We start from the raw sequence: 224,901 nt of genomic DNA on the forward strand, positions 1-224,901 counted from the left end.
GAGGGCGCGGTCCCGTTCGCGGACGAGACCATGGAACTGCCGATCTTCCGCGAGCTGGAGTCGGCGTGGTTCACCACGACGCCCGGCGCGGAACCGGTCCGTCCCACGGTCTCCGGTGCCGGCGAGGAATCGGTCGTCTCCCAGCGGATCCCGACCGGCGAGCCCACCCGCACCGCGGGTGTTCCGCAGCAGGCGCCGTCGCCGGAGTCGCGCAACCTCGACCCGGCTACTGTTGGCGCACCGGCTGCGGCCGGCTACGGCAACGGTGGCGCCCCCGCGGCCAACCCGTGGCGGACCGCTGCCGACGACGGCTGGCAGGCCGCTCGCAAGGCAGCCGAGACGCCGGTCGACAGCACCACCACGGCGGGCCTGCCGAAGCGCACGCCGATGGCTCAACTCGTCCCCGGCGGTGTCGACCGGGGCGGTAACTCCGTCCAGCGCCGTACTCCCGAGGGGGTTCGCGGGCTACTCTCCGCGTACCACCGCGGTGTGCAGCGCGGTCGCACCAAGGAACAATCGACCAACCTGGAGGACACTCCGGGAGGGCAGCAGCCCTCGCAGGCTGGCAAGGAGCATGAGGCATGACATCTACGCAGGATCTGGGTTGGCTCCTCGCCAACTTCGCTGACCGCGTTCCCGGGGTCGCGCACGCGATCGCGGTCTCCGCCGATGGGCTGCTCCTGGCGTCCTCGCGGGACCTTCCCCGGGACCGCGCCGACCAGTTGGCGGCCATCGCGTCCGGCCTGGTGAGCCTGACGCAGGGCGCCGCACGATGCTTTGAGGGTGGCGCCGTCCTCCAGACGGTCGTCGAGATGGACAACGGTTTCCTGTTCCTGATGTCCATTTCCGACGGCTCGTCGTTCGCGGTTCTCGCGGCGCGCAGCTGTGATGTCGGTCAGGTCGGCTACGAGATGGCCCTCCTGGTCGACCGGGTCGGCGAGGCTCTCACACCCGCGCCGCGCTCGGCGGCCGGGGTGCTGGGCTGAACCGATAGTGGGCCGGCAGCATTCATGGGTTTGCCTGGGCTTTTCCGCCACGGGTACGCTCAGCCGGCTACTGGTAAAAGCTTTGATAACCAATACACTTCGAGGGGCCGAGGGAGGGGTTGACGGTGACGATGCCTGAACGCGATGAGCCGACTGGCGCGCTGGTCAGGCCGTACGCCATGACCCGCGGTCGGACCCGGCCGAAGCTTGAGATAGCGCTGGAAGCGCTGGTCGAGACAACCGTGCGCGGCCGTTCTGGGATTAGTCGCGGCGGGCAGGGTGGAAGCGAGCATCAGTACATCGCGGCGATGTGCGACGGCGGCAGAGTTCAGTCGCTCGCCGAGATCGCCGCACGCATGCAACTGCCGCTCGGTGTGGCACGTGTGATCGTCGCGGACATGGCCACTGACGGTCTGGTCGCGGTTTACGAGCCCACCTCGCTCGAAGACGAGACCGACGCGGTAGGCACGGAACTGCTGGAAAGGGTGCTGAGTGGACTTCGCAGGCTCTGACATGTCGCACCGTCCCGCTGCGGGACGCGTGACATCGGCGAAGATTGTCATCGCCGGTGGCTTCGGCGTCGGCAAGACGACGCTGGTGGGGTCGGTCTCTGAGATCACCCCGCTCACCACTGAGGCGATCATGACCTCGGCCGGTGTGGGTGTCGATGACAACCGGCAGGTGCCGGGCAAGATGACCACCACCGTGGCCATGGACTTCGGCCGGATCAGCATCGACCGAGACCTGATCCTCTACCTCTTCGGAACGCCTGGCCAGACGCGGTTCTGGTTCATGTGGGACGAGCTGGTCCGGGGTGCCATCGGCGCGGTCGTCATGGTGGACACGCGTCGGCTCGCCGACTGCTTCGCCGCCATCGACTTCTTCGAGCACCGCCGCTTGCCGTACCTCGTGGCGATCAACTGCTTCGACGGCATGCAGTACCACAACGCGCAGGACGTGCGAGACGCTCTGGCGGTCTCGAGCGACGTGCCCGTCGTGAGCTGCGACGCCCGTAACCGCGAGTCGACGAAGAACGTGCTCATCTCGCTTGTCGAGTACGTCCTGACGATGCGTCGCACCCGCGCCACGGCGCCCGCCTGAGCAACAGCTTCACCGACTTGGTCAGCACAGCACCCGTCTGACAAAGCGGTCGGAAGCCCCGCTTCGCCGGAGGAACACTCCACCGGTCGAAGCGGGGCTTTCGCGCGCTTTCCGGCCGTTTGCCATCGTATATGAGCGATCACCTGATGTCATCGCTCGATGCAGGCGGGCCTTGATGCTCGAACCGGCGGGCCTCGATTTACGCGGGCCCCCGGTTCCTGGCATGGCTCGCTTCCTTCAGGTTCCGAGGGCGTTCCGTCAGGTCTCGGTTCCCGGGACCTGAATTCCGTCAGGTCTCTCTTCTGGTGGCTTCGATGCGGCAGGCCTTCGATTTCAGCGGGCCTCGGTCTGGGCAGGACTCGATGCCAGTAGGGGAAGCAGCCCGTCCATGTCGTCGATGCGGTGATCCGGCAGATAGACATCCGGGTCCGATCGCAGTGCGGCCGCCGCCGGCCAGGCCGCATTGGTGACCAGCACCGGCCGCATGCCGGCCCGCAGTGCACCGGCGTGTTCGCCGCTGCCGCCGTCACCGACGAACCAGCACTCCGCGGGCGGCACCCCCAGGCGGGCGGCGGCGGTCGCGTACAGCCGCGGGTCGGGCTTGCGGAGGCCCTCCCGCCAGGAGAAGACCGGCGCGTCGATCCGCGGTGCGTAGACCGTTCCCGGCCACGCCTCGTACAACTCGCTGGAACAGTCGCTGAGAAGGCCCAGACGGTAGTCGAGGGCCCGGAGGTGGTCGAGTACCGCGAGGACACCTGGACGCGGTCTGCGGACCCGCTCAGCGCCCGCGTGGTGGGTCGCCACGGCCCGGTCGAGGCGGTCGTCACCGGGTTCGGCTCCGCAGAGCCGGGCCATCGCGAGGAGCGTCTCCCGCGTTCCGCCGTACGCGCCGACGATCCGTTGCGGGAAACTGCCGGACATCGCCGTCCAGAACCGCTCCGGCGGAACCCCGAGAGCCTCCGCCGTGGCTGTGAACGTCTCCCTTCGCAGGAGTTCGGCCGCGGGGTCGGTGAGCGTACCGAAGAAGTCGAAGATGATCGCTCGCATGCCCCGATCCTGCCCCGTGCCGGAATGCGAGAGGCCGCGACCTTCGGGTCGCGGCCTCTCGGCGATCTCGGTGCGGGTGTCAGCGACCGCTGTAACCGGCGTTGTTGTTCCGGTACTCGTCGGCGGGCTGGCCGTCACGGCTGAAGTCCCAGCCGCCGGCGGCCTCCCGGCCGGGCCGGCCGCCCATCGCGAAGCCACCGATCTCCTGGCCCCGCCGCCAGCCACGGAAGTAGCCGGTGGTGTGCGCGGCGATCGACGCGGCGTCGCGGACGATCCGGAGCGGGCGCTCCTCACGCAGCGGCGAACCGGGGACCAGGTTGGCCTGGGGCACCCGCTTCGGCAGGCCGGCCGACGTCTCCGCGGCGACGGCCGGGGTGGCCGCCTTCTGTGCGGCACGCCAGCCACTGTCGTTCGGGTTGGCCCAGTTGACGTCCCGGTCGCCCGAATCGTCGTGGCCGGTGAACCAGGCCGACCGGGCCGCTGCGAAGATCAGCAGGTCGCCGTCGCTGCTGTCGGCGGGAACCGGCGGCGCGGAACTGCGGTCCAGCGCGGTGATCCGCGGCGCGCGCTCCTCGTCGGCGCCTCGCCGCGGCGAGGCGCCCCCGAGCTGGTCGAGCCCGGGCAGGCGGACCCGCCCGGTGCCGTTCCTCGCCTGGTCGACGAGGCGCCGCGCGGGCTCTTTCGGCATCTGCAGCGGAGCCGGCTCGTCCGGCATGTCCTGCCACGGCGGGCGGACCCGGCCCCCGGACGGCGAGCTGACCGGCGCCGCGGACGGCGACGGGCGCGACGATGTCGGCCGGGAGGGCAGCTCGGAGCGGGACGGCAATTCCGAGCGGGACGGCAGTTCCGAGCGGGACGACAGGTCCGGGCGCGATGACGTCGGCCGGGACGGCAGTTCCGAGCGGGACGACAGGTCCGGGCGCGATGACGTCGGCCGGGACGGCAGGTCTGAGCGGGACGACAGGTCCGGGCGCGACGACGTCGGCCGGGACGGCAGGTCTGAGCGGGACGGCGGCGTCGCGCGTGACGGCAGTTCGGAGCGGGTCGCCTCGTCCTTGTCCGAGTTCAGCAGCGGCCAGTTGGCGCGTGACCCGGGCTCGGCCGGCTCCGCGCCCGGCCGCTGGGACGGCATCGGCAGGCTGAAGTCGGTGGGTCCGGCGGCCGAGCCGTTGGCGGCGGCGGGCTGCCGGGTGGACGGGCGCGGCGGGATGACCGTGCGCTGGCGCTCGGCACGTGCCCGGGTGATCTCGGCACTGCTGAGGGTCGGGCGGAACGGTTCGCCCGCGTCGGCCGGGCTCGCGCCGCCGACCGGCGGCACCGAGGACGGGGTGGCCGGGTTGCGCGTGCCCGGAACCGGGCGGGAACCCGGAGTGATCGGAGTCATGCCCGGTGGGGGCGGCGGAACCGACACCGGCCGGTTCAGCGGGTTGCTGGGGCGGCCGGGCAGGCCGTTGGCCGCGGCCGGCGCGATCGGCGGCGGCGTGATCGGGTCGGGGGCGACCGGCGGAGGGGTCATCGGCTGCGGGATGGCCGGGCCGGCACCGGTGGAGGCGGGCTCGGGGCGGCCACGGCGGCCGAATCGGGAGCCGTTGTCGTTGCTGGGCACGGGCTGCAGCGGGGCCTGCTCGGTGCCACGACGGGCACTGCGGCGGCTGACACCGGGGTTGCCCACCGGCGGGGTGGCCCGGGCGGCGAGGGTGCCGACCAGGGCGGTGCAGGCCGCGTCACAGGAGCGGACCGCCGAGATCGCCTGCCGGACCGCCTCGGCGGCGGCCGGGGCGAGGGACTTGTTGACGCCACCGCGGCGGGGCGACTCGCTGATCGCCACGTGCAGGGCGGTGACCGCGTCGGCCATCTCGTCCTCGCCGCCGACGCCGGCGCGGGCCAGCTCGACCGCGATGTCGCGGATGGCGTCCTCCGGGTCACCGGCCCGGCCGGTCAGACGGCCGGGCTCGGGAACCGCGTCGAGAACGGCGAGAGCCACCGGATGTGCCGGGTCCGGGTACGCCCGGAGGGCGGCCGGGTACAGCTCGCGGAGAACCTCGCGCAGGGCGACGGCAGAGGCGTTCCGCCCGTTCAGCATGGCCACGTGCGCCGCAAGGACCGGCTTGTAGCTGACCAGCTCGCGCGGCGCCGGAAGGGTCACCGCGGCGATCGCGCCGGCCTGCAGGGCCCGGGCCAGTCCGACCGCCCGGCGGGCGGCGAGCGGCGCGGAGATCTCCTCGGGGGAGTCGTCGTCGGAGAAGCGTTCGGCGAAGTCGTCGGCGTCGTCGTCATCGACTACCACCAATGGCCGACCGGCCGCGGTGAGCAGGGAGGTGACGACGTGGTCGTCGCTGTCGGCGGCGACCGCCGCGTCGCTGAAGCCCGTCGTCCGTTCCACCAGCAGCGTCCCCAGGTGGGCATAGCCCGCCGGGTCGTCGCTGATCTCATGGACGCCGAGCAGCCGGCCTGCATCGTCCACCACGGCGATGGTCAGCGGTGCGGCCGAAGCCGAACGCACCGAATCATCAGCCGACGCCAGACCGCAGTACACGCGCACGAGCGCCACGGCGTCGTCCTCCTCCCCGGGGGTGCTTCTCTGTGGCCAAGGATTGATACTCCCTGGTAATCGGTCAGTCACGCCAGTCCACAGCGGCAGAGATCTTCCCGATCACCGAACGCCAGCCGAGACTTGCCTGCTGCGCACCGATCTTCTTCAACCGGCGGCGCCCGAAGAATCCACCCATACCGCCCTTCTCCGCGGTACGCAGGGACTCGTCCAGGTCGTCCAGCGGAGAACCGGGCGCCAATGCCAGGATCACCGGTTTGATGCGGAGTGCGTAACCCAGGTCGCGGGCCACTTCGCCGGCGTTGATGAGCAGCGGCAGATCCCACGTGTCGTGACCGCCGCGCAGGTTCTCCACCACGAGGTCGAGCTCGTAGCGGTTCTCCGGCAGCGGGTCGACGTCGCTCGACTGTACCCGGTCGGCCAGGTCACCCCAGGTGTCCAATTGTGCGAGATCGTGCGGAGCACCCGAACGAAGGAAGGAGACCAGCGATTCGGTGCTCTTGAACGCGAGCAGTCGGCCCTTGTGGCTGAGGAACATGGGTACTTCCTCATCAGCCTCCTGGTTCGAGGACTCGTCCTCGAAGTCGGCCGGATCCGGCTCATCGGCCGACTCGGACTTGCTGTCCGTCTCGTCGCCCTCGGCGATGAGTGACTGGTACTCCTCGTCGACGATGACCTCTTCCCCCTCCGCCTCGGCGCGCCGCTTGCGGGCCTCGAAGGGGTCGTCCTCGTCGATCTCGATCTCGGTGGGCGTGAGCTCGGACGCCTTCCGGTACGCGCGGAGGGTCAGACCGACCCCGCCCGGCAGAGCGATCTCCACCGGTTCGATGCGGACTTGCTCCCAAAGCTCCCGCCCGGAAGTCCCCTCGGGCGAGGGCTTCTCGGCCACCGGCGCGGACGCCTCGGGCTCGTCGGACTGGCTGGTCACGGTGACCTCCGGGTGATCTGGGGGTGGTACGGACGGGTGACTCTGGGCACACACCCTAGTCGGCAACACTGTGTGACAACCGCCCCGGTGGGCTCAGTAGCCCTTCGGATGCCACACCGTCTTCGTCTCCAGCAACGCCGTCATCGGCCGCACGCCGGGATCGGCGGTGAAGTCGGTCGCTGCCCGGGGGCGGATCACCCGCTTCAGGCTGCCGGCGGCCGCCCGTTCCAGCTCGGCGGCCAGCTCCTCGTGCTCCACCCCGGTCAGGTCGAGGGCGTTCACGTCGTCGTGGGCGGCGAGCCACGGGGCAGTCTCGGCATACCGCCCGGTGAGCAGATTCACCACACCACCGGGTACGTCCGAGGTGGCGAGCACCTCAGCCAGCGAGATCGCGATCTGCGGCCCGGCGGCGAGGACGACCACGGTGTTGCCGGTCACGATCGCCGGCGCGATCACACTGACCAGCCCGAGAAGGGAGCCCGGCGCGACCACCGCGACGACCCCGGTCGGTTCCGGCGCGGAGATGTTGAAGAAGGGTCCAGCCACCGGGTTGGCGCCCCCGGCCACCTGGGCGATCTTGTCGGCCCACCCCGCGTACCACACCCAGCGGTCGACGGCCGCGTTCAGCTCGGCGTCGGAGACCCCCAGCGCGGTGAACTCGGCGCGGCGCGCCTCGAGCATCTCGGCGATCCGATAGAGGACCTGACCCCGGTTGTACGCCGTGGCGCCGGCCCACTTCGCACTTGCGGCGCGGGCCGCGAGCACCGCGTCACGGGCGTCCTTGCGTGAGGCGAGGGCCACGTTGTCGCCGTCCACCACGAAGGTCCGTCCTGACTCGCTGCGCGGGAACTTACCGCCGATGTAGAGCTTGTACGTCTTGCGCACCGCGAGCCGGCCGGGCTCGGGAGCGGGAGACTTCACTGACTTAGGCAAGGTACGCCTCCAGGCCGTGCCGGCCACCCTCCCGGCCGTAGCCGGACTCCTTGTAGCCGCCGAACGGCGACGCCGGGTCGAACTTGTTGAACGTGTTGGCCCACACCACACCGGCCCGCAGTTTGTCGGCGACGGCGAGGATGCGGGAGCCCTTCTCGGTCCAGACGCCGGCGGACAGGCCGTACGGCGTGTTGTTCGCCTTGGCGACCGCCTCCTCCGGGGTGCGGAAGGTGAGCACCGAGAGCACCGGCCCGAAGATCTCCTCGCGGGCGATCCGGTGAGCCTGGGTCACCCCGGTGAAGATGGTCGGCGCGAACCAGAACCCCCGGTCCGGCAGCGGGCAGTCCGGCGACCAGCGCTCGGCGCCCTCCGCGGCCCCTATTTCCGACAATTCTTTAATACGTGCCAGCTGCGCCGCCGAGTTGATCGCGCCGACGTCGGTGTTCTTGTCGAGCGGGTCGCCCACGCGCAGCGTGGCCATCCGCCGTTTCAGGGAGACGAGCAGTTCCTCGGCGATCGACTCCTGCACCAGCAGCCGCGAACCCGCGCAGCAGACGTGCCCCTGGTTGAAGAAGATCCCGTTCACGATGCCCTCGACGGCCTGGTCGATGGGGGCGTCGTCGAAGACGATGTTCGCCGCCTTGCCGCCGAGCTCCAGGGTGAGGCGCTTGCCGGTGCCGGCCACCGAGCGGGCGATCTCCCGGCCCACCTCGGTCGAGCCGGTGAAGGCCACCTTGTTCACGTCCGGATGCTGGACCAGGTACGCGCCGGTGTCGCCGGCCCCGGTGACGATGTTGACCACGCCCGGCGGCAGTTCCGCCTGCCGGCAGACGTCGGCGAAGAACAGCGCCGACAGCGGGGTGGTCTCGGCCGGCTTGAGCACCACGGTGTTGCCGGTGGCGAGTGCGGGCGCGATCTTCCAGGCCAGCATCAGCAGCGGGAAGTTCCACGGGACGACCTGCCCGGCCACACCCAGCGGTTTCGGGTCGGGGCCGAATCCCGCGTACGCCAGCTTGTCGGCCCAGCCCGCGTAGTAGAAGAAGTGTGCCGCGACCAGGGGCAGGTCGACGTCCCGCGACTCCCTGATCGGTTTGCCGTTGTCGAGCGACTCCAGGACGGCGAGCTCACGGGACCGCTCCTGGATGATCCGGGCGATCCGGAACAGGTACTTGGCGCGTTCCGTCCCGGGCAGCGCCGACCAGCTACCGAAGGCGCGGCGGGCGGCGGCCACCGCGCGGTCGACGTCCTCCGGCCCGGCGACCGACACCTCGGCCAGCACCTCCTCGGTGGCCGGGTTGACCGTCTTGAGGACGTTGCCGTCCTTGCCGCTGTCGAAGTCGCCGTCGATGAACAGACCGTAGGAGCCGGCGATGTCGACTACGGAACGGGATTCCGGTGCTGGGGCGTACTCGAACATGGGCCTTCCAATCGGGGTTGCCCTGCAGTGCGGCGGAGCCGCCTCAGGCAGCTCAGTCCAGGGTGAAGTAGTCCGGGCCGGCGTAGTGGCCGGTGGTGAGCTTGGTGCGCTGCATGAGCAGGTCGTTGAGCAGAGAGGAGGCGCCGAACCGGAACCGGTCCGGGTTGAGCCAGTCGTCGCCTACGGTCTCGTTGATCAGCACGAGGTACTTGATGGCGTCCTTGGTCGTCTTGATGCCGCCGGCCGGTTTGACGCCGATGATCCGGCCGTGCCGGTCCCGGAAGTCACGGACCGCCTCGAGCATCACCAGCGTGATCGGCAGAGTCGCGTTGACCGCCACCTTGCCGGTCGAGGTCTTGATGAAATCCGCGCCGGCCAGCATGGCGAGCCAGGACGCCCGGCGGATGTTGTCGTAGGTGCCCAGCTCACCGGTCTCCAGGATGACCTTGAGGTGGGCGCCGCCGCACGCCTCCTTGACGGCCACGATCTCGTCGAAGACGCGGATGTAGTCACCGGCCAGGAACGCGCCGCGGCTGATCACCATGTCGATCTCGTCGGCGCCCGCGGCCACCGCGTCCCGGGTGTCGGCCAGCTTGACCTCGAGCGGCGCCTGCCCGGACGGGAAAGCGGTCGCCACGCTGGCCAGATGCACTCCCGAGCCGGCCAGCGCCTCGGCGGCGACCCGGACCATCGCCGGGTAGACGCAGATCGCCGCAACCGGCGGGCACGAGGCGTCGGCCGGGTCGGGGCGTCTCGCCTTGGCGCACAGCGCCCGCACCTTGCCGGGAGTGTCGGCACCCTCGAGCGTGGTCAGGTCGACCATGCGGATCGCCAGGTCGATGGCCTTGGCCTTGGAGGTGGTCTTGATCGACCGGGTGGCGAGCGCCGCCGCCCGCGCCTCGACGCCCACCTTGTCGACCCCGGGCAGGCCGTGCAGGAACGAGCGGAGATCGGACAGTCCGGCGGACGCTGTCACAGTCATGAAAGGGATTCTACGCAACCCTGTGACAGTTGATCTTGGTTGAACGATAGGTTGTTGCCCGTGGACGTCCTTGTAGTAGATCACCCCCTGGCCCAGACCCGGCTCACCGCGATGCGCCGCACCGAGACCGACTCCGGTGTCTTCCGTGCGTCGCTGCACGAGCTCACCACCATGGTGGTCTACGAGGCGGCCCGCCTCTTCGCCGTCGAGAAGTACCCCATCGAGACCCCGGTCGCGCCCACCGAGGGCACCCGGCTCGCCAACCCGCCGCTGATCGTCCCGGTCCTCCGGGCCGGCCTCGGCATGGCCGACGCCGCCCTCGCGCTGCTCCCCGAGTCGTCGATGGGCTTCGTCGGCCTGGCCCGCGACGAGGAGACCCACGAACCCCGCGCCTACATGGAGTCGCTGCCCACCGATCTGACCGGCCAGCCGGTACTGGTGCTCGACCCGATGCTGGCCACCGGCGGCTCACTGCTGCACTGCTGCCGCCTGCTCGCCGACCGCGGCTGCACCGACATCATCATCTGCTGCGTGCTGGCCGCCCCCGAGGGCGTCAAGCGCCTCGCCGACTCCGGCCTGCCGCTGCGCCTGGTCACCGCGTCGATCGACCACGGACTCAACGAGAAGGCCTACATCGTGCCGGGCCTCGGCGACGCCGGCGACCGCCAGTTCGGCGGCATGCGCCGCTTCTGAGCGACCCCGCCGTCACCGCTCACCCAAGACGGTCCGGTCACCGCTGGGTGGAGGCGGCCTGGTCGGCTCTAGGTCAAGATCAAGCCCCTCATTCCGTACGGCCACGACTCTCTCAACCGCACCGGAGCGGTGCCCTGGCTCCGCCGGCGACGAGACTGCTCGCTCGCGCCCGCCAGGGCCCGTCACGGGCTGAGGCGTCGGCTCACCGCGGCTGAGGCGTCGGCTCACCGCGACGTGGCTGCCCACTCCGGCCCCGCAAGGAGGCCCGGCGTGCTGCCCCGGTGCCCGGCTGGGGCACCACCGCTGTCTCACCGATGCTGAGACGACGGTGTGAACCAGCCGGTAGATCGCCTGCTCGGGGGCGCGCTGGGGCTGGGGGTGGCAGGGACATCGCGCGGTGAGGTGCCGTCCGTGGTGTGGGGATGCCGTCAGCTGGCGGTGCGGTGCGGCCTGGAGGGGGTGCTGAGGCCGCGGATTCAGCCCGATACGGGCGGTGGTGGGCGGGAGTGGGCAGCCACGTCGCTGAGGACGCTCGGGAACGTGATGGTGCGTTGGGGAAGGCGTGGCCCGTACCGCTAAAGGGTGGTGAAGTTCCAGCTCTGGGCCTTGCCGGAGGCAAAAGGCATGATGCCGTGGAAGACCGCTGGTTCGTCGGCGAAGACGAGTGGCAGGAAGTGGCGGTCGGACTCCCACATCGGGTGTTTGCCGGCCAGGATCTCCTCGATCGGCGTCCAGTGGAGGCTGCCCTCGTCGTTGGTCGCGTACGGCTCGCCGGTCCACGCGGTGACCCGGAAGAGGAAGCCGAACCAGTTCTCGCCGTTGCGGCCGAATCCGGGCCACGAGATGGTGCCGGCCAGTTCGATGCCGGTGCAGTCGATCCCGGCTTCCTCGTGGATCTCCCGGCGCAACCCGGCCACGACGTCCTCACCGGGCTCCAGCTTGCCGCCCAGGCCGTTGTAGTAGCCGTAGTGGATGTCGTCCGGCCGGGCGTCCCGCCGGATCATCAGCACCTGCTGACGATCGGGGGAGAGGACGTAACCCAGCGTGGCGAGGATCGCGTGCACGGCAAAACCCTAACCGGCGGCGGCAGAGCGGACGGCAGCACCCGGACCGGCGGCGGGGACGGGCCCCGCCACCGGTCCGGGTGTCAGCGGTCGAGTAGCGCGAACAGTGATTCCCACCGGTCGACGATGCTGTCGGGGGTGAAACGCTGTACCGATTCGCGGCCGGCGGAGCCGAGGCGGCCACGCAGCTCGCGGTCGTTGATCAGCCGTTCCAGTCCGGCGGCGAACCCGGGCACGTTACCGGCGGTGACCACCAGGCCACCGCTGACCTCGTCGTGGATCAGCTCGCGGATGCCGGGGGCGCAGTCGAACGCGACCGTCGGCAGGCCGTACGCCATCGCCTCCATCACGGCGATCGGGAAGCCCTCCTCGCGGGAGGGCAGCGCGTAGATCGAGGCGGAGCTCAGCGCGCCGTCGATGTCGCTGGTCTTGCCCTGGAACAGGTCCTGGTCGTCGAGGCCGAGAGCGCGGGCCTGGGTCCGCAGCGCCTGCTCGTCCGGCCCGGCGCCGAAGATCTTCAGCTGCCAGTCGGGGTGCTGCGGGCCGACGACCGCCCACGCCTCGAGCAGCATGTCGATGCCCTTGTCGTGGGAGAGCCGGCGGAGCGTGACCACGGTCTTCTCGTCGAGCGTGGGCAGCGTCTTCGGCACGGTCATCAGCGGGTTCGGCATGGCACCGACGTTCGACATGCCGGCGCGGGCCCACGCGTCGGCGTCGGCGTCGGTGAGCGACAGGTGGATGTCCATGTCGGCGTAGAACTTGAGCACCCGGTTGTAGCGGCTGCTGTTCTTGCACGCCTCGAACGACTCGTGCGACATGCCGATGACCTGCATGCCCTTCGTGTCGGCGGCAGCCACCCACTCACCGGCCCAGACCTGGGAGGCGATCACCACGGCGCCCGGCCCGGAGGCGGTGCGCAGGATCTCGTTGAGCCGGGCCACGCCGCCCTCGAAGATCTGCTGCCGCTTGCGGGCCTGCAGCGCCCGGCCCGGGTTGAGCGCGGCCGTGCCGGTCACCTTGCGCCGCCGCGGCAGCTGCTCGGGGTGCAGGGTGAAGGTCGGGTACGGCAGGTCGGAGCCGAAGTCCCGGTAGTCGGTGGCCGGCTCCACGCCGATCAGCCGCACCCGGTGCCCGCGCGCGGTGAACAGCCGCGAGATGTCGTGCACCCACTGGGTGAGGCCACCCAGCTCGTTGATGCTGTTGCAGATGATGAAGACGTCCCGGTGCTCAGCCACGACGGTCACCCGTCCGGAAGAAGCGGTCGACGACGGCCTTGGCGGCCTGCCCGGTGTCGTACTCACCGAACTCGGCGACGAATTCGCGGCGCTTGCCGGCGAAAGCGGTGGCGTTGCCGTCGAGGTCGGCGATGGCGGCGATCAGTTCCTCCGATGTACGGGTGAGCGGACCGGGCGCGGTCGAGCCGAGATCGAAGTACGACCCCCGGCTGCTGCCCACGTAGTTGTCGTAGTCGGGCACGTGGAAGATCATCGGCCGGTCGAGCAGCGAGTAGTCGAACATCAGTGACGAGTAGTCGGTGATCAGCGCGTCGGAGATCTGCATCAGCGGGGTGACGTCGTGCACGTTGGCCACGTTACGGACCGAGTGGCCGTACGCCGGCGGCAGCGCGAACGACACCAGGTAGTGCGGCCGGACCAGCAGGATCGTGTCCTCGCCGAACCGCTGCACGAACTCGTCGAGGTCGAACGGCAGCTCGAGGCCGGACCGCCGCTTGATCTCCTCCGGCCGGAACGTCGGTGCGTAGAGCACCACCCGCCGGCCGTCGGTTATCCCGAGCTTCTTGCGCAGCTTGGCGAGCTCGGAGTCGTTGCCGCCGTTGACCAGCGCGTCGTTACGCGGGTAGCCGGAGCGCAGCAGCTCGGCGCCGACCCGCATGCCCTTCGTCAGGGTGCGCACGTCGTGCTCGGAGCGGACCAGGAAGTAGTCGAACCGGTCGATCGCCGACTGCCACTTGCGCTGCTGGGTCTCGGTCTGCGCCTTGATGGTGGCCTCGTCGAAGCCCATCCGCTTGAACGCCGAGCCGTGCCACGTCTGGATGTAGGTGGTCTCCGGGCGCTTGCGCAGGTCGTGCGGGAAGCCCTGGTTGTCGATCCAGAACTCGGCCTGGCCGAGCGCCTGCAGGTAACCCCACGAGTTGCGGCGGACCAGTTTCGCGTCCGTCGGGAAACCGGTCGGGTGTTCGGCGTACGCCCAGATCGGGGTGAACTTGATGCCCTGCCGGCGCATCTCCTCGTAAATGGCGCGCGGGCTGTCCGAGAACTGCTTGCCCATGTGGCTCTCGAAGACCACGGTGCCCTTCTTGACGGGCATCTTGAGGAACACGTTCTCGTACCAGGCGAGTTTGGTGGCCCGGTTGTTGCGGCGCTGCCGCAGCGACCGCTGCAGGTCGGCGGCGCGCTGCCAGGCGCGGCTGCCGAAGCTGGTGTTGCGCACCCCGGCGATCGCTGCCGAGCCCACCTTGGCGGCGCTGCCGTCGGCCTCCTGGCGCAGGGCCACGTTGCCGCTGTCGGTCTGGTAGCCCTGCAGCAGGTCGGAGGTGAGGCGGCTGAGTTTCGGCCGGGTCGGCAGCCGGAGCGTCTCGGTCACGTCCTCGTCGGCGAAAAGCGCCAGGTCCGCGCCCTCACCGCCGACCGAGATGTGCAGGCGCAACGAGTACGTCGGGTCGATCAGGCCGATCGGGCGGAGCAGCTTCTCCGGCGTGAACGTGACGCTCCAGCCGACCCGCTGCTCGTCGACGGCCAGCTGCGCCTTGGTCTTGAAGACCCGCCGCTTGCTGCGCCGTTCCTCGAAGACGAGCTGTGCCTTCGGGGCCGCCTCGACGGTGATCCGGCCGACCGGGTTGGTGAACGAGCCGGTCAGGGTGACCAGGTCGCCGTCGCGGTGCACGCTGTCGATGCGGGCGCCGATGCGCAGCTTGCTGAGCGGGCCGTCCTGGAAGCCCATCTCGGTGACGTCGAGGACCTCACGGCCCAGCGGGTCGTCGAGGTGCCGGTCTCCCCAGTAGACCCGGCCGTCCCGGACGACCAGGTCGACTGTCAGGTGCGGCTGGATCGGCCGGGGTGCCATGTAGTCGTGCACCGCGGCGACACCGTGGTAGTCGCCCTCCCGGACCAGGTAGGCGGCCATCGCCGGCAGCGGCTTCGCCTGGCGGAACGCCTCCTCCTGGAGGGTCTGCAGGTACGGGCGGGCGGCGTCGACCAGGGCGCGCTGGTTCTCCTCCGGCAGGATGCTCAGCCGGGAGAGGTGGACGCGCAGGTCGTTCTCGATGAACCGGATGTCCTTCTGCAGCCGCAGGTCACCGGCGTCGTGCGCCTCCAGCAGATCGTCAATCTTGCGGGTGACGATGATCCGGTCGGTGATGTTGCGGATGTCGGCGGCCCGGCGCGTGATCGATTGGTTCGCCGCCTTGCGCTCGATGTTCCACGTGTAGATCCGCTGGGGGATCACCGCGATCTTCTTGGCCGCGAGGTAGGCGTGCGCCGAGAAGAGGTTGTCCTCGTAGAGCCGGTCCTCCAGGAAGACCAGGTTCTCCCGGGTCAGGAAGTCGTGCCGGTAGAGCTTGTTCGTCGACAGCACGTCGTAGAGCAGCTCGGGCTGGTCGCGCAGGCTCTCGTAGACCACCTTGCTCTGAACCAGCCAGGGCATCCACGAGGTCTCCTTGCCGGTGGCCACGTCGCGCCGCACACAGCGGCCGATGACCATGTCGGCCTCGCTCTGCTCGGCCATCGCGACCATGTTGCGGCAGGCGTGCGGGTCCAGCACGTCGTCGCTGTCCAGGAACATGATGAACCGGCCGCGCGCGACCGCCACGCCGGCGTTGCGGGGAGCACCGCAGTGACCTGAGTTGGCCGGGAGGCGGATGAACTTGACGACGTCCGGGTGTTCCGCGGCCAGCCGTTCGACCACGGCCGGGGTGCCGTCGGTGCTGTGGTCGTCCACCACGATGATCTCGTGACTGCGCAACGACTGATCAAGAACCGACTGAACAGCGGTGGCGACCCGCCCGGCGTCGTTGTAAACAATGACCACGACTGTGACGTCAGGAGGCCTGGGCTGGGACGAGGTCACGGTTGACGTGGTCCTTTCTGCAAAGCTGTCGGCCACTCGCATCACCGGCACAGCCGATGCTGGCAGGGGGGTGTGCCTGAGGGCGGTCAGCATCATAGGTTACAGCCCGGTGCCTCACGTCCGGCCGACGATCAAGGCGTCGGTGAATGTCCGGCCGATCGGCCTCCGCGATGTGGTACGACCGGCGTAGGTCACCGGGGTTGCCCGGGACGGTCATCGGAGTCGGCTAGCCTGTCACGGATTTTCGTGACCAGGGAGGACGTTCGTGAAGGTTCTGATCGCGGGTGGCGCGGGGTTCATCGGCAGCACGATCGCGTCCTGTCTCCTCGATGCCGGCCACGAGCCGGTCATCCTCGACAATCTCGTCACCGGCCGCCGCGAGTTCTGCGAGGGCCGGTCGTTCTATGAGGGTGATATCGCCGACAGTGCGGTCCTCGACCGGATCTTCGAGGACCACCCGGACATCAGCGCGGTCGTGCACTGCGCCGCGCTGATCGTCGTGCCCGAGTCGGTGGAGCGCCCGATCCACTACTACCGGGAGAACGTCGCCAAGACCCTGGAATTCGTGGACCGCCTGATCGCCAAGGGTGTCACCCGGCTGCTGTTCAGCTCGTCGGCCTCGATCTACCAGCCCGGCGAGGACTTCACCGTCGATGAGGGTTCGAACCTCACCGCCCTCAGCCCGTACGCGCGGACCAAGCTGATCGTCGAGCAGATGCTCTCCGACATCACCGCGGCCACCCCGCTGCGGGTGCTGTCGCTGCGCTACTTCAACCCGATCGGTTCCGACCCGAAGATGCGGACCGGCCTGCAGCTGCGGTCGCCCAGCCACGCGCTGGGCAAGCTGATCGAGGTCTACCGGGAGGGCCGGCCGTTCCCGGTGACCGGCATCGACTACCCGACCCGGGACGGCTCCGGGATCCGCGACTACGTGCACGTCTGGGACCTGGCCGGCGCCCACCTGCGGGCGCTCGAGGAGTTCGACGCGCTGCCGTTCGAGCAGGGCTCGCTGGCGATCAACCTGGGCACCGGCACGGGCACCACGGTGCTGGAGTTCGTCGAGGCGTTCAACGAGGTCGCCGACCGCCCGGTGGAGATCGAGCGGGCCCCGCGCCGCCCCGGCGACTCGGCCGGCGCCTACACCCGCAGCAGCCGGGCAGCCGACCTGCTGGGCTGGCGGGCCGAGCACTCGGTGGCGGACGGCATCCGCGATTCGCTCGCCTGGTTCGCCCACCGGGAAAGGATCCTGCCGGATCTCGCCCGTTAGTTTCTCAACCGGCGGCAACGGCTGAGTGCGCCCGGATCGTAGGACCGTCCCGGATCTGACCGACCTGGGGATCGGACCGGATGACCCGGGCCACTATCGTTGCCATACATGACCCCCATCCCGCTCGCCGAGGAACTTCTGCTCCTCGCGTATGACGACCAGACCGGAAAGGCCACGGGCTCCCGCATCGGGCTCGACCTGGGCATGGCCGCCGCGGTGCTGATCGACCTCGCACTGGCCAACCGGGTCGCCTACGCGGCCGACGGCCACCTGACGGTCGTCGACGCCACCCCGCTCGGGGACCCGGTCGCCGACGCGGTGCTGAAGAAGGTGGCGACCGAGGAGCCGCACACGCCCGCCCAGTGGCTGCAGCGCCTCCGGCACCGGCTGCGCATCCGGGTTCTGGAGGACCTGTGCGCGCGGGGCGTCGTGCAGGACGTGGACGAGACCCAGCTCGGCGTCATCCACGTGCACCGCTACCCGACCACGGACCCGGCGTACGAGGCCGAGATCCGCGCCCGGCTGGCCGCCGCCCTGATCGGCAACACCCTGCCCGACGAGCGGACGGCCGCCCTGGCCACGCTGCTCGTCGCGGCCCGGATGGAGCCGGCCCTGAAGCTCCCGGCCGACGAGATCGACCGGGCGCACGAGCGGCTCGCCGAGATCGCCAGCAACGCCGGCTTCGTCGGTGACGTCACCCTGGAGGACTCCATCGTGCGGCCCAGCGTCGCGCTGGTGGTGGCCACCCTGGGCAAGGCGATCCAGGCCGCGCTCGGGACTCCCAAGCCGATCTGATCTGTCCTCCCGGGGCTTCACGCCGAAGCCCCGGGACGGTCCACTACACGCCGAGCGTTGCCGCGATCTCGGCGCGCAGCGCCCGCAACTCGGTTGCGGCACGTGCCCTGGCGGTCGCCGGGTCGCCCTCGACGACCACTTCGAGGTACGCCTTGAGCTTCGGCTCGGTGCCCGAGGGCCGGATGACGACCCGGGTCGTGGCGGTCCGGAAGGTCAGCACGTCGTTCTCCGGCAACAGGTCTGCCACCTCGGTCACCGGTGCGCCGAGCAGCGTGGCCGGCGGGTTGCGGCGGGCCCTGGACATCGCCCGCCCGATCTCGGCCAGATCGTCGACGCGGACCGACAGCTGATCGGTGGCGTGCAGGCCGAACTCGGCGGCCAGTTCGTCCAGACGGTCTGCGAGGGTGCGGCCCTCCGCCTTCAGCCCGGCGGCCAGCTCGGCGACCGTCAGCGCGGCGGTCACCCCGTCCTTGTCGCGGACCATCGCCGGGGCCACGCAGTAGCCGAGCGCCTCCTCGTAACCGAACGCCAGGTCCTCGGCGGCGCGCACGATCCACTTGAAGCCGGTCAGCGTCTCCGCGTAGGGCACCCCGCGGGCCGCCGCCAGGCGACCCAGCAGCGACGACGAGACGATCGTGGTGGCGTACAGGCCGGGGACACCACGGCGGATCAGGTGATCGGCGAGCAGGACACCCAGCTCGTCACCGCGCAGCGGGCGCCAGCCGTCGCCGGCCGGGATCGCGACGGCACAGCGGTCGGCGTCCGGGTCGTTGGCGATCGCCAGATCCGCGCCGGTTCCCGCGGCGAGCGCCAGCAGCAGGTCCATCGCGCCGGGCTCCTCCGGGTTGGGGAACGCCACGGTCGGAAACGCCGGGTCGGGTTCGGCCTGCTCCGCGACCACCTCGAGCGGCGGGAAGCCGGCGGCGGCGAACGCGGCGGCCACGGTGGAACCACCAACACCGTGCAGGGGGGTGTACGCGATGGCCAGGTCACGCGGGCCGTTCTCGGAGAGGACGGCGGCGGCGCTCCGGACGTACCCCTGGAGGATCTCGTCGCCGAGGACCGTGCCCGGCCCGCCGAGCCGCACCGCATCGACCCTGCGCACCGCCCGGATGGCCGCCTCGATACCGGCGTCGGCCGGTGGCACGATCTGTGCCCCGGTGCCCGCCGGACCGCCCAGGCCGGCGCCCAGATAGACCTTGTAGCCGTTGTCCTGCGGAGGGTTGTGACTCGCGGTGACCATGACTCCGGCGACCGCTCCGAGCGCCCGCACCGCGTAGGCCAGCACCGGCGTCGGCAGCGGCCCCGGCAGGAGCAGCGCCTCCCGGCCGGTCCCGGTGGCGACTTCGGCGGTCCGTTCGGCGAACTCCCGGGAGCCGTGACGGGCGTCGTATCCGATCACCAGCGGCCCCTCGCCGCCCTGAGCGTCGAGCCAGCCGGTCAGACCGGCCGCGGCGCGGGTCACCACCGCGAGGTTCATGCCGTTCGGCCCGGCGCGCAGCCGGCCTCGCAGGCCCGCGGTGCCGAAGGTGAGGGGCCCGGAGAACCGATCGCTCAGCTCGGCCGCGGTCTCCGGTAAGCCGTCGAGGACCGCGCGCAACTCGGCCCGGCTCGCCGGATCGGGATCGTCGGCGAGCCAGGCCTCGGCCCGGGCGATCAGATCAACATCAACTTGTGGTGCCATCAGGGATTGATAGCACAGCTCCGTCACAGGCTGAGCTGGAACGTCTCCGCCATGTGGTCGTAGTACTTCCGGTAGTCGGCGAACTTCGCGTCCGTCGTGGTGAGGTAGAACGAGTACATCTTGTTGTTGACCAGGGTCATCCGCCAGATGCCGTGACGCATCTGGTCGCCCTCGCCGCAGGTGTACTCGAACTCGGCACCCGGGTTGCCGGAGATCGTCACGTCCTTGGTGCCGACCGGCTGGAACGGATCGGGGCAGGTCTTGCCCTTCTTCAGTCCGGCCGGCGCGGTCTGGGTGACGAACTTGTTCGGCGTGACCTTGCCCGACTCGACCAGGATGCGCACCTTGGTGGTCTTGTCCTGAGGGTCGATGTACTCCACGTAGACGCCGCCGGCGGCGCGGGTCCAGCCGGCCGGCACCTTCACGCTGATCGCGTCGTTGCCCTCGTAGTCCTGCGTCGGGAAGTCGGCGGCGGCGGCCGTGCTCTGCTGCGGGGCCGCGGTCACCGGCGGCGTCCCGGTCTCGTCCGTGCCGCTCATGGCGAAGACCAGGACCAGCACCAGCACCACCGCGGCGGCCGCGCCACCGGAGATCAGCTGCTTGTTGCGCGGCCACGACTTGAACGTGGTGACGGCTCGGCCGGTGGTCTCCTTGGCGGTGCCGACGACCTTGTCGATCGTGGCGCGCCGCTTGGCGGCCGGGCTCATCACCACGGTGCCCGGACGGGCGCCACCGGCCTGCTGGGCCCACGCGTCCCGCGGGGGGATGACGCTCGTCGTGTCGCCGCCGGCCCGGCCACCGTCGGGCAGCTTGTGGGCCGGCATCGCCCCGGTGGGCATGATCGCGCCCGGGCTCTGCTGCGGGACGGGCGGTTCGGGGGCCCGACGGCGGCCGCCGCCCGTGTTCTGCTGCTCCAGTTTCGCCAGGTGGTCGGTGAGCGACTCACCGGGCGCCAGCATCGCGCGGCCGCCGATCTGACCGGTCGGCTGCGGCGGGATCGGCTGGGTGGCGGCGGGAGCCGGGCTGGTCGGGCGCGGCGACGGCACCACCGAGTAGGGGTCGGTCATCATGTGCGGCGGGTTCTTGCTCGCCAGCGGGCCGGCCAGCTGCTGCCGCAGGATGGTGCGGGCGGTCTGCACGTCCATCCGCTGCGCCGGGTTCTTCTCCAGCAGACCCATCAGCACCGGGGCCAGCGAACCGGCCCGGACCACCGGGGCGGGCGGGTCCTCGACGACCGAGTGCATCGTCTCGATCGGGTCGCCCTTGTCGAACGGCGGGCGGCCCTCGATCGCGGTGTACAACGTGACGCCCAGCGAGAACAGGTCGCTCGGCGGGCCGAAGTCGTGGCCCATGGCCCGCTCCGGCGAGATGAAGTGCGGCGAGCCCAGCACCATGCCGGGCGTGGTCAGCTGCACGTCGGTGGGCATCCGGGCGACGCCGAAGTCGGTCAGGACGCAGCGCCCGTCACCGCAGATCAGCACGTTTGCCGGTTTCACGTCGCGGTGCAGGACACCGTGCGCGTGGGCCACCTCGAGGGCGCCCAGCAGCGCGATACCGATCTTCGCCACCACCCGCGGGGAGACCGGGCCGTCCTCGATCACCATGTCGGCGAGGCTGCGCGCGTCCAGCAGCTCCATCACGATCCACGGCCGGCCGTTCTCGTGCACGACGTCGTAGACCTGCACCACGGCCGGGTGCTGCAGGGCGGCCGCGGCCCGGGCCTCGCGCATGGTCCGCTCATACATCGCGTCCCGGTCGCTCGGTGCCAGACCCGGCGGAAGGATGACCTCCTTGATCGCCACGTCGCGGCGCAGCAGCGTGTCCGCCGCGCGCCACACCGTTCCCATGCCGCCGTGACCCACCGCGGCGCGCAGGGTGTACCGCCCGCCGATGAGCGTGCCCGGGGCGGCGCGTCCGCTGGGGGGAGCCGCGTTACCACCGCTCCAGGTCGGAGATTGAGTCACTGAGGATGCCGCCCGGGGGGTATAGGGGCTGTCGACCAACCCCGCTATCTTGCCTGCCGCCACCCCCCGAATGAAAGTCGCTACGTCACTGTTAACGACACTTCGACGCTCTGTGATGGCCGAGTGGCCGAGGGTGGGTCGGCCGGGAACGCAGGGTGGCAAATTCCTCACGGTCGGACGCCTTAACGAGTCTTAGGATCAGCCCTGTGAACGCAGAGTCGGGGTTCCCCATCAAGCCGGTGTACGGCCCTGCTGACGTGCCCCCGGGCGTCGGAGCCGAAGAGCCGGGTGAATATCCGTACACCCGTGGCGTCTATCCGACGATGTACACCAAACGGCCGTGGACCATGCGGCAGTACGCCGGTTTCGGCACCGCCGCCGAGTCGAACGCCCGCTACCACCAGTTGCTCGCGGCCGGGACGATGGGCCTGTCGGTGGCCTTCGATCTGCCCACCCAGATGGGCTACGACTCGGACGACGCGATCGCGCACGGCGAGGTCGGCAAGGTCGGCGTGGCGATCGACTCGATCGACGACATGCGGCAGCTGTTCGACGGCATCCCGCTGGACCAGGTGTCCACGTCGATGACGATCAACGCACCCGGGTCGGTGCTGCTGCTGCTGTACCAGCTGGTGGCCGAGGAGCAGGGCGTTCCCGGATCGAAACTTTCGGGCACGATCCAGAACGACATCCTGAAGGAGTACATCGCCCGCGGGACCTACATCTTCCCGCCGAAGCCGTCGCTGCGGCTGGTGGCCGACACCTTCGCCTACTGCAGGACCGAGATCCCGAAGTGGAACACCATCTCGATCTCCGGGTACCACATGGCCGAGGCCGGCGCCTCGCCCGCGCAGGAGATAGCGTTCACCCTGGCCAACGGCATCGAGTACGTTCGCGCCGCGATCGCCGCCGGCCTGGCCGTCGACGACTTCGCGCCCCGGCTGTCGTTCTTCTTCGTGGCCCGCACCACCCTGCTCGAGGAAATCGCCAAGTTCCGGGCCGCGCGGCGGATGTGGGCGCGGATCATGCGCGACGAGTTCGGCGCGAAGGACCCGAAGTCGCTGATGCTGCGGTTCCACACCCAGACCGCCGGCGTGCAGCTCACCGCGCAGCAGCCCGAGGTCAACCTGATCCGGGTGGCGATCCAGGCGCTCGGCGCGATCGCCGGTGGCACCCAGTCGCTGCACACCAACTCGTACGACGAGGCGCTCGCGCTGCCCACCGAGAAGTCGGCCCGGCTCGCGCTGCGGACCCAGCAGGTGCTCGCCTACGAGAGCGGCCTGACCGGCACCGTGGACCCGTTCGCCGGGTCGTACGCGGTGGAGGCGCTGACCGACGCCGTCGAGCGGGAGGCGACCGCGCTGATCGATCGGGTCTTCGAGTACGGCTCCGCCGTCGACGCGATCGAACAGGGCTTCCAGAAGGGCGAGATCGAGGCGTCCGCGTACCGGATCGCCACCGAGATCGACGCCGGGGAGCGCGTGGTCGTGGGCGTGAACCGGTTCACCGCCGAGTCCGAGGAGAGGTACGAGCCGCTGCGCGTCGACCCGGCGATCGAGGCCGCGCAGGTGGCCCGCCTGGTGAAGCTCCGGGCCGACCGGGACGGCGCCGCTGTTCAGGACGCATTGAAAGATCTCGCGAAGGCCGCCGCCGGAAGTGTGAACGTCCTACCGTTGATGAAAGAGGCCTTGCGCCTCCGTGCCACGGTGGGGGAGGTGTGTCACACCCTCCGCGGGGTATGGGGCGTGCACCGCCCCGTGGAACGGTTCTGAGCTGCTCGACGTACTCGTAGTGTGTCGCGTCACCTCCGCGATCCACTACCCGTTGAGGGGTTGGCGGGCCGGGACGACCTCCCGTGTGCCCGCCCGACCTCGGCCGGGGCGTGAGCACCTCTTTACGCGACCGTTACACAGCGTCACGACAAACGGGACTAGGCTGTCGCGCGTTGCGTAAACCGACGAAATTCGAGAGTGATACGGAAGCCGACGTGACTGCAGCTCTGGAGGCGCCCGAGGGCGTCGATACGGCGTGGCCCGGGCAACTGCCCGGCACCGATCCCCTTCCCGGCCGGCTCGACCGCTGGCTCGCTGCCAGGGGCGCAGAGCTCGTAGCCATTCGCCGGCACATTCACGCGCACCCCGAGCCGTCACACTCCGAGTTCGAGACCGCGGCCCTGATCGCCCGGGAACTGTCCGTCGCCGGTCTCCACCCTCGGATGATGCCGCGCGGTAACGGTGTGATCTGCGACGTCGGTGAGGGTGAGCGCACCATCGCGTTCCGTGCCGACATCGACTCGCTGCCGTTGCAGGATCTCAAGGACGTGCCGTACCGCAGCACCGTCGACGGTCAGGCGCACGCTTGCGGCCACGACGTGCACACCACCATCGTGCTCGGTCTCGGCATGGCCCTGGCCCAGCTCAACGAGCAGGGGCTATTGCCCGGCCGGGTCCGGCTGATCTTCCAGCCGGCCGAGGAGGCGATGCCGTCCGGCGCACCCGAGGTGATCGCCGCCGGCGGGCTCAAGGACGTCGACGCGATCTATGCGCTGCACTGCTACCCGCAGCTGCCGGTCGGCCTGGTCGGCGTGCGGTCCGGACCGTTCACGGCGGCCGCCGACGCCGTCGAGGTCAAGCTCACCGGACCGGGCGGGCACACCGCGCGGCCGCACCTGACCGCCGACCTGGTGCACGCGCTCGGTCGTGTCATCGTCGACGTGCCGGCCCTGCTCAGCCGGCGGATGGACCCGCGTGCCGGGCTCTCCCTGGTGTGGGGGTCGGTGCACGCCGGGCAGGCGTTCAACGCCATCCCCGGGGCCGGCGAGGTCCGGGGCACCGTCCGCGTGCTCAGCCGGGAGGCCTGGCGAGACGCTCCCGATCTGATCACCCGGCTGATCCGCGAGGTGGTCGCGCCGACCGGCGCGGAGGTCGACGTCAACTACATCCGCGGCGTCCCGCCGGTGATCAACGACCGGATGGCGTCCGCGATCATCGCCGGCGCCGCCGGGGCCGCCCTCGGTGCCGACCGGGTGGTCGAGGCCGAGCTCAGCATGGGTGGCGAGGACTTCTCCTACTACCTGGAGCACGTGCCCGGCGCGATGATCCGGCTCGGCACCGGCCGGCCGGGCGCCGACGTCCGCCACGACCTGCACCAGGGCGACTTCGACGTGGACGAGCGCTGCATCGGCCACGGTGTGCGGGTGATGACCCACACCGCCCTGGCGGCCCTGTCCACAGGCGCGTTCTGACCGTCTTCCCCCGGCTGGCCCTCACCGCTGTCTCAGCACGCTGAGACAGCGGTAGGTGCCAGCCGGGTTTTATGGCTGTGCGTTGTCGCTGTCTCAGGGGCTGTGAGACAGCGGTGGGGGCCAGCCGGTTGCGACCGCATACGCCCGGCGGCCGCGTTGCGGCCTTGTGCCGGGCGAACCTCGCGTCCCATGCCACGAGACGGGCCGGTTGCGGTTGGTGACGTCTTGTTCCGTACGAGATCAGTTGGTGGAAGTGGGAGCCTCGGCAGCCGCCGGGACCACCACCGGGGTGTTGCGGCGGCGGTGACGGCGCAGGAAGTGGATGATCGCCCACGCCGGGACGCCGAGCGCGATGATCCAGGGCAGCAGCGCCCCCAGCACGGTGAGCAGCACACCGAGCGACGCGACCAGCGCGTTCCAGCCGTTGGAGAGCCCGGCCAGGAAGCCCGCCGGGTCGTCGTCGTCCACCGGGGTGGCGGACGGGTCGAGCAGCACCACCGTGATCGTGGACAGTGCCGTGAGGTCGGACAGCCGCCGCTTCTTGCCCTCGAGCGAGGCCAGATCGGACTCCCGCGAGGCCACCTCGCGCTCCAGCATCACCAGGTCCTCCAGCGACTTCGCCTGGGCGAGCAGCCGCTTGCCGCTCTCCAGCCGGGCCTTCTGCACCTCGATCCGGGCGTCCAGATCGACGACCTGCTCGGTGACGTCCTCGGTGTTGATGCCGCGGTTCTCCTCGTCGCCGAGGCCGGCCAGCTGGTCCACCACCGAGGTGAACTTGTCGGCCGGAATACGCAGCTTGATCGTGGCGGTGTCCGAACCGGATCCGCTGTGTCGTTCGTCACCACCGACGAAGCCGCCGGAGCCGGTCGCGATGCCGGTGACCTTGGCGGCGGACGCGTTGACGTCCTCCACCCGGATCGTGATCGACCCGGTGTAGATGATCGACCGCTGATCGATCTGCAGGTTCGGCGCCTCCGCCGCGGTGTCCTTGGCCTCTGCCGGTGCGGCCTCCGCCCCCGCGCCGGCCTTCTGGTCAAAGGCTTCGCCGCCGGCGGCCGCCCCCTGTGGGGCCCGGGCCGGTGCCTCCGCGCTGTTGGCCTGGTCGGACGAGTCAGCGCCGCAGCCGGCGAGCAGGAGGCCCGCCAGCAGCGCCGCGATCATTCCAGGTTTTCTCATGGCAGCTCCGATCTCACGTCTTCACTGACCGGTGGGACGTGCGGCATGCACGTCCCGGTTCCGGCAGACTGCGAGATGAGTGGTCACAGATCAGTAGCGGAGGGGTCCCGTGCGCGTCACGAAGTTCACCCATTCATGCCTGCGCGTCGAAGGGGCCGGAGTACTCGTCGTAGATCCTGGTGAATTCTCCGAAGCGTCCGCATTGGACGGCGCGGATGCGGTGCTCATCACCCACGAGCACTTCGACCACCTGGACGTCGCGGCCGTGACGGCGGCCGTCGCCCGGCGGCCGGACCTGCGGATCTTCGCGCACGAGGCGGTGCTGGCGCTGCTCGGCGACGTGGCCGGGGCGACCACCGCGGTCAAGGCCGGGCAGGAGTTCGAGGCGGCCGGTCACCGGGTACGGGCCTTCGGCGGGCAACACGCGATCATCCATCCGTACGTGCCGGTCTTCGCGAACCTGGGATTCCTGATCGATGACGGCGCGACCAACCTGTACCACCCGGGTGACTCGTTCGTGGCGCCGGACGTCGAGGTGGAGACGCTGTTCGTACCGCTGAACGCGCCGTGGGCGACGATCGCCGAGTCGCTCGAGTTCGTCCGCGGCGTCCGGCCGGGGCGGGCCTTCGCGCTGCACGACGGTCTGGTCAACGAGCGCGGGGCGGACGTTTACGGCAAGCACCTGGAAAGCTTCTCCGAGACCAGGTTCCAGCAGGTCGCGCCGGGCAGCGTGCTGGACTGACGTGCTCGCCATCGACGTCGTGGTACGGCGGCTGTACGAGGCAGCGCCGGACGGATTCGTCGCGACCCGGGCCGCCGCGATCGACGATGCCCGCCGGGCCGGCGACCGGGAGGCGGCCAAACGGCTCGCCGCGCTGAAGAAACCCACCGTAGCGGCCTGGGTGGTGAACCTGGTGGCGCTGCGCCGCCCCGAGCTGCTCGACGAGCTGATGGAGCTCTCGACGGCTCTGCGGGCCGCCCAGCGCGAACTCCAGGGCGACCAGCTGCGGCAACTGTCGACGCAGCGGCGGCAGTTCGTCTCGTCGCTCGTCGCTGCCGCCCGCCGGCTGGCCGTCGAGTCCGGGACGCAAGCCGGGAAACTGCCGCTCGGCGACGTCGAGGCGACGTTCACGGCGGCGCTTGCCGATCCGGAGATCGCCGCGCAGGTGCGATCCGGGCGGCTGATCCGGGCGGTCAGCTACGCCGGGTTCGGTGAGGTGCCGAAACCTCGGTTGCGCCTGGTCACCGACGACTACCGCACCGATGAGCCGGCCGGCCCGGCGGACCCGGACGATTCGCCCGGCCGTCCGGATCCGGCCGCGGCCCGAGAGTCCGACCGTCCGGACCCGGCCGCGGCCCGGGAGCAGGCCGCGGCCGAACAGCGGCGCCGTGAGCTCGAACGGCGACGGCGGGAGCTGGACCGCGAACTCAGCGCCGCCAGGGCCGACGAGCGCCGCGCCGACGGCCGGCTGGAACGGGCCGAGGAGGCCGAGCGGGACGCCGGCCACCTGGTCGAGGACCTCGACGCCGAACTGGCCGAGCTGGAACGGCGGCGCACCGAGGCGGTGGCCGACGTGGCGCGGCGCAAGGCGGCCCGCCGTGCCGCCGAGCGGGAGGCCGCAGCGGCCCGCCGCCGGGTGGGCGACGTGCAGGCGGCTCTCGACGACCTGACCTGACCCGCTGACCTGACCCGGTCGCGCAGGGAGCGTTCTCTTCGGACTGTCCGGAGATTTTCTTTAGACGGTTCGGGGGAGCAGAATCGGGCGGTGACCCCCGAACAGGCCGCCGCCAACGCTCGCACGGGACTCGCCTCTATTCTCCGGGCCTTCTCGGAGTCGCCGCGCACGCTGCAGGGCGCCCGCCTGCTGGGTCTCTCCGGCTGGGCTTACCACGTCTCGGCCCGGGCCGGGGCGCTCGGCGAGGTGCGGTCCGAGACGGTGGCGGCGGTGCTGGCCTTCATCGCGCCGGAGGCGGTCACCGACGGCTGGGAGGCGGCGGTGAAGGCGTCCGCCCCGAGTGAGGTCGCCAAATGGCACCTGGGCGAGCTGTGCAAGTGGGGTGCCGACCAGCTCGGCGGGTTCCCCCGGCTGGGCCGGCTGCTCGACCTGGCCGGCCGGGTGGTCGACCGGGTGGACACCGCGGGCCTGCCACTGTTCGCGGCCTGGCGGGCCATGCCGGCGCCGGACGTCACTCCCGGCGCCCGGGCCGCGGTGCTGCTGCACCTGCTGCACGAGCACCGGCTCGGCGTGCACGTCCTGGCGGTCCGGGCCGGCGGGCTCACCCCGCTGGAGGCGATCATCGCGGGCCCGGAGGGCGAGACCGGTGCCGTCGCGCTCGGCTGGCAGGCGCCCTACCCGCCGGCCGGTCCGCTGGTCCGGCGGTTGATCTGGGCCGACGCGGTGGCCGACTCCCTGGCCGGACAGGCGTACGCGGCCCTCGACCAAGCCGAACGCGTCGAGTTCACCGGCCTGCTGGAGTCGCTGGGACACCGCCTGACTCGCTGAAATCGGTTGGCAGCATGCCCCGGGCATGTTGCGATGCCCGCATGACGGAACTTCCCCTCGGCTGGACGACGCGCCGGCCCACCCTTGACGACGTGCCCGCGATCCTCGAGCTGGTGCACGCCAGTGACATCGCCGCGGTGGGGGAGCCCGACTTCACCAGCGACGAGGTTCGTGAGGAGCTCACGAACCCCAACACCGACATGTCGCGTGACTGCTGGCTCGCCATCGACGACTCCGGCAAGATCGTCGGCTGGGCCTATCCGGGCAACTCGACCGGCGGCACGCGGGACTTCGTCAACGTGTACTTCTGGCCCGGCAGCGGCCTGCCCGCCCTGAAACCGCTGCTCGAGCTGATCATGGCCCGCATGGTGGAGCGGGCCGCCGAACTCGGCCACCAGACCTACGAGGTCCGTTCCGGGGCGATCCCCGGCGAGACCGAGCTGATCGAGGCGCTGACCGGCGCCGGCTTCGTCTTCCTCAAGCAGTTCGCCCGCATGAACATGTCCCTCGACGGCGTCTCCCCGGTCGCGCCCGAGCCGCCGGCCGGGATCACGGTCCGTCCGGTCCGTCAGGACGACGAGGCCGAACTGCGGGGCTTCCATGCGGTGATCGAGGAGGCCTTCGCCGACTCCGATCACGAGGTCATCCCGTTCGACGGCTGGCGCGAGCAGGTCGCCAAGGCACCCACCCCGTTCGACGAGTGGTTCGTCGCCGAGGCGGACGGGCAGATCGTCGGCGCACTCGAGTCCACCGACGGCGGCGAGGAGACCGACGAGGGATGGGTGAAGCGTCTGGGCGTGCTCCGGGCGTACCGCAAGAGGGGTGTCGGTGAGGCGTTGCTGCGCCGTGCCTTCGCCACCTACGCCGCCAAGGGCCGTCCGAAGGCGGGGCTCGGCGTCGACCTGGCCAACCCGACCGACGCCGCCAGCCTCTACTTGAAGGTCGGGATGGAGGCTCTCTACCGGGCCAACATCTACCGCACCACGGTGGAAGCGGCCGGCGCCTGAGCTGTCGCCCTCCGGCGCCGGCCGCCGGGTCACACCGACGCGGGCTGCGTCTGCGTCTCGGGGGCGGGACGCGGGGCCGGTGGCAGCGCACTGCCACCGGTCTCTCCGCTGCGGTTCAGCCACCGCTTCGGGGTGTGCTTGCGCCACCACCTCTCGGCTGGTTCCTCCACGAAGTGGAAGAGCGCCCAGCAGAGCGCGTTGATCACCACTGCCATGCCGATCAGGGTGAAGATCACCGCGTTGTTGTCCGGCATCCGGCCGAACTCGTAGGTCGCCAGCCGGCTGATCGAGTGATGGACCAGGTAGAAGCTGTACGACCACAGGCCCAGCATGATCAGCAGCTTGTTGTTCAGCACGCCGCGATGCCCGTTGATCTCCCGCTGCACGAACGACAGCATGATCAGCGCCGAGAGGATCCCGACGACCGGCCGCATCGCGAACTCCATCTGGTGCTCGACGAAGTCGGAGAAGTCCCACCGCTCCTGGAAGTACAGGTACGTCCAGAGGCCCAGGCCGGCGATCGGGACGATCGGGCGTAGCGGCAGGCGCCAGCCGCGCTTCAGGGCCATCGCCACGGTCATGCCGAGCAGGAACTCCGGCAGGTACACGAGCGGGTGACGCATCACCCAGCGGGCCATCGCCGGTTCGAGGTTCGCGTCGGCGATCCAGTTCACCGCGTACATCCCGAAGAGGGCGATGCCGGTGGTCACGGCCAGCCAGCGGGTCCGCATCCGGACCGCGATCCGGGCGGCCAGCGGGAACAGTGCGTAGAAGAGCAGCTCGACGCTCAGCGTCCAGGTCACCGGGTTGCCCGGCAGGGTCGGTTCGACGCCCGGGAACCAGGCCTGCACCAGGAACACCGACGCGATCACGCTGGGCCAGTCGATCTCCTGCTTCGCCGCGATGTAGAACGCGTAGATCGCCAGCGGCAGCACCACCAGGTGCACCGGCCAGATCCGGCCGATCCGGCGCCAGTAGAACACCATCGGGTGCTCACGGGGCTTGAACACCCACATCATCAGAAACCCGGACAGCACGAAGAAGAACGTGACACCGTGCCCGCCGATCCCCGAGAAGGGGAACAGTGCCGGTGACCGTCCGAACCCGGTCTTGCCGCCGAGGCCGGTGAAGTGGTGCGCGAACACTGCGAAGGCCGCGAAGAACCGCAGGCTCGTCAGGGAGTCCAGTCGCTTCGGCATCACAGCCGCCTCGACCCGGAGGCCGTTCTTGAGCATATGTATGGGATCGACTTCTGCGAGATGGCGGAAGGGTGACGGAAGTGCGAACAGTAGTACAACCGTCGATTGAGCGGTAGGCGAGAACGTCTCGCCTGCTCAGCCGCCTAGATCTCGGGAGAAGCCGTTCCGGTGGGCCGGCTCCGCAGATCGGCGACGTAGTCGTCCGGTGCACCGGCTTTCTCGGCCGCGTTCGCGATCTCCGACAGGTACCAGGCGGTCGGCAGGCCACCCTCGTAGCCGGTGAAGACGTACACCCATGCGGGTACGTCACCGTCGAGCGTCGATACACGGACCGTTACCTTCTGGTACGCCCCCGCAGTCACGCCCTCGACCTCGTCGAGCTGTGCGGCGTCCCATGGGTGGACGTCGTAGAGCGAGACGAAGACCCGGTCACCCGGTGACTCCACGATTGTCGTAACCGCCCCCTCCCAGCCGATTTCTCCCTCACCGGCGAAGGTGAGGCGCCAGCCTTCCACCCACCCCACGCCAACCATCGGCGAGTGGGGGCAGTAGGCCAGCATGCGGGCCGGATCCATGTTCGAGCCATACGCGGCGTAGTGACGCACGGCGACGACGATAGTCGTAGTGAGCGGTGGTGAGAATATGAGGAGTGCGTGTCGGCACGTCTAATGGTTTTTGGAGGTCGGTTTGTCGTGAGTCGGATCGTGATCATCGGTGGGGGACCGGGCGGGTACGAAGCAGCTCTGGTCGCTGCCCAGCTCGGGGCGGACGTCACACTCGTCGAGGCGGAGGGTCCGGGCGGCGCGTGCGTGCTCACCGACTGCGTACCGTCCAAGACCTTCATCGCGAGTTCCGAGGTGATGACCGGATACCGCCACGAGGAGCGGTTCGGCATCCGGACCTCAGGCCTGGCCGGGGTCAGCGTCGACGCGAAAGCGGTAAACGAACGGGTCAAGAAACTCGCCCTCGCCCAGTCCGGTGACATCCAGACCAAACTGATCAAGGCCGGGGTGAACGTGGTCCACGGCCGGGCCAGGCTCGGTGAGGACCGCCTCGGCCACACCCACCAGGTGCTGATCACCCCGCACGGCGGGGACACCTACCCGATCGAGGCCAGCACCGTCCTGCTGGCCACCGGGGCCACCCCGCGGGTGCTGCCCACGGCCCGGCCGGACGGCGAGCGGATCCTCGACTGGCGGCAGGTGTGGGACCTGGAGGAGCTGCCCAGCCACCTGGTGGTGATCGGCTCCGGTGTGACCGGCGCCGAATTCGCCAGCGCCTACCTGGCGATGGGCGTGAAGGTGACGCTCATCTCCAGCCGGGAACGGGTCATGCCGCACGAGGACGCCGACGCCGCCATGGCGATCGAGCGGGTCTTCCGCGAGCGGGGCATGACGATCCACAGCCAGTCACGCGGTGACTCGGTCGTCAACACCGGCGACGGGGTGCTGGTCACCCTCTCCGACGGGCGGACCGTCGAGGGGTCGCACTGCCTCATGGCGGTCGGGGCCATTCCCAACACGTCCGAGCTGGGCCTGCGGGAGTACGGCGTGGACATCTCCGACGGCGGCTACGTGACCGTGGACCGCGTGTCGCGTACCAACGTGCCGGGAATCTACGCCGCCGGCGACTGCACCGGCGTCCTGCCGCTCGCCAGCGTCGCGGCCATGCAGGGCCGGATCGCGATCTGGCACGCCATGGGCGAGGCCGTCGCCCCGCTTCGGCTGCGGACCGTCTCGGCGAACGTCTTCACCGACCCGGAACTGGCCACCGTCGGCGTGTCGCAGAACGAGGTCGACTCCGGCCGGTTCCCGGCTCGCCAGGTCATGCTGCCGCTCACCGGTAACGCGCGGGCCAAGATGTCCGGGCTGCAGGACGGGTTCGTGAAGCTCTTCTGCCGGCCGGCTACCGGTCAGATCGTCGGTGGTGTGGTGGTGGCACCGAAGGCCAGCGAGCTGATCCTGCCGATCACCATGGCGATCGAGAACAACCTGACCGTCGATCAGCTGGCCCACACCATCACGATCTACCCGTCACTCTCCGGGTCGATCGCGGAGGCGGCGCGTCAGCTGATGCAGCGCGAGATCCAGTAACGGAGTCGCCGCCGCCGAAGAACGCGAGGATCCAGCCGGCTGTGCCGAAGATCACGGCGGCGACGGCGGCAAGGGCGAAGACCTGCCAGGCGGACTGGGTGATCGCGGTACCCCCGAGGTGCCCGACCAGTCCGCCGTAGGCAGCCCAGCCCAGCGCGGCCGCGCCGTCGTACCCGACGAAACTGCGGATCGGGTAACCGGTGCGGCCGGCGTTGTAACCGGACGCCATCCGGCCACCCGGGACGAACCGGCAGAGCAGCATCACCAGCGGCCCCGGCCGTCGCAGCCCACGGGTGAAACGCTCGGCCGCACGCCTGGCGCGCGACTCGTGCTCCTCGCCGTGCGGCGCGAACCGGGCCGCAAACGAACCCAGCCGGTCGCCGGTCGAACGGCCCAGCACGAAGGCGATGCTGTCCCCCGCGAACATGCCGATCGAGCCGACCGCGATCACCAGACCCAGGTCAAGAGCGCCGTACACCGTCAGCGCCCCGGACGTGATCATGATCGCCTGGGTCGGCACCACCGGCACCAGCGCGTCGACGGCGAGGAACGCGAAAAGGGCGAAGTAGGCCCATGCCGGTGTCGCCAGCATGGTCAGCAATTCGGTCATCGGTGGGGCCACCTCGCGCTTCAGGACTCCCGGCATTCTGCGCCAGACAGGCTGAGAACGCGCTGTGTCCAGCATGAGCCCGCGGTGGCGGTTCCGCGGTGACGCGGGACACGCTACGGCCGGGCGCTACGAGGCGCTCCGCTTTTCGCCGGTTGCCGCTGCCGGGCGTACGGTTGGACCGGCCAGTGCCGGGCGACCGGCGCGCGGCCGCGGGCCGTCGGTAGGTCCCGTATCGACGGCCCGCCCCTCGCGGGTTGCGGAACGCCCGGGGCAGGCCCCGGGCGACGTGCCGTCACACGATCAGTTGATCTCGCAGAGGACGGTGCCGGCCGTGACGGTGGCACCCGGCTCGACGGACAGGCCCGCCACCGTGCCGGCCTTGTGCGCCTGAATCGGCTGCTCCATCTTCATCGCCTCGATCACCACGATCGTGTCACCCTCGGCGACCTCGTCACCGTTCTGCACCGCGACCTTGACGATCGTGCCCTGCATGGGGGCGGTCAGACCGCCCGTGGCCACCCTGGTCTGCGCCTTGCCTCCGGCGCGTGCCGGACTCCGCCTCGGGACGGCACTCGGAGCCGTACCGCCGGAAAGGTTTTTCGGAAGCCGGACCTCGATGCGCCGCCCGCCGACCTCGACCACGACGGTCTCGCGTTCTTCCTTCTCGCCGTCAGGCGCCGCAGGCGCCGCGAACGGCGGCACCTCGTTGGCCCACTCCGTCTCGATCCACCGGGTGTGCACCGTGAACGGCTCGCTGGTGAACGCCTCGTCCCGGATCACCGCGCGGTGGAAGGGCAGCACCGTGGCGATGCCCTCGATGACGGTCTCGTCGAGCACCCGCCGCGACCGCTCCAGAGCCTCCGCCCGGGTGGCGCCCGTCACAATGATCTTGGCGAGCATGGAGTCGAAGTTCCCGCCGATCACACCGCCGCTCTCGACACCCGAATCCACCCGCACCCCCGGCCCCGACGGCCAGGTCAACGCGGTCACCGTGCCCGGCGCCGGCAGGAAGTTACGTCCCGCGTCCTCCCCGTTGATCCGGAACTCGATGGCATGGCCGCGCGGCTCCGGATCCCCGGTGAGCTCCAGTTTCCTGCCCTCCGCGATCCGGAACTGCTCGCGCACCAGATCGATGCCGGTGGTCTCCTCGCTGACCGGGTGCTCCACCTGCAGACGGGTGTTCACCTCCAGGAACGAGATGGTCCCGTCCTGGCCCACCAGATACTCCACCGTGCCGGCACCGTGATAGCCGGCCTCCCGGCAGATCGCCTTCGCGCTCTCGTGGATCTTCTTACGCTGCTCGTCGCTCAGGAACGGCGCCGGAGCCTCCTCCACCAGCTTCTGGTGGCGGCGCTGCAGCGAACAGTCCCGCGTGCCGACGACCACCACGTTGCCGTGCGTGTCCGCCAGAACCTGCGCCTCCACATGCCGGGGCCGATCCAGATAGCGCTCCACGAAACACTCGCCACGCCCGAACGCGGCCACCGCCTCCCGCGTCGCACTCTCGAACAGCGCCGGAATCTCCTCGAGCGTCCGCGCCACCTTCAGCCCCCGGCCGCCACCACCGAACGCCGCCTTGATCGCCACGGGCAGGCCGTGCTCCTCAGCGAACGCCACGATCTCCGCCGCATCCGCCGCCGGATCAGCGGTCCCCGGCACCAGCGGCGCACCCGCACGCTGCGCGATGTGCCGCGCCGTCACCTTGTCACCGAGGTCCCGGATCGCCTGCGGCGAAGGACCGATCCAGGTCAGACCCGCATCGAGTACGGCCTGCGCGAACTCGGCGTTCTCCGACAGGAAGCCGTAGCCGGGATGAACCCCGTCGGCACCGCTCCGCTCAGCGACGCCGAGCAGCTTGTCGATGCGGAGATAGGTCTCGGCGGCGGTCTCACCGTCAAGCGCGTAAGCCTCGTCGGCCAGGCGCGCATGCGGCGCGTCCCGGTCACTGTCGGCATAGACGGCGACGCTCGTGAGGCCGGCGTCCTTGCAGGCCCGGATGACCCGGAGGGCGATCTCGCCACGGTTGGCGATCAATATCTTCCGCACGGCTATGAGCCTAACGGTTCCTCAGGTGGTTCCGAACCGGTGAATCCGCACTGTTCCGGATCGTTCTCCGCAATCGGCCCGGTGGACGGCAAGTTAATCCCGGTTCGCGGGTGTCGGCCGGCCGGCGGCCACTCCGCGTCGTCACTCCCGCCGGCGCCGTAGCGTGCCGATCTCCGGCCGCGGGCCGGTGTGGCCGGGTGCCTGCGTCGCGGGGTGCTGCGGGCCGGTCTGGCCGGGTCCCTGCGCGGCTGAGCGTTGCGGGTCAGTGCCGCCAGAGGGAGGTGATCGGAATGTTCATGTCGGCGAGCAGGCGCCGCAACAGCGGGAGCGACAGGCCGATGACGTTCCCCGGATCCCCTTCGATGCGCTCCACGAACGCGCCACCCCGCCCGTCCAGCGTGAACGCCCCCGCCACCTGCAACGGCTCACCCGACGCGACATAGGCCTCGATCTCGGCGTCCGTCACATCGGCGAAATGCACCGTAGTGGTGCCCACCGCCTCCGCCTGCAGCCCGCTGACCAGCCCTGTCAGGTGATGCCCGGTGTGCAGCACACCCGACTTGCCCCGCATCGCAGTCCAGCGCTTCACCGCCTCGTCAGCGTCCGCCGGCTTGCCGAACACCTCACCCTCGAACGCCAGCACCGAATCACATCCCAGCACCAGCGCCCCCGGATCGGCCGGCAGATCAGCCGCCACGGTCCGCGCCTTCATCCGAGCCAGAGCAAGGCTGGTCGTATACGCGTCCTCGGCCTCGACGACACTCTCGTCCACACCGCTGACAATGACCTCGGCGTCGATACCAGCCCCCGTGAGCAGCGCCCGCCGCGCAGGGCTGGCGGAGGCGAGGATCAGGCGATACGAGATGTCGGTCTGCACGACAAACGAGCCTACAAGCCCCACGGATGTAAAACCGTGAGCAAGCGGCGTGTTTCAACCGCGATCTCCGTCGAACCGCCTGTTCGCGCCCATAACCGACCGCTGGCCTGCCCTTAACGCGGCTGCCGGTGGTCGGCCGCTCAGCAGGTTCTGTCGCGGGTCGCGTTCAGTGCCCGTTTCTGCTTCATGATCGGGTGAACTCATTTACCGCGGCCTCTAGACTGCGCCGGTGGAGGATAGCGAGACGCGTTATACCCGTGCTCGGTTGTGGCTGGTGGTCGTGCTGGCCGGTGCCGTGGTCGTCATCGACCAGTTGACCAAGCTCTGGGCGGTGTCGGCGCTCGCCGGGCGGGCCCCTGTCACCGTTGTCGGTGAACTGATCCAGCTGCGCCTCACGTACAACGCCGGTGCCGCGTTCTCCTTCGCCGAACGGTTCACCTGGGTTCTCACCATCATCACCGCCGCCGCGGTGGTCAGCATCGGCATCATCGCTGTCCGAGCCAGGTCGCGTGCCTGGATGGTGGCGTTGGGCCTGATCCTCGGCGGAGCTGCCACACATCTGCTCGACCGCCTTTTCCGTCAGCCCGGGCCGGCGCGCGGCCATGTCGTCGACTTCATCGACTACTTCGGCTTCTTCGTCGGCAACGTCGCGGACATCTCTCTCGTGGTCGGTGTCGCTCTGGCCATGTTGCTCCAACTGCGCGGAGTGAGCCTGTCCGGCGCCGCCGAGCCCGCCGGGGTAAGACCAGCCGCCGGGTGAGTGAGATTCGCCCGTGATTGACCGTGGTGCCGTCGTCTTGTGGTTAGGAACGGCGTGACGGTGACGCCCACCTGGGCAATGTCGGTGGGCATGCCTTCGACCCGCGTCGAATCAGCTGCCACGCCTTGCAACCGTCGCTGAGCAGCCCGGTCCTTGACGGGAAATCACAGTCTCGGCAGTTCCCGCCGCAATTCACGGCGAACCGACCCGTCCAGTTCTGTTGCAGCCGGAAGCGGAAGCCCACGGACGTGAGCGTGATGTTGCCCGACGTGGGTGTGGTGCTGGCTAGGCGGACGGCGCCGGCGGCTCGGCTCGCCGCCGTCGGCGTACCAGCAAAGCGAGAACCGTTCCTAGGGCGATGACCGCAGCCCCGACTCCGGCAACCACAGGCACCACCGAACCGGCGGATTCCGGCTTGGGCGAAGCACCCGCCGAAGTCCCTGTCCCCGCCGGGACCGAAGGCCCCGCCGCCGACGAAGCGCCACCAGTGGGAGAAGAGGAGCCCGAACCGGTGCCGGCAGACGGGCTGAGCGGAGGAACATCGGCCGTCAGGGCTTTGACGATGTCAAGTACGCCATATCCGCACTGGTCGTCCCGCCCGGGCGGCCCGTTGTCCCTGGCTGTGGCCGTAAGTCGATGAATTACCTCAGGAGCTGAAAGGTTGGGGAACTTGGCCCGCACAAGCGCAGCCGCCCCCGAAACTATCGCCGTAGCCTGTGAAGTTCCGTCACCTTTTTCGTATTTGTTTCGTTGAAAAGTCATTACTATATTTACGCCCGGCGCGCAAATGTCAACCTCAGGCCCGGTGATCGAGAACTCGGCGTGTCTGCCATCTCGATCCGTAGCGCCTACCGCTAGGACCTCTGGAATCGCCGCTGGATAGGCTATCTGTAGGGCGTCAGATTCGTTGCCGACTGCAGCCACAACTACAGCATCCATGCGATTCGCTGTCGATATTGCCTCATTCAAAGCTCTTCCGCGTGGGGCGGCAACGGATACGTTGATTACCTTTGCTCCGTTTGTGGCCGCCCACTCGATCCCAGAAGTGACCCCGGTGCCGTCGTCTCCGGTGCCAACAGACTTTATTGGCATGAGGCGAGCAGCCGGTGCTATTCCAAGTACACCGCTATTCCCGCTGTGTCCATGCCCTGCGATTAATCCAGCCATCTTCGTGCCATGGCCAAGTCTGTCGTCGACCTGACCGGATCCGTCGCCGCCGGGAACCGTGTCTTTTCCCGGGTTCAAGTTTTTGGCAAGATCAATATGAGGAGTGACGCCGCTATCGACTAGAGCAACCGTTACGCCACCGCCCTTAGTCATCCGGTGGGCGTTTCCAACTTTGAGATAACCGGAGAACCATTGCATGTCTCTGACTTGGTCTGCATGTGCTGGAGCACAAGGCGCAAGGAGAATCATGGTGGCGGCACTACTGAAGAGCGTAATACTTATTTTGGCCCTCACCTATCGGCCGCCGAGGGTAGGGCCAGGGTCAATCCTTTGTTCTGGATGCGGAAGCAAGACCGGGTCTGTCCCGCTTTCCGTTTCCCACGGGTTATCGGGATCCCAGCGGGGTGATTGTGTGTCCTCATCGCCTCGCTGGCCGGGCCGGCGTCCAGGAGGAGTTACCGCACCCTGCCCGATCATCCCGCCAAGTGAATTAACACGCTGCGTGCCTCGAGCTCCGGCGTTCAACTGTCCTGCTCGGCCTGACGGCGAGCCGCCCATAGGCGGAGTTGCTCCGATTACTCCTCCGTGTAGAGGAGAGCTTCCCCGTGCACCGGGTGTGGAGGGAGGGGCGCTGAAGGGAGTGCCGCCGACGGGGCTGCCGTTCGGCGAAAAGTTGCGCGGGAGCGTACCCGTGGGCGAACTTTGCGTCGGAGTGAAGTTAGGTGCGTCGCCTAAGCCAGGGGTGGGCGAGACAGTGGTAGGTGTGGTCGGAGTGGTAGGCGGAGGATTCAGGGGCGGTTTTGTCCCGCCGAGGATGGGGCCCTCTGCGGGCTTCCGGGAAGGTGGCCGCTGATCGGTATTTCCACCGTTAGGTGTGGTGGTAATCCTTCGTGAATCCGGATTGGGAAGGCTGGGTTTCGATGATCTAGCGGAGCTCACACTCCGCCCAGAGGCAGCGGGCATAACTGGAGGGAGACCTCCACTGCCACCTAACCCGAGAGGGTCGCTAGAGTCATCCATTCTGTTGATGGGGACATACGGCTTGGGCGCGGTGAGGGACATCTGGGCCGTGGCGAGTTCGGCGCTGAGGCCCGTCATCAAGTCCGCAGCCTGCAGACGCAGTTGCTCCTGGCGTCCATCCGCGACCGGGGACGGCGGAGGAGGCGGTGCCATCGCCTTCCCGTAGGCGCGCGGCCGTTCCCGCATCTCCTCCGCGTACTTCGTAAGCGCGTCGGTGTTGGCCGCGTGTTCCTTCGCGATGGTCTCCAGCCGCCGTTTGGCGTCGTCGACCGCTGCGAGGGCTGTGGAGTATGCGCTGTAGTTCGAGATCGCGGCCTCGTACGTCTCGGTGAGGCTCTCGATCAGTTGGTCAAGGCGCTCGACGTATGCCCGGGATGCCTTGCTGCGCTCCGGCGGCCAAGCGGTGATCAGCTTTTCCTTGTACGTCTCGACCTGGGTCCGGTGCATCAGAACCAGCTCGTACGACTGTCGCCATCCCTTGAGCGCCTTCTGATGCTGTCCGCTGTCGTGGTCGCGCAGCATCGTCCACAGCATGGAGACGTCCATGAAGTAGAAGCGGTCCTTGCTGTCGCCGGCTCCGCCGCCGTCGTAGGCAGGCATCAGGCGCCACCGTTCCCTTCGAACGCGGCTTGGACGTCGGAGAGCTTGGCCTTGGCGAAGGCGTCGGCGCCGCGATACTTGGCGCTGATCTGTTCCGCTGAGGTGGCGAACTCGTTGGTGCCCGCGACGTAACCGTGCACGTTGCGGAAGGTGGCGTCCTGGACCTGACGGTGGGAGTACAGGAAGAGGCTCAGCTCGTAGAAGTCGCCGCCGGTGGGGAGTTCGGCGAGCATGTTCTCGGCGACCTGGTTGGCATGCGGGACGTAGTTCTGTTCGAGGTCTGCCTTGAGACCGGCCGCGAACTCCTCCATCGCCGCGATGTCCGCTTCGATGCCTTCGATGTCGCTGAGGTCGTAGTTGTAGACCGTGCTTCTCGGCACAGGTTCGTTGTCTACAGGCATCGGCGAGCCTCCCATCGACGACCGGCGAATGAACCTCTGAGAGGTTAGCGAATTCGCGCGCCCGCTACCGCCCCCTGTGGATGACGTTCAGTGGGGGAGGCCGGAGGTCTGCCAGTTGCGGGGGCCGGCGCCGGGCCGGGAGGATCGGATCCAATCTGAGGCAGGTTGCGGCGGCGTGGGGTAATTGACCGAAGTGGATCGAGATGCCAGGATGGCGACGAGCGCCGCGACCTCATGATCGTCTAGTCTTCCCCGTACGACGCTGACCAGCGGTTCCTCATTCATCAACCGAGCGTACGACGGGTGGCCGGAGATCCGGTGACACGTGTCCCACACTCGGCTGATCAATTCGCGGCCGCTCGACAGAACCAGGTATTTTCTGCGTGATGTCTTCTTCTCCCCCACTCGTTGTCGCTGATCGGTACCGGCTCGTTGCGCCGCTCGGTCAGGGCGGGATGGGACGTGTCTGGCGCGCGACCGATGTCGTCCTGCACCGAGAAGTGGCGATCAAGGAGCTCGTGCCGCCTCCGGGGCTGACCCCGGCCGAGCGGCAGGAGATGCGCGAGCGCTCTCTCCGCGAGGCGCGCGCCATCGCCCGGCTCAACAACATCAACGTGGTGCGCGTCTTCGACGTGCTCAGCACGGACGCCGACCCGTGGATCGTGATGGAGTATGTTCCGTCGCGGTCTCTCCAGGATGCCCTGGCCGCGGACGGGCCGTTCAACGCGCTGCGGTCGGCGGAGATCGGACTCGGCGTGCTGAACGCGCTGCGGGCCGCGCACCGCAACGGCGTCGTGCACCGTGACGTCAAGCCGGGCAACGTCCTGCTCGGCGCGGACGGCCGCGTGGTGCTCACCGACTTCGGCCTGGCCACGGTGCCGGGCGACCCGAACGTGACGCGGACCGGTCTGGTGCTTGGTTCGCCGGCCTACATCGCTCCGGAGCGTGCCCGTGACGGCACCGCTGGTCCGGCTGCTGACCTGTGGTCTCTCGGTGCGACGCTGTACGCGGCGGTCGAGGGCCAGTCGCCGTTCGCGCGCCCGTCGGCGATCGCCACGCTGGCCGCGCTGGCGACGGAGAACGTGCCGGTCGCGCGGAACGCGGGCCCGCTCAAGCCGGTGCTCAACGGTCTGTTGCGCAAGGATCCGGCGCACCGGATCAACGCGGAGGAGGCGGAGCGGCTGCTGTCGCGGGCCGCCGGTCGCCGCGGCAAGATCACCTTCCCGATGAGCCCGTCGATGCGGCGGCCGGGTGTGGGACGGGAGCGTCCGTCGCTGCCCACCGGCCCGGGCGGTCCGCCGGTGCTGCCGGGTTCGGGTTGGGGGACCGCGACGGGTTCGGCTCCGGTCGTACCCAATCCTCGCCCTCCGGTGGCCCCGCCTCCCGCAGCCGATGGGCGTCCGCCGCATTTCGCGTCGGGCAAGGCGCCGGTCGGTGACCATCCGCCGGAAACGCCGCGCCGCGGTGCCAGGCCTCTCGATCCGACGCGCCTCGACACGCCGCCGGTCCGAGACGATCAAAAACCTTCCTCCGGTACGGGCAGAGCATCCGCTATCGGTGCCTCGCAGTCACACCGTCCCGGCCAGGCTCAGGTCCCGCCACGCTCACCGGCGTCGGGAACGACTCCGCCGATCGGAGCCGCGACGAGGCCGCCGATGGGGGCCGGTGTGAACCCGCCGACCGGTCCGGGTGTGAACCCGTCAGCCGGTCCGGGGGCGAACCCGTTGACCGGCCCGGGAGCGAGGCCGTCGACCGGTCCGGGGACGAACCCGCCGACGGGTCCGGGAGCGAACCCGCCGGCTGTTTCGGGAGGGAGCCCGTCGGCCGGTCCGGTAGCGAAGCCGCCGACCGGGAATGCGCCGGCCGAGGCGGACGCGAAGTTCGCGTCGGGTGCCGGTGCGAAGCCGCCGACGGTGGCCAGCAGTTCGGCGCCCACCAACGCCTTGCGTACCGGTTTCACCGCCGCCGACGTGGCCGCCCACCGCCGCAAGCAGGCGGCACCCGAGCACGAGCGTTCGCTGGCGCAGGCGACTTCCAGCTACCCGGTGGTGACACCCCGTGACGCGGCGTCCGCCGAGCCCAGTAAGCCCGGGGCGGAGACACCGTCCGACCTGGAGGAGCAGGCAGAACCGGCCGGCCGGGAGAAGGCATCCGAGCCGGAACAGGCGGCCGGTGGGGCCGTACCGGGCGCGGAGTCCAGCGGGTCCGGCGCGCCGGGTGCCGACGCGTCCGAGGCCACCGCACCCGAGGCCACCGCCTCTGAAGACACCGTTGCTGAAGAGACCGGGTCTGAGGACACCGTGGCTGAAGACACCGTGGCCGAAGAGACCGCGTCTGAGGACACCGTGGCCGAGGAGACCGAGTCCGCCGACGAACCTGAGCCCGAGGCTGATGCCGCGGCTGATCCGGCTGCGGAGCCGGAGGCCGCCGAGGCGTCGCCCGCGGAGGACAGGACCTCGGTGGTGGTCGTTCCGGGCCCGGCCGAGGAGAAGACCTCGCTGCTGCCGCCCGCACGCCCGCAGCAGTCTGCCGAGGAGAAGACGTCGCTGCTCAAGCCGCCCGCCGAGGATAAGACGTCACTGCTCAAGCCGTCCTCGGAAGAGAAGACATCGCTGCTCAAGCCGTCCTCCGAGGAGAAGACGTCACTGCTCAAGCCGCCGGCCGACGACGACCGGACCTCGGTGGTCAGCATGCCGCCGCGCCGCCGGATCATCACGGCCACGCCCGCTACGCAGGTCGTCGGCGACCTCGAGGCGGACCCGGGGTTCCCCCGGCCGAATCGTCCCGCGTGGACGCCGATGCAGATGCGCCCGGTGGCGCGCCGCAGCGGCGGGATCACGCTTCTCGGCACCACGCTGACCCGTCGGCAGGCGGCTGTCGCGCTCGGCATCGTACTGACGTTCCTGCTGCTCGTCGGCATCATCGTGGTGCAGGCATTCGGTGACGACAACACGGCTTCCCCCGAGGTGAAGAAGGCCGTGACCGGCGCTTCGGCTCCGGTGCGGAACAACGGCAAACCGGACGGCGCTGGGACGAAGGCCTCCGTGCAGGGGCAGACGAGCGCGCCCGCCACCCCCAGTTCGGCGCCCGCGTCGAGCTCTCCGCCTGCCGGTGAGGTTCCGGCGGGCTGGCGTCTGCATCGGGGCTCCGGCTACAGCTTCCCGGTTCCGGATCAGGCCAGGAGCACCGACGGGGGCGACGTCACGCTGGGGTGGGGCAAGGGACGCCAGGTCCGCGTCGACATCGTGGAGGGCAAGAACGACCCGGTCAAGTACCTCAACAGCGACGGGACCATCGGGTACAACCGGGTGGGTCCGCGCCGGATCGACTTCCACGGCTCGTCGGCCGAGGTGGAGTACTACCGCAACACCAATGGCAACACCCAGCAGCGTGTGGTGCGGCGGGTCGTCAGCACGGAAGGCACGACGTTCGTGCTGACCTGGTACACCGAGGCTGACGACTGGGACGCCGCCAAGAGCGATCTGCAGAAGATCTATCAGGGCTTCGCGGTGAAGTAGTCGAAGGGTCCGGCAGTTCGTGGTGATGCCGTCATGCGTGAGATCCAGATGACTGGGTAGTTATCCATCGTCACGGATGGAGGTGCAACATGAACTGCCGACGACACGGCAGTAAGCCCACGATCGGCCTGTGGATGCTGGTGGCGGCGGCTGACGTCGCGATCATCATGGCGTCGACCGGTCTTCTGACGGCACTGCTTGTTCTGACCGCCCTCGCGGTGATCATCACCGGCGGGGTGTACGCGGCACGCTCCCTCGGCAGCCGCGAGCCTCAGCCCGCGAAGGCAGTGGTGAGGCGACGCGCATAGCCGGATCGGCTACAGTCCCCGGCGTGTTGTCGATCGACGGTGTGACAGATCTCTGGGACCAACTGCTCGGTGCCCAGCCGGACCCACCCGGGATGCTGGTGCTGCTCACCGTGGTGGCCGGGTTCCTCGCGGTGGCGATCCGCCCGGTGTGGCGGGTGGCCCGCAACGCCGTCACGATCGCCCATGAGGGCGGGCACGCCCTGTTCGCCCTGCTGACCGGGCGCAAGTTGCGGGGCATCCGGCTCGAGTTCGACACGTCCGGCCTGACGCTGTCGGCGGGCCGCCCGACCGGGATCGGCATGATCCTGACCCTGCTCGGCGGCTACATCGCCCCCTCGCTGGTCGGTGTGCTCGGCGCGTGGCTACTCGGCGGCAACCGGATCACGCTGCTGCTCTGGCTGGCGGTGGTGCTCCTGCTGCTCATGCTGATCAACATCAGGAACCTGTTCGGTGTGGTGTCGCTGCTGGTCACGGGCGCGATCGTGTTCGCCGTGTCCTGGTACGCGGCACCGGAGACCCAGGCGGCCTTCGCGTACGCCGGGGTGTGGTTCCTTCTCTTCGGGGGTGTTCGCCCCGTCTTCGAGCTGCAGAGTCTGCGCAGCCGCGGCCGGATGCGTGATTCGGACGCCGACCAGTTGTCCCGGCTGACGCATCTGCCCGCCCTGCTGTGGGTGGGCGTCTTCCTCGTGGTGAACGTGGTCGCCCTGCTGGCCGGCGCCTTCCTGCTCGCCGGCCAGTGGCTCCCCACACTCACCACCACGTAACTCGTTTGGCCGCGGAGCGAAGCGGGGCCAGTGTTACAGCGGGATGTTGCCGTGCTTCTTGGGCGGCAGGGTCTCCCGCTTGGTGCGGAGCATCCGCAGGGCACGGATCACCTGGGTACGGGTCTGCGACGGCTGGATGACCGCGTCGACGTAACCCCGCTCGGCCGCGATGTACGGGTTGGCGAGCGTGTCCTCGTACTCCTGAATGAGTTCGGTGCGCCGTAGCGCCGGGTCCTCGGCGGAGGCCAGCTCGCCCCGGTAGAGGATGTTGACCGCACCCTGGGCGCCCATCACGGCGATCTGCGCGGTCGGCCACGCGAAGTTGACGTCCGCCCCGATGTGCTTGGAACCCATCACGTCGTACGCCCCGCCGTACGCCTTACGGGTGATGACGGTGACCTTCGGAACGGTGGCCTCCGCGTACGCGTAGATGAGTTTCGCCCCGCGCCGGATGATGCCGTCCCATTCCTGTCCGGTGCCGGGCAGGAATCCGGGGACGTCGACGAAGGTCAGCACGGGGATGTTGAACGCGTCACACGTACGGACGAATCGGGCCGCCTTTTCCGACGCCGCGATGTCGAGCGTCCCGGCGAGGCTCATCGGCTGGTTGGCGACGACGCCGACCGGCCGGCCCTCGACCCGCCCGAACCCGACCACGATGTTCTGCGCGTAGAGCGGCTGAACCTCGAGGAACTCGTCGACGACGGTTTCGACGACCTTCTTGATGTCGTACGGCTGGTTCGGCGAGTCCGGGATGAGGGTGTCGAGCTCGAGATCAGCGTCCGAGGAGGCCGGCGGCGCATCGAAGACGACCGGCTCGTCCAGGTTGTTGCTGGGCAGGTAGGAGAGCAGCGCGCGGACGTACTCGATCGCGTCCTCCTCGTCGCTGGCCAGGTAGTGCGCGTTGCCGCTGCGGGTGTTGTGGGTGCGGGCCCCGCCGAGTTCCTCCATGCCGACCTCTTCACCGGTGACCGTCTTGATGACATCCGGACCGGTGATGAACATGTGTGAGGTCTGGTCGACCATGACGGTGAAGTCGGTGATCGCGGGGGAGTAGACGGCGCCGCCCGCGCACGGGCCCATGATCAGCGAGATCTGCGGGATGACGCCGCTGGCCCGGACGTTGCGGAAGAAGATGTCGGCGTAGAGGCCGAGCGCGACCACGCCCTCCTGGATGCGGGCGCCGCCGGAGTCGTTGATCCCGATGATCGGGCAGCCGATCTTCATGGCCAGGTCGAGCACCTTGACGATCTTCTCGCCGAAGACCTCGCCGAGGGAGCCGCCGAAGACCGTGAAGTCCTGGGAGAAGACGCACACCTGCCGGCCGTCGATGGTGCCGTGGCCGGTGACGACACCGTCGCCGTACGGCCGGTTCTTCTCCAGGCCGAAGGCCGTGGACCGGTGCCGGGCCAGTTCGTCGAGCTCGACGAAGGAGTCCTTGTCGAGCAGCAGCTCGATGCGTTCGCGGGCGGTCTTCTTGCCGCGGGCGTGCTGCTTCTCGATGGCTCGCGCGGAGCCGGCGTGCACGGCCTCCTCGCTGCGCCGGGCGAGTTCGGCGAGCTTACCGGCGGTGGTGTGGATGTCGGGCTCTATGGTCACGAAGGTCTCCACGCTCTGAGCGCTCGTTAAGGCAACGATCAGCATCGTAGCCGGGGAGCCGTCGCACACGGAGGGCGTCGAGACGCGTGCGTTTCATACCCAATGCCCCATTCGTTACTCCCGGCGTGACGAACTGGATGACCGCGGCCGGGCTCGCCTTCATCGCAGGCGGCCTCGCCACACTGATCAGCTTCCGCGCCGTGATCTTCGGCGCCGGAGCTCGTCGGGCGAACCGGGCCGGCTCATCCCCTCGCCGCCGGCGGTCGGAAGCCGTCGCGAGGTCCGCACCCGGACCTCGCGCCACGATGGACGCCGCAGCGGCCGAGGGTGACGAGCCCAGGGCCAGGCGGCGAAGTCTGGCCGCCGCCTTCAACGGCCGGCCCGCCGAGAGCGAGGCGAGTGCGAGCGGGCTGGCGTCGATCGGGCTCGCCGACGAGGACGAGGACGAGATGCGACGGTACGGCTACGACGACTACGACCCGGGCGAGGAAGACGAGCGCGACCCGGAGCCCGGCCCGGTGTACGACGGGGAGGAGCGCCTCGGTTACGAGGACGGTTACCTCGAGGACGGCTCGTGGCCGCCGCGGCGGCGCAGGCGCGACCCCGAACCGGACGGCCCGGCCTGGGCCCGCCGCGACATCGAGAGCCCCGGTGGGTACGCCGGCCGGTTCACCGGCCCGGACTCCGAACGGCCGCTGCCCGACTGGGACTGGCCGCGGTACACCGACGTCGACGACTCGCCGGCCGGCGACTACTGGACGCCGGTGCCCGACCGTTACGCCCCGCCCGAGCTGGACCCGCTGCCGCCGGTGCCCGACTACCAGCCCGCGACCGGCTTTGACCTGCCCGCGGTGCCGGTCGAACCGCTCGGGCCGGTCCCGGAGTGGCCGCCGCGCGAACGCCGGGTCCGGCTGCCCCGCTCGTGGACCGACCGGGACGCGCAGGAGGGCCTGGAGAACCGTCCGAGTCCCCGGCCACGGCCGGCGCAGCCGTACGCGGGGAAGCACAGCGCCGGCCCGCACTAAGCTTCCCGGATGGGCTATACCGAACTCGACCGGCCGCCGTTGTCCGCGCGGGCACTGACTCGCGCCCTGGTCGTACCCGGCGGACTGTGGTCGAAGTTCGACGTGCGGGAGGAGACCGGCTCGACCAACGCCGACGCGGCGGCCGCCGCCGCGGCCGGCGTGCCGGAAGGGCTCGTAGTGGTTGCCGAGAGCCAGATCGCCGGCCGCGGGCGGCGGGACCGGCAGTGGACGTCGCCGCCGCGGGCCGGTCTCACCGTCAGCGTTCTCCTGCGGCCCGGCGTGCCGGCGTCCGCGTTCGGCTGGCTGCCGCTGCTCGCGGGGGTGGCGCTGGTCGAGGCGGTGGCGCGGATCGGCGAGGTGGAGGCCACCCTGAAATGGCCCAACGACCTGCTGATCGGCGATCGCAAGTGCGCCGGCATCCTGGCCGAGGTCGCCGGGGACGCCGTGGTGATCGGGGTCGGGGTGAACGTCAGCACCCGCGCCGAGGAACTACCCGGGACGACCGGTCTGCCGGCCACGTCCCTGCTGGTGGCGGGTGCCGCCAACACCGATCGCAGCCCGCTGCTGCGAGCCCTGCTGCGCAGCATGGCGCGGTGGTACGAAGGATGGCGCGAGGCCGGTGGCGACGCCGAGATGTGCGGGCTGCTCGCCGCCTACCAGCGGCACTGCGCGACGATAGGCCGCCGGGTGCGGGTGCTGCTGCCTGGCGGCGCCGAGCAGACCGGCGAGGCGGTCACCGTGGATTCCGACGGTCAGCTGGTGATCCGTACGGATGAGGGTGCCGATTTTCGTGTCTCGGCGGGGGATGTCCTGCACGTACGCTGACGGCGTGGCGTTCCCGGAGGATGTGCTCGCGGACGAGGAGGAGATCGTCCTCCACCTGCGTCCGCACTGGAAGGCGGCGGTGGCCCCGACCGTGGTGCTGCTGCTGGCCGTGGCCGGCCTGATCATGGGCTGGGTGATGCTGCCCCCGACCGAGGGCGGCCGGATCGGACTAGGCCTGGTCGCCGCCATCATGGTGTACTACGGCGGCCGTTACGGGGCGTACCCGCTGCTGCAGTGGCGCTGCACGGAGTACGTACTGACCGGCGAGCGGCTGCTCATGCAGTGGGGTGTCGCCGACCGCCGGCGGCGTGATCTGCCGCTGAACCGGGTGAACGATCACTCGATGACGCAGTCCCTGCTGGACCGTCTACTTGGTAGCGGGACACTGACCGTCGACTCGGTCGGGGACCAGCGCGCCGTGCTGGCCGGGGTGCCCGCCGCGCAGCTGGTGCAGAACACCCTGTACGAGCTGATCGAGCTGGCGCCGCCCGACGAGGACGACGACCCGGAGGAGACCCCTCAGCGTGGGTCGAGTTCCGGTCGCAGTTCGAGGTGAGCCACGCTGCCCGGCTCGTCGATCGCGCTGAGCTCGGCGAAACCGGCAGTCGCGTCCATGTCGGTGATGGCGCCCTCGTGGCCGTCGACCGGCGGCTTCAAGAAGACGAACGTCCGGTACGCCCAGAAGCGGAAGATCGTGCCGATCACGATGCCGATCGTCGTCATGCCGAGCAGCTGCAGCTTGTCGTCGTGCTCGGAGAGACCGATCCCGTACTTGCCGAGCGCTGTCATGCCGGACTGGATGACCATGCCGATCAGGTTGAACCCGAAGAACAGGGTGTACTCCCGGCGCAGCGCGGTCCGCGTGTGGTGCCGGTAGGTCCAGTAACGGTTCGCCACATAAGCCAGAGTGGTCGTGATGACGGTCGCGAGAACGCTGGCCTTGACCGGGCCGATCCCCATCGCCACCCAGCAGATCGCCAGGTAGAGGAGGGTGTTTCCGGCGCCGATGATCCCGAAGGCGATGGCTTCGGGAGCGAGGCGGCGGAGGCGTTCCGTCAGCAGGCTGGCTGAGGGCATTGGGCAACCTTACGCGAAGGGGGGCGATTACGCCGAGTCACTGTGAGACTGACGACGGCGCCGTCACGCTTCCGGTGGCCGGGGCGTCGGTGACCCGGAAGACGAATCGGCGGTAGGACCAGAAGCGGAACATCGTACCGAGCACCGTGCCTACCCCCACGCCGGCGATGTTGTCGGCGAGCGGGCTCCTCAGTGCCGGCCAGATCTGGCCCAGGCCGTAATGGCTGATCGCGAGGCACGCCAGGGCGATGCCCAGTCCGATCAGGTTCAGCACGAAGAAGGTCGTGTACTGCCGGGCCATGTTGGTGTGGTCGCCGTCGCGCCACGTCCAGAACCGGTTGCCCACGAAGGCGACCGAGGTGGCCACGATGGTCGCACCGGCCTTGGCGGTCAGTGACTCGAGCCCGGCCGACAGCAGAACGTTGAAGAGCACCAGGTCGACGGTGAAGGCAGTCCCGCCGACGATTCCGAATTTGCCCAACTCGTGGACGAGTCCCGTGATCCGGGTGCGCAGCGTGGTCGGCTCGGGGGGTTTCGGGGGCACGAATCCGAGGGTACCGGGGGAGGTCACGCTACGCCGTTCTCGTTGCCGGGTCTTAACCGGACGTCTCAACATGGTGACGTTGACGATACGGAGCGTTACGGAACCCGTCGATTTCGCGGATCTCGTCGAGCCGCTCCCGGCAGTCCGAGCACCAGCCGAGGTGGGTTCGCATGCGATGGGCGTCCCGGGCGGCGAGTCGTCCGCGTACCTCTCCACCGAGCCGCTCGCCGGCCCACCGGCACTCCGGATGCTCGGCCACGGCAACGTGCTGCTGCAGATAGAGGCTGCGCAGCCCCTCGCGGGCGCGGTGGGCCAGGACCGCCACCGCGTTCGGGGTCAGGCCCATCCGCGGGGCCAGCTCAGCCGGGGTGCTGCCCTCCACCTCGGTCTGCCACAGCACGTCGCGCCAGCGTTCGGGGAGTTGCCGGAACGCGGCCGCGGCGAAGGTGCGTTCCAGCCGGTCCAGTGCCGGGTCGGTGAACGGTTCGCCGGCGTCGTACCGGGTCAGGTCGTCGGTGAACTCCAGCCGCCGGTCCGAGCGCGCCCGCTGGTAACAGAGGTGCCGCATCGTGGTGTGCAGGTAGGCGCGGAACGCGACCAGCGGCCCACGACCGGCTCGCAACGTCGCGAACACCTTGGCGAACGTCTCGGCCACCAGGTCGTCGACGTCGGCGGGATCGTGGACGAGTCCGTAGGCGAACTTGCGGGCTGCCGTGTGGTGCCGCTCGTAGAGCGTCCCGTACGCGGCGGTGTCGCCGGCCCGGACGGCGGCGAGCAGGCCGGTGTCCGAGTCCGCGTCGTTGCCCGGGATCGTCATTCCGCCTCCTGTGGCCGGAACTGCGAGGAAAGCCCGATTACGCGAGAGTCTAAGCCGGTAAGTCCGTTTTGTGAAAGTTGTCGAGCGCGACGGTGTGGCTCGGCCGGAAGAGGGCGCCTTGCGCACAGTTGCGCTTTGCGGCGAAGAATCGCTCGTCTGCGCGCATAGCAGCCAAAGATTGTGCGGTTGTCCACAGATGTAGCCGATGAACTCAATGCTCAGTCGGGCTTACGCTGACGTGACTCCCCCATGACAGACCGGATTGCCCGGTTGGTCAGTCATAGGTCAGTGCCGACCGAAGGAGCTTCACCTTGACCCAGCCCCCTACCTCGCACCCGCGACTTCTCGCGTGGATCGACGAGGTCGCCGCCCTGACCACACCCGACCGCATCGTCTGGTGTGACGGTTCCGAGGCCGAGTGGACCCGTCTCACCGACGAACTCGTCGAGTCCGGCGCGCTGGTCCGTCTCGACGACAAGAAGAAGCCGAACTCGTTCTGGGCGCGCACCGACCCGTCCGACGTGGCGCGGGTCGAGGAGCGCACCTTCATCTGCTCGGTCGACGAGGCCGACGCCGGTCCCACCAACAACTGGATGGCGCCGGCCGAGATGAAGCAGCTGATGACGGGGCTGTACAAGGGATGCATGACGGGCCGCACGATGTACGTCGTCCCGTTCTGCATGGGCCCGCTCGACGCCTCCGAGCCGATGTTCGGCGTCGAGCTCACCGACAGCCCATACGTCGTGGCCAGCATGCGGATCATGACCCGGATGGGCGCCGAGGTCCTCAAGGTGATGGGTGACGACGCGGACTTCGTGCCGGCACTGCACTCGATCGGCGCGCCGCTGGCGCCCGGTGAGCAGGACGTCGCCTGGCCGTGCAACGAGACCAAGTACATCTCGCACTTCCCGGAGACCCGGGAGATCTGGTCGTTCGGCTCGGGTTACGGGGGCAACTCGCTGCTGGGCAAGAAGTGCTTCGCGCTCCGGATCGCCAGTGTGGCCGCGCGCGACGAGGGCTGGCTCGCCGAACACATGCTGATCATGAAGTTGACCTCGCCGCAGGGTGTGGTCCGCTACATCGCCGGCGCCTTCCCGTCGGCCTGCGGCAAGACCAACCTCGCGATGCTGGACCCGACTCTCGACGGGTGGAAGGTCGAGACCATCGGGGACGACATCGCCTGGATGCGGTTCGGTGAGGACGGCCGGCTGTGGGCCACCAACCCCGAGTTCGGACTGTTCGGCGTCGCACCCGGCACCGACTTCCACACCAACCCGAACGCGATGCGCACCCTCGCCAAGGGCAACTCGGTCTTCACCAACGTGGCACTCACCGACGACGGTGACATCTGGTGGGAAGGCATGGGCGAGCCGCCCGCGCACCTCACCGACTGGAAGGGCAACGACTGGACTCCTTCGTCCGAGTCCCCGTCGAGCCACCCGAACAGCCGCTTCTGCACCCCGATCGAGCAGTGCCCGATCCTGGCCGACGAATACCACGACCCGCGCGGCGTGCCGATCGACGCGATCCTCTTCGGCGGACGCCGTAAGACCACCATCCCGCTGGTCAGCGAGGCCCGCGACTGGGTGCACGGGGTCTACCTGGGCGCCACCCTGTCGTCGGAGACCACCGCCGCGGCGGTCGGACAGGTCGGCGTGGTCCGCCGCGACCCGATGGCGATGCTGCCGTTCATCGGCTACCACGCCGGCGACTACTTCCAGCACTGGATCGACATGGCCAAGGGCGCGTCCGGTGACGCCGCCAAACTGCCGAAGGTGTTCTACGTCAACTGGTTCCGCCGCGGTGACGACGGCCGTTTCCTCTGGCCCGGCTTCGGCGAGAACAGCCGCGTCCTCAAGTGGGTCGTCGAACGCCTCGACGGCAAGGCCGACGCCGTCGAGACGCCGATCGGACACGTGCCCACCCCCGACGCGATCGACGTGACCGGGCTCGACATCGACCCGGCCGACCTGGCGGCGGCGCTGCGGGTCGACCCGGAGGAGTGGAAGGCAGAGATCCCGCAGGTCACCGAGTGGTTCAACAAGTTCGGCGACAAGCTCCCGGCCGTCCTCTGGGCCGAGCTCGACGCGCTGAAGGCGCGGCTCGCCGACGCGTGACGACCGGCCGGCTCCCGCCCGCGGCAACGGCGCCCGGGCGGGAGCCGGCCGGCCCTTATCCACGCCCGCCGGTCATCGGCCGTTCGACGTCAGGCCGCGCGCCGCCGGCTATCGGCCGGTCGGCCTCGGGTCGCGCCCGCCGGTTGTCGGCCGTTCGGCCCCGGGTCGCGCTCCGGCCGGACCGGCCGGTCGGTTGAGGCGTCCGGTAGCACGATCGGGCGCATCACAGCCGCGTACGGTCCCACGGCAGGCCGCCCCGCTTGAGCCTCTGGCGGTGGTGGTTACGCTTTGGGGTGATGAGTCTGCGTTCTCTGGTCTACACCTTTTACGAGCGGCGGCTGGCGGGGAAGCTGGCCGGTAAACCCGTGCCCAAACACATCGGCGTGATGTGCGACGGAAACCGCCGGTGGGCCCGGGAAATGGGCTTCGTCGACCCCAACGACGGCCACCGCGTCGGCGCGACCCGCGTCAAGGAGCTGCTGACCTGGTGCGACCAGGCCGGCATCGAACACGTCACGCTCTATCTGCTGGCCACCGACAACCTGCGCCGCCCGGCGTCGGAGCTGGACCCCCTCGTGAAGATCATCGAGGATCTGGCCACCGAGCTCGCCGAAGAGGGCAACCCCTGGCGGCTGCGCATGGTCGGCGCCCTCGACATCCTGCCCGCGCCGACCGCCGCGACGCTGAAGGCCGCGCAGGAGAAGACCCGCGACCGCTGCGAAGGCGTCGAGGTCAACATGGCCGTCGGCTACGGCGGCCGCCGCGAGATCACCGACGCGGTCCGCTCCCTGCTCTACGAACACGCCGCGACCGGCGGCACCATCGAGGAACTCGCCGAGATCCTCGACGTCGAGCACATCGCCGAACACCTCTACACCCGTGGACAGCCCGACCCCGACCTGGTCATCCGTACCAGCGGTGAACAGCGGCTGTCCGGCTTCCTGCTCTGGCAGTCGGCGCACTCGGAGTTCTACTTCCACGACGCCAACTGGCCCGACTTCCGCCGCATCGACTTCCTCCGGGCGCTGCGCTCCTACACCAACCGCCAGCGCCGCTACGGCGCCTGACCCCGCCGCGACTCCAGGCAGGTCCCGCTCCTCAAGACCCCCATTCGGTACGGGTGACCCCGTCCCGCCGAACCCGGACAGTCCCGGGCCTACCACGCGACGCCGGCGGCTGGTCCCGGACCCCAGCGCCCCTTTCGGGCTGAGGCGGTGGTCCCGCAACCCCGCCGCCACCCCAAGAGCGGGCGGCGCCGCAGTGCGTGGTGATCTGCGCCCGCCGGTGGACCGTAGGTCACCACGCGGGGTGCGGGACCACCGAAAGGGGCGCTGGGACCGCCGCGGAGATCGCGAAGTAGCCCCGGGACGGGGCCGATGCGGTTGGGGCCGACGGGCCTCGTACCGAAAGAGGTCTTAGAAACGCCGTAGGCCCTCGGTGAGGAAGGCAGCCACCGCGTCCGGCGATTCGAGGGTGAGGTCGGCAGCGCTGGAGACCTCCGCGCCGGTCTCCGGGTTGGCGACCGCCACGGCCATGCCGAAAAAGTTCGGGTCGACTGCCTCGCGGGCGCGCAGCGCGTCGAACGCCTTGATGTCGGACATGTCGTCACCGAAATACCAGGCGCAGCCGGCGTTGCGGACGCCCTCGGTGATGACCATGCCCTTGTCCTGGTCGACGGGCGGCTTCAGCTCGACCACCATGCGGCCGCGCTGGATGCGCAGGCCGAGGCGTTCGGCCTGCTCGTGGGCCCAGCGTTCGACGACGGGCGCGTGCTCCGGCGCGGTGCGGTAGTGCAGGGCCACGGAGAGCCGCTTGTATTCGACGAGGGTCTCGGCGGGCAGTTCGGCGCGGGCCTGGTCGGCGAGGCCGGACATGGCCGGCACGAACTCGAGGGCGGCCGGCTCGGTGACGACCTGGCCGTCGTGCCAGACCTCGAGGCCGTACAGGCCGTGCAGGTCGACGTGGCCGAGGCTGTCGAAGCGGGAACGCAGGAAACTGACCGGACGGGCGGAGACGATCGCCACACGTGCGACCGACTCGGCCAGGCGCTCGAGGACGCCCAGGACGGACGGCACCGGCTGGGAGGCGTCCGGGTCGTCGGTGACGGGCGAAAGGACACCGTCGAAGTCGAAGAAGAAGGTGGTCGCGGAGGCCCGTGAGGCCGTGAACGTCCAGGCCTCGTCGGTGGTCAGCGGATGGGTCGGACGCGCGCTCTCTGCCACGGGAGTCAGATTACCCGCGGAAGGTCCCCTTTTAAGCCCACCTATGGAGGGTGCGGCGGTCGTCACCCCGACGAGATGGATATTGCGCTCTACCGCGGGACGTAGTTGACCGCTAGCGTTTGAGTCATGGCGCGGGGTCGTCCCGGGCCAACCGGTCGGCCCGGACCTGCGACGACTGCGCCACGGGGACCGCAATCCGACCCCGTGCAGAGGGCCGGCGACCGGTAGGTGGCGGACCGCGGGCGGACCGGGTTGCACGCCCGCTGGAGCAGGCCTGTGACATCTCGCCGTACCGATGCCGGGGTCGATGCGAACCCGGCCGACAAGGTCTCCAGCAACCGTGCCACGACGGGTCGCCGTAAGACCCGGGACCGGCACGCCGACGCGGAACCCGCCACTGCCGGCAGGGTCTTCGTCCTGGACACTTCGGTCCTGCTGTCCGACCCGGCGGCCTTCCGCCGGTTCACCGACCACGAGGTGGTCGTGCCGCTCGTGGTCATCTCCGAGCTGGAGGGAAAACGTCACCATCCCGAACTCGGCTGGTTCGCCCGGCAGTCGCTGCGCATGCTCGACGAGCTGCGGATCAAGTTCGGCCGCCTGGATCAGCCGGTGCTCTGCAACGACGAGGGCGGCACGCTGCGGGTCGAGCTGAACCACGCCGACCAGAGTGTGCTGCCGCAGGGCTTCCGCAACGACTCGAACGACACCCGCATCCTGTCGGTGGCGCTGGGGCTCGCCGCGGAGGGCCGTGAGGTCACGCTGGTCAGCAAGGACATGCCGCTGCGGGTGAAGGCCGCCTCGGTGGGTCTGACGGCCGACGAGTACCGGCACGGCCAGGCCAGTGACCCGACCTGGACGGGCATGGCGGACCTGCAGCTGTCCGAGGAGCAGGTGGGCGCCCTCTACTCCGGCGCGGAGCTGGAGCTGGAGGAGGCGGAGAACCTGCCCTGCCACACCGGCCTGGTGATCCACTCGCCGCGCGCTTCGGCGCTGGCCCGGGTCAATCCGGACAAGAGCATCAAGCTGGTACGCGGTGACCGGGACGCGTTCGGGCTGCGGGGCCGGTCGGCGGAGCAGCGGGTAGCGCTGGACATCCTGCTGGACGAGCAGATCGGCATCGTGTCGCTCGGTGGCCGGGCCGGCACCGGCAAGTCGGCGCTGGCCCTGTGCGCGGGCCTGGAGGCGACGATGGAACGCAACCGCCACAAGAAGGTGGTGGTGTTCCGTCCGCTGTACGCGGTCGGCGGTCAGGAGCTCGGCTATCTGCCCGGCAGCGAGTCGGAGAAGATGTCGCCGTGGGCGCAGGCGGTCTTCGACACCCTGGGTGCGGTGGTGCACGGCAACGTGGTGGACGAGGTCCTGGCCCGCGGGATGCTCGAGGTGCTGCCGCTGACCCACATCCGCGGCCGGAGCCTGCACGACGCGTTCGTGATCGTCGACGAGGCGCAGTCGCTGGAACGCAACGTGCTGTTGACGGTGCTGTCCCGGATCGGGCAGAACTCGCGGGTCGTGCTGACCCACGACGTCGCCCAGCGGGACAACCTGCGCGTCGGCCGGCACGACGGTGTCACCGCGGTGATCGAGGCGCTGAAGGGCCATCCGATTTTCGCTCACGTAACCCTCACGAGGTCGGAGCGTTCGCCGATCGCTGAGGTAGTGACGGACCTCTTGGAGGAAATCCCGCTGTAGACATTCGAGTGAACACCAGCGTGGCTGATTCGTGCCGGATTCACCCGGTAGGGGATGTGACTAGAGTCACATAGCCGCGCTGGTGTTTCACATCCACTTCACGTTGCGCCATGGTGTTCGGCGTGCAACCCGCGGCGCGGTCCGCCCTCGATGGGCGATGACGCGCCGCTTCCTTGCCCCCGACGAAGGGACTCTTCGTGAAGCGGCTGTGGAGCCGGATGGGTGTCCGTGCGGCCTCTGTCGGTCTGCTCGTGCTGGGACTCACCGGCGGTGTGTACCTCGGGCAGAACCGGGACGTCCAGCGGCAGAGTGTCGATGCTCAGCTCGTCGTGCAGGCGAATGAGGACGAGATGCGGCTGCTGAAGGAGCGTCAGGCCGATCATGCCGCCGCGCGGGCGCACCGCGTGGTGGCCGAGGAGGCCGCCGCCGCCAAGGCTGCCACCGAGGTCAAGGCCGCCGCGTCCAAGGCGCGCACGCTGGAGAAGAAGGTCATCGAGGCCAAGGAGGCCGAGAAGGCCAAGAAGGCCGCGGAGACCTCCGGTCCGGTCGCCTACACCGGTGAGATTCCGGCGTCCTGCAACGAGTACAGCGGCAGCCGCAAGATCGGGTGTGCCCTGATGCTGGACAAGGGCTTCGGCCTCGACCAGTTCCCGTGTCTGGACAGGCTGTGGAAGAAAGAGAGCGGCTGGAACTACAAGGCCCTCAACAGCGGTTCCGGCGCGTACGGGATCCCGCAGGCGCTGCCCGGCGACAAGATGGCGTCGGCCGGCTCGGACTGGAAGACGAACCCGGCCACCCAGATCGAGTGGGGCCTCGGCTACATCAAGGGCCGCTACGGTACGCCGTGCAAGGCCTGGGGCCACTCGCAGAACGTGGGCTGGTACTGACAGAACTCGGCGACGGGGCTGCGCGGCGATCCGCGCAGCCCCGTTTTGCTGTGATCAAATGTCCATATGGTCCGGAAAGTCGCGCTATGTCTCTTGGTTGTCGCGCTGGCCTCGACTGACACACCCGCACGAGCCGACACCGGGTGGACACCGGTACGCGAAGTGGTCGGCGGGAAGATCGCCGACAATGGCAAGTTCCCCTGGGCCGTGCGGCTCTCCATGGGATGCGGCGGCGCCCTGACCGCGCCGCGGGTGGTCCTCACCGCCGGGCACTGCGTGGGACCGACCGGACCCAACGACCGGATCACCGTGACCGCCGGGTCCACGGATCTCGACTCCCGTACCGCGATCTCGGTCAGATCGGTCGAGGTCCACCGCTCGCCCGACTTCGTGACCGAGACCCGCGGCGACGACTGGGCCGTCGTCCGGCTGGAACGCGACCTGCCACTGCCCACCCTGCCCGTGACCCCCGACGACGTCGACACCGGCACGTTCACCGTGATGGGCTGGGGACAGACCCGGGAGGCGTCACCGCAGCAGGAACGCCGCCTGCACTACGCGAACGTGCCGACGATCCCGGACGACGAGTGCGCGGCCGCCTACCGCCGGGCCGGCGTCGAACTGGTCCGCGACGAATCCATCTGCGCCGGGCGGCACGGCGTCGACACCTGCCAGGGGGACTCCGGCGGCCCGATGGTGCGCCGCGACCGGCTCGGCCGCTGGGTGCAGGTCGGCATCGTCAGCTGGGGGCTGGGCTGCGCCCGCGACGGCTACTTCGGTGTCTATACGCAGATCGCCAAGTTCCGTACCGAGATCGAGGAAGCCGTCCGCCGGATGAGCTGACGTCCGACTGGCCGGCCCGGCCCGCGCCTGCGACCATCGATACATGGGATACGGGTGGGCGGCGGGCGCGAGCACCGACGAGTCGGGACGGTTCGGCACCGACAGCTTCTACGCGGCGCTGGGCCGCGCGTTCGTGACCATGTGCGCGGTGGTCCCGGCACTGTTCCTGATCGAGGTGATCGACGTCGCGCTCGGTCCCGGCACGCTCGACGTGGCCGGCGGCATCATCCCGCACTCGGTCGAGGGCGTCGACGGGATCCTGTTCAGCCCGTTCCTGCACGACGGCTGGGAACACCTCTACGGCAACTCTGTCCCACTGATCCTGCTCGGGACGTTCGTCCTGGCCGGCGGCGTGCGCAGGTTCATCTGGTCGACCGTGCTGATCATGCTGGTGGCCGGTGTGGGCGTCTGGTTCATCGGTGACTCCGGCACCGTGGTGGTCGGGGCCAGCGGCGTCATCTTCGGATACCTCGGCCTGCTGCTGGCCCGCGGCCTGGTCGAACGCAGCTGGTGGAACTTCGCGGTCGCCCTGTTCATCGGCCTGCTCTACTGGTACCAGCTGTTCAACGTGCTACCCACCGACCAGCGGATCTCCTGGCAGGGACACCTTCTGGGCCTGGTCGGCGGCGTCATCGCGGCAGTCATCTTCCGCCGGCGTTGATGCCTCATCGCGAACTTGCGAGTTTCGGGTGGGACGTCCCACCCGAAACTCACCACGTCTGCGGCAGGCGCGTCACATGACCGGGTCGCCGAGCGGAACCGTCGGCAGGTGCCCGTCGAAGTCGACGGCCGAGTACAGCGCCAGCTTCTCCAGGCGGTGGTACGAGTCGATGACCCGGATCGTGCCGCTCTTGGACCGCATCACGATCGACTGCGTGTGCGCGCCACCGGAGCGGTAGCGGACACCCTTGAGCAGGTCGCCGCTGGTGACACCGGTCGCCACGAAGAAGCAGTTGTCGCCGGTGACCAGGTCGTCGGTGGTGAGCACCCGATCGAGATCGTGACCCGCGCCGATCGCCTTCTCCCGTTCGGCGTCGTCGAGGGGCCACAGCTTGGCCTGGATCATGCCGCCGAGACACTTGAGGGCGCACGCCGCGGTGATGCCCTCGGGAGTGCCGCCGACACCCATGAGCACGTCGACCTCGGACTCGAAGCGGGCCGCGGAGATGGCGCCGGCGATGTCACCGTCCGAAATGAACTTGATGTTGGCGCCCGCGTGCCGGACCTCCTCGACCAGCTTCGTGTGCCGGGGACGGTCCAGGATGCACACCGTGACGTCGGAGACGCTGGAGCGCTTCGCCTTCGCGATGCGGCGCAGGTTCTCCTTCACCCCGGCGTTGATGTCGACGACGTCCGCGCAGTCCGGTCCGACGGCGATCTTGTCCATGTAGAAGACGGCGCTCGGGTCGAACATGGCGCCGCGCTCGGCGACCGCCAGCACCGCGATGGAGCCGGGCATGCCCTTGCTCATGAGGGTGGTGCCGTCGATCGGGTCGACCGCCACATCCACTTCCGGCCCGGTGCCGTCACCGACCCGTTCGCCGTTGTAGAGCATCGGCGCTTCGTCTTTCTCGCCCTCACCGATGACGACGACGCCGCGCATCTGGATCGAGTTGATGAGCTTGCGCATGGCGTCGACGGCAGCGCCGTCACCGCCGTTCTTGTCGCCTCGGCCGACCCATCGACCGGCGGCCATGGCGGCCGCTTCGGTGACGCGGACGAGGTCGAGGGCTATGTTGCGGTCGAGGTCCTGAGGGACTCGGGCGGGCACGGCGGCCTCCTCGCGACGTTGCGGGGCTGGTGATTACTCGATCCTGGCATCCGAGGACGTGCCAAGTCTTGTTTCAGCGACGTGGTTAACAATGGGGTTCGTGGAATCCGCTGCCTCACCCGCCCCCGAACCGTCCGTCCCGCGCCTGTCCGCACGGGAGGGCCGCCGCCCCCGCGACATGATCATCTCGCTGCTGGTGCTGCTGGTCCCGATCGCCCTGGTGCTGACTTTCTACCGGGTGGTGCTGGAGGGCGACCGGCCGGTCGCGAAGGACCCGACCTCGTCGATCCAGCTGGCGAGCCGTGAGTTCCCGGTCGCGCAGGCGTCCGGACTCGGCGAGGACTGGCACATCACGTCGGCCAACTTCCGGCGTGAGGACGGCGGGGCGACGCTGCGGCTCGGTTACGTCGACCCGGACGACCGGCCGATCCTGCTCGTCCAGAGCGACGTCGACGCGGCCACCCTGGTGCCGGCGGAGGTCGGCGATCAGGGCAAGCGCACCGGCACATACCGGGCCGGGGCGCGTACGTGGATGCAGTACTCCGGGCGGCCGGGCGAGACCGCGCTGATCGTGACCGAGCAGGAACGGACGATGCTGATCATCGGAGACAGCGCCGCGGCCGGGAACATGGAGAAGCTGGCCTCGTCGCTGTCCTGACCTCACTCGCCGGTCCGGGCTGCCTTGGCCGCCTCGATGCGCTCGCGGGCGCCGTCGAGCCACCGCTGGCAGATGTCGGCCAGGCGCTCACCCCGCTCCCACAGCGCCAGCGACTCCTCCAGGGAGCCGCCGCCCTGCTCCAGTCGCTCCACCACGCCGGCCAGCTCGGTGCGGGCCTGCTCGTAGGACAGTTTCTCGTCGGTCATCAGCTCTCCATCACTGCCGCACGCAGCTCGCCCTCGGCGAGCCGGATCCGTAGAAGGTCGTCCGCGGCCACCTCGTCCGCGGCGCGGACCACATGACCGTCGGGTCGTTGCACGATCGCATAGCCGCGTTCCAGCGTCTTGGCCGGTGACAGCGCGCGCAGCCGGGCAACGGTGTGCTCGAGTGCGTCGTCGGCCCGGCGCAGCCGGTGGCCGAGACTGCGGACGGCCCGGTCACGCAGCCCGTTCACCTCGGTGGCCCGCTGATCGATCAGCACCTCCGGCCGGGCCAGCACCGGCCGGGACCGCCACGCGTCGATGCGGTGCCGCTCCCGGTCGATCATCGTCAGGATCGCCCGGTCGAGACGGCCCCGGGCCTGCCCGATCAGCCGCTGCTCGTCGGCCAGGTCGGGAACGATCCGCTTCGCCGCGTCGGTCGGCGTCGAGGCGCGCAGGTCGGCGACGTAGTCGAGCAGCGGCGCGTCGGTCTCGTGGCCGATGGCGCTGACCACCGGGGTACGCGCGGCGAAGACGGCCCGGCACAGCGCCTCGTCGGAGAACGGCAGCAGGTCCTCGACGCTGCCGCCGCCCCGGGCGATCACGATCACGTCGATGGTGTCGTCACCGTCGAGGACCTTGAGTGCGTCGATGATCTGCGCCACCGCGGTCGGCCCCTGCACCGGCACGTTGACCACCCGGAAGTCGACCGACGGCCAGCGGCGCCGCGAATTCATCAGCACGTCCCGCTCGGCGGCGCTGGCCCGCCCGGTGATCAGGCCGATCCGGCCGGGCAGGAACGGCAGCCGCCGCTTGCGTTCGCGGGCGAACAGACCCTCGGCGGCGAGCAGGCGCTTCAGTTTCTCCAGCCGGGCCAGCAACTCGCCGATCCCGACCTGGCGCACCTCGTCGGCGCGCAGGCTCAGGGTGCCGCGGCCGGGATAGAACTCCGGTTTCGCGTGCAGGGTGACGCGGGCTCCCTCGGCCAGGTCGGGTGCGCCCGCGTGGAGCACGTCGTGGCTGGTGGTGACGGTCAGGCTGAGGTCGGCCGACGGGTCACGCAGGGTCAGGAAGACCACGTTCGAGCCGGGCCGGCGGTTGATCTGGGCGACCTGCCCGTCGACCCAGACCCAGCCGAGCCGGTTGATCCAGGCGGTGATCTTCTGGCTGACCACACGAACCGGCCATGGCTCGTCGGCGGAGCTGCGCGGCGCGCTCTCGGGCTCGTTCACCCGGCCAGATTACGTAAGCCCACCGACATTCTCGCCGGTGCGATCCGGGGTGGCGGACATCGCGCCGGGCTCGGCGTGACCCGCGTACCGGCTCAGATCGATGGGTGTGCGTCGTTCCGGCAGTCCGCGTTCGATCAGCGCCAGGACGACCACGGCGAGCAGCCCGGCACAGGCCCAGAAGATCAGATCGCTGGCCAGGTACAGCGGTTCCAGGCGCAGGCCGCCGCCGGTGCCCAGGAACGGGAACGGGTAGCCGTGCCGCCCGGCCTCACCGGCCATGCAGCAGCCGGAGGACTCCGGAACGGCCGTCGACAGCATCCCCAGCAGCACCAGCACGGCCGCGACGACGTGACCGGCACGCCCGGGAACCGGCCGGTACCGCAGCAGCAGCAACCCACCGCCGACCACGAGCATCAGATGGAACACCAGATAGGCGCCGGTCAGGCCGCCGTCGGCCCCGACCGCCAGGTTCAGCAGGCCGATACCGAGCAGGAACCAGCCCGTCATCACGCGGAGCACGGCCGGGATCGATGGCCACAGCTCCGCGCTCATGAGGAGAAGTATCTCGCCCGAATCGTCGGATCCGGACCGGAACGGCCCAGGCGGGCCTCACCCGGATGCGGCGCGCCACCAGACCGATCACCACCGCCAGAACCATCCCGGCGTACGCCCGGAGGCTCCCCTCCACGACGAGCCGCAGCAGGTCGTACCCCCCACCCGCCGGCGACCGCCTGTCGCCGCGCCTGCTCGAGATCGCCGGCCACCGCGCTACGGGCCGACGTTCATGACCGCGCAGTGTGCACGTCCTGTGCCACTCGTCTCGTCGCAGGCGGGTGCGGCCCGGGGCCACGTACCATGGCCGGGTGACTGAAGCTCGTAAGCGTGTGTTGCTCGCCAAGCCGCGTGGTTACTGCGCCGGTGTCGACCGCGCCGTGCAGACCGTCGAGGAGGCGCTGAAGCTCTACGGCGCCCCCGTCTACGTGCGCAAGCAGATCGTGCACAACAAGCACGTGGTCAGCACGCTCGAAGCGCGCGGCGCGATCTTCGTGGAGGAGAACTTCGAGGTCCCCGAGGGCGCGACCGTCGTCTTCTCGGCCCACGGCGTCGCCCCCGAGGTGCACGAGCAGGCCCGCGAGCGCAACCTCAAGGCCATCGACGCCACGTGCCCGCTGGTGACCAAGGTGCACCACGAGGCCCGGCGGTTCGCCTCCGAGGACTACGACATCCTGCTCATCGGTCACGAGGGCCACGAGGAGGTCATCGGCACCGCCGGTGAGGCGCCCGCCCACATCCAGCTCGTCGACGGTCCCGACGACGTCGACAACGTCGTCGTCCGCGACCCGGCCAAGGTCGTCTGGCTGTCCCAGACCACCCTGTCGGTCGACGAGACGATGGAGACCGTGGCCCGCCTCAAGACCCGGCTGCCGCTGCTCCAGTCCCCACCCAGCGACGACATCTGCTACGCGACCTCCAACCGCCAGCACGTGATCAAGGAGATCGCCCCGGAGTGCGACGTCGTCATCGTCGTCGGCTCCACCAACTCGTCGAACTCGGTCCGCCTCGTCGAGGTGGCACTCGGCGCCGGCGCCAGAGCCGGCCACCTGGTCGACTACGCCTCCGAGATCCAGGACGAGTGGCTGGCCGGTGCCACCACGGTCGGTGTCTCGTCCGGTGCCAGCGTCCCCGACGAACTCGTCATGGAGGTGCTCGCCCACCTCGCCGAGCGAGGCTTCGGCGAGGTCACCGAGTACACCACCGCCGAGGAGCGGCTCACCTTCTCCCTGCCGCAGGAGCTGCGCAGGGACATGAAGGCCGCCGCGGCGGCGGCTAGCTGAACTCGGGCGCCTGCGGCTGACGAGGAGCGATCTCCACCTGGACGGGCGGAAGTAGCTCCTCGTCGGACACGCCCATCTCGGCCAGCTTGCGGGCACTCACCAGCACCCGTGACTCCAGCGAACCCACCGCCCGGTTGTACGCGGTGACCGCCCCCGTCAGCGACGTCCCCAGCTTGTCCACATGGTCACCGAGCGTGGACAGCCGGCCGTACAGCTCCCGGGCCAGACCGTGCACGGCCGCGGCGTTACGGGTCAGCGCCTCCTGCCGCCACGAGTAGGCGACCGTCCGCAGCATCGCGATCAGCGTCGCCGGGGTGGCCAGCACGATGTTGCGCCGGAACGCGTGCTCCATCAGCGCCGCGTCCCGCTGCAGCGCCGCGTCCAGGAACGGGTCGGCCGGAACGAACAGCACCACGAAATCGGGCGTCGACTCGAACGCCGACCAGTACCGCTTCCCGGACAGCGCGTCCACGTGCGCCCGCAGATGCCGGGCGTGCTGGTCCAGGTGCCCGTCGCGGGTGTGCTCGTCGCGAGCCTCCATCGCGGACAGATACCCCTCCAGCGGTGCCTTCGCGTCGACCACCACGGTCCGCCCGCCGTGCAGCTTCACCAGCAGGTCCGGGCGTACCCCCTGCTCGTCGGTCGAGGCGGTCACCTGCTCGGCGAAATCGCAGTGCTCCAGCAGCCCGGCCGCCTCCACGATCCGGCGCAGCTGGTGCTCACCCCACCGGCCGCGCACCTGCGGAGCCCGCAACGCGGCCACCAGCTGCCGCGTCTCGGTACGCAGCTCACCGGAGACGGCACCCATCGCCCGTACCTGTTCCCGCAGCTCGGCGTAGGCGTCGATGCGGTCGTGCTCCAGCTGGGCGACGCGGTCCTCGTACCGGCGCAGGGTGTCGTGCAACGGCGCCACCGCCCGCGCCACCGCCTCCTGCGACTGAGCGGTCGCCTCATAGGACAGTGCCCGCAGCGACTGTTCCATCCGCTGCTCACCGTCCCGAGCCGCGGCCACCGTCGCTTCGAGGCGGGCAATGTCGGTGGCTGCGCGGGCCCGCGCGGCGAGCCAGCCGATCGCACCTCCGGCAGCGAGACAGACGAATACCACGGCCAGTGTCGAGAAGGTCACGAGAGCAGGTTGCCAGAAAGCGGGGGTAGCGTGGAAAACATGATGAGCGTGTTGCTGATCTTGGTGATCGTCGCGTTGGCAATTCTCGCAGTCGCCGCACTACAACGCGGTGGCGAAACCCGTCGGCAGACACAGCTCGACGACGCCCGCGCCGAGGCCCAGCGGTGGTACGAGCGACTCGGCGGCCAGGTGATGAACCTCAGCTCCGACGACCCGGCGGCGCGGCAGGCACTCGCCGACGCGAGCGAACGCTACAACGCGGCCGGTGGCCAGCTGCAGAGCGCCAACACGGTCCGGCAGTACGAACTGGCACGCGAGTCGGCCCTGGAAGGCCTCACCTACGTGCGTGCGGCCCGCGTCGCGATGGGGATCGACCCCGGCCCCGACCTTCCGCCGCTCAGCGCCGCCCACGACACCGGCCAGATCACCCGCGACCGTGAGGTGACCGTCGAGGGCCACGCCTACCGGGCCGGGCCGCGGCCCGGCCGCGACACCCCGTACTACTACCCGGGCGGCCGGGTGCAGGGCCGTCCCGTCCCGGCCGGCTGGTATTCCACACCGGTCTGGAAGACGGCACTCGGCGCGGGCGCCGGTGTACTCGGCGGGATGCTCATCTTCGACGCCCTGCTGTCCCCCGAGTTCGGCGATTTCGGCGACACCGGCTTCACCGAGGGCGACGCGGGGGACCCCGGCGACTTCGGCAGCGATTTCGGGGCCGGCGATTTCGGCGGCTTGGACTTCTAGCAGCCTGTTCGGATCAGGCCTGTCCGGCTCAGGTGTGCTTCGGCCCGGCCGTGCTGTGCAGATGCCGGTCGATCTCACGGCGCAATGCCCGCGGGCTCGGCCAGATCTGGGTCAGGTCCGCGGTGAAAGCCGGCCCGCGAGGTGTGTCGGCCAGCGGCGGCCCGCCCGCGTCCCCCTCCTGCACCGGATGAACACTGTCCAGATCCGCCGGCACCACGTCCAGAACCGTTCGCAGACCGTCCCGGCGGATCACCACCGCTGCGATGTCCGCCCAGTCCAGCAGAATCGGATCGGACTCCTGCGCGGCCAGCTCGAGCCCGCCGGACGACACCCGCACCCAGGTCGTGAGAGCCGCCCGCGCCGACAACGAGTACGCCGCCGCCACCGCCCCGCCGACCAGCACGGCCTGCAGGACCGTCACCCACCACGGGTCACCGCTGTCCCCGGCGATCCACCCCACGACGGGGGAGACCACCAGGTAGGCGACCATCAGCGCGGCGAACACCATGACGAAGGTCCGGGCCGGCGACGACCGGAACAACACCGCGTCCCGGGCCGGAGCCCGGACCTCCTCGGGCGCGATCGACATGCCTCCTATGGTGGCCGCCCGCCTCAGAACGCGCAGGCGATCACCAGTTCCGGGGTGCGGTCCCGGAGCAGGTCAAGTTTGCCGATCCGGGCCGCCGCCCGGAAATCACCGTCGATCGACTCCAGCCGGTCCAGCAGCGCCGCCGGGCCGAGCGCCTCCGCGAGCGGCACCTCCGTCTTCATCGAGACCTTCCGGTCCGACTTGGCCCGCCGAACCTGCCGCAGCGCCTCACCGGCCAGATCCAGCAGCGACGGATCACTCTCCGGCGCCACCCGGGTCAGCTCATACCTCGTCGGCCACGTCGACCGGTGCACCGACCCGTACCGCCACCACGACCAGATCTCCTCGGTGACGAACGGCAGGAACGGCGCGAACAGCCGCAACAACACCGACAACCCCGAAGCGAGTGCCGCCCGCGCCGAATCACCGGCCGGCCCCGGCGCGTACGCCCGGTTCTTGACCAGCTCGATGTAGTCGTCGCAGAACGTCCAGAAGAACGTCTCCGCCGCCTGCAGGGCGTCGGTGTGCTGGTAGTCCTCGAACGCCGTCGTCGCCGTGACGACCACCTCGGCCAGCCGGCCCAGCATCGCCCGGTCCAGTGGCTCGGTGACCGGCTGCCGCAGGGCATCCGCCGCACCCAGACCCAGCGCGAACCTCGACGCGTTCAACAGCTTCGTCGCCAGCCGCCGGCCGACCTTCAACTGGGCCGGCTCGAAAGCCAGATCCGCGCCCGGACGGCCGCACGCCGCCCAATAACGGACCGCGTCCGAGCCGTACTGATCGAGCAGCTGGATCGGCGTCTCGACCTCATTGCCGAGCAACTTCGAGATTTTCCGGTGGTCCGGGTCGAGGATCCACCCGGATAGGACCGCCCGCCGCCACGGCAACGAGTCACCCAGCTGGCCGGCCCGCAGCACCGACGAGAACAGCCAGGTCCGGATGATCTCCTGCCCCTGCGGGCGGAGATCCATCGGATAGGTACGCGCGTGCAGATCAGGGTCGATGCTCCAGCCCGTGACGATCTGCGGGCTCAGCGACGACGTCGCCCAGGTGTCCATGACATCGGGGTCCGCCGTGAACCCGCCCGGGACGTCCCGCTGGTCCTCGGAGAAACCGGGCGGACAGTCCGACGACGGATCGACCGGCAGGGCCTGGTCGTCCGGGATCAGCAATTGGTCGTAGACCGGCTCCCCGGCGGCGTCCAGCGGGTACCACACCGGAATCGGGACACCGAAGAACCGCTGCCGGCTGATCAGCCAGTCACCGGTCAGGCCACCGACCCAATGCTCGTACCGATGCCGCATTGCCTCCGGAACCCACCGCAACTCGCGCCCCCGGGCCAGCAGCCGCTGCCGCAACTCCGGATCACGGCCGCCGTTGCGGATGAACCACTGCCGGCTCGTGACGATCTCCAGCGGGCGATCACCGCGTTCGTAGAACTTGACCGGATGCGTGATCGGCCTGGGCTCCCCGATCAGATCACCGGACTCCCGCAGGAGCCGGACCATCTCGGCACGGGCAGCATTGACGGTCAGGCCGGCGAACCGCTGGTAGGCCGCGACCGGGACACCCGCCGGAGCGTCCGGCAGGAACCGGCCGTCCCGTCCCAGGACGACCCGGGCCGGAAGGTCCAGCTCACGCCACCAGGTGACATCGGCCAGGTCACCGAAGGTGCAGACCATCGCGATCCCCGTGCCCTTGTCGGCTGCCGCGAGCCGATGCTCGCGGACCGGGACCTCGACGTCGAAGAACGGAGTGCGGACCGACGTGACACCCGCGAAGCGGGGATCACCGGGGTGATGAACCAGCGCGACACACGCCGGCAGCAGCTCCGGCCGCGTCGTGTCGATCTCGATCGGCCCGTCCGGCCCGTGGAAACGCAGCCGATGGTACGCGCCGGGCCGCTCCCGATCCTCCAGCTCGGCCTGGGCGACCGCGGTCCGGAAACCGATGTCCCACAGCGTCGGCGCCTCTGCCGTGTAGGCCTGGCCGGCCGCCAGGTTGGTCAGGAACGCGCGCTGCGAAACCGCCCGCGCCCTCGCACCGATCGTGGTGTACGTCAGCCCCCAGTCGACGGACAGTCCCAGCCGCCGCCACAACTTCTCGAAACCCTTCTCGTCCTCGACGGTCAGCCGGCCGCACAACTCGACGAAATTGCGCCGCGAGATCGAGACCGGCTCCTTGGGCGCCTCGGCCGGCGGCTCCCACGACGGGTCGTAGGGCAGCGACGGGTCGCACCGGACGCCGAACAGATGCTGAACCCGGCGCTCGGTCGGCAACCCGTTGTCGTCGAACCCCATCGGGTAGAAGACCGCCTTGCCGCGCATCCGCTGGAACCGCGCGACCGTGTCGGTGTGCGTGTACGAGAAGACGTGCCCGACGTGCAACGAGCCCGATACGGTCGGCGGAGGTGTGTCGATCGCATACACGTCGGCCCGCTCCTTGGAACGGTCGAACGCGTACGTGCCCTCCTCCTGCCAGCGCGGCGCCCACTTGCCCTCGAGCCCGTCCAGAGACGGCCGCTCGGGGAGACCGTGACGCCCGGTTCCCGTATCAGTCATGCCGGTCAGCGTAGGACCGGCCCCCTCGGGCCGCCACGCGATTAGCCATCGGCCGACTCGTGCCGCAGCAGCCATTCCTTGACGTGCAGACCCCACCGGTAGCCGCCGAGCGACCCGTCGGTCCGCAGCACCCGATGACATGGGGTGAACAGCGCCACCGGATTGCGGGCACACGCGGCCGCAGCCGCACGGATCGCCGCTGGCCGGCCGGAGAGCCCGGCAAAACCCGTGTAGGTCACCGGGGCTCCCGGCTTGATGTCGCGCATCACCCGCCACGCGTGCGCCATGAACTCACCGGCCGTGTGCTGCTCGACCCGCACCGCGTCGATCGCGGTCAGATCGCCCTCCAGATAGGCGCGGACGGCCGCGCCCACCTCGCCGGGATCACCCGGCTGCACCGGCTCGAGCAGCGCCGGATGCACCAGCTTCATCAGCTCCGTCACATCGGTGGTGAAGCCGGCCGCACGCACCGCGCCGGCCTTGCTGACCACCACCGTGAACGGGCCGGCCGCGCTGTCCAAAGTCGAATGAAGCAACATCGTTTCCTCCTGGTTCGAGGTCTGCGAGCATGGCCTGTTCTCACGGGCGGCGGAGTGCCGGAAGCCCCGGCTGTGGACAACTCCGAAGGCGCTTCCGGCAATGTGGACAACGGTCGCCCCGAGCCGGCCCACGGGTATGTTCGGTCAGGCGGCGCGCCACAGACGGATCAGCGCGTACGACCGCCAGGGGCGCCAGCGTTCGGCGTGGGCGGTGAGGGCCTTCACGGTGCCGGGCAGGCCGACGGCCTCAGCGCCGCGGCGGGCCGCCAGGTCGGTGGGCAGGAACACGTCGGGGTCGCCGATCGCGCGCATGGCGACATAACCGGCGGTCCACGGGCCGATGCCGGGCAGCTCGGTGAGACGGGCGACGGCCTCGGACCGGTCGGCGCCCGGGTCCAGGTCGAGCTTGCCGTCGGCCACGGCCTCGGCCAGGGCGCGGATCGTTGCTCGGCGGGCAGCCGGCATGCCGAACGCGGAGTCGGGCAGGGCGGCGATGGCGCTCGCTGCCGGGAATCCGGTGAGCGTTCCGGTCGCGGTGGTTTGGGGGATGGGGGTGGGTTCCCCCAGAACCGGACGCGACACCGATCCCTCCGCCGCCGTAGCAGCCCGGAGCATCCGCCCCAGCGTCGTCCGAGCCCCGGCCACACTCACCTGCTGCCCCACCACCGCCCGGACCGCCATCTCGAACCCGTCCACAGCCCGGGGCACCCGCACTCCCGGCTCCGCCGCGACGGCCGGGGCCAGCGCCGGATCCGCCTGCAGCAGCCCGTCCACCGCCACCGGATCAGCGTCCAGATCGAACAGCCGCCGGCACCGAGCCACCGCCGGCGCGAGATCCCGGACATCGCTGAGCTGCAGCGTCGCATGCACCCAGCGCTCCCCGGGTGTGAGCACGACGTCCGCGTTCCCGTGCGGCAGGTTCAATCCGCGCCGGTACGCCCCACCGGCCACCTCGTCGACGCCGGGCAACGTCCGCGCCGCGAAGAACTCCAGCAGCGATCCGGCGTGCAGCGGCGGCCGGTACGCGAGCCGCAGTGTGACGACGCCGGCCTCCCCGCGGTCGGTACGGGTCTGTTTCTCGCGCATCTGGCTGGGTGACCGCGCGTACACCTCGAGCATCGTCTCGTTGAACTGCCGCACGCTGCCGAATCCGGCGGCGAACGCGATGTCGGCGAGCCCGAGGCGGGTCGTCTCGACGAGGATCCGTGCGGTCTGGGCGCGTTGTGCGCGGGCCAGGGCGAGTGGCCCGGCACCGAGTTCGGTGGTGAGCATCCGGTTGAGGTGCCGTTCGGTGTATCCGAGCCGGGCGGCGAGCCCGGGTACGCCTTCCCGGTCGACGATCCCGTCGCCGATGAGGCGCATGGCCCGTCCGACGGTGTCGGCGCGGGTGTCCCATTCGGGTGAGCCGGGTGCGGCGTCGGGGCGGCATCGCCGGCAGGCGCGGAATCCGCCGCGCTGGGCGGCGGCCGCGCTGACGTAGAACGTGACGTTCTCCCGTTTCGGTGTGACGGCCGGGCAGGACGGGCGGCAGTAGATGCCGGTGGTCCGGACGGCCGTGTAGAAGCACCCGTCGAACCGCGGGTCGCGGCTGTCGACGGCCCGGTAGCAGTGTTCGAAGTCCAGCTCCATGTGGTCGAGTCTGCTCCCGCGGAGCGCCGGAGGCTGGCGGGATTCGGACATGACCGTGGGTCAGGGCAGCGCCGGCCGGGCAGGGTCGGTAGTCGGCGACGGAGCGGGCTTGCGGGGCCAGGGCGTAGAGCAGGCCGAAGTGGAGCGGTCAGTCGGGGACGCGTGGGAGACGAGCCTGATGTCAACCTGGGTTGACGACGACTCGTTGTGTCAACTACGGTTGACGACATGATGGCGCAAGCGGCAAGGACGGACATCCGGTGGCGCGCCTTCGGCGGCGGCCCCAAGGTCGTGCTTCTGCACGGCGGCATGCAGACCTCGGCCAACTTCACGAAACTCGCCCGGTCGCTCGCGACCACGTTCACCGTCTACGTTCCCGACCGGCGCGGGCGCGGCCTCAGCGGTCCGGCGCGGGACGGCCACGGCCTGCGTGCCGAGATCGACGACCTGGCGGCGGTGCTGGACGAGACCGGGGCGCGCAACGTCTTCGGCCTCAGCTCCGGCGCGGTCATCGCGCTGCGGGCGGCGATGGAGCTGCCGATCGAGCGCCTCGCGCTCTACGAACCGCCGCTCAAACACGGTGATCACGATCCGCTCGCCTGGCTTCCGCGATACGAGAAGGAGCTGTCCCGGGGCCGGCGGGCCGCCGCCTTCGTCACGGTCTCCCAAGGCACAGGCGATCTGCGGTACGTGCCACGCGCGGCCCTGATCCCGCTGATGGGACTCGTGATCCGCGCCGGCGAGGGCAGGCGGATCGGTGACCTGATCCCGACGATGCGCCTGGACGCGGCGGTCGTCGAGGACGCGGCCGGCCCGCTCGGCACCTATGCGACGGTCGGCTCGGACACGCTGCTGCTGGGTGGGGACCGCTCCCCGGCGTACCTGAAAGGGGTCCTGAACGGCCTGGAGCCCGTCCTGCCGAGAGTGCGCCGGGTGACCTTGACCGGGGTGGGGCATCTCGCCGCCGACGACAGTGGCAAGCCGGAGCTGGTCGCGGCCGAGCTGCGGAAGTTCTTCCGCTGAACCGGCCCGGATCGGGCACTGCGTAGACTGGCGTTCCGTGAGCCTCACCATCGGAATCGTCGGCCTGCCCAACGTCGGCAAGAGCACCCTCTTCAACGCCCTCACCAAGAACGACGTGCTCGCCGCGAACTACCCGTTCGCGACGATCGAGCCCAACGTCGGCGTGGTGGGGCTGCCCGACGAGCGGCTGAACAAGCTGGCCGAGATGTTCGGCAGTGAGAAGATCCTGCCGGCACCGGTGAGCTTCGTCGACATCGCCGGCCTGGTCCGCGGTGCGTCCAAGGGCCAGGGCCGGGGCAACGCGTTCCTCGCCAACATCCGCGACGCGTCCGCGATCTGCCAGGTGGTGCGGGCCTTCTCCGACCCGAACGTGCTGCACGTCGACGGCAAGGTGTCCCCGGCCGACGACATCGAGACGATCAACACCGAGCTGATCCTCGCCGACCTGCAGACGGTGGAGAAGGCGCTGCCCCGCATGCAGAAGGAGGCGAAACTCAAGAAGGAGAAGGCCGCCGCGGTGGCCGCCGCCGAGGCCGCGTTCAAACTGCTCAACGACGGTGTCACCCTCTACCAGGGCGCCGCCTCCGCCGGCATCGAACTGGACCTGCTGAGCGAGCTGCACCTGCTCACCACGAAGCCTTTCCTGTACGTGTTCAACGTCGACGAGACCGAGCTGGGTAACGAGGCGTTCCTCGACGAGCTGCGTGCCCTCGTCGCCCCGGCCGAGGCCGTCTTCATGGACGCGAAGATCGAGTCCGAACTGATCGAGCTGGACGAGGCCGACGCCCTGGAGCTGCTCCAGTCGACCGGCCAGTCCGAGCCCGGCCTGAACCGGCTGATCCGCGTCGGCTTCGACACGCTCGGCCTGCAGACGTACCTGACGGCCGGCCCGAAGGAGGCCCGCGCCTGGACGGTCCCGGTCGGCGCGACCGCCCCCGAGGCGGCCGGCGTCATCCACTCCGACTTCCAGCGTGGCTTCATCAAGGCCGAGATCGTCAGCTACGACGACCTGGTCGCCGCCGGTTCCATGTCCGCGGCCAAGGCTGCCGGCAAGGTCCGCATGGAGGGCAAGGACTACATCATGAAGGACGGCGACGTCGTCGAGTTCCGCTTCAACGTGTAGTACAGCAGCATCAGCACTGGTCAGACCGCTTTCAGGGGACCGCTGGTCCGCAGGGAGTCCGCAGCAGGTTCGCCGAACGTCTCCGACATCAGCGAGTCCGCGGCCTTGCGGGTGCGGTCCTCGGCGGTCGGCCAGAGGTGCGCGTACGTGTTGAGGGTGGTCGTCGGCTTCGCGTGGCCGAGAGCTTTCTGCACGGTCACCACGTCGCAGCCCTGGGCGATCAGCCCGCTGGCGTAGAAGTGCCGGAGGTCGTGCAGCGTGAAGCCGTCGATGCCGGCGGCCCGGCACGTCTTGCGCCACCAGTAGCCGACCGTGTTCTGATGCGGCGGGTCCTGGCCCTCACCGAGGAACAGCCACCCGAGCGGGCTCTCCGGCATCTCCTTCACGTGCACCGACAGCAGCTCGAGCAGGCCGTCTGCGAGGAACACCGGGCGTTCTGAGCCGTACTTCGGCGGCGTGATCAGTACGGTCCCACCGTCGCCGCGCTGGACCTGCTGCGTCACCTGGAGTACCCGCCGGAGGAAGTCGACATCCCGGCGCCGGACCGCGGCCGCCTCGCCCAGGCGCAGGCCGGCGAACGCCGCCACCGAGATGAACAACCGCATCCACGGCACCGCCGCGTGGTCGAGCAGCGCGCGCACCTGAGCCGATGTCGGGATCGTCATCGCCGCGTCGGCCCGTCGCTGGCGGGGAAGCGTCACGTCCTCGGTGGGATCCCTGACGATCAGCTTGTCGCGGACCGCCGCCCGCATTACCGTGCGGACGTTCTGCAGCCGGGTCTTGATCGTGCCCGGCGCGAGGCCGCGCGGCTTACCCTCGCCGCGGTCAGCGGTCTGCATCGCCTTGACCCAGCTCTCGACGTGCGACCGGCGGATCGACTTCAGCGGCACCCTGCCGAACGTCACGCAGCCGGCCGCGAGGCGCATCGCACGCTCAGTACCTGGCACCCAGACCTGTCGGGCCGCCCAGTCCTGGAAGAATCGCTCGAAGGTGATCTCCCCGGCCTTCGGGTCGACGTACTGCCCGGTGACGATCGCGGCGGTCTGCTCGTCAAGCCACCGCTCGCCGTCCTTCTTCCGGTCGAAGTGCCGCGAGTGCTCCCGGCCGGCCTCGTCGCGGTACCGGGCCCGCCACTTCCCGTTCGGGCGCTTCGCGATGCTCTTACTCGCCATTGCGGGCCTCGTACTCGCCGATCGACGCCTCCAACTTCCAGCGCTTCTCGGCCAAGTACCGCAGGTCACGTTCCGCCTGCTGGACCTCGTCCTCCAGCTGGTGACGCCTTCGCTGAACCTCGTGCCTTGTGCGCTCCTGGTGTTCGATCGCCTCCGCCAGGCTTCTCTTCGCTTGCTCGTACTCCTCGGCGGTCAGCTGCGGCACCGTGCCGGTGTAGTGCTGCAGGTCTAGACCGAGCAGCTTCGCCAGGGCCGCCACCTCGTTGAGGCGGATCGGCCGCCTGCCCTGCTCCAGCCTGATCATGGCCGTCTTCTCAAGTCGCACACCGCGTTCTGCAAGGTGTGCGCGCAGTTCCTCCTGTGTCCATCCGCGCACTTCTCGGGCTTCGCGAACTGCCGCGCCGAAGTGCTGCTCAGGAGTCGGCGTCTCATCTAGGTGCGTCACAAGCACCAACGTATGTGCTCTCAGGGCTTGCGTCAACGCAGTCATACGTGTTGAGATTCGGGTCGTCCTAGAGCACCTCCATAGGTGCTCCTAGAGAACCAGGAGTGTGGCTGTGGAGAAATACCTCACCACCGAAGAGGTGGCAGAGATTGCCCGCACTGCGCCGAGCACCGTTCGGTACTGGCGCATGGTCGGGAAGGGGCCGCAAGGCGTAAAGCGCGGCCGACGTGTGCTCTACCCGCAGTCCGCAGTGGAGCGCTGGCTGACCGTCGACGAGACCGAGCGAGCGGCCGCCTGAGATGAGCCAGCACAACCAAAACGCCCGCCCCGCGGCGAACGGGACGGGCGGCAAGCAGGCCGACGAGACCGGGTCGAGCGTAACCCGTGACCGAGACCCACGGCGACCATCCGAGCGGGTCACGGCGATCGACTACGCCCGGATGGGTTTCGACCTCGGGTACGCCGAGCGGTCCGCCGTCGGCAGTGCCTTGCTCGTCCTGGAGCGTGCGCAGTGAGGCGGGATGCAGGCACGGTCCTGCGGGCAGGTGAGGCGCTCCTCGGCGAACAGGAGACGTTCACCCGCGAGCAGGTCGCCTACCTGATCAACCTGGCCTTCGAGTCCGGCATCCGCTTCCGGGCGACGTACGCCGAGGGCGAGCTGCTCGTGAGCTGGGCACGGCACCACGTCGCGCCGCCGACCCGGCGGGAGCGCATCGCCGCCGAGCTGGCCGCCGTCGACCGGGCTGCCCGACTGGCCGCCGAGCGGGCGGGCCGCCCGTACCGCATCTACCGGGGTGGGCCGGTCGACTGGGAGACCGGTGCGCCCGTTCGCCGACTGGGGGCGGTCGCGTGACCAGTAAGGCCATGCAGGCGCCCCGGGCTGTTTCTGACACTCGTCCGCATGTGTCAGAACCGGAACCGCCTCTGAGCAGGGAATCTGACACTTCTGACACTTCTGACACAGTTCTGGATGAGCTGCTGTTGGCGGGAGTTCGGGACGGGTCATGGCTCGATCAGCAGGATTTCCCGGCACTGCGGTACGCCGTGCCCGGCCTGCTCCCGGAGGGCCTGACGTTGCTCGTCGGGCCGCCCAAGGCCGGCAAGTCGTGGCTCATCCTCAGCACCCTGCTCGACGTCGCCGCCGGCGGCCGGATCCTCGGCAGCATCCCGGCCGGGAAGCCGCGCCGCGTGCTGTACCTCGCCCTCGAGGACGGCGACCGCCGCATGCAGGACCGGTCCCGCCGACTGCTCGACGACGAGCCGATCCCGGCGACGTTCTCCTACCTGACCAGGGTGGAGCCCGTCCGGCTGTACAGCACCATCCGGGCGTTCCTCCGGCGACACCCGGACACCGCCATGGTCGTCCTCGACACGCTCGGCAAGGTAATGCCGCAGGCCGGGCCGGGCGAGTCCGCATACCAGCGCGACTATCGGGTGGGCGGCGAGCTCAAGCGGATCGCCGACGATCGGCCGGGGCTCGCCCTGGTCGTGCTGCACCACGACCGCAAGGCCGTCAGCGAGGACTTCGTCGACTCGGTCAGCGGCACCAACGGCCTGGCCGGCGCCGCGGACACCATCGTCGTGCTGTCACGGAAACGCCAGTCCACCGACGGCCTGCTCGCAGTGACCGGCCGCGAGGTGCCCGAGGCGGAGTACGCGCTCCGCCTGGTCGACGGCGTGTGCTGGCAGCTCGACGGCGCCAACCTCGCCGCGGCCGCCGCGAGTGCCCGCCAGCGGCAGGAGAGCGCTGGAGTCTCCGAAACCACGATGGGTGTCGTCGAGTTTGTCCACGCCGCCGGCCCGGCCGGCATCACCGCCGGTGCGGTCGCCGAGAAGTTCGGCAAGGACAGCCACCAGTACCTCCGGCGCCAGGTCGAAGCCGGACGCCTGATCAAGCTCGGCCGCGGCCGGTACGCCGCCCCCATCACAACTGTGTCAGAAGTGTCAGAAGTGTCAGAACAGCAGGTCATCGCCGCTTTCAGTTCTGACACCCCCGAGACCAGTGTCAGAAACAGCGCTCGATCAGCAGGAGAAAACCCGTGATCATGGATTCCGAGCAGCGCACCGAGATCCGGCGAGCCACGCGCGAACTGGTGACCCACTCCCTGGGCGAGAACTACGAGGCGCTCCACGAGGGCACCCGCCGGCTCGCCGCCGACCCGGACACCGCGGAGCAGGCCGTCGCCGCCCTGGTGCTCGCCATCGACTTCGCCATCAGCCGGACGGCCGAGGTCGGCCAGCTCGACGCCGGGCAGATCTGGCAGGCATTCGCCCTCAACCTCGCCGCCGTCGACCACATCGGATAACGGCGGTGAGCGAGCCGAGCGACTGGCAGGCCCGCCTCGCCCAGGCCGTCACCGAGCACCAGCAGAAGCGCCAGGCCCGACGGGCAGCACGCCAGGAACTTGACACCCGCCGTCAAGCGGGGTTGACAGCACGACACGCACAGAAGCTCGCCCGGACCAGCCCGCGGGGAACGCGTGGCCGCCAGCGAGGACGAGGAACCGAAGGAGAACCGATGCCCGACCCGTTCGCGAACGCCTACACCGCCAGCGAGACCCCCGCCGACACGCAGGCCAGACTCCGCCGCGAGGCATTCCGACCCGACCCGGCCATGGAACGGCTCGCCCAGCTCAAGACCGACCAGCCCGCCAGGTACGACTTGCTTCCCGCCGCCAAGCGCGTGGCACTCGGCATCTACCTGGCCAGCAAACAGGCCGCCGAAACCGGCAAGCCGGTACCCACCAGCCGCACATTCCCGTCCGACGATGAAGCCTGAGGGGGCGCCCGATGACAACCACCCACGAAGAACTCGCCGCCGTCGAGTCGCGGGCCGCCCAGCTGCGCGCCCAGGTCGAAGCCGACCAGGCCGCCGCTAGCCGGCGCGTCACCGAAGCCCAAGCCCAGTGGGACCGCGACTTCATGGCCAGCTGGGAGAAGCAGAAGGAGCAGGCCCAGGCCGAACAGCAGGACGCCGCCGAACGGTTCCGGCAGGCCGTACTCGCCGATCCGGTATGCCAGGCCTACATCCACTGGCGTGCTGCCCGCTACCGCGTGATGGCCGTACACCGCGACGCCACCAACATCGGCAACACCAGCGGCGCCGACAACACGCCCGCCTACGAGATGACCTTCCGCTTCCCAGACTTCCTCGAAGCGCTCGTACCCATGCTCGAGCAGGAGGCCGGCAAGCTCGGCGAGAGCGACAGCGAGCAGCGCTGGGAAGAGCGAGCCCAGGTCGCCGAAGCGGCCCGCGCCAACACCAACCCCAAGCAACCGTGACCCTGGCCTGACGGCCCCCAAGACTGCGGCGTCAACGTCACCCGGCCCCGTCCTCAGCACGGCACGGGACCCGGGATCGATGGCAGTGAGCGCACTCTCCGTTGCAGCGCACAGACCTGCCAGCGCCGCACCGTCGAGCCCGGCCCTCGCGTGGGGCTGGGGCCGGGCTCGACTTCACTCTGAGTCACCTAGGGGGTGGGGGGTGAACCCTGTAGCCCCACAGCGGAGGACCGCCGGGGAGGGCTCTCGGGGGTGCGACGGGTTCAGACTTTCCGGGGCGGCAATTTTCGTAACGCTCAGTAGGGGGTGATCGGGTGTCTCGAGGGGGCGCACGTAGCCGATCTGGTCCAGGGCCGGACCCGCTTTCCTTACGGTCGGCCAAGCGCGGGCTCACCTTCACCGCTCTGCCCGCGGCCGGGTACGACGGCGAGATCCCCCCGTACCCGCTGCCGCCGGTGTCGGTGTTCGACGTCTGGTTCTCCGCCGGGGAGCGGCACAAGGTCTTGGACCTGGAGGCCACCGACGCCCGCCATGAGCGCGAGCTGCAGCTGTGGGCGCAGGCCTGGCGCACTCCGCAGGCCACGGTGTGGGCTCGTGAGGGCTGGCGCTGGCACACCGTCGCGATGTGGGTCCGTACCTCGGCGCTATGCGAGTCCGGCGACGCCACCGCGGCGGACAAGAACTCGCTGCACCGGTTCGCCGACCAGATCGGGCTGACGCCGGCCGGGCTCCACGGGAACGGCTGGAGGATCGGTTCGGAAGCGGTGCCGCCGGCGCGGTCCTCGCCGGTCCGGTCGACCGCCAGGGACCGGATGAAGATGCTTCGCGGTGGGGGCGAGTCGGCGCCATAGGTGCGCGAAGATCTGTCTGAGGAGTGCGCCAACTCGGGTCTCCCCAACCTCGTCCGTTGGCGCACCTGACGACCGCGTTACCGCTGCACACGGGCCGTGTCGAGGGTCTTCCCTGGCGCACCCCGTTGACGCCTTCCGGTGCGCGGAGATCGCGTCACCGGGTGCGCGGGTGGGGCGGATAGAGAACGGCGGCCGAGGGCGCCCATCGCCCCCGACCGCCGTCACCCCCGCGGGTCAGATCTTGTCGAACTCGCCGTGCTTCGCGCCCTCGAGGAACGCCGCGAACTCGTCGCCGGTGAAGAACAGGGTCCCGCCGGCCGGGTTCTTCGAATCACGGACCGCGAACGCCTGCCCGACGCTCGCGACCTCCACACAGTTGTCGCAGTTCGGACCGCTGAAGCTGGACTTCTTCCAGTCGGCGGCAGCGAGCTCCTCGGTGCTGATTTGCATACCCTTGACCTCGATCACGGTGTGCTCCTCTCCTGCCCGGCAGGTGCCGGGACATCCACGGGGTTGAGGCGGTAGATGGCGTCGGAGCCCTGGCCGTTGTCGAGCGGCGCCAGGCTCAGCTGGCTGACGGGCACGGGTGCGGTATAGCCGGGGCCCGAGCCGGTGTCGATCCACACCTCAACGACGCCGGCAGCTGAGAGGCTGCGCGGGCCGACCACCAGCGGGCTCACGCCGCACGCTCCCGGCCCTGGTTGATGATTCGCCGGACTGCCTCAGAGTGCAGCGCGGCTTGCTCGCGCTCGGCCGCCTGCCATGCCCGTACCGCCTGGACTCGGCGCCACCACAGCAGCCGTCGCACCGTCTCCGCGGTCAGGTACCGCAGGACGTCCGCCATCATGTTCCGCCTCCCCGGTCGGGGCGGGACCGCGCTCACGGGCGCGGCCCCGCCGATCTGGGGCGGCGGCGAGCGCGAAAGTTCGTCTAACGGATCCGCGCGCTCGCCGCCGCTGACCTGATCGTCACGGAGCGGTAGCGGCCTGTGGAGACCATTCCTGTCCACGCCTCGTCCATGGACAACCCGGGGGGACGTGGACGCAGGTCAGCCCTGCAGTCGAGCCCCGATACGGGTGACCTCGCCGGCGAGGTTCGCCGACCCGGTGGCGGTGGCCGTCGCTCGCGCCTCTTCGAGGTAGTGCCGGGCTACGTCCGGGTTGCCGGCGTCGAGGTGCGTTTCGGCGAGCGCGAGTTTGTACGTGGCCACGAACTCGGCGTCGGCCACGTCCTGGCCGGCCGCCTTCAGCCCAGCAGTGAGGGCCTCGATCGCAGCCTCCCGGCGGCCAAGCAGGCGGTTCGCCAGGCCTCGTTGCATCTGCAGGTAGCCGGGTGAGTAGAAGTAGATCCAGGGCGGTTCTTCGTCGGGGTGCTCCCGTGCGGCGGCCATGAGCGCTTCAGCACGGTCGAGCAGCCGGTCTGCGGCGTCGCCGTCGCCGAGCAGCGCATGCCCGCGGGCCTCCTGCTGGGCAGCCATCGCCCGGATCCCGGCGCTGTGTCCCCTCGCCGCCGCGGCCGCGGACAGGCCGACCACCGGGCCGGGCTTGCGTGCCGTCCAGGCGAGGTGGCCACGCATCGACAGGGCGGTGGCGATCAAGTCCACGGCGATCGGAATCGAGGACGTGGCCGCGACTTCTTCGGCGTGCTCGAGCGCCTGAACGTACTTCTCTCGCGCCTCCTGCGGCCGACCTGCCGCGGCCCGGAGCCAGCCAGCGAACTGTGACCACTGGCCGGCCAAGTCGACGACTGCGGGCCGGATGTCGCCGACAGCCTCGTCCGCCAGTCCCTCGACGAGCCGGAGCGGTTCGGCGGTGATGACGAGCAGGCGCTCGGCGCCGAGCGTGTCCTCGAGGCGACGCATGTGGGCGAGGGTGCCGTGGAGCGCGGTCACGGTGGTCGTGTCGACGGTCCGGGGCGCGGCGGCGACGTGGGCGATGCGGTCGGCCGTGCCGTTGAGGCCGGGCGGCCGGAGGGTGGCGACCAGGGCGCCGTCGCCGTCGAGGATCGCGTCGAGCGCCTTGGCCTCGTCCACCGTGGGGAGCGGGAGCCGGTTGTGCTCCCAGTTGGAGATCTTGCTCTTGGAGTGGTGGCTGCGATCGGCCAGCTGGCGCAGCGTCATGCCGCGGCTCTCCCGGAGGGCGCGGAGCTTGTCGCCGAACGTCAGGGGGTTCACGGCGTCACATCCCTGCTTGCGGTCAGGGGTGGCGGCCGGGCCGCAAGACACCGGCCACCAACATCGACGGTACGTCATGTCCAACGCGCGGGTCACCCGTCAGTGGCGTCCGCCGTTGTTACCGTCACCGGTAACAAACCAGGTCGGCGAGCTATCAAGGTCGGCCGGCGATTCGGCACGCCGGTGCAGAATTCCGCACCCGCATGCGGGATCAGTCGGTGTCACGCCGTGGTGTCATGGCCCATGACACCGGCCCTGACCAGCGGTTGACCCTGGCCCCTCCGGCCCCTCGGTGGGGGAGGGGAGGGATTCTCGATCTTGCCACTTCGCACGGTGTGCACCGTGCACACGAGGACGTCGTACGGCACTCCACACCGCCCCTGTACAGGACCGGGCCAGACCCGTTCGCACGGTGTGTACCGTACGCACGCGCCCGGCCGGAACCTCACGACAACGGGGTCTGCTCCACCATGTCGGCCAGGTCGCCGAGTTTGCGGGCCAGCTCGCGCAGCTGCTCTGGCGTCAGCTCGAGGTCCTCGAGCGTCGATCGCATCTCGATGATCCCGAACTGTTCGGTCTCCCCGGTCTCCCGGTCGAGGCGCCGCTCCGCCCAGAAGCCAAGCTCCCTCGGCGTACCGGTGCACGCCTCGACGGCCAGCACCGAGTCGGGGAACGACGAGCAGTTCTTCTGCTGCTGGCGCTCGCCGCCCCGGTAGTGCTCGCAGCACCACGGCGGGCAGTCGGTTTCGGCCGGCACCTCGCCGCGGGTCGTCACCAGGTCGCCGAAGCGGAACGGCCACCCGTCCGAGTTGTCGATGGTGCGCTCCGGGGTGTGAACCGTGATCTGATCGGCGCTCTGGTCGTCCTCCTGGAAGATCAGCATTCCGGTGATCGTCTGCCACCCGTCCGTGGTGAGCAGCTGTGTGCCGACGCGGAGGAACTGGGCACGGATTCGACGCTCGTTCATGCGACACCTCGCAGGATCTGGGCACGACGGGTTCTCGGGCTAGTGGCCGGCTTCGGTTGGGCCGGGAGGGTGGTGACGGGCTGCTCGTCGACGACCGGGGCGGCCGGCGGGACCAGGGCGCCGATGCCGTGCACCAGCTGGACCGCGGGCAGGTGCTCCGGGCGGGTCGTGGCCAGCACATCGGCGAGACCGTCAGCGACCATGCGCAGCGCGCTGCGCCAGTCCTCCGGGTCGATGACGCTCGTGATCGTCCACTTCGCCGCGGCGACCTGCTCGAGGAGCTTGGCCATGCCGGGGCCGGTGAGGTCGGCGCGCGGGGCGACCAGGACGACGCGCTGACCGGCGGTGCCCCGGCGCACCTGTGGGCGGCGGATGCGGGCGGTGCTCACTCGGCACCGCCTGGGACGTAGTCGAACGCGTCGAGGATCGTGCGCGCTAGCTCGGCCGCCTGCTGCCACGTCGTCACCTCGACGTCAACGTGGACGTGCAGGTTCGGCGTGCCGATGCGCTCCCCGACCAGGTCCTCGGTGAGGACGTCGAGCCGGGCCACCCGCACCTGCAGCGTGTGGGCGTCGAGCAGCTTCCGGACCGTGTCGTCGGTGTGGTCGTCGCCCATGTGGAGCGCCATGCCGTCGCGGGCGTCGTCGATGGGGTCGTGGGTGAGCGTGCACCAGGCTGGGCAGCCGCTGACCTTCGCCCGCCACTCCTGGTGCTCCCGCTCCCAGCGGGCCGCGGTCTCGTCGAGGAACCGCTGTGCTGGCGTTGGGAAGAGAACAGCGCCGCGCCGCTCGTCCCGGATCTTCTTCACCGCGTCCAGGGCGTCGAGGTAGCCCTCGGCGTAGCCGTCGCGGTGGGCGGTGTTGTTCGGGCGGGGTCGCAGGATGGATAGCGCGAACCGGATGAGTTCGAGCATGCTTCTCATGGGTCGCCTCCCGGGGCGATCAAGGGCTCGGCCAGCGTTGCAGTCGCTGCGTCCGGGCCCGATCTAGTTATGCCAAGAGGTTGGCATAGCACTTGGCTCATGGTCAAGGGGTGGGCATACCTATTGGCCAAGTGGTTGTGGCATCATCACCGATATGGCTGACTACGACCTGACGAAGCTCTCCAAGCTGGGCGAGCAGTACGAGCGCGAACGCGCTGCAGCGGAGCGAACGCGTGCCCTGCTGACGCCGGAGATCATCGCGGCGGCTGCGGCCAGGGTCCGTCAGGTCGACATCGTCAAGGCGAGCGGGCTCACGCGTGAGCGGGTGCGGCAGATCTGCCGTGCGGCCGGCGTCGAGCCGGAGTAGAGGGGCTCAGTCCGCAGACAGTCCGCAGGACATCCGCAGAAGACCAACATCAGTCAACGCAACTAAACGTAGTAAGCGCAGCTCCGGGGCCTGCTGAAGGAAGATCAGCAGGCCCCGGCTTTGGTCTCAGGAGTTCCGCTTCAACGTCTGACTCCACTGCGGTCGTATTGCGGTAATACCGCGGTATGGTTGGCGCATGGCCAGGACGAAGAAGGTGACGATCACCCTGCCGGTGGAGTTGTTGGAGAGCATGAAGGCTCACACCGACAACATTTCCGGCTACCTCACCGAGTTGGCCGAGCGGGCTGAGCGGCGCAGGCTTCTGCGGGAAGAACTCGACGGCTATCAAGACGAATTCGGCGCGTTCACCGACGAGGAGATGGCCGAGGCCCGGACGCTCCTGCATGGGGCCGGAGAGACGGAACGGGCAGCGTGAGCCTTGGTTCGCTGGTGCTCGATTCACAAGGCTTTTCGGGGTGGATCGACCGGGACCGCAAAGTGATGCGACTGCTGGAGCAGGCCGAGCGTGACGGCGCGGATCTGGCCATGTCGGCCGCGACGATCATCGAGGTTTCGCACCCTGGTGTCGATACCGCGCGGATGAACTGGCTGCTGTCCCGGATCCGGGTCGAGGCTTTGACGAAGGAGTGCGCCCGGCGCAGTGCTGCCCTTCTGAAGGCGGCGAGGCTGCACGGGCACAAGTACGCGATCGATGCGATGGTCGCTGAGGTGGCGCTACGGCTTCCCGGACCGGTGGCCGTCCTGACTTCCGATGTCGACGACATGGTGAAGCTCTGCGGGCAGCGGGTTCGGGTCATCGGGCTGTAGCCGGCACCGCGGTAATTGTCTGAGAACCGGACGGCTGGTCGGCTACATTCCGGCGCATGGCCGAGATCTATGTGAGTACGGACGTCGAGGCGGACGGCCCCATTCCGGGCCGTAACTCGATGCTGAGTTTCGCATCCGCCGCCTTCGACGCCGACGGCACGATGGCCGGCACCTTCACCGCGAACCTCGAGACCCTTCCCGAGGCCGTCGCGGACCCGGGCACGATGGCCTGGTGGGGGCGGAACCCCGAGGCTTGGCAGGCCTGCCGGGCCGATCCTCGGGAGCCCGGCGAGACGATGACCGACTACCGCGCCTGGCTGGAGGCGCTGCCGGGCAAGCCGGTGTTCGTGGGCTATCCGGCGGCGTTCGACTTCATGTTCGTCTACTGGTACCTCATCCGGTTCACCGGTCACAGCCCGTTCTCGCACTCGGCGCTGGACATGAAATCGTTCGCGATGGCGGTGCTCGGCACCGAGTTCCGTGGCACGGTCAAACGCACCATGCCGCGCGCCTGGTTCGGCCGGGCCCGGCACACCCACGTGGCCCTCGACGACGCGATCGAGCAGGGCGAGCTGTGGATCGCCATGCGCCGCGCCGCCCGCTCGCGGTGACGGGCGGCGGTCAGCAGAACCGCGTCCGCACTGCCTGGTCGCGGTGACGTTCGCCGCCGGTCAGCAGAACTGTGTCCGCACCACCCGGTCGTCGGCGTCCAGCCACGCGTGGACGACGCCGTCCAGCGGGCGTAGCGGGTGGTCGCCCCGGACCAGCCGGAGCCGGGCTCGTGGGATGCCGTCCGACTCCAGTTCGGCCGCGGTCCGTCCCTGGCTGACGCGGGCCAGCCAGGCCGCGTCACGGCTCATTTTCCGGCGGAGCAGGGCGATGTGCCGTACGCCGAGGTCGTCGATCCGGAACGGGATCCCCCGATGCTTCTCGGTGAGCCAGCCGCACCGCCACATGCCGTGATCGGTGCTCCACCAGTCGACGCTGTGCTCGGGTTCCGTACCGGGCACGGGATAGGGGTTGGCGTCTTCTCCGGCGCCGGCCAGGGCGGCGTCGCGCCCGTCGCAGAACTCGCACATCTCGTCGGCGTTGTGCATGGCGCTCGTCTGACCGTCGAGGGCGAGACCGAGGTGGTTTTGCCGGGTCTGCAGCCATTTACGGGTGTCGGCGGCCTGCTGAGCGTCCTCCCTCGAGCTGTACAGCGACAGGCCGGTGCCGTCGTTCAGAGGCTGACCCATGGCGGCGTAGATCGCCGGACTCCAGACCGGTTTGACCCGGTAGTTGACCAGGCGATCGGTGTTCATCACGAGCCGGATCAGGCTCCGGCCCCCGCTCCCGCGGCGGGTGCCGACCACATAGCGCTGGTCACCGCCGTCTCCCCATCGAATCGGCAAGACCCAGACCTTCGCCCCGGGTACGAAATGACGCGTGCCCGGCCGCCTCGTGTCCGTCTGCTGGCGGAGGAATGTCTCCCGGCTCACGTTCGCGACGACACCCCAGGTCAGCGGCTCGTCCGATGCAGGTTCCTCGATCACTCCGCGAGGTTCGATCCCGATGCTCCATCGATGAGCTCGGTGTGGCGGGGTGCTTCCGGAAGGTGGTCCAGGTCTTCCGCGAACCAGCCTTCCTCGCGTGGCGGGCGCATCCAGTCGGGCAGCGCTGTCATAGGACTAGGTTAGCGAATCGGGACGGCCAGGACCCGTTCGTAGCACACCGAGAGGTCGGCGCCGATGTACGCGCCGAACAGGGGGATCTCGTGGTAGCCCTCGCGCTCGTAGAAGCGCATCGCATCCCGCTGGGCGGGCCCGGTCTCCAGCTTGATCGTGGTCCAGCCGCGGTCGAGGGCGGCTGACTCCAGGGCGCGCAGGATCGCGGTGGCGACGCCGGAGCCACGGGCGGCCGGTGTCACGTACATCCGCTTGATCTCGGCGGTCGTCGGGTCGAGGCGCCGCAGTGCGCCGCAGCCGACGGCGGTGCCGGCCGGGTCGATGGCGACCAGGAACAGATCGATGTCGGCTGCGGAGGGCGGAGTGCCGGGCTCGTGGTCGTCGGTGCCGTAGCGGGCGTCGAGTTCGGCTCGCTGGGCGGCGCGGAGTGCGGCGCCGGCGGGTTCGTCCCACGGGCGGGGCTCGATGGTCCAGGTCATGACATCCTCCATTCGGAACAGGTGTTACGGTAACAGCTGTTACGGATAGGGGAGGGTGCGACGCGTGTCACGTACGGCTGATCGGTCCGCGCAGGGCGAAACCCTGTCCCGGGCGGTGTGGGACGTGCTCTCCGGGCAAGGGCTGGAACGGCTCACCGTGCGCGCCGTGGCGGCCGCCGCCGGGTGCACGACCGGCCTGGTCATGCACCGCTTCCCGAACCGGCAGGCGCTGTTGCTGCACGCCCGGCAACTACTGCACGAGGTGACCCGGGCGCGGGTCGAGGCTCTGGAGGAGCGGGCGGCGACCCCCCGGTCGGTACTCCGGGCGATCCTGCACCAGGGCATGGCCCTCGACGAGCAGACCCGTCAGGAGGCGATCGTCTGGATGGGTTTCCTGGCCGCGGCCGTCGCCGACGAGCAGCTGATCGAGGAGCACCGCCGCAACAACCGGGCCTGGCGCGAGCGGGTCGAGCGGCTTACCGCGGCGGCCGCTCCGGAGTGGACCTCCGAACGCGTGGCCGCCGTCGCCCTGGCGCTGATCGCCATGGCCGAGGGTGTGGCGGCCTACGCGGCGGCCGACCCGGAAGCCTTCCCGCCCGACGCCCAGGAGCGCATGCTCGACACCGCCCTCGCCGCCTACGGCCTGGCGGACCCGCGGGCCGGGGCGGACTAGCGGAGGGCGGGGAAGACGGTCCCGGCGATGACGGCTCCGACCAGGGCGCCGACGACCACCTGGGCCGGGGTGTGCGCGGTCAGCCGGACGCGCGCCCAGCAGCCGAGCAGCACCAGTGGCACACCGGCCAGCGCGATCGCGCCGTAGATCACGGTCAGTGCGGCCACCGTGCCGGAGGCGACACCCGCGTGGATGGACATCTTCCACCAGTGTGTGACCAGAGCGAATATCGCCAGTCCGACGCCGCCGGTGGTGAGTAGCGCGAGCACCTCGCGGGGGGCTCCGAGAGCGAGGAGCAGGAGCAGGCCGGCCACCAGCGAGGCGGTACCGAAGAGCAGCGGGATACGGCGGGCCGCGCGTTCCGGGATGTGGTGATTGGTGAGGTGGCCCTTGCGGACCCCGTGCAGCACGTAGCCGAGCGGGATGACCGCGGCGAACAGGGCTCCGGGCAGCCCCCACCAGCGGGAGACCCCGGGTGTCTCGCCGGCGTGCCAGCCCACGGTCAGCAGGAGCACGGCCACGAGAACGGCCGGGGCGAGCACTTCCGAGACGACGACCGCGATCCGGTCGGGGATGCCCGGCGTGGTGGTCCGGATGTCATCGGCAGCAGCGTTGATCACCGCTGAATCATCGCAAGCCGAACGCGGTGTCCGGGCGGCACGAAACGCTGCCGATCAGGTGTCGGAGGCCATCGAGGCGAACGCGTCGGCCAGGCGGCGCAGGTCGAGGCCGTCGAGGTGGTCGAAGATGTGCCGGCGGACACTGGCCAGATGGGTGGGCCACGCCTCCTGCAGCCGGGCCAGGCCCTTCTCGGTGAGGACCGCGTTGGCGCCGCGCGCGTCCTCCTCGCAGCGGATGCGGCGCAGGTATCCGCCGCTCTCGAGTTTGGCGGCGAGGCGTGTCATGCCGCTCAGTGACATGTCGCACGCCGTGGCGAGTTCGCTCATTCGCATGAGCTGGCCGGGAGTCTCGGAGAGGTGGCGCAACACGGTGTACTCGCTTGCGGACATGCGCTGTTCGCGGATCAGGTCGGCGTCGAGGGCACGCGGCATGACCAGGAGGAATCGGCCGAGTGCGCGCATCAGGGCCTCCTCGTCCGGGCTGAGTGGGACAGGCGCGGGCATGGCTCCGATCGTACGGCGGAGGCGCATCCCGACCGGCCGTGCGACTTTGCGCCTCGCCGGGGCAACGCGTGACCCGGGTCTCGGGGCGCGGGGGTCAGCATTTCGAGTGACAGTCGGTGCCTTGCTTGCGAGCCGGAGAAAGTCACAATGCTTTGGTGCAAAACCAGACAACTAGTGACTCTTGGCAGCAACTGCTCGAAATGCCACGAAAGTCTTGGTGGGCCCGGCTGCCGTTCGGTGTCCGGATGGCTGCGGGCGCGAGTGCGATGTTCGTGGTCGTCGGCGGTGGCGTGGCCGGCGCGGTATCCACCATGACCAGCCCGGGATCGGAGAACGTCACGAGCACGGCCCCTGCCGCCGAGGACGACCTCGGCGCTCCGATGCTCGAGGAGAGCCCGGAGGTGGTCAGCCGGGCGGCGGCCGCCGCGGAACCTCTGCCCGCGCGCCCCGGCGAGATCCCGGTGACGACCGCCACGACGCCGGTGACGACCGCCACGAGGCCGGTGACGACCGCCACGACGCCGGCGAAGACCTCCACCATCCCGGCCCCGGCGCGGACCGCCGCGACGGCCGATCATCTGAGCCGGGCCCGGGTGGCCGACCAACGCGCCGACCGGACCGGGCCGCGTCCCGCCCGTACGCTCGCCCAGGCCCCCGCCCGACGGAAGGCGGCGGCCGAGCCGGTCGTCACCACCCGGACGGACGTGGAGACCCGGGCTGTCCCGTTCGACACGCAGGTGGTGCGGGACCCCTTGATGCCTCGAGGTACCCGTCAGGTGCGGGTCGCCGGATCGCCCGGCGTGCGGACGCTGCGCTACCTGGTCACCATGACCGACGGCCGGCCGACCGCGCGCCGGCTGCTGAGCAGCGCGGTCACCCGGAAGCCGCAGAACCGGGTGGTGGCGCTCGGTTCCGCCCGCAAGTACGTGCCGGAACCGGTATGTGACGAGGCACTGGGCCTGTGCCTGCCGTTCGGCCGGACCGCGGTCTGCCCGTCCGACGGATCCGCCGACCCGGTGACCGCCCCGCCGCCGGCGGCCGTACCGGTGAGGGAGACCGGCGAGATCCTGATCTCCGAGAAGGACCTGGAGTTGCTCGGTCCGGAGGGTCTGGACGCGGTACGTCTCGAACCCGCCGCAGTGTGTTGACGGTCACCGGCGATTGCGTACGGGCGGTCCGCGGGACACGGTAGCGGCATGGCGCTGACCGACACCGGCCTGGCCGATCTGGCCCAGCGGTTGCTCACCGTGCCCGGCGTGGTCGGGGTGGTCCTCGGTGGCAGCCGGGCCCGGGGGACACACACCGAGGACTCCGACACCGACCTGGGCCTGTACTACCGGGCGCCGCTGGACACCGATCGTCTCGGTGAGCTGGCCGAGGAGGTCGCCGGCCGTGGTGCCGGGGTGACCGCGACCGGTGACTGGGGTCCCTGGGTGGACGGCGGCGGCTGGCTGCGGATCGACGGTCACCCGGTGGACTGGATCTACCGGGACCTGGACCGGGTCCAGCGCTGCTGGGCCGAGGCGGAGCAGGGCCGATACGCGTTCCACGTGCAGGCCGGACATCCGCTCGGGGTGCCCGACTTCCTCTACCCCGGCGAGCTGGCCCTGAGCCGTGTCCTCGCCGATCCGGCCGGGGAGCTGGAGGACCTGCGCGGCCGCGTCCAGGTCTACCCGCGGCCGCTCTCGCAAGCCCTGGTGGCCGGGATGTGGGAGGCCGACTTCCTGATCGGGGTGGCTCGCAAGGCGGTGTCCCGCGGCGACAGCGCCTACGTGGCCGGCTGCCTGTTCCGGGTGGCCGGGGTGTGCGCCCACGCGCTGCACGGCGCGGCCGGGCGGTGGCTCATCAACGAGAAGGGCGCGATCGCCGCGGCCGGCGCGCTGCCCGGCGCTCCGGAGCGGTTCAAGGCGCGGACCGACGCGGTCTTCGCCGCGGTCGACGGCGATCCGGTACGCCTGAGCACCGCGATCGATCTCATCGCCGATCTCGTCCTGGAGACCGCCGACGCGTGCGCGATGATGCTCCGGTGACCGCTGACGAACCGACCATCCTCGCCACCAGTGCCTCCTTCCGGCCGGGCCGCCACGGGCTGCTGGACATGCGTCCGGGCCCGATCCACTACCTGGCCGCCGAGCTGGCCGGTGCCCCGATAGCACCGAAGATCTGCTTCCTGGCCCAGGCCACCGGCGATCCGCAGGACCGGATCGGCGCGTTCTACTCGGCGTTCGCGGGCACCGAGTTCACCGCGTCGCATCTGCAGCTGTTCCCGATGCCGAACATCGCGGACATGCGTGCGCACCTGCTCGCCCAGGACGTCGTCTGGGTCGGTGGCGGCAGCGTCGCGAACCTGTGCGCGGTCTGGCGGGTGCACGGCCTCGACGAGATCCTCCACGAGGCCTGGCAGGCGGGGGTCGTGCTCGGTGGTGTCTCGGCCGGCTCGATCTGCTGGCACGTCGGCGGCAGCACCGACAGCTTCGGCCCGGACCTGCGGGGCTTCACCGATGGGCTGGGGTTCCTGCCGTACAGCAACGGCGTCCACTATGACGGCGAGGAGCAGCGGCGGCCCAAGATGCACGAGCTGGTCGGCCGGGGAATCCTGCCCGACGGCTACGCCACCGACGACGGTGCGGGGCTGGTCTACCGGGGCACGTCACTGTCCGAGGCGGTCACCGATCGCGAGGGGGCTTCGGCGTACGAGTTGAAGCGTGCCGCCGACGGCACAGTGGCCGAGACGCCCTTGCCGACCCGGCTGCTGGCCTAGGCTGGAAGGGAATCCGCAACCCGCAGGCGATCGGCTCCGTTGTGACTTCGGAGTCCATACGTTTTGTTTGAGGAGAACCATGTCCGACCGGACCGGTAAGGGCGGCGAAGGCGGAAGCTGACGCTCGTGGTTTCGCCGCGGCGCCGGTCGGGGTTCCCGTCTTGCGGAACCTAGTGCAGGGCGACCGTGGCGAGACCCACCAGCACCGCGGAGAGCAGCATCGCCACCGCGAAGATGGTGTTGTGGCCGATCAGGAGACGCCGGCGGGGCTGACCGCCCTCGCCGCCGTCCGTGACACCGGCCGGGTCGAGGGTGTGGCCGAAGAACTCGGCCCGGTACCTCCGGCTCAGCGGCCTCTGCAGGTGGGTCAGCACCGGTGATCGCCTCCGGGGGGACGAGGATCGATTCTGGTGGAACTCCCGGTAGCATGCGGCGGGCAGGAAACCCGGAGCAATGGTTACTGGCCAGTAATCGCCTCGGGTGGCCCGGAGTGGCATGGTCGCTGGGCTGATCGGACATGGGACATCAGGCGAACAGTTGTCCCTGCTCGTGCCTAGTCACTCTTTGTGAGGATTTGTCGGTAAGGATCGTTTCGCCATCATTGGGACGATGCCAGAGACTCCGTCGATCTCTCACACCCTGTTCAGGGGCACCCTGAACGTCTCGGTCGTGCTCATCGGCCTGGCGTCGGGCATCGCGCAGCTCGCCGAGGTGCCCACCCGGGTGGCCCAATGGGCGCTCACCGCGATCTTCCTGGCCTGCCTGCTCTACTTCGTGGTCCGCCTGTGGCAGCTCGCCTTCGTCGTCAAGATCCGTGAGTTGAAGGCCGACCTCCAGGACGCCACCGGGCTGCTCGCCCTTCAGCAGGCCGGCCACCAGCACTACCTCGACGCCATCCAGCGGATCAGTGACCGGGAGAAGCCGCTCTTCACCGAGACCCTCGAGGTGCTCGTCACGATCGGCGCCGACGACGACAGCGACCGCATCGTGGAGAAGCGGATCACCACACCCGAGCCGCTGGTCACGCACCGGACCATGCGCCCGATCGTGCCGACCGACACCGACCGGCTGACCCGCCTCGACGAGATCTCGTTCAAGACGCTGCGGCCGGTCGGCGGCACCATCACCACGTTGCCGCTGGAGCAGAGCCGTCTGCTGCGCATCTGGCTCATCTTCGATCCGGCGCTGACCACGCCGACCGAGTGGCAGGTCGAATACCGGCCGTGCGGACTGTGGGGCCCGCTGCGCCGGCGGGGCTGGGACCAGCTCATCTGGGAGGACCGGCTGCCCACCGCCAGCGGGACACCGTCGGCGTTCACCCGGTTCGAGGTGACCTTCAGCTTCCCGGAGAGCGATCAGCCGCCGAGCGTCAAGGAACGGCAGGGGTACGGCCGGATCACGGAACCGGAACGCGACCCGCGTGGCCGCTGGGAGGTGGTGTGGCGGGACGAGAAACCCGCCGGCCGCCGGTACGTATGGGATCTCACGCAGGCGGTCGGCGGGCGCTGACGAGGATCAGGAAGCCTGGCTGAGGATCAGGTTGTGCACGTGGTGGGCCTTGTCCGACCCGCGGAACTCAATCTCGTAGCTGGCCGTGCCGACCGTGATGGCGATGGTGCCGGAGGAGAAGAACTGGCCGGCCCAGCTCTTGTTGCTCACCACGCTGACGCTGTTGACCTTGGAATAGGGGATGCTGGTGATCGCGAACCGCTTCCCCACGTAGGACTTGTCCTGAATGATGATCCGGCGGTTGGTGAGGCCGATGAACCCGGTGCCGGCGCCGATCGCGTCATAGACCGCGATGATCTGCTCGCCCTCCAGCAGACCGCTCTGGATCTGCTCGAGCTGACCCTTGTTGTCGTACACCACGTCAGTCATGCGGCGCAGCGTAGCCACACCGGCTCAGGGCCTCTCGACCACGGTTCGGTAGAAGTCCTCGATCCGGGCCGCGAGGGTGACCTCACCGTCCGTGATGGTCCCGCCGTCCTGCGGCCCCAGGCTGATCTGAGTGTGACCGTTATATCGCCGGATGGTCGGTCGTATGTGAAGAGTGTCCGCGGCCACCTTGATACGTTCCGTCAAAGCGGCGTGCTGACTGTCGTCACATGCCAGGTCGCGGTGCAACTGAACACCGTCCCGGGTCCAGCCGCTCAGCAACGCGAGGGCGTCACTGAGATAATCCGAGCCGGTGTCCCGGCGTCTTCTCGCCCGCACTCCCGCACCCCCCTTAGCGTCGTTGCCGGCTTGTGGCCGAATTGTCGCCGTGTCGTCATGGTCGGTGCCCACAGTTTCGTCCGTCCGGGCCATGGTGTCCACGCCCACATATCCATGTTTGCGTGACGATCGGGGCACCAGCGGGCAACCTGAACGACTGACTTTCGTGAGATCTTGGAACCCATGCGGGCCGAACAATACGTCAAACCGACGCCATCACCCAGGGTGATCGTGGCGGCGGTGATCATCACCGCGGGCCGGGTGCTGGCCTGCGAGCGCAGCTCACCGCCGGAAGCGGCCGGGCGATGGGAGTTCCCCGGCGGCAAGGTCGAGCCGGGTGAGACCGAGGCGCAGGCGCTGGCCCGCGAGTGTGCCGAGGAGCTGGGCGTACGGGTCGAGGTCGGCGCCCGGGTCGGCCCGGACGTGCCACTGGCCCACGGCCGGGCCGTGCTCCGGGTCTACGCCGTCGAGCTGCTCGGCGGAGACGTACCGGAGGCGCTGGAGCACCGCTCCATGCGCTGGCTGACCGTGGACCAGTTGGACAGCGTCCCGTGGCTGCCCGCCGACGTCCCGATCGTGGCGGAGCTACCGCCACTGCTGGCTTAGGAGTACTGCTTGCGCAGCTCCCGCTTGAGAACCTTCATGCTCGGGCCGAGCGGCAGCGACTCGGTGAACCGCACCTGACGCGGGTACTTGTGCTTGCCCAGCCGCTCCTTCGACCACTCGATCAGATCATCGGAGGTCAGATCCTTGTCCTCCGGCACCACCACCGCGCAGATCTCCTCGCCGAGCGTCTCGTCGGCCACGCCGATCACCGCGACCTGCTGGATGCCCGGGTGCCGGGCCAGGACCTCCTCCACCTCCCGCGGGTAGACGTTGAAGCCACCGCGGATGATCAGGTCCTTGGTCCGGTCGACGATGCTGATGAAACCCTGCTCGTCCTTCACGCCCAGGTCGCCGGTCCGGAACCAGCCGTCGACCAGAGCCTCCGCGGTCGCCTCCGGGCGGTTCAGGTAGCCGGCGAAAACGTTGTGGCCACGGATCACGATCTCACCGAGCTCACCGTCGGGCAGGAACTCGATGCGCTCCGGCACCTCGGGGCGGGCGATCTCCACCTCGACGCCCCAGATCGGGTGCCCGACCGTGCCGGGCTTCGCACCGAACGAGGGCTGGTTGGTGGTCGCCGTGGGTGAGGTCTCGCTCAGCCCGTACCCCTCCCAGATGGTCGAACCGAAAGCCGCGGCGAACTTCTCGAGCACCGCCACCGGAAGCGAGGCACCGCCGGAGACGCAGAGCTTGAGCTGGGGCAGGCGCTCGGCCTTGGCCGCCGCCTCGAGAAGTCCGATGTACATGGTCGGCACGCCGTGGAAGATCGTGACGTTCTCCTTGAGCATCAGCTCGATCGCCGCCTCGCCGGTGAACCGCGGCAGCAGCACCAGCGTCCCGCCGAGCCGGAACGTCGCGTTCATCCCGACGGTCTGGCCGAACGTGTGGAACAGCGGCAGGCAGCCCATCACCACGTCGTCGCCGGTCAGCGGGTGCACGTCGAAGACGTTGACGGCCGCGTTCATCACCAGGTTCAGGTGGGTGAGCAGGGCGCCCTTCGGCTTGCCGGTCGTGCCGCTGGTGTAGAGGATCACCGCGACGTCCTCGGCCTCCCGGGTCACGTACGTCCGCACCGGCTCGAGCCCCGCCGAGATCTGGTCCAGGCGCGACGGGTACTGCGGCAGGCCCTCCGGCAGCGGGCCGACGTTGGCCAGCGGGGTCTGGGCCGCGGCGGCTGCCCCGGCGCCGACCTGGAGGAACGCCGAATGCGTGACCAGCAGCTTCGCTCCGCTGTCGGTCAGCACGTAGCCGACCTCCTCGGCGTTGAGCAGCAGGGACACCGGCACGATCCGGGCGCCCACCGTGAGCGCGGCGAAGTAGACGCGGGGAAAGTCCGCCACGTTCGGGATCATCACGGCCACCGTGTCGCCGGGGCCGATGCCCAATTCCCGCAATCCGGCGGCGTACGACCGGGTCTGCGCCCAGAGTTCCCGGTAGGAGATCCGGCCCCCGGCCTCGTCGACGATCGCCACCTTCTCGGGGTACCGGCGGGCGGCCTCGGCCAGAACGGTGGCGAGGGAAAGCGTCGTCATGCTGATCTCCCTTAGTGATGTACGTCGCAGCTGTGCTTAAACTAGCGGCGTAAGTTTTTACACGTCCAGTGTTGATTTCGGTTTTCTCAGGGAGTTCTCATGGCACGGCCCCGGCAGGCGCTGCTCACCCGGGAGCGCATCGTCGAAGCCGCCGCCGCACTGATCGACGCCGAAGGGCTGGACGCCTGCTCCATGCGGCGCCTCGCCACCGAACTGGGTGTCCAGGGACCGTCGCTCTACAACCACTTCGCCACCAAGGCGGAGATCGTCGACGCGGTCGCCGAGGCCGTCGTCGCCCAGGTCGACATCGCGGTCTTCCGGGGCAACGACTGGCGTGAAGGGCTGCGGCTGTGGGCGAAGTCCTACCACGCCGTGCTCGCCGCACACCCGAACATCGTCCCGGTCCTGGCCACCGGACCCGGCCGCCGACCGGCCGGACTCGCCATGGCCGAGGCCGTCTACGGCGCGCTCCTCGAGGCGGGCTGGTCCCGGGCCCGGGCCACCCACATCGGCGCGCTGATGCGATACCTGATCACCGGCTCCGCGCTCGGCTCGTTCGCCCTCGGCTTCGAGGCCGACCCGGAGCTGTACGACCGCTTCCCGCACCTGCACCGCGCCCATGAACTCGCCGCCCATCGCGACGCGGTGGACGAGGGGGCCTTCGAACTCGGGCTGGATCTGCTGATCGACAGCCTCTCCGACCGTTACGACCAGGGGGTACGCCGATGACGTCGGTCTTCCGCGATGAGCACTGGATCGGGGGCGCGTTCGTGCCCGCCGGCTCCGGTGACCGCATCGAAGTCGAGAACCCGTACACCGAAGAGGTGTTCGGGCACGTGCCGGCCGGCACAGCCGAGGACGTGAACCTCGCCGTCTCCGCCGCCCGCGCGGCCTTCGACGGCTGGGCATCCGCGTCGCCGGCCGAACGAGGTGCGGCCCTGAGCCGCCTGCACCGGGCCGTCGCCGCACGGGCGGACGAGATCGCCCGGATCGTCGGCCTGGAACTGGGCACCCCGCTGAAGATCGCCAAGGCGGTCCAGGCGGGCCTTCCGCTCACCGTTCTCGCCGGGTACGCCGAACTGGCCGCGCAGCCGCCGGCCGACGAGATCATCGGCAACTCGCTGGTCGTGCACGAACCGGCGGGTGTGGTCGGCGCGATCACCCCGTGGAACTACCCGCTGCACCAGGTCGTCGCCAAGGTCGGCGCGGCCCTGGCAGCCGGGTGCACCGTCGTACTCAAGCCCAGCGAACTGACCCCGCTCACGGCATACCTGCTGGCCGACGCGTTCGCCGAAGCCGACCTGCCGGCGGGTGTGTTCAACATGGTCACCGGTACCGGACCCGTCGTCGGCGCGGCCATCGCCGGCCACCCCGACGTGGACCTGGTCTCCTTCACCGGTTCGACCGTCACCGGCCGGGCCATCAGCCGGGCCGCCGCCGACCGCATCGCCAAGGTGTCGCTCGAGCTCGGCGGCAAGTCCGCCAACGTCGTCCTCGAGGACGCCGACGTGGTCAAGGCGGTCAAGGTCGGCGTCGGCAACGCCTTCCTCAACTCCGGGCAGACGTGTACGGCGTGGACCCGGATGCTGGTCCACCGCAGCCACTACGACGAGGCCGTCGAACTGGCCGCCAAGACCGCCGCCGGGTACACCGTCGGTGACCCGTTCGACCCGGCCACCCGCCTCGGGCCGCTCGCCTCGGCCGCCCAGAAGGAGCGGGTCCGCGGCTTCATCGAACGCGCCACGGCCCGGCTCGTCGCCGGTGGACTCGACGCACCCGTCCCCGGACAGGGCCACTTCGTCGCGCCGACCGTGTTCGCCGACGTCGACCCGGACAGCGAACTGGCCCAGGAGGAGATCTTCGGCCCGGTGCTGTCGATCATCCCGTTCGGTGACGACGACGAGGCCGTCGCGATCGCCAACAATTCGAAGTACGGCCTCGCCGGCGCGGTGTGGGGCTCCAGCGACCGGGCGCTCGCCGTGGCCCGCCGGCTGCGCACCGGAGCCGTGGACGTCAACGGCGGCTCGTTCAACCCGTTCGCCCCGTTCGGCGGCTACAAGCAGTCCGGTATCGGTCGTGAGCTCGGCGCCTACGGGCTCGCCGAGTTCCAGCAGGTGAAGGCGATCCAGCGATGAACTTCTCAATGTCCGTCGGCGTGGGGGTTCTGCGTTGAATCACTACATGACCGGTCTGGTCGTCCAGGAGGCCGGAACCCCCGCCGAACTCGTCGAGCTGCGGCTGCCCGAGATCGGACCCGGCCAGGTGCGGGTACGCGTGCGGGCGGCCGGTGTCTGCCACTCCGACCTGTCGATGGTGAACGGCACGCTGCGGCCGCCGCACCCGCTGATCCTCGGACACGAGGCGGCCGGTGAAGTCGTCGAGGTCGGCGAACACGTCACCCGCGCGGCAGTCGGCGACCACGTGGTGCTGAACTGGCAGCCGGCCTGCCGCAACTGCTGGTTCTGCGAACACGGCGAGCCCTGGCTGTGCAGCACCTCGCACGGGGTCGCGGCGCTGTCCAACGGCATCACGCTGAACGGCGACCCGGTACACGTGACCCTGGGCGTGGGGGCGTTCGCCGAGCAGGTCGTCGTGCCGGAGAACGCGGTCATCCCCGTACCCGCGGAACTTGATTTCGACCTTGCCGCCCTGCTGGGATGCGCCGTCCTCACCGGAACGGGCGCGGTCCGCAACACGGCCCGCGTGGCGCCCGGTGAAACGGTCGTCGTCATCGGCCTCGGCGGGGTCGGCCTGTCGGTCGTCACCGCGGCCCGTGCCGCAGGCGCCGCCCAGGTGATCGCCGTGGACGTCACCGAGGCGAAGAAAGGCCTGGCCGAGGCGGCCGGCGCTACCGACTTCCTGGTCTCGGCGGACACCCTGTCCAAGGACATCCGGGTCCGCACGAACCGGCTCGGCGCCGACCACGCGATCGAATGCGTCGGCCGGGCGTCGACCATCCGCGCCGCCTGGCGGGCCACCCGCTCCGGCGGCCAGGTCACCGTGGTCGGCATGGGCGCGGCCGACGACATGGTGCAGCTCAGCGCGCTGGACATCTTCTCGTCGGCGCGCACCCTGCGGGCCTCGGTGTACGGCCAGGCCGACACCGACCTGGAGATCCCGGCACTGGCCCGGGACGTCCTCGACGGCAAGCTCGAACTCGGTCACCTGATCACCGACCGGATCACCCTGGCGGAGGTTCCGGCCGCTTTCGAGCGCATGACCCGGGGCGAGGGCGCTCGCTCCGTAGCCCTCCTCTGACGACCACCCGGCCGGCCGTTACCGCTGTCTCAGCTACGCCAGGACAGCGGTAACGCCCCTCTCCTCCGTGCGTGGTGATGTACGCCCGCCCGCCGGCCGTGTTTCACCACGCTGCAGGCCGGCTCTGCGTGCGTGGTGATGTGTCTGCTGGCGGGCCGTGTTCACCACGCGTCAGGCCAGCGCTCCGTGCGTGGTGATCTGCGCCCGCTGGTGCGCCGCGGCTCACCACACAGCGGTCGGGTGGTGCGGTAGGAAGGGCGGATGCGTCCTGAAGCCGGGCAGGTGCTGCACTTCTCCGAAGACTCGACGATCACGCGGTTCATGCCGCACGTCGCGGCCACCGCACAGCAGCCGGAGGCCTACGTCTGGGCCGTCGACCACCGGCGTGCACCGGACTACTGGTTCCCCAGGCAGTGCCCGCGCGCTCTCGCCTGGGTCCGGCCGGGAACCACCGACGAGGATCGCGACCGGATCATCGGGGCTGGCTGCGGCGACCGAGTTCACGTCATCGAATACGCCTGGTGGAAGGCGATGCGCACCACGAGGCTGTACGCGTATCGGCTCCCCGCCGGGCTGTTCCGCCCGATCGGGGAGCCGGAGCCGCACGCCCACGTGGCCACCGTGCCGGTCGAGCCGCTCGGCCCACCCGAACCGGTCGGTGACCTGATCGAGTGCCACGCCGCTGCCGGAATCCAGCTACGGTTGCTCGACAGCCTGTGGCCCTTCTGGGACCACGTCACCACCAGCACGATCGGCTTCAGTGGCATCCGTCTCCGGAACGCCGCGCCCCGGCCGGCCTGATGTCGGTTCGTCGGGCGGCCTGATCCCGGTTCGTCGGGCGGCCTGATCCCGGTTCGTCGGGCGGCTGGCCTGCGGCGTGAGGGCGACTGGCGTGCGGCGTGGCGCAACCGCCGGACGACAGCTGGACCTCGCCGCCGCCTGCGAGCCGGGTGACACCACCTGGGCCTCGCCCCGCCGCCTGCGAGCCGGGCGACACCACCTGGGCCTCGCCCCGCCGCCCGCGAGCCGGGCGACACACCTGGGTCTCGCCCTCGCCTGCGAGCCGGGCGACACCTGAACCTCGGACCCGCCGCCTGCGAGCCCAGCTGGCACCTGAACCTCCGAGGCCGCCGCCTGCGGAAACCGGGCGGCGCGGGGACCTCGCCCCGCTCCTGGCGCTCCTACGAAGCCGGAGCTAGCGCGTCCGCTTTACCGTGTCGCTGCACCGGTCGGGTTGATCAAGGCCGTCACGATGCGGACGAGCGTCGCGCGGGCGCTCTCCACCGGCAGGCCCATGGCGTCCCGCCAGGTCGCCCACGTCGGCCACAGGCTGGCCGCGGTCAGCGCGTTGAGCAGCTCCTCGTCATTGCCGATCTCGGTCGGAAAGGTGGAGGTCAGCTCATCGCGGACCCGCGTGGTGTGCAGTTTGCGGTAACGCTGCAACCCCGACGAGAACGGTTCCTTCAACGCCGAGGCCCGTGCCGCGGGGGCGATCTCCTCCAGCAGGCGGGCCCGCTGATGGCAGAACGCCTCGATCCGCTCGGCCAGCGGCAGGTCCGCGGGAACCGGCTGGTACGACGCGTCGCGCTGCTCCAGGACCCGCTGACCGCTGGCGGCCATCAGTGCCTCCATGTCGGCGAAGTGGCTCCACAGGGCGCGCAGTGACACCCCGGCCAGCTTGGCCACCCGATCGGCGGTGGGGCGCATGTCCCCCTCGCCGATCAGCTGGAGATGCGCGTCGATGATCGCGTTGCGGGTCCGCTCGGACCGCGCGGTGCGACCGTCGACGCGCGTTGGTGGGTTGGTCACGAACTACTCCGGTAACGCTTGAGTTCACGGTGGGCCAGGGAACGTTTGTGCACCTCGTCCGGCCCGTCGGCGAGACGCAGCATACGGGCACTGGCGAACAGCCCGGCAAGCGGGAAGTCCTGACCGAGGCCGGCCGCGCCGTGCGTCTGGATCGCCTTGTCGACGATCCACTCCACCGCGGACGGCACCACGATCTTGATCGCCTGGATCTCGGTGTGTGCGCCCCTGTTGCCGACCGTGTCCATCAGCCAGGCGGCCTTGAGCACGAGCAGGCGAGCCTGTTCGATCCGGACCCGCGAGTCGGCGATCCAGTCCTGGATGACGCCCTGCTCGGCGAGAGGCTTGCCGAACGGGGTGCGGACCAGCGCCCGCGTGCACATGAGTTCGAGGGCACGCTCGGCCATACCGATCAGCCGCATGCAGTGGTGGATGCGGCCGGGTCCGAGACGCGCCTGGGAGATGGCGAAGCCGCCGCCCTCCTCGCCGATCAGGTTGGTGGCCGGCACCCGTACGTTCTCGAAGATCATCTCGGCGTGACCACCGTGGTCGCCGTCGGTGTAGCCGAGCACCGTCATACCGCGTTTGATCGTCAGGCCCGGGGTGTCCCGCGGCACCAGGATCTGGCTCTGCTGCAGGTGGCGCGGGGCGTTCACGTCGGTCTTGCCCATCACGATGAAGATCTTGCAGTTCGGGTTCATCGCGCCGCTGATGTAGAACTTCTGCCCGTTGATGACGTAGTCGTCACCGTCGCGCTCGATCCGGGTGCCGATGTTCGTGGCGTCCGAGGATGCCACCTGTGGTTCGGTCATCGCGAAGGCGGACCGGATCTCCCCGGCCAGCAGCGGCTTGAGCCACCGCTCCTTCTGCTCGTCGGTGCCGAAGTCTGCCAGGACCTCCATGTTGCCGGTGTCCGGAGCGGCGCAGTTGAGCGCAGCCGGGGCGATCGCCGGGCTGCGACCGGTGATCTCGGCGAGCGGGGCGTACTGCAGGTTCGTCAGGCCCGCGCCGTGGTCACCGGGGAGGAACAGGTTCCACAGGCCGGCCTCCTTCGCGGCGGCCTTCAACGGCTCGAGGGCGGCGGGCGGCTCCCAGGATTCCGGCGCGGCGCGGAATGTCGCCTCCGCCGGGTAGACGTACTCGTCCATGAAGGCGAGCAGCCTCTTGCGGTAGTCCTCGGTCTTGGCGTCGAACTCGAAGTCCATCAGTGTCCTTCCAGCGCTCGGTGGCCCTGTTCGACGAGAGCGGGGACCATGGCGCCCACCGTGTCGAAACCGGGGCCGACCGTCTGACCCTTGGTGTATCGGTAGTGCACGCCCTCGAGGATGACGGCGAGCTTGAAAGCGGCGAACCCGACGTACCAGTGCAGGTCGCCGACGTCGCGCTTGCTGCGCTCGGCGTATCGGGCGGCCATCTCGTCCAGTGACGGGTGTCCGGGGATCTCGACCGGGGAGATCGGCCGTCCGTCGCGTTCCAGCAGCGGCCGGCCGGCGTAGATGAGCATCAGAGCGAGGTCGCTGAGTGGGTCGCCCAGTGTGGACATCTCCCAGTCCAGCACGGCGTTCACCGTCAGCTCGTCGCTGATCAGCACGTTGTCGAGGCGGAAATCGCCGTGGACCACGGCGCCGGGGCCGCCGGCCGGGATGTCGGTGGCGAGGCGTGCGTGCAGTTCTTCGATGCCGGACAGTTCACGGCTGCGCGAGGCGTCGAGCTGCTGCTTCCAGCGGCGCACCTGCCGGGCGTTGAAGCCCTCGGCCTTGCCGAAGTCGCCCAGGCCGATCGCCGCCGGATCGAGCGAGTGCAGGTCCGCGAGGGTGTCGACGAGAGTGAACGTCAGGTCACGGAACTGCTCCGGGCGAAGGCCGTCGGCGTCCCGGTAGATCTTCCCGTCGACGTGCTGCATCAGGTAGAAAGGTGCCCCGATGACGTCGGTGTCGGTGCACAGCAGCACCGGTTCCGGCACGGGGAACCCGGCCCTGGAGAGGGCGTCGAGGACCTTGTGCTCGCGCGCCATGTCATGCGCCGTGGGCAGCACGTGCCCGAGCGGCGGGCGGCGCAGCACCCAGCGGTTCGTGCCGTCGGTGACCGCGTACGTCAGGTTGGATCTGCCACCCGCGAACATCGTCGCGGTCAGGGGCGGGCTGTCCAGGTAGGCCTGGAGTTTCTCCAGGTCGAGGCCCTTCACTTCGACTCGAATCCGCGCTGGAGTTTGTTCATGCCCCCCAGCCAACGGTCCGGCTCGCTCGCACGCAAGCGGTAGTACCCCTCGACCTCGGGGTGCGGAAGGATCAGGAAACGGCCACCGTCCAGGGCCCCGGCCACCAGGTCGGCGACCGACTCGGGTGCCAGCGCGCCCTCGGCGAGCAGCGACGCCGCCCCACTGCCGCGGTCGTTGCCGCGGGTCAGCATGTCGGTGCGGACACCCTGCGGGCAGAGGGCCTGCACGATCAAGCCCCGATGGGCGTACGTCGCGCGCAGCCACTCCGCGTACGCCAGAGCCGCGTGCTTCGTCACCGAGTAGGTGGCGCTGCCCAGCAGGGTCAGCAGCCCGGCCGCGCTCACCGTGATCAGCAGCCGTTTCGGCTCGCCGCTGTCCAGCCAGCGTGGCAGCAGCGCCCGGCTGACGTAGACGTGCGACATCACGTTGACCCCGAAGTCGCGCTGCCACTGCTCGTCCGGTGTCGTCTCGTCCCCTGCCGAGAGCACCCCGGCGTTGGAGCAGAACAGGTCGATGCCGCCGAGCTCGGTGAAGGCCGTGTCGACCAGTCGCTGGACGTCCTCCTCGCGGGCCGCGTCGCCGGGCACCGCGACACCGCCGATCTCACCTGCGACCGTGCGGGCCGCCTCCGCGTTCAGGTCGTTGACCACGACCTTGGCGCCGTCGGCGGCGAACCGGCGGGCCAGCGCCGCTCCGATCCCGCCGCCGGCACCCGTCACGACGACCCGCTTCACCGATCCGTTGGTCATTGCACGGCTCCGGTCAGGGTGACGCCGCCGTCGATCACGATGGTCTGGCCGGTGATCCAGGACGCGTCCGGCGAGCAGAGGAAGGCCACGGTGCCGGCCACGTCATCGGTGTTGCCTAGCCGCTTGAGCGGATACGTGGCGGCCACCTCCGCCTCCCGCCCCTCGTAGAGGGCGGTGGCGAACCGCGTCTTCACGACTGCGGGCGCGACCGCGTTGACCCGGATCTTCGGGGCCAGCTCGACCGCGAGCTCTTGGGTGAGGTGGATGAGCGCCGCCTTGGTGGTGCCGTAGAACGCGATCCCCGGTGCCGGGCGGACACCGGAGACCGACGAGATGTTGACGACCGAGCCGCCGGTCTCGGCGAGCCCGCCACGCAGCGCCTCCTGGATCCAGCCGAGCGTGCCGATCAGGTTGACCTCGGTCATCTTGCGGGCGGCGTTGAGGTCGAGGGTCGCGAGCGGCCCGTACGCCGGGTTGATCCCGATGTTGTTGATCAGCGTGGTGACCGGTCCGAACGTTTCGCGCACCGCGTCGACCACGGCGGCCCGGTGTGCCGGGTCGTCACCCTTGCCGGCCACGCCGATCGCCACCTCGGGGCCGCCGAGTTCCTTAACGGCGGCCTCGAGGGCGTCGGCGTCGCGGCCGGTGACGGCGACTCTCGCCCCCTGGGCGACGAAGCGTTGCGCGATGGCGAACCCGATTCCCCGGCTTGCTCCGGTCACGATTGCTACCTGGTCGGCCATCGCCCAACCTCCTGAGTCGTATTTTTGCAGTCTTAGTGCAGATATTACGCGGTGGGCACGCCGTTTCCGGGAGGTGTCACGGGCTGACCCTGGTACGCGGCGACCGGACCGTCCGCGTCGTCGGTGGTGTACGGCGTACCGAAGAACACCGCCTTGCCCCCTTCGACCTTGGTGAGCCGAGCTCCGCCGTATCCCGAGTGGTCGGTCGCCGAGAAGCGCAGCGGAACCAGGCCGGGGCCTTGGAAGCCGTTCTTCGTCACAGCCTCGAGCAGCTTGTCGCGGGTCACGTCCTTGCCGGCGGCCTGAAGCGCCTGGACGAACAGGTATCCGACGGACATGCCGTACACGATGTTGTTGTCGAACTCAGCGTTGCCGTTGTGCTCCGCGTTGATCTTCTTGAACAGCTGGATCCACGGGTTCGCCTCGTCGGTGTTCAGCGGCAGGTAGTTGGTCGCCACCAAGCCTTCCATCAGCGGGGCGCCGGCGCCGAGCGCCTTGCCGACGGTGGTCGGGTCGGCGCCCACGTTGCTGACGACGAACTGAGGCTTGAAGGCAATCTTTGCCGCTGTGCCGATGCTGAGCGCTGTGAAACCGGGCACAGTCGCGAGAACGACCACCTCACAGCCGGCCGCCTTGAGTGCACCCATCTGCGGTCCGACGTTGGGGTTGCTGGTCACGTAGCTTTCCTTGGCCGCGACCGCCCCGACAACCTTCTCGACGCCGGCCAGGCTGTCCCGGCCGAAGTCGTCGTCCTGGCCGAGGAAGCAGGTCTTCTTCCCGGCCAGGTTCTCCTTGATGTAGGTGCCGAGGATCTTGCCCTCGACCGTGTAGTCCGGGTTGAAGCCGAACGTGCCCGGATACTTGTCGGCCTGGTTCCAGCTGCGGCTGCCGCTGGCCACGAACAGGTCGGGCACCCGGTTTGTCTTGAGGAAGTCGAGCACACCGGTGTGCGTCGGAGTGCCGAGGCCGTTGAGGACCGCGAAGACCTTGTCCTGGAGTACCAGCTCACGCACCACGGTCTGGGTGTTCGCCGGGTTGTACCCGTCGTCCTTGACCTTGTAGGTGATCTTGCGGCCGTGCACGCCGCCGTTCGCGTTGACGTAGTCGAAGTAAGCCTTGGTGGCCGGCGCGATCTTCGAGTAACCGCCCGCTGCCGGGCCGGTCAGCGGCATGTGTGTGCCGACGACGATCTCCGTGTCGGTCACCCCCGGCACGTTCGCGCTGCTGCCCGAGCCGCTGCCGCCGCCGCCGTCCGTGCAGCCGGCTGTCGCCAGCAGCACGACGGACAGGGCCGCCGTCGCAATGCGTTTCATCTGTTCCTCCTGATCAGGCGTGAAATTCGGGATGGGATCGATGCGAGGCCGCCCGGGGCGGCGAGCATGACGACGACGAGCACGACACCGAAGACGATCAGCGCGAGGTTGCCCTCCAGCCGTTGTGACCCGGCATGCTCACCGACGGACTGGGACAGCGCGGGTAGCACCACCAGGAGCAGCGCGCCCCACAGCGCCCCGAAGAGGCTTCCCAGCCCGCCGATGACGATCGCCATGAGCAGGAAGAGAGAGAGCGTCAGCGGGAACGCGCCGGGAGACACGCTCTGCGCGAGGTAGGCGAACAGAGCACCGGCGACACCGGCGCATGCGGCGCTCACCACGAACGCCAGCACCTGGGTACGGGCGATGTTGATCCCGGCCAGCTTGGCCGCGGTCTCGTCGTCCCGGACGGCCCGCAGGTCCCGTCCGAAACGACCGCGCACCAGCAGCGCCAGCAGAAGCACCACGACCAGCGCCGCGGCCCAGCACAGCCAGGCCTGCCACTGCTCGATCGGGTACTGCTCCGGCGGCGGGTTCAGCATCACCGACAGGCCTTGATCGCTGTTGAACGTCTCGTCGAACGTGCTGGTCACCGACGGGACCACGATCGCCACGGCGAGCGTCAGCCCAGCCAGGTACGGCCCGCGCAGCCGGGCCGCGGCCAGACCGATCACCGCACCGACGGCGGTCGTCACCAGCACCGCGAGGGCGAAGCTGAGCGGCAGGTTCTCCCACTTGTTCTGGGACAGCGCCAGCGTGTACGCACCGGTCGCCATCAGTGCGCCGTGCCCGAGCGACAACTGCCCGTTCAGTCCGGTCAGGACGGTCAGTCCCGCCGTCACACAGAAGTAGGCGCCGACGGTGGCCAGCTGATAGTTACGGAACGGCGGCAGCACGTAGGTCAGTGCGACCACCAGCACGGCGCCGACCGCGATCACGATCACCGGATGCACACGCCGGCGGCGTTTCGGTACGGCCTGGCCCGCGTCCGGGACGGATGCCGTGCTCGCCTTGGTTTCCACGTCGGTCACGCCACCCTCGCTTTCGAGCTGGAGAAGAGTCCGCCCGGCTTGCCGAGCAGGACGACCACGAGCAGGGCCAGAACGGCCATCGGAGCGACCGTGACGTCGATGTATCCGCTGACGTACGACAGCAGGACCCCGACGACGAGCCCGCCGACAACCGCACCGATCGGGCTGTCGAGTCCACCCACGACGGCGGCAGCGAACGCCGAGATGAACACCACGTCCATGGCCGTCGGATGCAGCCCCAGTTCGGTGGGGACGACGAGCATCCCGGCGAGCGAGCCGACCGCCGCCGCCAGCGCCCAGCCGAGCGTCAACATGCCGCCCACCGAGACGCCGAGCAGCCTCGAGACGTCCGGGGCGAAGGCCGCTGCCCGCATACGCAGGCCGATGGCGGTGCGTGTGAAGAGAAGCGTCAGGATCACGACGACCGTGCCCACCGCCGCGATGACGAAGAGGTCGTACCGCGACAGCAGCGCGACGCCGCCGACCTCGAAGGCGTCCCGGCTGAACGGCGTCTCGACCGGCAGATACTCGTTGCCGTAGATGATGCCGAGCGTTCCCTGCAGGATCAGGACCAGGCCGAGCGCCACGACCACACCGTTGAGCGGCGACGAGTGGTCCACGAACCGCATCACCACCCGCTCGACGGTGACGCCCAGCGCCAGGCCGGCCAGCAGTGCGACGGCGAATCCGAGCCAGTACGACCCGGTCGCGTTCGTGACCGAGTAGGCGACGTAGACCGCGGCCACCGCCATCGCGCCCTGTGCGAAGTTGACGATCCGGGCCGCTCGCCAGATCAGTACCAGGGCCAGCGCGAACGCCGCATAGACGAGACCGCGGCTGAGCCCGTCGAAGGTCAGATAGATGAATTCGCTCATCAGAACCCCAGGTAGGCGTGACGGAGGTCGGCGTCGTCGCGGAGCACCGAGGCCTTGTTGCGCACCACCACCCGGCCCAGCGACAGCACCACACCCTCGTCCGCGATGGAGAGGGCGCTGCGCACGTTCTGCTCGACCAGCAGGACCGCGAGTCCGGTACGTTCTCGCAGGTCGCGCAACAGGGTCATGATGTGCCGGGTCACCTTCGGTGCGAGACCGAGTGACGGCTCGTCGAGCAGCAACAGGCGCGGCCGCCCGATCAGTGCCCGGCCGAGCGCCAGCATCTGCCGTTCACCGCCGGAGAGCTGATGTCCCGCGAAGGTCCGGCGCTGCGCCAGCGGCGGGAACAACTCGTAGACCTCGTCGAGTGCCTTCTTGGCGTCGGCTCGGTCGCGCCGCCACAGGCCACCAAGCCGCAGGTTCTCGTCGACGGTCAGCTCGGTGACGACGCCCCGGCCCTCCGGCACATGGGCGATGCCGCGCCGGACGAGATGCTCCACCTTGGTGCCGGCGAGGTCGGTACCGTCCAGCAGGACCCGGCCGCGACTGCTCCGGACCAGGCCGGACAGGGTGCGCAGGAGGGTAGTCTTGCCGGCGCCGTTCGCCCCGAGCACGGCCACGATCTCTCCCGGTTGGACGGTGAGGTCCACGTCGTGCAGGACCGGTGCCGCGCCGTACCCGGCGGTGAGGCCTTCGACCTGCAGCAACGCGCCGCTCATCGGTCGCCTTCCGTCAGTTCCGGGGTACGCGTGATCATCGGCGCTCCTCCTTCGGGGCCGCTCTGGGTTGGTGTCTCGGGTACGCCGAAGGAAGCCGGGAGATCACGGCTTTTCGGATATGTGAGGTCAGAGGCCGGTCCGGCCTCTGGCGACGTGCGGTGATGCGGGAACGAAGGCGTCAGGCAGCCACGCCGAGATAGGCCTCGGTGACCTTCGGGTTGGCGCTGATCTCGGCCGGTGAGCCGAGGGCGATCGGCTTGCCGAAGTCGAGCACCAGGATCTCGTCGCAGACCGACATCACCAGATCCATGTGATGCTCGACCAGGAGCACGGTGGTGCCGGTCGCCTTGATCAGGTTGCCGAGCCAGGCGATCTCGTCGGCGTCCAGGCCACCGGCCGGTTCGTCGAGCATCAGGATGCGTGGCTTCGCTGCCAGGGCGCGGGCCAGCTCGATGCGTTTGCGGATCGCGTACGGCAGCGCGCCCGGATAGGCGGCGGCGTAGCGCGCGACGCCGCACCGCTCCAGAGCGGCCAGCGCCTCGGACTCCGCGTGCCGGTGCCGGGCGCCGACCGTGACGTTCTCCAGCACTGTCATGCCGGCGAACTGGCCGACCCCCTGGAGTGTCCGGGAGATCCCGAGACGACTCAGGTGGTGCGGGCGGGGCCGCCATGGTTGCCCGTCCAGCGTGAGCGACCCGGAGGTCGGCTGCACGAAACCACAGATGACGTTGAAGAGGGTGGTTTTACCCGCCCCGTTCGGCCCGATGACGCCGACGATCCGTCCCGGCGCCACGCGCAGGGAAACGTTCTCGAGAGCGGTCAGGCCGCCGAAGCGGACGGTGATGTCGTGGAGCGCAAGCTCCTTGAGCGGGGGTTCTGTTGACATGGCCGCCTCACCGGACCGGTGAATGTCCTGTGTGGGAGATGGAGCCTCAACTATTTACACTTGGAGTGTAACTTTCTCGGCGGACTCGTCAACCACTTGCAATGCCCCTGTTACCGGAGGGTTCTGATCAGGCCACGCCACGCGGGCGGAACTGCACACTGATGCGTGGTCCGACCGGCTTTGCGGTCTTCGGCACGGCATGCTCCCAGGTGCGCTGACAGGAGCCGCCCATCACGATCAGATCGCCGTGGCCCAGAGGGAATCGCAGGGTCTCGTGCCCGCCGGCGCGTGGTCGGAGCATCAGGTTGCGCGGAGACCCGAACGAGACGATCGCGACCATCGTGTCCTCGGTCGCCGACCGGCCGATGGTGTCACCGTGCCAGGCCACGCTGTCACGGCCGTCGCGGTAGAGGCACATGCCGGCGGTCACGAACTCCTCGCCCAGCTCGGTGGTGTAGTGCCGGTTGAGCTCGGTCCGGGCCGCGGTCAGTGCGGGATGTGGCAGAGGCTCCCGCGGACCGAACCAGCGCAGCAGCCGGGGGACATCGACGACGTCGTCATACATTCGTCGCCGCTCGGCCCGCCAGTCGATGCCGAGCAGGGTCTCGAAGACCGCATCGGAGCCGCGCAGCCAGCCGGGAAGCACGTCGACCCAGGCCCCCGCGGTGAGCTGATGGCGGGTGAGGTGGCCGGTCAAGGACCCGGCCACCTCACCCGGAACCTCGCCCTGCCCGGAGGTCTGACCGGCCATCAGGTCGAGCAGTGAAGGTTGGTACGTGCTGGTCATGCCGCGATGTTAGTACTGACGTTCGATCCCGGCGGGCTGAGAGACCGAATCTGTGGATAACTTTTTCGCGGTTTCGGCTTCTGTGGACGACGGATCGGCTGCCCCGGGAACCGTGGCAGGCTTCGGGCGTAGCACCGCGGCGGCCAGGATCGCCGCCGCGATTCCGCCCACCACACCGACCAGAGAGGTGACCGCGATGGCCTCGACGAAAGCGGCCCGTGCCGCGTCCGCCAGCCCGGCGTTCCCGGTGGTGGTCGCGACCCCCAGTGCGTCACCCAGCGAGTCACGCGCCGGCCCGGTCACGCCCGTCGGCATCGACGCTCGATAGGCAGTGGTCAGCAGACTCCCGAGCACCGCGACGCTGAGCGCCGTCCCGATCTGCTGCACCGTGTCGTTTACTGCCGACCCGACCCCCGCCCGCTCCGGAGGCAACGCACCGAGCAGCGTGCCCACCGCGGCAGGCGAGGCCACGCCGCTGCCCATGCCGATGATCACCAGCGCCGCGGCGAGCTTCAGGTAACCGTCGGCCGGGTCGAGCGACGCGAGCACCGCGAAACCGCCCGCGACCAGCAGCAGACCGGCGGACAGCGCGACGCGCGCCCCGAACCGTTTGTCCACCACTACGCCGATGCCGTTGAACGCCATCGTCGTCACGATCATCGGAATGAACGCGGCGCCCGCCTTCATCGGCTCATATCCGAGGACGAACTGGAGGTATTGCGTGATCGCCAGCATGACGCCACCGGCCGAGAAGGACAGGAGCAGCAGTGCGAGGCTGGCTCCCCGGAAGTTGCGATCCCGGAAGAGCGACATCGGCAGCATCGGTTCGCGAACACGTCGCTCCCACACGGTGAATCCGATCAGCGCGATCAGCGCGACGGTGAAGCCGCCGATGGTGCGGAACGACTCCCAGCCATGCTCGGGTGCCGAGATCACCCCCCAGACGAGGGCGGTCATGCCGATCATGGAGAGCAGCGCGCCGACCGTGTCGGGACGGCCGGCCGGGCCTCGTGACTCGGGGATGATGACCAGTGCGGCCACGATGCCGAGCACCGCGATCGGGATGTTGAGCAGGAAGACCGATCCCCACCAGAAGTGTTCCAGCAGGAGGCCGCCCAGCGTCGGGCCGCCCAGGGCGCCGAGCATCAGCACCGAGCTCCAGATGGCGATCGCTTTCTTGCGCTCGTCCTCGTCGAAGACCGTAGTCAGGATGGCGAGCGTGCCTGGCATCAGGAAGGCCGCCCCGAGGCCCATCAGTCCACGGACCGTGATCAGTTGGCCGGGTGTCTGGCAGATGGTGGCCAAGGCTGATGCCCCGCCGAAGACGGCAAGGCCGATGACCAGACCCAGGCGCCGGCCATGTCGATCCGAGAGGCTGCCCGCAGTGAGCAGCAGTCCGGCGAAGACCAGGATGTAGGCGTCGATGATCCACTGAATGTCGGCGGTGCTCGCACCCAGGTCGCGGATGAGTGCTGGGATCGCGATGTTCAGCACCATGTTGTCCACCACGACCACGAGCAGGCTGAGGCAGAGCACACCCAGAATCAGCCAGCGGCGTGGATGACGTTCGGCCATCGATTTTCCTCTCTCGTACGGCGTTCGATTGGGCTCGCACACCGTACCAGTGGACTCGAACACTGTGCGAGCCCCTTTAGGATGGCTGCATGGCCGACTTCACCGATTCGGTGTGGACCCGCCCCGCGCGGCCCCGCACCGGTCAGCCGACCCTCAGCCGGGAGCAGATCGTCCGCGCGGCAATCGAACTTCTCGACGCGGAGGGCGCTACGGGGCTGAGCATGCGTCGTCTCGGCGCCCGGCTCGGTTCTGGCGCCACCTCGCTCTACTGGCACGTCGCCACCAAGGACGACCTGCTCGAGCTGGCCGTCGACGAGGTGATGGGGGAGGTCTACGTGCCCGAGGTCGGAGACACGCCCTGGCGGGTCGGGGTCTCCGTGATGGCCAACGGGATGCGGGCCATGCTGCTGCGGCACCCGTGGGTGATCGGCCAGCTCGGCACACGGCCGACCATCGGGCCCAACGTGCTGCGGATGAGCAACCGCAGCGTGGCGCTGCTCTCCGCAGCCGGATTCAGCGGGCCCACGCTGTCACACGTGCATTCGCTGATCACCGCGCACGTGATCGGATCGACCACGACCGAGACCGCTGTCGGGGCCGCCGTCCGCCGGGCCGGGAAGTCCGCCGCTGAGCTTAGGGAGTCGCTCCAGCCGTTCATGGACAAGACCGCTGAGCAGTACCCCGAGTACGCCCGGTGGAGGGAGGAGGACGGCGTCCGGGACATGGAACCCGAGCAGGTCTGGGATCAGAGCTTCGGCTTCGGGCTGGACCGTATTCTCGACGGTCTCGACCTCTGGCTGGCCCAGCAGCATGCGCGTACCGGCGACAGCGACCAGCAGCCGCCCGGCACCCCGCCGATCTCGTGAGTTTCGGGCGGGACGCCCCGCCCGAGACTCACAACTTGCCGCGGCCGGCAAGCTGCCGCAGCCCGGCAAGCTGCCGCAGCCCGGCAAGCTGCCGCAGCCCTCAGGCTGCGGGATCGGTGGCCAGGCGGGCGTGTGCATGCATGTCGTGCCAGCCGTCGGCGTGGAGTGCCTCGCTTCGTTTGGTGCCCTCGGGGAGAAAGCCACAGCGCTGTGCCACCCGGCACGACGCAAGGTTGGCGGTGGAGTGGCTGAGTTCCAGTCGATGCAGCCCCAGCGTCTCGAACGACCAGGTGGTCAGCGCCGTCAAGGACCGCGGGGCCAGGCGCCGGCCACGGGCGTCCGGCAGGATCCAGTAGGAGATGGAGGCCAGGCCCTCGTCGAGGTCTATCCGGCGTAGACCGACCTGGCCGGCCACCGCACCGTCGTCGACCACCGCCCAGGAGGCCGCAGTCTCCGCCTGCCAGCGTCGGGGCCACTGCTCGATCCAGTCCCGGGCCTCGGCGGCGGTGACACTACGGGTGTGCCACCGCTGGATAGCCGGATCGGTGAAGGCCGCCACCACCGCCTCGTGGTCGTCGGTGTGCCAGGGACGTAGCAACACGCCCTTCCCAGCGATCTCCGGCTGGTTGATCGAGGTGAGAGAACCCGCGGGCAGCGCGGGCGTCACGAGCGAGGGCACCTCGCGACTCTAGGCCGTTCCCTGGTCCGGCGAAAACGCGCCGCGGTGCCGGCGGGCCGAGACGAAGAGGGACTGCCGGCGGCCAAGGCGAAGAGGCGAACCGGGAGCGAAGAGGTGGGCCGGAGGCGAGGAGGCGGGTCGGAGGCGAGGAGGCGGGCCGGGATCGAAGAGGCGAGCCGAGCCGAAGGAGCCGCCGCCGGTAGGACGGCGGCAGGGCATTCGCTACAGAGAAAGACGGAACGCTCCACCCGTACAAGAAGGGTGAAGCGTTCCGTTTGCGGCAGAACGGCTAGTGGCCGACGGGCCGGTCCGGGTCGGGGTGCTGGTATGTGACCTGCTCGGGCGGCAGCGGGAAGCTGACGTCCTCGCCGAAGGGGGACATGCCGCCCTGCTGGGGTGCCAGGAGTTCGGCGACGTCCATGCGGCCGTCGGGGCCGGTCGGGGCGGTTTCCGGTGGGCGGACGCTCGAGTTCGGGACGCCGCCGGAGGTGCCGGCGACGCCGACCGTCGAGCTGGGGGCCATGTTCTCGAGCTGATCGCGCCGGAAGATCTTGCGGCCGAGCCAGACCAGGGGGTCGTAGCGCCGGTCGACCACACGTTCCTTCATCGGGATGATCGCGTTGTCAGTGATCTTGATGTGTTCCGGGCAGACCTCGGTGCAGCACTTGGTGATGTTGCAGAGGCCGAGGCCCTGGCTGGCCTGTGCGTACTCTTTCCGGTCCTCGAGTGAGTCGAGCGGATGCATGTCCAGCTCGGCGGCGCGGATGAAGTAGCGCGGGCCGGAGAAGGCCGGCTTGTTCTCGTCGTGGTCGCGGATCACGTGGCAGGTGTTCTGGCAGAGGAAGCACTCGATGCACTTCCGGAACTCCTGGCTGCGTTCCACGTCGACCTGCTGCATCCGGTACTCGCCGGGGGCGACGCCGGGCGGCGGGGCGAACGCGGGTGTCTCCCGTGCCTTCTCGTAGTTGAAGGACACATCGGTGACCAGGTCACGGATCACCGGGAAGGTCCGGATCGGGGTGATCGTGATGGTCTCGTTCGCTTCGAACGTCGACATCCGGGTCATGCAGCCGAGTCGCGGCTTGCCGTTGATCTCCATCGAGCACGAGCCGCACTTGCCGGCCTTGCAGTTCCACCGGCAGGCCAGGTCGGGGGTCTCGGTGGCCTGCAGCCGGTGGATGATGTCGAGGACCACCTCGCCCTCGTTCACCTCGACGTCGAAGTCGCGCAGGTCGCCGCCCGACGCGTCGCCGCGCCAGACACGGAAGTGGCGTTTCACTCTGCCTCCACCTCGGCCAGTTCCTCATCGGTCAGGTATTTCGCCAGCTCGCTGCGCTCGAACAGGTTGAACAGCTCCTCGCGCATGCGCGGCACCGGCTTGCGTTCCAGGTGCACCTCGCCGGTCTCCTCGAGCGAGCAGACCAGGTTGATGCGCCGCCATTCGGGGCTCATCTTCGGGAAGTCCTCGCGGGTGTGACCGCCGCGCGACTCCTCCCGTTCGAGGGCCGCCTTGGCCGTGCACTCCGAGACGACGAGCATGTTGCGCAGGTCGATGGCGAGATGCCAGCCCGGGTTGTACCGCCGCCCGCCGGCCGCGCTGACGTTCGCGACACGTACCCGCAGCTCCTGCAGGCGCTTGAGCGCGTCACTCAGCTCGCCCTCGCGCCGGATGATGCCGACGAGGTCACCCATGACTGCCTGAAGATCCTGCTGCAGCGTGTACGGATTCTCGCCCCCTTCACGGACCAGCGGAGCGAGGGCCACCTCGACGGCACTGGCCACGTCGACCTTCGACGGCTTCGGGCGTACGCCCAGTGCCTCCACGTAGGCGGCCGCGTGCTCACCCGCCCGCTTGCCGAAGACCAGCAGGTCGGAGAGCGAGTTGCCGCCGAGCCGGTTGGACCCGTGCATGCCGCCGGACACCTCGCCGGCCGCGAACAGGCCCTGCACCGTGCCGAACGCCGCGGCGCTGTCCGGGTCGACCTCGACGCCGCCCATCACGTAGTGGCAGGTCGGGCCGACCTCCATCGGCTCCTTGGTGATGTCGACGTCGGCCAGCTCCTTGAACTGGTGATGCATCGACGGCAGCCGCCGGATGATCTGCTCGGCCGGCATCCGGCTCGCGATGTCCAGGAACACCCCACCGGCGGGGCTGCCACGACCCGCTTTGACCTCGCTGTTGATGGCCCGGGCCACCTCGTCGCGGGGCAGCAGCTCGGGTGGGCGCCGGTTGTTGTCGGCGTCGGTGTACCAGCGGTCGGCCTCCTCCTCCGTCTCCGCGTACTGCTTGCGGAAGACATCGGGGACGTAGTCGAACATGAACCGCTTGCCCTCGGAGTTGCGCAGCACCCCGCCGTCACCACGGACCGACTCGGTGACCAGGATGCCCTTCACGCTGGGCGGCCAGACCATGCCGGTCGGGTGGAACTGCAGGAACTCCATGTTGATCAGGGTCGCTCCGGCGCGCAGGGCCAGCGCGTGGCCGTCGCCGGTGTACTCCCAGGAGTTCGAGGTGACCTTGTAGCTGCGGCCGACGCCGCCGGTGGCCAGCACCACGGCCGGCGCCTCGAAGAGGACGAACTCGCCGGACTCCCGGTAGTAACCGAAAGCCCCGGCCACCCGGTCGCCGTCGAGCAGCAGGTCGGTGATCGTCGTCTCCTGGAAGACCCGGATCCGGGAGTCGTAGCTGCCGGTCTCCGCGAAGTCCTCCTGCTGCAGCGACACGATCTTCTGCTGCAGGGTACGGATCAGTTCCAGTCCGGTCCGGTCGCCGACGTGGGCGAGGCGCGGGTACTCGTGGCCACCGAAGTTGCGCTGCGAGATCTTGCCGTCCTTGGTCCGGTCGAAGAGCGCGCCGTACGTCTCCAGCTCCCAGATCCGTTCCGGCGCCTCTTTGGCGTGCAGTTCGGCCATCCGGAAGTTGTTCAGGAACTTGCCGCCCCGCATGGTGTCCCGGAAGTGCACCATCCAGTTGTCTTTGCTGTTCACGTTGCCCATGGCAGCCGCGGCGCCGCCCTCGGCCATCACCGTGTGCGCCTTGCCGAACAGCGACTTCGAGATGATCGCGGTGCGTTTGCCGGCGAGCCGGGCCTCGATCGCCGCGCGCAGGCCGGCGCCACCGGCCCCGATCACGACGACGTCGTACAGGTGTCGTTCGATCGTGGTGCTCATCGCTCCGCCTCTGCTGCGCTCCGGCTGCGCGACGAGGGTTCGGCGCCGCCTGATGATTCGCTCGCGAACTCGCTCATTGCCGCCTCCTCAGTTGATGATGCGCAGGTCGTTGAACCAGTCGGCGGCGAGACCCATGATGTAGAAATCGGTCAGTGCCAGGGTGCCGAGCGTGATCCAGGCCAGCTGCATGTGGCGGGTGTTGAGCTTGGACACGAAGGTCCAGAACCGGTAACGGACCGGGTGCTTGGAGAAGTGCTTCAGCCGGCCACCGGCGATGTGCCTGCAGGAGTGACAGGACAGGGTGTACGCCCACAGCATGATCACGTTGATCCAGAGGATCACGTTGCCGAGGCCGAGCCCGGTGCTCTGCGCCACGACCGCGTCCCAGGTGTTGATCACTGAGATGATCACGGCGGCGTAGAACGCGTACCGGTGGGCGTTCTGGAAGATCAGCGGGAAGCGGGTCTCACCGGAGTAGGTCTTGTGCCCGTCCGGGACCGCGCACGCCGGCGGCGACAGCCAGAACGCCCGGTAGTACGCCTTCCGGTAGTAGTAGCACGTCAACCGGAAGAGCAGCAGGAACGGCAGCGTGAACGCCGCCTCCGGGATGAGGAAGAAGTTCGGCAGCGGAGTGCCGAACATCGCCGCCTCACCGCAGCGATCGGTGATGCAGGGCGAATAGAACGGAGTCAGATAGTGGTACTCCGGTACGAAGAAATTCGAGTGCATGAACACCCGGACGGTGGCGTAGGTGACCCACGCGCCCAGGCCGATAAAGGTCACCAGAGGCGCAAGCCACCACCGGTCGGTACGCAAGGTCCGCGCCGCGATCGCCGCGCGCGCCTTGCCGCCGCCCGGCGTCGTTGCCGTCGTCGTCATTCCATCTCCCTGACAGTGCCGTGTGCAGGGTCGCGATACGACGTGGTCAAGGCACAGTGATGCCCCACTCCGCCGTCGCGTCACGACAGTGATGTGGGGCACACGTTACGCCGAAGGTCTGACTCTTTGCGGACTGGGTCACAAAAACATCATCCCGACGCGCAGAGATCATCGCCAATGGAGTACTTGATCTATCCCGAGGCGTTGCCCGTGACGTTCCACCCGGCCAGGTGCAGGGCCGGAGCGGCGTAGCGGGCCCGGCCCCACGACTCCGGCAGCAACACCGTCTCGGCGCCGATCCCGAGCACCCGGCCGGGGCCGAGCGCCCGCGGATAGGACTGGGTGAACCGGACGTTGCTCACCGCCGAGACGATCTCGCCGTCCTCCACGAGCCAGACCCCGTTGCGGGTCAGGCCGGTGATCACGAGCGTTTTCGGATCGAGCACCCGGGTGTACCAGAGATCGGTGATCAGCAGGCCGCGGCGCATCCCGGCGACCAGCGGGCGAGCGGAACCGGCGATCGATCCGGTGCCTCCGGTCCCCGGCCCGGAGCCCGGCAGGGGAGCGGCCTCCAGGCGTACGTGCGTGGCGCGCGGCCCCCACGAGCGGGACACCGGCGACGCGTGCCCGGTCGACTCGGCGCCGGCCAGCGCGGCGGACGTGCGGTCGTGGGTCACCGCGGTCGTCACCCCGTCCCGGACCAGCACCAGCGTGCGGCGTGGCGTGCCCTCGTCGTCGAACGGCAGGTCGGCGGCCGGCTCCTCGCGGCTGCCGAGCGGCTCGTCCACGATCGTCACCGACGGGTCGAACTGCTCCTTGCCCAGCTCGGCGAAGCTCTGCTGCTGGTGGTGGGCCTTGCCGTCGAACCCGAAGACCGCCAGGTTCTCCAGCACGTCACGGACCGCGTCCGGCTCGAGGACCACCTCGTAGTCGCCGGGCGGGAGCTCCACCGGCCCGCGGGCGGCCCGTGCCTTGGCCGCGGCCCGGGCGCCGAGCACCGCGCCGTCCAGATCGGCCAGCCGGGCGGCAGCCAGCCGGGCCACCCCGTCGGCCCCGTCACAGCGGGCGATGCCGTCCATCGCGGCCTCGGCCGTGCGGCCCTCGACCGCCTGGCCCGCGCTGTTGGCGAAGGCCGCCGACACATAGACCGTGCGGCAGTAACCGGCCGTCTCCAGCCCGCCGGCCGCCCGCACGAAGTCGCCGACCCGCTCGGCCCGCTCGGCCGGATCTGCCCGCGCGGTCGCCTCGTCGAACCCGAACGCCAGGCCGGACCGTTCACCGGAACCCGGATGGCCGGCCGACAACCGCAGGGGCGCCGGGGGTGCCAGGCCGGCCCAGGACCGGTCGACCGGAGACACCCGCACCGCGGCGAGTGTCCGCTCGACCAGCGCCCGCAGGCCGTCGGGGCTGGTCACGGTGGTGGAACCACCGGCTGTGCGGCCCTCGGCGTGCAACCGCAATCGGACCCCGGTCGCGGCCGAGGCCACGTTCTGATGGATCGTCGAGTTCGCGAACCGGGTCAGCGCCTCGGCGTCGTGCCGGACGTTCACCTCGGCCTCCGCCGACCGGCCGGCCAGTTCCCGGACGATCTCGATGACCCGGGCCGCCAGCTCCAGCTCGGCTCCGGCCCGTCCACCCTCGCCGCTCATCCCCGCACCCCCACCCGTACGTTCGTGAACCGGGCCGGCGCCGCCGGGTGCCCGGTGTGCCCGATCTGGCCGGGCTGCCCCTTGCCGCAGTTGGGTGTGCCCCACGCGATCGTCTCGCTGGAGAGCATGTCCATCGACTGCCAGAACCGCGGCCCGATGCCGGTGTAGGTCGGGTTGCGCAGCATCCGCCCCAGCTTGCCGTTCTTGATCTCGTAGCCGATCTCGCAGCCGAACTGGAAGTTGAGCCGCCGGTCGTCGATCGACCAGGACCGGTTGACGTCCATGAACACGCCGTCGTCGGTGGCCGCGATGATCTCGTCGAGGGTGTGCGGGCCCGGCTCCAGGCCGACGTTCGTCATCCGCACCATCGGCAGGCGGGACCAGCCGTCGGACCGGACGCTGCCCGCGTAGTCCAGGCCGGCGACCGCCGCCGAGTCGCGCCCGGCCAGCACCCCCACCCACAGGCCGTCGCGGACCGCGTGCCGTTTCGCCGCCGGCGTGCCCTCGTCGTCGAAGCCGAAGCTGCCCAGCGCGCCCGGGAAGGTGGGGTCGATCGTGATGTTCATCAGCTCGGACCCGTAGCGCAGCGAACCCAGCCGGCTCAGGTCGAGCCAGCTCGTGCCGGCGAACGCGGCCTCCCAGCCGAGGATCCGGTCAAGTTCGATGGCGTGACCGACCGACTCGTGGATCTGCAGGGCCAGCTGCTCGCCGCCGAGCACCAGGTGCGTCTCGCCGGACGGGCAGAGCGGCGCGGTCAGCAGTGCCCGGGCCTCCTCGGCCATCCGTGGGGCGTTGCCGACCAGGTCGATCTCGTCGACCAGCTCCCAGCCGCGGGTGCCGAACTGACCGCGGTGCGACGGCCAGGACCGGCGCTGCACCTCGCCGTCGCCGATGGCGATCGCCGTGACACCGGCGCCGCACTCGCGGATGTGCTGGTCGATGCGGTGGCCCTCGCTCGAGGCGAACCACTTGCGGGTGTCCCAGATCGCGTAGTTGGCCTCGGCCACGTCGGCGCCGGCGGCCTTCGCCGCGGCGGTCGCCCGGACCAGCAGGTCGCCCTTGTCGGAGAGCGGAACGCTCAGCGGATCGATCACGCAGTCGCTGGCCCAGCTCGCGGTCACGGCCGGGGACGGCATCAGGTCGGCCGGCGGGCCCGGGACCGCGGCGCTCGCGGCGGCGATCTGAGCGGCGCGTCTCCCGGCCGCACGGGCGGAGGGTTCGGAAAGATCGGGTACGGCGTAGAAGCCCCAGCTGGAGCCGACCAGGGCCCGCACTCCCAGCCCGGAACTCTCGTCGAAGCCGAGGTCCTCGACGTCGCCGTCACGGGCCGACATGGTCTCGGATCGTCTGATCATCACCCTGGCGTCGGCATAGCGGGCGCCCGCGTCGAGTGCGGCCTGCACCGCCGCCCCCGCCTCATCGAAGTGGGTCATGACCCGACCCTATGCGCCGGGTGCGACAGTTTCAGCGAGGCGGCAGCAGATCCGCCGGATCGATGGTCACGGCCACGGGCTCGGTCAGCTCCAGCAACTCGCCCGGGGCGGCCTTGGCATGCTCCGAGTACCTGTCACCGTCCAGCCGGTAGAGGTGGAAGGACTCGGTCCGGGGATCGATCAGCAGGTACCACGGGATTCCTGCCTCCGCGTAGAAGCGCATTTTCCGGACCGTGTCGGTCGACGCGTTCGACGGCGAGACGACCTCGAAGATCAGCTTCACCACGGTGGCGTCGGACACCGATTCCTGAAAGTTGACCTCCGTGGTGACGGCGAAGTCGGGGATGCGAATGTGGCCGGTCCGGAGACGGACGCCGATTCCTGGAAACGCGTACAACCCGGCTTCGCGTGCCACGGCGTGCAACAGGGCTTGGAGGCCCCCGACGATGTGCTGGTGCCCGATTGTCGGGGGTGGGCTCACTTCCAGGCTCCCGTCGAAAAGCTCGATTCGCTCGGGCGTTTCGCCGATGGCCAGATACTCCGACTCGGTCCAGTGACGGTCTTCGAGGTGGAGGGCAGTCGTCATGGCGTCTCCCGGGTTGTCGGACGACCATAGTCGCATGCGATCATGCTCCATGACAACCTCCCTGGTGACTACCACCCCTGCAGGAAGGTTAGCTCCTCGTGGAAGGTCGCGGCCGGACACGACGGGAAGCCGTCCAGCTCCGCGCCGACCAGCAGCACGTCCGGGGACGACCCGGCCTCACGCAGCGAGTGGTGGGAGTAGACGTCCGGTGAGTCGGCCCGGTCACCCAGATAGCGCTCCGCGACCGGTGCCGGGACCTGCGCCCAGTCGGTGACCGGCCGCCGGGCCACCGCACGGTGGAACTCCTCCGGCCGGCGCAGCACGGCGAGTGCGGCCAGCCATCCGCCCAGCCCGGTGCCGAGCACCGCGACCCGGCCCAGGTCCAGGTCCGGATGCTTGCCGTGCAGGGCCCGCAAGGCGTCGGCCTGATCGCTCAGCACCACGTCGGCGAGCCGCCGGTACACCGCCTTCTCGAAGCTGGGCGCCACCCCGGGCGTACCGCGGGAATCGACGCTGACCACCACGAACCCGGAGTCGGCGAACCGCTGTCGTTCCCGCCACGCCGCCGGGTCCGCAAGGATCTGCTGGTGTCCCGGCCCGTCGCCCAGGGTGAGCAGTACCGGAAGCCGGGTCCCGCCGACATGTCCGGTGGGGTAAAGGACCGCCGACGGCAGCTGCCGGTCGGTGACCCGTCCGAACACCGTGCGAAGTCCGCCGGACGCCTCGGGCCGGTCCGACCGCAGCGTGATCACCCGGTCGCCGTGCCATACCCGGTTGCCGGCGACCATCACGTCCCCGCCGACGGTGACGCGGTCGTCGCCGGTCAGCACCGCGACCCGGGTGACCTCCGGCCCGCCGCCACCGAGCGACGTGCGTACGCGCAGCACCTCGCGGACCGCTGGGTCGCCCATGCTGCCCTCGACGATCAGGTCCGGCGCCCCGGCCGGGCCGCCCTCGCGGGGCAGTGTCCCGGCCACCCGGCGCACGTAGAGGCCGGGCGGCGTCAGCAGGCTGCCGTCGGCGAAGAGGCAGCGGGCGTCGAACCCGTCGTGCGCCAGTTCGCCGCCGACCAGCACCCGGCCGTCCGGCAGGTGCCGTGGCGTGCCCGGGATCGGCTCCACCCAGCGGGCGTCGGCCAGTTCGGCGTGCACCTGCGTCTCACCGGTGCGCGGATCGATCGAGAGGACGAGGCCGTGCTGCTGCATCCGGCGCAGGACGGTGATCAGCGGGCCACCGCCGGCCCAGCGGACCTGGGCCAGGTGCGGATAGGTCTCCCGGTCCCAGTGGACGTCCACCCAGCCGTGATCCAGATCGAGCAGATGCAGGCTCACCGTCCGGGCGCTGCGCACGGCCAGGATCTGCGACCCGTCCGGAGACCACCACCATCCCCGGGTACGCCCGAACTCGCCCGCGTGAGTCCCCGGCATCCCCCACGAGATCGTCCCGCCGTGCTCGCGCCACGCGTTGCCCGGTTCGCCGGCCAGCAGCCGGTCGCCCTCCGCCCCGGTGACGTGCAGTGACGCCGCGCCGTCCGGATCGGTCACGTACGCGATGGCACCGCCGAGCGGGTCGGGCCGGGCATCGAAGGCGGGCCCGGCGGCCGGCACCTCGGTGATCGTGCCGGTGGCCAGGTCGGCCCGAAACAACCGGCCGTCGCGGAGCACGGCGGCGATCCGGGCGTCGCGGTCGGTCGCGTACGAGTCGACCGGCCCGTCCGCGACCCGGCGTTCGACCCCGGCGGGGAGGTCCAGCTGCCAGAGTCCGGACGAGCGGAGGAACACGACTCGGGCACCATCGGCCCCGACGGTCACGGCGTACGGATGCTCCACGCCCCCAGCATCGCCGATCGGGGGCGACTCGCGCCGGGCAAACCGCGGGCTGGTGAGCCGAACCTGTCGGTGGTCGCGCGTACAGTATCCGCCGTGACTGAAGAGTTGCCCGCCCGCCGCCTGCTGCTGGTCCACGCGCACCCCGACGACGAGGTGATCGGCACCGGGGCCACCATGGCGCACTACGTCTCCTCCGGCGCCCACGTGACCTTGGTGACCTGCACCCTCGGTGAGGAGGGTGAGATCCACGTGCCGGCTCTGGAGCAGCTCGGCGCCGCGCACTCCGACCAGCTCGGCGGTTACCGCCTCGTCGAGTGGGAGCGGGCCTGTGCCGCGCTGGGCGTCACCGACCACCGGATGCTCGGCGGGGTCGGCCGCTACCGCGACTCCGGCATGATGGGCCTGCCGACCAACGAGCACCCACGCGCCTTCTGGGGCGCCGACGTGGACGCCGCGGCCGCCCACCTGGTCGAGATCATGCGGGAGATCCGCCCGCAGGTGATGATCACCTACGACGAGAACGGCTTCTACGGCCACCCCGACCACATCCAGGCGCACCGGGTCGCGATGCGGGCCGCCGAGCTGGCCGGCGAGCACGGCCCGGCGAAGATCTACTGGACGGCCATGCCGCTGAGTGTGCTGCTCGACGGCATGGAGGCGTTCCGCGACTCGGAGAGCAACCCGTTCGCCGACGTGGAGAAGGTCGACGATCTGCCGTTCGGCACGCCCGACGAGGAGATCGCGGCCCGCATCGACGGCACCGACCACTACGCGAAGAAGACCGTGGCGATGCGCGCCCACGCCACCCAGATCCCGGACAACTCCTGGCTGTACGGGATCGCCGGCGACTTCGGCGGCGAGTTCATGGGCGTGGAGTACTACACCCTCGTCAAGGGTGAGCGCGGCACCGGCTCGGGCCCGTTCAACTGGGAGGACGACCTGTTCAGCGGCCTGGACGTGGCGGAGAGATGACCGGGCCGGAGGCAGCGCCCGAGACCGTGCCGGTTCCCGGGCCGTGGCCCGCGACCGGCGAGCCGGCCGCCGAGCCGTGGGCCGGCTGGGACACCGTCATCCGGGCGGCCGGAGTCAGCATCTCGATCATCGCCACGCTGGTCACCGCGTTCCTCGAGCTGGAGCTGAGCGCGCTGCGGATCGGCGCGATCGGTGCCCTGCTCGACGGCCGCTCGCCGTACGAGGGGAGTGGTGCCCCGCTGCCGCTGGCCGTCCCGCTGACGGTCGTGGCGAACCTGGGGATCGTCTGGTTCGCGGTGACCACGACCGGCCGGCGCTGGGCGGCCGGCCCACCGTGGGCGCTGTGGACGCTGATCATGCTGATCGCCGCGAGCACCCGCACGGCCGAGGGCGACTACCTGCTCGGTGGGCAGAACTGGGTGGCCCTGGTGACGATCCTGGTCGGCAGCCTGACCTTCGCGGTGTACGGGTATCAGCTGATCCTGAGCCCGCTGAAGAAAACCAGCGAACTCACAGGCAGCGTCTAGGAATCAACGCGCACCATCCGCCAAGATGACCGGAGAAATTCACGGTGCTCTTCGGAGGAGAACAAGATGAGGGAGCAGCGCTGGTTCCGGATCGCGGTGCTGGCCGTCGCCCTGTTCGCGGTCAACGTGGTCGCCCGGCTGGTGATCAGGTTCAGCAGCGACGACGCCGGCAGCGGTACACAGGGGCTGGCCTCGATCGTCATGTTCGCGGTGATCGCGGTGGTCCTCGGTGCGCTCACGTTCGTCCGCTCGCAGCGGGAGAGGCCGAGTGTCTGGCTGCCCGACATCGGGTTGGGCGCGCTCGGGGGAATGGCCCTGACCGTCCTGGTGGGACCGTTCGTCAGTGGTCGCGGCCCGTTCGCGAACGGCGCGGGTGACTTCTTCGCGCAGATCTGGCTCTACGCGGCATGCGCGATCGCGGGCACGGTGATCGGCTACTGGATCGCCGTGATCCTCGGCCGCGACTACCGCTCCAAGGCGCTGAAGGCGTACACCGAGGCCCGTAAGGTCCGCCCCCGCCGGGTCGTCGGCCGCTGAGGCGAGCCGCTATCCCTCGACCGGCGCCTGCCTGGTCAGATAGGTGTGGTGGGTGCTGAACCCGAGCCGGCCGTACAGCGCCACGGCTGCCGTGTTCCGCTCCTCCACCTGCAGGTATGCGCGTGTCGCGCCGCGCTGCGCAGCCCACTGCGCCAGGCCTCGCACGACGTGCTGGCCGAGGCCGCGCCGGCGGGCGGCCGGTGCGGTCTGCACCAGTGAGACGCCGAGCCAGCGGTCCGGCCCGCTGACCGCGCCGCGGGCCACCGCGAGCAGTTCGCCGTCACTGTCACGGACGTGGGCGAACACCCGGTCCGGCACTCCGTTCAGGATGGTCCGGGCCGCTGCCGGCAGGCCGCCCTTGTGATCGGCGACCATCGCGTACCAGTCGTCGCCACCCGAGTCGGCCAGGTCGACCGGTGGCAGGTCGGTGCGGGCCGGGACGGCCAGGATCGGCGCGAGCGCGGCGGTCTGCACCAGGGTCAGCGGGCGGCTGGTCCATCCGCGTTCGTCGAGGGTCGCGTTGACCGGGGCGGCGAGCGGCATCGGTGCGTTGATCAGAGGGTGCTGGCCGCGTTCGCCGTACCACTTGACGACCGCGTCGATGGCCGCGTCGAGCGGCCGGTCCGGGTCACCGACGGCGAGAGCCGAGTTGGCCCGGCCGGTCCAGTTCTCCGCGGCGCGCAGGAGCCAGCCACCCAACCGGCCGCGGACCGGGGCCGGCCAGGCCTCGTCGGCGGCGAGTTCCAGGGCGATCACGGCGGCGGCGCTGGGCCGGCGTGCCGGGGGCACCCGCTTGGCCCGGTGCACCTCACGCAGGGGCACGCGCAGGGTGCCCTTGTCGGTGGCTAGTGTGAGATCGGTCTCCGTGAGGTCCACAAGCTCGCCGAGCGCGTCCGTGAAGAGCGTCCTGCCCCCGGTTACGCCTACAATTCGCCGTACCACCACCCGGTGTCCCACATCCTGCTGTCGGAGCACGCATTACCTCCTTCGGCGGGAATACTAGGCTCTGCAATTTGTCGTCGGCGGTTCCCGCGGCGTGGCTTTGAAGGGAAAGACCCGTGACCTACATCATCGCTGAGCCCTGCGTCGATGTTCTCGACAAGGCATGCATCGAGGAATGCCCGGTCGACTGCATCTATGAGGGCAACCGGATGCTCTACATCCACCCCGATGAGTGCGTCGACTGCGGAGCCTGTGAGCCGGTCTGCCCGGTGGAGGCGATCTTCTACGAGGACGACGTCCCGGAGCAGTGGAAGGACTACACCAACGCGAACTACGAGTTCTTCGAGGATCTCGGTTCGCCCGGTGGCGCCTCCAAGGTCGGCAAGATCGACAAGGACACCCCGTTCGTGCTGTCCCAGCCGCCGCGCGGGGACGCACACTGAGCGCCTTGTCGTCGGCGCTGCCGGACTTCCCCTGGGACCTGCTGGAGCCGGCCAAGGCGCTTGCCGCGGCCCATCCGGACGGCATCGTGGACCTGTCGGTCGGCACCCCGGTCGACCCGGTCCCGGCGTCCGTCCGGCAGGCTCTCGCGGACGCCTCCGACTCGCCCGGCTACCCGCTGACCGCCGGCACCCCGCAGTTGCGTGCCGCGATCGCCGGCTGGCTGGCCCGGGAGTGCCGGGCCGGCGGTGATCTCGGCGTGCTGCCGACGATCGGTTCCAAGGAGCTGGTGGCCTGGCTGCCCACGCTGCTCGGCGTCGGCCCCGGCGATGTCGTCGTCATCCCGTCCGTCTGCTACCCGACGTACGAGGTGGGCGCGCGCCTGGCCGGCGCCGAGGTGGTCCGGTCGGACTCGCTGACCGCGATCGGCCCCGACCGCCGGGTCAAGCTGATCTGGATCAACTCACCGTCCAACCCGACCGGCCGCGTGCTCCCCGCCGAGCACCTGCGCAAGGTCGTCGACTGGGGCCGCGAGCGCGGCGTCACCGTGGTCAGCGACGAGTGCTACGTGTCGCTCGGCTGGGAGACGACTCCGGTCTCCGTGCTCGCCGACGAGGTGACCGGCGGCGACTACACCGGTGTGCTGGCCGTGCACTCGCTCTCCAAGCGCTCCAACCTGGCCGGTTACCGTGCCGGGTTCGTCGCCGGTGACCCGGCCCTGACCGGTGAGCTGCTCGCGGTGCGCAAGCACGCCGGCATGATCGTCCCAGCGCCGGTGCAGGCCGCCATGGTGGCCGCGCTGACCGACGAGGCGCACGTGACCCAGCAGCGTGAACGCTACGCGGCCCGTCGCGAGATCCTGCGATCCGCGCTGGCCAAGGCCGGTTTCGAGATCAGCTGGTCGGAGGCGGGCCTCTACCTGTGGGCGACCCGCGACGAGGACTGCTGGGCGACCGTCGACCGGCTCGCCCGGCTCGGCATCCTCGCCGCACCGGGTGCCTTCTACGGCCCGGCCGCCGCGAAACACGTACGGATCGCCCTGACCGCGACGGACGAGCGGGTGTCGGCGGCGGCCGGCCGCCTCACAGCGATCTGAGTTTGCGGACTGCGAATATCGACGAGGGATGCCACTCTGTGAACATCGATCTGATGCGACCGGTACTCCTCGATGCGATGCGACCTGTGACCATCTCTGAGATGTGACCCGTGAAGGAGTGCCCGCCGTGGACAAGACGATCGTGACAGTCCACGGCGAGGCACGCCGTGAGGTTCCACCGGAGCAGGCCGTCTTCTCGGTGACGGTGTCCGCCAAGGACCGCGACAAGCCGTCCGTGGTCACCCGTCTCACCCAGCGGGCCGCCGAGGTGAGCGAGATCCTGGACCGTTACGGCCCGGCCGTCGAACGCCGGGAGACCGCCGGCCTGCACGTCTACCAGGAGTACCGCCGCCGCGGCGAGCGCAGCGCGATGCACTCGGGATCGCTCACCACCACGGTGACGGTCGCCGACTTCGACCCGCTCGGCGAGCTGCTGGCGCAACTGGCCTCCGGTGACTCCATCGAGGTCTCCGGCCCCTGGTGGCGGCTCCGTCCGGGCAGCCGGGCCGGAGCCGACGTGCGCCGTGAGGCAGTCACCGACGCTCTGGACCGGGCCCGGGAGTATGCCGCCGCGGTCGGTTCCGAGCTGGACCGGATCATCGAGATCTCGGACGCGGAGGCTGCCGAGGGGAACCATCCGATGATGATGCGGGTCGCCGGCGGTGCCGCCGAGGCCGAGGACGGCGGGGCGGCGTTCGACCTGGACCCGCGCCAGCAGACGGTCGAGGCCCGTGTGCTGCTCCGCGTCACCATCACCGAACCGACGGTCCTGAACGCCTGATCCGCCGAGGCACGCCCGGGAGCCGGATCCGCCGGGACAGCCCGGCGGTTCCCTCCCCCCGATCCGCCGAAAACGCCGTCGGGCGGCCGGGGAGTCGGTAAGACTCGGCAGCATGCGCAAGGGCCTCGGGCACCTGCTGCTGCGGGTGGCGAACGTGAATCCCCGGAGTGTGACCACGCACTCGGACCGCGTTCTGTATCGATCGATCGGCATCTTCATCCTGCTGTACTTCGTCTACGCGACGGTGGGCGGAGCCGCGTTCATCGACGCCAGTTCCGGCTACACCCATCCCTGGTACCAGTGGCTGGTCGGGCCGCTCGTGGCGGTCGGCGTGGTCGCCTACGACCGGGCCGTGGTGGGCCGGGTGACGATCAGCTTCGAACGGCTGGAGTCCTCCGATCCGCGGCATCTGCTGCGCCCGCCCACACTCGGCCTGTACCTCGGCCGGCTCAGCCTGGCCCTGCTGTTCGCGATCGTCATCACCGAGCCGCTGATGCTGGCCCGGTACCGCGGCGAGATCGACGCCCACCTGGCCCGGGTCCACAGCGAGCAGCTCAGCGAACTCGACACGGGCGGTGCGGTCGCCGGATACACCGCCCGCCTCGCCGAACTGCGCCGGGAGACGGCCGCCGACGACTCCGCGGTCCGCCGGCTCGTCGACCAGGCCGCCCAGAAGCGTGAGGACGCCCGCCTGACGTACCGGCAGGCCCTCGACGACTCGGTCGGCCGTGGCGTCACCCGCAGCCCCGGCTGTCCTCCTGGCGGCTACTGCTACCAGCTGGTACGTCGCTCACGAGCCCTCGACGACCAGGCCGGGCGGCTCGAGAGGCAGGCCGCCGCCCTGCAGCGCGACCAGCGGGAGGCCCGCGCGGCGCGAGCCGGGGAACAGTCCCGGCTGGCCGAACGGATCAGCGACGAACGCGACGGCAACGCCGAGGTGGTGCGCGGGGACTCCGGCTTCGGTGCTCGTACCGCCGCGATGTGGCATTTGATCCGTGCCGATTTCTGGGGTGTCGGCGTGTTCTATCTGGGCATCGCGCTGCTGCTGGTGGCCCTGGACTGCGCGGCCATCGCCCTGAAACTGGTGTCCCGCGGCAACGCCTACGAGCGGGCCGAGGCCCGGATCGCCCGGCTCCGCGAACACGAGGCCTCCCTCATGCACGAGCGGGAGATCCACGACGCCCGGACGTACGGGGAGGCCACCGCAAAGGTGATCGCGGACGGCATCGAGGCGGCCAGCCACGACGGAGGCCTGGCCCGGGCCGCCACCGACCGGGCCAGGCACGTCCTGCACGACGCCGTCGTCGTCGACCCGGCGCGGATCGAGCGTCCGATCCCGCGCCACCGCATCAACGCCTGACCACGCCGCTGTTCGCTCACGGCTGAGTGGCCTCGGCCCGTACCGGCACGGTGAACGTCGCCCCCTGACACGCGGCCGATCCGCCGCCCCGCATCGTCAGGGCGTCGTTCAGGATGAACGCCCCCACCGTGTTGCGGGGCACTTCCCACGAGACAGCGAACTGCGGCCGGGTGAACTCCACCCGAGGCGCGACACAGCCGGCCTCCCGATGCGCGTCGTCGGCGACCACCGGGCCCGGTCCGGGCACGATCGAGGTGACCTGCACGGTGGACGCGTGCTGGTTGGTGACGGTGACGGTCAGGTTTCCGGTGGAGCCCGGCCGCAGCGGCCGGACCGGATCGGAGATCGCGGTCAGGCTGACCTCCACCCGGGACGCGGCCACCCACTCGTCCTCGGGGGCCGGACTGTTGAACCGCCAGTAGGCCCAGGCCGCACCCGCGTTCGCGAGCAGCGCCGCCACCGCGGCCACACTGAGGATCATCCGGGCCCGCCGGTCGAACCGGCGGCGCGGACCGGGTTGGCGTACCTCCCAGGTCGGCTCCTCATGGTCCACAGCGTCCAGCTCGAGATGCGAGGGCGCTCGGCCGTCGCTCTCGGTGAGACCGGGTAACGTGTCGCGCCGATTCACGAAGCGACCTGGGTGGTGGCCGCCACGCGGGTCTCACTCAGTGCGGGCATGCGGCTCGTTCCTCCTCGGAGGCCGGTGGGAAAGATGCCGGGTTCGGCGCTCATATAACGTTCGCCGACAGAGATGTCCGATGTGATCGGTTTTCCGTCCGCCGTTCCAGCGCATAAATCGGACAGGTCTGCCGATACGGCTTACCCCTGCGGGGTGACGAAATCAGCTGTCCGGCCATGCCGCCCGGATGTCCACGCCTGCCGGTAACCGGTCAACCCAGCCCGGACAACCTCCGGTCGCCGTCGCACATCCATCCGGGTCCCACCACCCTCATCCGGAAGTGCCGGCCCCACTCTCCTCACCTGAAGTCACCGTCTGCGCCGGAGATCCTCCGGCCGGCTCCGACCCGGTCCCACTCGCCGGAGCCGACGACCAGGGACTCGGTACGGGTGTCACCGACGGCGTCGCCGTACTCTTCCGGCTGCCGGTCTCCGCATCCGCCCCCTGCTCCGAGCCCGCCCCGGCATTCCCGGTCCCGTCTTCAGCGGCCGTACCGGATGCCGAAGCGGCCGTGCCGGATGCCGAGGTCTTCTCCGTGACGCCGGACGGCTTCCCGGGAACGCGAACCGGCTCACTGGCCGGGCTCGCCGGTCCGGTCCACCGGGTGCCGGCGAGCGCCTGAACCGTGTAGGTCACCGAACTGCCCGGCGTGGCCTCGGAATCCACACAGGTCAGCTTCGACGCCGGAACCCGGCAGGCCTCCGCCCGGGTGTCCCCGGTATGCCGGACCACCAGATAACCACCGACGGAATGCCCGGACGCGAGCTTCACCGCCGTCCAGTCCACCCGAGGGCCGGCGGCTTTCATCTTCGCGTTCACCTCTGCCCGGGGCTGGGCCACGGTGGGCAGGGCGGCGGCCCTCAGCGAGCCCCGCCCGTTCGTCATCTCCACCGACCAGTCGGCCCATGCGGTGATCCCGCTGCCCACAGCGACAGCTCCGAGCGTTCCGGCCGCGACGATCAGCGCCGCCGTCCGCCGTCTCACCGTGCGGCCCTCTCGGCCCCGGCCGAGAAGGCGAGCCGAAACGTCGCCCGCTGGCACGCGTCCGCGACGGTGTGCGGCATGGTCACCTCGAACTCTCCGGCCGTCTTCCGCCCATACGCCGGTACGGTCAGCGGCAGGCTGCCCAGATAGCCCCCGATCGTCAGGTTGGCCGCCGTCGGCCGGCATCGCCACTTCGAGCTGCCGGTGACCCGGGCGTCGACCTGCCGCACCCGGATCGCGAACGGATAGGGATTCGCGATGGTCACCCGTGTGCGCCGGACGGCACCGGGGTGGAACTTCTCCATCGGGCTCCCGGTCACCTCGAACGAGAACGCGCCGAGCCGCGCCAGATCAACTTCCGATGCTTCGGTACGGGAACCGGCCGCGACCCAGACGCAGGCCACGGCCGTTCCCGCGGCCACCAGCCGCCGGGCAGTCATCAGTTTCGGAAGATTAATTCGCACCGCTTCTCCCACTGGCGGTGAGCGGAACGGTGAACGTTGCCCCCTGACACGCCGAGTCCGAGTCGTTGGTCATCTGGATCGCGTCCAGCAGCAGGAAACTCGCGCTGGATCGTGGCCCCACCGACAACGAGACGGCGCTCAGGCCCCGGGTCGGCGAGACACCGGTGGTGATGCAGCCCGCGGCCCGGTGCGCGGCGTCCACAGTGATCGGCTCGCTTCCCGCGTGCACCGTCGTGAGGGTGACCGGAAACGGGTTCGGGTTCTCGACCGTGACCGCCAGGTCGGTACGCGCACCCGGATAGAGCGGCGCGTCCGGGCGCGGGATGGCGGTCAGTCGCAGGTCGAGCGCCCGGGACGCGGTCGTCGCCGAACTTCCGCCACCGCCCAGCCGCCACACCGCCCAAGCGGCTCCGCCGGTGGCAACCAACGCTCCGGCGACCGCCGTTGCGACCAGCGTTCGACGTCGCGACGATGTCATCAACACGATCATGCTCCTGTCCGCGAGGGCGAAACGAACGGGAAGGGGCGCCGAAGCCGGCGCCCCTTCCGCAGGATCACGGAGCGGCGGGAGCAGCGGTGCCGCTCTGGGCGGCCAGGGCCACGGTGATCGGGAAGGTCGCGCCCTGGCAGGCGTCCGCCGCGTCCTCGATCATGCTGAGGGCGCCGGTGTAGGTGATCGCCTTGGTGCCGTTGTTCCCGCCGGACTTCGGAGGCACAACCAGGGCTGCTCCTGTCGGCAGCGCGGCCGCGGAGTTGACCGCAACGTTGCTTCCGGTACAGGTGCCGGTGACCCCGGCGGCGAGGGCACCGTTGTTCACGGTGAGGTTGATCCCGGTGATTCGGACCGGGAACGGGTTCGGGTTCTCCACGGTGAATGCGACATCGTTCGTGCTGCCGGGGAAGAAGGCCGGCGACACGGCCACGTCGTTGGCGACGCCGTCGCCATCGAGGTCCTTGATCGTGAGGCCCTGGGCGGTGCTCGCGGTGGCCGCGCCGGCGCCGCTGCCGCTCAGGAGCCAGGCTGCGTAGGCCGCGCCGGCTCCACCGACGGCCACGACAGCGGCGGTAGCGATGGCAGCGGAGCGCTTGGTGAACTTACGCATGGGAATGTTCCTCCTGGAACGTGGTCAGCGTGCGTTAACCCCGGAAAGCCGGTGAGCGACTGAAACGGGGATCGCGTCGTTAATCGGATGTCACCGGGGCCACGTGGCCACCCGGCGCTGGGACAAAGATGACCGACTCGTCCTGAGTCGACGATCGTCCGTACCGGCTGGCTGTTGGATGCTGATCGGCGTCGGGCCGCGCCCGTCCCGGCTACCCCGCAGGTGTGAGACCGTTCCCGTCGTCGATCCGCCGTGGCGGCCACGGAGATCGACGATCAGGGCCTGACCAGCGATGCGTCCACCATGCACCGGCGACGGCCGGCGGCAACCCCGAGCCGTGTTCGGATTGCCGGAATCGCCCGGATCGCGGGCTCAGGGACGCTTGAAACGTGAAGTAACGGCACCGTTTCGACGCGAAACGGGAACAGACCTCGGAACTATTTCCGGGTCCGATACCCGAATGGATTAGTCCGCCTGGCAGTGGCCGTCGCCTGAAAGAAGCTTGCGGCTTATGCCTCTGTCGGCCGCTCGGCCCGGACGAGGAACCGGTGGGAACGCACCGTGAACCCGCCACGGGCCCGGATGGTCGCTGACAGGCGGGCGAGCTCACCTTCGTACCGCAGGGGGGTGAAGTCCCTGATCTGCCAGGGCACCGATCGCAGCTTGCGGACCACCGCGGCGATGTCGTGGAAGACCAGGAACGGGTGTTCCTCGCGCACGTCGGTGACCCGCAGCCCGGCCACCTGCAACGCCGTCACCGCCACCTCGGCGTCCCACCGGCGCGGATGCGGGGGCGGGGCACCGAGGGCGGTGTTCAGTTCGGCCATGTCGTCGCTGCCCACCTGCTGGGTGAGCAGGATGCCGCCGGGCTTGAGCAGCCGGGCGATGTCGGCGCCTGGGAGCCGCCCGTGCCGGCTCAGCACCAGGTCGAACTCGTTCTCCTCGGCCGGCAGCTCGGTCTGCACGGCGACGCCGAACGGGGCCAGCCGCTCACGGGCGGCCGGTGTGTTGCGGGCCCACGTCTCCACCGCCACGGTGTGCGGGGGCAGTGGGGCGAGCTCGGCGAGCAGCTCGCCGCCGCCGGTGTCGAGGTCGAGGAGGCTGGCGGAGCGGCGTATCAGGGCGCGGGCCAGGTCGAGGTACGACCAGGACGGCTCGGACGCCACGGCCAGGCCGTCCAGCCAGGCGAATTCCCACCCGGTCATGGAGGCGCCGGTAGCCGCGGCGTCGAGTTCGTCCTGCCGGTTGCTGCGCACGCTTGCGAAACTAGCCGGGCCGGGTCTCCGCCAGCGACTCGATCGCACGGCCTTTCCAGGACCGGTGCCGGACTGTGGCTGAACGGTTACCAAGCTCTCAATGGCGGACCGGCATGAGTAGCGAGAAACGGGAACCGGCGCCCACCGGACGCAAGATCAACGGCCGGACCGGGCCGTCGAGTTCCAGTTCGAGCTGGCCGGCGGCGCCCGCGTCCAGGGCCTGGAGCAGGAACTCCCGGTTCACCGCTACGTGCGATCCGGTGTCGGCGGCCCACTCGTCGGCGCCGGCGAACCGCAGGCCGCCGTCGAGGTCGAGAGCCAGGACGGTGACCGGGTACGGGCGGCCCTCGTGCTCCCGGTCGACCACCGGCGCCGTGGCGAGCAGCTCCCGCAGCTCGGCGACGTCGACGGTGACGCTCGGCGAAGCGGGCGGCAGCAGGCGGCGGTAGTCGGGGAAGTCCATGTCGATCGGCTTGCCCTCGACGGTCCGGTCCCCGGCGCGGGCGGTCACCAGCCCGGCGGACAGGTCGACGGTGATCGAGCCGGTGCGGATGCCGTGCAGTTCCTCGGCGAGCGGGTACGGCAGGAACAGTCGCGTGGCCGAGCCCTCGACGCCGGCCGGGACCGTGGCGACGGCGAGCCGGTAGCGGTCGGTGGCGACCACGGTGATCGCGTCGTCGCCGGTCTCGAACAGCACACCGGCCGGGATCGGGCCGGTGGAGTCCGCGGCGGCGAACAGCACGGCGCCGAGGGCGGCGGACAGGTCGGCGGCGGGCAGGGTGATCCGGGTCATCAGGTTCTCCTCCAGGTCGAGCAGGGTGTGCAGGCGGAGGAGTTCACGCTTGGCGTCGGCGAGACCCGACTCGAGCCGGATCAGGTGGGCGTCGAGCTTCGCCCGTACCGAAGCCGGGTGATGAAGCAGGTCCTGAACCGCTTCGGCGATGCCGGCGACCGGCATCCCCACCCGCCGCAGCCCGGCGATGAGCCGGGCCGCTCTGATCTGCTCGGCGGTGTACCGGCGGTAGCCGGTCGACGGGTCCACCGCAGCCGGGACCAGCACGCCCGCGCTGTCGTAGAACCGCAGCGCGCTGATGCTCAACCCGCTGGCCCGGGCCGCCTCGCCGATGCCTCGCATGTCGCTCCCCACGCCCAGCAACCCTGGTGTCTCGACCTTCTCGAGGGTCAAGCCTGCACGACAAGGGTGATTCCGAGGGCGGCCATGACCAGCGCTATCGACCCGTCGAGCACCCGCCACGCGGACGGCCGGGCCAGCAGCGGGGCCAGCCGGCGCGCGCCGACACCGAGTGCCACGAACCAGCTCAGACTCGCGGCTGCGGCACCGAGACCGAACGCCCAGCGGTTGGCGTGCTGCTGCGCGACCGAGCCGAGCAGCAGCACGGTGTCCAGATAGACGTGCGGGTTGAGGTAGGTCAGGGCCAGGCAGGTGAGCAGTGTGGCCCGCAGGGTGGCGGGCGCCTTGGCCGCCGGGTCGAGGGCCTCGGGGCGCAGGGCGCGGCGGGCGGCCAGGACCGCGTAGCCGAGCAGGAACGCCGCGCCCGCCCATCGGATCACGCTGATCAGTGCGGGCTGGGCGTTGAGGACGGCACCGAGCCCGGCGATGCCCGCGGAGATCAGGGCGAGATCCGAAAGGGCGCAGGTCAGGACCACCGGCAGTACGTGTTCCCGGCGCAGCCCTTGGCGCAGGACGAACGCGTTCTGGGCGCCGATCGCGATGATCAGCACAGCGGAGGCGACGAAGCCGGCGACGGCGGAGGAGAGCATGCCCCGACGCTACGTTCTCACCCGATGCCGCTCCAGCTAATCATTCTGACGATGGATTAGCCTTGCTTAACGTGGACCAGGTGCAGTTGGCAACCTTCCAGGCCGTCGTCGAGCAGGGCAGTTTCGAGGCGGCGGCGCGTGCGCTGCACGTCACACCGTCCGCGGTCAGCCAGCGGATCAAGGCACTCGAGCAGGCCGTCGGCCAAGTGCTGGTCCGCCGGGCCAAACCGTGCACGGCGACCGTCGCGGGCCAGGCACTGATGCGGTTCGCCCAGCAGGTGGCGCTGCTGGAGAGGGAGTTCCTGGGCGCCGACACCACCCGTATCTCCGTGGTCGTCAACGCCGACTCGCTGGACAGCTGGTTCCTGCCGGTCCTCACGGACGTACCCGGCGTCCTCTTCGAACTGCACACCGACGACCAGGAACACACCACCGAGCTGCTGCGGTCGGGGACCGCGATGGCGGCGGTCACCTCCGAGCACGTGCCGGTGCAGGGTTGCCGGGTGGAGAAGCTGGGTGTCATGCGGTACCTCGCCGTGGCCGCGCCCGGCTTCGACGCCACCGACCTGAACACCGCGCCCGTCCTCGTCTACAACCGCAAGGACCGTCTCCAGCACCGCTTCCTGACCGCCCGCCACGATCCGCCGGTGCACTACATCCCGGCCGCCGCGGCCTTCAACCGGGCCATCCGCCTGGGGCTGGGCTGGGGAATGCTCTACGAACAGGAGGCCCGCGCCGATCTCGAAGCGGGCACGCTCGTGGAGATCCGTCCCGGCCGGCACCTGGACGTGCCGCTGTACTGGCAGTGCTGGCGGCTCTCCGCACCGGCCCTGGACGCGCTGACGGCCGCCGTTCGCACGGCGGCCGCCCAAGCGTTGCGTACCGGATAGATCAGTCGTTGGCGTGCAGCGCGCTGTTCAGCTCGATGCCGGTGCCCTTGCGCGACCGGGCCTCCAGGGCGCCGGTGACCGAGTTCCGCCAGAACAGGAGATTGTTCACACCGGAGAGCTCGATGGCCTTCACCACACGGCCGTCCGGCAGTGTGATCTTGGAAGCGGCGGTGATGTAGGTGCCCGCCTCGATCACGCAGTCGTCCCCGAGCGAGATGCCGACACCCGCGTTCGCGCCGAGCAGGCTGCGCTCGCCGATGCGGACCTTCTCCTTGCCGCCACCGGACAGCGTGCCCATGATCGACGAGCCGCCGCCGATGTCCGAGCCGTCACCGACCACCACACCCTGCACGATCCGGCCCTCGACCATCGAGGTGCCGAGCGTGCCGGCGTTGAAGTTGACGAAGCCCTCGTGCATGACGGTGGTGCCGGAGGCCAGGTGGGCGCCGAGGCGGACCCGGTCGGCGTCGGCGATCCGCACGCCGGACGGCACCACGTAATCGATCATGCGGGGGAACTTGTCCACCCCGTAGACGGCCAGCTGACGACCGGCCGCCCGCTCCAGGAAACGCAGCTCGTCGACCCGCTCCGGCGGGCACGGGCCGGCCGAGGTCCACGCCACGTTGGCGAGTTTGCCGAAGATGCCGTCCAGGTTCAGCTCGTTCGGCCGGACCAGCCGGTGCGAGAGCAGGTGCAGGCGCAGGTACGCGTCGGAGGCGTCGGCGATCGGGTCGGCCAGCGACTTGACCACCACGCGCACCTCGACGGTGCTCACTCCGGGAAGCAGCTTGGGGCCGGTCTGCCCGGCCGGGAGCGCCGGCGCGTCGGCGGGCTCCTCGCCCAGGCCCAGGTATCCGGCCGGGAACCAGGTGTCCAGCACCTGTCCCTCGGCGGTCACGGTGGCGAGGCCGATGCCCCAGGCGGGCGAAGTCGAGATCGCGGTTTCCACGAACCGCACCTTACCGGACCGTCAATGAGCCCTCTGGAGCGTCACAGGACCCCGGTATGGTGCGCTCATGGCCAACCCGCTTACCCAGGACGTGCTGCTCGACCCGGTGGTGCTCACCCGTGCCCTGGTCGACATCGAGTCCGTGTCCCGCGACGAGAAGGCGATCGCCGACTGCGTCGAGGAAGTCCTCCTGAAGGCCGGCCATCTGAATGTCCGCCGCCTGGGCAACACGGTGATGGCCCGGACCCGGCTCGGCCACGAACAGCGGGTGATCCTCGCCGGGCACCTCGACACCGTCCCGGTCAACGGCAACCTGCCGTCCACCGTCGTCGACGACCTCATCTACGGCTGCGGCACCGCCGACATGAAGAGCGGTGTGGCGCTCGCCCTGCATCTGGCCGTCACCCTGCCCGACCCGCGCTACGACGTGACCTACCTGTTCTACGAAGCGGAGGAGATCGAGTCCGAGTACAACGGGCTCAACCTGGTCGCCGAGTCGCACCCGAAGTGGCTGCGGGCCGACCTGGCGGTGCTGCTCGAGCCGACCTTCGGCACGGTCGAGGCCGGCTGCCAGGGCACCATGCACGCGGTCGTGCGGACCCGAGGCCGGCGGGCGCACACGGCCCGGTCCTGGCGCGGGGTCAACGCCGTCCACGCCATCGGCCAGGTGCTGCGCCGGCTCGAGGACCACCACCCGCGGACCGTGACCATCGACGGCTGCACCTACCGCGAGGGACTGAGCGCGGTCCGGATCGCCGGGGGTGTCGCCGGCAACGTGGTGCCCGACGAGTGCGAGGTCGAGGTCAACCTGCGGTTCGCTCCGGACCGCTCGGAGAAGGAGGCCGCCGAGTACCTGCGGAAGGTGTTCGACGGCTTCGAGCTCGAGATCACCGACTCGGCCCCGGGCGCACTGCCCGGCCTCGACGCCGCCCCGGCCCGGGAGTTCCTCGCCGCCATCGGTGTCGAGCCGGCCGCCAAGCTCGGCTGGACCGACGTGGCCCGGTTCGCGGCACTGGGCATCCCGGCGCTCAACTACGGCCCCGGCGACCCGTCCCTCGCGCACGCCCCGGACGAGCACGTCGAGATCGGCAAGATCCGCGACGGCGCGGCCACCCTGTACCGATGGCTGTCGTCCCAGTAAGGCCTAGTACTGAACGGTCACCCGGCCGACCGCGCGCTGCGGTGGCGGGATCTCCATCGTCGCCTCCGGATCCACGGCGGGCTCGGCGTCGCGCGCCGCGAAAGCGGCTCGCCGTTCCTCCAGCACCAGACGGATCCGGCGCTGCATCCTGAGGCGGTCGTGTCGATTGGTCACGGTGGTTGCTCCTTCGCCGGGAGCCCGGTGATGCCAGGTCGGTAACTGTACAGACGCGTCAGAGCTACTGTCGGTTGCTTCAATCTGGCAAAAAGGTCTGCGGGTCGCAATCCTCTTACCGAAACGCAGCCGGTTATTCACCGGGTACTGACCGTCCGCACTACCTTTGTGGCATGACGGAGAGCACCAACGGGCGACAGTCGGGGCCGGAGCGTCATCGTGGAGCCGTCACGCTGCGCCGTGACGCGATCCCCCCGAGCACCGCCGATCAGAAGCTGCTCGACTCCCACAACCGGGAGGAGTGGAAGACCAAGGACGCCTGGCGGGCGCTGCGCATCCTCTCCGAGTTCGTCGAAGGCTTCGACACGCTCGCCGACCTCCCGCGAGCGGTGAGCGTCTTCGGCTCGGCCCGCAGCGCCGCCGACAGCTTCGAGTGCGAACTGGCCGAGAACCTGGGCGCGGCCCTCGCCGAGGCCGGCTACGCGGTGATCACCGGTGGTGGCCCCGGCGTGATGGAGGCTGCCAACCGGGGAGCCAGCGAGGCCGGCGGCATGTCCGTGGGGCTGGGTATCGAGCTTCCCTTCGAGCAGGGGCTCAACGAGTGGGTCGACATCGGCATCGACTTCCGCTACTTCTTCGTACGCAAGACCATGTTCGTGAAGTACGCCCAGGCCTTCGTGGTCCTGCCCGGCGGCTTCGGCACCCTCGACGAGCTGTTCGAAGCGATCACCCTGGTCCAGACGAAGAAGGTCACCCGATTCCCGGTCATCCTGATGGGCACCGAATATTGGGGTGGACTTCTCGACTGGATGAAGCAGCGGATGCTCGACGACGGCAAGATCAGCACCATGGATCTCGATCTCATCCAGGTCACCGACGACGTCGCCGAAGCGGTCCGGATCATCAACGACGCCGACACCGGCCAGGGGCAGCGCTGACGTGGCGGCCATCTGCGTGTTCTGCGCCTCCTCGACCTCCCTCGATCAGCGCCGGCTCGACCTCGCCGCCGAGACCGGGCGGATCCTCGCCGAACGCGGCCACACACTGGTCTCCGGCGGCGGCTGCGTCGGCATGATGGGCGCCGTCACCGACGGGGCCCGGTCGGCCGGCGGGCACACCCTCGGCATCATCCCGCAGTACCTGGTCGATCTGGAGGTCGCCGACCTGGCCTCCGGCGAACTGGTCGTCACCGACGACATGGCCTCCCGGAAGATCGTGATGATCGACCGCTCGGACGCGTTCATCACCCTGCCCGGCGGCCTCGGCACCCTCGACGAGCTCTTCGAGGTCTGGACCTTGGCCACCCTCGACGTGCACCGCAAGCCGATCGTGCTGCTCGACCCGGACGGCTTCTACGACGGCCTGGTCGGATGGCTCGGCGGGCTGACCGACCAGAAGTTCATCCGGCCCGCGGCCATGGAGATGCTGCTGGTGGCACGGACGGTGGACGAGGCGGTCGACATCGTCGAGGCGGCCCTCGCCTCCCCGCGAAGCGCTCCGTCGGGCACGGCCAGTCCGGCAGAGCATTAACCCCCTCCTCCGGTACGGGCCACACATCCATTTCTCCGGTACGGGCTACGCGCCCGCAAATAACGTCATACCGGCGTGCTTCCATTGGTGCCGTGAGCACGCCGGTTTCCCCAGCCCCGGTGCGCCGGCCCACCTATCGCCTGGTCCGCCGCCCCCGTCCGGTGACCCCCGAGCTGCCGGTCGACCCGGTCCAGCGCCGGGTCATCGAGCACACCTCCGGTCCGCTCCTCGTCGTCGGCGGCCCCGGCACCGGCAAGACGTCGATGCTGGTCGAGTCGGTCGCCGCCCGGATCGCCGAGGGCACCGACCCGGAACGCATCCTCGTGCTCACGTTCGGCCGCCGCGGCGCCGCGGCTCTGCGCGACCGCATCGAGGCCCGGATAGCCGACGACCCCGGCCGCATCGTGCACGAGCCGCTGGTGCGCACCTTCCACGCCTACGCGTTCGGTCTGCTCCGCCGGGCCGCCGCCGAGCGGGGCGAACCGTCCCCGCGCCTGCTCACCGGCCCCGAACAAGACCTGATCATCCGTGAGCTGCTGGCGGTCGTCGCCGACCCCGACGCCCACGACGAGATCGGCTGGCCCGAGGGCCTGCGCCCGGCCCTGCCCACCCGCGCCTTCGCCCAGCAGCTGCGCGACCTGATGCAGCGCGCCGCCGAGCGCGGCATCGGCCCGGTCGAACTCGCCCGGCTCGGTGAGGACCTGGGCCGCGACGACTGGCCGGCCGCCGCCCGCTTCCTCCGGGAATACGTGGCCGTTCTCGCCCTCCGCGACGTCACCACCCGCGGTTCGGCCGCCTACGACCCGGCCGAGCTGGTCCGTGCCGCGACCGGCCTGCTCGCCGACGAGCCCGGCCTGCTGGAGGCCGAACGCCGCCGGCTGTCCTTCGTCTACGTCGACGAGCTGGCCGAGACCGACCCGGCCCAGGTCGACCTGCTCGCCCAGGTTGCCGGCGGCGGCACCCCGCTCGTCGCGTTCGCCGACCCGGACTCGTCGATCTACGGCTTCCGCGGCGCCGAGCCGGCCGTGGTCCAGGCCTTCCCGTCCCGTTTCCGGGCCGTCTCCGGCGCCCCCGCCGAGACCGTGGTCCTGCACACCAACTACCGGGCCGCTCCACCGCTGCTCACGGCCACGAGCCGGGTCGCCCGGCGGATGCGCGGCCCGATGGGCCACCGCCCGATGTACCCACCGCCGCCCGCCGGCGCCGCCTCCGAGCCTCCGCCCTCCGCCACCGGAACCCCGAGCGGCCGAACCGCTTCCGCCGGGTCGCCCGCTTCCGCCGGGCCCGGCGTCTCCGCTGGATCGACCGCTTCCGCTGGGCCAACCCTTTCTGCTGGGCCGACCGCATTCGCCGGGTCCGGCGGTCCTGGTTTGCGCGCCGAGTCCCCCGGTTCCAGCGGTTCGCTGGACGGCCCGGTGGGGCAGGGTGGTCCGCCGGGTGCTTCTGCCGCGTCCGATGCGCCCGCCGCTTCCGGCGCGCCGGCGGACTTCGGGGTGGTTCCGGAGGCCGTGGTCCGGACGTTCCGGTCTACGGCCGCCGAGACCGCCTACATCGCGCACGCGCTGCGCGAGGCACACCTGCTGCACGGCGTTCCGTGGTCGCGGATGGCGGTGCTGATGCGATCGACCACGCTCCAGCAGCCGTCGGTGCAGCGGGCACTGGCCGCGGCCGGGGTGCCGACCGTCATCCATGCCGAGGACCTGCCGCTGCACCTGCAACCGGCGGTCGCGCCGTTCCTGCTGCTGCTGCGCTGCGCGGTCGACCCGGCGGCGCTCAACGAGGAGGCCGCGGTCGCGTTGCTGCACTCCCCGCTGGGCGGTGCCGACCCGCTGGCCGAGCGGCGGCTGCGGCAGGGGCTGCGGGCGCTGGCGATCAGCGCCGGTGACCGCCGGCCGTCGGGCGAGCTGCTCGTCGACGCGGTCCGCGACCCGGCCGGCCTCGACCTGGTCGAGCGGCGCTGGGCCCGCCCCGCACAGAACGTGGCACGTCTGCTGACCGTGGCCCGGGAGGCGGCCGGCGAGCCGGGGGCCTCCGCCGAGCAGGTGCTCTGGACGGTCTGGCGGGAGAGTGGCCTGCACGACCGCTGGTATGCGATGAGTACCGGCAACGTCCCGATGCCCGACCAGCGTGATTCGGCCCGCGCCCGGGAGTGGCGGTCCGAGGCCGCCGACCGTGACCTGGACGCCATGGTGGTCCTCTTCGACGCGGCGGCGCGCTTCGTCGACCGGCTGCCCGGTGCCGGTGTCTCGGTCTTCCTCGATCACGTCCTGGGCCAGGAGCTGCCGGCCGACTCGATCGCCCCGAGCGCCGACCGCGGCGAGGCCGTCCGGCTGCTCACCGCGCACGCCGCAAAGGGCCTGGAGTGGGAGGTCGTGGTCCTCGCCGGCGTTCAGGAGGGCATCTGGCCGGACCTGCGGCTGCGGGGCAGCCTGCTCGGCTCGGAACGTCTCGTCGACGTGCTGGCCGGTCGTCCCGCGTCCGGCCCGGAGGCGATCCTCGGCGAGACCTCCGCTCTGCTCGACGAGGAACGACGGCTCTTCTACGTGGCGGCCACCCGGGCCCGGCGCCGGCTGGTCGTCACCGCGGTGAACTCGGCGAGCGTCGGCGGCTCGGTGGGTGAGGAGCAGCCCAGCCGCTTCCTCACCGAGCTGGCCACACCGAGCCGTGGCCCCGGCGGAGAACGCCCGCCGGACCCCTGGGACACCGGCCCCCCTGATCCCGGACCCAGCGGCCCATCCGACACCCCGCCGGATCCCGGCCCATCCGACACCCCGCCGGGCCTGGGCCCATCCGACACCCCGCTCGGGCCAGTGCGTCCGAGCGACCCGCAACCCGGGCCAGCCGACGGCACCGAGCCAGGCCTGGACGGTGACGGCGGCACCGAGCCAGGCCCGGACAGTGACGGCGACGGCGCCGTGCCTCGCCGGGGAGCGGCCATGACGCTGGGCGACAGCGGTGCGATCGAGGACGAGGCGGAACTCCCGGTGGGACGTCCACCGCGAGCTCTGACACTGGCGTCGCTGGTGGCCGAGTTGCGTACCGTCGTGGTGGGAAGTGCCGAGACACCCAGCCGGCGCCGCGCCGCGGCGGCCGAACTCGCCCGCCTCGCGGCCGCGGGTGTCCCCGGTGCCCATCCGGACGAGTGGTGGGGGCTGCGCCCGCTCTCCGACGACCGCCCGCTCGTCGACGAGGGCGACCCGGTCAAGGTCACCCCGTCCTCGATGGAGAGCGCGCTGCGCTGCAGTCTGCGCTGGCTGCTGGAACGGCACGGCGGCGCCGCACCGGCCGGCCCGGCGCAGGGCATCGGCAACCTGGTGCACGCCGCCGCCATGCTTGCCGAGGACGCGAACGCGGACCGGGAGAAGCTGGTGGAGTACGTGGCGGCCCGGTTCGACTCGATCGAGCTGGCCGCCCAGTGGCTGGCCGGCCCGGAACGGGAGCGGGCCCAGGCGATGGTCGACAAGCTGTTGCGCTGGCTCGCGGTGAACCCGAGGCGGCTGCTGGCGATCGAGCACGAGTTCACCGTCCAGCTGGAGGACGAACGCAACCCGATCCAGCTGACCGGCCGGGTGGACCGGCTGGAGGTGGACGAGGCGGGCCGGCTCGTGGTGATCGACCTGAAGACCGGCAAGACGACCGCGGTCTCCGCCGAGGTGGCGGAGAACGCACAACTCGGCGGCTATCAGGCGGCGATCGACGCGGGTGCGTTCGCCGACTTCGGCACCGACAGCGGCGGCGCCGCGCTGGTGCAGCTGGGGCCGGGGAAGGACGCGCGGGAGCAGATGCAGGTTCCGCTGGGCGAGGCGACCGACCCGAACTGGGCGGACACCATGGTGCGCCGGACCGCGGCCGCGATGGCCGCATCCACCTTCTCCGCGGTGGCGAACAGCCGGTGCCGGGTCTGCCCGGTCCGGACCAGCTGCCCGATCTCCGGCAAGGGCCGGCAAGTTGTCGAGCCGAACGGACCGGACCAGGAGCGATGACCCAGCCCACGCTGTTCCCCGAGGGGCCGCGACCACGCCGCCGAGCCGTGTCGGGCCCCCGGTTCACGCCGCGTGAACTGGCCCGCATGTTGCGCCTGCCCGAGCCGACCGCCGAGCAGGACGCGATCATCTCGGCGCCGGTGGAGCCGCTGCTCGTGGTGGCGGGTGCCGGGTCGGGCAAGACCGAGACGATGGCGTCGCGGGTGGTGTGGCTGGTCGCGAACGGGTACGCCCATCCGGGCGAGATCCTCGGCCTGACCTTCACCCGCAAGGCCTCGGGGGAGCTGTCGCACCGGGTTCGGACCAGGCTGGGCCAGCTGGGCCGCCGGCTGGGCCGGGACGAGGCGCTCGCCGGCGAACCGACGATCTCGACCTATCACGCGTACGCGGCCCGGGTGGTGACCGAGCACGGACTGCGTGCCGGTTACGAGCCGTCCGCGCGACTGCTGACCGAGGCGGCGCGCTGGCAGATCGTCGACTCGCTGGTCCGTACCTACACCGGCGAGATGACCGGGCTGAACCGGGCGCCCGGCACGGTTACCGACGACGTCCTGGCCCTGTCCGGCGAGCTGGCCGAGCATCTGGTCGGCCCGGACGACCTGGCGGCCTGGACCGGCCGGTTCTTCGCCGACCTGCAGGAGTACCCCGGCCGGGTCTACAAGGACGTTTCGGAGGTGCTGCGGCGCCAGCAGAACCGGCTCACCCTGCTTCCCTTGGTCCGACTCTACGAACAGCGCAAACACGATCTGGAGGCGATGGACTTCGGCGACCAGATGGCCCGGGCGGCGTTGGTAGCGCGGGATCATCCCGAGGTCGGCGCGATCGAGCGCGGCCGGTTCCGGATCGTGCTGCTCGACGAGTACCAGGACACCAGCCACGCCCAGGTGACGATGCTGAACAACCTGTTCGGCGGCGGCCACCCGGTGACCGCGGTGGGCGACCCGTGCCAGTCGATCTACGGCTGGCGCGGCGCGTCGGCCGGCACGCTGGAGCGGTTCCCCGAGGAGTTCCGGGACTCGGCCGGTCATCCGGCCTGGGTACGTACCCTGACTCGGAGCTGGCGCAACCGTCCGGAGATCCTGCGGGTCGCCAATACCGTCTCGGCTCCGCTGCGCGCCCAGGTGCAACGGCTGGAGGCGGCCGACCGCACGGCGGAGGCGGTCGGCGGGCGGACGGTGACGTGCGCGCTGCTGCCGACGTACGCCGACGAGGCCGCCTGGATAGCCGACTCGATGCTGACCGCCTGGCGCCTGGTGGCCGGGCTGCCGCGGGCGCCGGCCGGGGAGATCCCGCTGGAACGCCGTCCGACCAGCGCCGTTCTGGTCCGGGTGCGCAGCCAGATCCCGGCGATCGAGGAGGCGCTGCGGTCGCGTGGCCTGCCGGTCGAAGTGGTCGGCCTGGGCGGTCTGCTGGACACCCCCGAGGTCCGGGACGTGGTGTGCACGCTGCGGGTGCTCGCCGACCCGACGGACGGTGCGTCGCTGTTGCGGCTGCTCACCGGGGCCCGCTGGCGGATCGGCCCGCGCGATCTGGTGGCCCTGCACCGGCGGTCGCGGACGATCGCCGCTGCCCGGGTGGCCGCGTCGGGCCGGAACGCCGCCGACCCGGAGCAGCTGAACACCGACCGCCTGGACGACGCGACCCTGGTCGAGGCGATGGCCGACCTCGGCGCGCCGCGCAACTATTCGGCCGAGGGTTACCGCCGACTTCAGGAGTACGGCCGTGAGCTGGCCGCGCTGCGCCGGCGCCTGGACCAGCCGCTGCCGGATCTGCTCGCCGACATCGAGCGCACCACCGGCCTGGACGTCGAGGTGGCGGTGCGGGGCTGGGCGGCCGGGGACGCCGGCCTGGCACGCGGCCACCTGGACGCGCTGGGGGAGGCCGCGACCCGCTACATCGGCGAGAACGAGTCCGGCACCGTCGCCGGGTTCCTGGCCTTCCTGGCTGCCGCCGAGGAGGAGGAGCGCGGTCTCGAGCCGGGCCAGATCGACGTGGTCGAGGGCGCCGTGCAGATCTTGACCGCGCACGCCGCGAAGGGCCTGGAATGGGACGTGGTCTCGGTGGCCGGCCTATGCCGGGGTGTCTGGCCGGGGCTGGCCCGCGCCTCCGACCACTATCTCGGCGGGATCGGGGTGCTGCCGTTCCCGCTGCGTGGCGACGCGTCGGGGCTGCCGGTCCTGGATCTGTCGGACGCGGACGAGCAGAAGGACGTGGCGGCTGCGGTGACGGCTTTCGGCCGTGCCTGGCGGGAGCACGACGAGCGGGAGGAACGCCGCCTCGCGTACGTGGCGGTGACCCGCCCGCGCCGCCTGCTGCTCTGTTCCGGGTACTGGTGGGGTGACGGCGTGAAACGTCCGCGCGGCCCGTCGGTCTTCCTCGACGAGATTCGCGAGACGTGCGCGGCCGGGGCCGGGGTGGTCGACGTCTGGACGCCGGAGCCGGCGCCCGGCGACACCAATCCGAGCGATCAGGTGGTGCCGACGGCCGAGTGGCCGGCCGACCCGCTGGGCCTTCGCCGTCCGGCGATGGCGGCGGCCGCCGACCTGATCCGGCGCATGATCGAGAAACCGGACGCCTCCGCGGCCGAGGCGTTCGCCGACCTGGCCGCCGCGGATCCCGAGGTGGCGGCCCGGGCGGGCCTGGCGGCCGATCTGGTGGGCCTGGCCGGTCCGGGCGCGGTCCCCGACGGTGCGGCATGGTCGGCCCTCGCAGCTGTACGGACGACCGAGGCGTCCTCTCCCGCACCGGTACACCCCGCCGCCGGCACCCCTGCCACGCCGGACCCAGCCGGGTCGGAGCCGCTCCGCCCACCGTTGCCACGACAGGCCGGTCCGGAGTCCGCCCCCGGCGAGAGCATTCCGGCGCGTACTGGCCCGGCCGGATCGACCGCCACCCCACCGCCGGCCGACGGCAATGTGGAACCGGCGGAGGGCCGCCCGGACGTGCCCGGCCCGGTGGACGTGCCCGGCCCGGCGGACATGCCCGACCCGGCGGACGTGGCGGGCCCTGGGGACGTGCCGGATCGGGCTGGACTGGTGGCCGCTGTGGAGGCGGCTGACCGGCTCGCCGAAGCTGCGGACCCGGACATCGCCCGCTGGCGCCGCGAGGCGAGACTGCTGCTGGCCGAGCGCGCCGAACGGGCCCGCCGGGACGGTCCGATCGAGGTCGCGGTGCCGTCCCACCTGTCCGTCTCACAGCTGGTGGTGCTGCGCCGGGATCCGCAGGCGCTGGCCCGGTCGCTGCGCCGTCCGCTGCCGCACCGCCCGGCACCGCAGGCCCGCCGGGGCACTGCCTTCCACGCGTGGCTGGAGCAGCGGTTCGGTGCGGTCCGGCTGATCGACATCGACGACCTGCCGGGTGCCGCGGACGACAGCGCGGCCGAGGACGAGGAGCTGGCGGCCCTGCAGGAGGCGTTCCTGACCGGGGAGTGGGCGGAACGGACGCCGGTCGAGGTGGAGGTGCCGTTCGCCACGACGGTGGCCGGGGTGGTGGTGCGCGGCCGGATGGACGCGGTCTTCGCCGATCCGGACGGCCGGTTCGACGTGATCGACTGGAAGACCGGCCGCCGTCCGTCCGGTGCGGAGGCCGAGGCCGCGGCGGTTCAGCTCTCGGCGTACCGGATCGCCTGGGCCTCGCTGGCCGGTGTGCCGGTGCGCAAGGTCCGGGCCGGCTTCCACTACGTACGCGAGCAGGTCACGGTCCGCCCCGCCGATCTGATGGACGCCGCCGAACTGGCCGCCCTGATCGAGGAGATCCCCGCCGAACCCACCTGAGCCAGCCGGCTTTTTGTGGGGCCGGCTGGAGGGTGGGGGTCGGGGGTCAGTGGGCGGCGGCCAGGAGGTCGAGCAGAGCGGCGGCGTAGGCGTCGTCAGCGGTCGGCGCCGTGAACACCCGCTCGGCGCCGAGCAGTTCGGTCCGTACCGCAAAGGCGTCCTCGTCCCCATGCAGCGACCGGAACGTGCCGCCGAGCAGCTCGCGAAGCTGATCTTCGCGGGGTAGCCACAGCGCCTCGTCCAGATCGACGTCGTCGAGCGCCCACTCGGTGGTGCCGTTGAAGCCGATGATCCGTCCGTCGGGGCGGTCGTGGACCTGGATCGTCATGTTGCTGAGTACGAAAAGTTCCTCGTCGAGGTCCCGGTCGGGGACCGTGAAACGGTCTCCCAGCTGCGGTTTCCAGGTCAGTCCGGCGGCTTTGAGCTGCCGCGCCACTTCTATGTCGAGCACCTCGCGGCCTCCTTCTCCATGCTAGGCTCCCCATCGTTGTCAGTTTGGTTCCCAAGTACTCAGGAGCGCCTGTGGGGAAGTCTGCCCCAGGCGCTCTTTGTCGTAACCCGGGTTTCTCCGGTAGGGGCGATCAGTACGACAGCACGAGACCCACAGAACGCGGGTCTTATTACCTCGTTCCCGTCCATAATGGTCGGGAATGATCGATCGTCGAGGAGACGAGCATGGTTACCGGTGTTGTGAAGTGGTTCAACGCGGACAAGGGCTTCGGGTTCATCACCCCGGACGACGGCGGCGCCGACGTCTTCGCCCACTTCTCTGCGATCCAGATGTCGGGCTACCGCGCCCTGGAGGAGAACCAGCGGGTTGAGTTCGAGGTGACCCAGGGCCAGAAGGGCCCGCAGGCCGCCAACATCCGCGCCCTCTGAGTCACGTCTGAACTTCGGCCGCATCGCGCGACCGACAGCGTGTAGAGACGGGTGTGTGAGGCCCGGGGTGCGCACGCGCCTCGACTTCGCACATCCGCGGTCAGCGCCGTGCCCCTCCGGGTGCGGCGCTGATGCTTTACCGGGCAGGACGCACCCGCCGGCGCCCCGAAGCGATGCACCGGAGGCCGCCTCGAACCGGCGCGCCGGAGGGTGCCTCGAACCGACGCGCCGGAGGGTCTGAGGATCGGTTTCGGTCAGACGGTGTTGGCCGAGCTGGGCGGCAGCGGCGCGGTGCCGCCGAGATGCGCCGGCAGCCACCAGCGGTCGTCGGGACCGGCGGGCTGGTCCGGGTAGGCCTGCTGGACCGCGTCGAGCAGCACGGTCAGCCGCTCCTTCAGCGTCGCTGTGATCGCCTCGGGTGTCGCGTCCGCGGGCACCGGGATCGCCTCGCCGATCTTGATGATGACCGGGACATGGCGTTTGGTCAGTTCCTTCTTGCGGCCCTTGGTCCAGAGCCGGTGCGGGCCCCAGACGGCCATCGGGATCAGCGGGACCGAGGCCTCCTGGGCCATCCGGGCCGCGCCCGACTTCAGCGCCTTGATGGTGAAGGACTCGCTGATCGTGGCTTCCGGGAAGACGCCGACGATCTCGCCGTTGCGCAGGGAGTCGATGGCGTGCTTGAAGGCCGCGGTACCGGCCTTGCGGTCGACCGGGATGTGCCGCATGCCGCGCATCAGCGGGCCACTGATCTTGTGATCGAAGACCTGCTTCTTCGCCATGAAACGGACCAGCCGCTTGGCCGGCTGGGCGCCGAACCCGCAGTAGATGAAGTCGAGATAGCTCGAGTGGTTACTGGCCAGCACCGCCCCGCCGGTGGTGGGGATGTGCTCGGCGCCCTCGACGGTGATCTTGTTGTCGAGAGCGCGGAACATCGTCTTGGCAAGGGCGACGACCGGGGGATACACCAGTTCCATGGCAGCACGGTAGCCGAACACGCCGGGAACGTCGCGGCGCGGCGGTGTGATTCGAGCCGGCCCGCCGTCGGCGCGGTGGCCACGGCGGACGCTGCGATCGTGGTGTTCACTGGTGTGCATGTCCGAACCCCTTCCGCAGACGTTCCTCCCGGACCGGCCGGGCGGGACGTGGTCGTCGGGGATGGTGACCGCTCACGGCGTACCGCCGCAGAGGTCTGAGCCGCCCGCACCGCCGGAGCCGCCCCGCCCCGATGGTGCGCAGCGGCGCAGGCGGCAGTTGATGATCTTCGGTGGGGTGGCCGGCGCGATACTCGCGGCCGGGATCACCGTGCTGCTCGTGGTGATCATCGGGGGTGACGGCGACCCCTTCGGCGATCGGGCCGAGCCACTCGCCGACCTCCGGCCCCCACTGGCCCGGGCCTGCCCGGCACCGAGCGTCTCACCCGGCGGCAAGGCGAGCCCGGCACCGAGCGCACCGGCCCCGGCCGCCGGTGAGCGGACGGTCGACGAGACCGCCGGGATCTCCTACCGGAAGTACGGCGCGCCGTGGATGCCCTGGACCGACGTGTGGAACGCGGGCACCCTCAAGGTCCCCTACCGGGCCGGGCAGCACTTCGTGACCGAGGTGTACCAGGGCGGGCGGTACCACGCCTCGATCCTGTCCGCGGCGGTCCCGGCGGCCGACAACGACGCGTTCACGCTCGACCTGCAATGTGTCGGCCGGCAGATCGCGGCGGACGTGCGCGCCGAGTACTACCCGCAGCCGAACACCATGGAGCCGCTGCGGGACGAGGTGACGACGCTCGGCGGACGACCGGCCTGGGTGAGCAAGTTCCGGCTCGCTTTCCGGCAGACGGGACTGACCGCCACCTCGGAACTCTCCGCGGTGGCGGTCGTCGACGTCGGCAAGCCGACGGCTGCGGTGCTCTACGTCTCCATTCCCGGCACCCACGACGAGTACGACCACGTCGTGGACGAGGTGCTGGAGTCGATCCGGCCGCTCTAGCTGCCGGTCAGGCCCCAGCGCTTGCGCAGGGCGCCGTCGGCGGCGTTGAAGAACTGGTCGACCAGGATGCCGATGACCAGAACCACGATGATGTACGCGAGCACCGCGACCGCGTCGTTCAGATCACGGGCGGTCTGCATCCGTACGCCGATCGACACCGTGCCCGGCACGATGACCAGCAGCTCACCGGCCATCAGGCTGCGCCAGGAGAACGCCCAGCCCTGCTTGAGCCCGGAGACGAAGGAGGGCAGCGACGCCGGAAGGATGAGGTGCCGGTACTTCGCGATGCCGGTCATGCCCATCACCTGGCCGACCCGCAGCCAGGTCCGCGGCACGTAGTCGATACCGCTGATCAGGCCGTTCGCCACCGACGGCGCGGCGCCGATGACGACCACGAAGAGGATGGCCTCCTCGCCGAGCTGGAAGAGCAGGATGGCGAGCGGGAACCACATGATCGACGGCATGGTCTGCAGGCCGGTGATCAGCGAGCCGATCGCGGCGCGCAGCGGCTTGAACTGGGAGACCGCCGCGCCGATCAGGGTGCCGATCGCCACGGCCAGCGCGAAGCCGGTGATGGCCCGGGTCATCGTCAGCCGTACGCCGTCCCAGAACTTCGGCTCGGTGATCAGCTCGCCCAGCTCGGTGAACACGTCAGCCGGGGGCGGCAGGACGTAGGCCGGCCGCCACTCGGACAGGTAGACCAGCTGCCAGGCGGCGATGACGATGGTGATGGCCAGCACCTTCGGCCAGGTGCTCGCCCAGATCCGCCTGCCGAGCTTGCCCTTCTCCTTGCTGGGGCCGAGCTCGAGGGCGTCGAGCCCGCTGACCTCGTCGGCCTGCTTCCGCTGTGCGACGGTTTCAGTTGGCATGGCGGGCGACCTCCGCGCGGAGCCGGTCGGTGATCTCGGCGGCCTGGCCGGAGACCTCGGGGGAGTCGATGCGCCGCGGACGCGGGTGGCCGATCTTGAAGTCCTCGATCACCCGGCCGGGCCGGCTGCTCAGCAGGATCACCCGGTCGCCGAGACGGACCGCCTCGCGGACGTTGTGGGTCACGAAGAGAACGGTCAGCTCCTGCTCGCGCCAGATCCGTTCCAGTTCGTCGTGCAGGAGGTCGCGGGTCATCGCGTCGAGCGCACCGAACGGCTCGTCCATCAGCAGGACGTCCGCGTTCTGGGCGAGCGCCCGGGCCAGCGCGACGCGCTGCCGCATGCCGCCGGAGAGCTCGTGCGGCCGTTTGTGGGAGAAACCGTCGAGCCGGACGATCTCGAGCAGTTCCTGGGCCCGCCTCCGGCGCTCCGCGCGGCCGACGCCCTGCAGCTTCAGCGGCAGTTCGACGTTGCCGGCCACCGAGAGCCAGGGGAAGAGGGCGGCCTCCTGGAACATCAGCGCGACGTGCCGCCCGCCGATGTCCAGGGTGCCGCTGGTGATCTTGTCGAGGCCGGCCACCAGCGAGAGCAGCGTGCTCTTGCCGCAGCCGGAAGCGCCCAGCAGGCAGACGAACTCGCCCTTGTCCACCTCAAGTGAGACGTGGTCGAGGGCGAGCAGGGCGCTGCTCCCCGAACCGTACTGCTTGGTGACGTCGTCGATCCGGACAACCGTGCTCATACTCGCCCTCCCTCGATCGCCTCGGATCAGGCCGCGGCGTCGCTGACCGCGGGCAGACCCTTGGCCTTCAGAAGCTCGTTCAGCAGCGTCAGGTCGTAGATGCCCTTGAGGTCCACCGGGTCGAGCAGGCCGACGTCCTCCGCGTGCTTGGCGCTCGTGAAGAGCGACGGCGCGATCGGGTCGTAGGTGAACTTCAGGTTCGCGAACGCGGCCTTGAGGATCTCGTCCTTCAGCGGCTTGCTGGTGAGGGTCTCGATCTGGCCGTTCGCGGCCTTCTGGGCCTCGTCGTTGTTGGCCTTGATGTACTCGACGGAGGCGATGTGGCCCTCGAGGAGCTTCTTGACCGTGCCGGGGTACTCCTTGAGGAACTTCTGGCTGACGATCAGGTGGGTGGTCACGAACTCCTGGTTCGGCCACAGCGTCTTCTCGTCGACCAGCACCTTGGCCTTCGACTCGAGGATCAGCTTGCTGTAGTTGGGCTCCGGCACCCAGGCGCCGTCGATGGTGCCCTGCGCGAAGGCCTGGATCGCGGTCGCGTTGTCCTGCGGCAGGACGGAGACGTCGCCGCCGCCGCTGGTGTCGGCGTTGAGGCCGTTCTGCTTCAGCCAGGCGCGCAGCGCGACGTCCTGGGTGTTGCCCAGCTGCGGGGTGGCGATCTTCTTGCCCTTGAGATCGGCGGGGGTGTTGATGCCCTCCCGGACGACCAGGCCGGCACCGCCCGAGGTGCTACCCGCGACGATCTTCAGCGCCTCGCCCTTGGACTTGGACCAGCCGTTGATTGCCGGGTTCGGGCCGATGTAGGTGGCGTCGATCGCACCGGAGAGCAGCGCCTCGATGGCGGCCGGGCCGGCGTTGAAGGTGGTGGCCTCCAGCTTGGTGCTGCCCAGCTTCTCGTCGAAGAACTTCTTGTTCACGCCGACCAGGGCGGGGGCGTGGGTGATGTTCGGGAAGTAGCCCAGCTTGACGGTGGTGGCCTCAGCGGCGTTGCCGGCGGCCGCCTCGGCGGCGGTCTTCTCGGGTTCCTTGGAGCCGCAGGCGGCCAGAGCGGTCGAGGTGACCAGGGCGGCCGTGGCGAGGGCGAGCGCACGTATGGGGCGGGAGCTCATGCTCACTCCTAATTTCGTTTCACTGAGATGCTGGAGAGTTCGGCCAGGGTCTTGTGGTCGACGACACCCTCGATGGCCGCTTCGACGGCGACCCACACGTCTTGCAGCGCCGTCGCCGCACCGTGGTAGGTCGCCGTGGACGTGGGCAGCCCCCGGATCGTGGTGAGGGCACCTCCGACGGCGCGGACCACGTCGCCGACGGTGATCTCCTCGGCCGGGCGGGCCAGGGCGTACCCGCCGTCCACTCCGCGATGGCTGTGCAGCAGCCCGGCGCGACGCAGATCGAGCAGGATGCCCTGCAGAAAACTGAGCGGGATGTCCTGGGCGGCCGCCAGTCCAGCGGCCTTCACCAGGTGTGGGTGCTCGGCGGTGACCGCCAGCATCGCGCGGACGGCGTAGTCGGTTCGAGCCGAGACGTACACGACGCGCTGCCCTCCCGCGGATACTTCGGTTAACCTATCTGTTGGATGGGAATACTGGAGCATGTGGGTTTAGTGCGTCAAGCCCGGTCCGTCTTCTGGGAATCCGGCAAATGGGGCGGCATCGGGGCGATCGGCGCCCGGTGTCCACCGCTGGAGTGACGGCGGCGACACTCGTCCGATTCGCGGCGGAAGATCGTGAACGGATATTGATGTATTTACTCGCCGTCGCCACTCGACTACGGAGGTGTGTCCGCTAGATTCGTACCGTGGCGCCCAAAATCAAGATCCCCGCGACGAAATACCCGGTCGAGCGGTTCACCCTCGGCAATGGTCTGCGCGTGGTCCTCTCCCCGGATCGCAGCGCGCCGGTCGTCGGTGTGGCAGTCGTCTACGACGTCGGCATCCGCAGTGAGCCGGAAGGCCGTACCGGTTTCGCCCACCTCTTCGAGCACCTGATGTTCCAGGGTTCGGAGAACCTGGAGAAACTGGCGCACTTCCGCCACGTACAGGGCGCCGGCGGCAGTTTCAACGGCTCCACCCACCTGGACTACACCGACTACTTCGAGGTTCTCCCATCCGGCGGCCTGGAGCGGGCGCTCTTCCTCGAGGCCGACCGCATGCGCGGCCCCCGGCTGACCGAGGAGAACCTGCGCAACCAGGTCGACGTGGTCAAGGAGGAGATCCGGGTCAACGTGCTGAACCGGCCGTACGGCGGGTTCCCCTGGCTCAAGCTGCCCCCGGTGATGTTCGGGACGTTCGCCAACGCCCACGACGGCTACGGCTCGTTCGAGGATCTGGAGAGCGCCACCGTCGAGGACGCGCGGGGCTTCTTCGACCGCTACTACGCCTGCGGCAACGCGGTGCTGTCGGTGGCCGGCGACTTCGACGTGGCCCAGGCGACCGCGATGATCGAGCGGCACTTCGGTGACGTCCAGGCCCGGCCCGCACCTCAGCTGCCCGACTTCGACGAGCCGGACCTGGCGGGCGAGCGGCGCGAGTCGTACACCGACCGGATCGCCCCGCTCCCGGCGGTGGCCGCCGCATGGCGCGTGCCCGACCCGATCGGCAACTTCGAGGACTATCTGCCGTACGTGGTACTCGCCGAGGTGCTCACCGACGGCGACGCGTCCCGCCTGGTCGAGCGGCTGGTCCAGCGCGACCGCACCGCCACGACGATGGGCGGATACCTCGGCTTCATGGGCGACGAATATCTGGTACGCAACCCGACCGCGCTGCTGCTGCAGGCGCACCTGCCGCCCGGCGGCGACGCGGACAAGGTGCTCCGGACCATCGACGAGGAGCTCGACCGGCTGGCCGCCGACGGCCTCAAGCCCGGTGAACTGGACCGGACCCAGGCCCGGATGGCGACCCGCGCGCTGCACGGCACCGACGACGTGCTCGGCCGGGCCCAGCCGATGGCCGTCCTCGAACTTCAGCGCGGCCGTCCCGGGCTGCTCAACGACCTGCCCAAGCTGATCAGCGAGGTCCGGCCGGAGCAGATCGCCGCCGCCGCGGCCACCCTGCGGCCGGAGCGCCGCGCATCCGTCGAAGTGATCCCGGGAGCCTCCTCGTGACCAAGCCCCTGCCCGACCTGGTGCCGGACGCCGAGCTGAACCTGCCGCGGGAGAGCGAGCGCACCCTCCCCAACGGCCTCACCGTGATCGCGATCCGCCGCGCGGCGGTGCCGCTGGTCGAGGTGCGGCTGCGCATCCCGTTCGCAGCCGCACAGCTGGGTCCGGCCACCCTGCTCTCCCAGGCGCTGTTCACCGGCACCAGCGGTATGAACAGCATCGACATCGCCGCCGAGCTACAGGCCGTCGGCGGCAGCCTGGCCGCCGGACTTGACCCGGACCGCCTGCTGATCAGCGGCAACGCGCTCGCCGACGGGCTCGACCGGACACTGGAACTGCTCGCCTCGGTGCTGACCGACGCCACCTACCCGGTCGAGGAGGTGTCCACCGAACGCGACCGGCTGGTCGACCACATCCAGGTCGCCCTGAGCCAGCCGGCGCACCTGGCCCGGGTCGCGCTCCTCAAACGGATGTACGGCGACCATCCGTACGCCGTGCAGACGCCCGGCCCCGAGGAGATCCGGGACCTGACCCCGGAGCCGCTGCGTGAGCTGCACGCCGGCCGGGTCCGTCCCGCGGGCGCGGTGCTGGTACTGGTCGGCGACATCGACCCGGACCAGGCCATCGACACCGCGGAGAAGGTACTCGGCGGCTGGACCGGCAGCGCTCCGGGCGGCAGTCTGCCCGGTACCCCGGCGCTGGCGCCCGGCCCGCTGCTGCTCGTGGACCGGCCCGGTTCGGTGCAGTCCTCGCTGCGGATGGCGCTGCCCGCGCTGACCCGTACCGACCCCGACTACGCCGCTCTCAACCTGGCCAACCTCGTGTTCGGCGGCTACTTCTCGTCCCGCTGGACGGAGAACATCCGCGAGGACAAGGGCTACACGTACGGGTCGTACTCGTCGATCGAGCACTACGTCGCGGGCTCCGCCCTGGTCGCCGCCGCCGAGGTGGCCACCGAGGTGACCGGCCCGTCCCTGCTCGAGACGGTGTACGAATTGGGCCGCATCGCGAGCCTCCCGCCCGGCGAGGAGGAGTTGGAGCAGGCCCGGCGCTACGCCCTCGGAACGCTCCGGCTCGGCATGTCGACGCAGGCCGGGCTCGCCGGTCTGGCCAGCGTGTACGCCGGTTTCGGGCTGCGGCTCGAGCACCTGCGGGAGTACTCGGCCGCGCTGTCGGCGGCCACCCGCGAGGAGGTCGCCGCGGCGGCCGCGAAGTACCTCGCACCGTCCCGGGCGGTGACCGTGGTCCTCGGCGACGCCGAGCGCATCGAGTCGCAGCTCTCCGCCCTGACCGTCGTGGAGCGCAGCGCAGCGTGATCAGCTCCGAACCGCCGAGCGTTCCTCCGCTCGCCCGTACCACCCTCGACCGCGCGGCCGAACACCGCCGGGACGAGGTATGGCTCGCCGCCGCCTGGGAACGTGGCCAGGTCCTCGTCGTGGACCTGGCCCAGGGCGGCCGGGCACTGGTCACCGATCGTCCCGACGGCGGCATCGCACTGATCCTGGTGCCGCCGTCGGAGGCGCCGGAGGCCGAGCGCTGGTTCCTCGGCGTCGGCCCGGACGGCACGCCGTACTGGGCCGTCGACGCCCCGCTCACCGCCGTCGGGGGCACCCGCACCGGCGATCTTCGTGCCGTCGGGCATCTGCTCGACGCCCTGGACACCGGCCTGCTGACCACGGCCGTCGCCCTCGGCAACTGGCACCGCAGCCACCAGTTCTCGCCGCGGACCGGGAAACCGACCGTCACGGTGGAGGCCGGCTGGGCACGGACCGACCCGGACGGCGTGATGATGTGGCCGCGGACCGACCCCGCGATGATCATCCTGGTGCACGACGGGGTGGCCGGGCCGCACGGGCGCTGTCTGCTCGGCCACAACGCGGGCTGGCCGGCACGACCGGACGGCGGCCGCCGGTTCTCCTGCCTGGCCGGGTTCGTCGAGGCGGGCGAGTCCGCCGAGGCCGCGGTGGCCCGGGAGGTGCTGGAGGAGGTCGGTGTCGATCTTTCCGAGATCCGGTACGAGGGAAGCCAGTCCTGGCCGTACCCCGGCTCTCTGATGCTCGGTTTCCACGGCGTCGCCGATCCGGCGCAGCCGCTGGTCCTGGATCCGGAGGAGATCGACGAGGCGCACTGGTTCACCCGCGAGGAGGTCGCCAAGATGACCGCCGGGGCGGGTGCGCAGTCGGTTCCGATGAGCTCGTCGATCGCGTTCTACCTGATCGAGAAGTGGTTGCTCGAAGATCAAGAAAAAAGTTCTGATTCCTGAGCAACCGATTCGAGGGGTCGTCGCGTCTTCTCTTCAAAGACGAGAGGGGAACCTGATGACTCAGGTGGAGGCGCCGGCGTGGACGCCGATGTCCGCGGACGAGCGGGAGGCGTTCGACCGCGATGGTTACATCGTCGTGCCGTCGGTGCTGAATGAGAGCGAGATCGAGGCCGGCCGGGCCGCGATCCTGGGGTATTACGAGAAGGCGAAGTCCGAGGGCGGGCTGAGCGCGACCGGTGCACTGCACCAGCTGTCGCCGATCGCGCACGTGCCCGAGCTGGCTTTCCTGATCGACCACCCCAAGGCTTTCAAGTACATCTGGTCACTGCTCGGGTGGAACCTGCACATCTACCACTCGCACATCGACGTGCACCCGAAGCTGCACGAGCAGCAGAAGGAGTGGTGGCACTGGCACCAGGACGGCGGCCGCCAGAACCGTGAGATCGAGACCGACCCGCGGCCGATGCTGTCGGTCAAGCTGGCGTACTGGTTCTCCGACGTGAGCGAGACCGGCCGTGGCAACTTCACCGTGCTGCCCGGTAGCCACAAGACCAACTGGCTGCCCGGCCCGCCGAGCCGTGGCGTTCCGTGGCCGCAGCCGGAGGGTGCGATCCAGATCACCGCGAACGCAGGCGACCTGGTCGTCTTCGACCGCCGCATCTGGCACGCCCGGTCGGACAACTACTCCGACATCACCCGGGTCGGTGCGTTCTTCGGCTACACCCCGCGCTGGATCGCCATGCGTGACGAGAACGCCGACCTGCCGAACCGGCCGGAGTGGGCGGGCTTCAACGACGTGCAGAAGCAGCTGCTCGGTGGCTTCGGCAACGGCGACGGCGACCACCAGTGGGGTCACTACCCGGAGACCACGCCGCTGTACGGCGCGCTCAAGGAGCGGGGCCTGCTCGACTCCAGCATCCCGGCGCTGATCCCGTAATTCTCAAGAAAGGAGGGCCGGTCCAGGACCGGCCCTCCTTTTCACATCACGCCGCGATGGCGGCGAGGTGCTGCTTGACCTGGACGATCGACGGGTTCGTCAGGGCGGAGCCGTCCGCGAACTTCAGCGTGGGCACGGTCTGGTTACCGCCGTTCACGCTGCGCACGAACGCGGCCGAGGCCTCGTCCTGCTCGATGTCGACGACCTCGTAGGCGATGCCCTCCCGGTCCAGCTGCGACTTGAGGCGGTGGCAGTACCCACACCAGGACGTCGAATACATGGTCAGCATCGGTCAGGACTCCTTCGATACAGGTCACACGGCGGTGCGGCTGACAAGCACAACACCCTGCCGGGGTGTCATGATTCCCTACCGTGCGGACTGAAGGGGTGCTGGCCGGGCTCGACCCGGAACAGCGGACTGCGGTGACCGCGCCCGCTGGCCCGGTGTGCATCCTGGCCGGGGCCGGCACCGGCAAGACCAGGGCGATCACCCATCGGATCGCGTATCGGACGATCTCGGGCGAGATCAGCCCGCGGCACGTGCTCGCGGTCACCTTCACGGCGCGGGCCGCCGCGGAGATGCGCGCCCGGCTCTCCTCGCTCGGCGCCGCCGGGGTGCAGGCCCGGACGTTCCACGCGGCCGCGTTGCGCCAGGTGCGCTACTTCGCGCCGCGTCTGCTCGAGGGCCGGCAGATGCCCGAGCTGATGGAGAGCAAGGCGCGGATGGTGGGGCTGGCGGCTGCCCGGGCGGGAGTACGCGCCGACCGGACCGCCGCCCGTGACCTGGCCGGCGAGATCGAGTGGGCCAAGTCGTCCCTGGTGGAGCCGGGGGAGTACGTGGTGGCCGCGGCGAAGGCGCTGCGCGAGCCGCCGTACGAGCCGGCCCGGGTGGCCGAGGTCTTCGCCGCCTACGAGTCGCTCAAGCGCCGTCAGGGCGTGATCGACTTCGAGGACATGCTGCGCGCCGCGGTCTGGGGCATCGAGGAGCACTCCGACGTCGCCGAGCAGATCCGGGCGCAGTACCGGCACTTCGTCGTCGACGAGTACCAGGACGTCAACCCCCTCCAGCAGCGGCTGCTCGACGCCTGGCTGGGTGGTCGTGACGACCTGACCGTGGTCGGTGACGCGAGTCAGACGATCTACTCGTTCACCGGCGCCACCTCGGCGTACCTGATCGACTTCCCGCGGCAGCGGCGTGACGCGGTGGTGGTCCGGCTGGTCCGTGACTACCGCTCCACGCCGCAGGTGGTCGGACTGGCCAACGCGGTGATCCGGCAGGCGCGCGGCACCGAGGCGAAACTGCGTCTCGAGCTGGTCGGCCAGCGGCCGCCCGGACCCGAGCCGGAACTCAAGATCTTCCCGGACGAGCAGGGCGAGGCGTCGGCGGTCGCCCGGCGGTGCCGGGAACTGCTGGCGGCCGGCACGCCGGCGAGCGAGATCGCGGTGCTCTTCCGCACCAACGCGCAGTCCGAGACGTACGAGAAGGCACTGGCCGACGCCGGTGTGCCGTACGTGGTCCGCGGCGCCGAGCGGTTCTTCGAACGTCCCGAGGTACGCCAGGCGATGGTCGCGCTGCGGGCCGCGGTCCGCGCCACTCCCGGTGAGACACCGCTGGTCGAGGCGGTGGTGGACGCGCTCGCCGCCACCGGCTGGAATCGCGCGCAACCCCCGCCCGGCGGCGCCGCGCGCGAACAGTGGGAGGCACTTGCGGCCCTGGTCGCCCTGGCCGAGGAGCACGCCGCGTCGCCCGAGATCCTGCCGATCGGCGAGGCCGGAGGGGTTCAGCGGGACATCTCGCTCGCCGCCTTCAACGCCGAACTGGCACGCCGGGCCGAACAGCAGCACGCGCCGACCGTGGCCGGAGTCACCCTGGCCTCACTGCACTCGGCCAAGGGTCTCGAATGGGACGCCGTCTTCCTGGTCGGCCTCGCCGACGGCACACTTCCCACGACGTACGCGAAGACGGCCGAGCAGCTCGAGGAGGAGCGCCGGCTGCTCTACGTCGGTGTGACGCGCGCCCGGCAAGTGCTGTGGCTGTCGTACGGCCAGTCCCGCGCACCGGGCGGCCGGACCCGGCGTCCGTGCCGTTTCCTGCCGCAGCTGACACGTGACGGTTCGGTACGCCCCTCGGAGTCGCGTGGCACGGAGCCGGGTCGGAAACCCGACCGCCGCCGCCCGCAGGTGTCGTCCTGCCGGATCTGCGGTGCCACCCTGCTGGCCGGTGCCGACCGCAAACTCGGCCGCTGTCCGACCTGCCCGTCCGACCTGGACGAAGACCTTCACGAGCGTCTGCAGATCTGGCGCGCGAGGACTGCCGCGGAGCTCAAAGTCCCCGCATACGTGGTGTTCACCGATGCCACGCTGGTGGCCGTCGCGGAACGCCGCCCGGCGGATCCGGCGCAGCTGGTCGCCATCGCCGGGATCGGCCCCCGGAAGCTGGGCCAGTACGGCGAGGCGGTCTTCGCTCTGGTGGCCGGAGCAAGCCCCGATGATCTTGCGACGAAAAACTTTGAAAACTAGTCCGTTAATTCGTTTGCCCTCCCGTGCAAGGGCGGCATAGCCTCAGTGCACACCTAGGCGAGCAGTAGGTTCCCTGGGGTTCGACCACGAGTGCAGTTCAACGGAGGAGGTGGCAATCATGAAGCTCGACATCACAATGACGACTCCGTCGATGCCGCTGACCGCTGCCTGCGCTCTGCCCGTTCTGCTGCCCACCAACGCCGCCCCGTTGGCGTGGTCGGCCGCTGAGCGGACCCAGGTTGAGCTCGTCCGGGCACTGCCGACCCTGGCAATGCTCGTTCCGGCTCCGCGGGTGCACCAGGTCCAAATCCAGTCCGAGCTGGGCAAGGCCGCTCTGGTGCGCGTCGAAGGAATCAACGGGACCACTGGCTTCAAGGGCAGCAACAGCACCATCTCCAGCAAGCGCTACACGGATGGTGGCAGCGGTGTCCCGCCTCGAGGAAGGCCGGTCTGACAAACAGACCTCCGGCTCACCTCGAGGCCGCGGAACCCCTAACCGGGATCCGCGGCCTCAAATCTTTTTCCGGCCAAACCGGCCGGATGCAACACCCGAACTGCGATCCAGAAGATCGAGAGAAGAGAGAGGTGACCGGGCTTTATGAGTCTGGCGCTGGCCCCGATCGACCTGACCGTCGACATCGAGGCAAACCTGCCCTGTCGGAAGTTCGACCCGGACCTGTGGTTCTCCGACTCCCCGGCCCAGCTTGAGCTGGCCAAGTCGCTCTGCGGGGACTGCCCGCTGCGCGCCGAGTGCCTGGCCGGTGCGGTCGACCGTGCGGAGCCCTGGGGTGTCTGGGGTGGCGAGATCTTCGAGCGTGGCGCCGTCGTGGCGCGCAAGCGGCCGCGTGGCCGTCCGCGGAAGGTCGACGTCGCTCGTGACGCCGAGCTGGCTGTCGAGGTGGAAGAGCGCCTCGCTGCCAACGGTCTCGAGTCCCGCAACTCCGTCCGTCTGGCGGCATGACATGTACACCCTCCCCGTGACCGAGATCGAGAACCGAAAGCCGAGTACCGAGATGACTTCGAACGGAGACACCAAGATGAGACTCATCCAAGAGGCACTGTCGAGAGCTCGAATGCCTCGGCCTCAGCGTGACCGTGCACCTGAGGCTTACCGCTCCGCCCGCCGCATCACCATGGAGGCCCGCACCCGGACCTCGCGTGAACTCGGCGCCGGACTCTAACGACAGTCAACGATGAGAAACGGCCCGTCCGCCGATGCGGACGGGCCGTTCGCTTCGTCAGGCCTCAGTTGTACGGAACCGCTGATGCCGGATGCCTTTGAGGCCGATCGAAGTCGCAGTAGACAGTGACCATGGTGCGATTGAGATCGGCATCGGCTGGTACGCCGGGCTGGCCGGTGTTGGTACTGATCGCATCACTCTTCGCCGGCTCGCAAGCAGACGGCTCCGGTCCGTTGTGCAGGGTACCGCCGATGAGCTGCCCCGAGCCGGACCGGAACACCATGGACACTCCGCGAGACACCATTGCCGCACATGCGCGCGATTCGACGGTGTAAGCAACCGAGCCGTTGCCGTCCGGCAGCCGTTTCCCGCTACCCGCGACAAGCGTGGTGGTCACGTCTCCGAGCCCGTCCGTGCCCGTCCCTGCAGCGAGCCACTGATCAGTGCGCATGGTGACCTTCATCGAGACGATCTGATCTCCGGCTCTCTCCTCCAGAGCGAGGGAGTTCCCCACGGCCACGCTTGCTCCCGGCGCCATGACCGGGATCACCTGGGTTCTGATGCGTTGATGATTGGCCCAGATCACGGTGCTTCCGTTGGCGTCCAGCGCGTCGAAGGTCACCTCGGTGCGATATGCCGCCCGTCCGGTTGGATTCCGCAGGATTGCTCCCATGCTTATCCACGGGCTCTCCCCGGTTACTCGGCTGTGTCCCCGCTCGACGATCTCAATACCTGATCCATCAGAGCCCGCATTCATCGCAGACGGTGTGGCGAGCCGGCACGAAGACTCGCCGGTCGAGGAGCCGCCCGAGTTTCGGGAGGCCAGGACGATACCCGAGATCAGGAGTACAAGGACCAAGCCGGCCAGCAACCATGTCCTGCGCCGCGTCGCGATCACAGATTCTCTCCAAGTCCACTGTCGGTGGTGATCGTGGTAGAGGTTTGGTCGGCGAGCCACGGACGCACGGCGGTGAACAAATCCTTGTGTGAGGTCACCACGACAAGGCCCATCGCCAATCCGTAGGCGATCTCGGTTTCCTTCTGATGGATCTCGAAGGCGAGAGCGTTGAGTGCGTTGAGGGTCTGATCGACAATTCCTTGTGCGGTTCCTCCGTCAATGGCTACTTTAGGCGCATCTTCACGCGGTACGGCTCCAGCCGCTTGAGCCGCGGCGCCGGCCACGGTCAGGGTCAGAGAAGTCGCGGCCGCTGTGGTGGCGATCGCGGCTGCGCCCACACTGAACACCGAAGCTGCGACGGTGAGTGCGAAGACCTCCATCTTCGGATCGCCGATGCCCCCGGTCGATTGCAGAGCTGTGAGCGCCAGGTGGGCAATCTCATCGACGTTCCGGCGGGCTTCGGTCCACAGCGCGATCTCGGCCTTGATAGCTCCGGCCAGGACTGCGAGCAGGGTGAACTGGTTGGCCGTGACCGCCGGCCAAGGCTTGAGGAACTTTCCCTTGAACTGCTCCGCCGCGACGCCACGCCAATCCTGCATGGCCGCTTCGACCGCGGACATTCCATTCATCACGGGATCCGCGCCGATAAGTCGTTGGGATGCCGGATCCACATAGCCGTCCCCGCCGGTGGACAGCTTGGCCTGTGCGCTCTCCAGGCGTAGGTAGGTCTCTTGCAGGTCATTCGGGCCGGGTAGTCCGAAGAACGGCGTGAACATCTGCGCTACACCGGTATAGCGGCGGTAGGTAGAAGCGACGATCAGGTCGGCGGCATCCTCTGCACCGAGCGGTGGATGCCAGGTGCCACCGCTCTTGTTGAATCCCTGAGCTCGTAGGGATGCGTGGATGGCGAGTTCCTCAAACTTGACGGAGTGTTCAGCCAATTCGAGGTAGCTCATCGATGTTCCCCAGCGCCCGTGTGGCCGGCAACGGCGGCGGCTTTGAGTCTCTCGAACTCCTTCGCTGCAACGGCGTCGTTGAGTCGGTACTCCTCCGAAGCCATGGTCAGCACGTCGGCTGTGGCGTTGAGGTTTTCCGCGGTCTCCTTCAGCACCTGCAAGGCCACTTCGGCGAGACGTTCCCAGACGAGACGGACAGGTCCGAAGCTTCCGCCGAGGCTTTCATGTCGCCACAGGTGCGTCACATCCCGGACTCGGCGTCCAGGACCAGGTCGATCACATGCTGGTAGTGGGCGGCAAGAGGTTTGAGTTCGTACTCGCCGGCTTTCCACAGGTCCACGCAGTCAGCCGCGAGCTCTGCGCCTTCGCTTCCCATGTCCCCCGCTTCCATCACATTGACCAACATCAGTTGTTCTTGTGGTGGAGTACGCCATCAGTCGCGGAGGCGTTCAGTCAGTCTTCCGACTACTTGTTCGCACGATGGCTCGCTCTTGGCCGCCTGGCCGGTTGCGATCAGGAGACCGGGGCGAAGCCGGGGAGCCATTTCTCCAGGATCTCGCGATAGGCGGCCTCGGCCTCCAATTGGGACAGTACGGCGATCGAGCCGAGCGTCACCCGGTGGATGAGCAAATAGGACGGTGGCAGGTTGAGCTTGCGGCTCAGGGCGTACGCCGGGCCGCGTGGGTTGGCCAGGCGGGCGGCCTCGTTGCGGATCCAGCTGCGGGTGAAGCGGAACCGGTCGACCGCGACCGGCTCGATCATCGGGAGGAGGAAGTCGAGCAGGGCCTGGGCGTCCAGGTCGTCGGTGGCCTTGACGAAGCCTTCCTCGCGCAGACCGTCGACGACCGCGCGGGCGTCGCCGTCGAGGGCCAGCCTCACCAGCCGGCCGATCGGTTCGGGGTGGCCTTCGGGCAGGCGGGCGACCGCGCCGAAGTCGATGACGCCGAGCCGGCCGTCGGGCAGGATCCGGAAGTTGCCGGGGTGCGGGTCGGCGTGCAGCAGCCCGGCCCGGGCGGGTGCGGAGAAGTGCAGGATCGCCATCAGGCGGCCGGCTTCGTCGCGCTCCTCGCGGGTGCCGTCGGCGATCACGGCGGACAGCGGGGTGCCGTCGACCCACTCGGTGACCAGGATCTGGGGTGCCGATGCCACCACGCGGGGCACGAAGATCTCCGGGTCGTCGTGGTAGGCGGCCGCGAACGTGCGCTGGGTCTCCGCCTCCATCTCGTAGTCGAGTTCCTCGACGATGCGGTCGCGGAGCTCGGCGATCAGCGGCTTCACGTCCATGCCGGGCTGGATGATCTTGAACATGCCGGCCAGCCGGGAGAGCTGCTTGAGGTCGGCGACCAGGGCGTCGCCGGCTCCGGGGTACTGCACCTTGACGGCCACCGGCAGCAGTTTCGGCTTCGCGTTGCGGCGTGCCGGCGGCAGTTTCCAGACAGCGCGGTGCACCTGGCCGATGCTCGCCGCGGCGGCCGGGCTGTCGTCGAACTCGGCGAACCTGTCCCGCCAGTCCGGTCCGAGCTGTTCGGCGAGGGCCTTGTGCACGTTCGCCACCGGCATCGGCGGCGCCGCTTCCTGGAGCTTGGTCAGGGCCTGGCGGTACGGCCCGGCCATCTCGTCGGGCAGGGCGGCCTCGAACACGGAGAGGGCCTGACCGAATTTCATCGCCCCGCCCTTGAGCTGCCCCAGCACACTGAAGAGCTGTTCGGCGGTGCGCTGCTGGATGTCGGCTGAGATGACGTCGGAGGCGATGCCGACGGCCCGCTTGCCGAGGCCCAGAGCGGCGCGTCCGGCGAAACCGAGCGGGAGTGCGGCGAGCTTGGCTGTCCGGGATGCGGCGCGGCGCGGTATGTCCGTCACCAGATCATTGTTACCGACAGCCGGGCCTATCCGGTCCGTCGCAAGGTGGTTTGGTAGTTATGCGCTGAAGGTCCGGTGAAGGTTGGCCTCCGGCGACGCCGCTGGCAGCCGCACGCGGGGTGCGGAGCCCATGTCCGCCGGCGGAACCGGCCGGGTGCCGAGATCTCCACAGCCGTGCCCAGCGTCTCCGGCGCGGACCCGTCCAGAAAGGCCAGGACCTCGCCGGTCGCGAACGCGGTGGCGGCGAGCAGCGTGGTGACGGCGCACAGCTCGGCACCGCCGGGGGTTGTCGCGGACGCGCCCGTCCAGCCCTCGTCACGCTCGCGCCGGTGCAGGTTGACGCAGTTCAGGCACGGGGCGCCGGTGGCGGGCACCAGCGGCCCGACCACCGCGACACCGTCGCGGACGGCGACGGCGAGATGTGGCTGGCGCCGCGCGGCGTATCCGGCGGCGAGGAGGCCGGGCGGCTCGTCGTGGGCGAGTTGCACGATCAACGACGCGGGGGTACGCCGGACCGGGTGCACCGCGGTGCCCGGAGCGGTCCGCAGTATCGCCGCCTCGACCGCGACGCGTCGCGGGGCACCGACATCCTCGGGCCGGAGCGGGGACCCGGTGAGTTCGGTGGAGCCGACAACCCCGGACAGCTCGGGATGCACGTGACCGACGCCGGCCTCGGCCAGGGCGACCGCGATGGTGGCGCCGAGCCGGCCATGGCCGCTGACCACGACCCGGGCTGCCCGGCGCTGCCGCAGGACGCGCGCGGGCGAGGGGCCGGTCCGTGTGCGGGTGGGCGGGCCGGCCGCGCCGAGGGCCAGTGCGCCCGCCTCAAGGGTGAGCCGATGCCGGGTGGCGGCGGACAGGGCCGGGGGCAGCAGGGCCGGTGACGGCAGCACCAGACCCACCGAATGGAGCAGGTCCAGCAGGGTGAGTGCCTCGGTGGCGGGCACGCCGAGTTCGGCGGCCCTGCTCAGGACGAGGCGTTCGGAATGCCGGCCGTCGAGCAGATCGAGCACTGCGGCGGCGCGGCGGTCGGGCAGTTCCAGAACCACGGCGTGGGCGGGATCGAGCCCGAGTTGCAGCTCGCCGGGGCCGCGCCAGAAGCGCGGCAGCCCGGGGATGAGTGTCGGCCGCGGGAGGGGTGTCCGGTTCATGAGTGACAGGGTGTCACTGCGAAGCTGCGGAACGATGACGTTATCCACAGGTCCCCATCGCCGTGGGACGGGTTGTCCACAGCTTTGGAGGAGTTATCCACAGGGGCTGCTGATGCTCCAGATGACTTAACGTGTCTGAGTGAACACGGTTACGGCCTGGGCCGCCGGGGAGGCCGACCCAACGGGTCGCCCTCCCCGGATCTTTGTCATGCCTTGGCCTTGCCCAGGATCCGGTTCATCGTCGTCCCGCAGACCGGGCACTTGCCCTTTGCCATGTTCATGCCGGTTTTGGAGACGGCAACCTCACCCTGGAAGTCGCGCTTCTCCTTGCACTTCACGCAGTAGCCGTTGTAGGTGTTGTCGGCCACGGTTCCTCCTCGTCGTATCGTCGGCCGCCCGGCCCCGTGCCTTGTTCGCGGCGGCGGGCGCGAACACTTCCTGCGGCGCTGGACCACTTTCGCGGCCACGTGGATGTGGCCACCCGTCCGGGCCGCTGACTTACCCAGGTCAGGGCGGTTCCATGTCAGCGCAGCGTCGGCGCTGTCGCCGACGACGTGAGTGTGCCGGTACTCCGTCCCTTTTTTGCCAGTTTTGCCGGGACACGCCGACGATTCCCATCGTAAAGGCATAAAACGGACATGAAGACCGGTTGGTCGGCTGGGTCGACGATGGTCTAGTTTGACGAATGTCGCCGATGTTGCCGCTGGGCAAAATTTTTTCGGGTATATGCGGGCGAAGTGCGCATATTCCGCGACCGTCATTGTCCGTACTCTTGCGGTGACAGGGGTGCGGCGGATTAGCGTCTCAACGTGAACCCGAATCTGGGCCACGCGAGCCGGTAATGGCCCGCGTGCGCAAGCCTGTCGTGGAAGTGCGGCGCAGCCAGCGCCGGCGACGGACGGTGTCCGCGTATCGCGACGGCGAGCGAGTCGTGGTGCTCATCCCGGACCGCTTCTCCCGCGCGGAGGAGACGGAGTGGGTCGAGCGCATGCTCGCCCGCTTAGCGGCCCGCGAGGAGCGACTGCGGTGCACCGACGCCGAGCTGCTGGCCCGTGCCCACCGGCTGACGATCCGCTACCTGGCCGATCATGCCGACCGGGTGGTTCCGGCGAGCGTACGCTGGGTGACGAACCAGAACGGGCGCTGGGGTTCCTGCACCCCCGACGACGCGACCATCCGCATCTCGCACCGGATCCAGGAGATGCCCGACTGGGTCATCGACTACGTGCTCCTGCACGAACTGGCCCACCTGATCGTGCCCAGCCACAACGCCCGTTTCTGGGACCTGGTGAACCGCTTCCCCAAGGCCGAACGTGCCCGCGGATACCTGGAGGGTGTCTCGGCGGCCGGCAGTCTGGTGATGGTCGAATAGTAGGCTCAGCCCGTGACTCGGCGGATCGTTGTGGTGATGCTGGTCCCGGTCCTGTGGAGCCCTCCGGGCGTCGACCTGGTGGCCTGGCGTGCCGCGATGGCCGAGGACGTGGTCGACCTGCTCGCCCGTCTGGCCCAGGCCGAGGCGGCGATCGCCGCGACACCCGAGGACCGGCCCCTGGCCGAGGAGATCGCCTGGCCAGGGACGCGGATCTACGAGGTACCCGCGCCGACCGTCCGTCCGGTGTTGAGCGCGGCCATGGCTGACGGTTTCGAGCAGGCAGCCGTGATCGCCGGGGACGCTCCGGACGTACCCGGAATGACTCTGGGAAAGCTTCTGCGGCCCCTCGAAGGCAAATCCGTGGCCGTGTCGCCCGGAGGCCCCGCAGGGGGCCTTTTCGGTGTCGCCACCGGTCTGCCCGCGCCGGAGTGGCTGATCGACCACGACCTGGACACCGCGTCGGCTCAGTCGCTGCGAAAGACGGCGCCGTCACCGGGCGAGGTCACCTCGACACCGCAGTGGCGACGCCTGCGTGGCCCGGCGGACCTGGCCACGCTCGACCCCGCCCTGGAGGGCTGGGAGAACACCCGAGCCCTCCTCGGGGGATAGGTCAGTCCTCTTTCGGTCCCTCACCCAGGTTGTCGAGCTCGCTGATGTCCCAGTCCGTCCGGCTGCGGGCGAAGGCTTCCGGATCGGCGAAGTCCTCGTCGGTCGGCAGCAGGTCGGGGTGGTCCCACAGCGCGTCCCGGCCGGGGATGCCCCGGTGCTCGGTGACGACGGTCCACAACGCGCCGGCCTCACGCAGACGGCGTGGCCGCAGCTCCAGGCCGACCAGGGCGGCAAAGGTCTGCTCGGCCGGGCCACCCGCGGCCCGGCGGCGGCGGAACGCCTCACCGAGCGGCACCACCGACGGCAACCGGTCTCCGGCGGCGGCGTCCACCACCTGGCCCACCCAGCCCTCGATCAGGGCGAGCGCCGTCTCCAGCCGGGCCAGGCCGGCCTTCTGCTGCGGGGTGTCCTCGGGCGTGAAGATGCCCTCGAGCGCCATCGCCTGCATCGACTCCGGGTCGGTCGGGTCGACGCGGCTCATCGCCTCCTCGATCGCCTCCCGGTTGACCGTGATGCCGTTCGCATACGCCTCGACGGCGCTCAGCACGTGGGCGCGAAGCCACGGGACGTGCCCGAAAAGCCGCTGGTGGGCGGCCTCGCGCAACGCCACGTACAGCCGGACCTGGTCCTCCGGGAGCTCGAGGCCGGAGCCGTACGCCTTGATGTTCGAGGGAACCAGCGCCGCCGTACCGGCGGGACCGAGCGGAAGCCCGATGTCGCCGGCCGAGAGCACCTCGGCGGCGAGCTGGCCGAAGGCCTGCCCGAGCTGACCGCCGAAGAGGGCACCGCCGAGCGTGGCGACCATCGACTGCATCGGACCGAGCTGGAGACGGGCCTCCTCGGGCACCAGGTCGCCCATCGCGCCCACCATGCGGCCGGCGATCGGCTCGCACAGCTTCTTCCACACATCGAGGGTGTTGTAGATCCACTCGTTGCGGTTCCAGGCGACGGCTTTCTGGATGCCGCTGGGCAGGGCGGTGACCGGGTCGAGCCAGAGGTCGGCGAGGCGCAGCGCCTCCTCGACCTGGTGGCGCTCAAGCATGTTCACCGCTGGGTCACCGGTCGCCGAGAGCTGGCTGGCGGCGACCTGGCGGGCCAGGTCCCAGTTGACCGGGCCACTGCCGGGCGCGGCGAACATCTGCTGCAGCTGCGCCATGAACTGCTGCATCTGCTGCGGGTCGGAGGGGTCGGGCGGCTGAGCGCCCGGCAGGGAGAAGCCGAACGGGATATCAGGCACGACCCCAACGGTACGCGTGAAAAGCCCGTAGCGGACCGAGGGAGGTATCAGCTCAGAGAGAACTCAGACGAGGTGGGTACGCTCACGCGCATGAGACGTCGCGGTGTCACCGTCATCCTCGGGGCCCTGATAACCGCCCTGCTGGCTGCCGGTGTCATGGTCGCACCGATGCCGTACGTGGTACTCAAGCCCGGCCCCACCGTCGATACCCTCGGTACCGAGAACGGCACCGAGGTAATCCAGGTCACCAAGGGCGAGACCTCGAAGTCGGCCGGCCAGTTGCGCCTGACCACGGTCAACGTGCAGTCACAGGTGGAACTGGTGTGGGCGATCCGGGGCTGGCTGAGCGACTCGGACGCGGTGGTGCCGCGCGAGTTGATCTACCCGCCGGACCGCAGTGAGCAGCAGGTCCAGGAGCAGAACGCGCAGGAGTGGAAGGCGTCGCAGACCAGCGCCGAGACGGTCGCACTGCGGGAGCTCGGCTACCCGGCGCGGGTCTACGTGCGTAAGGTCACGGCCGGCGGAGCCGCCGAGGGCGTGCTCCGGATCGACGACTTCATCACCGCCGTGGACGGGACCCCTGTCACCGACCCCGGCCAGATCACCGAGACCATCCGGGCCAAGCCGGCCGGTACGACGCTGACCGTGGCGTACGAGCGGGCCGGCAAGACCGGGACCGCGCAGATCACCTCGAAGGCCGACCCGAAGGACGGCACCCCGAGGATCGGCATCGAGATCGACACCAAACAGCCGCATCCGTTCGAGATCGAGATCGACCTCGACAAGATCGGTGGCCCGAGCGCGGGCCTGATGTTCGCACTCGGCATCATCGACAAGATGCGTCCCGAGGACCTGACCGGCGGCAAGATCATCGCGGGTACCGGCACGATCGACGACAACGGCGACGTCGGCCCGATCGGCGGTATCCCGCAGAAGCTCGCCGGTGCTCAGAAAGCCGGGGCACAACTCTTCCTGGTACCCAAGGACAACTGCGCGGAGGCGCTGCGCAACGCCCGGCCCGGCCTGCCCATGGCAGAGGTGGCCACGGTGGACGACGCGCTCACCGCACTCAAGACCTTCACCGCCGGCGGCATCCCGAAGCCATGCTCGGCATCGTGATGCACAAGAGCCGGTAGTGACGGGACAGTTCTGCCGCGTATTGAAGCTGGATGCGACATCGTAAGGTGAAACACCGGCCAGACGAAGTGTGGAGCCAACGTTGGTCATGCGTAACAGTCCTCTACCGAGGATGAGCCGGCGCGGTCGCGTCACCGTCGGCGTCCTGGTCGGGGTCTTCATTCTATTCACGCTGCTGGGTTGGGGTATCGACGCGTACACCGACTACCTGTGGTTCGACGAGGTCAAGAAGACCAGCGTCTTCTCCGGAGTGCTCGTCACCCGGCTCGTCCTCTTCCTGGTGGTCGGCGCGGCGATGACGCTGATCGTCGCCGGCAACCTCTACCTGGCATACCGCCTGCGGCCGCTGCTGCGCCCGCATTCCAATGAACAAGTCACGCTCGAGCGCTATCGGATGATCCTGGCGCCCCGGCTGGGCACCTGGATCGCCGTGACCGGTCTCGTCATCGGATTCTTCGCGGGTCTCTCCGCGCAGAGCCGGTGGGGCGACTGGATGCTGTTCCGCAACGGTGGGGACTTCGGGGTCAAGGACCCCGAGTTCAACGTGGATATCTCCTTCTACGTCTTCGAGTACCCGCTGTGGCGTTACGTGCTCGGCCTCGCCTTCACCGCCGTGGTGCTGTCGGTGATCGGCTCACTGGCGGTGCACTACATCTTCGGCGGTGTGCGCCTGCAGGGCGTCGGCGACCGGATGACCACCGCCGCCCGAGCCCATCTCACCAGCCTGGTGGCGATCTTCGTACTGCTCAAGGCCGTGGCGTACGTGCTGGACCGGCGTGCGCTCCTGCTGGAGCAGCACGTGTCCCCAGGCCTCTACGGCGCCGGCTACACCGACGTCAACGCCCTGCTTCCGGCCAAGGAGATCCTCGCCTACATCTCCGTGGTGGTGGCGATCGCGATCATCGTGTTCTCCAACGCGGTGATGCGGAACCTGGTCTGGCCCGGGGTCTCCCTGGCGCTGCTGGCCATCTCGGCAGTCGCGATCGGCGGCATCTATCCGCTGGCCGTGCAGAACTTCCAGGTCAAGCCGAGCCTGCTGGACAAGGAACAGAAGTACATAGAGCGATCCATCGAGGCCACCCGTACGGCATTCGGGCTGGAGAACACCGAGGTCACGCAACTGCCGGCAGGTAGCGGCCGGCCACCGGAGACACTGCCCTCCGACACCAGCGCGCAGAACGTGCGGCTGATCGACCCGCAGATCGTCTCGCAGGCGTTCACCCAGTCCCAGCAGTCCCGAGGCTTCTACGACTTCGGCGACAAACTGGACGTGGACCGTTACACGGTCGACGGCAAGACCCAGGACTACGTGGTCGGTGCCCGCGAGATCGACGACAGCAAGCTGACCGCGCTGCAGCGCAACTGGCTCAACCGGCACACCGTCTACACCCACGGCTACGGCCTGGTGGCGGCGCCGGCCAACGAGTTCTGCGGCACCGGCCTGCCGTACTTCGCCTCCGGCCTGATCGGCAACGAGGGCGGCCAGAACACCGGCGACTGCATCACCCCGACCGCGGCGCTCGAAGCCGAACAGCCTCGGATCTACTACGGCGAGAAGTCCACCGAGTACGCGATCGTCGGGCAGGTCGACTCCGGCAAGAACGTCGAGTTCGACCGGCCGCAGAGCTCCCAGGGCGGCGAGGTCTACTACACCTACTCCGGTGAGGGCGGCGTCGACATCGGGTCGTTCTTCCGCCGGATGGTCTTCGCGATCAAGAACACCGAGAGCAACTTCCTGCTCTCCGACGCGGTCAACGCGAACTCGAAGCTCATGTACATCCGTGAGCCCCGGGAGCGCGTCGCCAAGGTCGCCCCGTTCCTCACGGTCGACGGCGACCCGTACCCGGCCGTCGTCGACGGACGCATCAAGTGGATCATCGACGGTTACACGACCGCGAAGACGTACCCGTACGCCCAGAAGATCAACTTGGCGACCGAGACCAAGGACGAACTCACCGGCACCGGGTCGTTCGCCCTGGCCCGTGACGACGTCAACTACATGCGCAACTCGGTCAAGGCGACCGTCGACGCCTACGACGGCACCGTGACGCTCTACGAGTTCGACGACAAGGACCCGGTCCTCAAGGCGTGGAACAAGTCCTTCGGCGGCGACCTGATCGTCCCGAAGGACCAGATCCCGCAGTCGCTCACCGACCACTTCCGCTACCCGGCCGACATGTTCAAGGTGCAGCGCAACCTGCTCACCAAGTTCCACGTCACCGACGCGCGGACGTTCTTCTCCGGCGAGGACTTCTGGCAGGTGCCGAACGCGCCGGACTCGCCGCAGAGCGGATTCCAGCCGCCGTACTACCTCAACGTCAAACTGCCCGACCAGAACGAGACCCGGTTCCAGCTCACCGCCGGCGTCACCCCGCTCAACCGGGAGAACATGGCGGCACTGGTCTCCGGCTCGTACGTGAGCGGGCAGCCACGGCTCGAGATATTCGAGCTACCCGACGGCAAGGTGGTGCCCGGCCCGGTCCAGGTCCATCAACAGATGGTCAACGCCTCCAACATCTCCCAGCAGCTCACCCTGCTGAACCGGGGTGGTCAGGCATCGGTCCTCTACGGCAACCTCATCTCCCTGCCACTGGGCGGCGACATCCTGTACGTCGAGCCGGTCTACGTGCGAAGCAGCCAGGCCAACGCCGCACCACTGCTGCAGAAGGTCCTCATGTCGTACGGCGACGGCCGTTACGTCGTGCTCGAGGACAACCTGCAGAAGGGCCTCGAAGCCCTGGCAGCCCTCGGCAAGAGCAACGCGCCACCGAACACCGGCACGCCGAGCCCCGGCACCAACCCCGAGCCGGGTGCGTCACCGAGTGCGGGTGCCACCACCACGCCGCCGGCCAACCAGCCGCCCGGCCAGATCACCACCGAGCTGTCCCAGGCCGCGGCCGCCGTCGACAAGGCGATCGCTGACCTGAAGGCCGCACAGCAGTCCGGTGACTTCGTCAAGCAGGGCGAGGCGCTGAAGGCGCTTGACGACGCCATCAACCGTTTCCAGGCCGCTCAGCAGTCCGGGGCGAACACCCCGGCCGCCACGGCATCGGCAAGCGCGGCACCCACGCCAAGCGGGTGACGAGCGTCTCCGGGGGTCGTTTTGCGGCCCCCGGAGGCGATGCGCTAGGGTTTAACTACCGACGCGGGGTGGAGCAGCTCGGTAGCTCGCTGGGCTCATAACCCAGAGGTCGCAGGTTCAAATCCTGTCCCCGCTACGAGTGCAGAGGGTCCTTGTCCGCGGATTGCGCGGACCGGGGCCCTCTTCGCGTTTCCCGGGGGGCCGAGCCCCCCGGACCCCCGCGTTACGGTGGTCTCGGTGGGCGGGCCGCTTGCAGTCCTTCGACCCGGACACGGTGAGCGGGCCGGCCACGGGTCCTTCGTCCCGGACACGGTGTGCGGAGCACCTACGGTCTACGTCCCGGACACGGTGAGCGGGCCGGCCACGGGTCCTTCGTCCCGGACACGGTGTGCGGAGCAGCTACGGTCCTTCGTCCCGGACATGGTGAGCGGACCGGCTACGGTCCCTCACCCCGGACACGGTCAGCTGGCTGGCTACGATCCTTCGTCCCGGACACGGTGAGCGGGCCGGCACGGTCCTTTCTCCGGGGCACGGTGAGCGGGCCGGCTACGGTCCCTCGCCCGGACACGGCGAACAAGACGGCTTCGGTCCCTCGCCCCAGGGCACGGGGGGCGGGCTCGCTATGGTCCCTCGCCCTGGGCACCGTGGGCGGGCCGCTTTCGGTTCATCGTCACAGGCTCGGCGGGCGAGAGCCGGTTACAGTCCTCGCCCCGGACACGGTGGCCGGCTACAGACTCTCGCCCCGGGCGCGGCGACTGGGTCGGCTGCGAATCTTCGTTCCGGACAGCGCGCGTGGGCGGTTACGGGTGTTGAAGTACGACCGGGCCCTTCCGGCGTAGGTGCGGGTGGATCCAGCATGCCCGGCAGCACTGTGAAGCGTTCTGCACATCTCGAGTTTCGCCGTTCGGAACTTGGCCACGCCCCCGGTTCGCGGGTCACCGACTCCCCGCGCGGCGATTCGGGGTCTGATCCACACCCACCCATCACCACGCGGAGTACCACGCCCGGCAGCGTGGTGACCCACGCCCACCGGCAAGCCGTACATCACCACGCCGAACGGATTCGGCCCGCGGCGTGGTGATCGGAGGCCTGCATCGCACTACAGGTCACCACGTGACAGGTCACCACGTGACAGGTCACCACGTGAGAGGAGGCGCTGCCCGCATCGGTTGGCACACCTCTTCAGAGCTGCCGCCCCAGGCGATCGGCGGCCGGGTCGGCGGAAGTCGTGCCACTTCCTACAACCATGAGGACCGGCACATCCCGCGCCCGCCCACCGAGACCACCGTAACGCGGGGGTCCGGGGGGCTCGGCCCCCCAGGAAACGCGAAGAGGGCCCCGGTCCGCGCAATCCGCGGACAAGGACCCTCTGCACTCGTAGCGGGGACAGGATTTGAACCTGCGACCTCTGGGTTATGAGCCCAGCGAGCTACCGAGCTGCTCCACCCCGCGTCGGTAGTTAAACCCTAGCCTACGGGTTGCCGTAGCTGCAAAACGGCCCTCCGACGAGTGCTTCGGAGGGCCGTTTTCGCAGGGTGCGGGTCAGCAGGCGGTGTAGCCCTTGCCGGCCGTGGTCCACCGGCAGGTGTCGATCGATTTGCCTTCGGCGGTTCGGAGGTAGGCGGTGTCGCCGCTGTTGTTCCAGACGTGGTTGGTCTTTCCCCAGTAGCGCGTGGCGGTGCTGTTGGTGCCCTTGCCGGTGCGCACGACGACGCTCTTGCCGGCACCGAGGGTGTAGCTGGTGGTGAACCGGTAGAGGTTGCCGGCGGCGTCGCGGACGGTCCAGCCCTTGAGGTTGATGGTCTTCTTCGTCTTGTTCGTGAGGCGGGCGTACTCGCCGTTGACGCTGCTGTTGGTCTTCTTGTCGACGCCGGCCGCGTTGTACTGGATCCGGGTGAACTGGACCGAGCCGGCAACCGGTGTGGTGGACGGCGGCGTGGTCGGCGGCTTGGTGGTCGGCGGAGTCGTGGGGTTCGTGGTGGGGTTGGTGGTTGGCGGTGTGGTTCCGCCGGTTCCGCCCACGTTGACGTTCTGGGTGTACGTGTTGCTGGTGATCAGGTTCTCGGCGGAGGCGTACGCCGCGTTGCCGGTCTCGGCGATCACCGCGCGGTAGGTCTGCTGGCCGCCGGGCTGGCCGGTGACGGTGCCCTGGAATTCGGCGTTGCTGTCGCCGTCGTCGTTGGGCGGGGTGGCGCCGCCTTCGCCGGCGGGGCCGTCGGTGACGCCGGCGGCTACCTCCACCCAGCTGCCGCCGCTCTGCCGTTCCACCCGGACCGGGAAGTACGGCTGGTCGGGGCTGGTGTGCACGTTGAACGTGACGGAGTTGTTCGCCGACGACGTGACGGTGAAGGTGGCACCGACCTTGAGGGCCGCCTTGACGACCCGCGAGTATTCGCCACCGGACTCGACGGCCCAGACGAAGCCGGAGTCCATGATTCGGGTGATCGTCCAGCGGCCGCTGCCGTTGGCGGTGACCGTGGTCGGCATGTCGTCCTCGTACTGCGTGGCCGGGGACAGTTCGGAGCCTGAGGTGGCGTCCTTGCCCCACTTGTAGGCGGCCTCACGCAACGTGACGCTGGCGTTGGGTGTGGCGGTGCCGGTGAGGGTCACCGCTCCGTAGCCGGTCTGGCTCGGCGGCGCGTCGAAGGTCGGTGCGGCTGCCCAGGCGGGCGCGGTTCCGAATACTCCGGTGCCGGCGATGAGCACGCCCAGAGCGCCACCCACACCGAAAGGCATTTTCGATGGTCTGTTCATGTTGTTGGAAATCCTCCGTAGTGCGGGCAGCAAAAGGTGGCCCGCTCCGGCATCGGGCGACGAGGTTATCGAATTTCAATCGGCGAGGTCATCGTTCGTCCCGCCTGCGCACCCTACCCGTAAGTGTCGGCAATTTGGCTTCTTCGCGATGTGGTGGTGATCAAAGTTGCAGGTCGGAGGCGTTTGTACGGCTGTCGGTAAAGTAGTCTCGAGTGTCGACTGGGAGAATGTAGAAGAAATGAAGGAACTAGCCGCCGATTGTTCTCGGTGTGCCGCGTTGTGCTGTGTTGCGCCAGCATTCGCCAAGTCGTCCGATTTCGCGATCGACAAACCGGCGGGGCGGCCGTGCCGGAATCTGGGCGATGATTTCGGCTGCACCATTCACGAGGAACTGCCGCAGCGCGGTTTTCCGGGTTGTGTGGTGTTCGACTGTTTCGGCGCGGGGCAGCGGATCACCGGCGAGACCTTCGGCGGGCGGGACTGGCGGTCGGCGCCCGAGCTCGCCGAGGACATGTTCGCGCTGCTTCCGGTGGTGCGTCAGCTGCACGAGCTGATGTGGCTGCTGACCGAGGCGCTGAAGCTGGACGAGGCGCGGCGGCTGCACCCGAAGTTGCGGGCCGCGCTGGACGAGACCGATGCCGTGGCCGGGCGGAGTCCCGCCGAGCTCCGGAAACTGGACGTCAGCCCGTACCGGATGAAGGTTGTCCCGATCTTGCGGCGTGCGAGTGAGATGGCCCGGTCGGGCCACCGGGGCCCGGACCACAGCGGAGGCCGGCTGATCGGGCGCCGGATGCGTGGCGCCGACCTGCGCGGCGCGAGCTTCCGCGGCGCGCTGCTGATCGGTGCCGACCTGCGCGGGGCGGACCTGCGCCGAGCCGACTTCACCGGTGCCGACCTGCGCGGGGCGGATCTGCGGGGTGCGAACCTGGACGGCGCGATCTTCCTCACCGCGTCGCAGCTGAGGTCCGCGTTGACGGACGCCGTTCATCGAGAAGATCCGCAGTGACCGACGCCGATCACTCTAGGATGTACGGATGCAGCAGGTGTCGGGTGTGGTGTGGGTCCTGACCGTCCTCGGAATCGTCGGCCTCCTACTGTTCGACTTCTTCTTCCACGTCCGCAAGGCCCATGTGCCGAAGCTGCGTGAGGCGGCGCTGTGGACGTCGATCTACGTGTCGATCGCGATCCTGTTCGGAGTCGGTGTCTGGATCTTCGGCGGCTCGACGATGGGCGCCGAGTACTTCGCGGGTTACGTCACCGAGGAGGCGCTCTCGGTCGACAACCTGTTCGTCTTCCTGCTGCTGCTGAGCAGCTTCAAGGTGCCCCGCGCGGACCAGCAGAAGGTGCTGCTGTTCGGCATCGTGGTGTCGCTGCTGGCCCGGACCGGGTTCATCCTGGTCGGCGCCGCGCTGATCAACTCGTTCGCCTGGATCTTCTACATCTTCGGGCTGATCCTGCTGCTCACCGCGGGCAACCTGTTGAAGGAGAAGCGCGACGAGGGCGAGGCGCCGGACAACATCGTGGTCCGGCTGGCCCGGCGGTTCCTGCGGACCTCCGACACGTACGACGGCGACAAGCTGTTCACCTATCAGGAGGGCAAGCGGGTGCTCACGCCGATGCTGCTGGTCATGGTGGCGATCGGCGGCACCGACATCCTGTTCGCGCTGGACTCCATCCCGGCGATCTTCGGACTGACCCAGAACGTCTATCTGGTCTTCACCGCCACCGCCTTCTCCCTGCTGGGCCTGCGGCAGCTGTATTTCCTGATCGACGGCCTGCTGGACCGGCTGGTCTTCCTGTCCTACGGGCTGGCGGCGATCCTCGGGCTGATCGGCGTGAAACTGGTTCTGCACGCCCTGCACGAGAACAACGTGCCGTTCATCAACGGCGGTGACCCGGTCGACGTCGTGGAGATCCCGACCACCGTCTCGCTCGGTGCCATCGTCGGCGTCCTGCTGATCACCGTGGTGGCGTCGCTGCTCAGCCCGAAGGGGCAGGCCCGGACGGCGGCTGCCGCGGCTCGCCGGTCGGCGAACGAGTTCCTCGACGTCGAGACCGACCCGCAGTACTGCGACGAGATCTACCACCGGCTGCTCGCCGAGGAGGAGAAGCTCAAGCGGCTGCCGGAGAAGCAGCGGGCTCTGATCCGGCAGGAGGACCAGCTGACGGAGCTGCTGGCCCGCGCCCACCGGGTGCACGACGAACGGGTGGCCGCCGGCCGCTGCTTCGTTCCGGCGGCGACCTGAAGAGCGACCTGAACGGGCGGCGACCTGAAGAGCGACTGAACGGACGGCGACCCGAAGAGCGACTGAACGGACGGCGACCCGAAGAGCGACCTGATCGGCGCTCTCAGAACTCCCGGTTGAGGTAGGCGGAGAGGTTCGTCTGCCCGTCCTCGGGCGACCGGGACACCAGGTTCGCCACCCGTGCGGCCAGACTCGACGCGCGTGAGGCCAGGTCCGGTTCGGCCTGGCGGGTCGCCTGCTCGGCGCGCTGGGCCTCCTCGGCGCGGAGGGCGTCAGCCTCCAGCCCGGGACGCTCGCCGTAGGCGCGGGGACCGGACACGGGCTCCTCGGGCACCGGCTCCTCGAAGGTCGGCTCCTCGAAGTCCTCCTTGCCCTCCGGGGCGGGCACCGGCACCTCGCCGAGCAGCGTCACGGTCTGACCCGGACCGCCCAGGTGGTTGATGAACTCCGGTCCGATCACCAGCCGCGACAGCATGCGTACGTGCACCGCCGGGACCCCGATCAGGTCGGCGTTCTCCACCCGGAACCGGGCGATCGCCTGCCGGATCGTGTTGGCGAGGTGGTCGGCGGCGCCGATGGTGGACAGCTCACCGCCGGCGAACACCAGCGCTGGGAAAGTGCCTTCCGGGCCTTTGCAGACCAGCTGGATCTGAGTGACCGTCCCGTTACGGCCGGTTTCCCGGTTGCCGGGCTGCACGCGGAGATGCTGTGGCCAGAGCCAGAACAGCTCGCCACTACTCTGCGTTTCGGAAGCGTCAAGGACATACCGCACCCGGCGGTCCGTGACGATGACGTCGGTCTCCTCCGGAAGGGTCCACCGCGGCAGCGAGGACGCCTCGTCGAACGCGTATTCGGCGACGGCGCAGCGGCCGCGCCACAGCACGCGCTCACCGCCGTCGAGCGGTCCGAGGTCCGTGCCCGCGGGGGACAGGAAGTGCTGGTGGAACATGGTTGCCTTCCCCGTGCCTGCCGCGATCTCGTGAACAGCGGCCGCAACGATTACAACCGGGTACCGGCGGTGTCGCCAGTCACCGGGCGTTAATCACACCGGAACTCGCGGAATCGACACAGGACGGTGATCAGCGATACACCAACGGCCGACTCGACGATTACTTACGGTTACCGAAGAGCCCTTCAGGCGGTAGGGGAGAGGGTACCGCCGTGGCGTCCGTAACGGGAGCCGCTCCGGCGGTGAAGCGATCCAGATCGGTCTCGACCCGGCCCGGGAACCAGTCTCCGGCGGCCCGCCGGGACAGCTCAGCAACCGGCGGCGGGGTACGCCCGGCGACCACCACGAGATTGCCGAAGCGCCGTCCGCGCAGCACTGCGGCGTCCGCCACCAGACACGCCTCGGGCAGGGCGGCCCGGATCGTGGCCACCTGCGCGCGGGCGTGACGCAGCGGCGGCCCGTCGGCCACGTTGGCGATCAGCCGGCCGGCCGGGTCCAGCACCCGCGCCACCTGGTGGGCGAACTCGGCCGACGCGAGGTGGGCCGGGGTACGGGCGCCCGCGAACACGTCCAGGACCACCACGTCGTAGCCGGCGTCGCGCATCCCCTCGACCGCGGCACGGGCGTCGGCGACGCGTACCCGGATGTTGCTGTTGCCCGGCAGTGGCAGCGCCTCCCGGACCAGCTCGACCAGCGGGCCGTCGATCTCGACCACGCGCTGCGCCGAGCCGGGCCGGGTGACCGCGACGTACCGGGGCAGGGTGAGCGCGCCGCCGCCGAGATGCAGCACCCGCAGCGGACGGCCCGCCGGGGCGGCCAGGTCGATCGCGGCGGCCATCCGGCGGACGTACTCGAACTCCAGGTGGGTGGGATCGGCCAGGTCGACGTGTGACTGCGGCGCGGAGTCCAGCAGCAGCGTCCAGGCGGTGTCCCGGTCCGGGTCCGGAACCAGTTCGGCCACGCCTGAGGCGACCGTCTCCACCCGCCGCCGGGACGCTCTGCGCTGTGCCATCCGGCCATTATTCGGGTTGCGGTTCGGGAGTACCGCACCAGGAACTCGCAAGTGACCGGGGAAACTTCCGACGTTTATCCCCGTGAGTGCATCAGAGCAGACGATGACGCGGCGCAGCGTCGTGGCCGGGGCCGGCGCGGTGGGTGCCGCTGCCGTGCTGACCACCGGTACGCCCGCCGCCGCCGCGGAGCCGGCCCCCGCCGCACTTCTGCCCGCCGACCCGCTGCTGCATCTGCTGCGCCGGGCCACCTTCGGTCCGAGCCCGTCCTCGATCGCCGAGATCCGCCGGCTCGGCGCCCCGGCCTGGCTGGACCGGCAGCTGAACCCGTCGGCGATCACCGATCCGGTGGCCGACGAGCTGCTGGCCAGGCTGCCGCTGGCCCGCCTCTCGATCGCCGAGATCCGGGCCCGGGTCAGCGCCGGGACGCTCAAGCAGTACAGCTGGGACCCGATGTGGCAGCTCGGCTTCGCGGCGGTCACCCGGGCCATCTGGAGCGAACGCCAGCTGCTCGAAGTGATGACCGACTTCTGGAGCAACCACCTGAACGTGACATGCCCGCAGGGCGATGTCTGGGACAGCCGAATCGACTACGACACCATGATCCGGCAGCACGCTCTCGGTACGTTCGCCGGCCTGCTCAAGGCGTCGGCCCAGCACCCGGCGATGCTGACGTACCTGGACAACCGGTTCTCCGGCAAGGACGCGCCGAACGAGAACTACGGGCGTGAACTGCTGGAGCTGCACACCGTCGGGCTCACCTACACCGAGGCGGACGTGAAGAACGCCGCCCGGCTGCTCACCGGTCTCACCGTGGACAACGCGACCGGCAGATACCGGTACGACGGGACGCGGCACGCCGTCGGTGCGGTGCGGGTGCTGGCCTTCCAGCACGCCAACGCGACCGCCGCCGACGGTGAGGCGGCGGCCCTGGCGCTGCTCGACTACCTGGCCATGCACCAGGCGACCGCCCGCCGGATCGTCACCAAGCTGTGCGTGCGGTTCGTCGCCGACACCCCGCCCGAGACCCTGATCACCAAGCTGATCAAGGTCTACCTGGACAACCGGACGGCGATCGCACCGGTGCTGCGGGCACTGTTCACGTCCGCCGAGTTCGCGGCGTCGATCGGCGCCAAGGCCCGGACCCCGCTCGAGGACCTGGCCGCGACCGTCCGGACCCTCGGCTACGGCCCGGCGGCCAGCGGTACCAAGTTCCTGGAGAGCCTCTACTGGATGGCCCGCGACGCGGGGCACGCCCCGCTGTTCTGGGGACCGCCGAACGGCTACCCGGACGTGGCGGCGGCCTGGGCCTCACCGTCGGGGCTGCTGGTGCGCTGGAACTTCCACCTCTCGATCGCGGCCGGATGGTGGCCGGACACGCTGGTCCGGCCGGCGAACCTGCTCACCGGGATGGTGGGTGCGCTGCCCGCCACCTACGGAGCTCTGATCGAGAAGACCGCGGTCCGGCTGACCGGGATCGCCCCGACCGCGCAGCAGACCGCCGCGCTTGCCGGGTTCTACGGCAAGACCCCGGCAGCGGCACTCAAGTCCACCGATCCGGCGGCCGGCTGGATGTATCCGTACCTGATGGGGATGCTCCTGAACTCCCCGTCCTTCGCGTTGAGGTGATCATGACCGAGATGTGTGGCTGCGAGGACAATCAGCGAACCGTGCTGAAGCGGCGGACGCTGCTGGCCGGTGGCCTCGCCGGGCTGGCCGGTGCGACCCTCGACACGGGGCTCGCATTCGCGGCCGATCCGGCCTATGCCGGGGACGTGCTGGTGCTGCTGTCGCTCCGCGGTGGCTTCGACGGGCTGTCCGCCGTGGTTCCGGCGGGCGACGCCGCCTACTACACGGCCCGGCCGTCGATCGCCGTACCGAAATCGCAGTTGATCGGGAGTGGATCCTTCTTCGGTCTGCATCCGGCGCTGTCCCCGCTGCTGCCGTACTGGACCGGTGGGCAGCTCGCCGCGATCCAGGCGGTGGGGCAGCCGGCGCCGAACCGGTCGCATTTCGCGGCGATGGAGGATCTGGAGCGGGCCGCGCCCGGCACCTCGATCCGGACCGGCTGGCTGAACCGGATGCTCGGCCTCACCGGTTCCACCGATCCGATGAGCGCGGTGGCGATGGGCACCGCCATGCCGGCCCGCGTGCTCGCCGGCCCGTCGCCCTACCTGGGGGTGACCTCGATCGACAAGACGGTGCTCACCGGCGAGCAGACCGGCCGGCCGATCGCCGCGACGATGGCGAAGCTCTACGAGGGCGCGCCCGCGGCTCTCCGGCAGACCGTCGGTCAGCTGGGTGGCGCCCTTCAGCGGACCGCGCAGATGCGGGCCGCCGGGTACACGCCGGCCAACGGCGTGGTGTATCCGGGCACCGACCTCGGCGCGGCGCTGCGTGACGTGGCCCGGCTGATCAAGTCGGGGACCGGGCTGATGAGCGCCACCGTCGACTCCGGTGACTGGGACATGCACGAGAACCTCGGTCCGGCGGTCGCCGGCCGGCGGATGTTCGACCAGCTCAAGGCTCTGGCCACCGCCCTCGCGGCGTTCGCGGCCGATCTCGGGCCGGACGGGCTGCGCCGGGTCACGCTGGTCACGATCAGTGAGTTCGGCCGCCGGGTGACGCAGAACGGATCCGGCGGGCTCGACCACGGTTACGGCAATGCCATGTTCGTCCTCGGCGGCGGCGTCAAGGGCGGCAAGGTGTACGGCCGATGGCCCGGCCTGACCGCGACGCAGCTGCGCGACGGCGACCTGGCGGTGACGACCGACTACCGGGCGGTGATCGGGGAGATCCTGCGCGCCCGCTGCGGTGTGGGCGACCTGGCGACCGTGTTTCCCGGGGTCACCGCCTCGAGTCTGGGCATCGTGGCCGCCCGTTGAGAGGCTGAAAGCGGCGATATTCCGTGAAACACCTATCCGTCCCAACTGGGGCGTTCCACACTGATTGCCATGTCCAGCAACCTGCTCGCCGAAATGATCGGCGCACAGCGGCGGCCCGCGCGCCCGGATCGGTCCGCCTCCGCGCCGCCGTTGCTCATCCGCCGGCACACGTCCGACGAGGGCGCGTCGTTCTGGCGGTGGGACTGCTCGGGATGCGGTGAGTACGGCGGCGGGCGGCACCACGACGACGCGGTGATCCGGGCGCTACGGCACTGCGCCGAGCACCCGGACCATCGCTCCTCACTGCTGCCACCGGCTCGCTGCCGGGAGCCGCACACCTACCTGCCGCTGCACCCGATGCTCTACGCCGTGGACGACGACCCGCCGCCGGAGCCGCTCGCGATCTGACCCCGGGGCGCCGAACCGGGATGCCGCCCCGGCAGCCGGGCCGCCAGGATCGCGGCGACCCGGCGGAACAGCGGGTCCGCCAGCACCTCGGCCAGATCCCGGTCCAGCGGGATACGCCAGTTCGGATACTCGTCGAACGTGCCCGGCAGATTCGGCTGCCGGCGTTCCAGCAGGACGTCGTGCAGCGAGGCGGTCACCAGCCGGCACGGGGTACGGGCCAGGAACTCGTGCATGGCCACCACCACGTCGTCGTCCTCGCGCATCCCCTCGGCCCGGAGCCGTTCGAGCAGCAGGTCCCGGTCCTTGCGCCAGGACGCCCGCTCCTGTTCCACCGGCCCGGCCAGCTGACCCAGCTCGGCGCGTACCTCCACCTGCTCACCGGCCAGGAACCCGGCCGCGGTCGGCAGATCGTGGGTGGAGATGCTGGCGAGCGCGTTACGCGGATAGCCGGCCGACGGCCGGTAGCCGCCCTCGTCGTCGCGGGTGAACCAGAGCACCGCCGAGCCCAGCATGTTCGTCCGTTGCAGACCCTCGGTCACCACCGGCATGACCGTCCCCAGGTCCTCACCGATCACCACGGCGTTCGCCCGGTACGCCTCCAGTGCCAGGATGCCGAGCATCGCCTCCGGGTCGTAGTGGACGTACGTGCCGTTCGCCGGACCCAGACCGGACGGCACCCACCACAGCCGCCAGAGCCCGGCCACGTGGTCGACCCGCAGGCCGCGCGCATGCCGGAAGATGCGGCGCAGCATGTCGCGGTAGGCCGCGTACCCGGTCTCGGCGAGGCGGTCCGGCCGCCACGCCACTCCGCCCCACTCCTGGCCCAGTTGGTTGAAGGCATCCGGCGGGGCGCCGGTACGAGCATCCATCGCCAGTACGTCCTGCAACAGCCAGCCGTCGGCGCCGCCCGGGGCGACCGCGACCGCCAGGTCGTGCACGAGCCCCACCGGCATGTCCCGGGCCGCCTCGCCGGCCGCATCGAACTGTTCCTCGAGCAGGTCCTGGATCCACACGTGGAAGGCCACCCGGTCGCCGTTCAGCGCCCGCACCGCCGGCGCGTCCGGCCGGGCCACCGTGTCCGGCCACTGCCTCCAGTCCGCGCCGTGCTCCTCGGCCAACGCGCAGAAGCGGGCGAAGTCGGTGAGCCCGGGATCCCGGTCGAGATCCACCGGCTCGGCGAGCGGCCAGAGCAGTTCGAGGGCGGCCAGCTTGGCGGCGAACACCGCGTCGTAGTCGATCAGGCCGTCCGGTGTCGATGCCGGCCGCAGCGCGTCGACCCGCTCGCGCAGCTCAGCGGGGGCCCGCCGGTACTCGGCGGTGTCGGCCACCCGCAGATAGAGCAGGTTCGCGAAACGCCGGCTCGACGGCGAGTACGGCGAAGCCGGCACCGGACGCACCGGGGTGATCGCGTGCAGCGGGTTAAGCACCACCAGCCCGGCCCCGGCCGACCCGGTCACGAAGTCCCGCAGGTCGCCCAGGTCTCCCATGCCCCACGACCCAGCCGAGTGCAGCGTGTAGAGCTGCAGCATCCAGCCCCAGGTGTCCGGCGGTTCGGGCAGCTCGGACGGCACCACGACGAGGGTGACGTCCTGATCACGGCAGCGCAGCCGGTGCCAGCCCAGCGGCAGATCGTCCGGCAGCCGGTCCAGCCGGCGGACCCGTCCGTCCTCGAGGGTGACCTCGGCGGGCGCCGGCAGGTCCCGGCCGGTTCCGGTACGCAGCACGATCGTTGCCGGCAGCCGGTCGCCGGAGTCCCGTTCGCGAGCGGCCGCCAGAGAGGCCCGGACCGCCTCCGGGGTGCTCGCGTCGACGCCGAGCATGCCCAGCACCCCGACCACCGATTCGTCGGCGACCTCGGTCTCCTGGCGCTGCCAGTTCTCGTACCGGGTCGCCACCCCGTGAGCCTCGGCCAGGGCCACCAGATCCGCGTCCATTCCCATCCTTTCCCCGTCGGTGCACGATCCCTAACCCATTGCGTACATCGGTCAGCATGGGGCACATGGGTGACATGATTCGAAAATTCCAGGGATGGTTCGCCGCCGCACTCGCCGGTGTGACACTCGCGGTGCTGATTCCGGCTCAGGCCTGGGCAGCCGACAACGGCACCGCCCAGCTGGTGGTAGAGGCAGCACGTAAGTCCCGGCGCGGCGGATTCGGGGTCGTCGGCATCATCTGCTGCCTCGGCGTCGTCGCCATCGCCGTGATCGCGTTCATCGTCATTTCGCGGAACCGCAAGCGTCGCTGAGGCCCACCGGCCTAGCGTTGACGCATGCGATCTGTGCTGCTGGGCGGGGGGATCGCGGCGGTTCTCTGCGTTCCCCTGGCCATCTCGGTGGCGGCCCGCGCCTCCGCCGACGTGGTGATCACCCGTGGGCGTCCGGCGCTTGCGTCGGCCACCGAGAGCATCGCGTGGGCGGCCGCCGGTGTCACCGACACCGCCTCCGGCACGCGGTGGTCCAGCGGGGCGTCCGGAGCCGGCACCCAGTGGGTCCGGATCGATCTCGGTACGGCCCAGGAGGTCCGGCGGGTGCGGCTGCACTGGGCCAGGGCGTACGCCGAGGCGTACCGGCTGCAGCTGTCCGACGACGGCGCGTCCTGGCGGGACCTGTACCGGACCTCGTCAGGTGACGGCGGGGTCGACGACGTCCGCGGCCTCTCCGGGACGGGACGGCACCTGCGCGTGCTGGCCACCCGGCGGGGCACCCCGGCGGGTTACTCGCTCTGGGACGTGCGTGCGTACGGGCCCGGGCACGCGGCCCCGGAACTCGAGCCGGCCGTCACCGCCGACGTCCCGCCGGCCGCCGCCGGGCTGACCGGTGCCACCAAGAAGGAGATCGCCCTCAAACTGGTCTCCAGCGCGGAGAACTCCACCCTGGAATGGCGCAACCAGTACGGGTACATCGAGGACCTGGACGACGGCCGCGGGTACACCGCCGGCATCGTCGGGTTCTGCTCCGGCACCTCCGACATGCTCGCCGTCGTCACCGACTACACGCGCCGCAAACCGGACAACGGCCTGGCCGGATACCTGCCAGCGCTGCGCGCGGTGGACGGGACGGACTCGCACGAGGGCCTCGATCCCGGCTTCCCGGGCGCCTGGCGGGCCGCAGCCGCGGACCCGGTGTTCCGCAAGGTCCAGGAGGCCGCACGGGACCGGATGTACTTCGTCCCGGCGGTACGCCTCGCCGAGGCCGACGGGCTACGGGCCCTCGGCCAGTTCGCCTACTACGACGCGGCCGTCATGCACGGCGTCGCCGGGCTGCGGGAGATCCGGGAACGGGTGGTGGCCGGGCAGCGGACCCCGGTGCTGGGCGGCGACGAGATCACCTATCTGACGGCGTTCCTGGACGCGCGGGCCGCCGAGATGCGCACCGAGGCGGCGCACAGTGACACCAGCCGGGTCGACACCGCACAGCGGGCGCTGCTGCGGGCCGGCAACCTGGACCTGGTCACGCCGTTCAGCTGGCAGGTCTACGGCGACACGTACCGGCTGCCGGCCTGATCAGACCTTCTGGAACAGTGCCGGCACCAGGTCGGGACGCCAGTCCGGGAGCGACGTGTGCGCCTCCCGCACCCGGTAGACGGCGTTGCCATGACCGACGAACTGACCGGCCTTGTACGCGGTGAAGGCCTTCCACTTCGCCGGGGCGGGCACCTGGACGGAAACCTTCATCGAGTCGACGACCATGCCGCTCGAGTACCGCCCGGCGGAGGCCAGGTTGAGCACGAAGGCGAGTGGCGCACCCTTCTCGGCACGGGTGAACCGGAGCACCTTGCGGCCGTCGAGCGACCAGGTCAGTGTGGTCGGGGTCCAGTCGACGGCATAGGTGTGGAAGTCGTCGCCCCCGACCCGGTCCGGGCCGAGGGTCTCCACGGTTCCGGCCGGCACCCGGCCCGCCGCGTCGAGCACGCCCAGCGCCTTCCAGGCGCCGTCCGTCCGCCACATCCTGATCCGGGCCTCGGCTCGGCCGTACGCCTGCCCGAAGGTCTTCTCCGTGCGCAACGTCGAGCCGAGCGCCAGTCGCCCGTCGCCGTCCAGCCAGGCGAAGCCCCGGCTGCCGCCGGTCGTCCAGACGTCGCCGTCCGGGCCGGCCCCGCGACCGCCGGTGAAGTCGTCGCTGAGCACGACACGGGTGACCGTTGCGGCCTCGGCCGTCCCGCCGGGGCCACCGGCCAGCGTTGCGGTCACGACGACCGCGGTCACGGCCAGTACGCGCGGCGCGCTCCCTCTCATGAACCGTCCCTCACCAAATAGATCAGGTGGGCACTGTGCTGAATGGGGAGCGCTGCCGGCAAGAGATTTTTAAATCACTTTACGAAAATGTGGCCGTACGGAGGTCAGTCGTAGTCCGGAGCGCGGGTCTCGTGCATGGCCAGCTCCTCGGCACTGGCGCCGCCGCCGGCCGCACCGGCATCCCAGGCGACGCTGTCCGGCTCGTCGTCCCAGCCCGAACCGCCGTCCGGCGCGACCAGGCGGCCCACCGGGCGGGGCGAGTCCTCGTCGAGCTGCCCGTCGTCGTAGAGCGAGATCTGCGACTGCGGATCCGAGGTCGGGCTCGGACTCCACACGTCCCGGTCGAACTCGCGCTGCGCCGAGTCGTCCAGCGTCTCGTCGATCGGATCCCGGCGCGGCGGGTCGGCCGGTTCAGCGCCGACATCCGGCTCCTCCTGTCGCAGCCGCTGGTCGAGCGACTCACCGTGGAGCTGCTCCTCGGCGGTCTCGCCGAACCGGTTCGAGCCGCCCGGGCCCACCCCGGCGAGCGCGGCCGGATCGGGGCCGTCCGCCCACCGCGGGCTGTTCACCTCGTCGTACGCGGAGGAATCGTCGTCAGCGGTGTCCGGCAGTCCCGACGCCTCCGGATCGGTGACCTCGGCCGGGTAGTCGTTGTCTCGCATAGCGGCAAGGTACCCATGATCCGGGTCGATCATGCGGCCGACGCGGCTCCGAGACGGGCCCACACCACCTTGCCGTCGGCCAGCCGCAGATGGCCCCAGCGGGCCGCGATCGTGTCGATGAGAAGCAGACCGCGGCTGCCGTACACCGTCGGCGCCACCGGCCCGGCGAAGTGGGGCAGCGCCGCTGACCCGTCGCGTACCGCGACGCTCATGGTGCCGCCGTGCAGCGCGAGCAGCACCCGCATCGGGGTGCGGGCGTGCACCACCACGTTGTTGACCATCTCGGTGGCCGTGATGCACGCGTCGCCGACCAGGTCCGGTCGATCCCATCGGGCACACACCTCGGTGATCAGCTCCCGGGCGAGCCGGGCCGCGCCGGCTTCCGGGGCCAGCTCGACACTGACGCGGTGCTGTTCCGGGCCGGGGTCGCCCAGAGCGGCGAAGGCACCTGCCTGATCCGGCCAGACCGGCCAGCCGCTGGGCCGCCACGCGATCGTGTCGGATGAGCCGCAGAGCGCCAGATGGCTGCCCGGCCAGTCCCGGGTCTCGTCCAGCACTTCACGCAGCACCGTGACCGCGGCCGCCTCGATCACCCGCAGGCCGGCGATGTCGACCACCAGGGCCTCCGGCTGGGCCGCCAGCACGCCGAGAAGCGCCGAACGGATCGGGGCAGCGGTGGCGTCGTCGAGCACCCCGGCCAGCCGGACCAGAGGATAGGCCTGGCCGCGGTCCACGCGGTGACGAACCTCGCTCGGCATGATCGCTCCATTGTGCATAGCCTGACGGCGGCGCGCATTTCGAGAGCGCGAGTACATCGGGTTACCCCGAACCGGGGTGGTCATGCCGCGAGGTGCTTCCCGTCAGGCGCGGCGGGCCAGCGCGGTCAGCACGCTCTCGTGCAGCAGGCCGTTGGTACCGATGACCGAGCTGTTGTCGGCGGCCGGCCGTCCGTCCAGATCGGTGATCTTCCCGCCCGCCTCGGTGACGATCGGGATCAGCGCGGCCATGTCCCAGAGCGACAGCTCCGGCTCCGCCATCGCGTCGAGCGCCCCCTCGGCGAGCAACATGTATCCGTAGAAGTCGCCGTACGCCCGGCTGCGCCACACCCCCAGCAGGATGTCCGTCATCTGCTGGAGCCGGCCGTTGTCGGCCCAGCCGTTGAGGCTCGCGTAGCAGAAACTCGCGTCGGTCAGCTTCCGCACCGAGGACACGCTGATCCGGGTCGCCGAGTGCTGGTTCCGGCCGGCGAACGCCCCCAGCCCACGACCGGCCCACCAGCGCCGGCCCAGTGCCGGCGCGGAGACCAGCCCGGCCACCGGGGTGTCCCCCTCCATCAGCGCGATCAGGGTCGCCCAGATCGGCACCCCGCGAACAAAGTTCTTGGTGCCGTCGATCGGGTCGATCACCCAGTACCGGTTACCCGGTCCGGCGTTCGCGGCGGTCCGTCCGAACTCCTCACCGAGCACCCCGTCGCGGGGCCGGGCCCGGGCCAGCGTCGCGCGGATCGCCCGCTCCACCGCGGTGTCCGCGTCGGACACCGGCGTCAGGTCGGGCTTCGACTCGACCTTCAGGTCCAGTGCGCGGAACCGCGCCATCGAGATGGCGTCGGCCGAGTCGGCGAGAACGTGGGCGAGCGCGAGATCGTCGGCATATCCGGCCATGCCAGAAAGCTAGTCCATCAACCCGGCGCACGCGTTTCGCCGTCGGACTTCGTCCCGATGTTCAAGATCAGGCCTGCTCCGCGGGGGTGTCCCGGCCGTCACCCTCGCCGGCCCGGGAGGAGAGCAGCCGTCGGTACGAGGCCAGACGGCGCTCGTCGGCCTTCCCCTCCGCCACCCACGCGTCCAGCCGGCAGTCCGCGTCGGCGGCCGTGTGCCCGCAGTTCGGCTGGTCCTCCAAGGTGCCCTCGACCAGGTCCGGGAAGCCGTGCAGCAGGCTTTCCGCGCTCACGTGCGCCAGCCCGAAACTCCGGATGCCCGGGGTGTCGATGATCCAGCCCGGGTCCTTGCGGGACCGGCCGACCGTCGGCAGCCGCAACGCCACCGCACTGGTCGACGTGTGCCGGCCCTTGCCGATCGCGCTCACCACGCCGACCGCCCGCAGCGCATCCGGGACCAGGCGGTTCACCAGCGTCGACTTGCCCACTCCGGAGTGACCGACCATCACCGAGAGGCGGCCCGCCAGCCGGCCGCGCAACTCGTCCAGGTCGCTGCCGGGGCGGACCAGCACGTGCGGCAGATCCAGTTCGGCGTAATAGCCGAGCACCTGTTCCGGGCCGGCCAGGTCGGCCTTGGTCAGGCAGAGCAGCGGTTCGATGCCCGCGTCGTACGCCGCCACCAGGCACCGGTCGATGAACCCGGTCCGCGGCGGCGGGTCGGACAGCGCGCTCACGATGACCAGCTGGTCGGCGTTGGCCACCACCACCCGCTCGAGCCGGCCCTCGGGCGTGGTGTCGTCGTCGTCCGCCGTCCGGCGCAGCACCGACGTCCGCTCGGCGATCCGGACGATCCGGGCCAGCGTGCCGGCCGAGCCGGACGAGTCGCCGACCAGCGCCACGCGGTCGCCCACCACCACCGATTTGCGGCCCAGCTCGCGGGCACGCATCGCGGTGATCACGTCATCGCCGGTCCCGTCCTCACGGACACAGCCGTAGCGACCCCGGTCCACCGTGATGACCAGGGCATCGACGGCGTCGTCGTGTTTCGGGCGGGTGCGGGTACGCGGGCGGGACGACCGGCCCGGCCGGATCCGGACGTCGTCCTCGTCGTACTCCCGTTTACGCGCTGGCAGATTCCGCTCCTTGCACGAGTCCAGCCCAGAGTTCGGGGAACTCGGGCAACGTCTTCGACGTACAACTTACGTCGGCGAGGTCCACCCCCGGCACGGCGAGTCCGATGACGGCGGCGGCATGGGCCATCCGATGATCCGCGTACGTCTCGAAGACCGCACCGTGCAACGGCCGCGGCTCGATGCGCAGACCGTCACGGAACTCGGTCACCCCGGCACCCACCTTGCCCAGCTCGGCGGCGAGCGCGGCGATCCGGTCCGTCTCGTGACCCCGGATGTGCTCCACCCCGCGCAACTCGGACGGTCCCTCCGCGAGAGCCGCCAGCGCCGACACCACCGGGGTCAGCTCACTGACCTCCGACAGGTCGGCGGTGATCCCGCGCAAGGTGCCGGTGCCCCGCACGGTCAGGCCCTCGGCCGAGGAGGTGACCTCCGCACCCAGGCTCCGGAAGATCTCGGTGACCTGACCGACCGGCTGCCAGCTGTCGGCCGGCCAGCCCGCCAGGGTGACGGCCCCGCCGGTGACCGCCGCCGCCGCGAAGAACGGCGCCGCGCCGGACAGATCGGGCTCGATCGTCCACGTCCGGCCGCGCAGTGTCCCCGGCTCGACCCGCCACACGTCCGGCACGCTCTCGTCCACCTCGGCGCCCGCGGCCCGCAGCATGTGCGTGGTCATCCGCAGATGCGGGGCGGACGGCACCGGAGGGCCCTCGTGGCGCAGGGTCAGGCCCTTGCCGAAGCGCGCGGCGGACAGCAGCAACCCGGAGACGAACTGGCTGGACGCCGACGCGTCGATCACCGCCTCGCCACCCTCGACCCCGCCGGTGCCGTGCACGGTGAGCGGCAGACCGCCGGTGGGCGAGGCGTCGAGCGACACCCCCAGCGCGCGCAGCGCCTCCACGATCGGGCCCATCGGCCGGTTGCGGGCGTGCGGGTCGCCGTCGAACTCGACCACCCCGTCGGCGAGCGCCGCCGCCGGTGGCAGGAACCGCATGATCGTGCCGGCCAGCCCCACGTCGACCCGGGCCGGACCGCGGAACGGGCCGGGCGTGACCACCCAGCGGTCCTCGTCGCCGGTGTCCACCCCGACGCCGAGCGCGCGCAGGCCGGCGGACATCAGCACGGTGTCGCGGGCCCGCAGCGGCGCCTCGATCACCGACCGGCCGTCGGCCAGGGCGGCCAGGATCAGGGCGCGGGCGGTCATCGACTTGGAGCCGGGCAGCCGGACGGTCGCCGTGACCGGGCCGGTGGCGGACGGGGCGGTCCAGGGGCGAGGTTGAGCAGTCACGCCCGCCATTGTGCCGTCGCCCTCCGACAATCCCCGGTCGTGATCCCGGCCCGCGAGACATGTCCGCCACCGCACCGCCCGTCCGGGTGACCCCCAGCTGCACAGCTGGGAGTGTTTCGGGGCGGACGGGCGTGCGGCGGGCGGCGTAGCCTTCGGCTCATGTGCGGCCGATACGCCACGACCAAGAGCAACGCCGACCTCAGCCAGCTTTTCGAGGCCGTCGATGTTGCCGAGCCGCTGCGTGCCAGCTGGAACGTCGCTCCCACCGACCCGGTGCCGCTGGTGCGGATGTCGAAGGAGCACGAGGGCCGGGTGCTGGACACCGCCCGCTGGGGTCTCGTGCCGCACTGGGCCAAGGACCTGAAGGCGGGCGCTCGCATGATCAACGCGCGGGCCGAGACGGTCACGGAGCTGCGCTCGTTCGCGTCGTCCTTCGCGAAGCGGCGCTGTCTGGTCCCGGCTGACGGCTGGTTCGAGTGGGTCCGGGACGGCAAGCGGAAGCAGGCGTTCTACATGACGCCGGTGGACGGGGCGCCGCTGGTCTTCGCCGGTCTGTGGTCGGCCTGGGGTCCGGAGTCGGTGCTCACCTGCAGCGTGATCACGACCGCGGCGCTCGGCGGTCTGAAGCGGGTGCACGACCGGATGCCGCTGATCCTGCCGGCCGACCGGTGGGCCGACTGGCTGGCCGGCGGCGGGGACCCGGAGCGGTTGTTGCGCCCGCTGTCGGAGAGCGCTCTGGAGGCCATCGAGGTGCGTCCGGTCGGGGCCGCGGTGGGCAACGTACGCAACAACGGTCCCGAGCTGATCGAGCCGGACATCAACGTTACGCTTTTTTGAACTCTCTAAGATCAACAAGAGTATTTGTCGGAATATGTGGCTATTCCGAATGGGAAACTTTGTTTGAAGATAGATCAACCCCTTGTTCTGATCTTGCTGCCTGCGGTACAAACCAGCGCCGGAGTGGTGCTGGACCGTAAGGTGCGGCCCGGCCGCCACATGCAGTTCCGGTCCCACGGGGGAGGTGGGCTGATGACACGAGCACGCATGCCGCGTCCGCACGAGGTTGCTATCGCGCGACGCGACCCGCGACTGCTCGAGGCGATCGCGCAACGAAGCACTGATGAGGCCTGGCGCACACGCGGCGCCTGCCGGAGCGTGGATCCCGAGACATTTTTTCCAGCACCCAACGAGCCGTCCGGTGGAGCCGTCGCGCTCTGCGGCACGTGCGACGTGCAAGGGCCGTGCCTGGCCTGGGCCTTGCAGGTCGGCGACTGTCACGGGGTCTGGGGCGGTACCACGCCACGGGAACGCCGAGCGATGCTCGTCGCGTGGCGGGAACGCATCCAGGCCAACGGCGAGGAGGTCGACGACTCGCCGGACGACGAGGATCGCCGTCTTCTGACGCTGACGCCCGTCAGCCGCTGATACAACGGAGCGCGTGACCCGCTCCGAGATCACCATCGAGACCCCACGCGGCCCCGCCGCCGTGACCGTCACCGAACCGGCCGGTCCGGCGCTCGCCCTGCTCGTCCTCGGCCACGGCGCCGGGGGCGGTGTCGACGCGCCCGACCTGGTCGCGGTGCACGACGCGGCGGTGGCGGCCGGCGTGCGGGTCGCGCTGGTCACCCAGCCGTACCGGGTCGCCGGCCGCCGCGCGCCCGCTCCGGCCGGTCACCTCGACGAGGCCTGGACGACGGTGGTGGGCGCGTTGCGCGTACCGCCGATGCCGTTGATCGTCGGAGGGCGGTCGAGCGGAGCGCGGGTCGCCTGCCGGACCGTGACGACGCTGGGCGCCGCGGGGGTTCTCGCCCTTGCCTTCCCGCTGCACCCGCCGGGCCGGCCGGAGAAGAGCCGGGCCGGTGAGCTTCCGGCCGGCGTGCCCACGCTGGTGGTCAACGGGGATCGCGATCCGTTCGGCGTTCCGGAAGGTGGCGGACCGGTCGAGGTCGTCGTTCGTCCAGGTGCGGTGCACGATCTGCGAAAGGATCTCCCCGGCACCGCGGAGATCGTTCTGGCCTGGCTTCGCCGCCACTCCTGGGCACGGTGACACCGGCCGGGGAATGCACGGCCCCGCGACCGGCGTTACCCGACTGGACACAGTCAGCGGAAGGGGTTAGCCAGTGGGTGCCGGTGTCGGAAGCGTCGAGCGCGACGGCCGGAAGGCGGACCGGGTGCGGGACCTTCTGGGTTCCCCCGAATGGCCCGCGGTGGAGGCTCCGCCCGCGCGACCGTCGGTGAGCGTGAGCACACCGGCGGTTTTCGAGAGCGTTACAGGGGCACTACCCGTATCCTCGGCGGGGCGGTCGAGGGGAGAGTCGAGGGTGGCCCAGAAGGAACGGACCGATGAGCGACGTCAGCGCTTCGAGCGTGAGGCGTTGCCGTTCGTCGACCAGCTCTATGCAGCCGGCCTGCGGATGACCCGCAACCCGGCCGATGCCGAGGACCTGGTGCAGGAGACGTTCCTCAAAGCGTTCTCCGCGTTCCACCAGTTCGAGCAGGGGACGAACCTCAAGGCCTGGCTCTACCGGATCCTGACGAACACGTACATCAACTCGTACCGGCGCAAGCAACGGCAGCCGGTGCAGGCGCCGACCGAGGAGATCACCGACTGGCAGCTCGCGTCGAGTGAGTCGCACACGTCGCAGGGTCTGCGATCGGCCGAGACCGAGGCGCTGGACCGTCTGCCCGACAGCGACATCAAGGAAGCGCTGCAGTCCCTGCCGGAGGACTTCCGGCTCGCCGTCTACCTCGCCGATGTCGAGGGTTTCTCGTACAAGGAGATCGCCGACATCATGGGCACGCCCATCGGAACGGTCATGTCCCGGCTGCACCGCGGCCGCCGCAACCTCCGCAAGCTGCTGGAGCAATATGCGGTGGACCGTGGCATCACCCGGACCGCGACCTCCGAGCCCCAGGGGGCGTGACGACATGGAGCACGAGGAGAACGACTGCAGTGCCGTCCTCAGCGAGGTCTACCTCTACCTGGACCTGGAGTGCTCGGAGGATCGCCGTCAGCTGATCCAGAAGCACCTCGACGACTGCCCCGGATGCCTGCGCGAGTTCGGCATCGAGCACGAGGTGAAGGCTCTGGTCAGCCGCTGCTGCGGTGACGAGCGGGCCCCGGCGGAGCTGCGCGACCGGCTCCGGTCGAAGCTCGGCCAGCTCGAGGTCCAGACCGAAGCCCGGGAGTTCCTCCCCTGAGTCGCCAAAAGGCCCGGCGTATGCCGGGCCTTTTTTGCGTTTCAGCTGTTGGGGCGCTTGCCGTGGTTGGCGGCGCTCTTCTTACGGGCTCTCTTCCTACGGGCCTTCTTCGCCATACCGGCACTCCTGTCCGTCGTGCGTGAACTCGCTGCCGATCGTAGTCGGCGCGTCGGGACGAGCCGGACTCACCCGCACCCTGGCCGTGATGTGATGACACCCATGGCGGACGAGATACGGGCCGAGATGGTCGCCAACGTGTGGAAAGTTGTGACGACGGCGGGTGCCACCGTCACCCATGGCGACACGCTGGTGATCCTCGAGTCGATGAAGATGGAGATCCCGGTGCTCGCCGAGTCCGGCGGCACCGTCTCCCAGGTGGCGGTCCACGAGGGCGACGTCGTCCATGAGGGCGATCTGATCGCGGTGATCGGTTAGTCCCGCCGCCAGCGCAGCAGGGAGCGTCCCCGGCCACGCTGGCGCGGAACGGCCGGCACCCGGAGCGTGGCCGCGGCCAGTTCCCGGGTGGGCCGGTCCAGGGCGGGTGCGGCGAGAGCCAGTTCGGCGACCGCGCGGGCGGACGGGCCGGAGGCGGTCTCGGTGAGCCGCCCGGCCACCACCGCGGCGATGTCCTCGCGGGCCTCCGGATCCACCCAGGCGTAGGCGATCAGAGCGAACAGCGCGGCCTGGGTCACCCGGTCGACGTCACCGTCGAGCAGGCCGAGCAGCAGACGCCGGCGGCTCGACTCGGCCCACGGCTCCTCGGTCCCGTGGTGCAGCAGCCCCAGGCAGGCCCACACCTCCAGGCCGACCGTCTCCGGGTGGGCGAGAAGGGCCAGCAGCTCCCACGGCTCGACCAGGACCAGGCCGAGTGCCCGGTCGTAGGCGCCGGGCGGGTGCGGCCAGGTCTGGCCGGCGATCCGCTGCAGCCGGCGCAGCGCGTCCGCGGACGGCTCGGCGTTGACCGGGGCCCGGCCGGCGGGCAGGGGCTGTCCGGCGGGCAGGCCACCGAGCCACGGCGTGCTGCGGCAGCACTCCTCCAGGTCGGTGTGCTCGTGCGCGTCGTCTGGATGGTCGCGGATGAAGTCGGCCAGCTCGACCAGGTGGGCGACGTCGCCGTCGGCGCGGTACCGCAGCCGGTGGGCGGTGTGCACCACGCAGTCGAAGGCCGGATCGCGTTCGAGGGCGAGCTCGGTCCAGCGCAGCGCCTCGTCGAGCCGGCCCAGGTCGGCCAGGGTGGCCGCGACGTCGGCGTAGACCGAGAGGTCGTCGGGGTCGTACGCGACGGCCCGGCGGAGGGCGGCGAGGGCCTCCGGCATCCGGCCGGCGCTGCGGTACGCGTACCCGAGCCAGATCTCGCCGAGTTTGGACGGCTGTGAGCGAGCGCCGCGCCCGGCCCACTCGACCGCGAGGCGGACCTCGCCGAGCCGGCGAGCCAGTGCCGAGCCGGCACCGAGCAGCATCGCGTGCTCGCCGTGCGCGGTGACGGCGTGCCGCAGCACGGTCAGGTAGGGGCGGAGCGGGTTCACGGTGTCCGCCGGGGCCGGGTCGCCGACGGCGGTGCAGAGGCGCATCACGGTGCGGGCCAGCTGGCCGGGGTCGATGCGGGCGCCGAGGGCGGGATCGGCGACCCAGGGGACACCGGCCCAGTCGAGCGCCGGGGCGTGCCCGCTGGCGGCGGCGAGCAGTGGAAGACCCTCTTCGGGGCGGCCCGCGGCGGCCAGCAGGTGTGCGCGGGCAGCGAGCCGGCCGATCGGCGCGTGTGGTTCGGCGGGGAAGAGTTCCAGCCCGCCACCGGCCTGTGCCGCCAAGCGGCTGAGCAGCTCGTGTGTGTCGGGCAGGGTGGGTGCGTGGGCCAGCGCGGCGGCGAGGAACGCGGCCGCGGGCGCGGTCTCGCCGGCGTCCAGTGCGGCGCGGGCGCGCGCGAGGTCGCGGCGGGCCGAGGGGCGAGATTCCACGAGTGAAGACCCTAGGGGAAGAGGGAGAGATTGTCAGTCCTCACGTTTGCTCGTTTGTGCACGAAACCTTGACCAACTAAGCTTCTTATTGCAAGACTGCGCACCGAATGCGCATGGATCGCGCGAGAAGGGGAGGATCACGTGACACAGCGAGGCCTGGGGATGTCGGAGGACATCGCGGAACAACCCGCCGGTTTCGCGCGGCTGCTGGAGGCCGGTCCGTCCGGTGAGATCGCCGCCGTCGCCGCCGAGGTGGCCCGCCGGGCTCCCCGCAGCGTCCTCTTCGTCGGCCGCGGCACGTCCGACCACGCCGCCCTCTACGGCGCGTACCTGGCCGAGATCCGGCTCGGCCTGCCGGTGGCCAGTGCCTCCCCGAGCGCGATCACGCTCTACGGCGCCCGCCCCGATCTCACCGGCACCCTGGTCATCGGAGTCAGCCAGAGCGGCGGCTCACCCGACCTCACCGGCGTGCTCAGCGTCGCTCGGGAGACCGGCGCGCTGACCCTGGCCGTCACCAACAACCCCGAATCCCCGCTGGCGCGCGCGGCCGAGCTCTCCATCGACGTGGCGGCCGGTCACGAGCGGGCCGTCGCGGCCACCAAGACGTACACGGCCGAGCTGCTCGCCCTCCTGATGCTGGTCGAGGGCATCCGCGCCGGCGACGGGCAACTGCCCGGCGAGGAGCGCGCGGCGCTGGAGAAGCTGCCCCGGCTTGCCTCCGAGGTGCTGGCCGACCGCTCCGCGACCGAGCTCGCCCAGCGGTACCGGTTCGCGTCGAGCCTGGTCACCACCGGGCGCGGGTATGCGTACCCGACCGCCCGGGAGGCCGCCCTCAAGCTGATGGAGACCTCCTACCTTCCGGCGCTCGCGTTCTCCGGAGCCGATCTGTTGCACGGCCCGCTCGCCATGGCCGACCCGGACGTCCCGGTCCTCGCCGTGGCCGGTGAGGGGCCCGGCGGCCGGTCGATGCGCGACGTGGTGACCCGGCTCGGTGAGCGCCGTGCCGACGTGGTGACGATCGGTGCCGTGGACGTGCCCGGCGCCTCGGCCCGGCTCGCCGTCCCGGCCGTCGACGAGCGGTACTCGCCGCTGCTCGACATCCTGCCGCTGCAGCAGCTCGCGCTCGCGCTCTCGCTGGCGCGTGGCGAAGATCCCGATGCGCCGCGTGGACTGAAGAAGGTCACCTCGACGCTTTAGAAATAAGCTGAGGCCGTGTCCACCCTGCGTGATCTCGCCGAAGAACACACCGGCCTCAGCCCCGCCGACATCGACCACCTGCACCGGATCGCCGGCGACTGGCAGTTGCTGTCCGACCTGTCCTTCGCCGACCTGCTGCTCTGGGTGCCGATCAAGGGGGAGCCACGGCGGCCGCGGGAGTTCCTCTGCGTCGCGCAGGTGCGGCCGACCACCGCGCCCACGGCGTACCAGGACGACCAGGTGGGCAAGATCGTCGGCGGGCCGGAGGTGGCGCACCTGGACGTCGCCATCACGCAGGAGCGGATCTGGCGGGAGGGCGATCCGGTCTGGTACGGCGACACGCCCGCCCGCCACGAGGCCATCCCGGTCCGGCTGCGGGACGCCACCGACCTGGAGGAGGCGCTCAGCGAGGTGATCGCGGTGATCGGCCGCGACACCAACCTGAGCACCGCGCGCACCCCCAGCCAGCTCGAGCTCAACTACCTGACGACCGCCGACGACCTGGCGCAGATGGTGGCGGACGGCACATTCCCGCCGCCCCGTCTGCCCGGCGAGATCACCTCGGCACCGCGGGTCGGCGACGGCCTGATCCGGCTCGACGCCTCCGGCAAGGTGACCTACGCCAGCCCGAACGCACAGTCCGCCTACCGCCGGCTCGGTTTCAACGCCCACCTGGTCGGCGAGGAGCTGGCGAAACTGTCCAGCCGGCTTTCCGGTGACCCGCTCGAGGGCAACGACGCCGCCGAACGCATCCTGGCCTCGCTGCGTGGCGAGTTCCCGGCCCGGATGGAGGTGGAGGCACGCGGCGCCACGGTGCTGACCCGGGCGCTGCCCCTGCTACCGGCCGGGGTGCCGATCGGCGCACTGGTGCTGGTCCGGGACGTGACCGAGGTGCGCCGCCGGGAGCGGGCGCTGATGACCAAGGACGCCACCATCCGGGAGATCCATCACCGGGTGAAGAACAACCTCCAGACCGTGGCGGCGCTGCTGCGCCTGCAGGCCCGCCGGGTGGACGCGCCGGAGGCCCGGATGGCGCTGGAGGAGTCGGTACGCCGCGTCGCGTCGATCGCCCTCGTGCACGAGACCCTGTCGATGTCGAGCGACGAGGCCGTCGAGTTCGACGGCATCGTGGACCGGGTCGCCTCGGCCGCGACCGAGGTGGCCACCACCGGCTTCCCGGTGAAGATCCGCCGCGAGGGCACCTTCGGGGTACTGCCGGCCGAGATCGCCACCTCGCTCGTGATGGTGCTGAACGAGTTGCTGATCAACGCGGTCGAGCACGGTTTCCCGGCCCCCGACGAGGACGCCGAGCCGCAGCCGGGCGCGGCCGAGGGCGAGGTCGTGGTCTCGGCGCACCGGTTCCGCAAGCAGCTGCATGTCACCGTGGCCGACAACGGGCGGGGCCTGCCGGACGGCTTCAAGTTCGAGGGCAGCAACCGGCTGGGCCTGCAGATCGTCCGGGCGCTGGCCACCGGTGAACTGCGGGGCAGCATCGAACTGCGCAACCGGGCCGGCAGCGGCACCGAGGCGGTCCTGGTGGTGCCGCTCGGGAAGCGCTGACCCGATGGCCGTCCGGCGTCCGGAGCACGGCCTGGCGCGGCAGGCCGAGGGCGGCGACCAGGACGATCGCGATCACGGCCCGCAGTCGCAGGCCGCGCAGGGCGGCCGCGGCGCAGAGCGTCACGGCGGGCAGGGCGAACAGCACGTGCCGCGGATCCCACAGCGGCCCGGTCAGGAAGGAAGCGCCGAGCAACGCGAGCGGTGGTACGGCGGCGAGTACGGCCAGTTCCCGCAGCAACGCCCGGTCCGGCCAGCGCGCGACCAGAGCGAGTCCGGTCACCACAAGTCCGGCGGTCGCCGCACCGAAGAACGCCTCCGGCGTCTCGCGGACCAGGTCCCAGGGCGTGTCCGGGCGCCAGGCGAAAAGCGGGGTGTGCTGCCGTACCCCGAGGGAGCTCAACGGCGCCGGCGGTACGAGAGCGAGCACGGTCACCGGGAACCACCAGAAGAGTGCCCGCTCCCGGCTGAGCCGCCACCGGGACCAGACCGTGAAGGTGTGCCCGGCCAGCACGAGCAGCGCCGCCGGATGAGCCAGTCCGGCAAGTGCGACCGACGTCCCGTACCCGAGCCAGCGCGCCCAGCCCGGTTCGTCGAGCACCAGGTAGAGCATCAGCGTCGCGGTGGTGGCGAAGAGGAACGCCAGGCCCCACGGCTCGGCGCTCTGCGCGGTCCGGCTGACGATCGGCAGGGCGGCCAGCAGCAGCCCGCCGCAGAGCCCGGCACCGGGACTGAGTACGCGCCGGCCGAGTTCCGCGGCGACGCCCACGCCGAGCGTGACCGCGATCAGCGACGGGATCCGCAGGCTGATGATCTGGTCGCCGGAGATCTCCGCCCAGAAATCCAGGAACAGCTGGTACGGCACGTGCACGGCGTCGGTGGCCCGTCCCGCCTCGATGATCTGCACCGGTCCCGGTGCCGGGCCGGAGATGCCCTCGCCGGGGCCGGCCGCCGGAACGCCCAGGCCGTACCGGCCGGCGGCGAGTGTGACCGCGGCCGGGATGATCGACGGTGCCCAGGTCCGGAGCAGGCCGGCGGGGCGGTGCTGCCGGGCCGGGCGCGGACCGGCGAGCGGCCGGGTCGGCGAGTCGTCATGGGCGGTCTCAGCGGGCATGCGCGCCTCCGGACCGAGTGTCGCAATCCGGGGCCCTGGCGTGCCACCGTATCTCACCGTGTCGGAACGGCTACCGGGCGTGGCGTTACAGCTTAGGGGGAGACTGTTACAAGATGTTGGCGTTGTGCGACTCGGCACACTCCCGAAATCTGGACCGTGCTGGCCGAGAATGCCTGCGCGTGAGAGGCTTTCGACATGACCGCTGCAGTTGACCGCCGCTTCGTGGCCCGCCGCCACGTCGACTACGGCCGCGTCCGCAGCGCTATGTGTCCGGCTTCCTGACGACGCCCGATTTCCAGTTTGGGCGCGAGACCGCCGGGCCCCCACTCCTGACACAGATGTCACGAGCCTCCTCAGGGCCGTGAGCGGCATCGCGCGCCCACGAAACCCGGAGGAACGCCGAGATGGCGCCCAGCAACACTCCCGCTGCAAGGCCGACCGCCCGCCCCCGTAAGGCGCGCGGCGAGGGTCAGTGGGCGCTCGGACACCGCGAGCCGCTGAACCCCAACGAACGCAGCAAGAAGGACGACAACCCGCTCAACGTCCGCGCGCGGATCGAGAACATCTACGCGCACGGTGGCTTCGCCTCGATCGACCCGGCCGACCTGCGCGGACGGTTCCGCTGGTGGGGTCTCTACACCCAGCGCCGCGCCGGGATCGACGGCGGCCGCACCGCGGTCCTCGAGCCCGAGGAGCTCGAGGACGAGTACTTCATGCTCCGGGTCCGCATCGACGGCGGCGCCCTGAACCTCGCCCAGCTGCGCGCCATCGCCGGGATCGCGACCGAGTTCGCCCGCGGCAGCGCCGACATCACCGACCGGCAGAACATCCAGATGCACTGGATCCGGGTCGAGGACATGCCGGAGATCTGGCGCCGGCTGGAGGCGGTCGGCCTGCAGACCACCGAGGCGTGCGGTGACTGCCCGCGTGTCGTGCTGGGCAGCCCGGTCGCCGGCATCTCGGTCGACGAGGTGATCGACGGGACGCCCGCCATCGACGAGATCGTCAAGCGGTACGTCGGCAACCCCGCCTACTCCAACCTGCCGCGCAAGTTCAAGTCGCAGATCTCCTGGCTGGCCGACGGTCCCTATCAGGCCAACGACATCTCGTTCGTCGGCGTGCAGCACCCCGACCACGGCCCCGGTTTCGACCTCTGGGTCGGCGGCGGACTGTCCACCAACCCGCGCCTGGCCGAGCGGCTCGGCGTGTGGGTGCCGCTCGCCGAGATCCCGGACGTGTGGGAGGGCGTGGTCGGCATCTTCCGCGACTACGGCTACCGCCGCCTGCGGCACCGGGCCCGGCTCAAGTTCCTGCTCGCCGACTGGGGGGTGGAGAAGTTCCGCGAGGTCCTGGAGAAGGAGTACCTCGGGCGCGCCCTGATCGACGGGCCGTCGCCGGACCTGCCGGACCGCCCGATCGACCACATCGGCGTGCACAAGCAGCGCGACGGCCGCAATTACGTGGGCGCGGCGCCGGTCGTCGGGCGTTCGTCGGGTGAGCAGCTGACCAAACTCGCCGACCTGGTCGAGGCACACGGCTCGGAGCGGGTGCGGCTCACCGCGTACCAGAAGCTCCTTGTCCTTGATGTTGCCGATGACCAGGTGGAGAGCCTGGTGACCGGGCTGCGCGCGATCGGGCTGGAGGCGCGGCCGTCGGCGTTCCGGCGGGGCACCATGGCCTGCACCGGCATCGAGTACTGCAAGCTCGCCATCGTCGAGACCAAGGCGCGCGGTGAGGAACTGGTGGCCCGGCTCGAGGACCGGCTCAAGGGCTTCGACGCCGACCTGTCGATCCACCTCAACGGCTGCCCGAACGCCTGTGCCCGGACCCAGGTCGCCGACATCGGCCTCAAGGGCCAGCTCGTCCTGAACTCGCACGGTGAGCAGGTCGAGGGCTTCCAGATCCACCTCGGTGGCGCCCTCGGCATGGCCAAGGGCGAGACGGCCGGCTTCGGGCGCAAGGTCCGCGGTCTCAAGACCACGGCCGAGGAGCTTCCGGAGTACGTGGAACGCGTCGCCCAGCACTACCTGGACGGCCGGGACGAGGGCGAGACGTTCTCCAACTGGGTGCTCCGGGCCGAGGAGGAACTCCTCAAATGAGCGAGAACCGCCAGCCGCCCATGTACTGCCCCTACTGCGGCGACGAGGACTTGCGACCCAACGAGGCGTCGCACGGCGCCTGGGAGTGTCACTCCTGCGCCCGTGTCTTCTCCGTCAAGTTCATCGGCCTTCTGTCCAAGGGAGTGAGCAAATGAGTCTCCTCAACGCCTCCGGTCTAGGCCTCATCAGTCTGGGCGGACCCGTCGCCGGCGCTGATCCCGAACGTCGTAAACCCGCCGAGCTGAAGGCGCTCGCCCTCGCGGCCGCCGAAGCTCTCGAAGGTGCCCCCGCCGAGGAGATCGCCAAGTGGGCGACCGACACCTTCGGCGAGCGGTTCTGCGTCACCAGCTCGATGGCCGACGCCGTCGTGGCCCACCTCTTCTCCCGGGTCTCGCCCGGCGTGGACGTGGTCTTCCTCGACACCGGCCTGCACTTCCCGGAGACCCTCAAGGTCCGGGACACGGTCGTACGCACGATGAACGTCAACGTCCGCTCGATCCGCCCGCGCCTGACCGTCGGCCAGCAGGACGGCGAGTACGGTCCCCGCCTGTTCGCCCGCAGCCCCGACGAATGCTGCTTCCTGCGCAAGGTGGAGCCGCTCGAGCGTGCCCTCGGCGAGTACGACGCGTGGGCGACCGGCCTGCGCCGCGACGAGTCGCCGACCCGCGCCAACACGCCGATGGTCGCGTTCGACGCCAAGAAGGGCAAGGTGAAGGTCAACCCGATCGCCGCCTGGACCGAGGACGACGTCAACGCCTACATCAGCCGGTGGGACGTGCCGGTCAACGAGCTGTTCAAGAAGGGCTACGGGTCGATCGGCTGCTGGCCGTGCACCCGGCGCACCAAGGCCGGCGAGGACCCGCGCGCCGGACGCTGGGCGATGTTCGAGAAGACCGAATGCGGTCTGCACGTCTGACCACCCCCCGACGGCCGGCCGTGGTCCTGGTGGCCCACGGCAGCCGTGATCCCCGGGCGGCCGCGTCGACGTCGTCGCTGGCGCGGGCCGTCCAGCGGGCCCGGCCGGACTGGACGGTGCGGGCTTCGTACCTCGACCACGCCGGGCCCCGCCCGCTCGACGTGCTCGCCGCACTGCCCGGCCCGCGCGCGGTTCTCGTGCCGCTGCTGCTCACCGCCGCCTACCACGGCCGGGTGGACCTGCCCGCGGTGATCCGGGAGGCCGCCGCGCTGTCGATCCGGGTGACCGCTACCGACGTCCTCGGCCCGGCCTCCCCGCTGCTGCTCGGCGCGGTCTCCCGGCGGCTGCCCCGGACCGGCCTGGACGCCGTCGTGCTGGCCGCTGCCGGCACCCGGAACGACGCCGCCCGGCAGACCGTCGCGGATGCCGCCGTGGCCCTCGGAGAGCGCCTGGGACTGCCGTCGGCGGTCTCGTACGCCTCCGGCCCGGGTCCGCGGGCCGATGAGGCTGTCAGCGGGCTGCGCGCGGCCGGGGCCCGCCGAGTCGGGATGGCCGCCTACTTCCTGGCGCCCGGTCTGCTCTATGACGCTTCGGTGGACGCGGCGCGATCGGCCGGTGCGGTGGCGGTCGCCGAGCCCCTGGGTGACGCCCTCGAACTGGTTCGCCTGATCGGTGCCCGGGTCGATCCGATCCTCGCCGGTCCACTGGCGAACGCCGCCTGAACCCCTCCGGCCGGCTCCCACCGCCGTCTCAGCTGCGCTGAGGCAGCGGTGCTGCACAGCCGCGTTGGGCCCGGCTGGCTCTCACCGCCGTCTCAGCTGCGCTGAGACATCAGTGCGGCACAGCTGCGGGGGCCGGGCTGGCTCTCAGCGCTGTCTCGTGACGTTGGAGGCAGCGGTGTGTGGCAGCCGGTGGGGGAGCCGGTGGGGGAGCCGGGATCGGGGCGGATCCTGAGAGATGGCTGGCAATATCTCGGGGCCGTTACTCTCGGCGACGATCGCTCTGCGCTATGCGATATTCGGCGGTCATTGGGATCCGGAAGGCCATCGTCCATTGCGGAGTGTGCAGGAGTCGCGACGCAAAGCGTCATGGATGGCATTTCGAGATCATTTCAGCGACCGGCGGAAACGTACCGTGATCGAATTGGCGCACAATGGAGTGCGACGCGCTGTGAGGAGCCCGAAACAGCAAGACGCCCCGGTGCCGTACGGCCCGGGGCGTGAATGCTGTGTGGAGGATTGATTCAAGCGGTGGGAGCGCCGACCCGAAGGCCACCACGACGCTTGACTGCGCGTCGCTCGTCTTCGCTCATCCCGCCCCATACGCCGGCGTCCTGTCCAGACTCGAGTGCCCACGAGAGGCATTCCTCGGTCACCGGGCACCGCCGGCACACGGCCTTGGCCTGCTCGACCTGCAGGAGCGCCGGCCCACTCGTCCCGATCGGGAAGAACAGCTCGGGGTCCTCGTCGCGGCAGATCGCATCGTGACGCCAGTCCATGGCGGCAAACTCCTTGTTTCGGATGGGGTAATGAAAACAGTGCTGTTTACCTATATGCGAGCGCAGTGGTTGGCGACGGCTTGTACCCGTACGCTCACCGATGCGTCAGCAAGCTTTTCTGTTCGGTGCTGTTTGGCGCTTCTGGATTAGGAACGCGCACAAGCCGCAACCGGTTACTTCTTATCGCTTGTGAATGCTTTCACGAACTCACGCGTTGTCAAGGGTAGCGCTGGAAGTTTCTCCCGGCGGGTGAGCTGGCTCACGCACCCATATGTCCGGTTCCATCGCTCGTGCCGGAGCCGGTTGACGAACGCTCCCATCAATGTAGTACGGTCCCGGCCACTTCGCAGACCTTTTGCCCGTGTTTCTGTAACGGATCGTGAGCACCTGTCCGGAACACGTACCCCGCAGTCAGCAGATCACACGTAGCGCAGACGGGACGGACACGAAGTGCACTTTCTGTCGTTCCCCTAGGTAGTCGCCGTCCAGCTGGAATGCCTGGGGCCGGGACGCAACCACGGTGAACTCGGTGACGTCATGACGACGTAACACCTGTTTACCTCGCGGATCGGTCGCACGCCACGCGAGCTGTGTCACGGTCCGCGCGCTGCTCGGGACCGTCAGCCTCCGCAACGCCAGCACATCGAGTCCGAGTTCGAACGACGCGTCCGGATTCAAATGGACAGGGCGGTCGCCAACGTACGTCCAGGGCGCGGTGTTCTGCACGATCACCGTGCCGAGCTCCGTGTCCGGGGTCTCACCCGGCCACTCCAGAGTCAGCGGCGGATTCTTCCGGTCCGAACCTCTGAGGAACTGGCTGACCGTGGAACGCATGTAGAGCGCCGGCGTCGACGTGCGGCCGCGCATTCGCGCCTGCTCCACCCGCCGGATCGTCGCCGCGTCCCAGCCGAGGCCCGCTGTGAACGTGAAGTAGCGGTCGTCGGCCCGGCCCAGCCCGACCACCCGGTGCCGGCCGTCGCGTAGGCCGTCGAGGACCACACTCGTACCGTCCGCCCAGTCGCGGGGCATGCCGAGTGCGCGGGCGAAGACGTTCGTCGAACCGCCCGGCACCACGGCCAGCGCCGGAAGCCGGCCGGCGATCGGGCCGGGAAGATCGGCGAGCGCGGCCGGCGCGGTCAGCAGACCGTTCACCGCCTCGTTCACGGTGCCGTCGCCACCGAGGGTGACCACCAGGTCGACGCCGCTCTCCGCCGCGTCGCGGGCCAGTTTCGTGGCGTGACCGCGCCGTTCCGTGTAGCGCACCGTCAAGTCCACGGCACTGCGCAGCGCCCGGACCAGCACGTCCCGGCTGCGTTCGCTCGTCGTCGTCGCCCGGGGGTTGACCACCAGCAACGCTCGCATGCGCGGCACTGTACCCGCCGGGCAGCCCGAAGACTGTCGGTATGGTGCACCAGTGACCGGTGAGAATCCCGTGAGTACCAGCGCCGCCACCCTCGACTGGGGGGTCCGGCTGCTCTACCTGCAGGGCGCCGGGCTGAGCGCGCTGACCGCGTACCTCATCGTCCTCGATCTGACCCGCGACGACGTCGTCGTCGCGGTCGCCGCCTCGCTGACCGTGATGTGTGCTCTCGCCGCGGTCTCGGTCCTCCTGATCGCGCGCGCCCTCGGGCGGCGTTCCGTCCGGGCCCGCGGACCGGCCGTCGTGGTGCAGCTGTTCCTGCTGGCCACCGGGGGATTCCTGCTCCAGTACGGGACGGTCTGGATGGGGGTCGCAGCGCTGATCCTGGGCGCGCTGACCGCTGCGCTGATCCTGGTTCCACCAAGCAGCCGAGCGTTGGGTGTCGATTAACGGGGCTCCGCGAGCGGATCAGGGCCTAACCTGTACGGGTGACCGGATCAACGGTACGCCCGCCCGCGTATCAGCAGCTCGCGGACGAGTTGCGCGCGGAGATCACGTCCGGCCGGCTGCAACCCGGCGAGCGACTCCCACCCGAACCCGAACTGTGCGTGAAGATCGGCGTCAGCCGCAGCACCGTACGTGAGGCGCTGCGCCTGCTCGCCAGTCAGCACCTCATCGTGACGACCCGTGGTGTCACCGGCGGCAGCTTCGTCGCCCACCCGGACGCCGAGCAGCTCGCGGACGGCCTCTCCACCGGATTTGCGCTGCTCACGCATTCCGCGGCAATCGGACTTGCCGATCTGCTGGAGCTGCGGCGCGCCCTGGAGGTACCGGCCGCCGGGCTGGCCGCCGTCCGCCGGGCCGACAGTCACCTCGCCGAACTGCGGGGCGCACTCTTCGACCCCGACATCGACGACTTCGAAACGATGCTGGCCGCCCACTCGGAGTTCCACCGGGGAGTCGCCAAGGCCACCGGCAACCCACTTTTCGAACTGGTGGGCCGCCCGATCTACCAGGTCACCTATGGCGAGGAGGTGATCGGTGCGCTGCCCGAGGGTTATTGGACCCGGATTGACAGCGACCACCGGGCCATCCTCGACTGCCTGACAGCACAGGACGCCGAGGGCGCCACCAGAGCAGCAGCAACCCACCTCGACTACATAGCAAAAACCCTGCGCTGACCCCCGAACCGGCCACCCGCCGAACCACGGCCAACCCGCAGAAGGCCGCCGGCGCAAGGCCCGGGGAAAGCCCAGGCGCCCCACCCATTCCCGGTGGTTCCGCGAGGGCGAGTCACGTGACGATGCGTAGAACGCCGCTGGTCACAAGGTTGGAAAAGCCCCGCGCCGCGCCCGGGTCAGAACTCGGTGCGCCGGGTCAGCAGGCGAATCGTGGCGTGCCGGCCGTTGGCCTCGGCGGCGGCGCTCGTGGTGAGGGCCGTCAGCACCTTCCAGGCGAAGGACGACTCCGACGGGAGCTGGGCGCCGCGGACCGTGGCGACGGTCACCTCGACGGTGAGTGCGTCGTCGGTGACGGCGAAGCGGCATTCGAGTTCGGCGTTGCGGGTGGCGATGGCCAGGAGCATGGCGCAGGCCTCATCGACGGCGATGCGCAGGTCCTCGATCTCGTCGAGGGCGAAGTGCAGGCGGGCGGCGAGGCCCGCGGTGGCTGTCCGGAGGACGCCGAGATAGCCGCCGTCGGCGGGAACCGTCAGCAGTACGACGTCGTCTCCGACGTCCGGCTCCGTGTCCGTCATCTGAGTCATCCGAGCCCTCCTCCCGATGGAGAGACTGTAGCGGCTGAAGGACGCTACGGGATCACCCGGTGACCGCCTGTTCTTTCCGTGCGGGTGATCCGGTGGCGCGGACGTCGGTGGGCCGGCACGCGTAAGGAGCGGGCCGGCCACCGGTTGACCGTCACGGTCAGGCCTGCTTGGTCTCCCAGAAGATCTTGGAGATCTCCTCGATCTTGCCGAGGAGCTGCTCGGCGATCGCCGGGTCGACCGAGCCCTTGGCACCGGCGGCGCCGGCGAGCTTGGTGGCCTCGTTGAAGAGCTGGTGCAGGTTCGGGTACTTCTCGAAGTGCGGGGCCTTGAAGTAGTCGGTCCACAGGACCCACAGGTGGTGCTTGACCAGCTCGGCGCGCTGCTCCTTGATGAGGATCGCACGGGTGCGGAACTCGGGGTCGGTGTTCCCCTGGTACTTCTCGGCGATCGCCTTGATCGACTCGGCCTCGATCCGGGCCTGGGCCGGGTCGTAGACGCCGCACGGCAGGTCGCAGTGGGCGCTGACCACAGTGCGCGGGGTGAGGAAACGCGGAAGTCGCATCAGGACTCCTCCATAGAGTTTGCGATGATCCGAGGTTGACACTACCCCTTACGCCCATGGGGTAACGCGACGGAGGCTTGATGCCTTGAGGTGGCAATTACCACTGTTCGCCGTGCTCGTACGGGGACCCTCCATGGTCCCGGCACTGCGCGCGGGGGACGCCCTGATCGTCCGGCGCGGCGCGCGCGTACGCCCTGGTGACATCGTGGTCGCCGAGTTCCGGTCCCGGCCCGGTCTGCTCGTCGTCAAACGGGCCGTCGCGGAGCGCGACGGGGGGTGGTGGCTGCTCGGCGACAACGAATTCGTGGAGGACGATTCCCGTGCTCACGGCGTCGCCGATGTTCTCGGGCGTGTGATATTTCGGTACTACCCGAGACCGTTCCGGTTAAGTTAGTGTCCTCTGATCCCCAGCGCACACCCGCGCTGGAGGTGGTTGTACCGGGTGATCCCCGCATCGCACCGCGGTTCCGGCGCATACTCGCGACCGGAATTCCGCCAGGTGCCACGTATCAATGTCGATGCAGTGTGGAGTTTCACCGTGTCTTTCTTCAGTTTCGAGCTCGATCCCGCCCTCGCCGCCGATCCCGTTTTCGACCTGCACCGCCGGGGCAAGATGACGATGAGCGCGACCGTCCCGCTGGCCAGTCGTGACGACCTCTCGCTGGCCTACACCCCGGGTGTCGCCCGGGTCTGCGAGGCGATCGCCGAGGACGAGGGGCTCTACTCCGACTACACCTGGGTCTCGAACACGGTCGCCGTGGTCACCGACGGATCCGCCGTCCTCGGCCTCGGCAACATCGGCCCCAAGGCCGCCATGCCGGTCATGGAGGGCAAGTCGGTCCTCTTCAAGCAGTTCGGTGGCGTGGACTCGATCCCGATCGTCCTGGACACCCAGGACGTCGAGGGCATCATCGCCACGGTCAAGGCGATGGCACCGTCGTTCGGCGGCATCAACCTGGAGGACATCAGCGCCCCGCGCTGTTTCGAGATCGAGCGCCGCCTCGACGCCGAGCTCGACATCCCGGTCTTCCACGACGACCAGCACGGCACGGCCGTCGTCACGCTCGCGGCCCTGCGTAACGCCGCGAAGCTGCTCGGCCGTTCCTTCGGCGACCTGCGCGTGGTGATCAGCGGAGCCGGTGCGGCCGGCGTCGCGATCACGAACACCCTGATCGCGGCCGGTGTCGAGGGCGCCAACATGATCGTCGTCGACTCGCGCGGCATCATCCACGGCGAGCGCACCGATCTCAGCGGGATGAAGGCGGAGATCGCTGCCGCCACCAACGTCTCCGGGCGTACCGGCGGGATCGCGGAGGCGCTGATCGGCGCCGACGTGCTCGTCGGTGTCTCCGGCGGCAGCATCCCGGAGGAGGCGCTGGCCGGCATGGCTCCGGGCGCGATCATCTTCGCGCTGGCCAACCCCACACCCGAGGTCCACCCGACCGTCGCGCACCGGTACGCGGCGATCGTCGCGACCGGCCGCAGCGACTTCCCCAACCAGATCAACAACGTCCTGGCGTTCCCCGGCATCTTCCGCGGGGCGCTCGACGTGCGGGCGAGCACGATCACCGACCGGATGAAGGTGGCGGCGGCCGACGCGATCGCGGCGATCGTCTCCGACGACCTCCGGCCGGAGGCCATCGTGCCGTCACCGCTGGACCCGCGGGTCGCTCCGGCGGTCGCTGCCGCCGTTGCCGCCGCGGCCATCGAGGACGGGGTCGCCGGTCGCGTGGCCGCTCCGGCGCCCGCGGCCGAGCCTCAGCCCGTCTGAGCGATCGACGGCGGTCACGCCGCTCGTGCCTTGCCGGTGCGGGCGGCGTGGTCCGCGACGACGAACTCGGTCCCCGCGGTCGAGGGCAATGTGACACCCCCGGCGCCCGTGCCGGTCCGGGTGCGATCCGGTCCCGCGGGCGAGGCAACGTGTGACTGCCGTGACGCATTAACGGTCGATAAGGTCGGATGATGCGTGCTGCCTTTGCTTCCGCCATCGACCCGTCGGAGCCGCTCAGCGGTCTGACCGTCGGTGAACTGCCGCTCACCGTCCCGGACGGCTGGGTACCCGTAGACGTGCGGGCCGCCTCCCTCAACCACCACGACATCTGGTCGCTGCGCGGTGTCGGGCTCCCGGCCGACCGCCTGCCGATGATCCTCGGCTGCGACGCCGCCGGGGTGGACCCCGACGGCAACGAGGTCGTCGTCTACCCGGTGGTCGAGGACAAGGCCGACCCACGGGGCTTCTCGCTCTTCTCCGAGCGGCACCCGGGCACCCTCGCCGAGCGCCTGGCCGCACCGCGGGAGAACCTGATCCCCAAACCGGCCGGGGTGTCGTTCGCCGAGGCGGCCTGCCTGCCGACGGCCTGGCTCACCGCGTACCACATGCTCGTCACCCGCGGCCGGGTCTCGGAGGCCGGCTCGGTGCTGGTCCAGGGCGCCGGCGGTGGCGTCTCCACGGCGGCGGTCGCGATCGCCGCGGCGCTCGGCAAGAGGGTGTACGCGACGAGCCGCGACCCCGGGAAGCGGGAACGGATCGCCGGGCTGGGTGCCACCGCGGTGGCACCGGGCGCACGGCTGCCCGAGCGCGTCGACCTGGTGATCGAGTCGGTCGGCGCGGCCACCTTCGACCATTCGATGAAGTGCTCGGCTCCCGGCGCCCGGATCGTGGTCTGCGGCGCGACCGCCGGCCATCGCGCCGAGGTGGACCTGCGCCGGGTCTTCGCGATGCAACTGGAGATCCTGGGCAGCAGCATGGGCACTCCGGACGAGCTCGCTGCCCTGCTCGAGCTGGTGGCGTCGGGCAAGGTGCGGCCGCTGATCGACTCGACGTACCGGCTGGCGGCGGCCGGCGAGGCGTTCGCCCGCCTGGCCGGTGGCGAGATCTTCGGCAAGATCGTGATCGAGCCCTAGAGGCTGCAGGCCGGGCCGGCAGCCCTAGAGGGTGCCGGTCAGGCCGGCGCTCCGGGACATCCGCTGCTTCGCTGCCTGGTCGCCGCGCAGGGCCCAGAGCCAGAAGTCCGTGGTGGTGGCGGCCACCACGGCCGGTTCGTCACGATGCGGCAGGTGGCCGCCGTCCGGGATCTCCAGGAAAGCCTTCGGCCAGGGCACTTCGTTGTACGCGCCGTACGCCTGCTCGTAGGTGACCGTCTCGTCCTGCTTGCCCTGCACGAACAGCAGCGGCGCGGGAGTTCCCGTGAACGGTGCGGGCTGCGCCGTCTGCCGGCCGGCGATCAGCAGCCCGGCTCTGAGCCGTTCGTCCCGGCTGCCGGTGAGCAGGCCGACCGTGGTGATCGCGCCGGCCGAGTGCCCGGCGGCGGCGACCCGCTGCGGATCGACGACGCCGTCCAGGGCGGTCAGCAGTCCGGTGATCACGGACTGGGCGTCGGCGGGCTGGTTGACGACGTCATCAGCGTTGAAGGCGGTTGCCCCGTACCAGGTGTGCGGGTATTTGGGGGCGGCCACCACGAAGCCGGCCCCCGCCCAGGCGGCCAGCAGATCGGCGTAGTCGTCGGGCTGTGAGGTCAGGCCGTGGCTGAAATAGATCAGCGGATGCGGGCCTGGGCCGGCCGGCAGCCACACCTTCGTCGGCAGCGGCCGGTCGCCGCCCCGGTTGAAGTCGAGCTCCCGGGTCGACGCGCCCGCCGCGGAGGAGGCGGAGACGGCCGGAGAACCGGGGGAGGCACCGGACGGCGAGGGGGCCGGACCGGGTGCGGCCGTGCAGGCGCTCAGGCCGGCGGCAGCGAACAGGGTGAGGAAACGACGGCGCAACACCCGGGCCATTGTGCCGTCCGAAGATCAGAAAGACCTGGTAAAGAGGGGTATCGGACATCACACCGGGTTCCGCCGATCAGGTGCCGCGCTTCGCCAACCTTGAAACGTTTGGTTAGGGTCGTGCCCATGTCCGATAACCAGGTCGACCCCAGCGGCAATACCGAGGCGTTCCGGGCGTTCACCCGCACCACGCCCGACAAGGAGTCGTCGTCGAAGCTCCCGTTCGTCATCGGCGGGGTGGTCGCGCTCGTGGTGATCGCCCTGATCGTGTGGCTAGCCCTCTGATCCGATCGCTTTCCGGGCCTCCGACGCGATCTCCAGCTCCTCCTCGGTCGGCACCACGCACACCGCGATCGGCGACCCGTCGGGTGAGATGACCGTGGCGTTGCGTTCGTTGCGCTCCTGGTCGACCGTGATACCGAGCGGTTCCAGCCCGGCGAGCGTGTTCGCGCGGACCAGCCGCGAGTTCTCCCCGACCCCGCCGGTGAAGGTGATCGCGTCCACCCGGCCCAGGACGGCCAGGTACGACCCGGTGTACTCGCGGATCCGTCGGCAGTAGACGTCGAACGCGAGCGTGGCGTCCGGATCACCGGCCGCGTACCGCTCCTGCACCGACCGCAGATCGTTGTCGCCGGCCAGCCCGAGCAGACCGGAGCGCCGGGTGAGCAGCTCCTCGATCTCGTCGATCGGCAGCCCCGCCACCCGGTGCAGGTGGAAGATCAGGCTCGGGTCGATGTCACCCGACCGGGTACCCATCACCAGACCGGGCAGCGGCGTCATACCCATCGAGGTCGCGACGCTGCGGCCGCCGCGTACCGCCGTGGCGCTCGCCCCGTTGCCGAGGTGCAAAGTGATCACGTTCGTGTCGACGACGGGCTTGCCGAGCACCCGGGCGGTCTCCCGGGAGACGTAGGCGTGCGACGTCCCGTGGAACCCGTACCGCCGGAGTCCCCATTTGGCGGCCACGTCCCGGTCGACGGCCCAGAGCGCGCCCTCGGGCGGGATGGTCGAGTGGAACGCGGTGTCGAAGACGGCTACCTGCGGTACTTCCGGCAGGAGGTCGCGGGCCACCCGCAGCCCGGTCAGCGCGGCCGGGTTGTGCAGCGGGGCGAGCGGGATCAGCTCCTCGATGGTGGCCAGCACCTCGTCGTCGACCACCGTCGACGTGGTGAACCGGTCGCCGCCGTGCACCACCCGGTGGCCGATGGCGACCAGGCCGGACAGGTCGAGGTCGTCCATCAGCCGGCGCAGCGCCGCGGCGTGGTCGGCCGCGTCGCCGCCGGGTTCGCCGATCCGCTGGATCAAACCCTTGGCCAGCACCTCCGCGCCGTCGAAGAGCCGGTACCGCAGCGACGACGAGCCACTGTTGAGCACGAGTACCCGGGTCATCTCGCTCCCGCCTGGATCGCCGTGATGGCGACCGTGTTCACGATGTCCTTGACCGTCGCGCCGCGCGACAGGTCGTTGACCGGCGCCCGCAGGGCCTGCATGACCGGGCCGACCGCGACCGCGTTCGCCGACCGCTGGACGGCCTTGTACGTGTTGTTGCCGGTGTTGAGGTCGGGGAACACGAAGACGGTGGCCTTGCCCGCGACCGTACTGCCGGGCAGCTTGGCGGCGGCGACCGCCGGGTCGACAGCCGCGTCGTACTGGATCGGGCCCTCCACCGGCAGGTCCGGCCGGCGTTGCCGCACCAGTGCGGTGGCGGCGGCGACCTTGTCCACGTCGGCGCCCGAGCCTGAGCTACCGGTGGAGTACGACAGCATCGCCACCCGCGGCTCGATGCCGAACGCGGCCGCGGTCTGTGCCGAGGAGAGCGCGATGTCGGCGAGCTGGGCGGCGTCCGGGTCGGGGTTGACCGCACAGTCGCCGTAGACCAGCACCCGGTCGGCGAGCAGCATGAAGAACACACTGGACGCGACCGACACCCCCGGCACCGTCTTGATGATCTCGAAGGCGGGCCGGATCGTCGCGGCCGTGGTGTGCGTCGCGCCGGAGACCATGCCGTCGGCCAGCCCGCCGGCGACCATCAGGGTGCCGAAGTAGTTCACGTCGCGGACCACGTCGAACGCCAGGTCCAGGGTCACGCCGCGGTGCTTGCGGATCTCCGCGTACCTGATGGCGAACTTCTCCCGCCACTCGCTGGCGGCCGGGTCCACCAGGTGCGCACCGCCGATCTCCACGCCGATCTCCCGGGCCCGCCGGTTGATCTCCGACGGGTCGCCCAGCAGGGTCAGGTCGGCCACCCCGCGGCGCAGCAGCGTCTCGGTGGCCCGCAGGATCCGCTCCTCGGTGCCTTCGGGCAGCACCAGGTGACGCCGGTCGGCGCGGGCCCGGTCGATCAGGTCGTTCTCGAACATCAGCGGGGTGACCCGGCTGGACCGGGTCACGTCGAGCAGCCGGGACAACTCGGCGGTGTCGACGTTCTCCTCGAAGACGCCGAGCGCCGCCTCGACCTTGCGGGGTGTGCTCAGCTGCGCCTGTATCCGGTCGGCGGCGGCGATCGTGTGGTAGCTGTCGGTCTTGGTGACCAGCATGGCGAGGCCGGTGTTGAGTCGTTCGATCACCCGGACGGCACGCTCGTCGGCGGGTTCGCCGAGGGTCAGCACCAGTCCGGCCAGGGTGACGTTGCCGGCGGCGTGTGCCGCGCTCGCGGCCACCAGCAGATCGGCCCGGTCGCCCGCGGTGATCAGCAGGGCCCCGTCGGTCAGGGCGCCGAGCACGGTCGGCACCTGTCCGGCGCCGACGATGTAGTCGAGCACGTCCCGTTCCAGCGCGCCCGCCGAGCCGGCCAGCACCGTGGCGTCCAGCGCGGCGGCCACCTCACCCACCGTCGGCGCGGCGATCGCCGCGACCTCCGGCACGGCCCAGAACGGCACCGGCAGCCCTTCGGGCACACCGGGGGAGACTCCTTGCGGCACGCGGTTCGCGATCACGGCGGCGACCGTCGCCCCGAGGTCCACCAGCGAGTGGTACGCGCTCCGCGCGGCCGCCGCCAGCGACTCCGCGGACCGCCCCTCGCCGCTGACCACCGGCACCACGACACTGCCGAACTCGGTCGCGAGCCGGGCGTTGAAGGCCAGCTCCCGGGGCAGCTCCTCGCGGCCCTCCTCGGGTTTGTCGGTGAAGTCGCTGCCGATCACCACGACCGCGCTGCTGCGCCTCTCGACCTCGCGGTACCGCTCGACGATGCGTCCGATGAGCTCCTCGCGCCGGCCGTCGGCCACCAGGGCGGACGCCTCGGCCACCGTCACACCGAACGAGTCCTCGACCCCGACCGGGCCGGGATAGCGCTCGCGCAGGACGGTGAGCAGCGGATCCTGCCCGGATCCGGCGATCAGCGGCCGGAAGACGGCCACTTTCGCGACCTGACGGGAGAGCAACTCGACGATGCCGAGCGCGATGGTTCCCTTGCCGACGGACGGGGCCAAGCCCGCGACGTACACACTGCGTGCCACGCCTTCAACCTACCGGCCCGCAGCCGTCCGGGCCGGGCCGAAGGTCCCGACTCCCGAACCCCGGCCGTCACATACCGCTGTCTCAGCCGCGCTGAGACAGCGGTAGTGCCCGGCTGGGTTATTCGTCGTCCTCGTCGTCGCGGGCCAGCCAGGTGGCGAACCGCTCGATCGGGGTCTCGAACTCGGGGTTCATGTCGACGAAGGTGCGCAGCTGCTCGCCGATCCACTCCAGGGTCACGGTCTCCTCGCCGCGCCGCTGGACCAGTTCCTCGATGCCGCGATCGGTGAAGTACATGTCTGGATGGTAAGAGGGGCCGCTCCGGATCCCGGAGCGGCCCCTCTCGCGTCAGTCAGACGGTCACGGACGCGGCAACGCGGCCTCGACCAGGGCCGACTGCTCGGCCTCGTGCAGCTTGGCCGAGCCGACCGCCGGAGCGGCGGCGGACGGGCGGGAGATCCGGCGCAGCCGGACACCCTCCAGGTGCTCCAGCAGGTTGAGGGCCACGAACGACCAGGCACCCTGGTTGGCCGGCTCCTCCTGCACCCAGGCGAAGTCCTCGGCGTTCGGGTACTTGGCGAGCTCCGACTTCAGCTCCTCGACCGGGAGCGGGTAGATCTGCTCCATCCGGACGATCGCGGTGTCGGTGATGCCACGTTCGGCCCGCGCCTGGAACAGGTCGTAGTAGACCTTGCCGGAGCAGAACAGCACCCGCTTGACCGACGCGCCCTCGAGCGGCTGCCCGTTGACCCCGGCGTCGCCGAGCACCGGCTGGAAGACGCCCTGGGTGAAGTCGTTCACCCCGGAGACCGCCAGCTTGTGGCGCAGCAGCGACTTCGGCGAGAGGACGACCAGCGGCTTGCGCTTCGGCGACAGGGCCTGGCGGCGCAGCAGGTGGAAGTAGTTCGCCGGGGTGGTCGGGTTCGCGACCCGCATGTTGTCCTGCGCGCAGAGCTGGAGGAACCGCTCGGGACGGCCGGACGAGTGGTCCGGGCCCTGGCCCTCCATGCCGTGCGGGAGCAGCAGCACCAGCGACGACTGCTGGCCCCACTTCACCTCGCCGGAGGACAGGAACTCGTCCACGATCGACTGGGCGCCGTTGACGAAGTCACCGAACTGGGCCTCCCAGAGGACCAGCGCGTCCCGGTTCTCCACCGAGTAGCCGTACTCGAAGCCCATCGCGGCGTACTCGCTGAGCAGCGAGTCGTGCACGAAGAACCGGGCGCTGCCGGTGGCCATCGAGCTGAGCGGCAGGAAGTCCTTGCCGGTCTTCGAGTCGACGATCGCCGCATGCCGTGAGGTGAACGTGCCACGACGCGAGTCCTGGCCGGCCAGCCGGACGGTGACGCCCTGGTTGAGCAGCGAGCCGAACGCGATCAGCTCACCGAAGCCCCAGTCGATGCCACCGTCGGTGGACATCTTGGCCCGCCGGTCGAGCAGCTGCTGGACCCGCTTGTGCGGGGTGAAGCCCTCGGGCAACTCGATGTGCGCCTGACCGACGGCCCGGAGCACGGCCGGGTCGATCGCCGACTCCACCTCGGGCTCGGGCTCCTCGGCGATGATGTGCGAGCGCGGCGGCGTGCCGCCCGCGTCCCGGGTGGCCTTGAAGACCTCCTCGAGGCGGCCCTGGTAGTCGCGCAGCTGCTCCTCGGCCTCCTGCACGGTGATGTCACCGCGGCCGATGAGCTCCTCGGTGTAGAGCTTCCGCACGCTGCGCTTGGTGTCGATGATCTGGTACATGCGCGGGTTGGTCATCGACGGGTCGTCGCCCTCGTTGTGACCGCGGCGGCGGTAGCAGATCATGTCGATCACGACGTCCTTGTTGAACGTCTGCCGGTACTCGAAGGCCAGCTTCGCGACCCGGACCACGGCCTCGGGGTCGTCACCGTTCACGTGGAAGATCGGCGCCTCGACCATCCGGGCCACGTCGGTGGAGTACATCGAGGACCGGCTGTACTCCGGGGCGGTGGTGAAGCCGACCTGGTTGTTCACGATCACGTGGACCGTGCCGCCGGTGCGGTAACCACGCAGCTGCGACAGGTTCAGCGTCTCGGCGACCACGCCCTGGCCGGCGAACGCGGCGTCGCCGTGCACCAGTACCGGGAGCACGGTGTAGCCGTGCAGGCCCAGGTCGAGACGGTCCTGCTTGGCCCGGACGATGCCCTCCAGGACCGGGTCGACGGCCTCCAGGTGGGACGGGTTGGCCACCACGCTGACGGTCGTCGAGAACTCGCCGTCCGGCGTCGTGTACTTCCCGGTCTGGCCGAGGTGGTACTTCACGTCGCCGGAGCCGTGCGCGGTCTTCGGGTCCATCTGACCCTCGAACTCGTTGAAGATCTTCTCGTACGGCTTGCCGACGATGTTGGTGAGCACGTTCAGCCGGCCACGGTGGGCCATGCCGATCACCATCTCGTCCAGGCCCGCCTCGGCGGAGGACTGGAGCACCGCGTCGAGCAGCGGGATCAGCGACTCGCCACCCTCCAGCGAGAAGCGCTTCTGGCCGACGTATTTGGTCTGCAGGAAGGTCTCGAAGGCCTCGCCCGCGTTCAGCCGGTGCAGGATGTGCTTCTGCTCGTCGGCGTCCGGCTTCGTGTACTTGACCTCGATGCGCTCCTGGACCCAGCGGCGCTCCTCGGGGTCCTGGATGTGCATGTACTCGATGCCGATCCGGCGGCAGTAGCTGTCCCGCAGGACGCCGAGCACGTCCCGGAGCTTCATCTTCTCCTTGCCGGCGAAGCCGCCGACCGGGAAGGTGCGGTCCAGGTCCCACAGGGTCAGGCCGTGCTGGAGTACGTCCAGGTCGGGGTGCTTGCGGATGGTGAACTCGAGCGGGTCGGTGTCGGCCATCAGGTGACCGCGCACCCGGTAGGCGTGGATCAGCTCGACGACCCGGGCCGCCTTGTCGATCTGGCCCTCGGAGGTGCGGGCCACGTCGCGCACCCAGCGGACCGGCTCGTACGGGATCCGCAGCGACGTGAAGATCTCGTCGTAGAAGCCGTGCTGGCCGAGCAGCAGCTCGTGCATCACCTTGAGGAACTCGCCCGACTGGGCACCCTGGATGACCCGGTGGTCGTAGGTGCTCGTCAGCGTAGTGACCTTGCTCACGCCGTGCTCGGCGAGCGTCTCGTCGCTCATCCCGGAGTAGGGCGCGGGGTACTCCATGGCGCCGACGCCGATGATCGCGCTCTGCCCGTTCATCAGACGCGGGATGGAGTGGACCGTACCGATGCCGCCGGGGTTGGTCAGCGAGATCGTGGTCCCGGAGTAGTCGTCCATGGTCAGCTCGTTGCGGCGGGCGCGCCGGACGACGTCCTCGTACGCCTGCCAGAAGCCGCGGAAGTCGAGCGTCTCGCAGTTCTTGATGGACGGGACCACCAGGGTGCGGGAGCCGTCCTTCTTGGCGAGGTCGATCGCGATGCCCAGGTTGATGTGCTCCGGCTGGACCAGCGCGGGCTTGCCGTCGATCTCGGCGTAGGAGTTGTTCATCTCCGGGTGCGCCGCGACCGCGCGGACCAGCGCCCACCCGATCAGGTGGGTGAAGCTCACCTTGCCGCCGCGACCGCGGGACAGGTGATTGTTGATCACGATGCGGTTGTCCACCATCAGCTTGGCCGGGACTGCGCGCACCGAGGTGGCGGTGGGGACCTCCAGCGAGGTCTGCATGTTCTGCACGATCTTGGCGGCAACGCCGCGCAGCGTCGTGGTCTTGGCGCCGGCCGGGGCGGAGGTGGTCGCGGCGGGCTTGGGCGCTGCCGCGGGCTTGGCCGGGGCGGGCTTCGCCGCCGGGGCCGGGGCCGGGGTCACCGGCTTGACGGGCGCCACCTTCGCGGCGGCCGGGGCGTCCGTGCCCGCCTTGGCCGCGGTCGCGGTGGCGGTGGCCGCCGTCGCCTCGTCCGGGGTCGCGATCGAGCCCTGTGACGTCGCCGGTTTGTAGTCGGCGAAGAAATCGTGCCAGGCAGGGTCGACACTGGTCGGGTCGGCCAGGTATCGCTGGTACATCTCATCGACGATCCACTCGTTGGGACCGAAATCCGCGAGTGGATTGTCCTGCGAAGTCTGCTGCGTCGACACTGCCGCGTTCGCCTCTTTCACCGTTTTGTCATCACGTGACCGCATGTGTCACGCGGGACGGGTAGGATTCGGTGTCCAGGCTACGCCGTGCGCAGGCGCTGTCGGTGCGGACGTCCGCTCTGTGGCCAATCAGACCCGGGAGCAGCCGGGACCAAGCCGTGCACGACCTGAGGTCATGCACGGCTGGCGGACCCGGCTGACGAGCCCGTCAGGCGGTCGACCCCGTCAGGCGATGTCCCGCCGTTTGGTGATCAGGGTGCCGATCACCGCGGTCACCGCGGCGTAACCGAACAGGATCAGGCCGCCGACCCACCGCGGCGGGTCGTCGTCCAGCTGCGGCCCGGTGATCAGCAGATCCGAGGCGAGCGTCGGTACGAGTACGCGGAGCTGCATGAACGGCTCCCAGACGTACTGGCTGAGGGCGAAGAAGACCAGCGTGAGCACCTGGGTGCCGATGACGTAGAGCACCGACAGCGTGATCACGGTGCCGATCTGGCTGCGGATCAGCACGCCCGCCCCGACCCCGACCAGCGACCAGAGGGCGAAGGCCACCCCGTTGAGCCCGATCGCTTGCCAGACGAATGACTCGTCCAGGTACGACGGCTGGTTCAGGTTGGTGAGCGCGAGCGGGGCGGCGGCCAGGTTGAGCGCGGTGGTGATCAGCCAGACGCTCACCGCGATGCCGACCGCGACGATCATCTTGGCCACGATGACCCGTTCCCGCCGCGGGGTCGTCAGGAACGTCGACGTCGCGGTCAGGTGGAAGAACTCGCCGGTCACCATGATCGCGCCGAGCAGTACCACGAGCAGGACGCCGGCCGACTGCCCGCTGGTGTAGAGCCCGGAGACCACCGTCTCCGTGCTGCCGAACCCGGCCAGCTCCCCGTCGACGCCACCCTCGACACCCAGGGTCACGTTCGCGGCCAGCCAGTTGTAGCCCAGCGCGAGGCCCCAGAGCGGCAGCAGCACGACCGCGAAGATCCACCACAGCGAGGTGGTGAAGAGTTTCAGCAGCTCGGCACGGATGAGGTTCATCGGGCGCCCGCCTTTCCGGCCGTGAGGTCGAGGAACGCCCGTTCCAGGTCGACGCCCTCCCCGGTCAGCTCGTGCAGCTCGATGCCGGAGGAGAAGGCGAGGTGTCCCACCCGGGCCGCGTCGGCGCCGGTGATCCGCAGGGTGCCGTCCGCCTCGGGAGTGACCTCGAGCTGCGCGTCACGCAGCGTGGCGGCGAACTGATCGGCCTGCGGCGTGCGAACCCGCACCCGGGCCATCCCGGCGGTCGCGCCGAGCACCTCGGCGACCGGTCCCTGCCGGATCAGGCGACCGGCCGCGATGATCACCACGTCGTCGGCCAGCTGTTGCATCTCGCCCAGCAGGTGGCTGGAGACCAGGACCGTGCGGCCCTCGGCGGCGAGCGCCCTGAGCAGGTCGCGCATCCACCGGATGCCCTCCGGGTCGAGCCCGTTGGTCGGCTCGTCGAGGATCAGCACGCGCGGGTCGCCGAGCATGGCCGCAGCGATGCCGAGCCGCTGCTTCATGCCGAGTGAGTAGCCCTTGAACTTGCGGGTCCCCACGGTGTTCAGCCCGACCATGGTGAGCACCTCGTCGGCGCGCTGGTCGGGCAGACCGGCCGCGCGGCAGATGACCCGCAGGTGGTTGCGGGCACTGCGGCCACGGTGCGCGCTGGACGCCTCCAGGATCGCGCCGACCTGCCGGATCGGATCGGGCATGTCGGTGTACCGCACGCCGCCGATGGTGGCGGTACCGGAGGTCGGCGTCACCAGGCCGAGGATCATCCGCAGGGCGGTGGTCTTGCCGGCCCCGTTGGGACCGAGGAAACCGGTGACACGGCCGGCATTGACCGTGAAGGAGAGATCGTCGACCGCCCGCACCTTGGCGTACTGCTTGGTGAGGTGTTCGACGCTGATCTCCGCGTAGCTGGGCCGGCTCACGTAGCGGCTCCTCCCCGTCTGCTCGACGTGATCAAGCTACTGGACCAGCGCCAGCCAGGTGGCCCGAGCGCGTGCCAGTCTCCGGCCGTCCGGTCCGTACACCGCGGAGTCGACCGTCGCTTTCCGGCCGTGCACCCCGGAAAGCGCGCCGACCACCACACACTCCGACCCGGGGGCGGGGAGTTCGCCGACCGTCGCGGCGATCCGGCCCAGCACGAAGGCCCGGCCCGAGTCCCCGATCGCGGTCCAGCCGCCGGGACAGTCCAGTGCCGCCCACATGGTCTCCGCCGACACCCCGTCCGGGACGGTCCACGGCGCCGCCGTCCGGTCGCCGGGCAGCGGGCCCGGGAAGATCCGCAGGCCGTCGCCGGGTGCCCGGTCCGGCCCGCACACGTAGCAGGTCGGGAACGGGTGGCCGGTGAGACCCGGATAGCCCTTCGCGGCCACGGCGGCCTCGGCGAGCGGGACCGGCGGCACGTCCCCGCCCGCCTCCTCGAC

At 70.0% G+C, this 224,901-nt stretch carries 225 protein-coding genes, 2 tRNA genes and 3 pseudogenes (2 of these 230 only partly in view); 107 read left to right on the plus strand and 123 right to left on the minus strand.

Features of this window, described 5'->3' with window-relative positions:
- The 4 genes from AB0G04_RS02190 to AB0G04_RS02205 all read left to right on the plus strand — a co-directional run.
- On the plus strand, nt 1-585 hold the 3' end of the coding sequence (locus AB0G04_RS02190; RefSeq protein WP_360974901.1) for a nitrate- and nitrite sensing domain-containing protein. Its footprint begins 2,832 nt before the window's first position; the window shows 585 of its 3,417 coding nt (coding positions 2,833-3,417); its start codon lies beyond the left edge, outside the window; it ends in the stop codon at nt 583-585.
- Nucleotides 582-986: a roadblock/LC7 domain-containing protein gene (locus AB0G04_RS02195; RefSeq protein WP_067706828.1), complete on the plus strand. Its 405-nt coding sequence runs from the start codon at nt 582-584 to the stop codon at nt 984-986. The genes AB0G04_RS02190 and AB0G04_RS02195 overlap by 4 nt, the downstream gene beginning before the upstream one ends.
- A 131-nt stretch (nt 987-1,117) precedes the next feature.
- Complete coding sequence (locus tag AB0G04_RS02200) at nt 1,118-1,498, plus strand: DUF742 domain-containing protein (RefSeq protein WP_043533582.1); 381 nt, start codon at nt 1,118-1,120, stop codon at nt 1,496-1,498.
- Between the two features lies 1 nt (nt 1,499).
- The gene (locus tag AB0G04_RS02205; protein ID WP_043533378.1) at nt 1,500-2,087 is read left to right on the plus strand and encodes an ATP/GTP-binding protein; all 588 of its coding nucleotides are present in this window, start codon (nt 1,500-1,502) and stop codon (nt 2,085-2,087) included.
- Between the two features lie 333 nt (nt 2,088-2,420).
- Here AB0G04_RS02205 and AB0G04_RS02210 read toward each other — a convergent pair whose 3' ends face one another.
- The 6 genes from AB0G04_RS02210 to deoC all read right to left on the minus strand — a co-directional run bounded on the left by AB0G04_RS02210 (nt 2,421) and on the right by deoC (nt 9,945).
- On the minus strand, nt 2,421-3,134 hold the full coding sequence (locus AB0G04_RS02210; RefSeq protein WP_360974904.1) for an HAD family hydrolase: 714 nt from the start codon (nt 3,132-3,134) through the stop codon (nt 2,421-2,423).
- A gap of 79 nt (nt 3,135-3,213) precedes the next feature.
- Nucleotides 3,214-5,685 (minus strand): transposase, encoded by a 2,472-nt coding sequence (locus AB0G04_RS02215; protein WP_360974907.1) that lies wholly within the window; start codon nt 5,683-5,685, stop codon nt 3,214-3,216.
- Nucleotides 5,686-5,749: 64 nt separating this feature from the next.
- The gene (locus tag AB0G04_RS02220; RefSeq protein ID WP_360976217.1) at nt 5,750-6,574 is read right to left on the minus strand and encodes a DNA primase; all 825 of its coding nucleotides are present in this window, start codon (nt 6,572-6,574) and stop codon (nt 5,750-5,752) included.
- Between the two features lie 132 nt (nt 6,575-6,706).
- Nucleotides 6,707-7,534 carry an aldehyde dehydrogenase family protein gene (locus tag AB0G04_RS02225; protein WP_360974909.1) on the minus strand — a complete coding sequence of 276 codons (828 nt, stop codon included), beginning with the start codon at nt 7,532-7,534 and terminating at the stop codon, nt 6,707-6,709.
- A 4-nt stretch (nt 7,535-7,538) separates the two neighbouring features.
- On the minus strand, nt 7,539-8,963 hold the full coding sequence (locus AB0G04_RS02230) for an aldehyde dehydrogenase family protein (protein ID WP_360974912.1): 1,425 nt from the start codon (nt 8,961-8,963) through the stop codon (nt 7,539-7,541).
- Nucleotides 8,964-9,015: 52 nt separating this feature from the next.
- Entirely contained in the window at nt 9,016-9,945 is a 930-nt protein-coding gene (deoC, locus tag AB0G04_RS02235; RefSeq protein WP_360974915.1) for a deoxyribose-phosphate aldolase, read from the minus strand.
- 60 nt (nt 9,946-10,005) lie between these two features.
- On the opposite strand from deoC, the gene upp reads away from it, so the two are divergent.
- A complete protein-coding gene (gene upp, locus AB0G04_RS02240; protein ID WP_360974918.1) occupies nt 10,006-10,638 on the plus strand; it encodes a uracil phosphoribosyltransferase in 633 nt (210 codons plus the stop codon).
- A gap of 575 nt (nt 10,639-11,213) precedes the next feature.
- On the opposite strand, the gene AB0G04_RS02245 is transcribed toward upp, so the two are convergent.
- The 3 genes from AB0G04_RS02245 to AB0G04_RS02255 form a co-directional block, all read right to left on the minus strand.
- Complete coding sequence (locus AB0G04_RS02245; protein WP_360974921.1) at nt 11,214-11,702, minus strand: 8-oxo-dGTP diphosphatase; 489 nt, start codon at nt 11,700-11,702, stop codon at nt 11,214-11,216.
- Nucleotides 11,703-11,785: 83 nt separating this feature from the next.
- Nucleotides 11,786-12,937 carry a glycosyltransferase gene (locus tag AB0G04_RS02250; protein ID WP_360974924.1) on the minus strand — a complete coding sequence of 384 codons (1,152 nt, stop codon included), beginning with the start codon at nt 12,935-12,937 and terminating at the stop codon, nt 11,786-11,788.
- Nucleotides 12,930-15,884: a CDP-glycerol glycerophosphotransferase family protein gene (locus tag AB0G04_RS02255; protein WP_360974927.1), complete on the minus strand. Its 2,955-nt coding sequence runs from the start codon at nt 15,882-15,884 to the stop codon at nt 12,930-12,932. The genes AB0G04_RS02250 and AB0G04_RS02255 overlap by 8 nt, the downstream gene beginning before the upstream one ends.
- Before the next feature lie 169 nt (nt 15,885-16,053).
- Here AB0G04_RS02255 and galE point away from each other — a divergent pair, with 169 nt between their 5' ends.
- Nucleotides 16,054-17,055, plus strand: coding sequence for a UDP-glucose 4-epimerase GalE (gene galE, locus AB0G04_RS02260; RefSeq protein WP_360974930.1), 1,002 nt, complete (start codon nt 16,054-16,056; stop codon nt 17,053-17,055).
- Nucleotides 17,056-17,163: 108 nt separating this feature from the next.
- A complete protein-coding gene (locus AB0G04_RS02265) occupies nt 17,164-17,850 on the plus strand; it encodes a GPP34 family phosphoprotein (RefSeq protein ID WP_360974933.1) in 687 nt (228 codons plus the stop codon).
- Nucleotides 17,851-17,893: 43 nt separating this feature from the next.
- Here AB0G04_RS02265 and AB0G04_RS02270 read toward each other — a convergent pair whose 3' ends face one another.
- The gene (locus AB0G04_RS02270) at nt 17,894-19,534 is read right to left on the minus strand and encodes a phospho-sugar mutase (RefSeq protein WP_360974936.1); all 1,641 of its coding nucleotides are present in this window, start codon (nt 19,532-19,534) and stop codon (nt 17,894-17,896) included.
- Between the two features lie 23 nt (nt 19,535-19,557).
- Nucleotides 19,558-21,498: a serine/threonine-protein kinase gene (locus tag AB0G04_RS02275; protein WP_360974939.1), complete on the minus strand. Its 1,941-nt coding sequence runs from the start codon at nt 21,496-21,498 to the stop codon at nt 19,558-19,560.
- Nucleotides 21,499-21,704: 206 nt separating this feature from the next.
- On the opposite strand from AB0G04_RS02275, the gene AB0G04_RS02280 reads away from it, so the two are divergent.
- The gene (locus AB0G04_RS02280; protein ID WP_360974942.1) at nt 21,705-23,270 is read left to right on the plus strand and encodes an acyl-CoA mutase large subunit family protein; all 1,566 of its coding nucleotides are present in this window, start codon (nt 21,705-21,707) and stop codon (nt 23,268-23,270) included.
- 215 nt (nt 23,271-23,485) lie between these two features.
- Nucleotides 23,486-24,742 carry an amidohydrolase gene (locus tag AB0G04_RS02285; RefSeq protein ID WP_360974945.1) on the plus strand — a complete coding sequence of 419 codons (1,257 nt, stop codon included), beginning with the start codon at nt 23,486-23,488 and terminating at the stop codon, nt 24,740-24,742.
- A gap of 240 nt (nt 24,743-24,982) precedes the next feature.
- Here the strand turns inward: AB0G04_RS02285 and AB0G04_RS02290 are convergent, their stop codons facing one another.
- Nucleotides 24,983-25,918, minus strand: coding sequence for a DUF4349 domain-containing protein (locus AB0G04_RS02290; RefSeq protein ID WP_360974948.1), 936 nt, complete (start codon nt 25,916-25,918; stop codon nt 24,983-24,985).
- A gap of 109 nt (nt 25,919-26,027) precedes the next feature.
- On the opposite strand from AB0G04_RS02290, the gene AB0G04_RS02295 reads away from it, so the two are divergent.
- The 4 genes from AB0G04_RS02295 (at nt 26,028) to AB0G04_RS02310 (ending at nt 29,429) form a co-directional block, all read left to right on the plus strand.
- Entirely contained in the window at nt 26,028-26,660 is a 633-nt protein-coding gene (locus AB0G04_RS02295; RefSeq protein WP_360974951.1) for an MBL fold metallo-hydrolase, read from the plus strand.
- Nucleotide 26,661: 1 nt separating this feature from the next.
- Complete coding sequence (locus AB0G04_RS02300) at nt 26,662-27,594, plus strand: hypothetical protein (protein ID WP_360974954.1); 933 nt, start codon at nt 26,662-26,664, stop codon at nt 27,592-27,594.
- 90 nt (nt 27,595-27,684) lie between these two features.
- The gene (locus tag AB0G04_RS02305; protein WP_360974957.1) at nt 27,685-28,422 is read left to right on the plus strand and encodes a hypothetical protein; all 738 of its coding nucleotides are present in this window, start codon (nt 27,685-27,687) and stop codon (nt 28,420-28,422) included.
- A 41-nt stretch (nt 28,423-28,463) separates the two neighbouring features.
- The gene (locus tag AB0G04_RS02310; protein WP_360974960.1) at nt 28,464-29,429 is read left to right on the plus strand and encodes a GNAT family N-acetyltransferase; all 966 of its coding nucleotides are present in this window, start codon (nt 28,464-28,466) and stop codon (nt 29,427-29,429) included.
- Nucleotides 29,430-29,458: 29 nt separating this feature from the next.
- On the opposite strand, the gene AB0G04_RS02315 is transcribed toward AB0G04_RS02310, so the two are convergent.
- Nucleotides 29,459-30,628 (minus strand): acyltransferase, encoded by a 1,170-nt coding sequence (locus AB0G04_RS02315; protein WP_360974963.1) that lies wholly within the window; start codon nt 30,626-30,628, stop codon nt 29,459-29,461.
- A gap of 143 nt (nt 30,629-30,771) precedes the next feature.
- Nucleotides 30,772-31,233, minus strand: a complete 462-nt coding sequence (locus AB0G04_RS02320; RefSeq protein WP_360974966.1) for a gamma-glutamylcyclotransferase — start codon at nt 31,231-31,233, stop codon at nt 30,772-30,774.
- 87 nt (nt 31,234-31,320) lie between these two features.
- On the opposite strand from AB0G04_RS02320, the gene AB0G04_RS02325 reads away from it, so the two are divergent.
- Entirely contained in the window at nt 31,321-32,721 is a 1,401-nt protein-coding gene (locus AB0G04_RS02325; protein WP_360974969.1) for an NAD(P)H-quinone dehydrogenase, read from the plus strand.
- On the opposite strand, the gene AB0G04_RS02330 is transcribed toward AB0G04_RS02325, so the two are convergent.
- From AB0G04_RS02330 to AB0G04_RS02340, 3 genes are all read right to left on the minus strand, one after another.
- Nucleotides 32,648-33,331 (minus strand): DedA family protein, encoded by a 684-nt coding sequence (locus AB0G04_RS02330; protein WP_360974972.1) that lies wholly within the window; start codon nt 33,329-33,331, stop codon nt 32,648-32,650. The genes AB0G04_RS02325 and AB0G04_RS02330 overlap by 74 nt on opposite strands.
- Before the next feature lie 300 nt (nt 33,332-33,631).
- Nucleotides 33,632-35,377, minus strand: a complete 1,746-nt coding sequence (locus tag AB0G04_RS02335; RefSeq protein ID WP_360974975.1) for a biotin carboxylase N-terminal domain-containing protein — start codon at nt 35,375-35,377, stop codon at nt 33,632-33,634.
- A 262-nt stretch (nt 35,378-35,639) separates the two neighbouring features.
- A complete protein-coding gene (locus AB0G04_RS02340; RefSeq protein ID WP_360974978.1) occupies nt 35,640-36,254 on the minus strand; it encodes a Maf family protein in 615 nt (204 codons plus the stop codon).
- 229 nt (nt 36,255-36,483) lie between these two features.
- On the opposite strand from AB0G04_RS02340, the gene AB0G04_RS02345 reads away from it, so the two are divergent.
- Complete coding sequence (locus tag AB0G04_RS02345; protein WP_360974981.1) at nt 36,484-37,014, plus strand: signal peptidase II; 531 nt, start codon at nt 36,484-36,486, stop codon at nt 37,012-37,014.
- 285 nt (nt 37,015-37,299) lie between these two features.
- On the opposite strand, the gene AB0G04_RS02350 is transcribed toward AB0G04_RS02345, so the two are convergent.
- The 3 genes from AB0G04_RS02350 to AB0G04_RS02360 form a co-directional block, all read right to left on the minus strand.
- A complete protein-coding gene (locus AB0G04_RS02350; protein ID WP_360974984.1) occupies nt 37,300-38,430 on the minus strand; it encodes a S8 family serine peptidase in 1,131 nt (376 codons plus the stop codon).
- A 1,370-nt stretch (nt 38,431-39,800) separates the two neighbouring features.
- Entirely contained in the window at nt 39,801-40,181 is a 381-nt protein-coding gene (locus AB0G04_RS02355) for a hypothetical protein (protein WP_360974987.1), read from the minus strand.
- A gap of 108 nt (nt 40,182-40,289) precedes the next feature.
- On the minus strand, nt 40,290-40,487 hold the full coding sequence (locus AB0G04_RS02360; protein ID WP_360974990.1) for an acyl-CoA carboxylase subunit epsilon: 198 nt from the start codon (nt 40,485-40,487) through the stop codon (nt 40,290-40,292).
- Nucleotides 40,488-40,588: 101 nt separating this feature from the next.
- On the opposite strand from AB0G04_RS02360, the pseudogene AB0G04_RS02365 reads away from it, so the two are divergent.
- From AB0G04_RS02365 to AB0G04_RS02375, 3 genes and pseudogenes are all read left to right on the plus strand, one after another.
- Nucleotides 40,589-41,455, plus strand: a pseudogene (locus AB0G04_RS02365) (serine/threonine-protein kinase); the annotation flags it as partial.
- 2,354 nt (nt 41,456-43,809) lie between these two features.
- Complete coding sequence (locus AB0G04_RS02370) at nt 43,810-44,028, plus strand: hypothetical protein (RefSeq protein WP_360974993.1); 219 nt, start codon at nt 43,810-43,812, stop codon at nt 44,026-44,028.
- Between the two features lie 23 nt (nt 44,029-44,051).
- On the plus strand, nt 44,052-44,792 hold the full coding sequence (locus AB0G04_RS02375; RefSeq protein WP_360974996.1) for a M50 family metallopeptidase: 741 nt from the start codon (nt 44,052-44,054) through the stop codon (nt 44,790-44,792).
- A gap of 33 nt (nt 44,793-44,825) precedes the next feature.
- Here the strand turns inward: AB0G04_RS02375 and AB0G04_RS02380 are convergent, their stop codons facing one another.
- Nucleotides 44,826-46,391, minus strand: a complete 1,566-nt coding sequence (locus tag AB0G04_RS02380) for an acyl-CoA carboxylase subunit beta (protein WP_360974999.1) — start codon at nt 46,389-46,391, stop codon at nt 44,826-44,828.
- A gap of 125 nt (nt 46,392-46,516) precedes the next feature.
- On the opposite strand from AB0G04_RS02380, the gene AB0G04_RS02385 reads away from it, so the two are divergent.
- From AB0G04_RS02385 to AB0G04_RS02395, 3 genes are read left to right on the plus strand one after another with little or no spacing between them, the layout of a single operon-like run.
- Nucleotides 46,517-47,416, plus strand: a complete 900-nt coding sequence (locus AB0G04_RS02385) for a hypothetical protein (RefSeq protein ID WP_360975002.1) — start codon at nt 46,517-46,519, stop codon at nt 47,414-47,416.
- A gap of 9 nt (nt 47,417-47,425) precedes the next feature.
- Nucleotides 47,426-48,241, plus strand: coding sequence for a biotin--[acetyl-CoA-carboxylase] ligase (locus tag AB0G04_RS02390; RefSeq protein WP_360975005.1), 816 nt, complete (start codon nt 47,426-47,428; stop codon nt 48,239-48,241).
- A gap of 4 nt (nt 48,242-48,245) precedes the next feature.
- Nucleotides 48,246-48,797 carry a PH domain-containing protein gene (locus tag AB0G04_RS02395; RefSeq protein WP_360975008.1) on the plus strand — a complete coding sequence of 184 codons (552 nt, stop codon included), beginning with the start codon at nt 48,246-48,248 and terminating at the stop codon, nt 48,795-48,797.
- Here the strand turns inward: AB0G04_RS02395 and AB0G04_RS02400 are convergent.
- The 3 genes from AB0G04_RS02400 to AB0G04_RS02410 are packed head-to-tail and all read right to left on the minus strand — an operon-like array spanning nt 48,761 to nt 50,679.
- Nucleotides 48,761-49,318 (minus strand): GtrA family protein, encoded by a 558-nt coding sequence (locus tag AB0G04_RS02400; protein WP_360975011.1) that lies wholly within the window; start codon nt 49,316-49,318, stop codon nt 48,761-48,763. The genes AB0G04_RS02395 and AB0G04_RS02400 overlap by 37 nt on opposite strands.
- Nucleotides 49,319-49,355: 37 nt before the next feature.
- The gene (locus tag AB0G04_RS02405) at nt 49,356-49,862 is read right to left on the minus strand and encodes a GtrA family protein (RefSeq protein WP_360975014.1); all 507 of its coding nucleotides are present in this window, start codon (nt 49,860-49,862) and stop codon (nt 49,356-49,358) included.
- Nucleotides 49,863-49,914: 52 nt separating this feature from the next.
- On the minus strand, nt 49,915-50,679 hold the full coding sequence (locus tag AB0G04_RS02410) for a sigma-70 family RNA polymerase sigma factor (protein WP_360975017.1): 765 nt from the start codon (nt 50,677-50,679) through the stop codon (nt 49,915-49,917).
- Between the two features lie 311 nt (nt 50,680-50,990).
- Between AB0G04_RS02410 and AB0G04_RS02415 the strand changes: the two genes are divergently transcribed.
- Nucleotides 50,991-52,796 (plus strand): phosphoenolpyruvate carboxykinase (GTP), encoded by a 1,806-nt coding sequence (locus AB0G04_RS02415; RefSeq protein ID WP_360975020.1) that lies wholly within the window; start codon nt 50,991-50,993, stop codon nt 52,794-52,796.
- A gap of 296 nt (nt 52,797-53,092) precedes the next feature.
- Nucleotides 53,093-53,863 (plus strand): isoprenyl transferase, encoded by a 771-nt coding sequence (locus tag AB0G04_RS02420; protein WP_360975023.1) that lies wholly within the window; start codon nt 53,093-53,095, stop codon nt 53,861-53,863.
- A 348-nt stretch (nt 53,864-54,211) separates the two neighbouring features.
- Here the strand turns inward: AB0G04_RS02420 and otsB are convergent, their stop codons facing one another.
- Entirely contained in the window at nt 54,212-55,018 is an 807-nt protein-coding gene (gene otsB, locus AB0G04_RS02425) for a trehalose-phosphatase (RefSeq protein WP_360975026.1), read from the minus strand.
- A gap of 276 nt (nt 55,019-55,294) precedes the next feature.
- Here otsB and AB0G04_RS02430 point away from each other — a divergent pair, with 276 nt between their 5' ends.
- The 4 genes from AB0G04_RS02430 (at nt 55,295) to AB0G04_RS02445 (ending at nt 59,098) form a co-directional block, all read left to right on the plus strand.
- Nucleotides 55,295-56,707 (plus strand): PhoH family protein, encoded by a 1,413-nt coding sequence (locus AB0G04_RS02430; RefSeq protein WP_360975029.1) that lies wholly within the window; start codon nt 55,295-55,297, stop codon nt 56,705-56,707.
- Between the two features lie 197 nt (nt 56,708-56,904).
- Nucleotides 56,905-57,594 (plus strand): lytic transglycosylase domain-containing protein, encoded by a 690-nt coding sequence (locus AB0G04_RS02435; protein ID WP_360975032.1) that lies wholly within the window; start codon nt 56,905-56,907, stop codon nt 57,592-57,594.
- A 93-nt stretch (nt 57,595-57,687) separates the two neighbouring features.
- Nucleotides 57,688-58,437 carry a serine protease gene (locus tag AB0G04_RS02440; protein WP_360975035.1) on the plus strand — a complete coding sequence of 250 codons (750 nt, stop codon included), beginning with the start codon at nt 57,688-57,690 and terminating at the stop codon, nt 58,435-58,437.
- A 43-nt stretch (nt 58,438-58,480) separates the two neighbouring features.
- The gene (locus AB0G04_RS02445; protein ID WP_360975038.1) at nt 58,481-59,098 is read left to right on the plus strand and encodes a rhomboid family intramembrane serine protease; all 618 of its coding nucleotides are present in this window, start codon (nt 58,481-58,483) and stop codon (nt 59,096-59,098) included.
- Between the two features lie 72 nt (nt 59,099-59,170).
- Here the strand turns inward: AB0G04_RS02445 and glpX are convergent, their stop codons facing one another.
- On the minus strand, nt 59,171-60,208 hold the full coding sequence (glpX, locus tag AB0G04_RS02450; protein WP_360975041.1) for a class II fructose-bisphosphatase: 1,038 nt from the start codon (nt 60,206-60,208) through the stop codon (nt 59,171-59,173).
- A 91-nt stretch (nt 60,209-60,299) separates the two neighbouring features.
- Between glpX and AB0G04_RS02455 the strand changes: the two genes are divergently transcribed.
- On the plus strand, nt 60,300-60,866 hold the full coding sequence (locus tag AB0G04_RS02455; RefSeq protein WP_360975044.1) for a DUF4245 domain-containing protein: 567 nt from the start codon (nt 60,300-60,302) through the stop codon (nt 60,864-60,866).
- 2 nt (nt 60,867-60,868) lie between these two features.
- Here the strand turns inward: AB0G04_RS02455 and AB0G04_RS02460 are convergent, their stop codons facing one another.
- From AB0G04_RS02460 to AB0G04_RS02470, 3 genes are read right to left on the minus strand one after another with little or no spacing between them, the layout of a single operon-like run.
- On the minus strand, nt 60,869-61,072 hold the full coding sequence (locus tag AB0G04_RS02460; RefSeq protein WP_360975047.1) for an exodeoxyribonuclease VII small subunit: 204 nt from the start codon (nt 61,070-61,072) through the stop codon (nt 60,869-60,871).
- On the minus strand, nt 61,072-62,298 hold the full coding sequence (gene xseA, locus AB0G04_RS02465) for an exodeoxyribonuclease VII large subunit (RefSeq protein ID WP_360975050.1): 1,227 nt from the start codon (nt 62,296-62,298) through the stop codon (nt 61,072-61,074). Before xseA ends, AB0G04_RS02460 begins: the two co-directional genes overlap by 1 nt.
- A 9-nt stretch (nt 62,299-62,307) precedes the next feature.
- Nucleotides 62,308-62,850 carry a hypothetical protein gene (locus AB0G04_RS02470; RefSeq protein ID WP_360975053.1) on the minus strand — a complete coding sequence of 181 codons (543 nt, stop codon included), beginning with the start codon at nt 62,848-62,850 and terminating at the stop codon, nt 62,308-62,310.
- Nucleotides 62,851-63,131: 281 nt separating this feature from the next.
- On the opposite strand from AB0G04_RS02470, the gene AB0G04_RS02475 reads away from it, so the two are divergent.
- On the plus strand, nt 63,132-64,133 hold the full coding sequence (locus AB0G04_RS02475; protein ID WP_360975056.1) for a 4-hydroxy-3-methylbut-2-enyl diphosphate reductase: 1,002 nt from the start codon (nt 63,132-63,134) through the stop codon (nt 64,131-64,133).
- Here AB0G04_RS02475 and AB0G04_RS02480 read toward each other — a convergent pair.
- Entirely contained in the window at nt 64,126-65,259 is a 1,134-nt protein-coding gene (locus AB0G04_RS02480; protein WP_360975059.1) for a DNA recombination protein RmuC, read from the minus strand. The genes AB0G04_RS02475 and AB0G04_RS02480 overlap by 8 nt on opposite strands.
- A 42-nt stretch (nt 65,260-65,301) precedes the next feature.
- On the opposite strand from AB0G04_RS02480, the gene AB0G04_RS02485 reads away from it, so the two are divergent.
- The gene (locus tag AB0G04_RS02485; protein WP_360976220.1) at nt 65,302-66,003 is read left to right on the plus strand and encodes a hypothetical protein; all 702 of its coding nucleotides are present in this window, start codon (nt 65,302-65,304) and stop codon (nt 66,001-66,003) included.
- A gap of 28 nt (nt 66,004-66,031) precedes the next feature.
- On the opposite strand, the gene AB0G04_RS02490 is transcribed toward AB0G04_RS02485, so the two are convergent.
- The 4 genes from AB0G04_RS02490 to AB0G04_RS02505 form a co-directional block, all read right to left on the minus strand.
- Nucleotides 66,032-66,592, minus strand: coding sequence for a hypothetical protein (locus AB0G04_RS02490; RefSeq protein ID WP_360975062.1), 561 nt, complete (start codon nt 66,590-66,592; stop codon nt 66,032-66,034).
- A 23-nt stretch (nt 66,593-66,615) separates the two neighbouring features.
- Nucleotides 66,616-69,153 (minus strand): valine--tRNA ligase, encoded by a 2,538-nt coding sequence (gene valS, locus AB0G04_RS02495; protein WP_360975065.1) that lies wholly within the window; start codon nt 69,151-69,153, stop codon nt 66,616-66,618.
- A gap of 41 nt (nt 69,154-69,194) precedes the next feature.
- Nucleotides 69,195-69,692, minus strand: a complete 498-nt coding sequence (locus AB0G04_RS02500; RefSeq protein ID WP_360975068.1) for a methylated-DNA--[protein]-cysteine S-methyltransferase — start codon at nt 69,690-69,692, stop codon at nt 69,195-69,197.
- 144 nt (nt 69,693-69,836) lie between these two features.
- Nucleotides 69,837-71,321: an AlkA N-terminal domain-containing protein gene (locus tag AB0G04_RS02505; protein WP_360975071.1), complete on the minus strand. Its 1,485-nt coding sequence runs from the start codon at nt 71,319-71,321 to the stop codon at nt 69,837-69,839.
- A gap of 228 nt (nt 71,322-71,549) precedes the next feature.
- Between AB0G04_RS02505 and AB0G04_RS02510 the strand changes: the two genes are divergently transcribed.
- Complete coding sequence (locus AB0G04_RS02510) at nt 71,550-72,344, plus strand: alpha/beta fold hydrolase (protein WP_360975074.1); 795 nt, start codon at nt 71,550-71,552, stop codon at nt 72,342-72,344.
- A 37-nt stretch (nt 72,345-72,381) separates the two neighbouring features.
- Nucleotides 72,382-73,467, plus strand: a complete 1,086-nt coding sequence (gene ychF, locus AB0G04_RS02515) for a redox-regulated ATPase YchF (RefSeq protein ID WP_360975077.1) — start codon at nt 72,382-72,384, stop codon at nt 73,465-73,467.
- A 20-nt stretch (nt 73,468-73,487) separates the two neighbouring features.
- Here the strand turns inward: ychF and AB0G04_RS02520 are convergent, their stop codons facing one another.
- On the minus strand, nt 73,488-74,639 hold the full coding sequence (locus AB0G04_RS02520) for a tyrosine-type recombinase/integrase (RefSeq protein ID WP_360975080.1): 1,152 nt from the start codon (nt 74,637-74,639) through the stop codon (nt 73,488-73,490).
- Nucleotides 74,629-75,129 (minus strand): helix-turn-helix transcriptional regulator, encoded by a 501-nt coding sequence (locus AB0G04_RS02525; protein ID WP_360975083.1) that lies wholly within the window; start codon nt 75,127-75,129, stop codon nt 74,629-74,631. The genes AB0G04_RS02520 and AB0G04_RS02525 overlap by 11 nt, the downstream gene beginning before the upstream one ends.
- A gap of 67 nt (nt 75,130-75,196) precedes the next feature.
- Between AB0G04_RS02525 and AB0G04_RS02530 the strand changes: the two genes are divergently transcribed.
- From AB0G04_RS02530 to AB0G04_RS02565, 8 genes are all read left to right on the plus strand, one after another.
- Entirely contained in the window at nt 75,197-75,382 is a 186-nt protein-coding gene (locus AB0G04_RS02530; protein ID WP_360975086.1) for a helix-turn-helix domain-containing protein, read from the plus strand.
- A 1-nt stretch (nt 75,383) separates the two neighbouring features.
- Nucleotides 75,384-75,599 (plus strand): hypothetical protein, encoded by a 216-nt coding sequence (locus tag AB0G04_RS02535; RefSeq protein ID WP_360975089.1) that lies wholly within the window; start codon nt 75,384-75,386, stop codon nt 75,597-75,599.
- Nucleotides 75,596-75,937 (plus strand): hypothetical protein, encoded by a 342-nt coding sequence (locus tag AB0G04_RS02540; protein ID WP_360975092.1) that lies wholly within the window; start codon nt 75,596-75,598, stop codon nt 75,935-75,937. Before AB0G04_RS02535 ends, AB0G04_RS02540 begins: the two co-directional genes overlap by 4 nt.
- 128 nt (nt 75,938-76,065) lie before the next feature.
- On the plus strand, nt 76,066-77,127 hold the full coding sequence (locus AB0G04_RS02545) for an AAA family ATPase (RefSeq protein ID WP_360975095.1): 1,062 nt from the start codon (nt 76,066-76,068) through the stop codon (nt 77,125-77,127).
- Complete coding sequence (locus tag AB0G04_RS02550) at nt 77,124-77,390, plus strand: hypothetical protein (RefSeq protein WP_360975097.1); 267 nt, start codon at nt 77,124-77,126, stop codon at nt 77,388-77,390. Before AB0G04_RS02545 ends, AB0G04_RS02550 begins: the two co-directional genes overlap by 4 nt.
- A gap of 212 nt (nt 77,391-77,602) precedes the next feature.
- On the plus strand, nt 77,603-77,863 hold the full coding sequence (locus AB0G04_RS02555; RefSeq protein ID WP_360975100.1) for a hypothetical protein: 261 nt from the start codon (nt 77,603-77,605) through the stop codon (nt 77,861-77,863).
- A gap of 11 nt (nt 77,864-77,874) precedes the next feature.
- Entirely contained in the window at nt 77,875-78,366 is a 492-nt protein-coding gene (locus AB0G04_RS02560; protein WP_360975103.1) for a hypothetical protein, read from the plus strand.
- A gap of 455 nt (nt 78,367-78,821) precedes the next feature.
- Nucleotides 78,822-79,217 (plus strand): hypothetical protein, encoded by a 396-nt coding sequence (locus AB0G04_RS02565; RefSeq protein WP_360975106.1) that lies wholly within the window; start codon nt 78,822-78,824, stop codon nt 79,215-79,217.
- 234 nt (nt 79,218-79,451) lie between these two features.
- On the opposite strand, the gene AB0G04_RS02570 is transcribed toward AB0G04_RS02565, so the two are convergent.
- The 7 genes from AB0G04_RS02570 to AB0G04_RS02600 form a co-directional block, all read right to left on the minus strand.
- Nucleotides 79,452-79,667: a DUF397 domain-containing protein gene (locus AB0G04_RS02570; RefSeq protein ID WP_360976223.1), complete on the minus strand. Its 216-nt coding sequence runs from the start codon at nt 79,665-79,667 to the stop codon at nt 79,452-79,454.
- A 14-nt stretch (nt 79,668-79,681) separates the two neighbouring features.
- Nucleotides 79,682-79,897, minus strand: coding sequence for a hypothetical protein (locus AB0G04_RS02575; protein WP_360975109.1), 216 nt, complete (start codon nt 79,895-79,897; stop codon nt 79,682-79,684).
- Nucleotides 79,894-80,064 (minus strand): hypothetical protein, encoded by a 171-nt coding sequence (locus AB0G04_RS02580; protein ID WP_360975112.1) that lies wholly within the window; start codon nt 80,062-80,064, stop codon nt 79,894-79,896. Before AB0G04_RS02580 ends, AB0G04_RS02575 begins: the two co-directional genes overlap by 4 nt.
- Before the next feature lie 201 nt (nt 80,065-80,265).
- Nucleotides 80,266-81,390: a helix-turn-helix transcriptional regulator gene (locus tag AB0G04_RS02585; RefSeq protein ID WP_360975115.1), complete on the minus strand. Its 1,125-nt coding sequence runs from the start codon at nt 81,388-81,390 to the stop codon at nt 80,266-80,268.
- A gap of 445 nt (nt 81,391-81,835) precedes the next feature.
- The gene (locus AB0G04_RS02590; protein WP_360975118.1) at nt 81,836-82,357 is read right to left on the minus strand and encodes a hypothetical protein; all 522 of its coding nucleotides are present in this window, start codon (nt 82,355-82,357) and stop codon (nt 81,836-81,838) included.
- On the minus strand, nt 82,354-82,746 hold the full coding sequence (locus AB0G04_RS02595) for a hypothetical protein (protein WP_360975121.1): 393 nt from the start codon (nt 82,744-82,746) through the stop codon (nt 82,354-82,356). Before AB0G04_RS02595 ends, AB0G04_RS02590 begins: the two co-directional genes overlap by 4 nt.
- Nucleotides 82,743-83,279 carry a hypothetical protein gene (locus tag AB0G04_RS02600; protein WP_360975124.1) on the minus strand — a complete coding sequence of 179 codons (537 nt, stop codon included), beginning with the start codon at nt 83,277-83,279 and terminating at the stop codon, nt 82,743-82,745. The genes AB0G04_RS02595 and AB0G04_RS02600 overlap by 4 nt, the downstream gene beginning before the upstream one ends.
- Before the next feature lie 154 nt (nt 83,280-83,433).
- Between AB0G04_RS02600 and AB0G04_RS02605 the strand changes: the two genes are divergently transcribed.
- The 4 genes from AB0G04_RS02605 to AB0G04_RS02620 all read left to right on the plus strand — a co-directional run bounded on the left by AB0G04_RS02605 (nt 83,434) and on the right by AB0G04_RS02620 (nt 85,085).
- Complete coding sequence (locus AB0G04_RS02605; protein ID WP_360975127.1) at nt 83,434-83,646, plus strand: hypothetical protein; 213 nt, start codon at nt 83,434-83,436, stop codon at nt 83,644-83,646.
- A 196-nt stretch (nt 83,647-83,842) separates the two neighbouring features.
- A complete protein-coding gene (locus AB0G04_RS02610; protein ID WP_360975130.1) occupies nt 83,843-84,082 on the plus strand; it encodes a hypothetical protein in 240 nt (79 codons plus the stop codon).
- The gene (locus AB0G04_RS02615; RefSeq protein WP_360975134.1) at nt 84,079-84,474 is read left to right on the plus strand and encodes a hypothetical protein; all 396 of its coding nucleotides are present in this window, start codon (nt 84,079-84,081) and stop codon (nt 84,472-84,474) included. Before AB0G04_RS02610 ends, AB0G04_RS02615 begins: the two co-directional genes overlap by 4 nt.
- 56 nt (nt 84,475-84,530) lie before the next feature.
- The gene (locus AB0G04_RS02620; protein ID WP_360975137.1) at nt 84,531-85,085 is read left to right on the plus strand and encodes an exonuclease; all 555 of its coding nucleotides are present in this window, start codon (nt 84,531-84,533) and stop codon (nt 85,083-85,085) included.
- Between the two features lie 60 nt (nt 85,086-85,145).
- Here the strand turns inward: AB0G04_RS02620 and AB0G04_RS02625 are convergent, their stop codons facing one another.
- The 3 genes from AB0G04_RS02625 to AB0G04_RS02635 form a co-directional block, all read right to left on the minus strand.
- On the minus strand, nt 85,146-85,868 hold the full coding sequence (locus AB0G04_RS02625; protein ID WP_360975140.1) for a hypothetical protein: 723 nt from the start codon (nt 85,866-85,868) through the stop codon (nt 85,146-85,148).
- A gap of 137 nt (nt 85,869-86,005) precedes the next feature.
- The gene (locus AB0G04_RS02630) at nt 86,006-86,140 is read right to left on the minus strand and encodes a hypothetical protein (protein WP_360975143.1); all 135 of its coding nucleotides are present in this window, start codon (nt 86,138-86,140) and stop codon (nt 86,006-86,008) included.
- 9 nt (nt 86,141-86,149) lie between these two features.
- Nucleotides 86,150-86,620, minus strand: coding sequence for a GNAT family N-acetyltransferase (locus AB0G04_RS02635; RefSeq protein WP_360975146.1), 471 nt, complete (start codon nt 86,618-86,620; stop codon nt 86,150-86,152).
- A gap of 64 nt (nt 86,621-86,684) precedes the next feature.
- Between AB0G04_RS02635 and AB0G04_RS02640 the strand changes: the two genes are divergently transcribed.
- Complete coding sequence (locus AB0G04_RS02640; protein WP_360975149.1) at nt 86,685-87,293, plus strand: TetR/AcrR family transcriptional regulator; 609 nt, start codon at nt 86,685-86,687, stop codon at nt 87,291-87,293.
- Here AB0G04_RS02640 and AB0G04_RS02645 read toward each other — a convergent pair.
- Both AB0G04_RS02645 and AB0G04_RS02650 read right to left on the minus strand, forming a co-directional pair.
- Complete coding sequence (locus AB0G04_RS02645) at nt 87,290-87,913, minus strand: phosphoesterase PA-phosphatase (protein ID WP_360975152.1); 624 nt, start codon at nt 87,911-87,913, stop codon at nt 87,290-87,292. The genes AB0G04_RS02640 and AB0G04_RS02645 overlap by 4 nt on opposite strands.
- A gap of 54 nt (nt 87,914-87,967) precedes the next feature.
- On the minus strand, nt 87,968-88,417 hold the full coding sequence (locus AB0G04_RS02650; protein WP_360975155.1) for a MarR family transcriptional regulator: 450 nt from the start codon (nt 88,415-88,417) through the stop codon (nt 87,968-87,970).
- Nucleotides 88,418-88,617: 200 nt separating this feature from the next.
- Here AB0G04_RS02650 and AB0G04_RS02655 point away from each other — a divergent pair, with 200 nt between their 5' ends.
- From AB0G04_RS02655 to AB0G04_RS02665, 3 genes are read left to right on the plus strand one after another with little or no spacing between them, the layout of a single operon-like run.
- The gene (locus AB0G04_RS02655; RefSeq protein ID WP_360975158.1) at nt 88,618-89,565 is read left to right on the plus strand and encodes a G5 domain-containing protein; all 948 of its coding nucleotides are present in this window, start codon (nt 88,618-88,620) and stop codon (nt 89,563-89,565) included.
- 48 nt (nt 89,566-89,613) lie between these two features.
- Nucleotides 89,614-90,447 (plus strand): nucleotidyltransferase domain-containing protein, encoded by an 834-nt coding sequence (locus tag AB0G04_RS02660; protein WP_360975161.1) that lies wholly within the window; start codon nt 89,614-89,616, stop codon nt 90,445-90,447.
- On the plus strand, nt 90,444-91,178 hold the full coding sequence (locus tag AB0G04_RS02665) for a peptidase E (protein WP_360975164.1): 735 nt from the start codon (nt 90,444-90,446) through the stop codon (nt 91,176-91,178). Before AB0G04_RS02660 ends, AB0G04_RS02665 begins: the two co-directional genes overlap by 4 nt.
- Before the next feature lie 170 nt (nt 91,179-91,348).
- On the opposite strand, the gene AB0G04_RS02670 is transcribed toward AB0G04_RS02665, so the two are convergent.
- Nucleotides 91,349-91,552 (minus strand): hypothetical protein, encoded by a 204-nt coding sequence (locus AB0G04_RS02670; RefSeq protein WP_360975167.1) that lies wholly within the window; start codon nt 91,550-91,552, stop codon nt 91,349-91,351.
- Nucleotides 91,553-91,787: 235 nt separating this feature from the next.
- On the opposite strand from AB0G04_RS02670, the gene AB0G04_RS02675 reads away from it, so the two are divergent.
- Nucleotides 91,788-92,687: a hypothetical protein gene (locus tag AB0G04_RS02675; protein WP_360975170.1), complete on the plus strand. Its 900-nt coding sequence runs from the start codon at nt 91,788-91,790 to the stop codon at nt 92,685-92,687.
- Between the two features lie 6 nt (nt 92,688-92,693).
- Here the strand turns inward: AB0G04_RS02675 and AB0G04_RS02680 are convergent, their stop codons facing one another.
- Together AB0G04_RS02680 and AB0G04_RS02685 are read right to left on the minus strand one after the other, a co-directional pair.
- Complete coding sequence (locus tag AB0G04_RS02680) at nt 92,694-93,056, minus strand: PH domain-containing protein (RefSeq protein WP_360975173.1); 363 nt, start codon at nt 93,054-93,056, stop codon at nt 92,694-92,696.
- A 24-nt stretch (nt 93,057-93,080) separates the two neighbouring features.
- Nucleotides 93,081-93,392: a 4a-hydroxytetrahydrobiopterin dehydratase gene (locus AB0G04_RS02685; RefSeq protein WP_360975176.1), complete on the minus strand. Its 312-nt coding sequence runs from the start codon at nt 93,390-93,392 to the stop codon at nt 93,081-93,083.
- A 183-nt stretch (nt 93,393-93,575) separates the two neighbouring features.
- Here AB0G04_RS02685 and AB0G04_RS02690 point away from each other — a divergent pair, with 183 nt between their 5' ends.
- Nucleotides 93,576-93,998: a (deoxy)nucleoside triphosphate pyrophosphohydrolase gene (locus AB0G04_RS02690; protein ID WP_360975179.1), complete on the plus strand. Its 423-nt coding sequence runs from the start codon at nt 93,576-93,578 to the stop codon at nt 93,996-93,998.
- Here the strand turns inward: AB0G04_RS02690 and AB0G04_RS02695 are convergent.
- Nucleotides 93,995-95,530 (minus strand): long-chain fatty acid--CoA ligase, encoded by a 1,536-nt coding sequence (locus AB0G04_RS02695; protein ID WP_360975182.1) that lies wholly within the window; start codon nt 95,528-95,530, stop codon nt 93,995-93,997. The genes AB0G04_RS02690 and AB0G04_RS02695 overlap by 4 nt on opposite strands.
- A 99-nt stretch (nt 95,531-95,629) precedes the next feature.
- On the opposite strand from AB0G04_RS02695, the gene AB0G04_RS02700 reads away from it, so the two are divergent.
- The 5 genes from AB0G04_RS02700 (at nt 95,630) to AB0G04_RS02720 (ending at nt 99,866) form a co-directional block, all read left to right on the plus strand.
- Complete coding sequence (locus AB0G04_RS02700) at nt 95,630-96,259, plus strand: TetR/AcrR family transcriptional regulator (protein ID WP_360975185.1); 630 nt, start codon at nt 95,630-95,632, stop codon at nt 96,257-96,259.
- The gene (locus AB0G04_RS02705) at nt 96,256-97,665 is read left to right on the plus strand and encodes an aldehyde dehydrogenase family protein (RefSeq protein ID WP_360975188.1); all 1,410 of its coding nucleotides are present in this window, start codon (nt 96,256-96,258) and stop codon (nt 97,663-97,665) included. The genes AB0G04_RS02700 and AB0G04_RS02705 overlap by 4 nt, the downstream gene beginning before the upstream one ends.
- Nucleotides 97,666-97,711: 46 nt before the next feature.
- Nucleotides 97,712-98,788, plus strand: a complete 1,077-nt coding sequence (locus AB0G04_RS02710; RefSeq protein WP_360975191.1) for an alcohol dehydrogenase catalytic domain-containing protein — start codon at nt 97,712-97,714, stop codon at nt 98,786-98,788.
- A 261-nt stretch (nt 98,789-99,049) separates the two neighbouring features.
- Complete coding sequence (locus AB0G04_RS02715; RefSeq protein WP_360975193.1) at nt 99,050-99,589, plus strand: DUF6886 family protein; 540 nt, start codon at nt 99,050-99,052, stop codon at nt 99,587-99,589.
- 91 nt (nt 99,590-99,680) lie between these two features.
- Complete coding sequence (locus AB0G04_RS02720; RefSeq protein WP_360975196.1) at nt 99,681-99,866, plus strand: hypothetical protein; 186 nt, start codon at nt 99,681-99,683, stop codon at nt 99,864-99,866.
- 131 nt (nt 99,867-99,997) lie between these two features.
- Here the strand turns inward: AB0G04_RS02720 and AB0G04_RS02725 are convergent, their stop codons facing one another.
- From AB0G04_RS02725 to AB0G04_RS02780, 12 genes are all read right to left on the minus strand, one after another.
- Entirely contained in the window at nt 99,998-100,597 is a 600-nt protein-coding gene (locus AB0G04_RS02725; RefSeq protein ID WP_360975199.1) for a TetR/AcrR family transcriptional regulator, read from the minus strand.
- Complete coding sequence (locus tag AB0G04_RS02730; protein ID WP_360975202.1) at nt 100,594-101,799, minus strand: acyl-CoA dehydrogenase family protein; 1,206 nt, start codon at nt 101,797-101,799, stop codon at nt 100,594-100,596. The genes AB0G04_RS02725 and AB0G04_RS02730 overlap by 4 nt, the downstream gene beginning before the upstream one ends.
- Nucleotides 101,799-102,779 (minus strand): phosphotransferase family protein, encoded by a 981-nt coding sequence (locus AB0G04_RS02735; RefSeq protein WP_360975205.1) that lies wholly within the window; start codon nt 102,777-102,779, stop codon nt 101,799-101,801. The genes AB0G04_RS02730 and AB0G04_RS02735 overlap by 1 nt, the downstream gene beginning before the upstream one ends.
- Nucleotides 102,776-103,561: an SDR family oxidoreductase gene (locus tag AB0G04_RS02740; RefSeq protein WP_360975208.1), complete on the minus strand. Its 786-nt coding sequence runs from the start codon at nt 103,559-103,561 to the stop codon at nt 102,776-102,778. Before AB0G04_RS02740 ends, AB0G04_RS02735 begins: the two co-directional genes overlap by 4 nt.
- Nucleotides 103,558-104,304: an SDR family oxidoreductase gene (locus tag AB0G04_RS02745; protein WP_360975211.1), complete on the minus strand. Its 747-nt coding sequence runs from the start codon at nt 104,302-104,304 to the stop codon at nt 103,558-103,560. The genes AB0G04_RS02740 and AB0G04_RS02745 overlap by 4 nt, the downstream gene beginning before the upstream one ends.
- 44 nt (nt 104,305-104,348) lie before the next feature.
- Nucleotides 104,349-105,617 (minus strand): ABC transporter substrate-binding protein, encoded by a 1,269-nt coding sequence (locus AB0G04_RS02750; protein ID WP_360975214.1) that lies wholly within the window; start codon nt 105,615-105,617, stop codon nt 104,349-104,351.
- Complete coding sequence (locus AB0G04_RS02755) at nt 105,614-106,570, minus strand: branched-chain amino acid ABC transporter permease (RefSeq protein ID WP_360976226.1); 957 nt, start codon at nt 106,568-106,570, stop codon at nt 105,614-105,616. Before AB0G04_RS02755 ends, AB0G04_RS02750 begins: the two co-directional genes overlap by 4 nt.
- A gap of 74 nt (nt 106,571-106,644) precedes the next feature.
- A complete protein-coding gene (locus AB0G04_RS02760; protein WP_360975217.1) occupies nt 106,645-107,523 on the minus strand; it encodes a branched-chain amino acid ABC transporter permease in 879 nt (292 codons plus the stop codon).
- Nucleotides 107,523-108,242, minus strand: a complete 720-nt coding sequence (locus tag AB0G04_RS02765) for an ABC transporter ATP-binding protein (protein WP_360975220.1) — start codon at nt 108,240-108,242, stop codon at nt 107,523-107,525. Before AB0G04_RS02765 ends, AB0G04_RS02760 begins: the two co-directional genes overlap by 1 nt.
- Nucleotides 108,243-108,420: 178 nt before the next feature.
- Nucleotides 108,421-109,128, minus strand: coding sequence for an ABC transporter ATP-binding protein (locus tag AB0G04_RS02770; RefSeq protein ID WP_360975223.1), 708 nt, complete (start codon nt 109,126-109,128; stop codon nt 108,421-108,423).
- A 127-nt stretch (nt 109,129-109,255) separates the two neighbouring features.
- Complete coding sequence (locus AB0G04_RS02775) at nt 109,256-109,915, minus strand: alpha-ketoglutarate-dependent dioxygenase AlkB (protein WP_360975226.1); 660 nt, start codon at nt 109,913-109,915, stop codon at nt 109,256-109,258.
- A gap of 9 nt (nt 109,916-109,924) precedes the next feature.
- Nucleotides 109,925-111,490, minus strand: coding sequence for an MFS transporter (locus tag AB0G04_RS02780; RefSeq protein ID WP_360975229.1), 1,566 nt, complete (start codon nt 111,488-111,490; stop codon nt 109,925-109,927).
- 89 nt (nt 111,491-111,579) lie between these two features.
- Between AB0G04_RS02780 and AB0G04_RS02785 the strand changes: the two genes are divergently transcribed.
- Nucleotides 111,580-112,356 carry a TetR/AcrR family transcriptional regulator gene (locus AB0G04_RS02785; protein ID WP_360975232.1) on the plus strand — a complete coding sequence of 259 codons (777 nt, stop codon included), beginning with the start codon at nt 111,580-111,582 and terminating at the stop codon, nt 112,354-112,356.
- A 100-nt stretch (nt 112,357-112,456) separates the two neighbouring features.
- Here AB0G04_RS02785 and AB0G04_RS02790 read toward each other — a convergent pair whose 3' ends face one another.
- The 8 genes from AB0G04_RS02790 to AB0G04_RS02825 form a co-directional block, all read right to left on the minus strand.
- A complete protein-coding gene (locus AB0G04_RS02790) occupies nt 112,457-113,035 on the minus strand; it encodes a GNAT family N-acetyltransferase (RefSeq protein ID WP_360975235.1) in 579 nt (192 codons plus the stop codon).
- Between the two features lie 289 nt (nt 113,036-113,324).
- Nucleotides 113,325-114,314 (minus strand): succinate dehydrogenase/fumarate reductase iron-sulfur subunit, encoded by a 990-nt coding sequence (locus tag AB0G04_RS02795; protein WP_360975238.1) that lies wholly within the window; start codon nt 114,312-114,314, stop codon nt 113,325-113,327.
- The gene (locus AB0G04_RS02800; RefSeq protein WP_360975241.1) at nt 114,311-116,206 is read right to left on the minus strand and encodes a fumarate reductase/succinate dehydrogenase flavoprotein subunit; all 1,896 of its coding nucleotides are present in this window, start codon (nt 116,204-116,206) and stop codon (nt 114,311-114,313) included. Before AB0G04_RS02800 ends, AB0G04_RS02795 begins: the two co-directional genes overlap by 4 nt.
- 87 nt (nt 116,207-116,293) lie before the next feature.
- On the minus strand, nt 116,294-117,085 hold the full coding sequence (locus AB0G04_RS02805) for a hypothetical protein (RefSeq protein WP_360975244.1): 792 nt from the start codon (nt 117,083-117,085) through the stop codon (nt 116,294-116,296).
- Between the two features lie 191 nt (nt 117,086-117,276).
- A complete protein-coding gene (locus AB0G04_RS02810; RefSeq protein ID WP_360975247.1) occupies nt 117,277-118,734 on the minus strand; it encodes a metallopeptidase TldD-related protein in 1,458 nt (485 codons plus the stop codon).
- Nucleotides 118,731-120,167, minus strand: coding sequence for a TldD/PmbA family protein (locus AB0G04_RS02815; protein ID WP_360975250.1), 1,437 nt, complete (start codon nt 120,165-120,167; stop codon nt 118,731-118,733). The genes AB0G04_RS02810 and AB0G04_RS02815 overlap by 4 nt, the downstream gene beginning before the upstream one ends.
- Nucleotides 120,168-120,198: 31 nt before the next feature.
- On the minus strand, nt 120,199-120,753 hold the full coding sequence (locus AB0G04_RS02820) for a Uma2 family endonuclease (protein WP_360975253.1): 555 nt from the start codon (nt 120,751-120,753) through the stop codon (nt 120,199-120,201).
- A gap of 68 nt (nt 120,754-120,821) precedes the next feature.
- Complete coding sequence (locus AB0G04_RS02825) at nt 120,822-122,582, minus strand: prolyl oligopeptidase family serine peptidase (RefSeq protein ID WP_360975256.1); 1,761 nt, start codon at nt 122,580-122,582, stop codon at nt 120,822-120,824.
- Nucleotides 122,583-122,675: 93 nt separating this feature from the next.
- Between AB0G04_RS02825 and mshB the strand changes: the two genes are divergently transcribed.
- From mshB to AB0G04_RS02840, 3 genes are all read left to right on the plus strand, one after another.
- Nucleotides 122,676-123,554 (plus strand): N-acetyl-1-D-myo-inositol-2-amino-2-deoxy-alpha-D-glucopyranoside deacetylase, encoded by an 879-nt coding sequence (gene mshB, locus AB0G04_RS02830; protein ID WP_360975259.1) that lies wholly within the window; start codon nt 122,676-122,678, stop codon nt 123,552-123,554.
- Complete coding sequence (locus AB0G04_RS02835) at nt 123,551-124,081, plus strand: hypothetical protein (protein ID WP_360975262.1); 531 nt, start codon at nt 123,551-123,553, stop codon at nt 124,079-124,081. Before mshB ends, AB0G04_RS02835 begins: the two co-directional genes overlap by 4 nt.
- Before the next feature lie 66 nt (nt 124,082-124,147).
- The gene (locus AB0G04_RS02840; RefSeq protein WP_360975265.1) at nt 124,148-124,618 is read left to right on the plus strand and encodes a hypothetical protein; all 471 of its coding nucleotides are present in this window, start codon (nt 124,148-124,150) and stop codon (nt 124,616-124,618) included.
- Nucleotides 124,619-124,627: 9 nt separating this feature from the next.
- Here the strand turns inward: AB0G04_RS02840 and AB0G04_RS02845 are convergent, their stop codons facing one another.
- A complete protein-coding gene (locus tag AB0G04_RS02845) occupies nt 124,628-125,593 on the minus strand; it encodes a GNAT family N-acetyltransferase (RefSeq protein WP_360975268.1) in 966 nt (321 codons plus the stop codon).
- Between the two features lie 83 nt (nt 125,594-125,676).
- Here AB0G04_RS02845 and fdxA point away from each other — a divergent pair, with 83 nt between their 5' ends.
- The 4 genes from fdxA (at nt 125,677) to AB0G04_RS02865 (ending at nt 129,238) form a co-directional block, all read left to right on the plus strand.
- The gene (gene fdxA, locus AB0G04_RS02850; protein ID WP_106316083.1) at nt 125,677-126,003 is read left to right on the plus strand and encodes a ferredoxin; all 327 of its coding nucleotides are present in this window, start codon (nt 125,677-125,679) and stop codon (nt 126,001-126,003) included.
- Complete coding sequence (gene dapC / locus AB0G04_RS02855) at nt 126,000-127,097, plus strand: succinyldiaminopimelate transaminase (RefSeq protein ID WP_360976229.1); 1,098 nt, start codon at nt 126,000-126,002, stop codon at nt 127,095-127,097. Before fdxA ends, dapC begins: the two co-directional genes overlap by 4 nt.
- A gap of 127 nt (nt 127,098-127,224) precedes the next feature.
- Nucleotides 127,225-127,878, plus strand: coding sequence for an SIMPL domain-containing protein (locus AB0G04_RS02860; protein ID WP_360975272.1), 654 nt, complete (start codon nt 127,225-127,227; stop codon nt 127,876-127,878).
- Between the two features lie 112 nt (nt 127,879-127,990).
- A complete protein-coding gene (locus AB0G04_RS02865) occupies nt 127,991-129,238 on the plus strand; it encodes a DUF4407 domain-containing protein (RefSeq protein ID WP_360975275.1) in 1,248 nt (415 codons plus the stop codon).
- 16 nt (nt 129,239-129,254) lie between these two features.
- Here AB0G04_RS02865 and AB0G04_RS02870 read toward each other — a convergent pair whose 3' ends face one another.
- The 8 genes from AB0G04_RS02870 to AB0G04_RS02905 all read right to left on the minus strand — a co-directional run bounded on the left by AB0G04_RS02870 (nt 129,255) and on the right by AB0G04_RS02905 (nt 135,506).
- Nucleotides 129,255-129,866 carry a hypothetical protein gene (locus AB0G04_RS02870; RefSeq protein ID WP_360975278.1) on the minus strand — a complete coding sequence of 204 codons (612 nt, stop codon included), beginning with the start codon at nt 129,864-129,866 and terminating at the stop codon, nt 129,255-129,257.
- A gap of 321 nt (nt 129,867-130,187) precedes the next feature.
- Nucleotides 130,188-130,901, minus strand: a complete 714-nt coding sequence (locus AB0G04_RS02875; RefSeq protein ID WP_360975281.1) for a hypothetical protein — start codon at nt 130,899-130,901, stop codon at nt 130,188-130,190.
- Nucleotides 130,898-131,365 carry a hypothetical protein gene (locus AB0G04_RS02880; RefSeq protein ID WP_360975284.1) on the minus strand — a complete coding sequence of 156 codons (468 nt, stop codon included), beginning with the start codon at nt 131,363-131,365 and terminating at the stop codon, nt 130,898-130,900. Before AB0G04_RS02880 ends, AB0G04_RS02875 begins: the two co-directional genes overlap by 4 nt.
- A complete protein-coding gene (locus tag AB0G04_RS02885) occupies nt 131,355-131,843 on the minus strand; it encodes a hypothetical protein (RefSeq protein ID WP_360975287.1) in 489 nt (162 codons plus the stop codon). Before AB0G04_RS02885 ends, AB0G04_RS02880 begins: the two co-directional genes overlap by 11 nt.
- 76 nt (nt 131,844-131,919) lie before the next feature.
- Nucleotides 131,920-132,468: a hypothetical protein gene (locus AB0G04_RS02890; RefSeq protein ID WP_360975290.1), complete on the minus strand. Its 549-nt coding sequence runs from the start codon at nt 132,466-132,468 to the stop codon at nt 131,920-131,922.
- Nucleotides 132,469-132,977: 509 nt separating this feature from the next.
- Complete coding sequence (locus tag AB0G04_RS02895) at nt 132,978-133,724, minus strand: class I SAM-dependent methyltransferase (protein ID WP_360975293.1); 747 nt, start codon at nt 133,722-133,724, stop codon at nt 132,978-132,980.
- 97 nt (nt 133,725-133,821) lie between these two features.
- Nucleotides 133,822-134,859, minus strand: a complete 1,038-nt coding sequence (locus tag AB0G04_RS02900; RefSeq protein ID WP_360976232.1) for a MerR family transcriptional regulator — start codon at nt 134,857-134,859, stop codon at nt 133,822-133,824.
- A gap of 47 nt (nt 134,860-134,906) precedes the next feature.
- A complete protein-coding gene (locus AB0G04_RS02905; RefSeq protein WP_360975296.1) occupies nt 134,907-135,506 on the minus strand; it encodes a LysE/ArgO family amino acid transporter in 600 nt (199 codons plus the stop codon).
- Nucleotides 135,507-135,577: 71 nt separating this feature from the next.
- Here AB0G04_RS02905 and AB0G04_RS02910 point away from each other — a divergent pair, with 71 nt between their 5' ends.
- Nucleotides 135,578-136,396: a LysR family transcriptional regulator ArgP gene (locus AB0G04_RS02910; RefSeq protein WP_360975299.1), complete on the plus strand. Its 819-nt coding sequence runs from the start codon at nt 135,578-135,580 to the stop codon at nt 136,394-136,396.
- 1 nt (nt 136,397) lies between these two features.
- Here the strand turns inward: AB0G04_RS02910 and dapD are convergent, their stop codons facing one another.
- Entirely contained in the window at nt 136,398-137,345 is a 948-nt protein-coding gene (gene dapD / locus AB0G04_RS02915) for a 2,3,4,5-tetrahydropyridine-2,6-dicarboxylate N-succinyltransferase (RefSeq protein WP_360975302.1), read from the minus strand.
- A gap of 67 nt (nt 137,346-137,412) precedes the next feature.
- On the opposite strand from dapD, the gene dapE reads away from it, so the two are divergent.
- A complete protein-coding gene (gene dapE / locus AB0G04_RS02920) occupies nt 137,413-138,486 on the plus strand; it encodes a succinyl-diaminopimelate desuccinylase (RefSeq protein ID WP_360975305.1) in 1,074 nt (357 codons plus the stop codon).
- A 3-nt stretch (nt 138,487-138,489) separates the two neighbouring features.
- Here dapE and AB0G04_RS02925 read toward each other — a convergent pair whose 3' ends face one another.
- Entirely contained in the window at nt 138,490-138,660 is a 171-nt protein-coding gene (locus AB0G04_RS02925) for a hypothetical protein (RefSeq protein ID WP_360975308.1), read from the minus strand.
- Nucleotides 138,661-138,833: 173 nt separating this feature from the next.
- Here AB0G04_RS02925 and AB0G04_RS02930 point away from each other — a divergent pair, with 173 nt between their 5' ends.
- From AB0G04_RS02930 to AB0G04_RS02945, 4 genes are all read left to right on the plus strand, one after another.
- Nucleotides 138,834-139,598: a TIGR00730 family Rossman fold protein gene (locus tag AB0G04_RS02930; protein ID WP_360975311.1), complete on the plus strand. Its 765-nt coding sequence runs from the start codon at nt 138,834-138,836 to the stop codon at nt 139,596-139,598.
- A 1-nt stretch (nt 139,599) separates the two neighbouring features.
- A complete protein-coding gene (locus AB0G04_RS02935) occupies nt 139,600-140,190 on the plus strand; it encodes a TIGR00730 family Rossman fold protein (protein ID WP_360975314.1) in 591 nt (196 codons plus the stop codon).
- A gap of 92 nt (nt 140,191-140,282) precedes the next feature.
- On the plus strand, nt 140,283-144,173 hold the full coding sequence (locus AB0G04_RS02940) for a UvrD-helicase domain-containing protein (protein ID WP_360975317.1): 3,891 nt from the start codon (nt 140,283-140,285) through the stop codon (nt 144,171-144,173).
- Nucleotides 144,170-147,946: a UvrD-helicase domain-containing protein gene (locus tag AB0G04_RS02945; RefSeq protein ID WP_360975320.1), complete on the plus strand. Its 3,777-nt coding sequence runs from the start codon at nt 144,170-144,172 to the stop codon at nt 147,944-147,946. The genes AB0G04_RS02940 and AB0G04_RS02945 overlap by 4 nt, the downstream gene beginning before the upstream one ends.
- A gap of 46 nt (nt 147,947-147,992) precedes the next feature.
- On the opposite strand, the gene AB0G04_RS02950 is transcribed toward AB0G04_RS02945, so the two are convergent.
- The gene (locus AB0G04_RS02950; RefSeq protein ID WP_360975323.1) at nt 147,993-148,397 is read right to left on the minus strand and encodes a pilus assembly protein CpaE; all 405 of its coding nucleotides are present in this window, start codon (nt 148,395-148,397) and stop codon (nt 147,993-147,995) included.
- Between the two features lie 224 nt (nt 148,398-148,621).
- On the opposite strand from AB0G04_RS02950, the gene AB0G04_RS02955 reads away from it, so the two are divergent.
- The gene (locus tag AB0G04_RS02955; RefSeq protein ID WP_093619181.1) at nt 148,622-148,825 is read left to right on the plus strand and encodes a cold-shock protein; all 204 of its coding nucleotides are present in this window, start codon (nt 148,622-148,624) and stop codon (nt 148,823-148,825) included.
- Between the two features lie 254 nt (nt 148,826-149,079).
- On the opposite strand, the gene AB0G04_RS02960 is transcribed toward AB0G04_RS02955, so the two are convergent.
- Nucleotides 149,080-149,799, minus strand: coding sequence for a lysophospholipid acyltransferase family protein (locus AB0G04_RS02960; protein WP_360975327.1), 720 nt, complete (start codon nt 149,797-149,799; stop codon nt 149,080-149,082).
- 118 nt (nt 149,800-149,917) lie between these two features.
- Between AB0G04_RS02960 and AB0G04_RS02965 the strand changes: the two genes are divergently transcribed.
- A complete protein-coding gene (locus AB0G04_RS02965; RefSeq protein ID WP_360975330.1) occupies nt 149,918-150,805 on the plus strand; it encodes a hypothetical protein in 888 nt (295 codons plus the stop codon).
- Here AB0G04_RS02965 and AB0G04_RS02970 read toward each other — a convergent pair.
- The 4 genes from AB0G04_RS02970 to AB0G04_RS02985 are packed head-to-tail and all read right to left on the minus strand — an operon-like array spanning nt 150,802 to nt 153,938.
- Nucleotides 150,802-151,674, minus strand: a complete 873-nt coding sequence (locus AB0G04_RS02970; protein WP_360975333.1) for an ABC transporter permease — start codon at nt 151,672-151,674, stop codon at nt 150,802-150,804. The two genes, AB0G04_RS02965 and AB0G04_RS02970, sit on opposite strands and share 4 nt — an antisense overlap.
- Complete coding sequence (locus AB0G04_RS02975) at nt 151,664-152,410, minus strand: ABC transporter ATP-binding protein (protein WP_360975336.1); 747 nt, start codon at nt 152,408-152,410, stop codon at nt 151,664-151,666. Before AB0G04_RS02975 ends, AB0G04_RS02970 begins: the two co-directional genes overlap by 11 nt.
- Nucleotides 152,411-152,436: 26 nt before the next feature.
- Nucleotides 152,437-153,516: an ABC transporter substrate-binding protein gene (locus AB0G04_RS02980; RefSeq protein WP_360975339.1), complete on the minus strand. Its 1,080-nt coding sequence runs from the start codon at nt 153,514-153,516 to the stop codon at nt 152,437-152,439.
- A gap of 8 nt (nt 153,517-153,524) precedes the next feature.
- Entirely contained in the window at nt 153,525-153,938 is a 414-nt protein-coding gene (locus AB0G04_RS02985; protein WP_360975342.1) for an Rrf2 family transcriptional regulator, read from the minus strand.
- A 266-nt stretch (nt 153,939-154,204) separates the two neighbouring features.
- On the opposite strand from AB0G04_RS02985, the gene AB0G04_RS02990 reads away from it, so the two are divergent.
- Genes AB0G04_RS02990 through AB0G04_RS03005 form a run of 4 tightly spaced genes read left to right on the plus strand, consistent with a single transcriptional unit; the run spans nt 154,205 to nt 158,709 of the window.
- On the plus strand, nt 154,205-155,512 hold the full coding sequence (locus AB0G04_RS02990; RefSeq protein WP_360975345.1) for a pitrilysin family protein: 1,308 nt from the start codon (nt 154,205-154,207) through the stop codon (nt 155,510-155,512).
- A complete protein-coding gene (locus AB0G04_RS02995) occupies nt 155,509-156,825 on the plus strand; it encodes a pitrilysin family protein (protein WP_360975348.1) in 1,317 nt (438 codons plus the stop codon). The genes AB0G04_RS02990 and AB0G04_RS02995 overlap by 4 nt, the downstream gene beginning before the upstream one ends.
- Nucleotides 156,825-157,772, plus strand: coding sequence for an NAD(+) diphosphatase (nudC, locus tag AB0G04_RS03000; protein WP_360976236.1), 948 nt, complete (start codon nt 156,825-156,827; stop codon nt 157,770-157,772). Before AB0G04_RS02995 ends, nudC begins: the two co-directional genes overlap by 1 nt.
- A gap of 55 nt (nt 157,773-157,827) precedes the next feature.
- Entirely contained in the window at nt 157,828-158,709 is an 882-nt protein-coding gene (locus AB0G04_RS03005; RefSeq protein ID WP_360975352.1) for a phytanoyl-CoA dioxygenase family protein, read from the plus strand.
- A 46-nt stretch (nt 158,710-158,755) separates the two neighbouring features.
- Here the strand turns inward: AB0G04_RS03005 and AB0G04_RS03010 are convergent, their stop codons facing one another.
- Entirely contained in the window at nt 158,756-158,998 is a 243-nt protein-coding gene (locus AB0G04_RS03010) for a mycoredoxin (protein ID WP_360975355.1), read from the minus strand.
- Nucleotides 158,999-159,081: 83 nt separating this feature from the next.
- On the opposite strand from AB0G04_RS03010, the gene AB0G04_RS03015 reads away from it, so the two are divergent.
- The 3 genes from AB0G04_RS03015 to AB0G04_RS03025 all read left to right on the plus strand — a co-directional run bounded on the left by AB0G04_RS03015 (nt 159,082) and on the right by AB0G04_RS03025 (nt 162,190).
- The gene (locus AB0G04_RS03015; RefSeq protein ID WP_360975358.1) at nt 159,082-161,229 is read left to right on the plus strand and encodes an ATP-dependent DNA helicase UvrD2; all 2,148 of its coding nucleotides are present in this window, start codon (nt 159,082-159,084) and stop codon (nt 161,227-161,229) included.
- A gap of 118 nt (nt 161,230-161,347) precedes the next feature.
- Entirely contained in the window at nt 161,348-161,683 is a 336-nt protein-coding gene (locus AB0G04_RS03020; protein ID WP_360975360.1) for a hypothetical protein, read from the plus strand.
- Between the two features lie 144 nt (nt 161,684-161,827).
- On the plus strand, nt 161,828-162,190 hold the full coding sequence (locus AB0G04_RS03025; RefSeq protein ID WP_360975363.1) for a WhiB family transcriptional regulator: 363 nt from the start codon (nt 161,828-161,830) through the stop codon (nt 162,188-162,190).
- Nucleotides 162,191-162,474: 284 nt separating this feature from the next.
- On the opposite strand, the gene AB0G04_RS03030 is transcribed toward AB0G04_RS03025, so the two are convergent.
- The 7 genes from AB0G04_RS03030 to AB0G04_RS03060 all read right to left on the minus strand — a co-directional run bounded on the left by AB0G04_RS03030 (nt 162,475) and on the right by AB0G04_RS03060 (nt 167,643).
- A complete protein-coding gene (locus tag AB0G04_RS03030; RefSeq protein ID WP_360975366.1) occupies nt 162,475-163,032 on the minus strand; it encodes a hypothetical protein in 558 nt (185 codons plus the stop codon).
- A gap of 272 nt (nt 163,033-163,304) precedes the next feature.
- The gene (locus AB0G04_RS03035) at nt 163,305-164,264 is read right to left on the minus strand and encodes a hypothetical protein (RefSeq protein WP_360975370.1); all 960 of its coding nucleotides are present in this window, start codon (nt 164,262-164,264) and stop codon (nt 163,305-163,307) included.
- A complete protein-coding gene (locus AB0G04_RS03040) occupies nt 164,261-164,509 on the minus strand; it encodes a hypothetical protein (RefSeq protein ID WP_360975373.1) in 249 nt (82 codons plus the stop codon). Before AB0G04_RS03040 ends, AB0G04_RS03035 begins: the two co-directional genes overlap by 4 nt.
- Nucleotides 164,506-164,640, minus strand: coding sequence for a hypothetical protein (locus AB0G04_RS03045; protein WP_360975376.1), 135 nt, complete (start codon nt 164,638-164,640; stop codon nt 164,506-164,508). The genes AB0G04_RS03040 and AB0G04_RS03045 overlap by 4 nt, the downstream gene beginning before the upstream one ends.
- A gap of 137 nt (nt 164,641-164,777) precedes the next feature.
- Nucleotides 164,778-166,124, minus strand: coding sequence for an AarF/ABC1/UbiB kinase family protein (locus AB0G04_RS03050; RefSeq protein ID WP_360975379.1), 1,347 nt, complete (start codon nt 166,122-166,124; stop codon nt 164,778-164,780).
- 26 nt (nt 166,125-166,150) lie between these two features.
- Nucleotides 166,151-167,275 carry a hypothetical protein gene (locus AB0G04_RS03055; protein WP_360975382.1) on the minus strand — a complete coding sequence of 375 codons (1,125 nt, stop codon included), beginning with the start codon at nt 167,273-167,275 and terminating at the stop codon, nt 166,151-166,153.
- Nucleotides 167,276-167,481: 206 nt separating this feature from the next.
- Complete coding sequence (locus AB0G04_RS03060; RefSeq protein ID WP_170153756.1) at nt 167,482-167,643, minus strand: DUF5679 domain-containing protein; 162 nt, start codon at nt 167,641-167,643, stop codon at nt 167,482-167,484.
- Between the two features lie 473 nt (nt 167,644-168,116).
- On the opposite strand from AB0G04_RS03060, the gene AB0G04_RS03065 reads away from it, so the two are divergent.
- On the plus strand, nt 168,117-168,647 hold the full coding sequence (locus AB0G04_RS03065) for a M48 family metallopeptidase (RefSeq protein ID WP_360975385.1): 531 nt from the start codon (nt 168,117-168,119) through the stop codon (nt 168,645-168,647).
- A gap of 12 nt (nt 168,648-168,659) precedes the next feature.
- Nucleotides 168,660-169,256, plus strand: a complete 597-nt coding sequence (locus tag AB0G04_RS03070; protein ID WP_360975388.1) for a hypothetical protein — start codon at nt 168,660-168,662, stop codon at nt 169,254-169,256.
- Nucleotide 169,257: 1 nt separating this feature from the next.
- On the opposite strand, the gene AB0G04_RS03075 is transcribed toward AB0G04_RS03070, so the two are convergent.
- Nucleotides 169,258-170,493, minus strand: coding sequence for a zinc-dependent metalloprotease (locus tag AB0G04_RS03075; protein WP_360975391.1), 1,236 nt, complete (start codon nt 170,491-170,493; stop codon nt 169,258-169,260).
- Nucleotides 170,494-170,583: 90 nt separating this feature from the next.
- Between AB0G04_RS03075 and AB0G04_RS03080 the strand changes: the two genes are divergently transcribed.
- The 3 genes from AB0G04_RS03080 to AB0G04_RS03090 all read left to right on the plus strand — a co-directional run bounded on the left by AB0G04_RS03080 (nt 170,584) and on the right by AB0G04_RS03090 (nt 174,848).
- The gene (locus tag AB0G04_RS03080; RefSeq protein ID WP_360975394.1) at nt 170,584-171,612 is read left to right on the plus strand and encodes a PDZ domain-containing protein; all 1,029 of its coding nucleotides are present in this window, start codon (nt 170,584-170,586) and stop codon (nt 171,610-171,612) included.
- Between the two features lie 130 nt (nt 171,613-171,742).
- Nucleotides 171,743-174,712: a UPF0182 family protein gene (locus tag AB0G04_RS03085; protein WP_360975397.1), complete on the plus strand. Its 2,970-nt coding sequence runs from the start codon at nt 171,743-171,745 to the stop codon at nt 174,710-174,712.
- Between the two features lie 62 nt (nt 174,713-174,774).
- A tRNA-Met gene (locus AB0G04_RS03090) sits at nt 174,775-174,848 on the plus strand.
- Between the two features lie 1,242 nt (nt 174,849-176,090).
- Here the strand turns inward: AB0G04_RS03090 and AB0G04_RS03095 are convergent.
- Nucleotides 176,091-176,164: transfer RNA gene (locus AB0G04_RS03095), tRNA-Met, on the minus strand.
- Nucleotides 176,165-176,254: 90 nt separating this feature from the next.
- Nucleotides 176,255-177,448 carry a lamin tail domain-containing protein gene (locus AB0G04_RS03100; RefSeq protein ID WP_360975400.1) on the minus strand — a complete coding sequence of 398 codons (1,194 nt, stop codon included), beginning with the start codon at nt 177,446-177,448 and terminating at the stop codon, nt 176,255-176,257.
- 439 nt (nt 177,449-177,887) lie between these two features.
- Between AB0G04_RS03100 and AB0G04_RS03105 the strand changes: the two genes are divergently transcribed.
- Together AB0G04_RS03105 and AB0G04_RS03110 are read left to right on the plus strand one after the other, a co-directional pair.
- Nucleotides 177,888-178,472, plus strand: a complete 585-nt coding sequence (locus tag AB0G04_RS03105) for a pentapeptide repeat-containing protein (RefSeq protein ID WP_360975403.1) — start codon at nt 177,888-177,890, stop codon at nt 178,470-178,472.
- Between the two features lie 28 nt (nt 178,473-178,500).
- Nucleotides 178,501-179,448, plus strand: a pseudogene (locus AB0G04_RS03110) (TerC/Alx family metal homeostasis membrane protein); the annotation flags it as partial.
- Between the two features lie 367 nt (nt 179,449-179,815).
- Here AB0G04_RS03110 and AB0G04_RS03115 read toward each other — a convergent pair.
- Nucleotides 179,816-180,661 (minus strand): translation initiation factor 2, encoded by an 846-nt coding sequence (locus AB0G04_RS03115; RefSeq protein WP_360975406.1) that lies wholly within the window; start codon nt 180,659-180,661, stop codon nt 179,816-179,818.
- A 160-nt stretch (nt 180,662-180,821) separates the two neighbouring features.
- Complete coding sequence (locus AB0G04_RS03120; RefSeq protein WP_360975409.1) at nt 180,822-181,673, minus strand: fused MFS/spermidine synthase; 852 nt, start codon at nt 181,671-181,673, stop codon at nt 180,822-180,824.
- A gap of 82 nt (nt 181,674-181,755) precedes the next feature.
- Between AB0G04_RS03120 and AB0G04_RS03125 the strand changes: the two genes are divergently transcribed.
- From AB0G04_RS03125 to AB0G04_RS03135, 3 genes are all read left to right on the plus strand, one after another.
- Nucleotides 181,756-183,300, plus strand: coding sequence for a DUF1800 domain-containing protein (locus AB0G04_RS03125; protein WP_360975412.1), 1,545 nt, complete (start codon nt 181,756-181,758; stop codon nt 183,298-183,300).
- Between the two features lie 2 nt (nt 183,301-183,302).
- Nucleotides 183,303-184,556, plus strand: coding sequence for a DUF1501 domain-containing protein (locus AB0G04_RS03130; protein ID WP_360975415.1), 1,254 nt, complete (start codon nt 183,303-183,305; stop codon nt 184,554-184,556).
- 69 nt (nt 184,557-184,625) lie between these two features.
- Nucleotides 184,626-184,964 (plus strand): hypothetical protein, encoded by a 339-nt coding sequence (locus AB0G04_RS03135; RefSeq protein WP_360975418.1) that lies wholly within the window; start codon nt 184,626-184,628, stop codon nt 184,962-184,964.
- Here the strand turns inward: AB0G04_RS03135 and malQ are convergent.
- A complete protein-coding gene (malQ, locus tag AB0G04_RS03140; RefSeq protein ID WP_360975422.1) occupies nt 184,919-186,898 on the minus strand; it encodes a 4-alpha-glucanotransferase in 1,980 nt (659 codons plus the stop codon). The two genes, AB0G04_RS03135 and malQ, sit on opposite strands and share 46 nt — an antisense overlap.
- A 65-nt stretch (nt 186,899-186,963) precedes the next feature.
- Here malQ and AB0G04_RS03145 point away from each other — a divergent pair, with 65 nt between their 5' ends.
- Entirely contained in the window at nt 186,964-187,209 is a 246-nt protein-coding gene (locus AB0G04_RS03145; RefSeq protein ID WP_360975425.1) for a hypothetical protein, read from the plus strand.
- Between the two features lie 24 nt (nt 187,210-187,233).
- Entirely contained in the window at nt 187,234-188,466 is a 1,233-nt protein-coding gene (locus AB0G04_RS03150; RefSeq protein WP_360975428.1) for a chitosanase, read from the plus strand.
- Here the strand turns inward: AB0G04_RS03150 and AB0G04_RS03155 are convergent, their stop codons facing one another.
- The 6 genes from AB0G04_RS03155 to aroA all read right to left on the minus strand — a co-directional run bounded on the left by AB0G04_RS03155 (nt 188,467) and on the right by aroA (nt 193,944).
- Nucleotides 188,467-189,198, minus strand: a complete 732-nt coding sequence (locus AB0G04_RS03155) for a carbohydrate-binding protein (protein WP_360975432.1) — start codon at nt 189,196-189,198, stop codon at nt 188,467-188,469.
- A gap of 104 nt (nt 189,199-189,302) precedes the next feature.
- The gene (locus AB0G04_RS03160) at nt 189,303-189,860 is read right to left on the minus strand and encodes a DUF5709 domain-containing protein (RefSeq protein WP_360975435.1); all 558 of its coding nucleotides are present in this window, start codon (nt 189,858-189,860) and stop codon (nt 189,303-189,305) included.
- Between the two features lie 29 nt (nt 189,861-189,889).
- Nucleotides 189,890-190,618, minus strand: a complete 729-nt coding sequence (locus AB0G04_RS03165) for an STAS domain-containing protein (RefSeq protein WP_360975438.1) — start codon at nt 190,616-190,618, stop codon at nt 189,890-189,892.
- A 102-nt stretch (nt 190,619-190,720) separates the two neighbouring features.
- A complete protein-coding gene (gene hisN, locus AB0G04_RS03170) occupies nt 190,721-191,521 on the minus strand; it encodes a histidinol-phosphatase (protein WP_360975441.1) in 801 nt (266 codons plus the stop codon).
- 67 nt (nt 191,522-191,588) lie between these two features.
- The gene (gene rsgA, locus AB0G04_RS03175) at nt 191,589-192,650 is read right to left on the minus strand and encodes a ribosome small subunit-dependent GTPase A (RefSeq protein WP_360976239.1); all 1,062 of its coding nucleotides are present in this window, start codon (nt 192,648-192,650) and stop codon (nt 191,589-191,591) included.
- Entirely contained in the window at nt 192,637-193,944 is a 1,308-nt protein-coding gene (gene aroA / locus AB0G04_RS03180; RefSeq protein WP_360975444.1) for a 3-phosphoshikimate 1-carboxyvinyltransferase, read from the minus strand. The genes rsgA and aroA overlap by 14 nt, the downstream gene beginning before the upstream one ends.
- Nucleotides 193,945-194,094: 150 nt before the next feature.
- On the opposite strand from aroA, the gene AB0G04_RS03185 reads away from it, so the two are divergent.
- The 6 genes from AB0G04_RS03185 to AB0G04_RS03210 all read left to right on the plus strand — a co-directional run bounded on the left by AB0G04_RS03185 (nt 194,095) and on the right by AB0G04_RS03210 (nt 197,571).
- A complete protein-coding gene (locus AB0G04_RS03185) occupies nt 194,095-194,772 on the plus strand; it encodes an SOS response-associated peptidase (protein WP_360975447.1) in 678 nt (225 codons plus the stop codon).
- A 192-nt stretch (nt 194,773-194,964) separates the two neighbouring features.
- Nucleotides 194,965-195,360: a WhiB family transcriptional regulator gene (locus tag AB0G04_RS03190; RefSeq protein WP_360975450.1), complete on the plus strand. Its 396-nt coding sequence runs from the start codon at nt 194,965-194,967 to the stop codon at nt 195,358-195,360.
- A gap of 13 nt (nt 195,361-195,373) precedes the next feature.
- Nucleotides 195,374-195,982, plus strand: a complete 609-nt coding sequence (locus AB0G04_RS03195; RefSeq protein ID WP_360975453.1) for an alpha/beta family hydrolase — start codon at nt 195,374-195,376, stop codon at nt 195,980-195,982.
- Nucleotides 195,983-196,055: 73 nt separating this feature from the next.
- A complete protein-coding gene (locus AB0G04_RS03200) occupies nt 196,056-196,859 on the plus strand; it encodes a sigma-70 family RNA polymerase sigma factor (protein WP_360975456.1) in 804 nt (267 codons plus the stop codon).
- Nucleotides 196,860-196,863: 4 nt separating this feature from the next.
- Nucleotides 196,864-197,136 (plus strand): mycothiol system anti-sigma-R factor, encoded by a 273-nt coding sequence (gene rsrA, locus AB0G04_RS03205; RefSeq protein WP_360975459.1) that lies wholly within the window; start codon nt 196,864-196,866, stop codon nt 197,134-197,136.
- Between the two features lie 219 nt (nt 197,137-197,355).
- A complete protein-coding gene (locus tag AB0G04_RS03210; RefSeq protein ID WP_360975462.1) occupies nt 197,356-197,571 on the plus strand; it encodes a biotin/lipoyl-binding carrier protein in 216 nt (71 codons plus the stop codon).
- On the opposite strand, the gene AB0G04_RS03215 is transcribed toward AB0G04_RS03210, so the two are convergent.
- The gene (locus AB0G04_RS03215) at nt 197,568-199,091 is read right to left on the minus strand and encodes a tetratricopeptide repeat protein (RefSeq protein WP_360975465.1); all 1,524 of its coding nucleotides are present in this window, start codon (nt 199,089-199,091) and stop codon (nt 197,568-197,570) included. The two genes, AB0G04_RS03210 and AB0G04_RS03215, sit on opposite strands and share 4 nt — an antisense overlap.
- A 162-nt stretch (nt 199,092-199,253) precedes the next feature.
- On the opposite strand from AB0G04_RS03215, the gene AB0G04_RS03220 reads away from it, so the two are divergent.
- A complete protein-coding gene (locus AB0G04_RS03220; RefSeq protein WP_360976242.1) occupies nt 199,254-200,288 on the plus strand; it encodes an SIS domain-containing protein in 1,035 nt (344 codons plus the stop codon).
- A gap of 15 nt (nt 200,289-200,303) precedes the next feature.
- On the plus strand, nt 200,304-201,848 hold the full coding sequence (locus AB0G04_RS03225; RefSeq protein WP_360975468.1) for a histidine kinase N-terminal domain-containing protein: 1,545 nt from the start codon (nt 200,304-200,306) through the stop codon (nt 201,846-201,848).
- A 424-nt stretch (nt 201,849-202,272) separates the two neighbouring features.
- Here the strand turns inward: AB0G04_RS03225 and AB0G04_RS03230 are convergent.
- Nucleotides 202,273-203,331: pseudogene (locus tag AB0G04_RS03230) on the minus strand (glycosyltransferase family 39 protein); the annotation flags it as partial.
- Between the two features lie 32 nt (nt 203,332-203,363).
- Here AB0G04_RS03230 and AB0G04_RS03235 point away from each other — a divergent pair.
- From AB0G04_RS03235 to AB0G04_RS03245, 3 genes are all read left to right on the plus strand, one after another.
- Nucleotides 203,364-205,058, plus strand: a complete 1,695-nt coding sequence (locus tag AB0G04_RS03235) for a nitrite/sulfite reductase (RefSeq protein ID WP_360975471.1) — start codon at nt 203,364-203,366, stop codon at nt 205,056-205,058.
- Between the two features lie 151 nt (nt 205,059-205,209).
- The gene (locus AB0G04_RS03240) at nt 205,210-205,974 is read left to right on the plus strand and encodes a phosphoadenylyl-sulfate reductase (protein WP_360975474.1); all 765 of its coding nucleotides are present in this window, start codon (nt 205,210-205,212) and stop codon (nt 205,972-205,974) included.
- Nucleotides 205,956-206,696, plus strand: coding sequence for a CbiX/SirB N-terminal domain-containing protein (locus AB0G04_RS03245; protein ID WP_360975477.1), 741 nt, complete (start codon nt 205,956-205,958; stop codon nt 206,694-206,696). Before AB0G04_RS03240 ends, AB0G04_RS03245 begins: the two co-directional genes overlap by 19 nt.
- 521 nt (nt 206,697-207,217) lie before the next feature.
- On the opposite strand, the gene AB0G04_RS03250 is transcribed toward AB0G04_RS03245, so the two are convergent.
- Together AB0G04_RS03250 and AB0G04_RS03255 are read right to left on the minus strand one after the other, a co-directional pair.
- Nucleotides 207,218-207,472, minus strand: a complete 255-nt coding sequence (locus AB0G04_RS03250) for a WhiB family transcriptional regulator (protein ID WP_093619131.1) — start codon at nt 207,470-207,472, stop codon at nt 207,218-207,220.
- Nucleotides 207,473-207,883: 411 nt separating this feature from the next.
- A complete protein-coding gene (locus tag AB0G04_RS03255; RefSeq protein ID WP_360975480.1) occupies nt 207,884-208,834 on the minus strand; it encodes a diacylglycerol kinase family protein in 951 nt (316 codons plus the stop codon).
- Nucleotides 208,835-208,904: 70 nt separating this feature from the next.
- On the opposite strand from AB0G04_RS03255, the gene AB0G04_RS03260 reads away from it, so the two are divergent.
- Nucleotides 208,905-209,282 carry a hypothetical protein gene (locus AB0G04_RS03260; RefSeq protein WP_360975483.1) on the plus strand — a complete coding sequence of 126 codons (378 nt, stop codon included), beginning with the start codon at nt 208,905-208,907 and terminating at the stop codon, nt 209,280-209,282.
- A gap of 38 nt (nt 209,283-209,320) precedes the next feature.
- Nucleotides 209,321-210,013, plus strand: coding sequence for a FadR/GntR family transcriptional regulator (locus AB0G04_RS03265; RefSeq protein ID WP_360975486.1), 693 nt, complete (start codon nt 209,321-209,323; stop codon nt 210,011-210,013).
- Nucleotides 210,014-210,189: 176 nt separating this feature from the next.
- On the opposite strand, the gene AB0G04_RS03270 is transcribed toward AB0G04_RS03265, so the two are convergent.
- Together AB0G04_RS03270 and sodN are read right to left on the minus strand one after the other, a co-directional pair.
- Entirely contained in the window at nt 210,190-210,597 is a 408-nt protein-coding gene (locus tag AB0G04_RS03270) for an ATP-binding protein (protein ID WP_360975489.1), read from the minus strand.
- 157 nt (nt 210,598-210,754) lie between these two features.
- Nucleotides 210,755-211,159 carry a superoxide dismutase, Ni gene (gene sodN, locus AB0G04_RS03275; RefSeq protein ID WP_360975492.1) on the minus strand — a complete coding sequence of 135 codons (405 nt, stop codon included), beginning with the start codon at nt 211,157-211,159 and terminating at the stop codon, nt 210,755-210,757.
- Nucleotides 211,160-211,244: 85 nt separating this feature from the next.
- Here sodN and AB0G04_RS03280 point away from each other — a divergent pair, with 85 nt between their 5' ends.
- The 3 genes from AB0G04_RS03280 (at nt 211,245) to AB0G04_RS03290 (ending at nt 214,063) form a co-directional block, all read left to right on the plus strand.
- Nucleotides 211,245-211,553 carry a S24 family peptidase gene (locus AB0G04_RS03280; RefSeq protein ID WP_360975495.1) on the plus strand — a complete coding sequence of 103 codons (309 nt, stop codon included), beginning with the start codon at nt 211,245-211,247 and terminating at the stop codon, nt 211,551-211,553.
- A gap of 219 nt (nt 211,554-211,772) precedes the next feature.
- Entirely contained in the window at nt 211,773-212,930 is a 1,158-nt protein-coding gene (locus tag AB0G04_RS03285; RefSeq protein WP_360976245.1) for an NADP-dependent malic enzyme, read from the plus strand.
- 191 nt (nt 212,931-213,121) lie between these two features.
- The gene (locus tag AB0G04_RS03290) at nt 213,122-214,063 is read left to right on the plus strand and encodes a zinc-binding dehydrogenase (RefSeq protein WP_360975498.1); all 942 of its coding nucleotides are present in this window, start codon (nt 213,122-213,124) and stop codon (nt 214,061-214,063) included.
- A 24-nt stretch (nt 214,064-214,087) separates the two neighbouring features.
- Here AB0G04_RS03290 and AB0G04_RS03295 read toward each other — a convergent pair whose 3' ends face one another.
- On the minus strand, nt 214,088-214,933 hold the full coding sequence (locus tag AB0G04_RS03295) for an alpha/beta fold hydrolase (protein WP_360975501.1): 846 nt from the start codon (nt 214,931-214,933) through the stop codon (nt 214,088-214,090).
- A 117-nt stretch (nt 214,934-215,050) separates the two neighbouring features.
- On the opposite strand from AB0G04_RS03295, the gene AB0G04_RS03300 reads away from it, so the two are divergent.
- The gene (locus AB0G04_RS03300) at nt 215,051-215,209 is read left to right on the plus strand and encodes a hypothetical protein (RefSeq protein ID WP_360975504.1); all 159 of its coding nucleotides are present in this window, start codon (nt 215,051-215,053) and stop codon (nt 215,207-215,209) included.
- On the opposite strand, the gene AB0G04_RS03305 is transcribed toward AB0G04_RS03300, so the two are convergent.
- The 7 genes from AB0G04_RS03305 to AB0G04_RS03335 all read right to left on the minus strand — a co-directional run.
- A complete protein-coding gene (locus tag AB0G04_RS03305) occupies nt 215,198-216,313 on the minus strand; it encodes an acetate kinase (protein ID WP_360975507.1) in 1,116 nt (371 codons plus the stop codon). The genes AB0G04_RS03300 and AB0G04_RS03305 overlap by 12 nt on opposite strands.
- Nucleotides 216,310-218,382 carry a phosphate acetyltransferase gene (gene pta, locus AB0G04_RS03310; RefSeq protein WP_360975510.1) on the minus strand — a complete coding sequence of 691 codons (2,073 nt, stop codon included), beginning with the start codon at nt 218,380-218,382 and terminating at the stop codon, nt 216,310-216,312. The genes AB0G04_RS03305 and pta overlap by 4 nt, the downstream gene beginning before the upstream one ends.
- A 118-nt stretch (nt 218,383-218,500) precedes the next feature.
- Complete coding sequence (locus AB0G04_RS03315; protein WP_170153761.1) at nt 218,501-218,677, minus strand: DUF6104 family protein; 177 nt, start codon at nt 218,675-218,677, stop codon at nt 218,501-218,503.
- Nucleotides 218,678-218,740: 63 nt separating this feature from the next.
- Nucleotides 218,741-222,451 carry a multifunctional oxoglutarate decarboxylase/oxoglutarate dehydrogenase thiamine pyrophosphate-binding subunit/dihydrolipoyllysine-residue succinyltransferase subunit gene (locus AB0G04_RS03320; RefSeq protein WP_360976249.1) on the minus strand — a complete coding sequence of 1,237 codons (3,711 nt, stop codon included), beginning with the start codon at nt 222,449-222,451 and terminating at the stop codon, nt 218,741-218,743.
- 225 nt (nt 222,452-222,676) lie between these two features.
- On the minus strand, nt 222,677-223,486 hold the full coding sequence (locus tag AB0G04_RS03325; protein WP_360975514.1) for an ABC transporter permease: 810 nt from the start codon (nt 223,484-223,486) through the stop codon (nt 222,677-222,679).
- Nucleotides 223,483-224,379, minus strand: a complete 897-nt coding sequence (locus tag AB0G04_RS03330; protein WP_360976252.1) for an ABC transporter ATP-binding protein — start codon at nt 224,377-224,379, stop codon at nt 223,483-223,485. Before AB0G04_RS03330 ends, AB0G04_RS03325 begins: the two co-directional genes overlap by 4 nt.
- 60 nt (nt 224,380-224,439) lie before the next feature.
- A protein-coding gene (locus tag AB0G04_RS03335) for a hypothetical protein (RefSeq protein ID WP_360975517.1) crosses the window boundary here: on the minus strand, nt 224,440-224,901 show its 3' portion. The gene runs 207 nt beyond the window's last position; only the last 462 of its 669 coding nucleotides appear in the window; the start codon falls outside the window, past its right edge; it ends in the stop codon at nt 224,440-224,442.

The sequence above is a fragment of the Actinoplanes sp. NPDC023801 genome, from assembly GCF_040639655.1.
Lineage (GTDB): Bacteria > Actinomycetota > Actinomycetes > Mycobacteriales > Micromonosporaceae > Actinoplanes.

Bases quoted from the DNA above. Each gene is read 5' to 3' on its own strand.
- AB0G04_RS02195 (WP_067706828.1), top strand. From the start codon at position 582: ATGACATCTACGCAGGATCTGGGTTGGCTCCTCGCCAACTTCGCTGAC.
- AB0G04_RS02200 (WP_043533582.1), top strand. From the start codon at position 1,118: ATGCCTGAACGCGATGAGCCGACTGGCGCGCTGGTCAGGCCGTACGCC.
- AB0G04_RS02205 (WP_043533378.1), top strand. From the start codon at position 1,500: ATGTCGCACCGTCCCGCTGCGGGACGCGTGACATCGGCGAAGATTGTC.
- AB0G04_RS02210 (WP_360974904.1), bottom strand. From the start codon at position 3,134: ATGCGAGCGATCATCTTCGACTTCTTCGGTACGCTCACCGACCCCGCG.
- AB0G04_RS02230 (WP_360974912.1), bottom strand. From the start codon at position 8,963: ATGTTCGAGTACGCCCCAGCACCGGAATCCCGTTCCGTAGTCGACATC.
- deoC (WP_360974915.1), bottom strand. From the start codon at position 9,945: ATGACTGTGACAGCGTCCGCCGGACTGTCCGATCTCCGCTCGTTCCTG.
- AB0G04_RS02255 (WP_360974927.1), bottom strand. From the start codon at position 15,884: ATGATGCTGACCGCCCTCAGGCACACCCCCCTGCCAGCATCGGCTGTG.
- AB0G04_RS02265 (WP_360974933.1), top strand. From the start codon at position 17,164: ATGACCCCCATCCCGCTCGCCGAGGAACTTCTGCTCCTCGCGTATGAC.
- AB0G04_RS02270 (WP_360974936.1), bottom strand. From the start codon at position 19,534: ATGGCACCACAAGTTGATGTTGATCTGATCGCCCGGGCCGAGGCCTGG.
- AB0G04_RS02290 (WP_360974948.1), bottom strand. From the start codon at position 25,918: ATGAGAAAACCTGGAATGATCGCGGCGCTGCTGGCGGGCCTCCTGCTC.
- AB0G04_RS02310 (WP_360974960.1), top strand. From the start codon at position 28,464: ATGACGGAACTTCCCCTCGGCTGGACGACGCGCCGGCCCACCCTTGAC.
- AB0G04_RS02315 (WP_360974963.1), bottom strand. From the start codon at position 30,628: ATGCCGAAGCGACTGGACTCCCTGACGAGCCTGCGGTTCTTCGCGGCC.
- AB0G04_RS02330 (WP_360974972.1), bottom strand. From the start codon at position 33,331: ATGACCGAATTGCTGACCATGCTGGCGACACCGGCATGGGCCTACTTC.
- AB0G04_RS02350 (WP_360974984.1), bottom strand. From the start codon at position 38,430: ATGATTCTCCTTGCGCCTTGTGCTCCAGCACATGCAGACCAAGTCAGA.
- AB0G04_RS02360 (WP_360974990.1), bottom strand. From the start codon at position 40,487: ATGAATGAGGAACCGCTGGTCAGCGTCGTACGGGGAAGACTAGACGAT.
- AB0G04_RS02370 (WP_360974993.1), top strand. From the start codon at position 43,810: ATGAACTGCCGACGACACGGCAGTAAGCCCACGATCGGCCTGTGGATG.
- AB0G04_RS02390 (WP_360975005.1), top strand. From the start codon at position 47,426: ATGGGCTATACCGAACTCGACCGGCCGCCGTTGTCCGCGCGGGCACTG.
- AB0G04_RS02400 (WP_360975011.1), bottom strand. From the start codon at position 49,318: ATGCCCTCAGCCAGCCTGCTGACGGAACGCCTCCGCCGCCTCGCTCCC.
- AB0G04_RS02410 (WP_360975017.1), bottom strand. From the start codon at position 50,679: ATGACGATCCCGGGCAACGACGCGGACTCGGACACCGGCCTGCTCGCC.
- AB0G04_RS02420 (WP_360975023.1), top strand. From the start codon at position 53,093: ATGAGTCTGCGTTCTCTGGTCTACACCTTTTACGAGCGGCGGCTGGCG.
- AB0G04_RS02445 (WP_360975038.1), top strand. From the start codon at position 58,481: ATGGGATACGGGTGGGCGGCGGGCGCGAGCACCGACGAGTCGGGACGG.
- AB0G04_RS02455 (WP_360975044.1), top strand. From the start codon at position 60,300: ATGGGGTTCGTGGAATCCGCTGCCTCACCCGCCCCCGAACCGTCCGTC.
- AB0G04_RS02460 (WP_360975047.1), bottom strand. From the start codon at position 61,072: ATGACCGACGAGAAACTGTCCTACGAGCAGGCCCGCACCGAGCTGGCC.
- AB0G04_RS02470 (WP_360975053.1), bottom strand. From the start codon at position 62,850: ATGAGCGCGGAGCTGTGGCCATCGATCCCGGCCGTGCTCCGCGTGATG.
- AB0G04_RS02485 (WP_360976220.1), top strand. From the start codon at position 65,302: ATGAGCGTGTTGCTGATCTTGGTGATCGTCGCGTTGGCAATTCTCGCA.
- AB0G04_RS02490 (WP_360975062.1), bottom strand. From the start codon at position 66,592: ATGTCGATCGCGCCCGAGGAGGTCCGGGCTCCGGCCCGGGACGCGGTG.
- valS (WP_360975065.1), bottom strand. From the start codon at position 69,153: ATGACTGATACGGGAACCGGGCGTCACGGTCTCCCCGAGCGGCCGTCT.
- AB0G04_RS02500 (WP_360975068.1), bottom strand. From the start codon at position 69,692: ATGTTGCTTCATTCGACTTTGGACAGCGCGGCCGGCCCGTTCACGGTG.
- AB0G04_RS02505 (WP_360975071.1), bottom strand. From the start codon at position 71,321: ATGGAGCTGGACTTCGAACACTGCTACCGGGCCGTCGACAGCCGCGAC.
- AB0G04_RS02510 (WP_360975074.1), top strand. From the start codon at position 71,550: ATGATGGCGCAAGCGGCAAGGACGGACATCCGGTGGCGCGCCTTCGGC.
- AB0G04_RS02520 (WP_360975080.1), bottom strand. From the start codon at position 74,639: ATGGCGAGTAAGAGCATCGCGAAGCGCCCGAACGGGAAGTGGCGGGCC.
- AB0G04_RS02525 (WP_360975083.1), bottom strand. From the start codon at position 75,129: ATGACTGCGTTGACGCAAGCCCTGAGAGCACATACGTTGGTGCTTGTG.
- AB0G04_RS02535 (WP_360975089.1), top strand. From the start codon at position 75,384: ATGAGCCAGCACAACCAAAACGCCCGCCCCGCGGCGAACGGGACGGGC.
- AB0G04_RS02555 (WP_360975100.1), top strand. From the start codon at position 77,603: ATGCCCGACCCGTTCGCGAACGCCTACACCGCCAGCGAGACCCCCGCC.
- AB0G04_RS02560 (WP_360975103.1), top strand. From the start codon at position 77,875: ATGACAACCACCCACGAAGAACTCGCCGCCGTCGAGTCGCGGGCCGCC.
- AB0G04_RS02570 (WP_360976223.1), bottom strand. From the start codon at position 79,667: ATGCAAATCAGCACCGAGGAGCTCGCTGCCGCCGACTGGAAGAAGTCC.
- AB0G04_RS02580 (WP_360975112.1), bottom strand. From the start codon at position 80,064: ATGATGGCGGACGTCCTGCGGTACCTGACCGCGGAGACGGTGCGACGG.
- AB0G04_RS02590 (WP_360975118.1), bottom strand. From the start codon at position 82,357: ATGAACGAGCGTCGAATCCGTGCCCAGTTCCTCCGCGTCGGCACACAG.
- AB0G04_RS02600 (WP_360975124.1), bottom strand. From the start codon at position 83,279: ATGAGAAGCATGCTCGAACTCATCCGGTTCGCGCTATCCATCCTGCGA.
- AB0G04_RS02605 (WP_360975127.1), top strand. From the start codon at position 83,434: ATGGCTGACTACGACCTGACGAAGCTCTCCAAGCTGGGCGAGCAGTAC.
- AB0G04_RS02610 (WP_360975130.1), top strand. From the start codon at position 83,843: ATGGCCAGGACGAAGAAGGTGACGATCACCCTGCCGGTGGAGTTGTTG.
- AB0G04_RS02620 (WP_360975137.1), top strand. From the start codon at position 84,531: ATGGCCGAGATCTATGTGAGTACGGACGTCGAGGCGGACGGCCCCATT.
- AB0G04_RS02630 (WP_360975143.1), bottom strand. From the start codon at position 86,140: ATGACAGCGCTGCCCGACTGGATGCGCCCGCCACGCGAGGAAGGCTGG.
- AB0G04_RS02635 (WP_360975146.1), bottom strand. From the start codon at position 86,620: ATGACCTGGACCATCGAGCCCCGCCCGTGGGACGAACCCGCCGGCGCC.
- AB0G04_RS02650 (WP_360975155.1), bottom strand. From the start codon at position 88,417: ATGCCCGCGCCTGTCCCACTCAGCCCGGACGAGGAGGCCCTGATGCGC.
- AB0G04_RS02655 (WP_360975158.1), top strand. From the start codon at position 88,618: ATGCCACGAAAGTCTTGGTGGGCCCGGCTGCCGTTCGGTGTCCGGATG.
- AB0G04_RS02660 (WP_360975161.1), top strand. From the start codon at position 89,614: ATGGCGCTGACCGACACCGGCCTGGCCGATCTGGCCCAGCGGTTGCTC.
- AB0G04_RS02675 (WP_360975170.1), top strand. From the start codon at position 91,788: ATGCCAGAGACTCCGTCGATCTCTCACACCCTGTTCAGGGGCACCCTG.
- AB0G04_RS02680 (WP_360975173.1), bottom strand. From the start codon at position 93,056: ATGACTGACGTGGTGTACGACAACAAGGGTCAGCTCGAGCAGATCCAG.
- AB0G04_RS02690 (WP_360975179.1), top strand. From the start codon at position 93,576: ATGCGGGCCGAACAATACGTCAAACCGACGCCATCACCCAGGGTGATC.
- AB0G04_RS02695 (WP_360975182.1), bottom strand. From the start codon at position 95,530: ATGACGACGCTTTCCCTCGCCACCGTTCTGGCCGAGGCCGCCCGCCGG.
- AB0G04_RS02700 (WP_360975185.1), top strand. From the start codon at position 95,630: ATGGCACGGCCCCGGCAGGCGCTGCTCACCCGGGAGCGCATCGTCGAA.
- AB0G04_RS02705 (WP_360975188.1), top strand. From the start codon at position 96,256: ATGACGTCGGTCTTCCGCGATGAGCACTGGATCGGGGGCGCGTTCGTG.
- AB0G04_RS02710 (WP_360975191.1), top strand. From the start codon at position 97,712: ATGACCGGTCTGGTCGTCCAGGAGGCCGGAACCCCCGCCGAACTCGTC.
- AB0G04_RS02715 (WP_360975193.1), top strand. From the start codon at position 99,050: ATGCGTCCTGAAGCCGGGCAGGTGCTGCACTTCTCCGAAGACTCGACG.
- AB0G04_RS02730 (WP_360975202.1), bottom strand. From the start codon at position 101,799: ATGGACTTCGAGTTCGACGCCAAGACCGAGGACTACCGCAAGAGGCTG.
- AB0G04_RS02740 (WP_360975208.1), bottom strand. From the start codon at position 103,561: ATGACCAACGGATCGGTGAAGCGGGTCGTCGTGACGGGTGCCGGCGGC.
- AB0G04_RS02745 (WP_360975211.1), bottom strand. From the start codon at position 104,304: ATGGCCGACCAGGTAGCAATCGTGACCGGAGCAAGCCGGGGAATCGGG.
- AB0G04_RS02750 (WP_360975214.1), bottom strand. From the start codon at position 105,617: ATGAAACGCATTGCGACGGCGGCCCTGTCCGTCGTGCTGCTGGCGACA.
- AB0G04_RS02760 (WP_360975217.1), bottom strand. From the start codon at position 107,523: ATGAGCGAATTCATCTATCTGACCTTCGACGGGCTCAGCCGCGGTCTC.
- AB0G04_RS02765 (WP_360975220.1), bottom strand. From the start codon at position 108,242: ATGAGCGGCGCGTTGCTGCAGGTCGAAGGCCTCACCGCCGGGTACGGC.
- AB0G04_RS02770 (WP_360975223.1), bottom strand. From the start codon at position 109,128: ATGTCAACAGAACCCCCGCTCAAGGAGCTTGCGCTCCACGACATCACC.
- AB0G04_RS02775 (WP_360975226.1), bottom strand. From the start codon at position 109,915: ATGACCAGCACGTACCAACCTTCACTGCTCGACCTGATGGCCGGTCAG.
- AB0G04_RS02780 (WP_360975229.1), bottom strand. From the start codon at position 111,490: ATGGCCGAACGTCATCCACGCCGCTGGCTGATTCTGGGTGTGCTCTGC.
- AB0G04_RS02785 (WP_360975232.1), top strand. From the start codon at position 111,580: ATGGCCGACTTCACCGATTCGGTGTGGACCCGCCCCGCGCGGCCCCGC.
- AB0G04_RS02800 (WP_360975241.1), bottom strand. From the start codon at position 116,206: ATGAGCACCACGATCGAACGACACCTGTACGACGTCGTCGTGATCGGG.
- AB0G04_RS02805 (WP_360975244.1), bottom strand. From the start codon at position 117,085: ATGACGACGACGGCAACGACGCCGGGCGGCGGCAAGGCGCGCGCGGCG.
- AB0G04_RS02810 (WP_360975247.1), bottom strand. From the start codon at position 118,734: ATGAGCGGCGAGGGTGGACGGGCCGGAGCCGAGCTGGAGCTGGCGGCC.
- AB0G04_RS02815 (WP_360975250.1), bottom strand. From the start codon at position 120,167: ATGACCCACTTCGATGAGGCGGGGGCGGCGGTGCAGGCCGCACTCGAC.
- AB0G04_RS02820 (WP_360975253.1), bottom strand. From the start codon at position 120,753: ATGACGACTGCCCTCCACCTCGAAGACCGTCACTGGACCGAGTCGGAG.
- AB0G04_RS02835 (WP_360975262.1), top strand. From the start codon at position 123,551: ATGACCGGGCCGGAGGCAGCGCCCGAGACCGTGCCGGTTCCCGGGCCG.
- AB0G04_RS02840 (WP_360975265.1), top strand. From the start codon at position 124,148: ATGAGGGAGCAGCGCTGGTTCCGGATCGCGGTGCTGGCCGTCGCCCTG.
- AB0G04_RS02865 (WP_360975275.1), top strand. From the start codon at position 127,991: ATGCGCAAGGGCCTCGGGCACCTGCTGCTGCGGGTGGCGAACGTGAAT.
- AB0G04_RS02885 (WP_360975287.1), bottom strand. From the start codon at position 131,843: ATGACATCGTCGCGACGTCGAACGCTGGTCGCAACGGCGGTCGCCGGA.
- AB0G04_RS02890 (WP_360975290.1), bottom strand. From the start codon at position 132,468: ATGCGTAAGTTCACCAAGCGCTCCGCTGCCATCGCTACCGCCGCTGTC.
- AB0G04_RS02900 (WP_360976232.1), bottom strand. From the start codon at position 134,859: ATGCGAGGCATCGGCGAGGCGGCCCGGGCCAGCGGGTTGAGCATCAGC.
- AB0G04_RS02905 (WP_360975296.1), bottom strand. From the start codon at position 135,506: ATGCTCTCCTCCGCCGTCGCCGGCTTCGTCGCCTCCGCTGTGCTGATC.
- dapE (WP_360975305.1), top strand. From the start codon at position 137,413: ATGGCCAACCCGCTTACCCAGGACGTGCTGCTCGACCCGGTGGTGCTC.
- AB0G04_RS02930 (WP_360975311.1), top strand. From the start codon at position 138,834: ATGACGGAGAGCACCAACGGGCGACAGTCGGGGCCGGAGCGTCATCGT.
- AB0G04_RS02945 (WP_360975320.1), top strand. From the start codon at position 144,170: ATGACCCAGCCCACGCTGTTCCCCGAGGGGCCGCGACCACGCCGCCGA.
- AB0G04_RS02955 (WP_093619181.1), top strand. From the start codon at position 148,622: ATGGTTACCGGTGTTGTGAAGTGGTTCAACGCGGACAAGGGCTTCGGG.
- AB0G04_RS02960 (WP_360975327.1), bottom strand. From the start codon at position 149,799: ATGGAACTGGTGTATCCCCCGGTCGTCGCCCTTGCCAAGACGATGTTC.
- AB0G04_RS02965 (WP_360975330.1), top strand. From the start codon at position 149,918: ATGTCCGAACCCCTTCCGCAGACGTTCCTCCCGGACCGGCCGGGCGGG.
- AB0G04_RS02970 (WP_360975333.1), bottom strand. From the start codon at position 151,674: ATGCCAACTGAAACCGTCGCACAGCGGAAGCAGGCCGACGAGGTCAGC.
- AB0G04_RS02975 (WP_360975336.1), bottom strand. From the start codon at position 152,410: ATGAGCACGGTTGTCCGGATCGACGACGTCACCAAGCAGTACGGTTCG.
- AB0G04_RS02980 (WP_360975339.1), bottom strand. From the start codon at position 153,516: ATGAGCTCCCGCCCCATACGTGCGCTCGCCCTCGCCACGGCCGCCCTG.
- AB0G04_RS03005 (WP_360975352.1), top strand. From the start codon at position 157,828: ATGACTCAGGTGGAGGCGCCGGCGTGGACGCCGATGTCCGCGGACGAG.
- AB0G04_RS03010 (WP_360975355.1), bottom strand. From the start codon at position 158,998: ATGCTGACCATGTATTCGACGTCCTGGTGTGGGTACTGCCACCGCCTC.
- AB0G04_RS03020 (WP_360975360.1), top strand. From the start codon at position 161,348: ATGAAGCTCGACATCACAATGACGACTCCGTCGATGCCGCTGACCGCT.
- AB0G04_RS03025 (WP_360975363.1), top strand. From the start codon at position 161,828: ATGAGTCTGGCGCTGGCCCCGATCGACCTGACCGTCGACATCGAGGCA.
- AB0G04_RS03035 (WP_360975370.1), bottom strand. From the start codon at position 164,264: ATGAGCTACCTCGAATTGGCTGAACACTCCGTCAAGTTTGAGGAACTC.
- AB0G04_RS03045 (WP_360975376.1), bottom strand. From the start codon at position 164,640: ATGGGAAGCGAAGGCGCAGAGCTCGCGGCTGACTGCGTGGACCTGTGG.
- AB0G04_RS03055 (WP_360975382.1), bottom strand. From the start codon at position 167,275: ATGAACCGGACACCCCTCCCGCGGCCGACACTCATCCCCGGGCTGCCG.
- AB0G04_RS03065 (WP_360975385.1), top strand. From the start codon at position 168,117: ATGGCCCGCGTGCGCAAGCCTGTCGTGGAAGTGCGGCGCAGCCAGCGC.
- AB0G04_RS03080 (WP_360975394.1), top strand. From the start codon at position 170,584: ATGAGACGTCGCGGTGTCACCGTCATCCTCGGGGCCCTGATAACCGCC.
- AB0G04_RS03085 (WP_360975397.1), top strand. From the start codon at position 171,743: ATGAGCCGGCGCGGTCGCGTCACCGTCGGCGTCCTGGTCGGGGTCTTC.
- AB0G04_RS03100 (WP_360975400.1), bottom strand. From the start codon at position 177,448: ATGCCTTTCGGTGTGGGTGGCGCTCTGGGCGTGCTCATCGCCGGCACC.
- AB0G04_RS03115 (WP_360975406.1), bottom strand. From the start codon at position 180,661: ATGTTCCACCAGCACTTCCTGTCCCCCGCGGGCACGGACCTCGGACCG.
- AB0G04_RS03120 (WP_360975409.1), bottom strand. From the start codon at position 181,673: ATGGCACAGCGCAGAGCGTCCCGGCGGCGGGTGGAGACGGTCGCCTCA.
- AB0G04_RS03130 (WP_360975415.1), top strand. From the start codon at position 183,303: ATGACCGAGATGTGTGGCTGCGAGGACAATCAGCGAACCGTGCTGAAG.
- AB0G04_RS03135 (WP_360975418.1), top strand. From the start codon at position 184,626: ATGTCCAGCAACCTGCTCGCCGAAATGATCGGCGCACAGCGGCGGCCC.
- malQ (WP_360975422.1), bottom strand. From the start codon at position 186,898: ATGGACGCGGATCTGGTGGCCCTGGCCGAGGCTCACGGGGTGGCGACC.
- AB0G04_RS03145 (WP_360975425.1), top strand. From the start codon at position 186,964: ATGGGTGACATGATTCGAAAATTCCAGGGATGGTTCGCCGCCGCACTC.
- AB0G04_RS03150 (WP_360975428.1), top strand. From the start codon at position 187,234: ATGCGATCTGTGCTGCTGGGCGGGGGGATCGCGGCGGTTCTCTGCGTT.
- AB0G04_RS03155 (WP_360975432.1), bottom strand. From the start codon at position 189,198: ATGAGAGGGAGCGCGCCGCGCGTACTGGCCGTGACCGCGGTCGTCGTG.
- AB0G04_RS03160 (WP_360975435.1), bottom strand. From the start codon at position 189,860: ATGCGAGACAACGACTACCCGGCCGAGGTCACCGATCCGGAGGCGTCG.
- AB0G04_RS03165 (WP_360975438.1), bottom strand. From the start codon at position 190,618: ATGCCGAGCGAGGTTCGTCACCGCGTGGACCGCGGCCAGGCCTATCCT.
- hisN (WP_360975441.1), bottom strand. From the start codon at position 191,521: ATGGCCGGATATGCCGACGATCTCGCGCTCGCCCACGTTCTCGCCGAC.
- aroA (WP_360975444.1), bottom strand. From the start codon at position 193,944: ATGGCGGGCGTGACTGCTCAACCTCGCCCCTGGACCGCCCCGTCCGCC.
- AB0G04_RS03185 (WP_360975447.1), top strand. From the start codon at position 194,095: ATGTGCGGCCGATACGCCACGACCAAGAGCAACGCCGACCTCAGCCAG.
- AB0G04_RS03190 (WP_360975450.1), top strand. From the start codon at position 194,965: ATGACACGAGCACGCATGCCGCGTCCGCACGAGGTTGCTATCGCGCGA.
- rsrA (WP_360975459.1), top strand. From the start codon at position 196,864: ATGGAGCACGAGGAGAACGACTGCAGTGCCGTCCTCAGCGAGGTCTAC.
- AB0G04_RS03210 (WP_360975462.1), top strand. From the start codon at position 197,356: ATGGCGGACGAGATACGGGCCGAGATGGTCGCCAACGTGTGGAAAGTT.
- AB0G04_RS03220 (WP_360976242.1), top strand. From the start codon at position 199,254: ATGTCGGAGGACATCGCGGAACAACCCGCCGGTTTCGCGCGGCTGCTG.
- AB0G04_RS03235 (WP_360975471.1), top strand. From the start codon at position 203,364: ATGGCGCCCAGCAACACTCCCGCTGCAAGGCCGACCGCCCGCCCCCGT.
- AB0G04_RS03240 (WP_360975474.1), top strand. From the start codon at position 205,210: ATGAGTCTCCTCAACGCCTCCGGTCTAGGCCTCATCAGTCTGGGCGGA.
- AB0G04_RS03245 (WP_360975477.1), top strand. From the start codon at position 205,956: ATGCGGTCTGCACGTCTGACCACCCCCCGACGGCCGGCCGTGGTCCTG.
- AB0G04_RS03250 (WP_093619131.1), bottom strand. From the start codon at position 207,472: ATGGACTGGCGTCACGATGCGATCTGCCGCGACGAGGACCCCGAGCTG.
- AB0G04_RS03255 (WP_360975480.1), bottom strand. From the start codon at position 208,834: ATGCGAGCGTTGCTGGTGGTCAACCCCCGGGCGACGACGACGAGCGAA.
- AB0G04_RS03270 (WP_360975489.1), bottom strand. From the start codon at position 210,597: ATGACTCAGATGACGGACACGGAGCCGGACGTCGGAGACGACGTCGTA.
- sodN (WP_360975492.1), bottom strand. From the start codon at position 211,159: ATGCGACTTCCGCGTTTCCTCACCCCGCGCACTGTGGTCAGCGCCCAC.
- AB0G04_RS03285 (WP_360976245.1), top strand. From the start codon at position 211,773: ATGACGATGAGCGCGACCGTCCCGCTGGCCAGTCGTGACGACCTCTCG.
- AB0G04_RS03290 (WP_360975498.1), top strand. From the start codon at position 213,122: ATGCGTGCTGCCTTTGCTTCCGCCATCGACCCGTCGGAGCCGCTCAGC.
- AB0G04_RS03295 (WP_360975501.1), bottom strand. From the start codon at position 214,933: ATGGCCCGGGTGTTGCGCCGTCGTTTCCTCACCCTGTTCGCTGCCGCC.
- AB0G04_RS03300 (WP_360975504.1), top strand. From the start codon at position 215,051: ATGTCCGATAACCAGGTCGACCCCAGCGGCAATACCGAGGCGTTCCGG.
- AB0G04_RS03305 (WP_360975507.1), bottom strand. From the start codon at position 216,313: ATGACCCGGGTACTCGTGCTCAACAGTGGCTCGTCGTCGCTGCGGTAC.
- AB0G04_RS03315 (WP_170153761.1), bottom strand. From the start codon at position 218,677: ATGTACTTCACCGATCGCGGCATCGAGGAACTGGTCCAGCGGCGCGGC.
- AB0G04_RS03325 (WP_360975514.1), bottom strand. From the start codon at position 223,486: ATGAACCTCATCCGTGCCGAGCTGCTGAAACTCTTCACCACCTCGCTG.